This window comes from Prochlorococcus marinus CUG1435, assembly GCA_017644375.1.
In the GTDB taxonomy this organism is placed as follows: Bacteria; Cyanobacteriota; Cyanobacteriia; order PCC-6307; family Cyanobiaceae; genus Prochlorococcus_A; species Prochlorococcus_A marinus_AH.
Genome location: JAEPLP010000001.1, coordinates 227851 through 458007 on the forward strand (window position 1 = coordinate 227851; position 230157 = coordinate 458007).

The following is a 230157-nucleotide window of genomic DNA, read 5'->3' on the forward strand; positions in this document are numbered from 1 at the left end:
TATCTTTTTTATTTTCAATACTTCTCAATCTTGCCAAAGACAGAAATTGATTATAAAGCTTTGTTGGATAGGGATCTAAATTTGCTGCAGTTATTATTAGTTTTGCACCATTATTAATAGCCTTTCTTATTTTCAATCCATCACTAATTTCATAACAGATTGCTACTGCTAATGGAGGCGTAAATTTAGGATCAAAAAATCTTGAATCAGAACCTGGTTGAATTCCTCCTACTGCAGATAATCCTCTGGAAAAAATATCTAGAAATCTAGGTATTTTTTCACCTATTGGAACAAGTCTATTTTTATCTAAAAATGAGGTAAAAGATTTATCTCCAATTTGAAATCCGAGGAAAGAACTTCTTAACTCATTATTTGAATTTCTGAAACCTCCTGACAAGGTATTAACCTTTATGCCTTTAGAAAAATAAAAATTATTAGATAGAGTTCCTTCAGCAGCAACAAGAAGTTTCGCTTTGTTTGATAAAGCAAATTTTTGAGCGATGGATAGCTTTTCTTCAATAAATTCATCATTTATTTTTAATTTCTCTCTTGTTGGTATATTAGTTTGCCAAATAGCTACTGGATATTCATAATTTCTTTTTAATGGAGTTGTTAAACCTCCAATTAAATGTAAGAGAATAAAAACCAAAAGTCCTAAAAGAAATATTTTTTTAAAGTGAAGTTTTCTTTCCCATCTACCTTGAAAATAAAAAATCCAAAATCCAATCAATATTTGTATTACACATAAACCACTTGCACCAATCCATTTTGCTAAACCAGCAAGATAAATATCACCTGGGATAAGACTCTCTCCTAAACCTATCCAAAAAAAAGGTGTTTGAGAAAGTATCAGTTCACCAATACCCCAAGTCAAGGATAAAAAAAATACTTTTACTGTTAAAGATAATATTTTCATTTTGAAAACATCCTCTTTCCAGAGAATGATTTCAACTAACAATCCCCATAAATAAACTAATATCCCACCCAGAAAAGCGCAAAATAATAATATTAAAATGGCAATTATTAAACTTGCAAGCCATGAAAACCCAAGCCATGTCAATGGATGAAGATCATAAAGCCAAGAATGACTTATCAAGATAAAGAAAAAACCCCAACAAAAATTTGCTATTCTCCTTTCACTTCCCTTCCATAAAATAAATAAAGATATCGGCATAAAAATCAGCCAAAAATGAGTTGAAACTGAAATTCCTCCTAAAATCCCTCCTAAACAAGGGTAAAAATATTGTCTTAGACTTTTAATTTGAGTTGGGATTAACAATCTAAAATTACGAAATTAAATTTATAATCACCCATTTATTGTACCTTCATTCTGTAGACTTAGTTTTAGTAACTTTCAAAATTTAAGTGAAAGAAGTCTTTATTAGTTTTACAGTTTTTGTTTTTTGCGTTTCATTAACTCTTTTCAGTCAATTTAATTCACCTCAAGTCGTTAATGCTGCTGAATCAGAAACTCAATCAGTTCAAAGAAAACCTGTTGCAAAATCATCAAATGTCTCAAATAATAATTTATTTGAACTAGACCCATCAGATCCAAATCCTATACTTTTCGCTATGGCAGAAGAAACACCATCAGACAACAATTCAAAGACTACAGAAAGTGGCCTGAAGATAATTGACTTAGTTCTAGGAGAGGGAGATGAAGCCAAGTCAGGCCAGACTGTAACAGTAAACTATACTGGAACGCTCGAAAATGGAGAGCAATTTGATACTAGTTATGGCAGAGCACCATTTCCTTTCCCTTTAGGGGGAGGAAGAGTGATTAAAGGTTGGGACGAAGGTGTTGCAGGTATGAAAGTTGGTGGGAAAAGAAAATTAATTATTCCTCCCGAATTAGGATATGGCTCAAGAAATATGGGACCTATTCCTGCTAATTCAACTTTAATATTTGAAGTTGAATTATTAAAAGTCAATTAAATTAAGTAAGAAAAATATCTAAGACTTTTCAATTTAGTGAATCTACAAGTAATATATATACAACATCAAATATATGAAATGTTAAGTAAATTCATCAATTCTTTTCTAAATAAAACATCCCCAATGACAGTCCATGCTCACTGCGATGGTCCTTGTGGTGTTTATGATCCAGCATCTACGAGAGTTGCAGCTGAAGCAGTTTTATCAATGACAAAAAAACTTATTGCATTAGAAGCTCCTTCTAGCACTGATTCAGCAGAGTGGGCTGCATACAGTAATACATTTTCTAGATATGTTGCAGTAAAAGAAGAGCAAGCAAAAGAAACAAAGAAAGAAATTCTAATTTTGTGGACAGATTACTTTAAACCAGTTCACTTAGAAACTTATCCAGACTTACATGAAACCATTTGGAAGGCGGCCAAATTATGCAGTGCATGCAAAGTTAATGTTGACTTAGCCCAAGCTGAAGAACTCATGAGTTATGTAGAAAAAATTCATAATATTTTCTGGGCTTCAAAAGGAAGATCAGACGCTTTTATAAAAGCTAGTTAATAAGAGTTATTTTCAAAAGTTTTTTTGATTTTATTTTATTTCTTTTAGGTTTAAGAAAAACCGCGATTATTAGTGGTGAATCAATGTTTCCTTACCTAAAAGAAGGGGATATTGTATTTTTTAAAAAATATAAAAAGAATAAATCAATACTTAAAAATCGACAAATAGTTATTTTTAATCATCCATTTAAAAATAAAAACCTAATAAAAAGGATATATTTAGTAAATCAAAATAACGTTGAGGTTATTGGAGACAATATTGAATTTAGCGAAGATAGTAATAAATTTGGATTAATCAATAACGAAAAAATAATTGGGATCGTCACCTCTAAATTGATTATTCCTAAATTAAAAAATTTTTTAATTCAAAAAAACAGAAGCGCTTCTTTGAATCCAAAATAATCCCAAAGAAAAGGAAAGCCCTCCTGCTGCAGCTATTAATCTTTTAATAAATTTTTGACTTGCTTTAAAGGTGGTAAAAGATATTAAACAAGTAAAAAGATTCATACTTATTAGTGAACCAATCAAATATGAAATCAAATATAAGCAAGCGCTTGTTAGAGGTAGTGCTAAAGCAGGAAGAACTGCAAGAAAATGTGAACCTCCAGCTATACCGTGTAGCAAGCCTAAACCAGTCAAAGCATGTGAGTGTTTATTATTTTTTTGTTCCTTAACATGAAAGTGAAAGTGACGATGGGCAATTCCATTCTCATGCTTATGGGAATGCGAGTGAATACTTAATTGAAAAGAATTTTTTATAGCAAATACTCCAACAACTAGAAGTGAAATTCCAACTAGGAATTCGGCAATACTAGAAAATTTGTTTAATGGCGTAATATCCTTAATAAAAATCGCTAGAAATGCTAACAAGAGGACTCCTGAGGAATGCCCCAAGCCCCATGAGAAACTATTTTTAAGAGCTTTTTGAGGATTATTAATCGCTGCCGGTGCCATTGCAATTAGATGATCAGCGCCACTAACTACATGCACAAATCCTGCGACAATACCTGTTAAAATTACAGCCTGCATATATATTCAGTACAACTCTGTTTATTAAATTTTATAGCACGATTTGGAGTCAATATTAAATTGATTTGAATAATTTCTTGAAAGATTGTTCAATATCAGTTTCTCTCATAAAAGTTTCACCAATTAATACTCCCATGATTCCAATAGATCTAAGCGATTCTAAATCTTCGGCACAATTAATTCCGGATTCACTTATGGGAATAATATTTTGTTTTAAAAATATACCTGCATATGAATGCATCAATTCTATTGATGTTTTTAAATCCGTTTTAAAAGTTTTTAAGTCCCTATTATTTATTCCAATCAAATTAAAAGATTTTAACTTTAGAATCCTTTCTAATTCATTAGAGTTATGGACTTCAACAAGAACACTCATCTTTAAATTATCAGCTATTTTCTTTAAATAAATTAAATCATCATCACTTAAAATCGCAGCGATTAATAATATTGCATCAGCACCAGATACCCTTGCTTTATAAATCTGATAAGCAGAAATAATAAAATCTTTGCAGAGTATAGGAAGATTAGTTGATTTTCTTACAGTTTCGAGTATTTCATAACTACCTTGAAAAAACCTTTTATCGGTAAGTACTGAAATACATGATGCACCTAATCCTTCATAACAAATTGCTATTTCTTCAGGATTGAAATCTTTTCTAATAACTCCTTTACTCGGACTAGCTTTTTTTATTTCAGCAATAACTCCTGGTTTTATTTTTGCCTCCAAGATATTTTTGTAAAAATCTTTGGGAGTAGGAAGTTTTTCAATCTTTTTGATGAGATCTTCTAAAGAGACTATTTTTTTAAAATTCTTAATTTCAATATCCTTGTGCCATACAATTTCTTCCAGAATGTTTTTTGCTTGTGCTTCTCTATGAGGTACAGCATATTCTAAATTTTCTACCCTTACTGTTGGATTAGGTGGCCTGCGTCTTATCTCCATTAATTTTAGATATTATTTTATTTGAGAAGCCGCCTGTTTATATGCGACCTCAACTACTTCACTAAGAGTAGGATGAGTATGAACTTCTTTAGATAATTCAATTACATCTTGGTTCCTTGAAATAGCGTTCGAAATTTCTTGAATTAAATCAGCTGCATGTAACCCAAAAATATGAGCCCCTAATACTTTCCCATTATCTTTGTTGAAAATCAACTTTAGCAATCCATCACTCTCTAATTCAGCCAATGCTTTTGAATTAGCCTTAAAGAAACTTTTGACAACTCCCAAAGTAAAATTTTCTTTTATAGATGTCTCTTTAGCTTCAACTTCAGAGAGACCAACTGAACTTATCTCTGGGTGAGTAAAGGTTGCTGCGGGGATACTTTTATAGTTAATTTCAACATTACCACCGCAAATATTATCAACAGCAATAGTACCCTGCGCTGCAGCTGTATGGGCAAGCATTAGTTTTCCCGTTACATCTCCAACAGCCCAAATGTTAGGTATTATTTCATCACCATTCTTAACTCTCATTTGATCATCTACAGGAATGAAACCTTTTACTGTTTCAATACCAACCGACTCAAGATTTAAGTTATTACTATTAGGACTTCTGCCAGTTGCGACTAGTACAGCGTCAACTTCTAGATTTTCCACAACTTCCTTAGATTTTGCATCAGTCAGTTCTATTTTTACAGGGCATCCAGGTGTTATTTTTGTTGCAAAGACATTTGATTTTGTGTCTATATCTCTTGCTTGAATAAGGTTCTTCTTAGCAATTTTAGTGATGTCTGGATCAAATGTTGGCATAATATTCTCCAAAGCCTCGATCATGGTAACTTCACAACCAAGCGCGGTATAAACATCAGCAAATTCTAGACCTATATATCCGCTTCCAATAATTGCTATCCATCTAGGCAGCCACTCAAGTTTAACCGCATCATCGCTAGTAAATACGGTCCTATTATCCAAAGTTATTCCACGGGGCACAAAAGGAGAAGAGCCTGTTGCTATAACAATATTCTTACATGTGAAAATTTTATCAATTCCGTTTTTATCTCTTACACCTACTTTTTGATTTCCTTCAATTCTTCCAATACCCAAAATAATTTCAACTCCACTCCTTTTAAGAGTTTTTGTTAAATTTTCTCTAACATTTAAAACTAAATTATTTGCATGATCTGCAATTTTTGATCTCTCGAACCTTACTGGTGAAGCATGTATACCAAATTTAGCTAAATGTTCATAATTAGCTATTTCTCTAACTTTTCCACTTGCAGCCAAAAGAGCTTTAGATGGAACACAACCCTTGTTAACACAAGTGCCTCCCATATCAGAAGATTCTACTATTGCGACTTTCAGTCCCTTACCAGCAGCATGTTTAGCGGCATCAAAACCTCCATATCCTGCTCCTATTACTATTAAATCAAAATCAAAACTTGAATCAGTCACTTTTTATTTATTTATTTAGAGGTGTATGCGACTCTTTTTCGTTCTAGTAATAACGGAACTGCAACACAAGCCACATTCAATGATTCTACAATCTCACTATGCGGAATTGTAATTGTTTCATTAAAAGCTTCTTGAATTTTTTTATGAATACCTTGACCTTCATTACCCAAAATTAATGCTGTACGTCTAGACCAATCAACTTCCCAGTAAGGTTTTGAAGGTTTTTTTGAACTTTCATTATGGCTAGTAGTAGAGAAAATCTTAAATCCTACATTTGATAATTCAGACAAAGACTTAAGTAAAGAATTTAATATTTCTTCTTCAATGCCATCAAATCTTAAAAATGGCAGATGAAAAACTGCACCTGAGGATGCTCTTAATACCTTTTGGCCTAATGGGTGCGCGCCTCCAGCTAAAAAAATTGCATTAACACCCGCAGCTAAAGCGGTTCTAAATAGATTACCCATATTCCCAGGATCTTGAATTCTGTCGAGAACAAGAACAAAATCATCTTTTCTTTTAAATTGATAATTAGGTATTGCTGAAATCTCTACTAAAGCTGCTATTCCATCTGGATTAATTGTTGAAATCGCAGATGCCAAGACTTCCTCTGAGACAATATTTATTAATGACTCATCAAATTTTTTGCTTAGATTTTGATTCTTTCTTAGCCATTTTTCGGTAACTAAAATCTTAGAGGGATTTTTTCCAGACCTCAGCAATTCTTCAATGAGATGTGTACCTTCTATACAAAAAAAGTCTTGATCTTTTGGAGATGATCCTCTCTTAAATGATCTAAATCTTTTAACTAGATTATTGTTTTTACTAGTTATTTTTAAAAAAGTATTTTCTATGAGGAATTTAAAAATTTTGCTATCAATTATATCTTAGTTCCAATAAAGCTTTGATCAATAATTTTTAAAATTTAATTTCCTAAAAATCGAATAATACATTTTTACTTTTAATTAATATTCAGGACGTTACATAGGGTGGACTTACTAAAGTTAGTTTGTCATTATGAACCTAATAAATTAAATCTTAATGATTTGGGGAAGCGAAAATAAGTCATATCTTAAATCTCAAAATTTAAAGATTTTTGGCCAAGCTAAATTAAATGGAACAGTTGAAATAGGTGGTGCGAAAAATTCAGCCTTGGTTTTATTAGCGGCATCATTATTGACTAACGAAATAATAATTCTTGAGAATGTTCCACATCTCACTGATATAGAAAAGATGAGGGAAATACTTAAGAGTTTAGGAGTTAACTTAGTGGATAAAAATAATAAATTAGAAATAGATTCAAAAAACATTTCCAATCAACAACTTCCATATGAACTTGTTAATCGACTAAGAGCTAGTTTTTTTTGTATTGGTGCACTATTAAGTAAATTTGGAGAGGCTAAAGTACCCATGCCTGGAGGTTGCAATATTGGTTTAAGGCCTATAGATGAACATATTAATGGACTTAAAGCCTTAGGAGCAGAAATTCTTATTGAAGAAGGAATTGTGAAAGCCAAAATAAAGGGAAATAAGAATAGACTTTGTGGTACTCATATCATATTGAAATGTCCAAGCGTAGGAGCAACTGAAACTTTAATAATGGCTGCATCTTTAGCAAAGGGAAGAACTACTATTGAGAATGCTGCTAGGGAACCTGAAATACAAGATTTATGTCAAATGCTCAATAAAATGGGAGCAAAAATTTACGACTCTGGTAAAGAAAAAATAATTATTGATGGTGTGAATAAACTTGATGGTTGTACTCACAAAGTAATCCCAGACAGAATAGAAGCAGGCACTTTTCTAATAGCTGCTGCTGCAACTTCCTCTTCCATAACAATTTCTCCAGTTATTCCTACTCATCTTGAAGCCGTTACTAATAAGCTTCAAGAGAGCGGTAGTAAAATAACGATTAAAGGTAATTCAATTACAATTAAAGGTAAAGAAATAAAAGCGGTAGATATTGATACAGCCCCTTTCCCAGGATTTCCTACTGATTTACAGGCACCATTTACAGCCTTGATGACTATAGCTGATGGTGAATCAAAGATAACTGAAACAATTTTTGAAAACAGAATGAATCATATTCATTTGCTAAATAAAATGGGTGCCAGTATTAAATTAAATAAAAATGTAGCTCATATCAAGGGAGTTAAAACAATTAAAGGAATGAATCTAGTTGGCTCAGACTTAAGGTCATCAGCTGCATTAATAATAGCTGGCATAGTAGCTAAAGGTAATAGTAGAATCTATGGTTTAGACCATTTGGATAGAGGTTATGAGCATTTTGAATCAAAACTCAAAATGCTAGGTGTAAAAATAAACAGAGAATTTAACCGAAGAACTAGCTCTGATAAGGAATTTGAAATTAATTCCGAACCTGAAGATATTCCTAAATATAAGGCAGCTTAATATGAGAGAAAAAATTATCAATCCTGAAAAAACCAATTTCTTATATATAAGCGATATTAATTAGTGAAATACAACCTAAAAATAATATAAATAGTACTAAGAAACGATTAGACCAATTTTTGTTCAAACCAGCTAGTTTGAAGCTATTCATACCCATGTCCCTCCATTAGTACCAAATGCTGTCAGTATGGTTACTGCAATAAAAAGATAAGGAATAAACTTCAGAGATAGCTTTTTAGCTTGAGTTTTGGACATTTGCTTTTTTTCCAAATATAGCACAATATTACTAAACATGAAGCTATCTCCTCATGAGAAGGACTTTTACTCTCATTTAATCACAAAAATGTATCATATATGTCAATTTTTTATTTTTCACCTTATCCCTTGTCAGCAAATTCAATAAATATAATTCTATGTTTTCAACGAAAAGATTAACTATTAACAAACGTTATTTAGATCACCGTTCCTTGACCAGAACAATAGTCAATAAGTTGATTTTTGTTATAATAAAAAGGTTCATTTTTTCAAAAGCCTTGGGAGCGTGGTGGAATTGGTAGACGCACCGCACTCAAAATGCGGCACCTTCGGGTATGTCGGTTCAAGTCCGACCGCTCCCACTTTGATGAATACCTATAGTCGATTCGATATATCATTCAAAAAAGGAAAAGGTTGTTGGCTATGGGACAACAAAGGTAAAAAGTATCTTGATGCAGTTGCTGGTATTGCAACTTGTAGTCTTGGACATAGCGATAGAGTTTTAAGAAGGAAGCTATCAAGTCAACTAAAAAAGATTCAGCACATTTCCAATCTTTACAACATTGAAGAACAAGAACAATTAAGCAGAACTTTAACGAATATGAGTTGTGCTAAAAGCGTCTTCTTCTGTAATAGTGGTGCGGAAGCAAATGAATCAGCAATTAAATTAATTAAAAAATATGGAAATAAAACAAATAAAGGTAAAGAATCAATTATTCTCGCAGCAGAATCCAGCTTCCATGGAAGGACGCTTGCAGCCTTGAGTGCCACTGGACAACCAAAATATCAAAAAGGTTTCGAACCAATGATTCAAGGGTTCAAATTTTTTAAATTTAACAATTTTGATTCGGTAAAAAAATTATTTGAAGAGTGTGAAAATAATGATCAAAAAATTTCCGGAGTTTTAGTTGAACCCATACAAGGTGAAGGCGGCGTAATTCCTGGAAGTAAAATATTTTTTAAAAGCCTGAGAGAAATATGTGATAAATATAATTCTCTTCTCATTTTAGATGAGGTCCAAAGTGGAGTAGGTCGAACTGGGAAAATGTGGGGTTATGAGAATTTAGGAATTGAACCTGATGGATTCACCCTTGCTAAAGGATTAGGAGGAGGTCATGCAATTGGAGCATTATTGGTAAAAGAAAAAGCCAACATTTTTTCTCCAGGGGATCATGCTAGCACTTTTGGAGGGAACCCATTTGCTTGTAAAGCTGCCCTAACTGTATTAGAAGAAATAAATAGAAGAAATATTATCAATAATGTTTATCTAAGAGGGGAACAATTAAGTGCTGGGTTTGAAGAATTGTCAAAAAAATTTCCAAATATTATTAGCGGGAAAAGAGGTTTAGGTTTAATACAAGGTCTTGTGATCAATGATGATTATGCTGATGCAAAAAACATTACTTTAAAAGCTTTTGATAAAGGATTACTGGTAGTTCCTGCAGGAGGAAATGTTGTAAGAATTGTCCCACCATTAGTTATTTCTCGAAGAGAAATTAATATTCTTTTAAATAAGCTAAATTCAATTTTTGAAGAGTTATAGCAATTTAAATTTTGAAAAATGCAAATTTAAAAACTTTTGAATTGTTATCTCCTAAATATGAAAGGGATAATATCAAGTTAGGTTTATCAAGAATTAAAAAAGCACTACAAGAACTTGGTAATCCTTGCAAGAATATCCCTGCCATACAGATTATTGGAACCAATGGGAAAGGATCAATCGCGGCATATTTAGAAAGTATACTTTTTGAAGCCAAAAGGAATTTCGGTGTAACTACATCTCCTCATCTTTTAGATGTATGCGAGAGGATTAGAATTAATAAAAAAAATATCAACAAAAATGATTTTGAAAAAATCTATAGATTAATAGAAAAAAATTTTTCAACATTTGAATTAACTCCTTTTGAAAAAATCATTTGCTGCGCACTAAATTTTTTTGACCATCAAAAAGTTGAATTACTTATTCTTGAAGCTGGCTTAGGGGGACGATTAGACGCGACAACAGCCCATAAATCTAGACCAATAATTGCTATTGGGAATATTGGCTTAGACCATCAAGAATTTCTTGGAGATACGATTGAAAAAATTGCCGAAGAAAAATTAGCAGTTATTGAAAAAAACTCAATTGTCATCTCATGCAAACAAAATAGTCAAGTTGAAAATTTAATAACCAAAAAAGTTAAAAAGGTTGGAGCAGAAATTATTTGGAAAGATTCAATTACAAACAGCTATGAGCTTGGATTAAAAGGAATTTTTCAAAAGGAAAATGCTTCTGTAGCTGTTGGAGCAATTGAAGCGCTGAATAATTTAGGATTTAATATTAAAGAAAAACACATATCTGAAGGTCTTAAAAAGACAACTTGGAACGGAAGGCTAGAAATAATAAATTATTTCAACAAAGAAATTCTTGTAGATTGTGCGCACAATTATCCTGCTGCAAAAGCACTCTCTCATGAGCGAAGCAATTGGAAGAATGAAGATAAAGGAATTTATTGGATTTTAGGTGTCCAAAGACAAAAAGATATTTACGCAATATTAAAAACACTTCTAAAGAAAAATGATCACTTATTACTTGTGCCAGTTCCAAACCAACCTAGTTGGCAATTAAATGATCTGTCTCAGATTAAAGAAATTGACTTCCAAAAAACAATTGAATTTAAAACATTTGAACTTGCCATTGAGTATTTATTTTCTTTAAAAAAATGGCCGACTAATCATCCTGTTCTAACAGGTTCTATTTTTTTAGTTGCCGAATTTATTAAATTTGCGAATAAACAGAAATGTTAAATTTTAAATTGTTCTTTTACTTCCCAACCTTCCAATTTTCCTGGATTTAATAGCCCTTTAGGATCAAATCTTAATTTCGCTTTTACTTGATCTGCATCCACCACTCCGAGACCTCCTCCTTCAACTGTTAAAACATGAGGATTAAAAATAAACGCACCAAGTTTCTTGCAATCTTCCATTATTTCTTTTAATTCTTCTGCCCCATTCCACTTAAATACAGGCAAAGCCGCTAATCGCGGTGATCCTTGTTGAGAAACTGCCTCTAAATGCCAAAGAACTTTTTTACCCCATTTTTTTCTCAAAAAATTAATTAATTCTATTTCATTGTTAAGTGGCAAAAGCATCTGTAAATACGTCCAATTTTTATCCCTAGACCTCATATGAAGAGTTGTATGATTCCATACAACTTCAGAAATTCCATTCACGAGCTTTTCTTCTTCCCCAAGTAGGGCAGATTTAACTTTAAATTTTTTACAAATTAGATCTATGGTTTTTATTCCTCCAAGAGTAGATTGTATTAATATCTTGTGACTTCTAGATTTACCTTTAAACCATTTTGGCATTTGATCTACAATTTCTTCTTCAAGAATTGCTCCTAATTTCAGATCAATTGCTGCGCTAGTAAGAGTTTTTAATATTTCTATTGTTTTTTCAAATTCAATACAGTCGATAACTAATGAGTACCACTTACGTTTGATATCAGTAGCAAGTAATAAAGAAGTAATTATTCCATTAGTCCCATAAGCATGATTAAGAGGTTCGGATTCTTCAGCATCAAATTTTAATAATGCAGGTTTTTCATTCATCGTTACTGCCTCTAAACCAATAAGATTTCCTGGATCTCTTAAAAATCCCCATCTAATGGAACCAATACCTCCTGATCCACCTGCAATAAAACCTCCAATTGTTGCAGTTTTCCAAGTACTAGGAAGCAATCTCAATTCTCTACCATATTTCTCTAATTGTTTATTCAAATCTCCCATAACACAGCCAGACTGTACTTTTACAAAGCCTGTATCTGGATCAAATTCTTCTAACTTATTAAAGTGACTCATCTGCATTACAACTCCTTTAAATAATGGGACAGCTTGTCCATAATTACCTGTACCTGATCCCCTTAAAGTAAGTGGGATAGATAATTCCCAACAAATTTCTGCTACTTCCCTTACCGCTTTGTGATCAATAGGTCTCACCACCAAATCAGCAATACATTCGTCTAATTTTTTAGTAAGGATTGGAGAGTAGTTATAAAAATCTTTTGAAAGTCTTTTTACATCGGATTTATTTTCAATGATCTCTAAGTTTTTGACTCCTCTAAATTTGTCTAAAAATTTGAGACTATTTGATGTCATTAATAAAAATTTTTGTGCTTTGTATATAAATTAGCCAATTAGCGATATAAATCGCCGTTTATAAATACTTTTCTCTTCAAATTGCTCGAAAAAACATCTGCCCATCTTTGTGCATCTAAAATCACAAAATCAGCAGGACAACCTTTTTTAATTAGACCATCCCATTTTAAATTTAATAATCTGCTTGGAGCTAAAAAAATAGAAGATAGAGTCATTCTCTCCCAGGGGTTTAGTTGAAGCATAGGCATCGAGCAAGACAACATATAAAAAGGGTCAAAATTACCAAATGGGTACCAAGGGTCTTGAACATTATCACTACCAAGAGATACATCCACATGTGATTTTTGTAATTGCTTTATTGGCGCAACTGGTCTTTTTAATGAAGTAGTTTTATTACTTCGATTGAGGAGCCAAAAATTTGTTAAGGGTAAAGCAATAACCTTAATATTTTTCTCGGCCATTTTTTCTCCTAAATTTAAAATCTCTCTATTACTTAGAAAAATAAGACTACTCAAATGACTACAAGTGATCGGTATACTATTAATTTTTAAATTTTCGATTGTTTCTAATAAAACTTTTATTCCCGCTCCAGGTTCAATAATTGATTCATCAATATGTAAATCAATTTCTAATTTATATTTACTTGCAAGAAGAAGCATCTTTGCTAGAAATTTGCTTGTATTTTTTTTATTGAAAGGAGGAACAATAACACCTCCTAAAATACCTCCATTAGAGGAAAATATTTTTGCCAAATCTTCTCCATCATTTGTATCCCAGAATTCCACTGGAGCTAGAGCAACGTATTGTAGAGTCAACTCAGATGAAAATTTTTTTTGTAATTTAAAAAGTTCAATCCAAATTTCAATAGATTGACCTTTATATGTATCGATATGACTTCTAATCGCTCGGTATCCATTTTGTATAGCAAGTTTTAATGATTTCTCAACTCTTTCAAGAACCTTATCTGTAGTTCTAGTTTTATGTTCTTCAAGATTTACTGATAATGCTCCTTCATAGTTTGATTCCAGATTAGGAAATTCTGGCCAGGTAAAAGATTTATCAAAATGCGAATGCGTTTCAACAAATCTTGGGAATAAAATATTTTTTGGTTTTGTAACTTTATTTTTTAAAGGCTTTAACCCAGAAACAAATCCATCCTCCCAACTGATGGAAACTGAACATAAATCCTCTAAATCAATAATGAGGTTATCAAAATCCTCAATTGAACAAAGGCTTCTGGGAATAAGAACCTCAGCAGTGCCGGAATTACTCAAAATTTTTAAATTTTTTTTTATTTTAAAACATAAGAAAACTTTACTGACTTAAAAAATAATTCAAATTTCGCTAAAAGATAAAATAACTATGAAAAATTACCCTTGAGTTGTTAAATTTATAAATGTGAGGCGGGCGTCGCCAAGTGGTTAAGGCAGCGGCTTGTGGCGCCGCTATTCGGGGGTTCGAATCCCCTCGCTCGCCCTCAAAAAATTGCAGCAAAATTATTTAATTTGTAATTTTGACTTAAAGAATCATAAAAAATTTCTAGCAAAGTGCTAACAAAAACAAAACAAGACGAAAAAAAATTTCAAAAGAACTTAACTACTGGCAGTTATTGGATAACCACATTTGGATGTCAAATGAACAAAGCTGATTCTGAAAGAATGGCTGGAACTTTAGAGAGAATGGGATATATCAGGGCAGATGATGAATTAAATGCGGATTTAGTCTTATACAATACATGCACTATTAGAGATAATGCAGAACAAAAAGTTTATAGTTTTCTAGGAAGACAAGCAAAAAGAAAACACAAAACACCCAGCTTAAAACTCGTTGTAGCAGGTTGTCTCGCGCAGCAAGAGGGAGAGTCCTTACTCAGAAGAGTACCAGAACTTGATCTTGTAATGGGACCTCAACACGTTAATAACCTTGAGAACTTACTAGGGAAAGTTGATTTGGGCCATCAAGTTGCGGCCACTGAGGAAACCTTCATTTCTGAAGACATAACAAGTGCAAGAAGAGAAAGCTCTATTTGTGGTTGGGTTAACATCATATATGGCTGTAATGAACGATGTTCATATTGTGTAGTACCTTCTGTCAGAGGAAAAGAGCAATCAAGATATCCAAATGCGATAAAAAGTGAGATACAAAAATTAGCTGATAAAAATTTTAAAGAAATTACTCTTTTGGGGCAGAACATTGATGCGTATGGTAGAGATCTTCCAGGAACAACAAAAGAGGGGAGGAAAGAAAATACTCTTACTGATCTTTTGTACTACATTCATGATGTCAAAGGAATTCGTAGAATAAGATTTGCCACGAGTCATCCAAGATATTTTTCAAAAAGATTAATTCAAGCTTGTTATGAACTTGATAAGGTCTGCGAACATTTTCATATTCCCTTCCAAAGTGGAAATGATGAAATCTTAAAGCAGATGTCTAGAGGATATACCATTAAAAAGTACAAAAAGATAATTGAAAATATAAGATCTTTAATGCCAGAAGCATCAATAACAGCAGACGCGATAGTTGCTTTCCCAGGAGAAACCGAACAACAATATCAAGATACATTGAGGCTAATTTCAGATATTGGCTTTGATCAAGTAAATACAGCAGCATATTCTCCAAGACCAAATACGCCAGCAGCAGTTTGGACTAATCAAATTCCTGAAGAAGTAAAAAAGGCTAGATTACAGGAAATTAATCGTTTAGTCGAGAAAACTGCCAGGATTAGAAACCAACGATACATTAATAGTGTTGAAAGTGTTCTAATTGAGGGTTTAAATCCAAAAAATTCTTCACAAATTATGGGTAGGACTAGAACAAATAGACTAACTTTCGTAGAGGTTCCCAATAACATGCAATTTAATTTTTCAATGGGAGAGGAGATAGATGTCAGAATTAATGAGGCAAGACCTTTTTCTTTAACAGGTGAACTTTGCTAATAATTTTTTCAAAATGATTAGTGAAAATAAAAAATGTATTGGATTAATATTTGGTGGCAATTCAAATGAACATGAAGTATCAATATCCTCTGCAAAGACGGTTTTTCAAGCCTTCAATTCAGAAATAAATAAACAACGCTTCACTGTTAAAGCCTTTTATATAGATAAATGTGGAGATTGGATTGATAGTGATATCTCAGTTAAGATCCTGTTTGGTGAAATTGAAAACAAAACAATAAAAAATCAAGAGACTTTTAACCCAAAAAAAATTAACTTCCTTGATGGAATAAAATTTCAAAATGTTGATATTTGGTTTCCTCTTCTACATGGACTTAATGGTGAAGATGGATCAATTCATGGATTACTAAAATTTACAAAAAAACCTTTTGTCGGATGCGGCATTCTTGGCTCTGCTTTAGGAATGGATAAAATATTGATGAAAACAATTTTCTCAAATCTAAAAATTCCCCAAGTTAATTATCTGGTTTTTCAAAACGAAGACCTAAGTAATAATGAAGTTAAAAAAAATTTAATTAGTGAAATAATAAAAAAATTAAATTTTCCTGTTTTTGTTAAACCATCTAACTCTGGATCATCTCTTGGCATCTCCAAAGTCATAAATGAATCAGAAATATTTGATGCCTTAGAAAAGGCTTGTGAAATAGATTCAAGAATTGTAGTAGAGGAAGGTTTAGAGGTAAGAGAGATTGAATGTGGAATAATTGGAAGTTCAAAACTCATAACTTCTGAGATAGGCGAAGTAAATTACGAGAGTGATTGGTATGATTACGATTCAAAATATAATTCAAATAATAAAATAACTATCCCAGCCGAAATAGATTCTAAAATTACCAACCAAATTAAGGAAATTGCTATTCAAAGTTGTAGAGCTTTAAATATTTTTGGTTTTGCAAGGGTAGATTTCTTTTTAGAAAAATCTTCAAATAAAATTTTGTTAAATGAAATAAACACAATTCCTGGTTTTACAAAAAACAGTATGTTCCCAATGCTTTGGAAAGCTTCGGGTTTAAATATTGAACAACTTGTGGCTAAACTGGTAGACATATCTCTAGATTTATAATTTCGAATCAAATGTTGCATGGACTTCTTTGGTTGCCATTACTCTTAATCTTCATTTTATTAACTGCTCTGGGATGGTTAGAAAGAAGACGACAAAATCTTTTTAGGATCTGGGCGAATGGTTCTGAACTTTGTAAGTTAGATAGTTCTGGTGCAGCTTCTTTAAAAGACGGGGAATTAAGATGGAGTGCATTTGAAGCTGGTACGTTTGAAGATAAAGATAGTTTCACAATCAAGAAACTTGAATTAGTTGAATTAATGGCCCTAACTTCAGGAGAAGCTCCTCTAACGAGTGAATCTCAAGGGAAGTGTAGATTGAGACTCGTAGGTGATGGGAAAGAGATGGATGTGCCATTTTCAGATGCAGAAAAGGCAAGAGAATGGATGGACCAATTAATGGAAAAAGCTCGATGTGATTTGTGAGAAAAAATACAGTAATCAATAATAGGCGCTTTTTATTTTTAATTTTCTTTTTATTTTCAACAAGCTTAATAAGCCTAAAAACCTTAAAAAATGTTAAAATTCAGGACATCAGAATTTCAGGAAGTGAAATATTCTCCCAGAATGATTTATTAGAGAATTCATCTTTAGAACTTCCAACAAGACTAATTTCTATAAAAACTAATTTTTTAGAAAAAGAGTTAAAACAGAATTTATCGCTAAAGAATGTTTCAGTCAGTAGGCAAATATTTCCTTTTGGTTTGAGGGTGCAAGTTAAAACAAGAACTCCAATAGCTTTTGGTGAGAGAATACTAAATAATGAAAAAATATTTGGTTTTATTGATAAAGATGGAATTTTCATAAATATACAAAACGCAGAAGAAATAGATTTGAGCAAGTTAAAAATAAAAGTTTTTGGTTGGAAAGAAGAATTTAAAAAAATATTATCTAAAATATTAAATGACCAGGAGAATTTTGAATTTGAGATAGTAAAAATAACTTTTTCACCAAATGGATTTCTAACTCTTGAGGAAAGAGATTTAAAAACAATATTCCTAGGATTCAAACCTAATTTAATCAACTATCAATTACAAATAATCAATAACCTAAAAAATGAATTTGGGAAAAATAATTTTTCTGAAAAAATAGATAATATTGATCTTACTGATCCAAACAAACCAAAAATAAAAGTGTTCAAACCCTAATATTTAGGATTGAATTTTAAATAATTTTTCTTAATTATTGTAGTGTTGGTGGGGGTTTAGCATTTTATACAAAATATTTATTAAATAAATATTTAAGGAATTTCCTCAACATTTTCCTACAGATGAGCTTAGTAAGTTCATAATGCACCCAATACTAGTATTAGATCCCTATTTAAGAGATGAGCTTCGGTAACAATCCAAACTTTGATCAATCAAAAGACATCCTTCCAAGTCAGAATGCCAAAATTGAAGTAATTGGCGTTGGTGGCGGTGGAAGTAATGCTGTAAACAGGATGATTGATAGCGACCTTGTTGGGGTTTCATTCAGAGTTCTCAATACTGATGCTCAAGCCTTACTACAATCCTCTGCAGAGCGAAGGGTACAGCTAGGTCAGAACTTAACAAGAGGTCTTGGAGCAGGTGGTAATCCAAGTATCGGTCAAAAGGCTGCAGAAGAATCTAGAGATGAGCTGCAACAATCACTAGAGGGATCTGACTTGGTATTCATTGCAGCAGGAATGGGTGGAGGTACTGGTACAGGAGCAGCTCCAGTTGTTGCTGAAGTGGCAAAGCAAAGCGGCGCATTAACTATTGGCATAGTAACTAAACCTTTTTCTTTCGAAGGTAAAAGAAGAATGCGACAAGCAGAAGAAGGAATCGCAAGATTGGCAGAGAATGTGGATACCCTTATTGTCATCCCAAATGACAGGTTAAAAGAAGTTTCTGCTGGTGCCTCTATTCAAGAAGCCTTTAGGAATGCTGATGATGTTCTAAGAATGGGAGTTAAAGGTATAAGTGAAGTAATTACCCGGCCAGGGGAGGTAAATCTTGACTTTGCTGATGTAAGATCTGTCATGACGGAAGCTGGTACAGCTCTACTTGGGATGGGTATTGGCTCTGGTCGATCTAGAGCCATAGAGGCTGCTCAAGCTGCAATTAATAGTCCCTTATTAGAAGCAGGAAGAATTGATGGAGCTAAAGGTTGCTTAATAAACATCACTGGAGGGATAGATTTAACACTTGACGATGTAAATTCTGTTGGAGAGGTTATTAGTGATGTCGTAGATCAAGATGCAAACATAATAGTAGGTCAAGCCGTTGACGAAACAATGGAAGGCGAGATACAGGTTACGGTCATTGCAACAGGTTTCGATACTAACCAACCATTGAAGCAACAAAGAATTAAAAACAGATTATCTAATCAATCTTTTTATAATGTTTCCGACAACAAAGAAACAGGAGCTAATATTCCAGAATTTTTGAGATTAAGGCAAAGTAAGAAAGATATAGATTAATTGATAGTTAAAATAGAGTGACTCGGTTATCTCGCCTGCCTCAAGCATCCCTTGTGGCTGCTACCTTCCGGTCCTGACCAGGTTTAGGCGTTAAAACCGCGAAAGGCCGAGTCAGTGATATATTAGCAATTCTTGATCAAAAAAGATACATAAATACTTATGCTACCTTCAGAACTTATTAAGTATAAAGAAAATTCTCAAAGAATTATTGCATTAACTGCATGGGATTCCATATCAGGTTCAATTGTGGAACAAGCTAATGTTGATCTTGTTTTGGTAGGAGATTCCCTAGCAATGGTCTGTTTAGGATACAAATCTACATTGCCATTATCTCTGGAAAATATAATTTATCATACTAATGCTGTTACTAGAGGGTTTAAAAAGAAAATTGAAGAACAACCTCTAGTTGTTTGCGATATGCCTTTTTTGACTTACCAATGTGGAGAGGATAAAGCTGTAGAGTATGCAGGAAAAATTATTCAAAGCACTTGTGCAAAAGCTGTAAAAGTTGAAGGGGCTGAACCAGAAATCCAAAAGGTTATTTCTAGATTAATAAGAATGGGAATCCCCGTAATGGGTCATATAGGTCTTACACCACAAAGCTATTTAAATCTGGGATTAAAGAAACAGGGAGAAAGCTTAGAGAGCAGAGATAAAATAAAAAGAGAGGCCTCTATTCTTGAAAAATTAGGATGTTTTTCAATAGTTCTTGAACATATTCCTGAGTTGCTTGCCAAAGAGATACAAAATAACTTAAAAATTCCCACAATAGGGATTGGTGCAGGTATTTATTGCGATGGGCAAGTAAGAGTTACTGCAGATTTGTTAGGCCTTAATGACAATCAACCACCATTTTGCCAACCTGTTATTCAAGGAAAGATGTTGTTTAGGGATAAATTAAAAGAATGGGTAGCCTCTGAAAGACTTAATTAACCTCATCCCACCACTTAAACATAGAAATAAGAATTTGGTTGCTTAGCTCCATTCCTTTTGGATCACTTAAAAAAAATCTATTTCCCTCCTTTACTAATAATCCACTTTCAAGAAATTTTTCCCATTCTTCAAGCAATTTACTAAAGTTATTTTCAAATTTTTTGGTTTCCCAGTTTTGTTCTTTAAATAATCTATAAATATCTATCCCCTCTTTAAGTCTTAATCCTAACATTATTTTCTCATCAAGTTCTTTATAGACAAATTCATTATTTAAAAGAGATGAATCTAAATAAAGTTCGCATTGCCTAATTACCCATTCTTTATATTCCTTACTAACTCTTGGTCTAGTAAATTGTTTTCCCCAAGGTGAACTAGTGGAACCTTGCCCAAAACTCCACCAACCAAACCCACGCCAATAAACTCTATTATGTCTCGATTGATGCCCCGGTAGAGAATAGTTTGAAATTTCATATCTTGAGTAACCTGATTTTTTTAATATTAAATTAGTTGATTCACTATTTCTAAAAGCTTCTTCATCACTTGGAAGTTTTAATTGTCCTAAATTATCTAATTTTTTAAAAACAGTTCCATTTTCAATATTTAAATCGTAAATAGATATGTGCGGTGGAGAAAACGTAATTGTTTTTTTTAAGTCATCTTGCCATTCTTTAAAACCACTAAGTGGCAAGTTTTGAATTAAATCTAAGCTCCAGCTTTTTATCAATCCAGAATCATATACTCTTTTCAACCATAAGCAAGATATTTCAGCATCATCTTTCAAATGCCGCCTTCCCGACTTTTGCAGTACATGATTATTAAAACTTTGTACTCCAAGACTAAATCTATTTATCCCAGCATTGATGAATCCATAAAGATCATCTTGATTAAAACTAGCTGGGTCAACCTCCATAGTAATTTCAGCACCATAGTCAATTCCATAATTTTCTTTAAAGAGATCAATTAACTCTTTGATTTGTACAGGATCTAAAATTGATGGCGTACCACCACCTATATAAATTGTCGAAAGAGGTGATTTATGCTTAATTGACAATATTTCTTTGTATAAAAAATTTAAATATTCTTTTACAGTTTTACTTCCATAACCTTGTAAAGTTTCGACTTTGTTTCCTAGCGGAATAACTGCAAAGTCACAATAAAAACACCTTCGATGGCAAAAAGGAATGTGTACATAAGCACTTCTTGGCAACTTACTCATAATTTAAATACATTTTTAAGCTCCAAAAAAGTATGAAGGATCGAAAAAAATAAAATCCTTATTTACTCAATTAGTAAATCCTAGTAGATTATAGATATGACAGATATCTTAGTATTAATTTTATTTGTATTATCTGGGGCAGCTTCAGGATGGCTTGGAGTAGATTTGCTGCCAGTAGACACACTTAAACAGGTGTCTAACGTAGAGGGTTTTAGGATTGTTTTAGCAATAATAGGTTTCTTTATAGGATTAGCAGCTGGTTTTGTTTTCCTTCAACTTAGAAAAACGTTTCTTGATCAAATAAGGACAATGCCAACAGATCTATTAATAAGTAGATCTGTTGGATTAATTTTAGGGTTACTTGTTGCGAATCTTCTTCTTGCACCAATACTATTAATTCCCTTTCCTAGAGAAGTCTTTTTTGCAAAACCTTTAGCAGCAATATTAAGCAATATATTCTTTGGTGTACTTGGTTATAAGTTAGCGGATACCCATGGAAGAACATTATTGAGATTATTTAATCCAAGTAATACTGATGCTTATCTAGTTAACGAAGGTATACTTCCTGCTGCAAGTCCTAAAATTCTAGATACGAGTGTAATTATTGATGGCAGAATTAATGGCTTATTAAGTTGCGGCTTGTTGGAAGGGCAATTAATTATTGCTCAAAGTGTAATTGATGAATTACAAACTTTAGCTGACTCAAGCAGTAATGAAAAAAGGTCTAAGGGAAGAAGAGGTCTAAAATTGTTAAAAGAATTAAGGGATTTATACGGAAGAAGACTTGTAATAAACCCAACAAAGTATGAAGGTAATGGGGTAGATGAAAAACTCTTAAAAATTACTGAGGATATGTCAGGAACTTTAATTACGGCCGATTACAATCTCTCTCAAATTGCTGAAGTTAAAGAATTAAAAGTCATGAACTTGAGTGATTTGGTTATTGCTTTAAGGCCAGAAGTCCAGCCTGGAGAGTCACTTAATATAAAAATTGTAAGAGAGGGTAAAGAAAAAATGCAAGGTATTGGATATTTAGATGACGGAACAATGGTAGTTATTGATGAAGCAAAGAATTTTGTGGGAAGCAGATTAGATATTGTAATCACAGGAGCACTACAAACTCCCACTGGAAGAATGGTATTTGGAAAACTTATAAATAATCCTGAGTCAAACAAATCTTTTAAATCACCAGCGACACAGGGCTAAATCTAGCTAGAATCAAATCAATCTTTTAATTTCGTGATACAAATGACTGTATCTGCTCCTTATTACGGCGAAAATACCGTTATGAGGACTCCTCCCCCTGATCTACCCTCTCTTTTACTTAAAGAGAGAATCGTCTATCTTGGTTTACCATTATTTTCAGATGATGATGCAAAAAGACAACTAGGTATGGATGTAACTGAGCTAATCATTGCTCAACTTCTTTATCTAGAGTTTGAGGATCCTGAAAAACCTATATATTTCTATATCAATTCAACAGGGACAAGTTGGTATACTGGTGACGCAGTTGGCTTCGAAACAGAGGCTTTCGCTATCTGCGACACAATAAGCTATATTAAGCCTCCAGTACACACAATATGTATAGGACAAGCTATGGGTACTGCTGCAGTTATCCTTTCATCAGGCACGAAGGGGCAAAGAGCAGCTCTTCCGCATGCCTCAATTGTTCTACATCAACCAATAAGTGGTGCCAGAGGTCAAGCAACCGATATCCAAATAAGAGCTGAGGAAGTATTGAAAAATAAAAAATCAATGCTGGAGATTCTATCTCGTAATACTGGAAAGACTATAGAAGAACTCTCTAAAGACTCTGACAGGATGAGTTATCTTAATCCTCAAGAAGCTTTAGATTATGGCGTAATAGACAGAATACTCACAAGTCAAAAAGATTTACCAAATAAAATTTAACTCTCACAACCAACTATTAAAATCATGCCAATAGGAACTCCAAGCGTGCCTTACAGACTTCCAGGAAGTCAATATGAAAGATGGGTCGATATATATACAAGATTAGGAGTTGAAAGAATTCTTTTTCTTGGACAAGAAGTAAATGATGGTATTGCAAATAGCCTTGTTGCACAAATGCTTTATCTAGATTCTGATGACAATTCCAAACCTATCTATCTTTATATTAATAGCCCAGGAGGATCAGTAACTGCTGGTTTGGCTATATATGACACTATCAAATACGTAAAAAGTGATGTAGTTACGATATGCGTCGGCCTTGCAGCCTCCATGGGTGCATTCCTTTTGGCGGCTGGCACAAAAGGTAAAAGAGTTGCTCTGCCTCATAGCAGAATAATGATTCATCAACCCCTAGGTGGAACATCCCAACGCCAAGCAAGTGATATTGAAATAGAAGCTAAGGAAATTTTGAGAATTAAAGATATGTTAAATATGTCTATGGCAGACATGACAGGCCAATCATTTGAGAAAATTGAAAAGGACACTGATAGAGATTATTTTCTAAGTGCGGAAGAGGCAAAAAACTATGGCTTAATTGATAGAGTAATAACACATCCAAGCGAGGCAAATCAATCTTAAATTTTCTAAATAAATTTTTTAATTTTCATTTTTAAATTAATAATTTTTTGGTTTATTTACACCTTTAATGTCTAAAATATTAATTATTAAATGCAAAGAAGCTACAACTAATGACCCAACTCTTTTACGACACGGATGCAGATCTAAGTCTTTTAAATAATAAAACAATTGCGATTATTGGATATGGTTCACAAGGTCACGCACATGCCCTTAATCTTAAAGATAGCGGCTTAGATGTAATTGTCGGTTTATATAAAGGAAGTAAGTCTGAAAGCAAAGCTATTAGCGATGGTCTACAAGTGTTTAGTGTTTCCGAAGCTTGCGCAAAAGCAGACTGGATCATGATTCTCCTCCCAGATGAGTTTCAGAAAGATGTTTACCTCAAGGAAATAGAACCAAACTTAAAAGAAGGAAAGATATTAAGTTTTGCTCATGGCTTTAATATAAGATTCGGACTTATCAAACCTCCTGGTTTTGTGGATGTTGTAATGATTGCACCAAAAGGACCTGGACATACTGTTCGTTGGGAATATCAGAATGGTCAAGGTGTTCCTGCACTATTCGCAGTTGAGCAGGATTCTTCTGGAAGTGCAAGATCATTGGCGATGGCTTATGCCAAAGGTATTGGGGGAACGCGCGCTGGAATACTTGAAACAAATTTCAAAGAAGAAACAGAAACTGATTTATTTGGCGAACAAGCGGTATTATGCGGAGGCTTATCAGAACTTGTTAAATCAGGCTTTGAAACTCTTGTAGAGGCAGGTTATCAACCAGAGCTTGCATACTTCGAGTGTTTACATGAAGTTAAACTTATTGTTGATTTAATGGTAAAGGGAGGCTTATCCCAAATGAGAGATTCCATTTCCAATACTGCAGAATATGGAGATTATGTAAGTGGTAAAAGACTTATCAATAGTGATACAAAGAAAGAAATGCAGAAAATCCTAAAAGATATTCAAGATGGAACTTTCGCTAAGAATTTTGTGGAAGAATGCGATAAAAACAAACCGTTAATGACAAAATTAAGAGAAGAGAACTCAGAACATGAAATTGAGAAAGTAGGTAAAGGTCTACGCTCGATGTTCAGTTGGCTGAGATAAATTTATTTTTAATATTCCTTGGATCGATTGGTTTTGATTTATTGATCGGCGATCCAAGATTCTTAATCCACCCTGTTCAAGTAATTGGCTTTTACATAAAAAAAATATCTGATTACCTCATAAAAAATTTTGGGAAAAATAAAAATATATTGTTTTGGGGAGGTTTAATCTTAGCTATATCCACCATTGGAATGAGTTTTGGTTTAGGGAAATTAATAGAACTCAGTTATGTGCAATCACGAAATAATTTTTTTAGTGGGTTGTTAATTCTTTTTGGACTTTCAAGTTGTATTGCGACTAAGGGACTTATTTCAAGTGTGAAAGAGATTGCAGAGCTAATAGAACGCGAAGAAATTAATCACCATAATAAAAGAATAATCAAAGAGAAGGTTCAAAGGATAGTAAGTAGGGATGTAAGTTCATCCTCTTTAGAACATCTTTTGAGATCAAGTACAGAGAGTCTTACCGAAAATTCTGTTGATGGAATATTTGGGCCATTATTTTGGATTTTTATTGGAATTTTTTTTATGAAATTTTCAATTTTTCTGCCAGGGCCTTTATCACTTGGTTTTTCTTATAAAGCCATAAGTACTTTAGATTCAATGATAGGTTACAAATATGATTATTTTAGATATTTAGGTTTTTTCAGTGCAAAAATCGAAGATATTTTTACGTTTGTTCCTTCAAGATTAGTTTTATTAACATTACCTTTAGTTAGTCCCAAAATTAATGAGTATGGATCAATCATAAAAAAAAGTTATCTTGATGGTAAAAAATATGATTCGCCTAATGCTGGGATTTCAGAAGCTATATTTGCTTATATTTCCGGTATAAAATTGGGTGGAAAAAGTAAATATAAAAATGAGATTATTGAAAAGCCAATAATCAATGCGAATGGAGATAATTGCACTGGAGAAAAAATTAAATTAATTTGTAAATTAATTTTGAGATTACAATTTTTATGGATAATAATTTTTTTCTTAATTTTTTTTAATTTCGACTTTAATTTAATAATAAATTAGTTTAAAAATTACTAAAATAAATAATAAAAAATCTATGCAAAATAACGGTTCTCAAATAGAAAATCAAAATGATGATTCAACTGATAAGCCATCCACCGATAATGAATACTCAAAATGGGTAGATAATCAGGGGGATGAAGTAAAGAATGTTTTTGGATTTAATAGCAGTGCTGAACTTGTAAATGGTAGAGCAGCAATGATCGGATTCTTAATGCTCATATTAACCGAGTTAGTTTTTAGCGGCAGACCTGTTACTTCTTCAATTTTTGGTATTAATTAAAAATGGAAGCAAAAAAATCTAATCCAATAAAAGTATTCTTATACATATCTGTATGGGTTATTATTTGGGGCACTTTAGGATCTTTGATCGATTTTCCTCTATATAAAAATAAAATCTACTTAGAAGGAAGCATATATCAATATCTTACTTTCACAGTTACAGCGATAATTTCTATTGTATCTGCAAAGTTTTTTTATAAGAAAATTGATTTATAAAAACTTGTACCTAAATTTCTTAATAATTTTTGCTGGTTCTTTACTTTCACTGGACTCGTAAAGTATCCATTGATGCGTTTCAGTATCATGATCACAACCATAATTTCCAGATAGATTATCGTAACTTGAAAGATATGAGTGACAATTTTGGTCTGCCTCAAAAGCAGAGTCATAACATGTTAGAAAATAAATCAAAAATAGAACAGTTATTAATAAAAAAAATACTTGAGAGACTAAATTAATTAACTTCATACGATATTCTAAAATTTAAATATATCATCTAAAAAAATTTTTCGATCTAAAAATATAGCTAACGACCAACATTAAATACAAAGTCATGGAATTCTTGATTCTTTAAATACAGGATGACTAGCAATACTAAAATAATATTTAAGCCTATTACTATTGATCCAAAAATATTTATTTGTTTTTTACCTGGCAAAGTGTAAGTAAATTTCTTGCCTTTAAGAAAACCAGCTAAGCCTTTTTTTTCTTTTTTTGTTTCTTTTATTTGAGTATTTTGAGTATTATTCTTAACTTCATTATCAGAAAAACCTTTTACCATTGCAAATTAAATAACAAATTTATAATATTCCAAAAAAATAAATTATTTTAATAATTAACAATTTTTAATCACATATGGGATCATTAATGAATTTCTCTCATTTGATGAATTATTAAAAAAATAAGCTTCAATAATTTCCGTTTGTAGCCCCAATAAACTAGATTGACATGTGAATCTATTTTGGCCAAATACTGCTAATTGAAGTTTTTCTATTTCAGAAACTAATTCTTTACATACATGGGTTCCAGAATCTTTAAAACAATCCCTAGATTGTTTTAAAATCTTAGACTTTGTTGGTATTGTTTCTGCCATAAGGAAATTTGATGATAATAAAAATTTTAAGAATAAAATAGTTAAAAATTTCATTACTTTTTAAGATTTCAAAATTTTGGATACTCCTGCAAGAGTTTTGCTTATTGAGCTAATTGCATTTTATTGAACTAAAAAAAAAAGATGCCCTAAAAGAGCATCTTGTTATTAAAAGAAGAAATAGACTAAAAAGATTACCCTTGAACTCTATCCTTAAAAAGTTTACCTGCAGAGAATGTTGGAACTCTTTTAGCGGGTATTGCTATTTTTTCGCCTGTCTTAGGGTTTAATCCCTGTCTTGCAGAACGATCTCTTGGTTCGAAAGAGCCAAATCCTAGTATAGAGACTTTTTTGCCTTCCACTACTGAATCAACAATAGTTTCAATAGCTGCATCAACAACTAAAGAAACATCAGTTTTTGTGAGCTCTGTACGAGCTGCAACAAGATTTACTAAATCAGCTTTGTTCATTGAAATTTAAATTAATGCAAAGGTTTAAAAAAAAGATTTAAATCGAGTTTTAAACCTCGAACTTCCACATCATATGGAGCAAATACAAATACGGCAACCGAAAATGCCGGCGGCGCAAAGCTTTATACAAATTTTAGGGACATTTTTAGCGACATTATTTAATTTTATCGCCATACATTTTTCTTATGTGAGAAAGAACATCTTTTACTAGATAACAGCTAAAGAGACTGGTATCACTGGGTTTATCCTTAAAAATATACCTACATTTAGCAAAGGGGAAGAACGTCAAAGTGGGATGAATTTAAGAATTTGAGCTATTTATTATGTTTTATTAATTTTCAGATATATTTCCTTCTCATCACATGAAAAAACATAATTTGTATTTTGAAATCAAGAAAAATCTGTTTTCTCATTAATAAACTTTCTCTCTAAATCGTTTTATGCACTAAGGAGATGGATGAAGAAATTCTAATTAATTAGAAAATTAATACTCTCCAAGATCTAATAAAGTTGATTAGTGAAGCCTTAAATTTGAGTTTTTTTTTTAATTTTGCATCTATTATTTAAATATCAGTAATTTAAATAAATTATCTCAATATTTAACTAATCAATGATAAAGAGAAAGTGATTCATCTCAATAAAGGTAACCCATTTCCTTTAGGGAGTTCTCTAACTTCTCAAGGGGTTAATTTTTCCTTAATAGCCACAAATGCAGAATATGTAGAAATCTTATTGTTTGAGAAAGAGGACTCTATTTCCCCAAAAAGTATATTCAAATTAGATCAAACTCATAATAAAGGTCCTTACTGGCATGCGGAAATAAATAATCTAGATGAAGGTTGTATTTATGCTTTTAGAGTAAAACAAAAAAATAACGAAATTAATAACAACTACGAAAAAAAAGTTTTACTTGATCCATGTTCAAGGGGTATTACCGGATGGGGAAGTTATAAAAGAAAAAATGCATTAAAGACGTACGAAAATACTGATTCTTGTCTTAAAAGCGTTGTTTGCGATAGAAAACTATTTAATTTTAAGGATTATCCAAGACCGAACCATTCTTGGGAAGAAACAATTATTTATGAACTCCATATCAATGCTTTCACCGAATCAACTGATAAAGATGAAAGTTGCTTTAAGAAATTTTTAAAAAAAATTCCGTATCTCAAAGAACTGGGTATTACAACAATTGAATTACTTCCAATTTTTTGTTTTGATCCTAATGATGCCCCAAATGGTCTAAAAAATTTTTGGGGTTATAGTCCAATTAATTGGTTTACTCCGCATTTTGAGTATCTCTCTAATGAATCTGCCAAAAAGAATAGAGAGGAATTTAGAAGATTTGTAGAGGAATGCCATAAAGCAGACATTGAAGTCATCTTAGATGTTGTATACAATCACACTTCCGAAGGGGATTCAAAAGGGCCAGCAATCTCTTGGAAAGGTATAGATGAAAATCTTTATTACTTTATTGGAAAAGATAAAAATTATCAGGACGTCTCCGGATGTGGTAATACTATTGCAGCAAACAGAGGATTAGTTAGAAAACTAATAGTTGAATCATTAAAATGTTGGGCGAGTGAATTAGGAGTAGATGGTTTTAGATTTGATTTAGGAATTGCCCTATCAAGAGGCGAAAATCTTTTACCGCTTGATAATCCTCCAATTTTTGAAGATATAGAATGTGAACCAGAACTTATCGATATCAAGTTCATAAGTGAGCCATGGGATTGTGGCGGTTTATATAAATTAGGTGATTTCCCATCTAAAAATACTTTTACTTGGAATGGTCATTTTAGAGATGACTTGCGAAGATTTTGGAAGGGAGATAAAGATACTGCTTGGAATATGAGTGATAAAATAATGGGTACTCCATCTATTTATAAAGAAGATAATATTTTTCCAAAATCAATAAATTTTATTACTTCACATGATGGATTCACTCTCAAAGATTTAGTAACATTCAATAGAAAACATAATTTTTCCAATAGAGAACAAAATAGAGATGGTGATAATCATAATAATTCTTGGAATCATGGCGCAGAGGGACCAACTTCAAACTCATTAATCAATGATTTAAGAAAAAGACAACAAAAAAATCTAATTCTTAGTTTACTTATCTCTAAAGGTGTTCCAATGATACTAATGGGCGATGAAATAGGAAGGTCTCAAGGTGGCAATAATAATTCTTGGTGCCAAAATAATTTATTAGGTTGGATGAATTGGGATAATGGTCAACAAGATTTGGAATTATTGGAATATTTTAAATACGTTATAAAAATTCGAAAAAAACTAATAAACATTTTTAATCCATCATTCTTACCTAACAATCAAAAGAACGAAAATATTCCCACATATCATTGGCATGGAACTAAATTAGATAGCCCCGATTGGAGCAGTTGGTCTCACACAGTTGTCTTTAGCATAAACAAAGGCAAAACTAATCCTATGGTATGGGTAGGTTTAAATGCATATTCAAAAAGTATCGACTTCCCCTTGCCAAAATGTAAATATAATTGGTTTAAAGTTATTGATACTAGTATGCCTGAAATTTTCGAACCCTCAAAGATAAATGAAAAATATGTTTCAGTAAAGAGTAGAAGCTCTTTATTAATTATTTCAGAAGAAATATTTGGGGTGAAAAAAAATATATTCTAAAAGCGGGCGGCGGGAATCGAACCCGCATCTTCAGCTTGGAAGGCTGAGGTTTTACCACTAAACCACGCCCGCAATAAGTAATAGAATTACCATTGCAATAATACATTATCAAACAATCAACAAAGTAAAAAGATTGGAAAATTCACACTCGAAAAAAAATATCGCCAGACAAACAACAAGATTGATGGTTTCCTATGGTCTAGGAGATGCGGGCACAGGTTTAGTAGCAACACAATTTGGTTTTTTTCTCTTCAAATTCTTCATTTCGGCTGGCCTACCGGTAATAATTGCTGGATCATTATTGATGTTAATCAAGATATGGGATGCAATAAATGATCCTTTAATTGGATGGTTAAGTGACCGGACAAAATCAAGATGGGGGCCTAGGATTCCTTGGATGGTGACAGCATCAGTTCCTCTTGGTTTTTCTTTGGCGGCAATATGGTGGACCCCAACAGGTTCAGTGCTTTACAAGACTATTTACTATGCCATTATTTCTATAATTGTAATGACTGCTTACACAAGTATCAATCTTCCTTTTGCAGCTCTATCAACCGAAATTTCCGAAAAAACAGCAATTAGAACAAGGTTAAACGCCTCAAGATTTACTGGCTCAATAATTGCAGGATTAACTGGCTTGATAATTGCTGGTGTTGTTTTAAGTTCTGAAGGATCAGCAAATAATGATTATTTCTTAATGGGTAAAATAAGTGGTTGCATAGCAGTTACAACAACACTAATTTCATGTTGGGGATTAGCTCCATTTGCAAAAAAAGCCAGAAGGCCCTCCGGAAAAGCAGAAGCTATAACACTTCAATTTAAAAGGATCTTCAGAAATAAAAAATTTCTCAAAGTTATTACACTTTATATTCTGCTTTGGTGCGCCTTACAATTGATGCAAACAGTGGCATTAATCTATGTAGAGGATGTGCTAAATCTACCAACATATATTGCGAAGTGGGTCCCGATACCTTTCCAAATTAGCGCTTTAGTGGGTTTACAAATATGGACCAGAGTATCAAATAAATTGAATAGAATTTCAGCTTTAAACTATGGAGCGATTATGTGGATTATTTCATGTACGGCAGCTTTATTTTTGCCTTCATTGTCAAAAATTACAGGTGTTGGAGATAGTTTATTTCTAAATGCAGGTAACGTATTTCTTCTCATTCTTTTAATTTTCATAATCTGTCTGATTGGAATTGGAGCTTCAACCGCTTTTCTTATCCCTTGGTCATTACTTCCTGATGCAATAGACGAAGATCCAGAGAAACCAGCAGGATTATATACTGCTTGGATGGTACTTATTCAGAAAATTGGTATCGCGTTAAGTGTTCAATTATTAGGATTTTTGTTGTATTTATCTGATTATCAATCATGCTTTGTTGATAGTGATGGTCTAGATGTTATAGAACAATGCTACTCAGCACAATTAACTATTAGATTATGTATTGGTTTTATACCCTCAATATTGGTAATAATTGGTCTTTTAATCATGAGAAAATGGGATCGAAAATTAATTACAAACTAATATAAAGATATGTATTATCCTAATTTTTTTAAAAGACTTCTAAGCAGCTTAATCATTGGCGGGCAAGCTATTTATTATATCTTTAGAGGTAAAATCTCCAAAAATGATCTCTTTGACCAACTTATGGAGTCAGGTCCTGGAAGTTTGTTAATTGTATTAATTACAGGAATTGCGGCAGGTACAGTTTTTAATATTCAAGTTGCATCACAACTTACAAGTATGGGGGTTTCAAGTGAAATTGGAGGCTTATTAGCAGTAGGCATGGCAAGAGAAATGGCTCCTCTTCTAACTGCTACTTTAATGACTGGAAAGGTTGCCACTGCCTATGCTGCTCAACTAGGCACTATGAAAGTTACAGAACAAATTGAGGCAATAACCATGTTAAGGACGGAACCAGTCCAATATTTGGTAGTCCCAAGGTTACTATCGATGGTAATAATGTCTCCAATACAGTGTCTTTTGTTTTTATCTGTAGCTTTATGGAGCGGACAAATTTGGAGCACAATTTTTTATAAAGTTCCTCCAATAGTTTTTTGGACATCTGTAAGATCAGGTAATGTTAGTTTAACCAGTACAGACTTGACTTCAATGTTAATAAAATCTGTAGTGTTCGGATTACTTATCTCAATCATTTCTTGTGGATATGGACTCACAACTAAAGGCGGTCCAAAAGAAGTTGGAACAAGTACAACAGGCGCAGTTGTAATGACTCTCGTTACTGTATCTTTAATGGATGTATTACTAACACAAATTTTATTTGGATGAAACTATGTTTAACACTAAATCAAAAAAAGAGGAACCAGTAATAATAGCACCATCATTTCAGTTGCCAATCATTCTTATATTTTTAAGTTTTATGCTTTTGTTTTTGAATATTGGTTATTTGCCAACCATAGTTTCTGCTTCTTTTAGCTTTTTTTTATTACTTCAGTCATTTACCTTAAGAATAAAAATAACAAATGATGATTTTATCGTTTTACAATTAGGAAAAGAGATTCGAATTTTCCCATTCAAGAACTGGATATCATGGAAATTCTTTTTCCCTATAATCCCAGGTATTTTTTATTTTAGAGAAAAGTCCAGTCCTCATTTATTACCAATATTATTTAATCCAAAGCAATTAAAAGATGAGCTCATAAAAAAAGTCGACTCCCTTGAAATTAAAAATTCTTAAAATTTAGACTTTGCCAAATCATCAAAATTATTTAAATGAACAATAAAGAAATTTCCGAAAATAATCCCGAAAAGGAATTAATAATAGATAAGTCAATTTCAGAGGATAAAACCAAACAAATTGGTAAGAAAAATACAACGCAAAATAAAAAAATTACACCAAAAAACGACAAATCAACTAAACCTTTTGATGAAATTTCTAATGAAATTTTTAGAGATCTCGTTTCAAAAAAAGACTCTTTAATTAAAGAAATAAAAGAGTTAGAAACCAAAAAAAGTGAAATAGAAAAAGATATTGATTCAAATTTTAAAGGACAGTCAGATAATATCGCAAAAAGAGTTAAAGGCTTTCAAGAGTACTTAACTGGGGCCTTGCAGAATCTTTCACAAAACGTAGAGAAACTTGAATTAGTTTCTCAACCAATAATCGTAAAGCCATCTCCTCTTGATGACAAAAAGCAAAACAACAGCACAAATAATGTAGTTAATGTTCCTGCTCTTTCTGAAACATTTAAGCCAGATGAAGAGATTATAAAAAGTTGCTTTTCAAGTTTTACAGAACAACCTGATTTTTATGCTGAACCTTGGAAATTAAGACGAAGTCTTGATTCATCAGATATAGAAATTATGGATGATTGGTTCTTTAATATGGGCGGAAGAGGTTCTCTTGAAAGTAGAGGATCTCGACAAAAAAACGCCTTGTTAACAGCGGGTTTAATATCTATTCTTGGCGAATTATATGGAGATCAGTTTCAGACTCTTATCCTAGCTTCACAGCCTGAACGATTAGGTGAATGGAGAAGAATTCTTCAAGATTCACTTGGTCTCACAAGGGATGACTTTGGACCTAATAGTGGGATTGTTCTTTTTGAAAGGCCTGAAGGTGTCATAGAGAGAGCTGATAGATTGGAAGCGAATGAAGAATTACCATTTATTATTATTGACGCGGCAGAAACCTCTGTTGAAATTCCAATACTTCAATTCCCATTATGGGTTGCATTTGCTGGTTCAGATAATGAAATTTACGATGATCTTGAACTAAACTAAGGTTTATGAATATCTTAATAATTTTTACAAGTTATCTTTTAGGATCACTTCCGACAGGTTTTTTAATTGGAAAATATCTCAAAAATATAGATCTAAGAACTATGGGTTCTGGATCTACAGGTGCCACAAATGTCTTAAGAAATGTTGGGAAATGGCCAGCACTTTTTGTGTTTATCATTGACGTTGGGAAAGGCCTTATTGCAGTAAAAATTGCTCAATATTATGCAGATCAAGGATTAATAGAGGTAATAGCAGGGATATCCGCCATCTCAGGACATATTTGGCCAATATGGCTTAGAGGTAAAGGAGGAAAAGCTGTTGCTACTGGATTAGGTATGTTTTTAGCTCTTTCTTGGAAAGTTGGACTCGCATCTCTTGGCATTTTTTTAATAGTTCTAACAAAAACTAAATTTGTTTCTTTATCCAGTATTTCAGCTGCAATCTTACTTCCTATTTTTATGTTTTTTTATCTAGGTAAATTTATGCACTCATACTTTTTTATAAGTTTAATTGTGGCATTATTAGTAATCTGGAAACATAGAACAAACATAACGAGATTGCTTAAGGGAGAAGAATCCAAAATTAATCAGAATCAATAGATTTAAATATTTCTATTAGAGCTTTATTAGGATCTAAAGCTTTTGAAATTGATCTGCCAATGACTAACTTAGAAGCCCCATTATCTATTGCTTCATAGGGAGTCATAATCCTATTTTGATCATCTTTATTGTCAACATTTAATCTGATACCTGGTGTAATAAGTTCAAAATTATCATTATAAATAGATCTCAACATTTTTACCTCCCAAGGGGAACAGACACATCCATCTAATCCAGCATCAAAAGATAACTTTGCAAGTCTTAATACATTTTCTTCAATTGAATTATTTCTATCAAGATCAGTTTGAAAATCTTTAAGAGAAAAGCTTGTTAAGACAGTTATTCCTATAACCAATGGGGGTTTTACACTGACTGAGGTGGCTCCTTCTAAAGATGCTTTTTTGGAATCCTTAAGAGCTTTTAAACCTGCTGAAGCATGAATAGAAATTATATCAACCCCTAATTTTGAAACTTGGAAACATGCTGCTCGCATGGTATTTGGAATATCATGAAATTTTAAGTCTAAAAAAATTTTTTTATTTAAACCTTTTAATATTTCAATAACCCTCGGACCTTCCCTAACAAAAAGTTCTAAACCAACTTTCACCCACTTAATATTAGGACATTTTTCCAAAAGTAATTTTGCTTGACTTACATCTAATCCATCAATTGCCAATATTATTTTATCTTCTGAATTAAATTTTTTATTCATCAATTTCAGTTTTCAAACCTCTTAATTATTTTTTTTCCAATTTGCAAAATTTTCCCTTCCAAATCATTTTTTGAATTAAAAACTAAATCAGGATTTACTACTTTCTGACTATCAATTTTTACACCCCCGCCTTTAATAGATCTTTTTGATTCACTGCTAGATTTGAAAAGTTTTAGAGCACTTAACAAGTAAAAAAACTTTACTGGAAAAACTACTTCTTTTAAAGAAATCTCTGGAATTTCGCCAACTTTTTCTTTTTGTCCAAGGAATAATTTTTCGCAGTTTGATTGCGCCTTTAATGCTTCTTCGGCACCATGGAATAAAGTAGTTACTTCTAAAGCCATTCTTCTCTGTAATTCACGAGGATTTAAGTTTTCAAGAAAACTTAAATCTAATTCAGTAAGTAATTCAAAATAGGTAGGGATAATATTATCAGGTACTTTTTCTAATTTTGAATACATTGAAAGAGGATCTTCGGTCAAACCTACGGTGTTAAATTCAGATTTGCTCATCTTCTTAATTCCATCTAAACCTGTCAATATTGGCAGCAGAACACCAATTTGAGGGTCTTGTTTAAAATGCCTTTGAAGATCTCTTCCTATTGCAATGTTAAATTTCTGATCTGTACCTCCAAGCTCAATGTCTGATCGAACAACTACCGAATCGTAACCTTGTAAAAGTGGATATAAGAATTCATGCAAAGCAATTGGAACTTGCGAAGTATACCTTTTATTAAATTCCTCCTTAGCTAGCATTTGACTAACTGTTGCACTCCCCATTAATTCAATTATCGAATTGAGATTTAACCCTTTTAACCATTCACTGTTATATCTAATTTCTATTCTTTCTTTTGAATCAAAATCTAAAATAGATTTATTAGCTGGCTTTCCCATTCCTAGTTGGGTTAAGTACGTTTTTGCATTATCCTCAACTTGTTTTTCAGATAACTGAACTCTTGTTTTGTTTTTTCCGGTTGGGTCTCCAATTTGAGCAGTAAAATCTCCAATAATTAGTACTGCAATATGTCCATTATCTTGGAATGCCCTAAGTTTTTTAAACAATATGCTGTGCCCAAGATGAATATCTGTTCCAGTTGGATCAATCCCGAGTTTGACCCTTAATTTTTTATTATTTTTATTCGCATGATCAATTATCTCCGAAAAGGTTTGATCTGTTCCCTTAATTGGAAAATATTCTTCTATTCCTCTTGACAACCATGATGGCAATATTAAATTATCTGACATGAAGATTTAATAGTTAAGTTTAAGAAGTTTTATCAAGTTCATCCTTCATTCTTATTAAGGTTTTATTCATTTGATCGAACATTTGATCAGGAGTAATCCCAAATTGACTTAGCTGTGTCTTTAATTGTTCTACTGTCATTTTTGCTTGAAAATCTTCAGACAATTCAAATCTCTTCATAAAAACCTTATAACGATCCATAAGAGATTCCATTTTTTTTATAAACATTTTTTTCCCTTCTCTGTCAAATTTTCCATAATCAGAACCAAGTTTCATAAGTTCTTGGTAATCTATAAAAAGCTTTTTAGCTTCTTCTTGAACGATGTCTGACTCAAAAAATCCCATTTCTATTCTTTTACTTCGCAAGATTAAGGCTCAATTACAAGATAACAAGAATCTTTTAAATTGATTAGAACATTAATAAATTTTAGTTTATAAATAATTCTTTGATTTATATTTTTTCAGAATTAAATTTAGTAAACATGTTTCACAAATATTGGAAAAATTTAACGTAAATAATATTTCAAACCAAAATAGACAATTTGAATTATTTGGTTCAAATGTAAATACATCAATTAATTTTCAACACTCAAATAATCTAAAAATCAAAGGCGAAATCCTAACTGAATGGAGAAATAGAATATATAATCACCAATTCAAAATTTCAAAAGACACTCACAATAAAACTTTGCATCAAACGAGTCTTCCTATAAATGCAATTTCCAATGAAAGAAAAATTGATCCGTTTTCCCTGCAGCCATTATCATTGAACTTTTGGAGAACCAATCAATATATACATAATGGTCCAGCAATGTATTTTGTAATTGACTCTATGGAGAGTTCTAAAATAATCCTATATATAGGAGAAACAAATTCAGCAAATAAGAGATGGAAGGGAGAACATGACTGCAAAAATTACCTCATGAACTATAAAGAAGCCCTTGCTCATAACAAACTCTCAAGTCATCAAGATATTCGTTTCTTCTTAGATGTACCTAAAGAAGTAAAATTAAGACGTAAATTAGAACAGCAACTGATATATTTATGGTTACCACCTTTTAATAAAGAAACTCGAGATAGGTGGGCAACTACTTTCACAAACAACTAAAAGTTAATTAAATCCATTTTTTCAAATGCAATTTTCCACATTCCAAAAAAATCTAGATAACTGGCAAGGTGCTTCATTAATTTTTGGAGTTTTAGAGGAAGATATTGCAAGCCAACTCGAAAACATAAAATTTGTTGTTGACCCAAAATTATTACTAAAAAAAGTTACTCAAAAAGAATTCAAAGGAGAAAAAGGAAAAATTTTAAGCTTTGAATTTTTAGATCAAAAATTAGAAACTTTAATCATAGTTGGTCTTGGCAAATTAAAAGACCTAAATAAAAGTGATATGGAAAACTCTATAGGAAACATAGTTAGGAAAACTGTTGATAAAAATGAAAAAATCAGCATCTTGCTACCTTTTGAATTAATAAACTCACAACTAGAAATAAATCAATTAGCAGAGTCAGCCAGATTATCTGCCTATAAGGACAATAGATTCAATAAGAAAAAAAATGAAAAGATAGTTCTTAAAGAAATAGAATTTCTAAATTTTAAAAAATTTGAGAATATTAGCTTTGAAGAGACCGCACAAATATGTGAAGGTGTAGAACTAGCTAGAAGACTTGTGGCCGCCCCTCCAAATAGTCTTACACCTCAGGAAATGTCTATACAAGCTTCTCAAATAGCTAAAGATCATGGTTTGGAAGTAAAAATTTTAGAGGCAAAAGATTGTGAAGATTTAGGAATGGGTGCATATTTAGCTGTAGCAGAAGGTTCTGATCTAGATCCTAAATTTATACATCTCACTTTAAAGTCAGAGGGGCCTATAAAAGAAAAGATTGCACTTGTTGGAAAGGGTTTAACCTTTGATTCTGGAGGATACAACCTGAAAGTAGGAGCCTCTCAAATTGAAATGATGAAATATGATATGGGCGGAAGTGCTGCAGTTTTAGGCGCAGCAAAAGCACTTGGAGCAATAAAACCAAAGGGGTTAGAAATTCATTTTATTGTCGCAGCTTGCGAAAACATGATAAATGGATCTGCAGTACATCCTGGAGATGTAGTTAAGGCATCTAATGGTAAGACAATTGAAATAAATAACACTGATGCAGAGGGTAGACTCACATTAGCTGATGCTTTAACTTACGCATCCAATTTAAAACCGGATTCAATAATAGATCTTGCCACTTTAACAGGAGCTATTGTTGTTGCATTAGGGAATGATGTAGCTGGATTCTGGAGCAATAATGATGATCTAGCTAATGACCTAAAAGCCGCATCAGTCCAGTCTGGAGAAGAATTATGGCAAATGCCTTTACAAAAATCTTATAAAGAAGGGTTAAAGTCTCATATAGCTGACATGAAAAATACAGGGCCTAGAGCAGGTGGGTCAATAACTGCTGCTTTGTTTTTAGAGGAATTTTTTGATACTGAGATTAAATGGGCTCATATTGATATTGCTGGGACTTGTTGGACTGATAAGAATAAGGGTAGTAATCCATCAGGTGCAACTGGTTTTGGAGTAAAAACTCTTGTTCAATGGATTAAAAATAAATAACTATATTTGAAATCATTCTGTCCAAAGATTTGTTGATCTAGCGTTATTACCCCATAATTTATCCAACCTCTGATCTCTCCCACATGAGAATCTATAGAACTTATATTTTAATTCATTTCTCTCAGCAAAATCCTGATGATAGTCTTCAGCTAACCAAAATTGACCTTTTGACTTTAGTTCTACAGAAATTTTTTCTAATGGCACACGCAATTCATTTGAGGCGGAAGCAGTTGCATTTATTGCATCACTTTCCTCATTTGCATCTTCGAAAAAGATCACTGGCCTATAAGAATCTCCACGATCACAAAATTGACCCTTACCGTCCAGAGGATCAATATTTCTGAAATAGAGCCTAAGTATCTCGGGTAAAGTTACTAATTGGGGATCATAGTTAACCAAAACAACTTCCTGATGTCCATCATGATTTTCGTAAGTGGGATTTTGTAAATTTCCTCCTGAATACCCACTTTGTACAAAATTTATTCCCTTTAAGGACTCTAAATCATGTTCTAAACACCAAAAGCAGCCTCCCGCAAGAATCAATTCTTCTGCAAGGGTATTTAAAGGGTTTATTAAAATTGAAAAGGCAATTAATAAAGGTAAAAAATATTTCATCATCTCATTATAAAATTCAAATAATAGAATTAATGATTTCTTTAGCAGCTCTATCAACTACTCCTTCCTCACCTAATTCTTTTTTTAAAAGAGTGTAACCTTTTTTGATTTTTGCTTTTTCTGATGTCAAATCGAGAAGCCTGCAAGCTTTAAAAAAAATTTTCTTTTCATTAAAATTTTTCTGGACAAACTCAGGTATAATAAATTTTCTCATTAAAAGATTCACAGGAGAAATAAACTTTACTTTAAAATTAAGAATTCTCTTTGCAATAAAAGCAGTTACTCTACTTACTCTATATCCAATAATCTGTGGTATTCCATATAAAGCCAATTCCATATTAACTGTGCCTGATTTACATAAAGCTAGTTTTGCCAATGAATAAATGTAAGGCATCAATTTAGAATCATCTTGTTGAGAAATAACCTTACCTTTAATTTCATATTTTTCTAAGCCCTTTCTTAATTTTTTATCAAAAACCCTCCTACAAGATGGGATATAAACAATGAGATTTGGGTATCTTAATTGTAATTTTTTGGCAGTTTTCAAGAAGGTGGGTAATATATATTTCAACTCTTGATGTCTTGATGCAGGCATTAAAAGTAAGATATTCTCGTTTTCTCTAAGGTTTAGAATTGTTCTAGAAACTTTCTTGGAAGGTAGTTTTTTCGTTAAATCAATCATTGGATGTCCAACCCAAAAAACATTTCCACCCCTCTTTTTATAAAAGTTCGCTTCCTGCTTAAAAATCGCAAAAATTTTATCTGAGAAATTGATTAAATTTGATGTGCTATTATTCCCAACTCTCCACGCCCATTCCTGAGGCGCTATGTAGTAATAAATTGGAATATTATTTCTCGATCTTTTTAATTTAGTCCCAATATTAATATTAGGCCCCATATAGTCAATCAAAATTAAGCAATCGGGAGGATATTTTTTTAGTAATTTATAAAATCTTCTTTGAATTCTTATTGTTGGGAGAAGAAGAGGTAATGCCTCCCAAATTCCTATTGCACTAATTGATGTAGTATCTTGAAGAATTTTTACGCCTTCTTTCTTCATCCTGTCACCACCTAATCCGCAAATTTCTAAATCTAATGATTTTTTACCCGCTTCATCAAATAATGCTTTTGACAATAAACTCCCATGTAAGTCTCCTGAGACTTCTCCCGTACTAATAAATATCTTTTTGTTCATTAATTTACTAAAGGCATTGGACCGCGTCTATCTTTTGTAATTGAATTTTCTAAAAAATTACATAATTTTGTTGAAGAAATATCTAACTCACTTTTTATTGCTATATCCAATGCTTCAGACATTACATGATTAGATTTAAAAAGTAAATTCCATGTACTTTGCAAAATTTTTAAATCAAAATCCTTATTTTCCATCAAACCACTTCTTTTTATGCCAATCCTATTTAAACCTCTTAATCTTCCTGGATGTCCTTCAGCCAGACAAAAAGGTGGCACGTCTCTATCCACCCTAGTCATTCCTCCAATCATTGCTAAATATCCAATGTGTACAAATTGATGAATACCCAAACAGCCTCCAATAATAGCTTTATCTTCAACCTTTACATGTCCTGCAACTTGAACACTATTTGACAAAACTATTCTATTTCCAAGTTCGCAATTATGGCCTATATGAGTGTAAGCCATTAACAAGTTATTGTTGCCTATTATAGTTTTTTCTCCTTCATCAGTTGCCTTATTAATTGTGACGCATTCTCTAAATATATTATTATCACCAATAATTACTTCAGTAGAGGCCCCTTTATATTTTAGATCTTGGGGATCCAGACCTATAAAAACATTTGGGAAGACTTTATTATTACTACCGATTTGAGTTCTACCGGTAATAATAGCATTCGGGCCTATTTCAGTTCCTTTGCCGATAGTTACATTAGGACCAACAATAGCTCCTTGAGAAATAATTACCCCATCATCCAATATTGCATTTGAATCAACAAAAGCATTAGGGTGCACTTTAACACCACTTAAGCTTGAATTTAATTCAGTATTTTTATTCTCCATATCCCTAATCAACCAATGAGAACATTAACTCTCCACCACAAACCAATTTTCCATCAACATGCGCTTCACCTTTAACCTTGCCAAATCTTTTTCTTTTAATACTCAATAACTCACATGAAATTATTAATTGATCTCCAGGAACAACAGGTTTTCTGAATTTAACATTATTAATTCCAGCAAAAACGAATAGACCTTTTGGGAGATCAGGCATTTGCGTTACAATAATACCCCCAACTTGAGCCATTGATTCAACAATAAGAACTCCTGGCATTAGTGGCCTTTCAGGAAAGTGTCCTTGAAATTGAGGCTCATTAATAGTTACATTTTTTACTGCAACAGCACGCTCCCCAGGAATATGCTCAATGACTTTATCAACAAGAGCAAAAGGATATCTGTGAGGTAATAAACCTAGTATATTCTCAGAAGAGAGTTGATTATTCTCATTGGATACTTTCTTTTCCAAAACAAATAAAAATAAATTTAATATTTTAAAGATGAGGCCAATAAAGCATTTAAAGAATGTGATCCTTTATAAACTAAAATTTGAGCCTTAGGTAACCCTACCAAAGCCAAGTCCCCAATTAGGTCTAAAATTTTATGTCTTATTGGTTCATTATCAAATCTTAATGGTGGATTAACCCATTTATCACCATCACAAACCAAGGCATTCTCTAAGCTTCCTCCTTTTATTAATCCAAGTTCACTTAGTTCTTGAAATTGATCCTTAAAACCAAATGTTCTTGCTGGAGCAATCATTTCAACGAAACTTTTAGGACTTAAGTCAATCACAAAGGTTTGATTTCCTATTGCTTTATAGGAAAAACTTATAGTGGATACAATTGTAGTTTTTTCAGAAGGAGTTGCAGCTATAACTGAGTCTTCTTTGTTAAATATTATTGATTTATTAATCTCGCGAAAAAAATTCTCTGGTTTAGGTGCTTTTTTTATTCCTACTTCTTCAAAATCCCTGACCCACTGAATTGCTGATCCATCAAGTAGCGGAATCTCTTTACCCTCAACAATAATATGTATATAACTCAACCCGCATCCAGCCATCGAAGATAATAAATGTTCAATTGTATATAAATTTCGCCCTCCTAATTTAACGGCCGTACAAAGCATAGTACTTCCAATTAAATCTTGAGTAAGCTGAAAAATTTCGTCCGGCTTATCTCTGAAAGAAACATAATATCCTTCTTTTTCATAAGGAGAAATTGTAACTCTTGTTTTTTCTCCACTATGAAGCCCTATTCCTTCTCTGGAAATAACACCAGCTAAGGTGTAGCAAGAATCATAATTAGAAGGCCAAGAAAACACTTAAAACTTCCATCCAACCCCAAGTGTATATCTCCAATCTCCACTTAAGTCCTTACTAGCAACATCTAATCTTAATGGACCAATTGGGGTTTTCACTCCAACTCCCCCTCCAATCGAATACCCAGAACCTGATTTCTGCAATAATTTTCCAGGTTTTCCTTTAATAGCCTTTTGAGAACCCAAATCACTACCAGCATCAACAAAGAAAGCTCCTGATATGATTCTCCAAATAGGAAATCTATATTCTACTGTGCCCTCAACAAAACTTTTACTTACAGCCAAATCACAAGATCCCCAACCTCTAACAGATGATGTTCCTCCCATGCAAAAGGCTTCATAGGGAGGCAATTCTCCAAACATGGTTCCAGCTTTAAATTGAAAACCAACAGCTTGTGGGCAATCTTCACTATTTGCATCACTAGATCTGCATTCTTTGGTTAAATTAATCAATCTTGTGGGCACAAAATATGAATATGAGGCTCTCATTCTATTGAAAGTTGGTGAGTTATTACCCACTGAAACAAATTGTTCAGTACCAAATGTTAATTTATTTCCAGAAGTTGGATTTACTGAACTATTCAAACTATTTTTTGATGTACTAGCAATAAAACTTACCAATGTGTTTTCTGCAGGACATGATCCGTCATTTTCAGTAAATCCAATACAGATAATATCGTTTATATTGCCTGTCGTTGGTGTCATATCACCGTAAGGTTTTTCGTTACCACTACTATCAATCATCTTTACTTTCTTAAAATTCATTCCTGCAAGAACTCTCCATTTAGAAGATTTAAATGGATCTCCTCCATTAAGAGGCCTTGAGAAAGAAAATCCACCCCCAGTTTTTTCTAAAACTATTGATGAGAAAGTATCCGATGTAGAAGTGTTTGTATCATCTACAGCATATATTTTTCCATTCTCTTCGCTTTTAAATTCTTGTGGATAGTCTCTACTTAAAAAAACATTTGTTCTAAAAGCAGTTTTATTTTTATCCCCTTTTATCCATGGATCAGTTAGAGAAAAATTATATGTTGTCGAATACTCCCCAAAATTAAGATTTAAATTAGTTGACCATGCCCTACCTAACGCATTTGTCTCTTGTAGACCAATAGACGCAAATATACCTGCACTATTACTGTAACCGAGGCCACCTGTTAAGGATCCTGTTCTTTGCTCACTTAAATCTAAATAAATTATGACTTGACCAGGATTTAATTTATCAGAGCCAAGAGATACCTTTACATCATCGAACAGTGATGTGGCATAAAGTCTTTTAATATCTTCTTCCAAAATTTTTCTATTAAATACTTTCCCTTTTTGTGTTTTTAGTTCTCTATCGATAACCCATTTTTTTGTTTTCCCTTTTCTTTCTTTTCCATCAACTTTTAATTCTCCATCGGAGCCAGGAAATCTATATTGAATATCAGATACTATTCCCTCAGAAACATTTAAAATTATTAAGCCATCTTCAGAAATTCTATCTGGGCCACTAATTCTAGCTAAAGAATATCCTTCACTTTCATAACGCTTTTTTATTATTTCAATCTTATTTTGTAATCCATTAAGATTAAGAGTTGTGCCATAAAAATTATTAAAAATTTCATTTACATATGCATCAGAAATTAAAGAATTTTTTGGGTTTAGTTCAACCTTCCTCAAAATTGGATTTGGCACTACTTTTACAATTAACCTCACTCCTGATGGGCCATCTTGGGATTCTATTTTAACTCCGGAAAACCAACCACTAGCGTATATTGCATTTAGGTCTTTCTTTAGAGTTTGATTGTTAATAATACTTCCTGGCTTAGTACGCATTGCATCATAAGCAGCAAGTTCTAACTTTCTACCCTCAGGATGATTTTCCCATCCTTCTATGATAATTTCTGATATATAAACATCAATCTTTTTTTCTTGTTGTTTGCTAGCTACAAAATTATTTTTAAAACCTTCAAAAGGTTGAGGTAATGATATTGAAGGTAAATCTGAATTTTGATTAATGATTTTAATATTTTCAATTTCTATATTTTCTGTAGACTTCTCCTTTTTAAATTTTGTTATCAATTTTCTATTAGTTTTTTTAAAGTCTTTTGTTGTTTCAATTTCTCTGTCTCTAGAAAAGTTTCGATAACTCAAACCTTTCATTTTCTTGGTAACATTATAAGTCTTATCAAAGTGCATTAATGATTCTGCCTTTAATTGAGAACCACTAAAAAGTAAAAAAAGTGTAAAAAAACCTATACCTGAACATAAATTCTTTAGATCTATAGTCTGACTTTTCATAGTATTTTTAATCAAAAATTTCTTTAGAGATTTATTGAGAGATGAAAAATTTATCTATCCTATTATTGATTTCATCATAAGCCTCAATCAAACCTCCTAAATCATTTCTGAATCGATCTTTATCAAGACTTCTCATTTTAACATCTACTGGATTAAGATCCCATAATCTACAATTATCAGGACTAAATTCGTCAGCCAAAACAATATCACCATTGGAGTTCTTACCAAATTCTAACTTAAAATCTACAAGTTCAAGATTAATATTTAAAAAAAATTCTTTTAAAATTTTGTTTACAGATAACGTAGATTTTTCAATAATTTCTAAATCTTCACTGCTAATAATGTTTAATAACCTAATTCTATTCTTCGTTAAGAGAGGATCATTTAATTCATCGTTTTTAAAATAGATATCAATTAATGGTTTTTTGAATTGTGTGCCTGGTTCTATTGTAGTTTGTTTGCAAATAGAGCCATAAGCCTTATTTCTAAGAACAATTTCAAGTGGAAAAATTTTTATTTTCTGAGCAATTATTGAATTATTATTACGTAAACCTATAAAATGAGTTGGAATTCCATTCTTAGAAAGAAATTGGAATATTTTTGTTGTAATAAGACAGTTTAGTTCTCCTTTACCTTTAAACTTAGCTTTCTTTAATGCATTAAAAGCAGTTGCATCGTCCTTAAATTCAATAATCACTTTTTCAGAATCTTCATGAGAAAATATTTTTTTTGCTTTTCCTTCATAAATTAAATTGAGTTGATTATTCATAAGAAACTCTTAATAATTAAATTGATATAATTAGATTATGAATAGCGAATTGAATTATCTTAATTGTATGCATGTTGTCAACCCAACTTAACTGGTTAACTTTTAAAAATTAAGTTTTTTAAGAAAAAATAAATTATGATTTTCAATTCAACAACTCCTAAAGTCAATAAGAAGCTTGAAAATATATTAATAATTGGTAATGGAGGTAGAGAGAATTCATTAGGTTGGGCAATCCAAAAAAACAAGTTAATAAAAAAAATATATCTTTCCCCAGGTAATGCTGGGTCAGAGAAAATAAAAAAATGTATAAAGATAGATTTAGATATAACTTACAAAAAAGACTTAATAAATAAACTTAAATCGCTAGATATAGATTTGGTTGTAATTGGTCCAGAGATTCCATTGGCCGAAGGCTTAGGTGATTATCTTCGTAAAAATAATTTCGATGTATTTGGTCCAAATCAAGATGGCGCAAGATTGGAATACAGTAAATCATGGGCGAAGGAATTCATGAAAAATGCAAATATTCCAACTGCAAAATTTTGGAAAGTCAGATCTTTTCAAGAGGCAAAAAAGGTCATAGATAACTCTAAAGAATCATTGGTAGTGAAAGCTGATGGATTAGCCTCAGGTAAGGGGGTTTTTATACCTGAATCAAAAAATGAATGTCTACAAGCCACACAAACAATCTTTAATGGTAAGTTTGGCAAATCAGGAGAAATAGTAGTTTTAGAAGAGAAAATTCAAGGGCCAGAAATATCAATTTTTGTGCTTTGCGATGGAGAAAAATATGTCCTACTGCCAACGGCACAAGATCATAAACGTTTGAATGAAAAAGATGAAGGGCCAAATACTGGTGGTATGGGTGCTTACTCTCCTGCTCCACTAGCAACTCAAAATCTACTTACAAGAATTATTAACGAAATTATACAGCCCACAATCGATGCATTAAGAAGAAAAAAAATAGATTATCGAGGAGTTATTTATTTTGGACTGATGATCACAAATTCAGGTCCCAAAGTCATAGAATATAATTGCAGGTTTGGTGATCCAGAATGTCAAACAATTATGCCTTTATTAGATAGTAATTTCGTAAATCTTTTACAAAATTGTGCAATGGGAAATTTGACCGGAAATGAAGAAATAGTATTAACTAACAAAGTAAGTGGTTGTGTAATAGCTACTTCAAAAGGCTATCCTCATGAATATAAAACTGGTTTTCCAATAAAAATTGGGAAGATTGACTCAACTGATTGCCAGATTTTCGACTCTGGTACACGTTTCAGTGATAATGGAGAACTACTTACTGATGGGGGGAGAGTCTTAAGTATTGTCTGTCAAGATAAAAATTTTGATTTGGTTTTTGAAAAAGCATACAAAACTTTAAAAGAAATAAATTTCGATGGAATTTACTATAGGAAAGATATAGGTCATCAAGTTAGAAGAAATTTTTCAGAGGAGAATTAAGCTTATGGACCATATTAATAAATCTAAGATAGGAGAATCTAATATTCATGAAAATGTTGATATTAATAATAACTATTGGATTAATAGAATTCTTGCTTGGTGGAGTGGGTTTAGTTTAAGAACAAAATTATTAGCAATAGCGACCCTGGTTGTTAGTCTTCTAATGACCGGGATAACATTTTTTGCATTAAATAGCATCCAAAGAGATGCAGGAATGAATGATACACGATATGCTCGAGATCTTGGATTATTGTTATCGGGCAATGTAACAGAATTAGTTGCTAATAATCAGAAAAAAGAAATTTCAAATGTAGCTGAAAAGTTTTGGAGATCAAGTCGAAACTTACGTTATATATTTTTTACTGATTCTGAAGATATTGTTCAACTTGGCATACCGATAAGTGCAACACCAACAAGTTCAGATAGTCAGTTCCAGCTCACCAGAAAATTAAAACTACCATCAGAATTAAAGAAAAGACCACAATTCCCTCTAGTTAGACAGCATGCCACACCCCAAGGGCAAGTAACGGATGTATTTGTTCCAATGTTGTGGAAAGGCAAATATCTTGGAACTTTAGCTTTAGGAGTTACACCTAATAAAAAAGCCCTGGCAAGTGCTGCCCTTACAAGGGAGGTAACCGTAGCAGTATTTATTTCTATTTGGGTTTTGGTAATACTTGGAGCTGTATTCAATGCTCTAACAATTACTAGACCTGTAAGGGAGTTAGTAAGAGGTGTCAGAGAAATTTCAAAAGGAAACTTCAAATCCAGAATTTCACTTCCCATGACAGGAGATCTTGGGGAACTTTTAAATGGATTTAATCGAATGGCTACGCAGTTAGAAAATTATGACGAGGCAAATATTGAAGAACTGAAAGCTGCTCAAATAAAGCAACAATCACTAATAGCGACTATGGCTGATGGGGCATTATTATTAGACGCACAAGGCAAGATTGTACTCGCTAATCCAACTGCAAAAAGATTATTCCGTTGGGAAGGAAGATTTTTAGAAGGTAAATATTTTTTAAATGAAATTCCCGAAATTTTATCTAACGACTTACATACAAATATAGAATCCATACTAAATAGAGGTAAGGAAAAGGACGATTTAAGATTTAGCTTAGGGGAACCAGCTAGAACTTTAAGGATTGTTTTACAATCCGTTTTAGATACAAACAAAGTCGAATTAAAAGGGATTGCTGTAACAATTCAAGATTTAACAAGAGAAGTAGAACTTAACGCAGCACAGAACAGATTCATTAGTAATGTTTCGCATGAACTGAGGACACCACTTTTTAATATTAAAAGTTATGTAGAGACTTTACATGATTTAAAAGATCAGCTTTCTGATGAAGAACAAATAGAATTTTTGGGTATTGCGAATTCAGAAACTGATAGATTAACAAGACTCGTAAATGATGTATTAGATTTATCAAGGTTGGAGTCTGGGAAAATAATTCAACTAGAGCATATGGATATAAAACCAGCTATAGAGCAGACTTTAAGAAATTATAGACTTAACGCCACAGAAAAAAATGTTTCATTAGCTCATGATATAGAAGAAACTATTCCTTCTATTCTTGGTAATTTTGATTTACTTTTACAAGTTTTCGATAATTTGCTTGGTAATGGATTAAAATTTAGTCCCAAAAACAGCTCCCTGATTATAAGAGCTTACACTTGGCCTGATTCCTGCCCAGCTTTTCCTCCAAGTAATAACTATGATACAGCCCCTCAATGTGAGTTAGTTTCACCATTACCAAAAGTAAGAATTGAGATTGCTGATACGGGTTCAGGAATATCTCAACCTGATCAAGAGAAGATTTTTGATCGTTTTTATAGAGTAGAGAATGCTGTTCATACCGAGCAAGGAACAGGCTTAGGTTTATCTATAGTTAGAGGAATAATTGAAAAACATGGTGGAGAAATTCGTATGGCTAGTGAATTAGGGGTTGGAACTACCTTCTGGTTTGATTTAGCTTTAGCACAATCTGATAAAGATGAATTATTGACAAAATCTATAAATAATTCAGATGATTTTTCAGACTCTTAAATTGGCTGAATATCTATTTATTTTCTAGACCTCTAAAGACATTTTGAACATTTTGATCAGGAACAACCCTATGAGGGGCACCACTAAATATTTGTTCAAAATTAGAAAAAGAATCTTTTATTTCTGGCCCTTTATTTGTAATAATAAATTCTCTTATTCGTTTATCATGCCATGATCCCCTCATTTTAAATACATTTAAAGCTCTAGCCATCTCACCTCTAATTTCTACATATTGAAGTAGTAATATAGTATCCGTAATTGTTGATATGTGAGAATCAGTTATAGAATGGCTTCCCATGAATTCTTCCGCAGTATTAGTAAAGAAGCCTGCTATTTCCTCTTGTTTTGTATACCCAGTAACTGCAATCACAAACTGTCTAAAAGCATTCAAACTTACACCTCTGGCTAATGCAGAGAGTGAATCTATAGCCATTCTTTTTGGTTTGAATTGATTAATTTGCGTTTTTATGATTTGCAAGTGATCTTCTAAACCAGTTGATTCAGGATAAGCACAAATAATTTTTAATAACCCATCACTTTCCATTTTTTCAAAGTCTATTCCCCAACTAGTAGCATTCCTAAGCAATTGAGCCCTAGATTCCTCATATGCAAAAAGTATTGCTCTTTCATTATTGTTATAAGCATCTTCTACAAATTTTGACACAAGCATTGTCTTACCTGTACCAGTAGCTCCTGTAGCAAGGATGATGGAATCCTGAAAATATCCACCGCCACACATATCATCAAGATCTTTAACTCCAGAACTAATCCTTATATTTGAGGATCGCTGCGTTAATCTCATTGCTCCAAGGGCAAACACACTTATACCATCAATTCCCATAGTAAATGGATATTCACCTTTCATATGTATAGTGCCTCTCAACTTCAAAACTTCGAGAGTTCTTCTTCTCTTCTCTGACTCTAGAACATTTCTTAATAAAACAACATTATCCGATACAAATTCTTCTACTCCATATCTAGCAATTGGTCCATAATCATCAACCCTTTCTGTAGTCATAACTGTTGTTACTCCTATTTCTTTAAGTCTTGCTATTAATCTAAAAATTTCTCTTCTAACAACATAAATAGCGTCATACTGCTGAAAGACTGCAGTTATTGAATCTATTGCAACTCTTTTAGCTTTATATTTTCTTATTGCATAACTAATTCTCTCAATAAGACCAGATAAGTCAAAGTTACCAGCAACATCCTGTCCATCAGGGTCAGGAGAAGCATCTAATATAAATAACTTATTTTGATCAATTAATTCTTGTAAATCCCAACCAAAACTTGCAGCATTTCTAATGATATCTAATGGTGATTCCTCAAATGTGACAAAGATCCCAGGTTCATCAAAATTGCAGATTCCATGGTGTAAGTATTGAAGAGAAAAAACAGTTTTACCAGTTCCAGATGTACCACTAACGAGTGTACTTCTTGATACAGGGAGACCTCCTCTACAAACATCATCGAAACCTTCTATCCCTGTAGGCAGTTTTTGCACTTGCATTTTATTTGACTTACCTAATTTCTTATCTTTCATGGTTAGTACTACTGAAAACTTAAATGACGAATAAATTTAGAATTTATATATATTTTATAAAGGTTTTTATATTTTACTTACTCCCACTATATTCACTTTCGGTTAATTCATCAAAAAGAAGATCCAAGCCAATTAAAACTTTCTCCCTATCTGAAAGGTCCCCAATTATTTTTCTAACAGGTGGGGGTAATATTTTAGCTAAAGTTGGGGTAGCCAAAATCTTATCTTCCTCTGCAAGTTGTGGTTGCTTAAGTACATCAATAACTTTTAAAGCATAAACTCCTTTAAATTCATTTTCTAATATTGCTTTTAAGGTATTTAAGGCTCTCATTGAATTAGGAGTATTTCCAGCAACATAGAGTTTTAAAATATATGTTTTCCTTGCTGCCATTTTTTTGGTTCCCCTAATTGATATAAAAGATTGAAACAACCCTTGACTTATTACACTACAAAATAAGAAAATAGACAAACAATATGATCGCTCATAAGGCTTAATCAAATTATTAATTTGAGCCTTAAAGTGTCTCCAATTTATGACTAAATCTAAAATTTCCTCAAGCAATTCATCAAAAAGTAATGAATTGTACGCAATAGCAGAAACTTCAGGTCAACAATTTTGGTTTGAAGTTAACAGATATTATGATATTGACAGAATAAATGCTAAAGAAAAAGATAAAATCACGCTTGAAAAAGTTTTACTTTTAAAAGAAAAAGACTCAATAACTATTGGTAAACCTTACATAAAAGATGCAAAAATCGAATTAGAAGTTGTTTCACATAGGAGAGATAAGAAAATTCTTGTGTATAAGATGCGCCCCAAGAAAAAAACAAGAAAAAAGATGGGCCATAGACAAGAACTTACAAGAGTTATGGTAAAATCAATATCATTAGGTAAGAGTTCTTCTAAGTCATCCTCTAAAAAGGAAGCTAAAACAAAAACTGAAAAACCAACAAATTAAACATTTCTAATGGCACATAAAAAAGGTACTGGCTCCACAAGAAACGGACGCGATTCAAATTCCAAAAGACTAGGAGTAAAAGCTTATGGTGGAGAAAAAGTATCTGCAGGTTCAATTCTAATTCGCCAAAGAGGCACATCCTTTTTACCTGGAGTCAATGTTGGCAAAGGCAAAGATGACACGCTATTTGCTCTCAAAGAAGGAATCGTAAGTTTTGAAAGCATTAAAAGAAATTTAAGAAATAGAAAAAGAGTTAACGTTGTTATTTAAATTTCTTATAAGCTCTAGTAGTTATAAGAATAGGATGAAAAACTTCTATAAAATTTGATTGAAGTGTCTTAAAAAACTTTTCAACAACTTGAACATCTTCAATATGAAATGGATATTCATTTTTTTCTCCTTTATAAAAATACCAATTAAATAGAGCAACAGAATTAGTATCCATAATCTCATTAAAAATTTCAATTTGAGAAGCTGGATCGGGAAGATGCTCCAAAACATCGAGACAAATTATCGTATCAAATTTAGATATTTGTGTATCTTTGATTGTTTTACAAAAAGTAAATTTTTTTTCGACTCCTAATTCCTTAGCCCTGAATTGAACAAAGTTTCTATTCGTTTCATTAATATCAACAAAGAAAACATGCACTACTTCTGAAGACATAGCATTAGCTAAGGCATGCGTTCCAATTCCTCCTCCAAAATCTAAAACTAAATCCCTAGAAAATCTCTGCTGAAGTTTCAATGTGTCAGCGATGTAATCCTTGCTTGTAATATGCCAAGCAGCTAAATCAGCTATATGCCTCTCTCCAACAATCTCAGTATAAAAATCTGAAACATCACTTAGAGCATCTCCAGGATGTAAATTTGCCAAATTCATCTTTGCATCTGCAAGGAATCCATCTAAATCGCATTCTTTAATAGATAGGAATTCGATTAAATGTGATTTCAAATTAAAAGCATTATCTAAAAACTCCTTTAAAATAAAACTGTTATTTTTCAATTTTGTACTTTAAATTTCCAATACAAAAATAATAGGATGGTAATAAATCTTTCTCAAAGAATTCTTAATATTACAAATGGAAACTAAAGATGGGTTCTTAATAATTAATAAAGTTAAAGGCTGTACCTCGCATGATTGTGTTAAAGAAATAAGGAAGTTACTAAAAACTAAAAAAGTTGGACACACAGGTACTCTTGATCCAGAAGTTACAGGAACATTGCCAATTGCAATAGGCAGTGCAACAAGATTTATTCAATATCTTCCTCAAGGAAAAACTTACATTGGAAAAATTAAATTAGGTATAAGTACTAACACAGATGATATCCACGGAGAAATAATTAAGCAAAAAGCATGGCCTAACATTAGTAATGAGCAGTTGGATCAATATTTAAATAAATTTAGAGGGATCATTAAACAAATTCCGCCAAAAGTTTCAAGTGTACATGTAAATGGTGAGAGAGCTTATAAAAAATCTTTTAATAACGAAAATTTTGAATTAGCGCCACGAGAAATAAAAATTGACGAACTTCTTCTTATTAAATGGGACCAAATAAATGGAATCATTGAAATAAAAATCAAATGTTCCGCAGGTACATATATAAGATCAATAGCAAGAGATTTAGGCAAAGCTCTTAATTCTGAGGGCTGCCTCCTACAACTAAAAAGAATTTCAGCTTGTGGCTTTAATGAACAAAACTCTATAAAAATATCTGATATAGAAAAAGAAAAAAGTATAAAAAACCGAGTTAATTTTATTATTCCCACAATTTCTGCTCTTAATCACATTTCAACATTAGAATTAACTAAACAAGAAGTTGATTTTTGGCAAACTGGAAGATCAATTAAAGTTGATATTAATTTCTTAAATAAAAGTAAAACTTTTGATTATAAAGAACCCATAAAGGTTATAGATAAAAGAAAAAATCTACTTGGAATAGGCTTTTTAAATATAGAACAAGTCAATATAAATCCAAAATTGGTCCTTAATGCAAAATAATTTTTATAAAAAATATTTTTTGAAAGGTTTAATTTCAACTCCCCTATAAAAATGCTTTAAGATGGATTTTGCTTTTTTCCCCTTATTCGCCATATATTTCGCCCCCCATTGACTCATCCCCACTCCATGACCAGATCCATATCCTGAAACTACTAAAATCTTTTCTGAAGAAGATGATGAATTAAAGGAATTCCTTGGAATTAATAAACTTTGGCCTATATTTATTAATGATGAATTTTTAATGTTATTTAAATTAACTATTGACTCAACACTTACGTCATATTGATCAGCAATAAGGATCAATGTATCTCCAACTCGAACAATATGGGAAAGAGGTTCATTTTTTAATAAATTTGTTGATAATAATTTAGGGCTCTCAATACTAGATTTACTCTTATTCTCTTCAATAAACTTAAATCTTACTAAAGTACTTTTAAGGTTCATTCTTTTTCGAATATCAACCCCTGAAATTTGATCAGTGCCAAATTCACCCTTGATTCTTACATTTTTTACTCGACCAGTACTTGTCACATTTAGAATTTCGATTTGTTTGATTCCTCCAATCCTTGGAAATAGTTTTTGCAATTGAGATTTTGAGAACTTTTTATCCCATCGAAGTTCTGGATTATTTTTATCAAAGTCTTTCACGCTAGATAAATATGGATATTCATTTTTCCATACATCTTGGCTATTTTCTGTCATGCCAGCAGAACTACTATGAAATAAAGAATTAATTAACTTATTTTTATACGTCAATACTAATGATCTTGTACTGTTTACTGCTCTTTTAGTTTTATATGTCCGAGCCTCTAGTCCAATATAAACCTGGTTCTTATTTGTTGAATCAATATCGTATAAGGGATTTCCTTTTTGCTTTAAGGCATAAGTTCTTGATGCAATAGCTTGAGCTTTTAATGCTTCCAAAGGCCATTTTGCAGGCATTTCTGAACCAACCACACTACTAAGATACTTCTCAAGCCCAAGAACATTTACCACCAATATGTCATTATCACGTATAAAAATCTTTAATTTACCTGCGTATCTTTTCTGACCAACCCAAATACCTCTACTATCTGAAGACCTCACGACAAATTTTTCTTCATTTTTCAAGTTATAGATTTTCTGTTTATGCTTATCAAAAAATAAAGAAGTTTTATTATTTTGTTTTTTTAAAGTTAGGCCTTTAATTTTTTTGTTTGCGAATCTTTTTCCTTTGATTATTAATGGAATTGATTTGTCTGACCTAATTCTAATCTTTTTGTCTTTTAAAATAAGTACACTTATGATTGGTTCTGTTGAAGCTAAAACTGTTTGGGTCTGGGGAAAGTAAAAGATTATTATGCTTATTAAACAAATTTTATGAGTAATTTTTATAGTTTTTTTATCACTTTGTTTGAAAAACAAATTTTGAAATTGCCTTAGTCTCACTAAAAGTCTAGATTGAATTCATATAAAAAAACAACAATATCATAATAAGTGAACATCACCTTCCTAGGAACAAGTTCTGGAGTACCGACCTTAACAAGAAATGTCTCTTCATTAGCTCTTAAATTATCACAATCTTCAGAAGTTTGGCTTTTTGACTGTGGAGAGGGAACGCAGCACCAAATTATGAAGAGTAATATTAAATCCTCACAAATCAAGAAGATATTTATTACCCATATGCATGGAGACCACATTTATGGCTTACCTGGTCTTTTAGCTACTCTAGGTTTATCAGGGAATAGTAATGGTATTGATATTTACGGTCCGTCAGAGCTGCGAGGGTTTATAAATTCTGCACTTAGTAGTAGTTCTTGCAAATTATCGTTTCCATTGCATTTCGTGCAAGTCGAAAATTATGCATCGCAAAATAAATTATTATTTGAAAACGAGAAAATAAAAGTAAACTGCGCTTGCCTTAAACATAAAATACCTGCATATGGTTATCGAGTAAGCGAAAAAGACAAGCCCGGTATTTTTGATATCAAAAAGGCAGAATCTATGAAAATAGAGCCTGGGCCAATCTATTCAGAACTGCAACAAGGTAAGAAAGTTACATTACCTGATGGAAGATCATTTGATGGGAAAGAGTTCTGCGGACCTCCAAGGAAAGGTGAAAGTTTTGTTTATTGTACTGATACTGTCTTCAGCGAGTCAGCGGTATCATTATCAAACAATGCCGATTTACTCGTACATGAATCAACTTTTTCAGAGGAGGATGAAAGTATGGCCTACGAAAAATTACATTCCACAACAATCATGGCTGCAAAAACAGCATTATTATCGAATTCAAAAAAATTGATAATTACTCATCTAAGTCCAAGATATACTAATAAAAATGCAATAACACCAAAGGATTTACTTCAAGAAGCTCAAAAAGTTTTCCCAAATACTCACCTCGCCAAAGATTTTCTAACTGCAGAAATTAAATAAACTGCAACAGTTCGTTAGCAGGAGCGTTGTAAATGACCAACCCATGAAATAATAGTCTTAGGTTTTTATATTTGATGTCGATCGAAATGGTCTCTATTTTTTCATCACTACATAAGTCTTGTAAAAGACTATTTATTTTTCTTCCATTAATTATTGGGTTACTTATTAATCCAATATCTGCAAATGCACTCTATCCTAGTGATCCTTCATCAGTTGACGTTCTAAAAGATGATCTTCATGGAGCTGACCTTCATAATACTGAATATGTTAAATATGATTTATCTAATCAAGATTTAGGAGAAGCTAATCTTCAAGGCGCATATATGAGTGTAACTACAGCAAAAAACTCTAGTTTTAAAGGAGCCAATATGACAGACCTCATTGCATATGCAACACGCTTCGATAATGCTGACTTTACTGATGCAAATCTTACTAATGGTGAGCTAATGAAAAGTGTTTTTGATGGAGCAATTATTGATGGGGCAGACTTTACTGATGCAAATCTCGATCTTTCTCAGAGAAAATCATTATGTGAAAGAGCTAGTGGAACTAACTCACAAACTGGAGTTAATACAATTGATAGTCTTGAATGCACTGGCTTAAAAGGTTACATGCCTCCAAAGCCAAAAGCATAATATTTAAAGCTAACTTAATTAGGAAAGATATTACCAGGTTCTTTTGAGCCTGGTTTTTTGCTATACCACCATTCTTGTATGTCAGAAGAAAATTTCTTTGAAAAAAAAGTTATAACTGTTTCAACAGGTTTTGATCCAGGCTCCAAAATCTGAACGGAATAAGATGGACATTTTCGTGAAGCCATATCAGCAACGAATCTAGAACCTATTCTTCTCCAACTAGGCTCCTTACTTCTCCAAGCAAGCCTTGAACAAGGCCATGGTAACTCTTCCCTGTCATATAGTCTGCAACATGGTCCAATTACCCTATAACTGTACTGACCTCCATAACTTGATTGAACACTGCCAGTTTTGAAAAATTCAAATTTATTCATTCAAAAAAAAAAGCCACCTTCATAGAGGGTGGCAGAGAAATAATGAATAATCAACTTAGAAAAGTTAATTTTTTATAATTAATACAATTCTTCCTCAGCATGAGTTGTAATTGTTACGTCAGATGTTGGATAAGCAACACATGTAAGAACAAAACCTGCTTCTAGTTGATCATCATCCAAGAAACTTTGATCTGATTGATCAACGCTACCTGAAGTAACTTTTCCCGCACATGTTGAACATGCTCCAGCTCTGCAGGAATAAGGAAGATCTATCCCTTGTTCTTCAGCAGCATCGAGGATGTACTGGTCATCAGGTACTTCGATAGTTGAATTGAGTCCTTCACCTTCGCTGATGAGTGTAACTTTGTAAGAAGCCATTTAAATAAAAAATTGTTGGTAATTAATACCTATCACTTACATTTTTAACATCGATTAGGTCGATATGTGAGATTTTGAAGTAAAAAATGACACAATAAAATGTATTGAAGGGTATCTATAAGAAAAACTTATACTTAGTTTTGATCGCTGGTTTTTTGAGCAGAAATGCATGCCCAATCTTTTCTAGTTGATACATCCGTTAATTTCAAGTCATTCTGGATTAATATTTTTATAATTTCATCTTTTTGTGAATTCAGAATTCCACTAAAAATGACTTCCCCATTTTTACTCAAGCACTTATAAATATTTGGAATCATTTCTTTTATTACTTCAGCAAGAATATTGCATAAAACAACATCAAATTGTTTAAGTTGATTTTTTAAAATTACCTCATTAAAGGATCCCAAATATGTATTTAAGTTTCTTAAATTACCGAAATTTAGTTGAAAATTAGAGTTAGTTGAATTTATAGCTAAATAATCATTATCCACTGCACAAACCTCTTGAGCACCTAGAAATCTTGCGGCAACACTCAAAATCCCACTACCACTCCCAATATCTAAGACCTTTTTATCAAAAAATGCAACATTTTCCATTTTTTCCAGACAAAGATAAGTCGAAGGATGACTTCCTGTACCAAAGGCTGCTCCAGGATCAATTTTTATGATTTGTTTATCTTTAAATTGTTCATTTAGATCAATCCAACAAGGCAATATTAAAAAATGATTTCCTACTAATTCAGGGGCCCAATATTTCTTCCAGCTTGTCAACCAATCCTCCTCTTTTATTATCCTCCATTGAAAAAATTGATTCTTAGCGTCATTAATGTTAAGAAGTTTGCAAATTATTTTTTCAAAACTAGTTCTAGAACGCTTGCTCCATTCATTAATGGGAAGCCATATATTCACCTCTTTTTTATTTTCATTTTTAATTAAATATTCAAATGAAAAACTAAATATTCCCAACTCATTCAATTTCCAAATAATAATTTCTTCTGAATCACTTTCTATCAGAAAAGTTACTTTATACCAATCTTTAATTGCCATTAATAGAGCCGGCCTCTTTATAGAGTAACTGGATTAGCGTTGGTAATTCCCTCTACTTCAATAATGGTATCAAGCAATTTATTAGGTATTGGATCATCAATACTTAGAACCATAACAGCTTCCCCTCTAACTATTTTGCGCCCAACTTGCATTGAGGCAATATTTACATTGTTGCTACCTAATAAAGACCCCAGCTTGCCAATAATGCCAGGCATATCTCTATGCCTAGTAACCAACATATATCTACTTGGCGATACGTTAACTGGGTATTGATCAATACTAATAATTCTTAATTCCCCATCAGCAAAAATGCTTCCTGCTACACTATGGTCGCCATTATCTCCATAAGTGGTTAACTGAAGCGACCCACTAGCAAATTCAGGTCTTGCCTCATCTTTACTCTCGACCACTGAAATACCTCTTGAATCTGCTTCTAGCGAAGCATTCACATAATTAATCCTATCTCCCAAAGCTTTACTTAGAAGTCCTTTAAGACTAGCTATTATTAATGGCTGGGAAGGATGTTGAACAAATTCACCTTGCAGTTTCACCTCTAGTTTTTGAATCTGTCCACCTGAAAGCTGACTTATAAGCAGACCCATTGTTTCAGCCAACTGCAAATGAGGTTTCAGACTATCCATAATATCAGGGCTCAAACCTGGGATATTTACTGCTGTTCTAGCAGATAAACCAAGCAAGACATCTCTTATTTGTTCTGCAACATCAACGGCTACATTTTCTTGTGCTTCCTGAGTAGATGCTCCTAAGTGTGGGGTAAGAATAAGATTCTTTTCAACCTTCAAAAGTGGTGAATTAGATTCCAAAGGTTCTTTAGAAAAGACATCTATTGCAGCGCCTGCAATCAATGATTTATTTAAAGCTTCTGCTAATGCCTCTTCGTCAATTAAGCCTCCTCGAGCACAATTTATTAATTTTGCGCTACTTTTCATACTTTTAAGCACGTCTATGTTTACTAAATTCTCTGTCTCTGGTGTGCGAGGCAAATGCAAAGTTACATAATCGGATTGTTGGAATAAATCCTCTAGCTCAGATAGTTTAACTTGTATTTGTTGAGCTCTTTCAGTTGAAACAAAGGGATCATATCCGTAAACTTCCATTCCTAATGCATTAGCTACTTTAGCTACATGAGCACCAATTTTCCCTAAACCTACTACACCTAATTTTTTCTTATAAAGCTCATTCCCAACAAATTTCTTTCTCTCCCACTTACCTGACAAAGTACTACTATTAGCAATTGGAATATGTCTAGATAAAGCCAACATCATAGCTATAGTATGTTCAGCAGCGGCTATTGTGTTTCCTCCTGGAGAATTAACGACAAGAACTCCTTTTTGCGTAGCAGCCTTAACATCGACATTATCGACTCCTACTCCCGCTCTTCCAATAATTCTCAGTTTACTTGAAGAGTTAATAATTGCTTCAGTCACTTGAGTACCAGAGCGAATCATTAAAGCATCATAATCTTGAATAATGGAAGCTAGCTCAGCGTCTGAGATTCCTATTTTCTGATCAACTTGAGCAACTTGTGAAAGAATATCGATTCCTGTTTGATCAATTGGATCTGTAATGAGAACTTTTGTCATTTAAGATTGGTTCTTTAATCTTTTACTTTAACTTAATCTATAGTGTATTTATCTTATTTTATTAATTTGAATAACACACAAACATTTGAGGATTGAAATTTGACTAAAAGTATCGTGATATTTGAAGACATTGATAAATGTATCCAACTATTTGAAGTGTTCAAAGAAAAATCTGTAATGCTCTCTGAAGCAATTTTGATCCCACCAATAAGTGAGAAAATATCATCAGATGAAACAGAATTACTAAATGCAAAAGCAAATATCTTATTCAAATCTCAAAATTTTGAAGAAATAAGAATCTTAAATCCTAAACTTGATAGAAATATTAGACAAAAAGATATGAGTAGATGGCTAATGCCATTTGGTTTTTTAGCTGGAATAGCTTTTTCTAATATGACTAATTTATCTACCTTCAGCTTTCTTGGTTTAAATACCATCGGGGAATCATTAATTGGAGGTCTCTTAGGAATGGGATCAGGTTATTTAGGAAGCATTGTTTCTTCATCAAGTATTAACATCAATAGAAATAAAGAGCTGAGATCAATTATTAATTTAAATAAAGAGGGTAAATGGCTCGTTCTACTTGAAAATCAAATTGGAACTGAATTACCTTGGGCTTTGATAAAACAATCAGAAGCAAAAGATATAATTTTTTTAGAAGGCTAAATGATTGATTTAAGAGGAATTTTAATAAATTCAAACTACAAAAAAGAAACTGAAGAATTAATAAATATTGCTAACTTAGCTTACAAACACTGGGAAACTTATTGGACAGGATTTTATTCAACTTATGTTTGCGAGGAGATTTTAAAAGATTTTGAGAATTTAAATGATTTCAAATTTTTTATTTATGGAGGATTCTCCTCTTCTCAAAGATCTAGAATAGCTTGCTTTAGAGGAGATAATATTCCTGAAGAGGATGTGCTAAAAAGTAATTTTCCAGCCCAAGGAATAAAAATTAATGGCAATTTTTTATTTGATAATGCTACACAAGACGACTTTAGATCCCTTTTAAATGAGATCGGGTTAAATCAATTAAAAGTAGGAGATATATGGACTACTGGCGATAGGGGAGCACAAGGAATAATTGATAATCTAGATATTGAGCATATAGATGAAAAAATTTTTTATTTGAGAGAGGTAAAAGTAAAAATTAATTTAGTTGGTATAGGTGAATTACAAATACCTTCTGGAAGATCAAAAAAACTTGTTAATACAGTAGAAGCTTCAACAAGATTAGACGCTATAGCTTCAGCAGGTTTTAGAATATCAAGAACCAAAATTATTGAAAGGATAGAAAATGGAATGCTCAAATTAAATGGAAGCAAAGTTAATAAGCCAACTATTAATCTCAAAATTGGCGACAAACTAGAATTAGAAAATAAAGGATTTATCGAAATTCTAAATTTAGAAATCACCAAAAGAGAAAGATGGAAAGTTAAATTACTTAGAAAATGAAACTTAACCTGCTATTTTCTTATAAGGGGGAATTTAAAATTCTTCAATTTGGGCGATTAGCTCAGTGGTAGAGCACTACCTCGACACGGTAGTGGCCACTGGTTCGAATCCAGTATCGCCCATTAAAACTTTTGATGACTTAGGTTAGATCCACAGAAAATAATTTCATTTTTTAGATTATTCAAAAAGATGAAACTTAATCAAATAATTAATCTTCACAAGGGTCTCACTGCATTTGTAGTGATAGGTCTTATGAATTTTTTTGATAATTTTACAATCGCTCCCTACGTTTATTTAGCTCTGCACGGTACTTATGGATTTCTTTGGCTTTTAAAAGAAAAGATATTCCCAGATCCTTATTTTAAAGAAAAAATCAATTTTTTAACTTCAGTTACTGGTTTTATTTTCCTTGGAAGTTACTGGGTAGCTCCCTACATTCTTATCTCATCTCAGAAATCTGTTCCAAATATTGTAATAGCTGCTTCTGTATCTATAAATATAATTGGTGTGTTTTTGCACTTTGCTAGTGATGCCCAAAAATATTTTTCTCTTAAATTAAAAAAAGATCTAATTAAAGAGGGATTTTTCGAAAATATAAGAAATACAAATTATCTAGGAGAAATACTAATTTATCTATCATTCGCCATCCTCTCAATGAGTTTCGTTCCATTAGCAATTCTTGCAATATTTTTCTCTATAGTTTTTCTCCCAAGAATGATAAAAAAAGATAAATCACTCTCAAAATATGATTCATTCGAAGAATACAAAAAGAAAAGTGGTCTTATTTTGCCTAAATTAAATGCTTGATAACAACTTACCAAGTTGGAGACAAGATTTAAAATCTTCTAGAAAAAAAGAGGGTAAATTACCCTCTAATAGATGGATGCAACTTGCAACAGTTAGCGAAAAAAATGAGCCAAGATTAAGAACAGTTGTTTTCAGAGGATGGCATAAAGATAGTTCAATGATAATTTTTACAGATAGAAGAAGTGAAAAAATTGGGCATTTAAAATCCAACCCTAATGCAGAAATATTATGGTTCTTTTTGAAATCCAAATCACAATATAGATTTAAAGGAAAAATACGTGAAATAATTGATAACAAAAATTATTGGGATTCATTATCAGAAAAATCAAAATCTTCTTGGCTTTGGGGGTCACCTGGAGAGAAAATAAACCCAAAAGTCCAATCTACTCATGAAATATTTTTCAATCTATCTAAGTCAGAAAATTTTGTGGTTCTAAATTTTGAAATCGATTCAGTAGATCTTCTTAAATTAGAACAGCCTGTTCATAAACGATATCTTTGGGAAAAGGTTAAGAAATGGGAGAAATTTGAAATTAATCCTTAAATATTTCTAAATTGTATATTTAGGTTGAAAAACATATAGTGATCAGTCAATTTTAAAAAAGAACTATTATTTATATGAATTTCTCGGAAATTCCAGAAAACCCTTTTATTTTTTTATCTTGGGTGACTGCTATAGGGCTGTTTATAAGTCTTTCTGAAGCAACGATTAAGATAAAACTTGAGAAGAAAAACAGTTATAGAAAAAGGTTAGAACTAATAAATAGTCTCTATCCTAAAAAGTTAGCTTGAAGTATCTGAGAGTATGTTGGCTTGGAGAAATTGAAATAAACCACCTTTACTTGTTTCTTCTGTAACTTCGACTTCCCTAGAATTTCTTGATTTTGTTGAAGGTATAATTTCCTCTTCATCTTCTGATTTCAGGATTCTGATAATGACTTCATCTAATGAGAAATTACCAGGCCCTGTTAATGCAATTGACGTTGCTGAAGCGAAGTATAAAAGTAAAAGCTCTAGTAAGAAAATATTAAAACCTGAAGTAACAAGTGCATGATATATAGCCACAGAAATTGTTCCAACAATTGCTAAAGCTCCGAATCTTGTAGCTAAGCCGATAATTAGTAACCAACTACCACCTATTTCTGAGAACGCAGCTATGTATGATAAAAATATTGGAAATGGAAGGTGTAATGGTCTGACAAAAGCATCAGCGAAATTTTCTATATTTGCTAATTTCTCATAACCGTGATGGATAAGAACAGTTCCAGTTATAACTCTAAGAATTAATAAAGCAGTATCTTTGCTAAACGACTTTGTAAGAATTGTTGAAAGCACTATAAAAAAATTATCCTTAAGTAAAAATAACTAGTCATAGTATCCATCGTGGATTAAACAGCAAAAATCGCACCTAAATAAGTATTTATACTTACTTGCCAAAAGGGTTATTTTTCTGAATAGGAATTCAACTAAGTTAAAAATTATTTTTTTGAATAATTTTCTAATATTCTCTGATTTATTTTTGGAATATTTTCTTTAAATTTGAAAAACCCTTTTTTAGCAAATTTCCAAGCAAATAAATCTTCATCCCTCACAAGATTAAAAATTTTTTTATGGTGTAAATTTTTAAACTCAGTTATGAAATCATAATTTTCTCCCACTCCAGGATAAATAATGTCTATTTCGTTGGTATTTTTTAAGGTATTTTCCAGTGAATAAGGGTCAATCTGTTCAACGTTATCAAAATCCTTTACAAATTCAGAGACCAAATCTTGTTTAAATTTCAAAACAGCTTCAGACAATATAATTTGTCTTTGTTCATTTTTTAAAAGGATAATTAATACTTTTTTATAGCTTGTAAGTAAATTTTTAAGGGTTGCAAGGTGCAAATCATTTTCAAACATAATCAGATTATCTGATTTAGGATTCATATCAGTTTTATAGATCTCATCTTCTAATGGTATTTGATTAGATTCTTCAAGAAAAATTTGTTGATTACTAATTTTTTCTGCATTAAATCTATTATTTGAAAATTTTCTGAGGTTTGATGATGAAAAAAGATATTGTTTTCCCTTGGTTTGCAATCCTCCGACCCATCTCCAGCTAAGGAGATTAGATGCAGCATCACCATCAAAAAGATATTTAAAGAAAAACTTTGCTCCTAATTGCCATGGAAGGCCTAAATTAAATATCCAAGTACTCGCAAACCACATTCTTGTATGATTATGCAAATAGTTGTACTGCTTTAATTCATGGACCCAAGAATTAAAAAAATCTAATTCTGTATTGCCATTAATTGCGCTTTCATATAGCTCATAATCAAAATCAAAATTGTTTTCTGAAATAAAATTTCTCCAAACTTTAGGTCTATTTTCCATCCACCCTTTCCAGTAAACTCTCCAAAATATTTCTTCAACAAATTTAGTTGAATTTTTGATTTTGTACTTACTTTTAATATCATGAATCAGATCATATTCCGATAAAATTCTATGCGTAATGAAAGGCGATAATTTTGAAACTGAACTTTCGTTATTTGGCCCAAAATCAAAATTTCTTAATTTTGCATAATCATTAATTTTGTATTTCGCAAAATTTTCCCAGGTATTTTGAGCTTTTAATAAAAATGACATTTTCTGATAACTCTAAAAAATTTTTTTTTGTATTGATAGAAATTTCAAAATTCCCTGCAAATTAATCCTTAAAATTTTCTATTTCACTTTTAAGTAAATATGTTTGATTGAAGTATTTAATTTAAACTCCTAATCCGTACATTTTATACTCTTTAATCGCTCTCTACGTAGGAGGATATTTAGTGCTGAATTACTTTTTAAATCTAATTTAAATTTTAAAATCTTTACTTAAATGATTTTTTCTAAAAGGTTTTTAAATATTTATCAAAATTATTATGAATAATTTATTAGTGAGAGATGTTAAGTATCTTGATGAACAATACAGAATAGGTGAAGGCATAATCTCCGATAATGCGTTTAAGCAACTTGAAAAGCTCTTTATTCCTGTTGATCCAGAATATGACTACTTTAATCAAAAAAATAATAAACTTTTGCCAAAATTAGCTAAAGAAAACTATAAAGAATTTTTGAAAAGTTTATTAACAAAAACAAGATTAAGCATTCAACCAAAAATTGATGGCTGTGCTATTGCAATTAGATATATAGATGGCAATTTTAATAAAGCTATTACAAAAAAAGGATTAGATGTCTCAAGCAAAATTAAACAAATTAAAAATGTCCCCGATTGTATTCCTATCAAACGAGATTTTCAAATTAGAGGTGAACTATACGCTACAAACCAAGTTGCCGGAATTTCCCAAAGAATTACAAGAAAATACCTCAATGATAAGAAGCGGATTGGAGAAAGTCTCCGCTTTTGCTGTTTCCAAATACTTAATGGAAGACTTAATCAATACGAAACCCTTAACTATCTTAAAAAATGTGGCTTCAGCACCCCTGAAAGTTACTTCACAAATCATACAAGCGAAATCCAAATATATATAAAAAATTGGTTAGAGAGAAAAATATTTGCGAAATATCCAACTAATGGGATAGTTATAAAAATAAATAGTAGGAAATTACAGTCACTTAGAGAGAAAAGTTTATCTCAAAATAACGAATGGCAATATGCAATTCAAAAATAATATTAAATAGTACCTTTAAAAAGAGCTCACGATACTGACTTCCAGTATTTACAGTAGAAAAGTAATTAAATTTTGGTTAAATTCCAAATCAATATGCAGGATTCATAAATGACTGCCACTATTTCAAGACCTAAAATCTCTAACTGGGAAACATCTAATATTCCAAACCTTGCAGGCAAAACAGCGCTAATCACTGGTGCGAATAGTGGTCTTGGATACTACACTGCAAAGGCCTTAGCAGAAAAAAATGCTCATGTTGTTATAGCTTCTAGATCGCTTGAAAAAGCTAATCAAACTATCAAAAAACTCAAAGGTCTTAATCCTGAAGGATTATTTACTCCTTTAGAATTAGATTTGTCAGATTTAAAAAATGTTGTTGAAGTTCAGTCCAAAATTTTTGATAATTTTGAAAATTTGGATTTATTAATCAATAATGCAGGCATTATGCATCCGCCTAAAACTCTTAGTGCCCAGGGATATGAAATACAATTTGCAGTTAATCATCTAGCTCACATGCTTTTGACTCTAAAGCTACTTCCAATTATTGAAAAAAAAGAAAAATCTAGAATAGTGACGGTTACCTCCGGAGCACAATTTTTTGGTAAAGTTGGTTGGAAAAATCTGAAAGCCGAGAACTATTACAATAAATGGGAATCTTACTCCAATAGCAAATTGGCAAATGTAATGTTTGCTCTGGAACTAAATGAGAACTTAAAGCATAAAAATATACTTTCTTTAGCTGCTCACCCAGGAATTGCAAAAACAAATCTCTTTACTGCTCAAAAACCTAACCCTGGCCCATTAGAAACGTTTTCCTTGGAATTATTTAGCCCTATTTTTCAAACTGCTGAGATGGGTGCTTTACCTCAACTTTTTGCAGCTACTTCACCAGACGCAAGAGGCGGTGATCATTATGGTCCTAGATTTAATTTTAGAGGTCATCCAAAACTATCCCCTACTTCTCCTTTCGCCATAAATAAAAAAGAAAGAAAAAATTTATGGGAAAAAAGCCTTGAAATACTTAATAACTTCTTATAAATTTTTCATTTTTACTAACTTTAGAAAATACTTCAAGATATGTAATTCACTCTCTGAGAGTTTCATAAATTCTGTTAAGGCATCATAATTTTTTTCATCAATTTTTTTTGACAATTTAATAAAACTATCATGGTTTTCATTAACAAAGCGCTCAGCAATCTGAGACGGAGTTAAACCTTTTTCAATTAATTCACCTGGAGCATTTTTCTCCCACTTTTCATAAAACCAAGAGAACCAATCTTTTGCAGTATTATCTTCCATTAATTAACTTTTCTTGGACGAATACTATAAATACTGAAAAAAGATCTCATGATTGAATTACCCCTTAAACACAATTAATATAAATGCAATTATAAATTTAATGATAGATAATCTTTCAAGTAAAAGAAATATTAATCTTGTAATTGGATTAGGTAAATCTGGATTTTGGGCTGCCAAGTATTTGAGAAGCATCAATAAGAGAGTAATTGTTTGGGAAAGTAAAGATGGGATAGAATTCTTAGAAAGAAAAACAGCCTTAGAAGAGCTTAATATAATAGTTTCTCTAAATAAAGAATTTGTATTTGAAGAAATTCAACCTTTTGTGAAAGAGATTGAATCTGTTGTTGTAAGTCCATCAATACCTTATGACCATGCAACTATTATTGAATTAAAAAAAAAAGGAATTAGAGTAATTGGAGAAATTAATGTTGCATGGGAAATTTTAAAAGACACTAATTGGATAGGTATTACTGGCACTAATGGCAAGACTACTGTTACTCATTTACTAAGCCATATCCTCTGCAATACTGGAATATATGCTCCTTTTGCTGGAAATATTGGTACACCTTTATGTAAATATGCCTACTCCAAAAAAAACGAAAAAATTGATTGGGTTGTAGCTGAATTAAGCAGTTATCAAATAGAAATATCTCCTGAAGTAAAACCTAATATTGGAATCTGGACAACCTTCACAGAAGATCATCTTGAGAGACATAAAACACTTGAAAACTATTTCAACATAAAAAAAAGCTTGTTAGAAAAATCTGATTTTAGAATTTATAATTATGACGATAAAAACCTAAGAAATCACTACAATTCTCTATCAAGAGGGGTTTGGATAACAACTAGTTTCGATAAATCAAATTTTATTCATTGCGATTATTGGATAGATGATCAAGCATACATTGTTGAGAGAGGGATGAAATTATTCAAACTTAAACATTTTTCTTTAAAAGGAATGCATAATCTTCAAAATCTTTTATTGGTAATTGCAGCAGCAAGAAAAGTTGGTTTATCAGGCAAGAAGATTAAAGATTCTTTATCTAATTACAAACAATTACCCCATAGGATGGAAACAATTTATAAAAATAATGATCTGGAAATCATTAACGATAGTAAAGCTACAAATTTTGACTCATCTATTGCGGGAATAAGTTCAATTGAAGGTCAAATAATAATCATTGCTGGGGGTAGATTAAAAGGCAATGAATATAGTGAGTGGATAAAAGTTTTAAAGAAAAAAGTTAGATGTGTTTTCCTTTTTGGAGAGAGCTCAAAAGTCCTAAAAATGGCGCTTATTAATGAAGGATTTAAAAAAAATATTTTTGAATTTTCAGAACTAGAAGAGCTTTTAAATTTTGTTTTTCATTATTTACAAAATAATAGGGTTGGAACATTATTATTCTCACCTTCATGCTCTAGTTTTGATCAATTTAAAAATTATGAAGAGCGTGGAGATTATTTCAAGAAACTAATAAGTGAAAAATTAAAGGTTAATAAATCCATTTTTTGTTCAAGTATCATTTCGTAATTTTCAGGTCGGTCATCACAACCGTTTACCCCCTAGCAAATATTCACTTAATTAGTTAGATTTTGACTATAAATTAACTACTAGCAATGAGTGAATCTAACAATTTACCTCAAGCAATAAGTCATAAAAAATTAAGTTACTTGATGCTTAAGGCACAAAAGGATGCTCATTTTTCTGATGAATTAGCAGAAATAGAAAGCCCCGAAAAAAGAGAATTTGAAGAGTTAATAAACAATTGGGAAGCTTCAACTAAGAAGGTAGTTAATGAGTTATCAAAAAGAAAAGAGAATTTACTAAAAGATAAATCACCAAATTCTTTAATTGCACTTGGTGCTATGGAAGTTCACCTTAATATGGCTTTGCAAGCCTTAAATGCATTTAATAAAGGAGTTGATGGGTAAAAGTAAAAGACTAATTATAAGGAAGGCATCGAAAATAAGAGAAAATCTAAGTCTTTTTCAGTATCTATAGAGACATCATCAAAATAATCAATTTCAAATCCCAAGCCATCTCCAGATTCGAGAAATATATTTGAATTAGAGTCTTTACTTTTTAATAAAAGATTACCTTCTATTATTTGTATCCAATTATATTTATCGATTTTTAGTGGCAATTTTTTTTCTTTAATTTGTTTATATTTACAACGCCATAAAGAGATACTTTGATTTAGAAAAAGCTTGTTATTTTTACCGTCTTTGTAATTAAAAATAAGATTATCCCACAACTTTTCATTTAATGAAATTTGATCATATCGGGGTTTGATATTTTCTTTTTGAGGGTATACCCAAATCTGGAACAACTTACAGGTCTCATTTTCTTCGTTCTTCTCGCTATGAGAGATTCCAGTACCTGCAGACATAACTTGTACTTCATCTTTGTAAATTTTTCCAAGATTATTTAACGAGTCTCTATGAGTTATTGCTCCTTTTGTTACGACAGTAATTATTTCCATATTTACATGAGAATGTGTATTAAATCCTGCATTAGGAGAAATAATATCTTCATTTATAACTCTAATTTTTCCAAAATTATCCCATTTTTGATCTCTATGCTCTGCGAAAGAAAATGAATGCATCGAATTTAGCCATTCTCTAGTTGATCTAAATCTTTCGTGAGATTTTCTAATTTTAATTATTTTAAAAGACATAAATACTAAGAAATAAATATGGTGTATTTGTGTAAATTAAATATTTTTTAAAAATTATAAATTATGAATAAGTGAAATTACTTTTTATTTATTTATTGATTTTACTTTGTGCTTTATTTGCTTTATTAATTATTTTTTTTGCTTCTTCTCTTGTAGAACATTTTTCTGCTTCAACATTCAAGTTTTTTAGTTTATTTAATTGCTTTGAAATTTTCATGTTAGGTTAACTTAACAAATAGAAATTAACACATATTTAATGTAATAGCTAAAAATACTAGTTTGCATTTGAGCCTTACTACCTAAAAATAAGATTGGAGGATGGAATCATCAGAACAATATAGAGGGTGTATTGGATTATCTTTGATTGTTTTCTTAATTAAAAGCGGTCCAAGAGGATTATCAAAATTATTTTTCCTGATTGAGTTATATTGCATTATTTGTTTCGATATTCTTTTATTTCTATTTAGAAATTTACCTTTGTTACCCCAACCTAACCATAAATCACAATTTTTACTTTCAGACCAGTGTTTTAAGTTTTTATAAATATGACTATTGTTTAGATAACCTACAGGGTTTTTATGTTTAAAAAGTTTTTCTGGTTTGCTTGAAATAAGAGCAAATAGATTTATTAATTTTACTTTGCCGTAATTATTGTTTTTCGAAATTTTGATTATCTTTTTTGTTGTGTTGTCCAAGAAAACTTCATCCGATAATGAGGGATTTAAACCAATAAAGATAATCTCTTTTTTAGATTTAGAAATCTTATAACTTAAACTCCATCTATATAGTTTGTTAGCACTTATTAAACAATTTCTTTCTAGAAATAAATTATTCAAACTAAACCTACACCTCGAGCCATGAGAGTGGCAAACAAAGGTATTGTTGCAAAGCCCACTAATTCAGTAGTAATGATTAGTCTGAACCTCTTAACTAGATTTTCAGATATTTCAGGTAATTTATTTTTACTTAAAGGAATGGCCCATAAGATATAGGTTGTTGTTGGATATAAAGAAAGTAGACCCACCAGAATGTAAAGGGAAACTTTTATCCAGAAAACAGGATTACCTGTATAAAAATCACCTCCTTGACCAAAATACTTAACACGCAAAATACCAGTAACTAATATTGCAACTCCTGCCAAACCATAGACCACATCTGCAATTATCATTGAAATCGTCTCATTTCTATTAAGACCTACTTTGAGAGTCAATCTTTCAAATAAAAGAGAACCGAAACACAATATAATTCCTAAATAATGAACATATGCTACTAATGCACTTTTAGCAATTTCACCTGTTAATAAAGTTCCTAATAACATTTTCAAGTCAAAATTTATACAATACTAACTACCAAACAAAGAATTTGTTTAGAAAATAGATTAAACAATAAAAAGCAGGTTAATGATTCTAGGACTCTAAAAACCTTTTTTGACCATCTTCAAAAAAATCGTTTTTATTCCACACTTCGATTACATCTGGGAAATGTTTTTCCATACAATTATCACAAACCCCATGACTGAATCTAATATCACTAATTTTCGAAAGATATTTTTCTAAATGCATCCAATCGCCCTCCTTATTCTTCACTTCTCTGCAATATGAACATACAGATAAAATCCCTTCCTGTTTATGCAAATTAGATAAAGCATCTAGCAAATTTAAAGACTTTTTTCTAAGCTCTAAAAATGAAACTATTTGCTTGGATAATAATTCCATAATATTAAATTGTTGTGTAGTTAGATTTCCTGGCTTTCTGTCTATTACACACAGAGTTCCAAGCTTATTACCATCACTATTTCTAAGGGGAAAGCCTGCATAAAAACGAATCTTTGGGTCTCCAGTTACCAATGGATTATTTATAAATCTTTCATCTTGGAAAGCATCATGAATAATTAGTGGACTATTTTCTTTTATTGCATGTGTACAAAAAGACCAATCTCTTCTAGTTTCTGATATTTGAAGCCCTATTTTGGATTTAAACCATTGTTTATCTTTGTCTACCAAAGTCATTAAAGAAATAGGCACATTACAGGTTGTAGCAGCAATTTTTGTAATATCGTCATAACATGATTCTGGCTTGGTTCCCAAAATCCTATATTCTGCTAAAGCTTTTAATCTTCTTTCCTCTTCTTCTTTTTTTGATACAAGATTCTGCATTAATCTTCACCAATAATTAAAACTTTAAAATTAAAGTTTCTCCAAAAAACTTTTTCCTTCTAATACTTAATAAAAAAAAGATAAACTTATTGAATTGTTACTTACTGATTTATTACTTATTAATTTATTATTGATTGATTTAGCTTTGAGACTGCCATCCCAGCGATCCATCCACTTGTCCAACAATGTTGAAAATTAAATCCACCAGTGATACCGTCAACATCCAAAACCTCTCCAGAAAAAAATAATCCTGGACAAATTAAGCTCTCCATACTTTTAAAATTAACCTCATTAATTTTTATGCCTCCGGAAGTAACAAATTCCTCTCCAAATGGACCTTTGCCTGAAATTATATATTTATCCCTCATTAGAGTATTTATCATTTTCTCTCTTTCATCAGCAAGTAAATCAGCCCACTTTTTATCTTTATCAATTCCTATTTTCTTTAATAAAAAAATCCATAATCTTTTTGTTAATAGTGGAACAGGTCTACTATTAATAAGATTCACCTTGCCTTTATTTAATCTTAAATAATTAACTTTTTCTTTTAACTCCTCATAACTGAAAGAAGACCATTTAATGATTAGATTAAATTTATATTTTTGGCTATAAAGTTCCCTCGCTGCAATTGATGAAAGTTTTAATACTGCTGGCCCACTAAACCCCCAATGCGTTATTAGTAAATCGCCTCTATTTTGAAAATTCTTATTGTTTAATTTAATTTCTATATCTATGCCCTTTATCGATACCCCACTACATTCATCCAAATTTGGTTCTTTTGTAGAAAAAGTAAAAAGCGATGGTACAGGTTTAACAATGGTGTGACCAAGATTTTGAGCTAATTTATATCCGCTTGGATTACCTCCAGTTGAAAGAATAATATTTTTTGCAGTTACCTTTGCTTTTTTTAGACTAAAAATATTAAATATATTATCTGGAGTTTTTGAAATTTCTTTTACAAAAAATTTTGTTAATATCTCCACGTTTTTTGATAAAGCACTTTTTCTCAAACAATCAATAACATCTGAAGAAGAATTAGACACTGGGAATACTCTTAAATCTCCCTCAATTTTTAATTTTAACCCTTTTTTTTCAAACCAATCATAAACATCTCCAGCAGCAAAACGATTAAATGATTCCAAGAGCTGAATCCCACCTCTTGGGTAATTCTCAACTAGTTCATTCGGTATCCATGTAGCATTAGTGACGTTACACCTTCCCCCTCCACTAATCCTTATTTTCTCCATAAGTTTTGAAGTTCCTTCAAGAATTATTATTCTTTTTACTCCATTTTCAGCAGCAGTTATTGCTGTCATAAAACCTGCTGCACCGCCTCCTATAACTGCTAAATCAAAAGGTTCCAAAAACTTATCATTCAATATGCTTCTTTCTGATAATAGCAGGGAGTTACAAAGAAAAATTATTCCAAAAACTATCAAAAAAATAAATAAAAAACTTCATAATAAATAGCTGCAATTCACTTATTTTAAAATTTCTAAAAAAATCAACGCAGTCGTTATTTTTATGCTTTAACTTAATTAAATGAGTCTGATTTTTTCTTACGTTAAATATTCTGAGGCCAGTTTTCCAATGACTGGTCAATATACTGCTCTTCTTTTAATAACTTCTGTTATTTGGGTTTTACTTTGGGTTGGATATAGACAAAATAAGATAAATGATGAGATCAAGAAAAAAGAAAAAGAAGAAAGAATTAATGCGAAAGTGCAAAGAAGAAAGAAGTTAGAAAGTTTATATCCTAGTAATAAAAAAACTGTTTAGAATTAACAATTTATCTTAAGTAAATATGCAAAAAAATAATTTCAAATCACTAATTCAGTACTTACCAGGGATTTTGATTCTTGTTTATGTATTCTCTTTAGCATTTACTCAATTTATAAGATAAAATTTCTAAAAATTACTCGTTTTGATTGGAATCCTATCTGCTTTTGGAGCTGCTGCATCTTGGACTTATGCTTGCTTTATTTGGCGCTCGCAAACTCAGAAATATAAAACAATAGATATTAATTTAATAAAAAATATAATAGCTTTTTTAGTTTTTACACCTGCCTTTATTAGTATTAGTTCTACAACTGAATTAAAAAACATATTTATCCTATTAGTTAGTGGAATAATAGGTATTGGTTTAGGTGATACTTTCTACCTAAAGTCATTACAAACAATCGGTACAAGAAAAACTTTATCTGTAGAAACTCTTTCTCCGTTAATGGCTGCTTTTTCAGGGGAAATTTTTATTAATGAAGATTTAACAATTAAATCATGGGTTGGGTTAATCATAGTATCGATTTCGCTATTCATAATTCTCAAAAAAGGGAATGATTTTAAAGATGAAAACTCACCTTTATTAGAAAAAAATAATTTTAAGATTTTTGCTTTTCCTTTTTTATCAGTTTTATGTGCTGTTCTTGGAGGTCTTTTTTCAAGGATTGTTTTCCTACAAAGCAATTTATCACCTTTCATTACAACTGAGATAAGATTAATAGGTGCAATAATTTTTTTAATAACTTTAAAAGGGTTTAAGATCAATTTTTTCTTAAAAAACATAGAAAAAAAAGAACAAAAAAAATTTTTGCTTTCAATACTTCTTGGAACCAATATAGGAATATTGCTACAACAAATTGTATTTAAAACTCTTCCCATAGGAATAGGTTGGGCATTATTAAGCACATCTCCAGTAATTTCTTTACTTTTCGCTAAGAATGAGGAAAGAGAAATTACCAAAAAAATAATATTTTTTACTTGTTTTTTATTTTTTGGCTTAACATTAATAATTATTTAATCTAAGAGTTAATGTAATAAATACTCATGTTAATAGAAATCAGATTAAATAAAATTATTATGTAAAAACTCAGAAAAATGAAAATTTTAAAGAAAAAAAGACTTGGAACAATGGAGGTTTATTTTATTTTTTTAAGCTGTATTTATGTAGGATTTATAGGTTATAAATCTCTATTAAATATTTTATTTACTTGAGATTAATTAATTCTTTGGAATGATTTAATCAACTTACCGCCATCTTGATCATCATCATCGTTTGAAGCGAAAAAAATAAAAAATATCCCAAGAGAAGCTATAGATAATGAAATTGACAATACAGAAAGCTCGTCCATAAATTTTAATTTTTTTTATGATAAACCAAAAAAAATAAAAGACAGTAAAAAAAAACACATTCTTGCAAATATAAATTTCCTTTATTTGTAAAATAAAAAAAATATCCTAATTATTTCGTGAAAGTTATAATCACTTCCCCTTGTAGTGCAGGCATAATAATTCATTATGAAATAAAAAGTTGGCCTATTTGGGAATGTGAGCCAAGAAATTTCAATGGAATTACGATGATAAAGAAACTTGCTTAATTCTTGAAGGCCAAGCGAAAATTAGTACGAAAAACGGTGACATTTATTTTATTAAAGCTGGAGATCTTGTTGAGTTTCCTGCTGGACTTGACTGCTAATGGGAAATAACAAAAAGTATTAAAAAACATTATCGATTGGGCAGCTAGATTTAAGAAATAAGATTTTTTCTTTCTTTACTGCTAAGTCAATGCAGATAACATATGTTTAATAAATAATTTTCAAAAGGGGGACTAATATTATGCCTTTTACTGATCAAGAATATTTTGAGGTTATTGAAAAAAACGAAATAGTAAAAAAAGCTTTTGAAAATATTAAGCAAATTTGCATTGATTTGCAAAAACAAACAAATTGTCCTGAAGAGGACCTAAAAGATTTTCTTGAGTTTATTTCTAAAAAATGGAATAAGTAATAATTAACAAGCCTTTAAAGAATACTAGATTTAAATCTCAATTTAGTTTTTTCACAGAATCAGTTCTAATCTAATTCCCTTTTTGGTTTTGTATTGATACTGGAAGTTCCCTTAGCAGCAGAAACAAAGAAAAAGAAGCCTACAATTCCTGATATACCAAATATCGCAGCCAAAGGATCAAAAGTGAAAGAAAACATAGAATTTATAAAATCAAGATAAATAATAGTTTTTGAATCAAAATTGCACAATTATTGTTAAGTATAAAAAATAACAATAACGCGATTCATTATGTCATTATTAGTTTCTCATAAGGTTCAACAAAATTATTATTTACATTCATATTGAAGAATAAAAATATCAATAAATACTAAAGATTTATTCTTGGGACAGAGAAAAGTTTAAAAAATATTTATAGAAATATTGAATAACACTTCCCGGAGGATCCACAATTGTTGTTTCTTTAGATTAATATCAATCCATGACAGATTTCTACTCAGCCTCTTCTGCAGTAAGCCCACTTACAGCAATATTATGGTGTATTTATCCAATTTCTGTTCTTGTAATCATTGAATTACTTCTAGGTGGTGGATTCGATGATGATAACGATGATCAAGATGGTGGAATGCTTATACCTGCTTACTCTAGATCTGACGTTTGAAATTTTTTAAATTTTAAACTCCAATTTCTGTAAAATTTCAGTAGATTGATTAACAATATTGATACAATTCATGTTTCACTAATTACACTTACCATTCTTATCTTTTCCTCCCTGTCTTGGCTTGCATTGAGAACCCTTAAAGAAGGGAGAAAAGCTTTAATAGATATAAATAAGGATAAATCGTAAAAAACTTAAATAAATACTAGAATTTGAAGGATTACTAAGTAAGACAACTACAAATTCATAGTTTTTCCTTTTTTCTGACGGGGCTTTCCTACTAATTGCTTTAATAACTAAAAATGCATCTAAATTCTTTACTTTATATTTGTTCTATATCTTTATTCATTTATATAATGGCTCTATTTTGGAGAGACTTGCCAAATCAAAAAAAGTAAATAATTAATATTAAATTTATTGCTTATTAAAATCAATTGAGTTATTAATTAAATATTGGATTTAATTTTTTTTATATAAATGCTTAAAGAATCTTCAAATAACGATAACAAAAATATATTCTCAGAGACTATAAGTATTGAAAAAGAAAAGATGATTTGCAAAGACGGATTCTGTTCATTACCAAATAAAGATGAGATCCCAAAACAAGATTCAAATGATATTAATTTATTTGATCCTGTTTAGGAAATAAATAATTTTCTAATAAATTAAAGATTAAATAGAATATGTTCAATTTTTAAATTTTTAATTTATGCTTAATGACTTTTTCATTGCATATAAAGAGTTTTGGATTAAAGCTACAGACTTCAAAGGATTCACATCTCGATCGGACTGGTGGTTAGTTCAACTAGCGAATCTTATAATTTCTTTCCTAACTATCCCAATATTTTTAAAAACGTATGGTTTCAATGCTTATGGATTAGTTTGTATTATTCCTCAAATAGCTATTGATATAAGAAGAATCAGAGATTTTGGAAAAGATTGGAAATGGATTTTTATTAATTTAATACCTATCTTCGGATGGATCTTGTGGTTCATCTGGCTAGGCTTTGGAAAGACTGGAAATGGGAAAAATAAACTTATGTAAAAATTAACTCCTCATTTTTTCCTTTTTTTAAAATCTACAAATCTTACCTTCTTGCTAAATTCTATTTGTTTTTCAAGGATTCTAAACACATGCATCTCGCATTCGGTTAATTTAAGAAACTGATCGAGTATATCTTTATCTTCTTCATCAAAATCTTCGAAAACTTTTGATATAGCAGTACTATTTCTAGAAATAAAATCCTCTGCTACATCTCGTGGATTCTTTCCGGATTCGAAATCCTTAAAAGCTTCATAAGAATTAAGTTCTCTCGTTAACCATTTAAACCATGGTTCACTTTTATTATGTTTTTTATTTATGATTTTGTTCATGAAAAATTTTTTACTAGTTTAATCATTATTAGTTATTCATTCTTTGACAGCTGTACAAATACTTATTTAAAAAATTTAATTAAAGATTAACCTTTTTTATTTTTTACGAAATAACTAACATAATTACCATAAAGCTTCTAGAAGAATAAGTATTTATTACTCATTTTTTGTTTATGAGATAGCTAGAATTTATTTTTATTAAAGTAAATTGTCAATTCCATTTTACGACTTTCCTTCATCTCCAATTTTAATAATTGGTGCTCTTGGCATTGCAGTAGCAATAGCAGTTTTTTTTGTCTCTTACCAAAAATATTTCAATTCTCCTTTGAACAGAGAGCTTGCAGAAAAGAAAAAAGCCTTAATTAAGGAACAAAAAGAATTAAATGAAAGATTAGAAAAAATAGAACAAGATTTAAAAAATTTATAAAAAACTACTCTTAATAAAGATGAGTTAATGATCTCGAATTCAAGACCTTAATTTTTTTTAATAGGAATTTTGGTCTATAAGGAGTTATGGATAAAGATCATCTTATTGAGTTAATTTCTAATAGTCTTCTTTACGAGAGTAAAAATTCTGACTCTAATAAGAATCTTAGTGACTTTAAAAATTACTTAGAGAGATTAAATCTAGAGCAATTGAGAACTATGTCTAAAGAATTTATTCTTTAGTATGGTTTTTAAAATTTTTTATTGTTTATTAAATAATCAATACTTTTTAAAAATTGTTAATATCTAAAAAAAAAGAGAAATATGCCTAGAGTTAATAGAGGTGAATTTTTAATAAAGCCATTTCTAAAAAGAAATAATTTCAGAGCTTCTTATCAAATTATTTCTACCATCTTTCCGATAATCTCAATTTGGTTAATCATCCACCACATAATAAATCAGCCTTTTTCATTATTGATTAAAGGATTTCTATTAATGCCTTTGATAGTTCTTCTAACTCTATTCTCTTCTCGAACATTCTCATTAATGCATGATTGCGGTCATAATTCTCTTTTTACAGAGCGGAAATTAAACCGCTTCTTTGGATTTTTACTTGGCTTGGTTAATGGTATTCCACAAAAGTCATGGTCGATTGATCATGCATTTCATCATAGAAATAATGGAAATTGGGAAATTTACAAAGGTCCGGTAGATGTTATAAGTCTTGAAGATTATGAATCCCTTACAAAAAGAGAGCAAATATTTTATAAAGTAAGTCGAAACTGGATGATGCTTTTCCCTGGCGGTTTTTTTTACTTGGTTTTAAAACCCAGATTAGGACTTGTTATTATTATTTTTAATTTAATTAAAGATATATTGAAAGAGACTTTTATCAAAATAAAAAACATACAAATTTCTCAACTTCTAGCTATTAATTCAAGAATCAAACCTCCTTTTTCTGATTATGGAGATAATTTCGGTGAACTTAGTGAATTAATAATTAATAACATAGTAGTAATAATAGGGTGGATTTTTATGTGTAAATGGTTGGGGTTAGTTTTTTTCTTATCATTTTATTCCATTGTATTAACATTATCAGCAGCAATTTTAATATGTGTTTTTTTTGTACAACATAACTATGAGAATGCATATGCTAAAAATACAAAAAATTGGGATCTCATTGATGGAGCTATTTTAGGTAGTAGCAATTTAGATATCCCTAATTGGCTAAATTGGTTTTTAGTAGACATATCCTTCCACAGCATTCATCATCTCTCTGAGAGAATACCAAATTACAACTTAAGAGCTTGTCATAAAGCAAACATTCATTTGCTCCAACAATCAAAGTTCTTAAAATTAAGCGATTTTTCAAACTGCTTCAAATATATTATTTGGGATAATAAAAATGAAAAATTAATTCCCATAAATTAATACCTAATTAAACCTTCTTCTTAATTTTCTTTTTAGAGGAATACTACTATATGCATGAGTACCAATAGATGGGGGCAAGTCATTCTTTAAAGGATGCATAAATGCATTTGCCATACTCTCTAACATTTTAGAAAGCCAATTAATTACTGATTTCATTTGAAAATCTAAAAGTGTACTTTTTAATCATCTAACTAAATTACTGAAAAGTAAATCAGTCTTTATGCTGATTTTTTTGAAGATTGGCTTGTAAATTTAATATTAAATAATCAAAATTAATGTTTCATTTGCTCTTTTAAATTAAAAATATTATTCCCTTTATAGAAGGCAAACTAGGTTAAAAATCGATTTAGTAAATAATACTTATTTTTTCTAATTCACTTAATAAATTAAATTATTCAACATAAATTCATGCTATATCTCTATTCCAAATAAATCTAACAATATTATGAATGACTCATTTGCTTCCACCAACAAGAATACAGAAATAGATTCTATTAATTCATATTTCGAGTGTATTACTGAATGCAGTATTGTGGATGGTCATCAAGAATGTATTACTCGTTGTTTAGAAGTGCATTTAAAGGGAGGTGATCAAAATGAATAAAAAAAATTCACCTCAAAGGAAAACAACTTTAAAATGGAACTCAAATGGAGAGCTTTCCGAAATTGATATGTTAAGAATTTTAGAAAAGTTATCATCAAATGATCTTAATCAATGTCATTTAACATGCGATACTGATCAATTTTAAAATTAATTATTTCTAGATCTTTTAAAAAATATTAATTACTCAAAAAATCTAATACTAATATCAAAAAAATATTTCTATTAAGCCGCATTTTTAATAATCTAAAGTCAGACTAGATTTAAAAATTTCCTTTTCAATATTTTTAACAATGCTGCTGATGCGAAACAGCTAAAAGGATTTTAAGATATCAATTTTTAATTAACCCGATTTCAATGAAGATTTAGAACATTTTCACAATACCTTGCGTTTTTTAAAAAAAATTAATTTTTAGAAATCCTACCTTTTTTTAAGAATGTTTTATTAATTTCTTTTTTTGATAGTTGAATCTGTTTTACTAAACCTGAATCACCATGAGTTGGACAATAATAAGTCATTAGCAACCACTTTTTTTCTTCATCCATAAATAATTTCCCACAAATAATGATTAAGAAAATAGGATGAATTATGAAAAAATTGATTTTTTTTAATCTTTTTTTTTTTTTTACTTAATAATTTATAAAAATTTTGAATCTATTCTCACAAAATAGATATAAATACGCATGACTTTAAAAAAAAATCCTGCTATTTATAAATAAATTCAAAATTATTCATGTCCCTAGAATCTATATTGATGGTAGTTGCTCCAATCTGTCTTTTTACGGTAGGAGTTATTGTTTTACCAATTTTAGTAAAGCCGCGTAAACAATCTGGTTTACCTAAGAGATATATACGGGGTCTTTAAATTAATTAAGCTTTAAACAAGAGTAAAGACAAGCAGAATAAAAAATAAATAAAGAAAGAGATAATTATTAAATTTCGATAAAAAAATAAAATAAAAAATGTTTAGCACAAATATTTTTATTTGAAGATGCAATTAAAATCATAAAAACTTAATCGAAAAAATTATAAATTCTTTTCATTATGTGATCCTCTGATGGATAATAGAATATATAAATTAACTTTTATTTAACAAAATTATTAACCAAAAAATTTGATTAATATAAAATTTTCAGGTCTTAAAGGCCAAGCGCTTGTAATAGAGGATAAAGATATTCCAAGCATAAAAGAATTCCAGGATGTTATTCCAGATCACTACTTTAAGAGCAATACCAAAACTTCTTTGAGATATCTTTTACAATCAGCTTTAATTCAAGCATTAGTAGTTGGGATAGGGTTATCTATTCCATTTACTCCAAAAATGATCCCAATTTGGATTGTTTATGCATTAATTTCAGGTACCACTGCAATGGGATTCTGGGTAATTGCCCATGAATGTGGGCATGGAGCATTCTCTAAAAACAAGCAATTGGAATCTATAACTGGTTATTTACTACATTCATTACTTCTAGTACCTTATTTTTCTTGGCAGCGTTCTCATGCAGTTCATCATCGATTCACAAATAACATAACTAATGGAGAAACTCACGTCCCTTTAGTCATTAAAGGAAATGGAGTTACAGAAAAAGTTGGAGGAGAAAAAGAATTACATTTTTCAAATTCCTTAGGTAAGAAAAATTATGGAATTCTTCAACTTGTTTTACATCTAATATTTGGCTGGCCTGCTTATTTACTGATGGGGAGTACAGGGGGGGTTAAATATGGAACTTCGAATCATTTTTGGCCCATTAAACCATTTTCTAAAGCATTATGGCCATCAATATGGACCAAGAAGGTTTGGATATCAGATATTGGAGTAGGTTTAACATTATTGGGCATTTTTTATTTCGTTTTCAATTATGGATTATTTCAAGTAATTGCTATGTATTTTGGTCCTTTATTAGTGGTTAATTGTTGGCTAGTAGTTTATACATGGCTTCATCATACAGATTCAGATGTACCTCATCTTTCAAATACGGAATTTTCCTTTATGAGAGGCGCATTTTTATCTATTGACAGACCTTACGGTAGAGTCCTTAATTTTCTTCACCATAATATAGGTTCTAGCCATGTCGTTCATCATGTCTGTCCAACGATCCCTCATTATCATGCAAAAAAGGCAACTGTCCTAATTAAAAAGGCCTTTAAAAAAGCATATCTTTTTAATCCTGATCCAATACACAAAGCTCTATGGAATATTGCTTGCAATTGCGTTGCTGTTAAGTCAGACATCAAGAAAGGAAGATATATATGGCAATCTTCATACAAAATGGTGGATTAAAACATAATAAGCATAAATTCTTTATCACATTAATTTACGCAAATCTGAAAAGAATATAAAAGAATTAGCAATAACAAATTTTTCATCTTAGAAAACATCTAAATCAAAATAAACTCATGAGTGGTGACAATTTGCATGGTAATCAGCCTATTAAATTTTATTCGGAAAAAATAACACTTACAAAAGTTCAATTATTAGAAAGACAGTTGAGTTTGGGCGAAAAAATTTCAGATTTAGATCAAAAGCACAAAGAATGGAGTAAAAAACTATCAGGTTGATCATCTAATATGATTAAATTTAATAACTTATTTATAGTTGTATCTAACTTATCAAGAAACTTTTCTGTAAATTATTGAAAAATTATTTGCAGGCATCCTAATAATATCCTCTTGAGAAAAACCATTTTTCTTACTCTCATCACAAACTTCCTCAAGATTTTTAATACCCCAAAGATCATTTTGCATCTTTAATGAATTATCAAAAAAATAATTACTTTCACTTGTATGCTTATTGCAAATTTTAAATGGCCCATACAAAATTAAAAATTGTCCCTTATTAAGTATTTTCCCTGACTCTCTAAAGAGTGCTACAGTACAAGACCATTGTGTTACATGAATCATATTTATAGAGACTATTCCTTGCAAAGAATGAGCTAATATCAATGGAATTTTCCAAGGAATTTTTTCTACATCAATCTCAAGAGGCTGGGGCATTTTCTTAGTTAAGTCTTCATACTCAATCCAAGAACTTATACTTTTTCTATGCACCAACTCTGGATCACTTGTTTGCCAAATTATTTCAGGAAAGCGTTTTTGAAAAACCACTCCATGTTCACCGCCGCCACTCCCGATTTCCAATACTGAACCTTTTTTTATAATTCTGGATAATACATCACCAATGCAGTCTCTATTTCTTTGAGTCGCCGAAAAAAAAAGTCTATTATCCAAAATTAAAAAAATTGGGAACTTTAGTAAAAAAATATTTCTAAAATCCTTGATTATTTAACTTTTCTCAATTTAGGAGTCCTGAAAAACATTATTTTAAGGCTAAAGAATAGTATTGAAATTGTAAGAGCAGGCAAGATATAAAGTATTAGGTCAGAACTCATTAGAGAAGGAATCCTTCCAAAAATTAAATGCATGTAGTAAGTCGCAAATGACATAAATTTAGATATATATCTAATTTATTAATAGCAATTATTTGATTATTAAAAACTAAATTTAGTCCAAAACCAAAAAAATTCTCAAAAAAAGAGTCAGCCTGTATCCCTACTAGCTGACTCTTCTAATATATTAATTTAAATCACCTCTAAATGAGGATTTACGTTTAAAAGAAAAAGGTATTAATTTTAATTTTTTTTTGTTTAAAATTCTAAAAATTAGAACAAAAACAAAACCGTCAATAAGGTATATTTCGACACATATTTGTAGCACTTTTAAAGTTTTCCTGATTAAATAAGCAATAATCCTTGAATTTCTTTACAAAAATAAATAATTATGTTATATTTGTTAATAATTACTATTTAAAAAAATGACTCCAGAAGCAGAACGTTTTAATGGCTGGGCAGCAATGTTAGGTTTCGTTGCAGCAGTTGGTGCCTATGTCACAACAGGTCAAATTATTCCTGGTTGGTTCTAATGAAAAATAGCGAACCAAAAATAGTAGAAAAAGAAAAAATCGTGGCTGAAAAGCTTAACGGCAGATTTGCAATGCTAGGTTTTGTAGCTCTAGTCGGAGCATATTTAACTACAGGTCAAATTATTCCTGGTTTTATCTAAAATAAATTTAAATTTTTAAATATTCTGATTAAATTAAATTAGGATATTTAAAAATTTTTTTTATTGATAAATGTTCTTTAATGATTGTGGTTTCATTAATCTTATTACGAACGGAACTACATACCTTAATTCAAAATAAAAATTCTTTGTAAATTCTAAGAGTTAAATTTATAAAAAAATTTCTAGCTTTGAGGTTAATACTACAAAATCTCAACTTGAAGTAGTTATTCAGCTAATTTTACTTTTACAAGCCAACCTACTAACTACCCAAGCTGATAATGTTTATAAAGAAAAATAACAATATTTACAAAATATATTTGCCTGGTAGAAAACAAAAAATCAATATAAAACCTAATTTTTAGAAATAACTAAAAGCAGAAAGAAATTTAATATTGATTATTTTTTCTTCTTAAAAAGAAAACTATTTATTGATTGATGCTATCTTTATCGAAATAATTCGTAGATTTAATGAGGGTAAAACTTGAACCGGATACAGCATTTATTGGCAAAAAGTTTGCTTATATATTTCTAGGAATAATATTTAGCCTGAATATCATAACTTTTATTTGGTTTTTCTTATTTTCAAATTTAAGGTAAACAGATTATTGGCATTAAGTGAAAGATTAATTAATTTTTAAATAAAAACAATAATTATTTGAAAGACTTCTATATATTTTTAGCAAAAAAGGTTTGTAAAACAGAGACTTAGGTACTAAAAAATTCCCGGTATAATCTGTCCTGTTGTTATGTAGGCACCTAGTAGTGCAACGAAGCCAACCATAGCCCATCTACCATTTACTTTTTCTGCATTTTGAGGATAGCCATCGTAAGATACAGTTTCATCGATATATGGCCTAGTTTCTGATGGGAACATATTTTGTCTTCCACCTGACTCTGTAGTAATTCCTGATTTTGTCATTTTAAAAAATAATAATTGTAAACTAAAGTAACACAATTATTAACTTATGTAAACCAAAAGCTTTAAACGATGCGCCCCCAAGCAATTAAGGGGCAATATGTAACATTTTTGTTTAAGAATTGGAATCATAAAATGCTTTTTATTCGACTTGTTTCCCCTCAAATCTAAGATAACTAACAAAAATGAGCATTTATACTCACAGTAAGTAATTTTACTTATTAGTATGTTAATAGCATTTAGGAAGTGCTTAGCTGGTTAAATCAGAAATTCTGAATTAACTGGGTCGTCATGAGCTTGCCGGTGGGATACTTGCAGGCTCTTTCAATTTTAAAAGCCATAAAATATACCAACCATTTAAATAATTTTATACCTATCGAATAAAATCTCAAAGACAAAAAACTAATGTCAAAGATTTAAATATTTGCTAAATAGAAAATAGACCCAACAAATGAATGTCTTTAGATTTTATTCTCATTCCATCTTGTATTTTAATTATCCTTTTTCTTTTAAATCGAGAAAATATTATCTACAAAAAAAATCAAAAAAGCTAAGTAATTTTTTGTTGAAAAAGAAACTATGCAAAGTTTTTAGTTAGGATTAATTTATCCCAATATAATTTTGAATTGTTAATCTGATTTAATTTTTGTTGGCAGTGTATACATTTACATTCTTTTAATAGAGATTTATTTTTCATTAATTTCTATTTTTTTTTAAAGAACCATATTTTTTAGTTAACTGCAAGTATGAATTAATTATATCTTGAATTATTTTATAGATTTGATAACAAAAATATTCTTCATTAACCAACAATTTTTTATAGTTCTTATAATCATTTTATAATTAAACAAAAGTAGCTATAAATAAAATAAATTCCTTTTGGCATTTTCAAATCAATCACTAATAAAAAAAAATATTAGAAAGATAATTCTTCCTTGGTATTCAATACCTTTATTGGATAGATGGTTGTTAGGACAAATCATACCACCTATGATATTTGCTATCTCTGCTTTTACCGTAATCTCATTATCCGTAGGGGTAATGTTTGATCTCATAAGAAAAATAGTTGAGTATGGCTTACCTCTATTACAAGCTTTACAAGTTTTAATTTATAGCCTTCCAAGCTTTCTAGTTTTATCATTTCCAATGGCTGTTTTATTGTCAACACTATTATCCTATGGGAAATTATCTGCTAATTCTGAATTATTAGCTTTAAGGTCATTAGGAATTCAAACAACCAGGATTATAGCTCCAGCTATTGCAATCTCAATATTTATGACTGGATTAACTTTTTATTTCAACGATAATTTAGTTCCAACAAGTAATAAGTTAGCTGAATCGACTTTAAGATCTGGAATAGGAAGTTCTTTCACTAAAGGTAGAAGTAAAAATAACATCATTTTTACTAGAAAAGGATCAAGAATAGATTCTCAAAATAACAACCCAACGAAAATAAATACTTTCCTAACCCATATTTTCTATGCCTCCAAGTTTGAAAATAATGTTATGAATGAAGTTACAGTTTTAGACTTTTCTAGAGAAAATATGAAGCAGATTCTTACTGCAAATAGTGCCATCTTTGATAAAGATAATTCTTCTTGGATATTTACAGATGGTAATTTGGTTTCCACTAACTCTGATGGTCAAACAACAAACATTAAATTTAAACAATATACATATCCCTTCGTTGAAGGCCCATTAGATCTTGCAAAAGTCCCAAAAGATGCAAACGATATGTCTTTAAAAGAAGCTTTAAATGCTGAAAAAATATATAAAAAAATAGGAAATCTCAAGGAGATTAGAAAGATTCAAGTAAGAATTCAAGAGAAATTTACTTTACCTTGTGCCTGTTTGGTTTTTGGATTAATAGGAAGTATTTTGGGATCTAAATCTAATTTAAGGTCTTCAAAAAGTCAGGGTTTTGGTTTGAGTGTGATTCTTATATTATTTTATTATGTGATGTCATTTGTATTTAGCTCTTTTGGCGTTAAAGGATTACTTCCTCCAGTAATTGCAGCTTGGTTTCCAGTAATAATTTCTCTTGGTAGTGGTTTTTATTTCTTAAGAAAGTCAACTTATATATAATCTCTTATTTAAATAATTAGCATTTTTTATTTAGTGGAAAAATTGGCAGAATTATCTTTGAACTTCAAAGTTTTATACTTTTTTTAAATTTTATCTATTCTTTTATAACCATACCAATCTGGACTATTAGCGTTTTCAATTAAATTATTTTCTTGAGTTAATTCTATTTCCCATTTACCTATCTTTTTTATAAGTTTACAATCATCACAATCAAATAATGTTTTTAAAGAGGCAATATCGTCTTTATGCTTTTTTTTACAGCCCATAAGCCATTTAGATTTTGCTATATTTTTTGCCTCTAATTTGCTTGAAGCCACAACTAAACCAAATTCATGTTTTTCTTGCATAGAACTTGGATCATAACCTCCCATATTGACGAACCATAAATTTTTTTTGCTTTTTTGTTCATTTAAAAATTTGTTTTTTTCAAATTTATTATTTTGAATATATTTTATATTCAACTTATACCCATCTACATAATTTATTTTTTTATAGCTATCAATATGTAATCCCTCGTAAGTTCCAAACCAATCTTTTCTTAGTACCTCATATGTATCCTCAATTTTTGAGCCTACAACCCATCTAACATCATGTAATTCAATATTTGCCTTTTTTGCTTTTCCTCCAAGAACAACCAAAAATAGGTATTTTTTTTCTATTTTTTTCATTAATAAAATTTAAAAATTTATTACTTTTAATTTAAATTCAACAAAAAAAAATTTTAAAAAATTAAAATAAAGATTTCGTTAAAATAGTTAATAAATCTCTAACTAAACCAACCATTTTTCTTTTTTTTAACTTCTGGTGAAGTCTGAATTTTTGGAGATTCGTCTGTTCTACCTTTAATAATCATTAAAGGAACAATTGCCCAAAGAGCTAAAAATAATATCCAAAATAAATAAATGTTCATAGAATTCAACAACAATCCATTTATTAAAGTCGATTTAAATTATATCTGTGAGTTTCTTTTTAAAGTCCCAATTTACATGTATAATTTACATCATCTTTAATTGAAAGATTACACATAATATAAATACTAGAAATAACAAATTTAAAAATCAAAGATAAATAAAATATAGCTTGAAAGATTTGCACTCAACATAACCACTGCTTTGCCTCAGAAGATGTAGAGTGCTTTACTATGATGACATCAAAAAAATTATTCGTGAAATATTTTTAATCGAATTAATTTACATTAAAATTTCCTTCAGCAAATTTTTTTATTAATGAAAAAATGTGATTTATGTCTTAAGCCAGATAAAGTTCAATACAGGGTGAAATCCAAAGTTCATAAGGAATGGATTTTTTGTTGTAAAAATTGCTGGAATATTATTTCAAAGCAAATAAATTACTCTTATGGTGGCACAAGAAAGTCATAAAAATAAATATTCAAGCAAACTAACTTGCAAAACCAATAAATAATTAATCTTGTAATTTATTAAAAATTAAATAAATAAGGCATTGACAATAAATGGTGATTTATAGACATAATTTATAAAATTTACTAACAAAAATATTTAAAAAAAAAATTATTAATTTATCCTCTAAATGTACTATCACCTTAAAAGAATTTGTCTTATTTTGCTAAGCCCAACTATTTAGTCTATGATGAATGGTTTGATGATGATATAGAAAAAACAAAAATAGATTTTAAAAAAAAAATAAAATCTATTTCAAATATACATGAATTTTTTTATGAGCAATCTAATTACAAAGTTGGGGCCTCGGAAAATAATTTGACTCAAGAAATCAAAGTAAATAAAAAAGAACTAATTGCTAATAATTATCTTCAAAACAATTCAGTCAATTTTACTTCAGTATCTAATAAGGAATTAATTCTATTTAAAAGAATACCCAAAATTAATCTTAAATTTGAGATCAAAAATCGAATAATTTATTTTTTAACCATCTCTAGCTTTCTAATAATTTTTGGATTTGTCATATTTTTTATTTGGTCATAAATAAAAAAAGTGAATCGAAAATAATAACTATTTGCTCATATCTAAAAATAATTTTATTTTAAAAAAGTTTTTTAAATTCATTTTTTATAGATTTATATTCTGAATTAATGTCTTTAATAAATTCATCTGCTTCTTTTTTAATATCCTTGATTTGATTAACTTTTTCTTTGCTTTTCTCAAAGAAAGTTGATTGGAATTTTCCTGGATTTATCTCCTCAATCCAATATCCTCCAAAACAATAAAATTGATTAGGCACAATAGTTAAAACAAATAATTTTTTGGAAGTTTTATATTGATTAATTATCTTATTAACTAAAGCTCCTTTAGTTTTATTATTCCCAAACAAAGTAATCTCTTTTGCAAAAGTCTTAAAATTATCTGATATATTTTTAGTTTTTTCCAATGAATTTCTAGTGATTAACTTTTCAAGAGAATAACAATAGTCAAATAGATTGGTATTTTCCTTTCGCGAAGGATAAATAGTTATGAAAGAACTAAAAAATAAAAAAAAAGTTAAAATTAAATTATTAAACATTTAAAATTTTAGTCCGATTAAATATTGCGTCAAATAAAAAAATTTAAAACGTTTCATTAATTATCTCTAAAAGATTCAAACGAACTCTATTGATTAAGATAACCTCTTTTTTGAAAAAATCAAAATTTTTACTTACTAAATATAAATAAGTATTTTTCTAACAGATAAGAAATTTTCGTATAATAAACTCATAAAAAATTCTATTACTGCAAATAAAAGTATCAAATCTTTTTTAGATTTTTTTTCAAGATTATTAATTTCGGCAATATTTATATCAGCCATACCAAGCAAAATAAATGGTTTTAAAATAACAGTTGAATATATTTCATCAAAAGGTTTTCCTGATCCAATTGCATCTATTCTTCTAGTAGGGGCCATTATATGTCTTATCATGGGTTCCGGATTCTTTATATTTGGAGAGAATCAAAAAATTGGTTCAGCATTTTTATTACTTTTTCTTATTCCAACAACAATAATTTTTCATATGTTTCCTTTTAATCAAAAAGCCGTGCTAATGAATCTAGGATTGATAGGTGGATTAATTATTACTTCTATAAGGGATCCAAAATAAAAAAATAATTAATAATGAATTATCTTTTTTATTTTTTCTCCCTTAATTCTGGAAAACAACTAGCAATATGAATTAATTCATAAACTTCTTCACTATCATATTTTTTATTGGGAATTCCGCTCCCTACATCAATTCCTATTGCTTGCATCTTTTTTAAGATCAATGATTTTCTTTCACTACTAGACATAGACTTAAATATTTTCATTCGTTTTTGTTTATTCACTGAACTCCACATAATTAAATTTTATTATCAAGGTGAAAATCCTTCAGCGATTCATCACATAAGTAAGAAAGCCAGTAAATGTAAGTAATTTAAATCCAATAAAGAAAGGCAAATATTTTTTTAACTTTTTACCAGAGGTTGATAATTTATTTAATGAATTCCCTATTTTTTGCATTACAGTTTTAATTATTTAGATTATCATAACGAATTTTATTTCAAATGATCACATTAGCGATTTGTATAATTTAATTAGTGGATCTAAACTTGAAAAAGAAAAATATACTTTTTTTTATGAATGATAAAGAAACAATAATTTCATTATTAAATGAATTTGCAAATCCCAAAAAAATGGCTTCATTTTTTGTGAAAAATGCCACTCATGATTTTTTATTCATCAGACCAAGTGGTAATCCTATAAGTGCAGAAGGATTTGAACAAATGATTTCCGGTGATGTAGTTCAAGAAAAGGCAGAAATAACTAAAATTCACCGATTCGAATTTCTAAGCGAAAATACAGTAATGTGCATTTTTACACTAGGTTCAAAATTCACTTATAAAGGTACACCTAATGATGACTTGCCAACAGTTACATCTATTTTTAAAAAAGTGGATAATGTTTGGAAAATTTCTTGGATGCAAAGATCCACAGGAAATTCAGATTTATCTTTGTGGGATTAGCAAAATTAATAGCCCTGTTAATGGTCTTATTACTTGTAGGTAGCTCTTTTTTTAGTTTAATTATCTACTTTATAAAATAAAATTAAAACATAACCAATGTCTTATATTTATTTCTTTCATACCAAAAGATAAATATTTTTTTTTGCATTTTATTATTGTCAAGTAAAAATATAAACTTTAGAAAGACTAACACCTATATCTAAAGCTAATAAAGCAATTAGTAACTTACTCATTTTTAGAACTCTCAACTATTTTTTTGTAAAGTTCTTCAGAAATAGGTTGCATAACTTTGTAATTTCATTTATTAAAATAATTATTTTGAAATTATTATCTGGTTACGAAATATACGAATAAATAACTTTTTTAATAGGCATAAAATATCTTCGACATAAGTTTTTCTTATAAAGTATCAATATATACTTAGTTAAAAAATCCACTAAATATCTAAACTTTTTTAAAGAATTTATTAATTAATAAAATTATCTATTTTTTAATATTTAATTTCTCTTTTTATCATTAAATCAATAACTAGAACAAACATATGAATTAAAAGAAGTCTAAATGCATGAATAAAGAAATCCCTCCCCACACTACTTAATTTCAAAAATTTTAGTATAAAAATTTATCAAGACCATATATTTTTAAACACAGATTAGATTGATTTCTTAAGAATGAGTTAATTATGTTATGGTCTTCTCCAAAATTCCTCATATAAAAGGGTGCTTTTTGGTAATCTAATGTATTCATTCTTTTGCCTAGCATGGCAGAGGAGAATCAATAAATTTCAAAGTAACTCCTATTATGAATTTTTATTAGATTTCTAAAAAATTAAAAATCTTATTTCAAATAAATAGATCCTCTATAAGTAAGCTTTATTGACTTTTCTTCTTGTTTTCTACAATATACAAATGATTTTCCATTGAAGTACATGTTTACCATAATGCAGCTCCCTAACTTGCTCAAGTCCCCGTCCTATGGCTTGAGTCGTACTGCGGTCTATCAAATGGTAGATCGGACGATTTTGTAGCATTTACTACAATCTATTTATATAGTATTTATACTTAGCTGTCAACTCTTAAGTGAAACTTAAATTCAATTTAAACTTGAATTCTTCTCTTATAAATGCCCTATAAATAAAAAATAACATATAACTACGAGTAACTACTATAAAAATTGAAATAAATGCTAGTACTACACAAATTGGGCAATGTGGAAATCCCATTATTAGTTTTCTAATATAAATTTTAATTGAGTCTCTGCACTGAGAATATCAATCCTTCTCTTAAATAATTTAAAAAATTTTATTATTTTTTTCAAAATTAAACATTAATAGTTCATCGATAATACTATTATTTCGAGAACGAATATATCAATAAGCAAAAATACCGAATCTTTTGATATAACTGAATTCCTGTAACATAATTATACAATAAATAATGTCCATACAAGATTAAATACTCTTTTTATTATTAACTGATATGAGCTTTTTAGAATATAAAAATAGTTTTAATTTCAACTCCCTTGCAGCGCGATTTTTCGTTTGCTAAAAAGATAAAGCGGACTAAAGTCCATTACTCCACGAGGATTTAGTCCGCTGCCTAAATCCTAAATTTACAAAACTTTCTAATTTGATATCAATCTATTTTTTTTCATATGAATATCTTGATTACTTGATAAATTAATTTTGTATCTTGCTTTTACAAAATATATAGGGTTATTTAATTTAGTTACTAAATCCTCGTGGAGAAAGCTTTAGTTAACTTTTTTTATTGGTTATTATTAAGATCAGCCGAATCACATTACGGCAAATCACTGCTAAAAGGAGAAGTTCCATATAATTCAACCAAAAGTTATTATTGATTTTGTTAATTTCTAAAACTTTGCATCATTAATAGTAAAATTTATATGGTGTTTCTTTGGAAGAGTTTCACCAAGAGGGGGCGATCTTTGCCCCCTTATAATGTAAAAATTTTATAAATTGAAAATAAAAGTAATGAATATATCGCCACACTTATTGATTGATGCCGCGATACTAAGTACTGCCCTTACAATAACTTTGGTACTAAGAGCTAAAGGTAATAGAAAAGAAAAAGGAAATAAATGATTACTAAAAAAGATGAAGAAGAATTATAAAACCTAAATTATTTAAAATTTGGAACTTTATTATTTATGGAAGTTCAATTGCTATTGGAGTTTTCTTAGTTTATTTATATTCCTCTTATATTTTTATAAATAAATGACATTTATTTGCCCTCTGCAAGTCGTATTCATCTCGCTAACTACAAAGTAGCTAAAGATCTTATGAATCCTGATTTATTTCTACTCGAATCATCTTAGAAAGGATAGTCGCAATATCTACCAATCACTTCTATTAGGGTAGAAATACTCTATGAATTTTAAATCAAAAAGAGGATAATTATGGAGTAGAGATAAAGGAGGTTTTATGAAATTCGCTACTCCGTTCACTGCACTAAAAAATGCTACCTCAGACATATGGAGAATGCATGATTTCAATTATCAATTACCCAATAATGAATTAAAAAAATATTGGGATCAAGAATGTATGAGGCATCCTACTAATAATCATTGCAAAATTTATTGCGATTAATATTTGATCTTTTAGGTATTCTTACGCTTGATTTTTATATATCATCCGTACTAAAGCATAATCAGATAGTAAGGGAAACAATCAGATGACTAATCTAACTATAGAAATTCTATTTTGGGCAATTTTAGTTTCTTATCTAGGATTAAGATTTTCTCAAACCTGGAATGGATTCAAAAAACAATATTAATTAGGAGAGGAATATGAAACTTAAAACACAATTCACAGTTCTAGAAAAAAGATCTGCGAGATCTTGATTATTTCAAAAAAAAGTAGAATTTTTAGAAAAAACTTTTAAGAAAAAATATCAAGATTAAGCAACTAAAGAAGATTGTTTAGTTTCTTGCAAATAACTATTCAATAATCGGTTTTGCATAGCTTATAAACTCTAAGAATATTCGTAAATTTTTGATGAGAGATTGAACAATGAAATTAAAATTCATGCCAATAAAAATTTTTAGAGAAACTCCAAAAGTTAAATTCTTTGATGCAGTTTTGGAGGAATCTAATGGTTGTGATGTGGTAATTCACTCTGGAGAGGCTATCTCTCCTCCAGATGATGCTAAAGATGAACAATATTACGTTCATAATCATCAAATCGATCATAACTTAGTTATTACTGGAGAAAGAACATTTGTTTTAATAAATCCTTCATGGGATGAACCCTATCATGTGATTTATTTAAATAGATTCATGGGGGCATTACAAATTCCCATCGGAACTTATCACAGATCAATCTCAGGTAAAGAAGGCAGTATTGTTTTAAATCAGCCCCAAAGAGATAAATTTTTTGATCCAGCCAAAGAATTTATCCCACAAAAATTAGACAAAATTAGTTTAATTAAGGCAAGAAAAAGTCCTCCTGTTTATTGGATTTACGAAAATAATCAAATTAAGAGATTAAGCTTTAATCCCTTAGAACGAAAAATTAATTCCATTGCTTGATATGAACAAAACAAAAAAAATTATTTCAACCAAAATCAATAATTCAAAAAATCTGAATTTAATTATTAATTCTGATAACTATAAATTAGCTTATGAAGATATTAATTTACTCAGCAGAAATGAAATGCGCGGAGTAAGAATGTTGCTTGAAATTACTAAACCAGATTTAATTCTGGAAGAAAATAATATTCTTTCAACCATAATAATTTTTGGAGGCGCAAGTATTACAGAAGAATCCAAAACAAAAAAGAAAATAGATGACATAAAAAAGTTAATAAAAAAAAATCCTGCATCCAATCTTCTTAAAAGAAAATTAAATAGATTTAAAAATTTACTATTAATGAGTCACTATTATCAGTCTGCTAGAGAGTTTTCTAAACTCGCTTCAATTAATAATCAAAATGAAAATTGTAATTCTAATGTGATTGTTACAGGTGGTGGTCCAGGTATTATGGAAGCTGCTAATAGAGGTGCATTTGAAGCAAATTGTAAATCTATTGGATTAAATATAAGTCTCCCCAATGAACAAATCCCAAATGCTTATATTACTCCTGGCCTTTGCTTTAAATTTAATTACTTTGCATTAAGAAAAATCCATTTCGTCATGCGATCAATTGGAGCTGTATTTTTTCCTGGAGGTTTTGGAACATTGGATGAATTATTTGAATTACTAACACTCCGTCAAACAGGTATGAAAAATAAAATCCCAATAATACTTTTTGGAAGAGAATATTGGGATAGGGTGATCAATTTCGAATATCTTGCTGATCTTGGATTGATTTCGGATGATAACTTAAATCTTTTTGAATATGCAGACACAGCTTATGAAGCATGGGAAATTATCAAATCATCAAATATCTCAGAATTAGGATAGAAATCCAAAAAATAATCAATTTCCCAATCTCACAACAAACTTTTCTAAAAATAAAAATTTGTTAGATAATCAGTTTATACGAAATTTATCCAAACTTTATTCAAATCTATATTTTAGCCGGGATCCTCTGGTACAAAAAAAATCTACCTACTGGCTAATGAACCATGCACCAGTATTCATAGAAAGGTTTTTAAAAACCTATAAAAAAATGTTCACGATATGTTCACGATTTAATGGCTTCACCTTCGAGTTGGAAATTCTACAAAGAAGAACAAACTAAGATTTTATGGGTACATATTTGTAATCAAGATTTAACAGGTATAACTATTTCAATTAATAAATGGTGGAAGACAAGATATCCAGAGTTCAAAATGAGAATAGTTTCTAAAAAAGAATTCGAACATATAAAAATGCAAGAGCAGCAACAGCAACAATAAAATTAATCTTTGGTAAATTTTGATGCTGAATATTTTATTTGTGCAGCTAATATAATTTGAGTACATAAATGAATAAATGAATTATGCATTTACAAAAGTCTCAAATTTGAAAGTTAATAGGGTTTCTAAAATAGCCATTACTCTTGCATCATCAACTTTCTTCTTATACGCATTAGGTCAAGCATCAATTTTTAAAAATATTCTTGCAGGTGCTTTATCTTGTTCTGGCTAAAAAACCACTTGTTTACAAGAGATGCTTAGTATTTAGAATACTACTGATTGACAGTCGATCTAAAGTAAGGGGCAATTAGCTCCTTTTTTTTTATTTTGCTATACAAATACTAAGAGATAATCTAAATTTACCTGCTTTAATAAAATAGTGTGGAATTAACTGAGCTAATCAAAGATTACGTAGCGACAGAATTATTATCAAGTATTGAACTTGATTTTCTTGAAGGAGAGTTATGGGAAACTACTCAACATATTGCTGAAATAAATACAGTTTTTAAAGCCCCAAAAAAAATATGTGAGAAATTAGATCTAGATGAAAAATCTTGTTGGCTATTATGTTGTGCAGCTGTACTTGACTCCTCAAGACCTTTAAAGAACGGACAAAAAAGAGTTCATGATTTTAAAAAATTAATTAATCAATATGAAATTAACTTCGTATAAAAAACAGAAAAATCGATGAAACATTTACTTATTGCATCAATCCTTTTTTTTATACCTTTAGGAGCTTTTGCTGATGAAAGGCACAGACAAATTGAGTACGAAGCTATAAATCTTGTTATTAAAAAATATGGAAAAGGCTTAGAAAATAGATTAAAAGGAACTGAATTAAATCCCAATTATCGAAGTTGGTATGAGAATGATTGTTTTGTAAGTGTTGCTGCAGGTACATACCAAGAAAGTAATTGGTCCTCAATGGAGTGGTTTAGCGTTAATATCTGTTCTGATTCTGTTGAAATAATGGAAAGTGAATGAAGGGAATAAAACGACTATTCGTTTTGCAACATTTAGAAATACAAGGACCTGGTCTTTTTAAACTCTTCAACAAAAGCACTTTCCTCTAATCACTAAATCAAAACTCTTGCACTGTTTTAGATGCTGAGGAAATAAAAAAGCAAGAACAAAAAGATACTATTGAAAGGTTGTACCCATAAATTTTTACCCAAACTTTTTCGATTAACAGTCTATCTAAACTAGAGAAATAAAAATCTCTTTTTTTAACTTTTTCTTACCGTTATTCTGCTTCTTCTTTAACTTCACTGTCGTTTAACTCTTCCGCTTTTAGTTCCTCTTTTTCAAATTCAACTACTTTTACCTTTGGCTCTTCCGCTTTGACTTCAACTAATTTTGCTGCTATAGATTCAAACTTACCTTTAACAAAATTTACTATGAAGATTAATATTGGAACATGAGCTAGACCACCCATTATCACTTTAGTTTCTGAATAATACATTTGTAAGTTAATGAGAACTGAAACATTTAAGCATAAATTTAATTTGATAATTACTTATATTAAGTTGATATTAGGAGAAATAATTAATTGACAGTCGATCTAGAATAAGGGGCATTAGCTCCTTTTTTTAATGTCAAATACTAAAGCCATAGAAGATTTAATTAATGGTTATGCAACCAGTGAAGATTCTTCTTTTCTAATACCAAACGTAACTGAGGATTTTTTAGCTGTAAGACCAAGTGGGAATCCAATATCTGCTAAGGGATTAGTGGGAATGTTTGATAGTAAAGACTTAGTTGCAGAATCATCAGAACTAATCAAAACCCACAAAATTGAAATTTACGGTGAGATAGCTTACGCAGTTTTTACTTTAAATGAAATCTTCAGATATAAAGGAAATCAAAATAAAGATCTTTCAACTTATACTTGCATTTTTAAAAATGTAAATGGTACTTGGAAGTATTCTTGGATGCAAAGATCTCAAGGCACTACTGATATGAATACATGGTAATAAATGAAACGCTTATTACTCCCGCTACTAGCTGCTATTGCTTTCCTAAATAGGAACTTTGATGGATAATAAATTTATACACAAAAAAGTTTGGATAACACGTCCTCCAAGCTAAAAAAATCGCCGAGATCCCCTGATATGACTAAAGAAAAGTTTTAGCTAATGAAAAGTGAGCGCGGCTAGCTATCACTGCGATCTCAAAGAATCATAATTTTTTACCCAAACTTTACTCAAACCCTATATATTCGCCGAGATCCTATGGTACAACAGGAACCTAGCTACTGGTTAATGAACCATGTACCAGCTTGATATAACTAGGTTTTTTGAAATTTATAAAGTTTTATTCTAGCAAAACTAATAAATATAAAGCATCCATTGAGGTAAAGATTTAGGATAATTTGTGATTGACATTCGATCTAAACTTAGAGGGATAAAACACTCTTTTTTTTGATGAGAAACAAATTTAAAAGATCAGCTTTTTTTGATATGTCTGATGACCTTTTCTATCGAATATCATTAATAGGATTTTTAGTTGTTTTTAGCTCAATGGTATTTTTCCTAACGAAATATAGAGAAAAAAAAGTTAATAATATAAGCCAGATTTCCATAACTGAACAAATTTAATTTTTAAAGCAGTAATGCAAAGATTTATAATTTCACCGTTATTTGCTTTATCTAGGTTTTTTATAAATATTTACGGAATATTTTTAAAGTTTTTTCTTCAATTAAATGGTGGTTATTGGTCAAGAATTGGTTTAGCCGAAAATATTACAGAGGAAAGAATAAAAAAAAGAAGATTTTATATCCTGCCTTTTTATATTCTTCTAGCTTTATTGTTTGGATTACTATCTGCTCTATATTGGTATTTTGTTATTCTCCATGTGCCACTTTCAATAGAAAGATATTTAAGTCCATTGAATAACAATATTGCTTTAATAATTGCTTTTGCTACTTTCTTTGGTTGGCTTTATATTCTTTGTAAAACAAACAAATAAAATGCTTACTGAGAGATGATGTGGTCCGCGGATTAAAGATTTAATTAATCATGATTAAATCATTCTTAAGGATTCATGCAAAATATTTATGACCGATTAATTTATATTTACGACAGTTCTGGTGATCGACTCGACCAAGGTTGACTAACTAGATCTTCACTAATCCATGGTCTGCAACACCAAGGTAAATTAACTTATCTAACCTTTACGGCAAGAAAGTTAAGTGATCAGAAATTAATCTTTCGGGATTAATTCTGAACTATCTTAAAAATTAAGTCGTTTGTAAAGCATGAAGAAGTGAGTTATCACTTTTACATTCAAAACTAATTTCTAAGAAAATTCTTAATCTGATTATTAAATAGATCTCCTTTCTGTCGTCACCATTTAAAAAAGACCTGTAAAAGGGTCTTTTTTTATGTCTTAAATTTTATTTATATACTGTTAATCCACAAATAATTAAATATTTTTATCTCGCTCTTTCGCGATCAGTTAATGCTTTTTCAAAAGTAAAAAAGAAAGTACAAATGCTGTTCAATGCAACCAACAAAAGAACTACTGATCTTCCATGTTGATTTAATTGAAGTGATCTTTGAGTCATACTTTTAATAATCTTCATTGTAATCGGATGGACTACCAGTTAAAGAACAAACAACTGATTCCTCTTTTTTCATTTCTTTTATTTCCATTATTGGTCTGCCCATTTTCTTAAGAACATCTATATCTTCTTTAGTCTGACAGCGAGCAATTATGTTTCCTTTTTGATCAAAGCAACTGTAGTAAGTCATTTTATTAAATGCAATTTAAAGTTCATGGTTGATTTCAGTTGCAGCAACGCACCCGATTCATGACAACCATATTTCTAATTTAGGTCAGCCATAGATTTAAATGGCTAAAAAAACATACCTCTTTCCGTACCTAAATGTTCCTCAAACCGCACACATTAGATACGCAGTGTTTTAGTCAAATCAATTAGAACAAAGAGGTAGTTAAACGAATATACAAAGGAGAATTTATGAGTGGAGATTTTGAGACTCTTGAAATTAATCAACCAAAAATTAAATATTTAAAACCAGAAGATAATACAAAATGGTTAGACAAATTAATTAATAATATTGAGGACATGAAGAAGAAGATATCAAAAGATTCTTAGAAATTTAAGAAAGAAACTTTTTTATTTGATCTTTAGTTTGAATGAAAAGAAATTCAAAAAAGAATTTAAATTTTGTATTTAAGGTAACCGCTTTTTTGTGAGTATTATTCAGAATAGGAGTCCGACTATTTTTTTATGCAAAAAAAGTTAGATGAAAATTCTTATGAAAAAAGAATTGAAAATATAGAAAAAGGAAAATCTTATTTAAAAAGTAATGGATTTTTTAAATCAAAATCTAATCTATTCGAAGACATACAAAGATTTATCTATAAAAGGTAATTTAAAAAATATTTTTTACTTTTGATTAATTAAATCTCTCCATAAGCAAGCCATCACATAAAAGAAAGAAAGACTTGAAAAGGTAAAGAGAAAAAAAGAATGGGTCAATTTTCTATAACTAAATTAGACCAAATAATCCTGCAGTAAAACCAACAGCCGAAAAGAATGTGAACTCAATCAAATCTCTTGGGGCAGAGTTCATAAATAAACCGATTTGAGTCATGATTTTATGATTTGAGAGAATCTTTTAAATCAAACTTTTCAGCTTTTTCAATTTGACACTCAGTATCATCTTCAGCACATTTGATTTCAGCTTTTTTGTTCATGTGGCTGCTACAACCGCCTGCTATAACTGGTAAACCGGTCGTAGCCGTAAAACCAGTTAAACATGCAAAAGCTATATAAGGAAAAAGTCTTTTCATTTAATTGTTACTTTATGTAAACTTATTATGTTACATAAAAAGCTCAAGTGTGAGTAGCTGATAATTCGCGTACACCCTATACCAATCATCTAAAGTGATTTAGCAAACCTATGAGTTTTATATTTATCTGAGTATTTTTACTTATATGTTGAGTTGAAGACTTTAAATAATTAATGTTTGTTTTGGGTTTATATATATGTCATGGATAAAGAACATTTAATTGATTTAATATCTAATAGCATTATTTCTGAGATTAAAGATCTCGAAATTAATGAAGAAAAATTGATTGCAAATAATTATTTAAATAATCTGAATTTAAATCAGCTTAGAATAATTTCTAAAGAATTTATTTTGTAATTTTTATTGAATATTTATTTAAATAAATGAGATTTTCTTTACTATCATTTGAATTTTAATAAGTTAATACCTTTTAATTAATATGAATGATTCGGAAGAATTTAAACCTAGCCTTAAACAAATAAATGAGGATATCAGACCTACATGGGAAGATATCAAAAAACAATCAGAAGTTTTAGTTAACAAACTTGGTTGCCCTAGATCATTTGTAGGAGGGATGCTTCATGCAATAGCAAGCGACTTCTCTGATATGAAAACTTGGGAATAAATGAAAAACTTATTACTTACACCACTTTTCAAACTATTCAAAAAAAGCACTTTCCTCTTATCACTAAATCAAAACTCGTGCCCTGTTTTAGATGCTGAAGACATAAAAAAGCAAGAACAGAAAGAAGCTATTGAAAGGTTGTACCCGTAAACTTTTAACAGAACTGTATCACATCATATATACGATGCAGCTCGGTCCTATGCACCCCCATGCCACCCATTACTTTCCTAAATTGTGACTTTGATGGATAATAAACATATAAAAAAAATCTGATTCTAGCAAAATTCTAGCAGATAAATTCCTTCAATTCCCTTGATATGACTGAAGAAAATTTTTGGCTAATGAAGTGGGTACTTGATGCTAAAAACTAAAGCCTTCCAAATCCCTTAATTCTTTTTTCTGATTTATATCCTGCTTGTACGAATTGAGTATTATCAGTCCCTATATCATAAAGAGTATAATTTTTTCCTGCCCCAATACCAATAACAGCTTTTTGCGGAACTTTCTGCTCTTTCTTACGATTTCCATTTAAATCTTCTACTTCAGAATTAACAATTCCCTCTGTCAATTCCAAATGAAACTGTTGTTTGCTTCTTGCAGTAAATAATCTGTTTACCTGAAGACGTGTAAGTCTATCAAGGAGTGTAAGTGGCGGCGTTTCTAATGTTAAATTCTCGCCCACATCTTTTGAGCTGCCGTGAATTAAACCACAATCAAGTTCAACAAATCCAAATTGAAGTGCTGCTATCCAATCAAGGAATGATTTGTCTACAGCATTCGTAAGAGACTTAACTACTTCTTCACCCTTATTTATTCTCAAAGCTTCAGCTCTTTGATCACCACGGTAGCCACTTTCCAAGAGGATTTGTTCTTCCCACCAACCATATATGCACCATGGTTGTAAATCATTACTTTTTGGATTAATTAACCTATGGAGAAGCCTATTACAGTTTTTTTCAGGACCTATCATATCCCCCAGAACAAAAAGAGTTATATTACCTGGAGTTTTTTTTAAGTCTTTTTGAATAAGTTCATAAGTATCTAGATCCCCTTTAAGACCACTTACGAGTGCCCAGCGTTCTATCATCTTTCACAAACATGAGATGCATCTTCAGCTTGTTCTGCAAATTCGAATCCATTTTTTAAACGCCATGCAAAAATCGGAGGAAGACCAGCATCTATTATTGCTTTACACGTAAGTTCAATATCATATTCCACTTCTCTAATTTTAACTTCATTGGTGACTTCGTTATGAACAACATAAGTAGCTTTCGTTCCTCCATGCCTTGGCTCTCCTACTGAACCAGCATTTACTATTCTTCGCATCGGCAATTGAATTTCTTTTTCTTGAATATCTTTGGGAGCAGCGTTTTTGATCTTTACAGCAATTGAACCATCTGCTAATTCTCGAATATAAGGTTGGTGAGTGTGACCACAAAATAGAATCTCTGCTCTGGCATTTTCAACTCTCTCAAGAGCTGCAAATGCATCCATATCGGGTAGAAGATATTCATGTTGACTATTGGGACTACCATGAACAAAAAGACATTTATCTTTACGTATTGAGTAGGGAAGATTAGCTAGATAATCCTTATTTTCTTTAGTTAATTTATCCGTAGTCCATTGGTGAGCAAAATGACCTCTCTTTTCAGCAAGCTGAGAAGGATAACTACAATCGCAAGCATCTAATCCATCAACAACGTCTTCGTCCCAACATCCCTGACAAGTAGGAATTTTTTTATCTCTTATTAATTCAATAACCTCATTAGGTTGAGGACCATAACCCACTAGATCTCCAAGACAGGTAATATTTGTAATTCCTTGGAGTTCAATATCTTTTAAGACAGCCTCTACTGCAGGTAGATTTGCATGTAAACATGAGATGACAGCTTGATTCATTTTTAAGTTAACGGCGAGCAGTTTGCAGTTGTGAATTTCTAAGTGAAGTTTGATGATGATCTAGTACAGCATCATTAAGAAGACAATTATGAATCGTTGATTTTATTGAGTCGAAGTTTAAACTTTTCCCTTGTATAACAATTTCAGAACATCTTTCTGGTCTTCCATTAAGAGGGGCAACTTGGTTTAATGTTTGATATTGAGATCCTTGCTGACTGACTATCCAGTTAAACAAGATGTAACGCCCATCCGGCAAGTTCATTAATGCTTTTGCTCTATATACATCCCCATAAGCACCATTAACTAATTCAAACCAAAAAGTATTCAAGCTTGCAGGATCCCAAATATGCTTTTTAAGATCAAGGCTTATTGATTCAATTGCTCTAAAATCTAAAGTATCTTTAATTGATAATTCTGGATCTCTACCAAAATGAAGATATCTATTTGGCTGGAGATTATATTTTTCAAGTTCATTAATAATTCTCAGATCAACTCCATTAATACCTTGAGATTTAGGTATGAAAAATTGTGGAAATTCAATAATAATTAAAATGTTTTCTTTATCTTTCTCTGATATTGAGTTTGAAATAGATAAGTCTAATAAGTTAGGAATTTGATCTTTCAAAAAAGAAAAATCAATTTTTGAATTTATAGCTTGTTCTAAATTAATTTCTGAATATCCTCCAAGACGTAAGTAACCACAATCACCAGAATAATTCTTAAAAGTATTTAGTATCCAATTTGTCTTACCGCATCCAGGAGAACCTGATATTAAACAAACTTGACTCATAAAAAAGATACTAGCTAATGCATAAAATTTACACCAAAAAGGAAATGAAAATCATTTCTGTTTTTGTTTTTAAATATTTATTTTTTGACTTAAGTGATAAAACAATATTTTTTAGAAAATTAATTACCCCATAACACCCCTCACTTTCCTAAATAGAAACTTTCTTCGACTAATATTGTTAGATAAACTAAATAAAATGCTTTGGATTTGACTGACTTAAGAAAAAGTTAACAAAATACCATACCAGCACCATACCAGCAGCACTATTTCCCGCAAATTATAGACTATGACTGACCCTAACTACCGGCTAATGAAAAGTGAGCGCGTCTAGCTATTACTGGGATTTCAGGGAATCGTAATTTTTTACTCAAACTTTACTCAAACTTTTAAAGACTAAAAAACTAACCGATATTGAGTTCGGTTCGAAGTAAGAAAACCCTGAAACTATTAATCTCTTTTGATGAATAGTCTTCAAATGACAAAGACACAAAGCACAAAAACTACATTAAGTAGCAAGCTAAGTGTCTTGGAAGTAATCTGCATTAATTAAAAAGGTTTTTGTACTCGTGTGTAGGAGTGCGGGGTTAACCTTGAAACCGCTAGGCTCAAGTCCTTACGAAAAGGACAAGTCCTTAGACCACTTATACCGATAAAATATATTCATAACAAGTTTAGGTAACTTGATTCACTAGCCAAAAACTAATGAAAAGGAAGGTAAATTATTTAATAAATTTCTGCTTATAATTCTGGCTTCTCTTCTTCAACTGGCTTCTCTTCTTCAACTGGCTTCTCTTCTTCAACTGGTTTCTCTTCTTCAACTGGCATCTCTTCTTCAACTGGTTTCTCTTCTTCAACTGGCTTCTCTTCTTCAACTGGTTTCTCTTCTTCAACTGGCTTCTCTTCTTCAACTGGTTTCTCTTCTTCAACTGGCATCTCTTCTTCAACTGGTTTCTCTTCTTCAACTGGTTTCTCTTCTTCAACTGGCTTCTCTTCTTCAACTGGCTTCTCTCCTTCAAATGGTTTCTCTTCTTCTTCAGAAAATCTTCTTTTTAAAAATTCAGAAATTTTTTGGAAAAGATCCTTTAGGAATTCAAAAATTTTATACAGAATGTTTTTCATAAATAAAATTCCCTATTAGTTTTACGAGATAAAACTTAAACAAAATTAAACACATATTTCTTTTCAAAGCATTCCGAAAAAATACTTAATTCTTTTTTTAGAAAAAAATATTTTTGAAATTATCTTGGATGTCACATCTAAGAGCTGAATTGCAGTTCAATTTTTCATTTGCTAAAAAGATAGAGCGGGCTAAAGTCCAATGCTCCACGAGGATTTAGTCCGCTGCCGAAAGGTGAATCTATCCTAATTAAAGTAACTTTCTGCTAGTTTTGATAAATATATTGATTACTTGATAAATATTTTTTGTATATTGCTATTACAAAACTAATAAGGTTATCTAGATTAGTTACTAAATCCTCGTGGAGAAAGCTTTAGTTAACTTCTTTTACTGGTTACTAATAAAATCAGCTATATCACATTATGGTGAGTCATTGGTTCCAGTAGAAGTTCCATCTAATTCAACCAAACCTTTTTCTTAATTTCTAATGGCAGGTATTAAATACTTTAATCAAAAGCTTAGTTAAACTACCTTTTTTATTTTAAAACTAGAATTAATACTCCAAAAATTAAAGTAGAGGCAACAAATCCAACACCAACTAATCCAGCAATTATTCCAGTATTAAGATAGACCTTTACTTTTGCTAATTCCTTCCCTTCTCCAATAGTCCTCATATTTTAAATTTCTTTTTTGATAATCTAATGCGTTCATGTTCTTATCGAGTATGGCAAAAGGAGAATTAGTAAATTTCATGGCATAACCCCTCTAAAAAAAATAGTTTATTGAATATTTAATAGATATGAGATTTTATTTATCTCAAGTAACTAGATCCTCTATAAGTAAGCTTTATTGTTTTCTCTTCTTGGCTCTTGCAATATACGAAAGATTTGCCGTTAAAATACATGTTTACCATTATGCAGCTCCTGGTCTTGATCAAGTCCCCGTCCTATGGCTTGATTCGTACTGCGGTCTATCTAATAGTAGATCGGACGATTTGGTAGCATTTACTACACTTTATTTATAGAGTATTTATACTCAGTTGTCAACCCTTAAGATTAAAATTCTCAGTCGCAATAGACTAAACAATGCTGATTAGTTGGATGTTCTCTACATTCCCTCTTCCAATAGTCTTCAAATAAATGGTTATCTCTATCAAGATTTCTTGTTATTTCTTCCATTCTGTTTCCAGCATAATTAAATGCTTTTAGGTATCTTGGAAGGATTGTGAATTGATTGAATAGTTTCATTTAGACCTCCTAGATCTATACTTATATTTTCCTCCTATAGCCTTGAAATTTATAGGTCGGTTTGAGGAACTATTAGGTACGGGAAGAGGTATATATTTTGAATCAAAAAATACTAAAGCAGTCCTAAAATTAATACATGGTTGTCATGAGGCAGTTGCAGGGATACAACTGAAGCCAACCATAAATTATTAGAGATCAATTCAAGATTTAAAACACACTCATTATTTAAAAAGAAATCTTCTCCACTTTAGATAAAACTAAAATAAATCAGGATTTGAAAACAATGTAATCATAGATACCAACAGGTATTTAGCTAATTGATTATATATTTAATACACGAGTTAACCCGTTCCAATTTGTTGACTCTGAGGTTTTACCGTTGATTCCTTATCTTCTGAAAGTTGTTCCTTGCAGCTTTAGATTAAAAAACGGTCTTTATTTAATCTAAACCATGCAAAAGAAAATCGTAAAAAAATATGCTGAATTAATGCATCAGGCGCAACAAGCTACTGGAAGAAAAGAAGCAGTTGGACTAATACATAAAGCAGCAAAGTTAAAAACTAAATTTGATAATTACGAGATGATGTGATCATCTACAAAGCAATTTTCCCAAATAAGAATGTCATTCTTAAATAAATTCTCGATTAAAGATATCATTCTCTCAAGCAAAGAGGCATATCAAAAGGAACTCAAGAACAACGGTGTGGGTTCACAAATAGGAAGGTCATTATTTAATAAATTTTCAATTAAAGATATCATTCTCTTAAGCAAAGAGGCATATCAAAAAGAACTCAAGAACAACGGTGTGGGTTCACAAATAGGTAAGTCATTATTTAATAAATTCTCGATTAAAGATATCATTCTCTCAAGCAAAGAGGCATATCAAAAAGAACTCAAGAACAACGGTGTCGGTTCACAAATAGGTAAGTCATTATTTAATAAATTCTCGATTAAAGATTTTTCCTTCAATATTTCCAACAGATAAGCGTAATTTATAAAGGGGTACCGTCATGATATATAGAGGAAAGGGGTACACTTTCCTAAATAGAAACTTTGATGGATAATAAATTCATATTCAAAGAAGTTACCCAAACTTTACTCAAACCCTATATATTCGCCGAGATCCTATGGTACAACAGGAACCTAGCTACTGGCTAATGAACTATGTACCAGCTTGATATGACTAGGTTTTTTGAAATTTATCAAATCTTATTCTAGCAAAATTCTAGCAAAACTAATAAATATAAAGACATTTATTGAGTTAAAGATTTAGGATAATTTGTGATTGACAGTCGATCTAAAATAAAGGGCAACTAGCTGATTTTATATGAAGTTAAAAAATATTTTAAAAACTACTGGAGCACTTCATGTTCTATTGGGATTATTAATTATTTTCCTACTAATTTTTTCTGTGGAAACTATTGCAGGCAACGCTTCAACTGAAACATTGCTTCTTGTTAGAGGTACCGCTGATGTAGTAGCAGCTAGTAATTTAGGAATTGGATGTTTATTGATTATTTGTAGTTCTATAAAAGATAAAGCCTCTTTAAGAAAAGTTTTATCTGGTGAATTAGTTTTAATGTTTTGTTTTTTAGCAGTAGCTCTATTCAATTATTTTAATGCTGGAACAATTGTCGATGGTGGACCTCCTCCTCCTTTTTGGTTTGTTTTGATAGTTAATCCTCTTTTATGTATTTACGGATTAAATAAAGATAACAGATGAAACACTTTCTGCTTTCAGTACTAGCTGTTTTCGCTTTCATGTTAAAGTCCTAAGAATTTATTTATTTTTTATCTTAATGTCTAAAGGATTTTGGCTCGTTACTACCACAGTTACGAATCCAGCTTTTGCTGAATATGTTGAAGCATTTCAACCTTGGATCGACTCAGTAGGTGGTTCGGTATTTGCAAAGGATCTAGATGGTCAAACTGTTGAAGGGAAAGGTGGAAAATTATCTGTGATTATTGAGTTCCCATCAAAGCAAGCTGCAATTGATGCTTACAACAGTTCTAAATATCAGGAACTAAGCAAGTTACGCTGGGCTAACTCAATCGATACAAATATCACAATTATGGACGGGAGTGTAACTCATTAATGAGTACTAAATGGGACGACAATTCTTGGCAGAAAGAGTTTTTGGAAATGAAGTTTCATTCTCCTGCAGATGTAAAACTTTTAACTGAAGGTGTAAAAGGATTAATAGGTGCTTGGCGTTTAGGTGTTCTAAATCAGGAATACAAAAGACTTAAGAAGATACAAGAGGAGAATGATTGACAGTCGATCTAGAATAATGGGCAATTAGCTCCTTTTTTTATGTCTTGTTCAGTCACCTCCGTGTTTACTTTTAAAATTGAAAGTACTTTCGATGAATGGGCTGCAATATTTGATAGTGCGGAAGCAGATAAAAGGCATTCAGAATTTGATATTAAGCCGCTTTATAGAGGAGTAAGCAAGGAAGATCCTCAAAAAATAATTGTTATTCATCAAGCTCCAGAAGGTAATGTTCAAAAGTTTGTGGAAGCGAATGGTGACTGGATGGCAACTCATAGAGTTGACTTATCAACAATGGAGGAATCCTCTTGGACTGCTTCATTAACAAAGGATGATTGCTGTGATTAACAAATGAAAAGACTACTATTCCCACTTTTAGCTGCTCTTGCTTTACCTATTTCTATTTTTGCAGAACCTATTCCAAAAATTTCTGATTATGAATTATCAGCAGAAATTGCAGAAAAAATAGAATTTAAATGTCCTGTAAAAAGAGAGAGGGATAAAAAAGAGAAAAGGATAAAAGTCACAAAGCTGTATGAGGAATGTTGGTTTCAATTAAATGCTGATCATATTAATTTAATGGATATGCAAAAGATTAATAAAAAAAATATCATCTCTTATTCTCATATGATTGATACCAATGGTGAAGGAGATGCAATTGGAGCGCATTTTTTTATCTACAAAGCAAATGATGGCACCTTAAAAAGGATAGAAATTAATACTAAAACAAAACTGTTTGCGAGAAACTGGTGGAAGGAACATAAAAAAATTAATGAAGCGATAAATATTTGGATGAATAATTAATGACATCTCAGGCTGAGTTAAACGATAAATTTATTGGTACATAAATTGAGACTAAACGTCTTAATAGATAATGGCAAATGGTCTCATGATTTTAATTAAACTTATTTCTTCTAAAAAAGAAGAAAATGGATTCACAGTTATTGAACTCATTTTAGTTTTAATGATCTTTGGGATTTTATGTGCTATATCTGTGCCTCAATTTTCTTCTGTAACTAATAAAGCAAAACAAAAAGAAGCATCAGTAATTGTTTCTTCAATAATTAAGTCTGCCAAAGCTCACCAAGCTGAATGGGGATCACTACCCTTAAATATGGGGGAAATTTCTCAATATGCAAAGTTTCAAAAATGTATTGCAACTGATGTTGAGAATCAAGGTGCAAATGTTTGTAAAGAAAGCATATCAGTTGAAGTTTTTAATAATGAAGATCAATTTTTTTCTCAATCTGGGAACTACCATATTAAAATTCAAACCTCTTCAAATCCTTTAAACTTTCAAGTAAAAGCAAATCCTAATGGGAGAATTTATGCAAAAGAGGGAAGCGCAGTTGTTGGTTGTTATAGTCCAGAGCTAAATGTTTCACAGATCATAGAATATACTTCAAAATTTGAAGATAAAGGAATTAAGCAGCATATACTTTGTAAATCTGGACCTCAACTTCCTCTAAATGAATCAGTCGCCTTTGGTCCCGATAGCGGTCTTTCTTGCAGAGAAGCAAAATCTTTACCTGCAGGAATTAGTAGTGAATATGTTTATCTAAGTGGGAGGAGTAGATTATCTGTTCCGATAGTACCCGTTGATATAAGTGTTGGTAACTCATCATGGCGAGTAGAAGGTGTTACTTCTCCAATAGATAATACTTATAGTGATAGGCGCTGGTTAGAAACCTTTGCTGAAGAAGCAGCCTCTGTAATCAATAATTCAGAAGGCGAATATAGCGCAGAAATAGATCCTAATAATTCACAATCTATAAAAATTTACGGACCTACAGGTAATATCCAAAATGATATAGAGATGAAAATTGATATTTCGGAGCGTAGTCGTTTAAGTAGGGGAGTATATCCTTATGCCGTGCCATCTCTGGGAAATTTCAATGATAATTGGGATAATAATAAACAAGCTTATGTAATGCCTGATGAAAGCGATGGAGAGACTACTGGTGTATGTGATGGACGATAAGAGTGAACCTTTACTTCCCTAAATAAAAACTTTAATGGATAATAAATTAATATTAAACTAAGTTACCCAAACTTTACTCAAACCCTATATATTCGCCGAGATCCCATGCCACAAAAGGAACCTAACTACTGGCTAATGAACTATGACCCAGTATTCATACCAATGGATCTCAAAAATCAGATAAATTCCGTCCACACGTCGTCCACACTTTTAGTTGATTAAAACTCCATCAAGAAAAGCCTAAAAAGTTAAATCTGGTACTGACAAATATTTTAAAAATAAATACTATATGCCTAAATAATTATCTAGGAATTTAAATTCATGATTAAGAATTTATTCATAGCAATCGCTTTTGCTTTGATGCTCATCAACCCAAATATTTCTATAGCTGCCGAATCGCCTGTAGATGTACAAGAAGTCTTTGTAGGTTCTGAAACTATGGATGGTGATGCTCTTAAATATCCAAAAGGAAAAGCAGAAATAAGATTACAAAGAGTCGAATTAGCTGAGGGAGGGATAGTCCCGCTTCACTCTCATCCAATTCCATTATTAGGTAATGTTGAGCAAGGTACAATTGTTGTCAAAAGACAAGGTATGGAAGATCTTACCTATACAGCGGGGGATACATTTATAGTTGGTCCAAAGACACCAAAACATACAATGGGTAATGCAAAAACCGATAATGCAATAGTTTGGTTCGCAGCAATTGGAGCAAAAGATGTCCCAATTCTAATTCCTGCAGAAGGATAAATTTATCTATAAATCAATTTTTTTTAATTGACAGTCGACCTAACATAGAGGGATAAAACCCTCTTTTTTTTAAAGTTTTATTTTTTGAATAATGGGAAAAGAAACTTCTCAAATAACAGAAAAGGAAGCTTTGAGTATCTATGCGAGAATGCTACACACTCTTGATTCATCTGAGTTTGAATCGTTTTTGTCAGAAGACTTCTCATACTCCTCACAAAAAGTCTTAACCGATATGAACTCAAGAGATGAATTCATTGAATATATCAGACCAAAACTTGAAACAATCAAAAAATCTAAGGCTCCTGTTTATGCAGAATTAGGCGTCTGCCCAGCCTATGGGCACACCGATTGCCTTATCATGGCTCAAGGTGATAAGTCTAATCTACTTGGAGTTGCTTATGCTTCTGTACATGAAGGGGAAATATGTGGTCTTTCCTTGTGTATTGTTCCAACACCTGATTCGGCTAAACGAAGTGGAATTTATCCAGGTCTTTAATTTCCACAAATATAAAAAGTAGAGGGGAAAATTCAAGATTTAACTACTTAGCTTTTTAATACTCAAACTATTTTCTAATTTGCTAGTAACAGTAGTGAAGAAATCGTTGGGTTTTGGTTTTCTTTTTCAGCTTTGCACATCTCATGCTTTTTGGTTTCATTGATGTCAAATGAAAACCATTACCTTTTGGACAGCAGTAAGAATAAGAATGTCCTTTACCCTTAATTTTCATCTCACGAGCAACTACTTTCGCATCTTCCTGATTCCGATAACTAATTTTTTTGCACTTATAGCAATACTTTTCTACGATGTAACCTCTGTCTTGGATATATTCTGTTAGATTTTTTAGGTCGATTCGTTTCATGGTAAATAAATAAAAAGGTTTGTTTTTTAAAAATAATTTTTATAGTTATTGTTTTTAATAAAGAATATTTTCTAAAATTCAATTTTTTCTTCATCGTTTTGAAGATTCTCAAACATTAAAGTCATTGTTGGATTATTTTTAATTAATTTATCCACAGAGATACCTTGCAATTTTTTATTTAGACTTTTACTATTTTTAGTTAACGAATTCATAAGTATTTCTTTGCTATCTTCTGCAGCCTCAATAATCTTGTCCTGCAATTTAACAACAGAATCAATCTTGTTGAAAATTAATTTAAGATTCTTACTGGATGCTAACTGAATAGCTTCTAGAGATTCTCTAAAATTTTTTATATCTATAGTTTTTGATTGTTCTTTCTCAAGTAAATTTTTAAGATCCAATAACTCAATACCTAACTCCCTCAAGGTATAAATAGTTGATACAAAGCAATTTGGTCTAACAACAATCATTTTTGGATATTCATGGTAAACAGTGGTAAAACCATTGTTATATCTTTCATCTTCAGCCTCAAGAGTAGAAACTAAAACAGCATATTCGCAATTTTTTTCTCTTCTGTCTTTATCAAGTTTTTTAAAATATTGTTTATTAGTTTGTTTTTTAGTACTAGCTTCTTCTTCATTTTTCATCTCGAACATAATTGAAATGATTTCATTACCTTGTGAATCGTAATCTCTGAAAATATAATCTCCTTTTGTACCGGATGAACTATCATTATCTTTTTCGTAAGTTGCATAAGGAAGAATTCTTCTTATGTATTTGTCGTAATCAATTAGACATGTCTCTTCTAGTGATTCGCCAATCATTTTAGTATTCAGTTTTAATTTATTTTCTTTAATTCTTGTCAGTTCCTCTTGATGATCTCTCCTTTCATAATCTAAAAGTTTTTTTAGTGAATTCTTTTCTACTAAAACCTTATCTTTTTCCTCTTTGATTTTTTCTACTGCTTCAGCGATAGCTATCTTTTTATCTTTTTCATATGAAGTTTGGTTTAACTCATATTCTTTAATTATGTTTTCTTTATTATGAATAATTTCCTGATAATGAATTTTGAGTTCATTTTCTTTGTTTTCTAAAGCGTTCAACTTATCTTTATTAAAAGATTTTTCAGAATCAATATGACTTTGAATTTCAGTATCTTTTGAGTTAAGAACTTTTTGGAAGTGAATTTTTAATTCATTTTCCTTAATCTTCACTGCACTATCAACTTCTGCATTAACTCGTTTAGTTAATTGCTCCTCAAATAATTGGTCTCTGACTTGATTGATTATTGATGCATGATTAGCATCATCAATTTTCAAAGTGGCATTGCATTCAGGACACTTTATTTCGTGATTAGATTTCATGATAAGTTTGTAATGGGAAAAGTGGATTGGTTAATCTCTAACCCAACGTGCATCAAATCTTGCAGGATTTGGTGCACATTTTTTTGAGATAGAAGTTAAAAATTAGTAAAAAGAAAACTAATTTTTGATTAGTAAAAAGCTCTAATTAAAACTTTTCTTGAACTGCTTCGTTAATTTCTTTTTGTAAGGCATTTCTTAGTAAATGAGACATTGAAGTTCCAGGAGAAGAATTTGCTCTTAAGTAATTGAGTTGATCAACAGTAAGTTGCATAGAAACTCTTTTTAGGGAAAGGTTCATAATAAAAAAATTTAATTTTAAGACCCTCGTGAGGGTCTCATGCAATTAACAATAGTCCTTATAGACCTTATTGTCAACACATGCTCGTTATTTTGAGCACTTAAAGTGAATCTATTTATTTAAAAATAAGTCTACAGCTTGAATTATAAAAAAAGTATGATAAGGTTTATATAGGGTCTCAAATTTCCGAAAGCAATGCCAAACAAGGATAACGAAGCGTCTCACTTTAATCAAAAATTCGAAAGTAAAATGGATTTCTTGTTCAAAGAATTAAAAGAAATGAAAGCAATATTATTTTCTCATCAAGATAAACGTAAGGAAATTGATGAGCGTATTTCAATTCTTGAAAATGAAATTGATGAAAAAAATAAATTAAAAGCATTAAATAAAGATGAAGAAGATAAATATAAAAATCAACATGAAAAGCTGAAAGAAGCCGAGTCTAAAATTAAAGAAAAAATTAAGATAATATCAAACGATATTCAGCAAAAAGAAAAACAAATAGAAAAGATTGGAGATTCACACTTAAAAAATCTTAGATTATTGGCAAAAGAAACTGCCGCACAATCAGAAATTGTTCAACGCCAGTCAATGAGGCTTAAGCAACAATTATCGAAAAACAGAGCAAAACTTTCTGAAATGTATGAATATATAAAAAGCGATGCCTCAAAAAAAGATAAAAAAGTCGCTCAAGTTAAGGTTTATCTTACAGAACCTGAGTTAAAGATTCTAGAAAATCTTACTGCTCAGAAAGGTTCTGATAAATCATCAGTGATGAGAGATTTCCTTAGAGGAGAGAACATGTTTCCTTTTCGTGGTTTTTCTATTCAAAGTAAAAACAATTCTATTGGATCGTATATTTCTGGTGAGCCACCAAAATGTTTAATTAAGGTTTTTGAACCTAAGAAATTTGAGGATGTATATCAATACCCATATACCCTTGAGGAGGGCATCTGTATTATTATTAACTTTGCTTCACTGGACGAAATTAATCCAAATTTAAAACAAAGATGTATTGATTTTATGTATGGATCTATATTTAGATCTGAGGGTAAAATTACTGAAATAGGTCCATCCACAATAATTTGTACTCCTGAGGAGTCAAATATTAAGATAGAGGAAAATTTATCAAATTAAAGAAAGGATAGTTTTCTGATCTCGAAAAAGTAAAAATACTTTCCTTAAAATTAAATTTGATGGATAATAACTTAAGAAGCGGGTGCCGAAACGATTCTATCCACATCCTATCCACACTTCGCAATATTCTTCTAATCCCTTGATATGACTGAAATAAACTACTGGCTAATGAAAAGTGAGCGCGACTAGCTATCACTGCGATCTCAAGGAATCGTAATTTTTTATCCAAACTTTATCCAAACTTTTTTTGATTTACAGCCAATATAGATTGAGGAGCAATTAGCTATTTTTTTATGATTAATAAGGGGCGACAGGATTCGAAGCTGCGACCTAGTGCTCCCAAAGCAAAAACCCCCTACAAACTTGTTGCCTTATCAAATGGAAGATGGCGACGAATAGTCCTCATGCCTAGTCAGCTTTTAGGTTTGTGATCCCCTCTACCTTTTTTCTTTTCCCTAAAAATTAAATATGTCGTGAGTATTGTTGGGGGGAAAGCTAAGAACTGTGCATATGTCAGGTAAAAACGGAACTTATTATGATACTTCTGAATTTCAATTCTCTGTTTACTAGTCAATAAACTTCGATCTTTATCATAAGACTCTGGCGTAGGAAGAATAAAACTATGAATAGAACCGGTAAAAATGAAAAAAACAACGAAGAAAACTATGAGTTTAAAAATTGAATACAAACAACCTTTCACATGATTTATTCCTCTACATCTTTTCTAGCCATAAAAATCAAAAAAGTCTCATGGGTCCTTTTTTAGAAATACTTTGTGGGTCTGTTCGCGCCTCGAAAATTTTCTAGACACTAGCCTAATTTAGGAAAATCCGTTTTATTATTTGGAAGATCAGCAAAAATAAAAAAAAGCTTAATCAAATATTGTTTGTATTAGAAAAAATATTTATCTTTTTTATTCTGCATTAATTAAAAAGGTTTTTGTACTCGTGTGTAGGAGCGCGGGGTTAACCTTGAAACCGCTAGGCTCAAGTCCTTACGAAAAGGGCAAGTCCTTAGACCACTTATAACTAAGAAACACACTCATCACAAGTAAAAATAACTTGATTGACAGTCGATCTAACATAGAGGGATAAAACCCTCTTTTTTAATGGAATTATTTATAGCTTTAGGATTGCCAATAGTTCTATTAGTTGGATTAACACTCCTTTTCATGTCAGATGGTATTCCAAGTTGGGTTCAACAATTCAAAAGAAATAGTTCAACTCTATGGAATTTCGGTATTGTTGCAATGGGAACTATGACGGTAATAATTTACTTAGCTAGAAGATAAAACCATGACATTGTTTCACCTAATATTTTTTGTTCTTTTAGGAAGATTAGTCACCCTTTTAATTTCACAAGCATGGACTTCTTCAGTTATTACGGGAGTCGTTTTTGTAAGCTATCTAATTTGGTTGTATTGGATTCTTAACAATAATGTAAAAGGTGAACAACGATATAACAGAACTATTTGGATAGTCCTTTTTTGTTTAGGGATTTGGTTAGTTCAACCTTTAATTTTTATAGATCCAGATTCAAAAAATGCTTCTCAAAATATGGAAAACGATCCTAAAATAGAAATTAACCAGACAGCGGAATCTGATATATTCTCAAACTTTTTAAAGAATCTTGAGAACGAAGACTTCCTTAAACAAGAAATAAGAATTCTGAGTGAAGATCTCGCCAAAGAACCAGATTCTTATAATTACGTAACGAGAGGTGTGCTTTACTTGTTATTAAAGAAATATCAAAGTGGCTTAAATGATATGAATAAAGCTCTTAAGTTGGAGCCTGACTATATGGACGCCTACTTTTATAGAGGAGTAATAAGACTAAATATGAGAGCTGATGCAGGATCACTCAAAGTTAAGAAAGGATGCAAAGACATCAAAACTGCATATAAAGCCGGTCAACAAGACGCGATTTATTGGGTCAAAGATAATCAGGAATTATTAAAAAGAAAAAAATGCAAAATTTAATATCTCAAAAAAATAAATTCATTGGTTTATCTTTAGACGATGCTTGTGGAAAAATCCATGGAGATTTTTGAAATAAACTTATCAAAGTTCATCAGGTTTAAGATGATATCAAAATTACCCCATACCACCCATCACTTTCCTAAATAGAAACTTTGATGGATAATAAATTTATACACAAAAAAGTTTGGATAACATGTTCTCCAAGCCTTAAAAATCGCGGAGATCCCTTGATATGACTGAAGAAAAGTTTTGGCTAATGAAAAGTGAGCCCGATGCCTATAGCATAGATAATTTACAAAATGATGGTTTAACTTTATGGGATGGTATAAGAAATTATCAAGCCAGAAATTTTATGAGAAATATGAATAAAGGAGATAAAGTCTTTTTTTATCATTCCAACTGCAAACCACCAGGTATTGTTGGAATTATGGAGGTGATAGATCTTAATATTGTTGATCCTACCCAATTTGATAAAGATTCAAAATATTATGATCCAAAATCTAAACCTGACAATCCGAGATGGGATTGTGTAAAAGTCAAATACATTTCTAAGTCAAAAAAAATTCTTAGTTTACCTGAATTAAAGACTTTATTTTGTGAGGATGAATTATTAGTTGTTAAGAAAGGGAATAGGTTATCGATACTACCTGTGCGAAAGGATATAGCAAAAACACTAATAGAAAAAATGTAAAAGTTTTTAGTCGTTAAAATTCATTGAAAACATATTTCCAATATATAGTCTCGTTAGATCCCTATTTTGAAATCCTTTTTGCATCAAAAATCCTGCAATAGCAGCTTGCAGTATTCTATATTGATCCCAATTAGGATGTTCCTCCACAAATTCTTTCATAGCCTTTTGAAGATTTTCTTGCAGTTCACATTTAAAGCTAATTACTTCATCATCCTTCTGATTTAAAGCTACTTGATTAACATCAAAATTTAGTTTTTGCATATTCAAAATTTATTAAATTTATATTTACCAATTAAGTTTTCTTCAAAATTACAAAATCGTCAACAAGTTTCAATAAGAAACAGTCTCAGGTAATAGAATAATGAGAATACAGTTACCACAGGGTTTCTAAAGGAAACTAATTTTTGAAAAATAAATCTCAACTAAATATAAAGAATTATATAAAATCAGAAGTTTTCCACATTCTTTAGATCATTAAATAATTTTTTAAAAATAGTTGTGGAAAAGTTGTGAAAAATTGTTTTGGGCAAGGGGAATTTTTTTAAAAAATTTCCAATTTTATTTATTTTTTAATTCATTGATTCCCACATCTTTTTTGTTTCATAAAATAAATTTTGTGCTAACGGTATCGGCCAATACATTTCAAAAGATCTTGTTTGATCTTGACTCTCAAAAATAAACCTTAAACTCCATTCATCCTTCTTTCCTTCTAAGTTAATGTACCAAGGTAGTTGTTCTAATTCTAAAGAAATAGACTCTTCATCCATTAATTCATTTTTAATATCTAGTAGTTCTTCATAAATTTTTAGAAGTGAAAGATAAAGGGAATGAAATTCACTTTTTTGTAACTCAATTGACCAATTATCAACACTAATCAAAAAACAGAATTTGCCTTTTTTAAAATCTTTAAGCAATCTCCATCTGCTTTGTTTTTTTAACAAAATTAACCAGGAAGTAAATCTGGTTGGTCTTGTTCATCGCTTAGTTCAATAATTGACCTTTGAACAGGTTTGATAGTTGACTCCTCTAATAATCCATCAAAATCATCAAAGCGTCTTTGTTTAGCCCTGAAAGCAATTTTAACTGTGGTTAAATATCTATTAGTCGATTTTCTTATTAGGCTCTCACCTCTTTTTGCAAGATCATTAGAATCAATTCCAGTATTATTTAATATGTTCATTAAAAAGTTTAATTTATCTTAAAGTATATTTTACAGTTAATTGGACGAATTAAAAACATAAATTACAAAAAGCACTTAATTAATTCAAAAAAATTTCATATGGAAGAAAATTTATCTGGAACGCTTGCAATTGATTTAGGTAATACTAATACTGTAATAGCTTTTCAAGATGAAAAAGATATCAATTCTGTTTTAGTCGACATACCAAACATAACATCATCTCCTGGAGTTGTGCCTACAGCAGTTTGGTTCGAAGAACCTTCAAAAATTTTGAAAATTGGTATTAGCGCATTACAGATGAGGAATTGCTCTAATTCAGAATTGTTTTTCCATTCAAATTTTAAAAGATTAATCGGAAATCCTATTGAAAAAATTAATCTAAAAAATATATTAAACCCCACTGAATGTGGCGAAAAATTTTTTAAATTTTTGTGGGATAATATACCTCAAAAATATGAAGTCAAAAGACTTGTTTTAACTGCTCCTATTGATACATATAAAGGTTACAGAAAATGGTTAGTTAACCTTTGTGAAGAGTTATCTGTAGATGAAATAGCGCTAGTTGATGAACCAACTGCAGCAAGTTTAGGAGTTAAGGTGCCATTTGGCTCCACAATTTTGACATTAGACATTGGAGGAAGCACAGTAGATATGAATATAGTCAAAATAGAGGGGGGAGAAGGTAAATCTGGTCCGATAGCTGAATTATTAAAATTTAAAGGAAATGATGTGAGCTCAATTTCAAAACAAAAAATAAGGTGCGCTGAAATAATTAGTAAAACTGGCTCAAAGATTGGCGGTAAAGATATTGATCAATGGATTGTAGATTATTTTATTCCAGACAATAAATTTAAAAATAATCTTTTAAAGGCTGAAGAAATCAAATGTAAACTAAGCTCATCTCAAATAAAATATGAAAATGAATACCCAATAAAATTTTTAATTGAAGGCAATGAAGAAAAAGATTTTTACCTAAGTAAAGAAATATTTGAAAAAATTATTATTGAGAATAATTTCTTAAACCATCTTAACTCTTTATTTAAAGATTTATTAAATGAAGCAAGAGGCAAATTTTGCACAGTTGATGATTTATTTGCAATTATCCTTGTTGGAGGGGGAACTCAAATACCACTTATAAAAGAGTGGGTAAGACAAAAAATTCCAAAAGTTGATATAAAGTCCCCACCACCTATTGAATCAATAGCTCTTGGAGCTTTAGCCATGACCCCAGGAGTAAAAATTAAAGACATCTTAAATAAAGGATTATCAATTAGATTATTAAATAAAAGACAACAAAAACACTTTTGGCATCCTATTTTTTGTAAAGGTCAAACTTGGCCAACTGAAAACCCATTTAAGCTTGTCCTTCAAGCTAGTCAAAATAATCAAACAATATTTGAAATAATAATTGGCGAAACAAAAAAAGATAGAGAATATGATGTGATTTTTGAAGATGGATTACCAAAATTATCAGAAGTTCAAAGTGCAGAAGAAATAATAAAATGGGATAAAAAACCACTTAAATTAGAACTAAAAAATAAATCTAATATTGGAGAAGATAACTTAACACTTTTCTTCAAAATCTCAAAAAAAGCTGACTTATTAGTTAAATGTTTCGATAATAAAAATGAGTTTTTAGGAGAGTATAATTTAGGAAATATTAATTGATCTAAAGTTATTCAAGAAAAATTCCTTCTTCATTATCAACACTATTGAGAAGCAAACTAATACTTTCTTTTTTACTAGTTGGTACTTTCTTACCACAAAAATCAGGATGAATAGGTAACTCTCTATGACCTCTATCTACCATTACTAATAACATCACTCTTTGAGGTCTACCCCATGAATATAGAGCATCCATTGCAGCTCTAATTGTTCTCCCTGTATAAATTACATCGTCTACCAAAAGAATCTCTTGATTCTCAATAGGAATTGGAATATCAGTGGCTTTTATTAGGCGAGTTCCTACCCTATTTTGATCATCTCTATAAAAAGTTGGATCAATAATTCCTTTTTTAATTTTTAAACCTGTCTTAGAGAATAATTCTCTTTCTAAAACTTCGGTCAGATAAATGCCTCTAGTAGGAATACCAACCAAAAGAAGATTATCTAGATTTTTTACCTTTTCAATAATTTCGGAACTTAAACGTGAAAGAGTTTTTCTAAGATCTACTTCATTAAGTATTACAATCCTTTTTGTTTTATTAGACATGATTTGTCAATAAATAAAGTTCTTTCAATATTTCATAAATTAGCAAAAGCTAACTATATTAAACATAGATTGTTAAAGAGCAGCTTTTATAGCTAAATTGAAGATTGGATCACTTAAAAATAAATTTGATCTAGATATGTCAAAGATTAGCAGCAAAAATATAAATAAATTGAATGTGCCGCAGAGCCCTGTAGTTCTAGCAATACTTGATGGATGGGGACATAGAGAAGATACATCCAACAATGCAATAAAAGCGGCCCATACACCAATCATGGATTCATTGTGGCATGCATATCCTCACACTCTAATCAACGCTAGTGGATCTGAGGTAGGCCTCCCAGATGGTCAAATGGGTAATTCTGAGGTGGGTCATCTTACCATTGGTTCGGGAAGAATAATCCAACAAGAACTTGTAAGGATTTCGAATATAGTAAAAAATAATCAGTTAGGAATTCTTAATGAATTAAAGGAGATGGCTAATTCATTAAAGAAAAACAACTCTACTTTGCACATCACGGGATTATGCTCTGATGGAGGGGTACATAGTCATATAGATCACTTATTAGGTTTAATAAAATGGGCATCTGATAATGAAATCAAAAAAGTAGCAATTCATATTATTACCGATGGAAGAGATACTCCTGCAAAAAGCGCATCTAAATATCTAAGTCAAATAGAGTCATGCATAAAGAAATACAATACTGGTGAGATAGCCTCTATATGCGGAAGATACTGGATGATGGATAGAAATCTTTTATGGGATAGAACAGAAAGAGCTTATGCTAATTTGACAGATCCAGATCTTAAAGTAACAGATATTTCTCCAAAAGAATACATTACAAAAAGTTATGGCAAAAACATAACTGATGAATTTATAGAGCCTATAAGAATATCCGAAAACTATCTTAAAGATGGAGATAGTTTAATTTGCTTTAACTTCCGCCCTGACAGAGCAAGACAAATAATCCAGTCTCTTTCAGATAAGGAATTCACAGATTTTGAAAGGAAAATTTTCCCAAATTTAGATTTAATTACATTTACTCAATATGACATAAACTTTCCCGTCAAAGTTGCATTTCCTCCTGAATCTCTTAATAATTTCATTGGCCAAATAGTTTCAGAAAACGGACTCAAACAATACAGAACAGCTGAAACAGAAAAATATCCACACGTTACATACTTTTTTAATGGAGGAGTAGAAATTCCTTTACCTGGAGAAGAGAGACATCTAATTCCATCTCCAAGAGTAGCCACCTATGATTTACAACCTGAAATGTCAGCAGAAGAATTAACTAATAGTTGTTCTAAAGCTATTAAAAGTGGAAATTATGCTTTTGTTGTAATCAATTTTGCTAATCCTGATATGGTAGGTCATACAGGAAATATGAATGCCACGATTAAAGCTATAGAGAAGGTAGATAAATGTGTAGGTCAAATAGTTAATGCAACTGGAGAAATGGGTGGGAGCATTCTTATAACCGCTGATCATGGTAATGCAGAAGTAATGAAAGGGCCTTCAGGAGAACCTTGGACAGCACACACTATAAATAAAGTTCCTTTAATTTTTATTGAAGGTGAAAAAAGAAAAATTCCGAATATGGGGAATGATATTTATTTAAGGGATAATGCTGGCTTAGCAGATATTGCGCCAACTTTATTGCAATTATTAAATCTCCCAATTCCAAAAGAAATGACAGGTAAATCTTTAATCAAAGAAGTAGAATTAACAGGTTATAATAAAGTCATACAACACGTCTAAAATTAGTACTAGTTTTTAAATCAATGGTTCAAATTTTTAGTTGGATTTGGGTATTTTTTGGAGTTTTCCTTATACTTTTAGTCTTACTCCATAGTCCCAAGGGTGATGGAATGGGGGGGATAGCAGCAAGTGGAAGCTCAATGTTCAATAGCGCAAGTAGTGCAGAAGCATCACTCAATAAAATAACTTGGACTTTTTTAGTTGTATTTTTGTCTCTTGCTATTATTCTTAGCGCTGGCTGGATCTCATAAGTTTTCCATTAAAAAAAGAGATCATTTAAAATGATCTCTTAAATTAAGTAATTAATTAACTATTGTTTAGTTAGTAATCAAAGTCACCGCCCATCCCTGGAGCGCCTGCTGGAGAAGGTGAATCTTTTTTCTCTGGCAAATCTGCAACTATGCATTCAGTGGTCAAAACCATTCCTGCTATAGAAGCTGCATTTTGTAGTCCTGAACGAGTAACTTTTGCAGGATCAACTATACCAGCGGAAGACATGTCAACATACTCTCCAGTGGCGGCGTTAAATCCATCATTAAATGGCTTGGATTTAACATTTTCAGCAATTACAGCACCATTAGAACCTGCATTTTCTGCAATTCGCATAAGAGGAGCTGTAAGTGAAGCTTCAACAATTTGGGCTCCAATTAATTCCTCTCCAACTAAATTTTTATCAGCCCATTCTTTTAAAATTGGTGATAAATGAGCAAGAGTTGTTCCTCCTCCAGGTACAATCCCTTCTTCAACAGCAGCTTTTGTAGCATTGATAGCATCTTCAAGACGAAGTTTTTTATCCTTCATCTCAGTTTCAGTAGCAGCTCCAACCTTTATCACTGCTACACCTCCAGCTAATTTTGCTAGACGTTCTTGAAGCTTTTCTTTGTCGTAGGAGGAATCTGTTTCATCCATCTGCTTCTTAATTTGATCGCATCTAGCATTGACAGCTTGCTCATTTCCTTCAGCTACTATGGTTGTAGTCTCTTTATTAATAGTTATTCTTCTACCGGTACCAAGCATATCAATTGTAGCATTCTCTAATTTTAAGCCTGCATCCTCAGTAATGAGCTGACCATTAGTTAGAACAGCCATATCTTCAAGCATTGCTTTTCTTCTATCACCGAATCCAGGCGCTTTAACTGCAGCAACATTTAAGACACCTCTTAATCTATTAACGACAAGAGTAGCTAAAGCTTCCTTTTCTATGTCTTCTGCAATGATAACTAGTGGTTTACCAGTTTTAGCTATTTGTTCCAAAACTGGAACTAAATCTTGAACTAAGGCAATTTTTTTATCAGTCAGAAGGATATATGGTTCATCTAAAACAGCTTCCATTCTCTCAGTATCAGTTGCGAAATAAGGTGAAATATAACCTTTATCGAATCGCATCCCCTCAGTAACTTCTAATTCAGTTGTCATTGATTTTCCTTCTTCAAGGGAAATAACACCTTCTTTACCAACTTTATCCATTGCGTTGGCAATCATTTGACCAACTTCTTCATCATTTCCAGCTGCTATGGTTCCGCATTGAGCAATAGCATTACTATCGCTGATGGGTTTTGAATTTTCTTCAATTTTACCAACTAAAAATTCAGTAGCTTTATCAATTCCCTTTTTCAAGGTGATTGCATTAGCTCCTGCTGCAACGTTTCTTAAACCTGCTTTGACCATTGCATGGGCTAAAACAGTTGCGGTTGTAGTACCATCTCCAGCTGCATCGTTAGTTTTCGAAGCAGCTTGTCTGATTAAGGCAACCCCTGTGTTTTCAATATGGTCCTCCAATTCAATCTCTTTAGCGATTGTGACACCATCATTAATAATTTGTGGAGCACCAAACTTTTTCTCTAAGACAACATTTCTTCCTTTTGGTCCAAGCGTTACCGCCACAGACTCTGCAAGGATATCAATTCCTCGCTCGAGCGCTCTACGAGCTTGCTCATTGTAAATAATTCTTTTAGCCATATTTAGGCAGCAATTTAATAATAAGTTTTAATAATTTTTGAAACAAATATTTTAGCCTACTACAGCTAAAATATCCTTTTCTGAGAGCAAGACATATTCATCTCCTCCCAATTTAATGTCTGTGCCAGCATATTTGCTGTACAAGACTTTATCGCCAATACTCACTTCTGGAGTTTGTCGAGAACCGTCTTCATTAAGTTTCCCAGGGCCTACCTGAGCAACTTCTCCTACCTGTGGTTTTTCTTTAGCTGTGTCAGGCAAAAGAATGCCCCCAGCAGTTTTTTCCTCGGATGCGGAAACTTTGATAAATATTCTATCTCCCAGTGGTTTTACTGTAGAGACTGTAAGTGAAACAGCTGCCATAGATTAATGGAGGATCATGGTTGAGACGCTTTGCGTCATAAAAATGGAAAGAGAAATTCTCAGTCCGTATCATCAACAACATAATCTGTGAAGCAGCAATTCAACCACACTTCAACTGTGCGGGTGGCCGAACCCATTTAACGAATTTACCCATGAGGTGGTAGTATTTTCGGATTATGAGCTGTAAATAATCAGCTATTCTTCACCAATCAATAAAAAATGGTAGCAACTCCATCAACTTCTTCACAAACAAAAGGCGTAGTACGCCAGGTAATTGGTCCAGTTCTCGATGTAGAATTTCCAGCAGGAAAATTGCCGAAAATATTAAATGCTTTACGTATTGAAGCAAAAAATCCTGCTGGGCAAGAAATAGCGCTCACTGCAGAGGTTCAACAACTACTAGGTGATCATAGAGTTAGAGCAGTTGCAATGAGTGGCACTGACGGCCTTGTAAGGGGCATGGAGGCAATTGACACAGGTGCGCCAATATCTGTACCTGTTGGAGAAGCTACTTTAGGAAGAATATTCAATGTTTTAGGAGAACCAGTAGACGAACAAGGTCCTGTAAAAACTAAAGATACTGCACCAATTCATAGATCTGCCCCAAAATTAACTGACCTCGAAACCAAGCCAAAAGTTTTTGAAACAGGAATAAAAGTTATTGACCTTTTAGCTCCTTACAGGCAAGGAGGAAAAGTCGGATTATTTGGAGGAGCTGGTGTTGGTAAGACAGTTCTTATCCAAGAATTAATTAATAATATTGCAAAGGAACATGGAGGAGTTTCTGTTTTTGGGGGTGTTGGTGAAAGAACCAGAGAAGGAAACGATTTATATGAAGAATTTAAAGAATCAGGCGTTATTAATGCAGATGATTTAACTCAATCAAAAGTTGCCTTATGCTTTGGACAGATGAATGAGCCACCTGGGGCAAGAATGAGAGTGGGCTTATCTGCACTAACAATGGCTGAACATTTTAGAGATGTAAACAAACAAGATGTTCTACTTTTTGTTGACAATATTTTTAGATTCGTTCAAGCTGGCTCTGAAGTATCAGCTTTACTTGGAAGAATGCCTTCAGCTGTGGGTTACCAACCAACTCTAGGGACTGACGTTGGTGAATTACAAGAAAGAATTACTTCTACATTAGAGGGTTCAATAACTTCCATTCAGGCTGTTTATGTACCTGCAGATGACTTGACTGATCCAGCTCCAGCAACAACTTTTGCCCATCTAGATGCTACCACTGTGCTTGCAAGAGCTCTTGCAGCTAAGGGTATCTATCCAGCTGTTGACCCATTAGACTCAACAAGCACAATGCTTCAACCCTCTGTTGTTGGAGATGAACATTACAAAACTGCTAGAGCCGTTCAATCAACTCTCCAAAGATACAAAGAATTACAAGATATTATTGCAATTCTTGGTTTAGATGAACTTTCTGAAGAAGACAGATTAACAGTTGATAGAGCAAGAAAAATTGAAAAATTCCTTTCACAACCTTTCTTCGTGGCAGAAATATTTACAGGAATGTCTGGTAAATATGTAAAACTAGAAGACACCATAGCTGGCTTCAATATGATTTTATCAGGTGAATTAGATGACCTACCCGAGCAGGCATTCTACTTAGTTGGCAATATTGATGAAGTTAAAGCAAAGGCTGAAAAAATAAAGTCAGAAAAATAGATATCTAAATATATTTTAAACCTTCAATTATTTTAAATTAATGGCAATTTCTCTTAAAGTTTTAGCTCCTAATAAAAATGTTTATCAAGGCGAGGCGGAAGAAGTAATACTGCCTAGTACTACTGGTCAAATTGGTGTATTACCAGGACACATTTCTTTAGTTACGGCTATAGATATTGGAGTTCTAAGACTAAGAATGAATTCTCAGTGGAAATCAATAGCCTTAATGGGAGGCTTTGCTGAAATCGAATCAGATGAAGTAATAGTTTTAGTTAACAATGCAGAAATTGGTTCTGAAGTTAATGTTCAGATAGCTGAACAAGATCTTAAAGAAGCAAAATTAGCAATTAGTAAATTTTCTGAAAATGAAAAAAATCCAGAAAAAATAAAAGCTCTTAAAGAAATTTCAAAGGCTGAGGCAAGAATTCAAGCTGCAAAAAACTAACTTTTAAGCAGTACCACAGAAAGTAACTTCAGGAAACTTAAGTTTCGCTTCTTCTAATTTTTTTGTTTTACCTTCTTCTTGCCAGTAATTTATCACTTCTGTAGCTTTATTCAGTATTTCAACTCTCTCATTATCTGTTATCCACCCTTTATTCTCAAGTTCACTTTTTAATTTTTCCCAAGCATCATCTCTTGGCCAAAATTGATAAGCGGTTAAAGGACTTGGACCTCCACCTACTATTTGATCAACTGCTAAAGCAACATTATCAGGTAACCATAGTACTTTAATAATAAACCTTCCTTCGTCAGGCTTAGGGGTATAACCAGTAGGCACTCCATCTTCATCAATCGTAGCTGCTGCTAATACAGCTGAGGCACCCATCATTCCTGAATTAGGAGAAGAATTTTTAGATTTTGGGTGATCACTACTTTTTTCTTTTTTTTCTGTTGAATTTTGATTTAACTTATCTGATGAGGTCATTCAATTATTTATATTCAATAAATAATTTATCAGTTTATGGACACATTTTGATTTATTTATTCAAAATCTCTTGATTTTAGTTAAGGATACTTTCAAATCAGAGTTATTATCTATCATAAGAAACCTGATAAAAATCATAAATGGTAGCTTCTAATGAATCCCAAAGATCTTTAGGAATGTCGTTTTCTTCAGCAAACATTCCAAGTTGACTTGCTAAGCCTCTCGCTTGTGAGAGTTTCGAATCGTAGGAATCTGACATCTTCATTTTAAGCTTTAAACTTTATAAAAAATAGATCTATTAACTAGATAAGTCAAATTTTAAAATTCTAGATCAGAAATTTCTTTAAGTGCAGCAATACTTAAAACTTCTGGATTTTGATCTTGCACTAGAACATCATCTTCAATTCTTATCCCAATGCCTTTCCATCTATCATCAATGTTTGGTTGGCCCTCAGGAACGGGGATTCTATCACTTATATAAATACCTGGCTCCACAGTTAGAATCATTCCATTCTGTAGTGGCACTTCATAATCTCCCATTCTGTAGGCTCCAACATCATGAACATCTAAACCGAGCCAATGTCCAGTTCTATGCATATAAAGATGTCTATATGATTTATTCTCAATTATCTCCTCAGTACTGCCCGACAACAAACCAATTTCCTTTAACCCTTCTATCAAAATTGTTAAAGCAACATTATGAACAGCACTAGAGTTTGACCCAGTCACAACGCTTTGAATTGCATTTTTCTGTGCTCGCAAGACAATTTCGTAGATTATTTTCTGTTCTTTAGAAAATTTCCCGCCTATTGGAATAGTTCTTGTTATGTCACCATTGTAATAATCCGTAAGTGAGCATCCTGCATCTACTAATAATAAATCCCCCTTGTTCAAGGGTGAATTATTTAAAGTGTAATGCAAAATACATGCATTATCCCCTGAAGCAACAATTGAATTATAAGCAGGTCCTCTTGCTCCATTTTCTAGAAAGAATCCCTCTAAAAGACCCTGAATTTGTCTCTCGTTTTTCTTAGAGGAGATAGATTCTCTAACCAGTTCATGAGCTTCTGCGGAAATTTGTATAGCCTCTCTCATTCTCTTAATTTCAAATTCACTTTTAATTAATCTCATCTCATTTAAATAAATTTCTGGAGATTTCATAGAATTCACTCCATTCCCCACCCTTGAACGATTTTCAAGTTGTTGAGCAAATATATCTAATACTATTTTCTCAATAGATGGATGCTTACCAATTGAAAAAACAAGTTCATCAGAACCATTTATATAACCTGGAAGTAAATCTCTTAATTCGTTTATTGAGTGAGCCTTATCAGCCTTAAACTCTTTTTCAGCGCCTTCTAAACCCCATCTAAAGCCGTGCCAGACTTCGCTTATAACATCTTTAGGAGCAACAAACATAATAAATCTCTCTCCCTTTGGCCTATGCGATAAGAAAAGAGCGATTGCATCTGGCTCATCGAATCCGGTTAAGTACCAAAAATTACTATCTTGTCTAAAAGGATATTCACAATCAGCATGATGCTTTACGAGATTAGCACCTGGGATAATAGCAGCTTTTCCATTTAATTTGTTGAGGAAGATTTCTCTTCTTTCTTCAAAAACTTTATTTTCAGGTTTAAGCATAGATTGTGTATTGGCGTGTTTTAAAAAAAAATGGAAGAATGAATTAATACAGATTTAGTAACTAATCTATTTTAATGGAACCAAGTGTTTACGGTTTAGTTGTTCTTGTAATTATTATCTTAATTGGATCAGCATGTTGTTCGGGAGTAGAAGCTGCTTTTTTAGCTGTAAATTCAATTCGAATTCTAGAGATAGCCTCTAAACAAAAACCAAAAAGTTCTGCAAATCAACTCCTTAAACTTAGAAAACATCTTGGGAGGACATTAACTGTAATTACTATTACTAATAATGGATTTAACATAATTGGAAGTCTTATTTTAGGTGTATATGGAGCATTGGTAATTAATAGTAGTTATGGATTAACTCTGTTTTCAATTGCTTTTTATATACTAGTTGTCTTAGTAGGAGAAGTACTACCAAAAGCTCTTGGCACAAGATTTTCAATTCAAATAGCACTGCTATCTGTTCCTATCTTGCGAATATTAAATACTTTAATGAGGCCATTCTTAATATTAATTGAACAGATATTTCCTGTTATTACAGCAGAAAACGAAATTTCAACTGATGAAGAAGAAATTAGACAAATGGCAAAAATTGGAAGTCAAAAAGGTTTTATAGAGGCTGATGAGGCAGCAATGATATTTAAGGTTTTTCAATTAAATGACTTAAAAGCAAAAGACTTAATGACCCCTAGGGTATCGGCACCTTGTCTTGATGGGTCTTCAAATCTTGATGAAATTTCAAAACTTATAATGTCTGACAGCTCTCCATGGTGGGTTATTTTGGGAGATAAAGTTGACAAAATACAAGGCGTAGTTAAGCGTGAAAAAATGTTGGCAGAGTTAATTAATGGGCAAAATAAAAAATTATTATCAGAAATTTGCGAACCTGTGGACTACATTCCCGAAATGATTAAAGCAGATCAATTATTAACTAAATTTGACAAGGATCATAAAGGAGTGAAAGTAGTAGTAGATGAATTCGGGGGATTCGTGGGAATTATTGGTGCAGAAGCTGTGTTATCTGTATTAGCCGGTTGGTGGAAGAATAAATTATGAAAAAATTTAAAATTAAAGAAAATTATTTACTTTTAAAAAAATGGTGGGAGACTATTGATCTTACCAATTATGAAAAAAGTTTTTTTAATAGAGAAATAATTTCTTTTAATCAACAACTTTTAAGACTCAAAGAAAAAAAAATAAGAATTGGCGCATACGGTAAATCAGGTGTAGGAAAATCCTCTGTTTTAAATTCTTTATTAAAAAAAGACATATTCAAAACAGATATTATTAATGGGACCACAAAAGAAATACAATCGGAAATTTGTAATCTTAAAGATCAAACACTCAATAGCTTAGAGTTACTTGATTCTCCAGGATTTGATTTCTGCAATATTAAATCTCCAGATAAAGTTTACTCTTACATAAATCATTCAGATCTTATTCTTTTTATAGTTTCGGGAGATTTAAATAGAAATGAGTTAAACGAAATCAAATCTTTTATAAAAGATGGAAAAAAAATTATTTTAATTTTAAACAAAATCGATCTATTTAATAAAAATGAATTAAAAGAAATAATTGAAAATATAAAGTTTAAGCTTCCTAAAGATTTAAATATTCCAATAATTATTAATAATGGAAACAATCTTAAAAATTACATAGCAAAATTAATCAATCAATATGGTGAGATACTATTAACACTAAATTCTATTCAATCAGCTGACAAATTTTTTCTGCGATTAAAAGAACAAAGATTGAAAAGAAGGCAGAAATTAGTTCAATCAACTATTGGTAAATTTTCGACTATAAAGGCATCCGCAGTAGCTCTTAATCCTTTTATTTTTTTTGATGTTGCTGGTAGTTTCGCACTAGATACTGCATTGATTAACGAATTAAGTAAGATTTATGGCTTAAAGTTTAAAGGTGAATCTACAAAGAAAATATTTAAAAATATATCCATTAATAATTTATGTTTGGGAGTCACTCAAGTCGGCGTCAATACCTCTTTCAATCTAATTAAGAAAGTAATTCTATTAACAGCACCTTTTACTAACGGGCTTTCATTATTACCTTATGGACCCATAGCAATTATTCAAGCAGCAATCGCGGTGTATTCAACAAAAACTCTTGGGAAAATAGCAGCAAAAGAGATATTTATAAGAAGCAAAGCTTCTTTCATAGAGCCTGCTATTCTGATCCAGAATATGAATTTTAATGACTCAGAGATTTTTAACCATATAAATATTTATTTTTCAAATAGAAATTTTAAAAATATTTTTGTTAACATTCTTCCTTGAAACTTAAATGGAAAAAAGCATTGCATTATTTGGTACCAGTGCAGATCCACCTACCATTGGACATGAGAAAATATTAGAAGAATTATCCAAAATATATGCTCATACCATTTGTTATGTAAGTAACAATCCGAAAAAAAAGCATAAAGAGGATATCGCAATCCGTAGCAAATTATTAAAAATTCTTATTGAAGATTTAGATGATTATAAAATTTTATTTAATCAAAGTGTCACCAGCAAATGGGCAGTAGAGTCAATAAAAAAATGTAAAAAAATTTATGAAATTGATAATTTAGATTTCGTTATTGGGAGTGATTTAATTCAAGATATTTTCTGCTGGAAAAATTTTGAAAAAATTATTAAAGAGGTAAGTTTTTTTATAATTTTAAGAGAAGGTTATTCTGTTGAATCAAATACTCTTAAGATGTTAGAAACTTATAATGTGAAATTTAAGATTTCATCCATAAAAATCCCAAACATTTCAAGTTCTAAGTTCAGATTAAATTTTAATTATTCTAATTTACCACCGTCTTTAATAGATTTTGTTAGAGAGAATAATTTATATGAATCCACTAAATTAGTTGAATGAAGTTTTTAATTGCTCAAATTAATCCAGTTGTTGGAGATTTAGAGGGTAATGCAAAAAAAATTCTTTATGCTGCTTCGAAAGCTAGCAAAATTTCTGCTGATATAGTTCTTACTCCAGAATTGTCATTATGGGGATATCCAGCAAATGACTTACTTCTAAAAAATAATTTAATCAAAAATCAATATCAAATTCTTGACCAATTAGCTTTAGTTATTAATAAAAAATATGGAAACTTGAGTATCACAGTCGGTATAGCTGAGATAATAAATGATTCTTTTTTCCCAAATCTTTATAATTCTATTGCATTGCTGGAGCGAGGTGAGTGGAAAATAATTGCTCGAAAAATTATTCTTCCTACATATGAAGTATTTGATGAAAAAAGATACTTTAGATCAGAAGAAAAAGTTTCCGTATTAACCAAAGAAATACATAATAAAACTTGGCGAATTGGCTTTACTATATGTGAGGATTTATGGGTCAACAAAAATATAGAAGGTAGAGGAATTCATAAAGAAAATCCTATTTCTGATTTAAAGAAAAAAAAAGTTGATATCTTAGTGAATTTATCGGCTTCCCCATATACCTTCAAAAAGTTAGAGCTAAGATCCAAAGTTTCCAGTTTTGCTGCTAAATATCTTCAAGTACCGCTTATATATGTAAACCAGATTGGTGCAAATGATAATTTAATTTTTGATGGAAATAGTTTTATTCTTGATAAGAATGGATCTAAAATTAAGCAATTGAAATCTTTTTCAGAAGACCTCTCAAGTTGGCATATTGAGCAAACAATACCCGAGAAAAAAGAATTTGAACAATCTGAAATATCATCAATTTTTGATGCATTAGTCCTTGGGGTTAGGGATTATGCTCAAAAATGCGGTTTTAAAACAGCTTTAATTGGACTAAGTGGTGGCATTGATTCAGCACTAGTTTCAGCAATTGCGACAGCTGCTCTTGGCAGTAATAATATTTATTGCGTCTCAATGCCCTCCAAGTGGAGCTCATCTCATTCAAAAAGTGATGCAAAAGATTTAGCAAGGAGATTAAAAATAAATTTCAATAGCATCCCAATTGAAAACCTAATGAATTCTTTTGAAGAATCTTTTATAAAAACCATATCTTTCGAAATGGCTGAAATAACAAATCAAAATATTCAATCAAGGATCAGAGGAACGCTTCTGATGGCTTTAGCAAATCAAGAAAAGCATTTATTACTTTCAACAGGAAATAAATCAGAGCTAGCTGTAGGATATTGCACACTTTATGGTGATATGAATGGGGGATTATCGGTAATTGGGGATTTATATAAAACTAATGTTTTTAAATTATGCAATTGGCTTGATAGTGAAGAATCAATAAATCATAGAAAGTCATATATGTTAGATACTAATGTAAATATAATTGGAGAAAATATCCGCACGAAAGCTCCAAGTGCCGAATTAGGTCCTAATCAATTAGATACTGATTCTCTCCCGCCTTATTCTATTTTAGATAATATTCTTAAAGGAATTATTGAAGAGAAAAAAGATTTACTACAGCTAGAAGAAGATGGTTATAAAAAAGATTTAATTTTAAAAATTATCTCACTCATAAAAAAAGCGGAATTCAAAAGAAAGCAGGCCCCTCCAATCCTAAAACTGAGCAGCCAATCATTAGGAAGTGACTGGAGAGTTCCCATAGCAATATCTTATTAATCACAATAAAAAAACTGTTGGATTTTTTTTAAAGGCCGTTTAACTGAATCAAGATTGATACCTTTTTTGATAGCAAGAATTATGCCTGCAGCTTCTAAATAATTATCCACTTCAAAAAGATTGGGATAATCATAAAACTCATTTGTCACTTTTAATGTATTTTGATTTTTTACAGAGATAATATTTAAACCTTTTTCAATCCCTGCTAGTACTGCTTCTCCACCTAGTGCTCCATTAGGAACAACAATAGATTCAATCTGATCAGGGTGAAGTGAGATTGATTCATTTTTAGCGGGCAATTCAACAATATCAGGTGCATTGCTTAACCCAATCAGTACTGAAGGTAAAAAGGTGAATCCTATTTCTTCTGCAGCTGCACGAGGATCTAAATTTTCATTCAATTCAATTGGATTTAAAGCAGGTGCATGAGCACAGGGAACTTTTAAAAATTTGCTAATTAAATGACTTATAACTGCTTCGACTCCAGAAATAGGATCAACCCCTTTCCCCTCTCGATAGATATTTGTCTCTAAAGAATCTGAATCATCTGGAAATCTTGCCACAATTGCTATTGCCGTAACTCCCTTTTCTATTAAACATTTTCCAGCATCAATTAGAGCATCAGGATTTTCAATTATGCCACCACTGATTTTTGAGGAATCATGATCAATAACTATGTTTAATGGCTTTTTTGTAATCACATAAGAATGAATATTAATACCTAAAGTAGAAACACATGCATCAGCAACTTGTAAATGTCTAACTAATATTTCTTTTTCAATGGCTGAATCAAAAATTATTCCAATTTTCTGTTGCTTTACCCTTTTTAAACCGATTTCTCCTTTAGCAAGTCGGTCTAAACTATAACCTTCAACATAAAAAATATTTTTATCTTTTTCAGAAAGAGTGCCGCCATTCATAACATTTGGATGAGTAATTAAACATCCACTTGCCGATGCTAATAATTTAGCGGTTGGAAGTGCATCCCCAGCAAAACCTCCTACTTCACAACCAATACCAGTTGGAACAATAAATATTGTTGGTGAATTTTCCATTATTAAAAATATTTCAATTTATATTTTTTAATTAGTTAAGACAGCTTTAATTTTAAGTTTTTTTGTTCCAAAAGAGTCAATAGAATTTTGAATATCAACAATTGACCATCGAATTAAATCACCTTTTTTTTCTAAATTTGCAATGATGAATTTCCTTAAATTTTTTAATTTTATTGAAACTGGCCAATCTAAATAATAATCAACTGAACTTAATTTCATTTTTGATATTTACCAAATTGATCATTATATAAATCATCTTCGACATCTTTACCAATAACAATCTTCAAATCTGACTTAGGATATGCCACACATAAGAGTGCAAAGCCCTTTTCCCTTAAACCATCATTTAATCCCATCGCATCCTCTTGATCTACAGATCCTTCCAATATCATGGATGCACAATCTGTACAAACTCCTGAACAACAACTACTTGGTAAATCTATTCCATTATTTTTTGCCGCTGAAATAATATCTTGATCATCAGAACATAAAAAACTAAAAGTCTTTTGCTCAAATTGAACTTTGATATTGTATTCAGGCATATCCTAAATCTAATTACTAAACTGCTGAACCTCCTACAACTTCTAATATTTCTTGAGTAATAGCTGCTTGTCTAGCTTTGTTATAGGTTAGATTCAAAGTACTTGCTAATTCTTTAGCATTATCACTCGCATTATTCATCGCGGTCATCCTGCAAGCGAGTTCTGAAGCTGCTGACTCTTGAAGAGCTCTTAGTACCTGATTTTGTAAATATAATGGTAATAACGAATCTAATAGTTGATCAGGACTTTGTTCAAAAACAATATCTGATGGTAATTTCTCTGAATCACTTTTTTCAATATTTGATTTTTCAACAAGTAACTTACTATCTTTTGTAGTCAACCTAAAAATTTCATCGTTTTCCTCAGCAATTCCTTGTGGGTCAAGTGGCAATAGTGTTTGAACGACAGGCGCGCAGCTAACTAGAGTAATGAATTTCGTGTAAATAATTTCCACCCTATCAGAATTTTCTGAAAGAAATTCAGCTAAAATCTCATTTGTAACTCCTTCGGAGTCCTTGACTGTGGGTACCTGTTCTAGTTCTTTGAAAGTACTTTTAATTACATATCTATCCTTTCTATTTTGAAAATATCCAATAGCTTTCTTCCCTACCAAAATTAAATTTGGCTGATAACCTTGTTTGACTAATTCTGCGTATCTTATTTCTACCTTTTTAATAATATTTGTGTTGTAACCACCGCATAAACCTCTATCCGCAGTTATGCAAACCAAGGAGATACTCTTTACTTCTCTCTTGGATAATAGAGGAGAGTCGACAGCCTCAAATTGTACTCTTGATTGAATATTTTCTAAGACTCGTGCAAGTTTATCTGCAAAAGGTCTACTTTTAAGAACTTGATCTTGAGCTCTCCTAACTTTTGCAGCTGCAACAAGTCTCATAGCCTCCGTTATTTTTCTTGTATTTTTAACGGAAACGATTCGATCTCTAATCTCTTTAAGATTTGCCATAGTATCTCCTAAATAAATTTAAACTGTGGCAAGCATTGATGATTTAACTTCATTTATCACCTCTTTTAGTGTCGCTTCTAATCCATCATTTAATTTCTTTTCTTTAAGAATTTCTTCTATAAATTCCGCTTTATTTAACTTCAGGTATTCCCTAAGTTCAATTGCAAATTTAGTAACGTCTTCAACAGGAACTTCATCTATAAGACCTTTAACTCCTGCATAAACAACTGCAACTTGTTCTGCAAGGTTCAGTGGAGAGAATTGAGGTTGCTTTAATAACTCTCTTAGTCTTTTGCCTCGTTCAAGTTGTTGCTGTGTTGCTTCATCAAGATCAGATGCAAATTGAGAAAAAGCAGCTAGTTCATCAAACTGTGCGAGTTCTAATTTTAAAGTTCCTGCAATTTTTTTAATTGCTTTTGTCTGAGCGGCTCCTCCAACTCGGCTAACAGAAATACCAACATTAATAGCTGGTCTTAATCCTGAGTTAAATAAATCTGCACTCAAGAATATTTGTCCATCTGTAATTGAAATAACATTAGTTGGAATGTAAGCAGAAACGTCCCCTGCCTGAGTTTCAATAATTGGAAGAGCTGTCATAGATCCCCCTCCCATAGCATCAGAAAGTTTTGCTGCTCTTTCTAACAATCTACTGTGTAGGTAGAAAACATCTCCTGGATAAGCCTCTCTTCCTGGTGGTCTTTTTAAAAGAAGAGACATTTGTCTATAAGCCTGAGCTTGTTTCGTTAGATCATCATAAATAACAAGTGTTGCTTTACCCTGATACATAAAATGTTCAGCAATTGCTGCACCGGTATAAGGTGCTAAGTACTGTAAAGCAGCTGGTTCTGAGGCTCCTGCACTTACTACGACTGTATAGTCAAGGGCTCCTCTCTCTCTTAAAACCTCTACGATGTTTGCTACTGATGCTGACTTCTGACCAATAGCTACGTAAACACAAACTACGTCTTGACCTTTTTGGTTGATTATTGTGTCAATAGCAATCGCAGATTTTCCAGTTTGTCTATCACCAATAATTAATTCTCTTTGACCTCTTCCAACAGGAATCATTGCATCAATAGATGTGATACCTGTTTGCATTGGTTCATGCACTGATCTTCTCTTGATTATTCCAGGAGCCATTTCTTCAATCAATCTAGTATCACTTGTTGGAATTTCTCCTTTCCCATCTATTGGTTGTCCGAGAGGATTAACAACTCTCCCCTGCATTGCTTCACCAACCGGAACAGATGCTATTTTTCCTGTGGACTTAACGTTACTTCCTTCTTGGACACCAAGTGCCTCACCCATTAAAACAGCTCCAACATTATCATCTTCAAGATTTAAAGCTATACCTTCGGTACCATCCTCAAATTCTAATAACTCACCTGCCATGACCTGATCTAAGCCATATATTCTCGCAATGCCATCACCGATTTGCAGAACAGTTCCTACATTGCTAACACTTACAGATTGGTCGTAATCAGTTATTTGTTGTTTTAAGATTGAACTGATTTCATCAGGGCGTATAGATACCATGGATTTAAGAATTTAAGGTTGATTTAAAAGTTACTTGGAAAGAGATAAGCCAAGTTTTCTAATTTGTGAAGCAAGAGAAGCATCAATTACTTTTGATCCTACACTGGCGACGAAACCACCAATAAGTGATGGGTCGATTTTAGTTACAAGTTCTAATTTTTCTGTACCAGCAATATTGATGATCTTTTTGGTAATTAAACCTTTCTGTTCATCAGTAAGCTCGACTGCAGAAGTAACAGTTGCCAAAGCAATATTACTATTTTCTCGGTAAATCTCTAAAAACCTATCAAGAATTGAAGTAAGGATTCCAATTCTTTGCCTATCGGCCAATAATTTTAAGAAATTCAGTAAAGAAGAATTAATTTTATTTGAAAAAATTTCAATAATGATTTTCTTCTTAGCATCTGTCTCTAAAATGGGGGAGGATAGTGCCTTCTCCAATTCAGGGGAATCATTTATTAATTCCAAGAGTTGTTTGACCTCAGAAACCATCTCTTCAGTTTGCGAATTTTCATTCACAACTTGAAGTAATGCCTCTGCGTATGGTGTAGTAACTGAATTTAAAAGTGGCATTAGTTCACCTCAATATTATTAATTGATTGAGTTACCAAATTTTCTTGTGTTGTTTTATCAAGTCGATTTGGGAGAGAATCTAAGGCTTTCTTAATTGCCAGTTCAACAGCTTCTTTTCGAAGTTGAGAAATTGCTCTGGATGCTTCAGAGCTCTCATCAGAAATTGCACTTTGTTTAATTCGTGCCATCTCCTCTATAGCTTTTTTCTCACTTTCCATTCTGATTGATTCAGATCTTTTAAGGGAATCTGCTTTTATTTGAGAAGCTTTTTCTTCTGCTGAAGATAAATCTTTCTTCGCTTTTTCTAAAGCTTGAGTTGCATTTAGTAGTCGCTCTTCAGCATCTTTTAATTCAAGAAGGATTCCTTCTCTCCTTTTTTGAAGCATTTTACCTAGGAAACCAGGCAAAAATTTATAAAGGCCGAAAACTACTACAGCCCAATTAAGGATATTAGTTTCGAATAAATTGAAGTTCAATCCAAAACCTTCTGTAGCTAAAAGAGTTAAATTCATTTTTCTAGAATCAATCTATTAACAATAAGTTCGCTTAGATCATCAGCCTGTTTAGAAAGTTGATCACGAGCAGCAGACGTCTGACTTTCAATTTCTAGTCTTGCTTTTTCTTTTGAAGCATTTGCTTCATTGTTAGCAAGTTCTAGTGCTTCTTTATAAAGCTTGTCAGACTCATTTTCAGCTTCGCTCACAATTCTTTGGGCTTCTGTACGAGCACTTTGAAGCTGAGCTAATAAATCAGCTTCTAATTTTTCAACCTCAGAAAGTTTATTTTTGGCCTCAATAATATTATTACTTACAAACTTTTCTCTTTTTTCTACAACATTGCCAACAGGCTTAAAAAAGAGAGAATTTAATATGTAAGTAAGTGCAACTACTTGTATCGCCATTAGTGGCAAAGTGGCATTTATATCAAATAATCCACCTTCTGTAGCACCAAAAAAATTAAAGGCCAACATATGTTTTAGTTGAAGTTAAAAAATTAAATTTAAATATTGCTAATAAGGATTAGAAGCAATATTAACTTTTAGGAAAAAGGATTCGCAAAAAGTAGTACCAAAGCCACAACTAATCCGTAAATTGTTAATGACTCCATGAAAGCGAAAGATAAAAGAAGAGTTCCTCTGATTTTACCTTCAGCTTCTGGCTGACGGGCAATACCCTCAACAGCACCTTGAGCTGCGTTACCTTGTCCAAGACCTGGGCCAATAGCACCTAGACCAACTGCTAAACCAGCAGCTACAACTGATGCAGCGGAAGTAATCGAATCCATAATTTTGAAATAAAGAGCTTAATACTTGTGATAATCTTTGTTGTCATACACGCTTGGACATCCTTTGTTTTAAGAATGGGTCTGATATTTTCAGACCTACGCGATTAGATATTTTGCCAGATTACAGACCCTTTGTAAAAGCGTCTGAATGTATTGGAAGACAGCTAATGATGTTCTTCAACAGCTTCTCCTATGTAATAGGCCGCCAAAGTTGCGAAAATCAATGCCTGAATTGCACTAGTAAATAATCCTAGGAACATAACAGGTATTGGGAGAATTAGCGGAACTAAAAAGACTAGAACACCAACAACAAGTTCATCAGCCAAAATATTTCCAAATAGCCTGAAAGAGAGTGATAAAGGTTTCGTAAAGTCCTCTAGAATTTTGAAAGGAAGCATAATCGGAGTTGGGTGAACATAATATTCGAAGTATCTCCAACCCTTATTGCTTAAACCTGCATAGAAATAAGAAAGTGAAACCAATAAAGCCAAGGCTATAGTTGTATTAATATCTGCAGTAGGTGCTCCTAATTCTCCACTTGGTAACTTAATCAATCTCCAAGGAATTAAAGCTCCTCCCCAATTACTAACAAAGACGAATAAAAATAAAGTACCTATAAATGGCATCCAATCTCTATATACTTTTTCACCTATTTGCGTCCTAGCAAGATCTCTTATGTAATCCCAGAGAAACTCAAGCAGGTTTTGAAGGCCTTTAGGATCATTTTCCATTTTTTTAGTTCCTAAAGAAATAAAAACTAATAACGCTCCTAATAAAATCCAAGATGTTAAAAATACCTGCCCATGAAGTCTGATATTTCCAATTTGCCAATAAAGATGTTGACCAACTTCTAATGCTGCAAAATTTGTTAGCAAGGAATTAAAAAACATTTGTTTTGAATAAAAAAATTTACTTAAGAACGAGAAAAATAAAGAATGAGTGAAGGCTTATAAATGAAAAAACCTATCATCGCAGGAAAAATATCCAAAGATCCTAGCTTGCTTGCAAAAATAAAGAGGCAAACTGGAACTAATAGTTGCAATTTTGATACACCTGATGATTCTTTACCAAGTTTCCCTATACTTTTGGCAAGCAAACGTAGGTAAAAAATGCCGGCAATTGCTCCTATAAAAATACTAAAACCAAAAGTAAAACCTAGAAAAATTCCAGTTATTGATGCTAATAAAATAGAGACAATAAAAGTAATTCCAAAAATTGTTAATTGCAATTTTGTGTATTCATCATTTTGGGAAAGCAAATGATCTATTTGATTGGCAATGCCAGATTTACTTTCTTTGATGATCGAATTATTCAGGGATTGAGGAAATTGAACATTCTCATTAGAAGGATGCTCAAGTTTTTTTCTATTTGAGTCCACTGATGTGAACATAGTTTAGAAACCCCTCTGAATGGTTTTAAGTAAGTATATAAACTCACGGAATCTATCACGGAGAGGTGACCTTTAGCTAGTTTTTTTTTATAAAAAATTAATTCTTAAGATTTATGATGAATCTGTAGTCCTTTTTTTACTTGATTCTTCAACAATAAAATTTGTGAAAAGTCATATTTTTAATTGCGTTAACACTTTAAAACGTTAATAAAAGACTTGGCAAAATCTCAATTAAACGGCTCAATAGTAAATATACATCTAAAAAATTGGAGATAAGTCAAGAAAAAATAAAATATAAAAGAATTGCTAAAAGAAAAAAAACCTTTAGTTCTAATGACAAAAAACATTTCAGCAATTTAACAGATTATATATTTCCATTACCTTGGGACATATGGCCTTATGAAGCAAAAATCCTCATTGTCATCATTGGAATTTGGTCAATATTAGGAATATGCATACTAGGATCATCAAGTTGGTGGGTAGCCAGTAGGGAAATGGGAAATTGGGCTTACTTCTTAAAAAAACAAATCATTTGGACAATTCCAGGAATTGGTTTATTTTATTTCGTACTAAATACAAACATTAGAAATCTTTTAAAGTTTTCAAGAATTATTTTTTATATTTTAATCTTTTTGATTTTCCTTACCAATCTTACTGGAATTACAGTTAATGGATCTTCAAGATGGCTAGTGCTTGGCAATTTACGTCTGCAGCCATCTGAATTAATTAAACCTTTTCTAATTCTTGAAGCTTCTAATCTTTTCGCACATTGGAATCTAGTAAAGAATGATAAAAAATTAATTTCAATTTTAACCTTTGGTTTATTAATTTTATTAATACTTAAACAGCCTAATTTAAGTACTGCATCATTAACTGGAATTCTTCTTTGGGTAATGGGTTTATGTGGAGGAGTAAAACTTAGCTCTCTTTGCTCATTTGCTTCAATAGGATTAATTACTGGATGCATCAGCATCCTTAATAACGAATATCAAAAACTGAGAGTTACTTCATTTATAAATCCTTGGAAAGATCAACAAGAAAATGGATTTCAATTGATTCAAAGTTTATTAGCTATAGGTTCAGGTGGTCTATTTGGCCAAGGTTTTGGACTGTCGATACAAAAATTACAGTATCTGCCGTTCATGTATACAGATTTTATTTTTGCCATTTTTGCGGAAGAATTTGGTTTGTTGGGGTGTACTTTATTCTTAGGATTTTTAGCAGTATTCTCTTATATAAGCCTAAGAATTAGTCTTAAGTGCAGGAACAACTATACAAAATTAGTTGCTATCGGATGTGGTGTGTTGTTGACAGGTCAATCAATAATGCATATTGCTGTAGCAACAGGTTCAATGCCTACTACAGGGTTACCACTACCTTTCATTAGTTATGGTGGCAATTCATTAATAGCGTCTTTTTTTATTACAGGGATGTTAGTTAGATGTTCATTAGAGTCAACAGGATTCATTGGTATGATTAGTACACGAAAGACTCTTAATTAGTTAGAATTTAAAGGATTAAATTCAAGCTATCGAATCATTTAATTTAGTTATTTCAGAATTATCTCAAAAGGGTAATCTGCTTATGCAGAATGGTCTTAATAGTCCAGGTCCATTTACTATATTTTTGGTTTTCAGCGCGGGACTTTTAACAAGTCTTGGGCCATGTTCATTATCATTACTTCCAGTGACAATTGCTTATATAGGCGGAACAGAGAAAAATAAATTTAAACTTATTAGTTTTTCAGGAGGTGTAGTTTTTTCGCTCGTTGCACTGGGGGCTGCGAGTGGATTCTTAGGTAAAATATATGGGCAAATTCCATCTTATTACACTTCATTTGTTGCCCTAATAGCGATAATAATGGGTTTAAATTTATTAGGAATTCTCAAGTTTCAGTTTCCGAATGGACCTGATATAAAAATAATTGAAGATAAAATACCAACATTTATAGCGCCTTTTGTCATAGGAACTACATTTGGACTAGCTTCTTCACCTTGCATTACTCCAGTTTTAGCAACTCTTTTGGCTTGGGTATCGCAAGCTAAAAACCCGCTAATATCTATTATTTTTTTATTTTTCTTTGGGATAGGCCAAGTAACCCCATTAATCATTGCAGGAGCTACTGCAGAAAACTTAAAGCAATTTTTAGCTCTTAGAAAATTTAGTCAAATAATTCCGACTTTAAGTGGGATATTTTTAGTTTCCCTAGGGTTATTAAATTTATTTTCAAATTGGCTTTAAATGATTATTTTTAAGAATCTAATTTTAAAAATATCAAGTTTAAGATTCGCTATATCGCTGATAATCTTCATTGCTATTACAAGTGGAATAGGTACTTTTATACCTCAAGGTAGTAACAATACATTCTATATTGATAATTTCGATAGAGCTCCCATTTTTGGATTTTTAGATGGAGAAAAAGTCTTAAAACTTCAATTGGATCATATATATACAAGCTTTTGGTTTTTATTTACATTAATTCTTCTTTGCATTTCTCTGGCAGCTTGTAGTTTCAGGAGGCAAATTCCTTCATTAAAAGCTTCATTAAAATGGATTGAATATAAGAGCGAAAAAAAATTTAGCAAACTGCAACTAACGACAAGTCATCCAATCAATCAAGATGGAGAACATATAACAAAAGTAGATTTATTACTTAAAAAAAAAGGATGGAAAACATACAAATTTAATAGTCATATTTCTGCAAGAAAGGGGTTAATTGGAAAAATCGGTCCTTTAGTTGTACATATCGGATTAATAGTTTTACTTATAGGTTCAGCATATGGAAGTTTTACAAGTCAATCAAAAGAACAATATTTACTGCCGGGAGAAACTTTAGATCTTGTTAATGAGAGCACAAACTCAAAAGCCAATGTAAAATTAGTCGATTTTTCTATAGAACGTGAAAGTGATGGCATACCTAAACAGTTCATTTCAAAATTAAATTTTTCTTCTGAAGATTTAAATTTAAATGAAATAAAAACAACCAAAGTTAATCACCCAATCAGGTTTAAAGGATTAACGATTTATCAAGCAGATTGGGCAATATCAAATGTTGTTTTAGAAATAGATAATCTCCTTTATCAATTACAATTAAAGGAGATTCCAGAAATTGGTAATCAAGTTTGGGGAGTTTTAGTTGAATTAGGATCGGAGACTAAAAAAAATTTCCTATTAACAATAGATAATGAAAATGGTCCACTTAAAATTTCGAATATAGAAAATTTTTCCGGGAATAATCTCTATATCAATGACTATCCTTTAGAAGTTAACTCTTCAAAAGTATCTCTTAAAAAAATAATCCCCAGCAGTGGATTAATAATTAAAAATGATCCCTCTATACCATTTATTTACTTTTCTTTTATCTTAATAATTTTTGGAACAATAATAAGTCTTATACCAACAAACCAATTATGGATTCTGGTAAATAAAGAATCACAAAAGTTATCTATTGGAGGCCTTAGTAATAAAAATTTAGTTGGTTTTAAAAAAGAATTTTTTAAATTATCAGACGAAATAAAAAATTTTTAATTTCTTTTCTGCCCACTAAAAATATCTAACTGCATAGAAACATTCCCTCTGGGGTTAAATGCAGCATTTAAATGTATCCAGTGAGGTGAACCTTCATTCACTAAATCATCCATTATTCTATTAACAACTTCCTCATGGGATATCTTTATATCTCTAAAATTATTAATGTAAAGCTTTAAAGACTTCAACTCATAGACTCTTAAATTAGGTTGATAAATAATATTTAACTTTGCAAAATCTGGATAACCAGAAAAGGGGCACTTACATGTAAATTCAGGTAACTGGATAGAAATTTCATAAATTCTTTTCTTATTTGGATTATCGAAACAAATTATTTTTGATTCTTCAATAATTCTTTCACCATAAAGTGGTCTTTGCGTCGAATCATCTAATTTGGTTGTACTCATTTTGTTTAGTTCTTATTCACTAAACCTATATAAAAAGATCAAAACCTGCAAAAATTTCAACAAGCTTAAGTATTACAATTGTAAAAGTCAAATACTGTTAAATCTCATTTTTGTATCATCAATAACATTCATAATGTCGGTTAAAAGGGTTATATGTGTTTAGTTCAATGAAAAATTAATGGACATTTGTTTGATAACTATCGATAACAACTTTAATAAATCCCTTCAACCAAAAAGCGCGATTGGAATGTTATGGCTTCAAACGCACTTTGAGAATGATCAGTGGGAATCTTTATCAAATAGTACAGTAATAATTTCTGAAGAAAATTCCCAATTATTAATTGAAGACGCCACTAATGCAGGCCTTGATATTAAATGTTTTTCTGATATTTCAATGTTGGATGTTTTCCCAAAAAACAATTAAAATAGGAATATTCAACCTTTAATCATGAAGAAAATTGAAGCAATCATACGTCCATTTAAGCTGGAGGATGTAAAAATTGCCTTAGTAAACTCTGGTATTGTTGGAATGACAGTTAGTGAAGTCAGAGGTTTTGGGAGGCAAAAAGGACAAGTTGAAAGATATAGAGGTTCCGAATTTACTGTTGAATTCCTCCAAAAACTCAAGGTAGAAGTTGTCGTAGAAGATGAAAAGGTTAATTCAGTCATAGATGCGATTGCTGAAGCAGCAAAAACTGGAGAGATCGGTGACGGAAAAATATTCATCACATCAATTGATTCTGTCGTGAGAATTAGAACTGGCGACAAAGATGAAGAAGCTCTTTAATTCAAAGAGTTTCTTTTACTAAATTTTGTATATATTCACTGTTAATCCTTTTATTAGATTGACTTCCTAAGGTCATCCAAGCTAGATATTCATGATTTCCAGCAGGTCCTACCAGCGGAGAAGCTATCAAATTCTTTATATTCCATTGAAAATTCTTAGCCGCATGAATAACAGACTCTATAGCCTCAGTATGGAATTTAGGATTGCGAACAACACCACCTTTACTAACTTTATCTTTACCCACCTCAAATTGGGGTTTAATTAAAAATATTCCCTCAATAAAATCACCTTCTAATAAATTACCAATTGATTTAAAAACTAACTTTAATGAAATAAAAGACAAATCAGCAACCACAAAATTTGGTAATTCATTACTTCTAGTTAAAAGATCATTAGGTTTTAAATTTCGAATATTAGTTCGTTCAAAAAGTATGACTTTTGGATTATTTCTAATCTTCCATGCAGTTTGTCCATAACCAACATCTATCCCATAAACTAGTTTTGCTCCTTGTTGCAATAAGCAATCAGTAAACCCCCCAGTAGAGATTCCTGCATCAATACATATTTTATCTTTTACTTTAATATCAAGTCTTTTAAATGCCTCCAATAATTTTTCGCCTCCCCTTGAAACAAACATAGGTTCAGAATCAATAAGAAATTCAGAACCAATTAATACTTGCTGTCCGGGTTTATCCAATACTTTTCCATTGATATCTCTAACCTTGCCTGCAAGAATTAAACCTTGGGCCTTTTGACGAGTTTTACAAAAACCTTTATTTAGAAGATAAAGATCTAATCTACTTTTTTTAGTCATCTATTAATCAATAAAAAAGACTGAATAATTAACTTCTACAAGATTAAGATCCAAATTCTTTAATACCTTCCAATTTTAAATTAGAACTAAAAATTTACCCATTATTAACGAAAGGAATAAATGAAAACATTTTTATACTTAAGCTTTTTTTATTAGCCAGAATAATGTTACATAAGAAAATAATAATCAGACAAATATGTTCAATGGCAAGTACATCATTAAGGTATAGGGCAATAATTCGATTTTGGTTATAAAGTTTAAATTGATAATTAATAAAAATTGTGATCGAGCGTTACACATTACCCGAAATGGGGGCAATCTGGACTGAAAGCGCAAAGTTCCAGAGTTGGCTTAAAGTTGAAATAGCTGCATGTGAAGCAAATTTTTCTCTCGGTAAAATTCCTGAGAATGCAATGAAAGAGATACGTTCAAATGCAAAGTTTGATGAATCTAGAATTACAGAAATTGAGAAAGAAGTTAAACATGATGTAATAGCATTTCTTACAAGCGTTAATGAATTTGTAGGAGATTCTGGAAGATACATTCATGTTGGTATGACAAGTAGTGATGTACTTGATACTGGCTTATCTCTTCAGTTACAAGATTCTTGCAAATTGTTATTAGAAGAAATTGAGAACCTAGAAAATGAAGTCAGATTATTAGCGGGGAAGCATAAAAATACATTAATGATTGGCAGATCTCATGCAATTCATGGGGAGCCAATTTCATTCGGTTTTAAACTTGCTGGATGGTTAGCAGAAATAATAAGGCACAAAAAAAGATTATTAACACTGAAAGAATCTGTAGCAGTTGGACAAATAAGTGGTGCAATGGGAACTTACGCCAATACGAATCCCAAAGTAGAACAAATAACTTGTGATTTACTCGGATTAAAACCAGATACAGCAAGTACGCAGGTTATATCGAGAGACAGACATGCAGAATATGTACAAACTATTGCACTGGTGGGCGCTTCTCTAGATAGATTCTCAACTGAAATAAGAAATTTACAAAGAACTGATGTTTTAGAAGTTGAGGAAGGCTTTACAAAAGGGCAAAAAGGAAGTTCTGCCATGCCTCATAAAAGAAATCCTATTAGAAGTGAAAGAGTAAGCGGTTTAGCAAGAATTTTAAGGAGTTACGTCTTAACAGCACTGGAAAATGTTCCACTTTGGCACGAAAGAGATATAAGCCATAGTTCAAATGAACGCATCATGTTACCTGATGTATCAATCTGTTTGCATTTTATGCTTAGGGAAATGAAAGATATAGTAAGTAATTTGGAAGTTTATCCAAAAAATATGCTCAAAAATTTAAATATATATGGTGGTGTAATCTTTAGTCAGAGAGTTTTACTTTTGCTTGTAGATAAGGGATTATCTAGAGAAAAAGCCTATAGCTTAGTACAAAAAAATGCGCATCAGGCTTGGAATACAGATAATGGGAATTTCAAACAAAATATAGAGAGAGATAATGAAATAATGGATTTTATTGATCAAAGTGACTTAGAAGAATGTTTTAATCCTTCAATTCATCTCAATAATTTAAGTGTAATATGGGAGAAGTTAGGTATCTAGGATTACTGAAAACCTTATCTAAGTTAAACCAGTGTTTTCAGAGGAATAATGACAAAAAACTTTAGGATTGAAAAAGATAGTATGGGAACAATAGAGGTTCCTATTGAAGCTTTGTGGGGCGCTCAAACACAAAGATCGATAATAAATTTTTCTATTGGAGAAGAATTAATTCCAATTGAGTTAATTTATTCACTCACCCTCATAAAAAAAGCTGCTTCAATTGCGAATTTCAATTTAGGTTTAATAGATAAAATAAAAAAAGATTTGATTGTGGAGGCATGTACAGAAATACTTGATGGGCTTCATGATTCACAGTTTCCCTTAAGGGTTTGGCAAACAGGTAGTGGCACTCAAACAAATATGAATGTAAATGAGGTAATTTCAAATATTGCAGCATTAAAAACAAATTCCGATCTTGGTAGTCATCAACCAATTCATCCGAATGATGATGTAAATAAATCTCAGTCAACTAATGATACTTTTCCTGCTGCTATTCAAATATCAGTTGTTAATGAAATAATGAAAAATTTAGTTCCAACGATAAGAGAACTTACTAAGATCCTTGATAAAAAAAGTGAACAATGGAAAGACCTCATAAAGATAGGAAGAACCCATTTTCAAGATGCAGTGCCCCTTACTTTTGGGCAAGAAATATCGGGATGGTCAGAGCAACTTAAAGATGCTGAGAATGCAATTATTATAAGTCTGAATGACTTGTATTTTTTACCTCTGGGAGGAACTGCAGTTGGAACAGGGATTAATTGTCCAAAAGGATTTTGTGAAGATTCTATAAAATCAATTTCCGATGATACTAATCTAATGTTCTATAAATCAAAAAATAATTTTTCTATCATGGCCTCGCATGATCGTCTAGCTCAAGTAATGAGTCAGATAAAAATATTAGCAGGTGCATTGTTTAAAATTTCAAATGATATAAAAATTCTATCTTCAGGACCAAGATCAGGAATATATGAATTAATTATCCCTCAAAATGAACCTGGAAGTTCTATCATGCCAGGTAAAGTGAATCCGACTCAATGCGAAGCCTTATCAATGGTTTGTACTCAGATAATGGGTCTTGAATATGCAGTTTCAATAGCAAATTCTAGCGGCACTTTGCAGATGAATGAATATAAGCCTCTGATTGGATTTAATATTCTTACAAGTTTAAAATTACTTAAAAATGCAATAGAAAATTTCAGAATAAAATTAGTTGATGGTATGGAACCTAATCAAAAGAAAATGAAGTTTAATTTAGAAAATTCACTAATGTTGGTAACAGCCATAGTGCCAAAAGTTGGTTATGAAAAAGCGGCTGAAATTGCAAACCTTGCCTTCAAAGAATCATTAAATTTAAAAGAGGCAACACTTAAATTAGGTTATTTAAACGAAGATGAATTTGATGAAGCAATGAATATTAATTCAATGATTTGATTAAAAAATTTATGAATCATTGTCAATTCTTTTTGTCGCAGGATTAATATCTTCAGAGACTTTTATAAAATCATTAGATTCAGTAACAGGAAAACGATTAATAGCTTTTAATGCTAGCTTTGCTTTGCTTTTTAATTTATTACTTACACCGATACAGTATTGAACTTGAGAAAGAACATCAATTGATCTTCTAATAATCCTCACTACATCACCTTCGTCTAATGAAGTATTAAAAACCAAATCTTTCCATTTTTTACCCCTTGCCCATTCAGAAATAATTCCAGTCAACTCTGTTTCTAAATAAATAGGAATTTCAATATGAAACTTATTTTGTTGAGAAGCGACTAATTTTCTTAAACCATCTAATTCATGAAAAACATCTATTACCTTTAAAGAAGGCTTAAAATTACACCAAAGATTAGGCCTTCTTATATCAACACATATAGCCTGAATAATTGCAGCTAACTCAGGAGGATCTAAATCGTCTAAATAACCACTAACTAAAACAAGACCAATCCATAATTCATTTTCACTTCTTATTGCACCAACTGTTTGTCCAACTTCTGTCAATTCCAAATCATTTAAACAACCGAAATTATTCAAAATTTTAATCAAATCGGTAAAAGTTCTCCAGTTATGATTTTCTTTATCCTCAAGAAGTTTTTTTCTCATATATATTTCCTGTTCAACATCAACAATTCTTTTTCTATATTTCTTTAATTTCCTAGAGTCTCCAAATCTATGTGCGGGATGATCATTGACTGTTTCTTCTAAATTATTAATTAGTTGCTGTTGTGCCAAAACTTCCGTTGACAAATCATATTGTGGAGTTTGTAAATCATTTTTTTTAGAAACTTTTAAAATTCTATCCGCATAAAACTGCGACATATCATCCCCCCTAAATACCTCTCCAGAAAAATACATCTTTGGCACTTCAAGTCCTATTACATCAATTACATCCAAATCATTAAAAATACTTACTATGTATGAGGGTTTTATAAGAATAAATAAATTATCAATTGTCAAACACAATAAACTCTTAATTTTTTTGGATTCATATATTTTCTTACAAATTAATCCTGGAACAATTTTTCTTTTAATTTGAGGAGCTTTGATTGAAATTAAGCTTCCATCTTTAATATATGGGAGTGCATTAGTGATCTCTTCTGATAATTTTTCTGCTGCTTGTTTTTCTAAAATTTTCAAGAGTCTTCTTTCCTCTTTAAGACGATTTTTTAAATTTTCATAGGCATCAAAATCTTTCCATGAAACGTTAGATGTAATTTTTTTTAATTCAATTAAATCCTTATCTAAATTTTCAAGAATTATATTCTCACCTGAAGATTCACCTAAATATAAAAAACTACCAAAACTTCTTTTAATTAATTCTTTAGACTTCTCTAAAGTATAACTTTGTAAAAGATTAAGTACCATTCCATAACTAGGAGTGAATTGACTCTCTAAAGAATTTGGTTTGCTAATAGCCAGTGCACTTGCCTCTTTAGCACCTTCGAATCTTGTTTGTAATGTAACAACGTATCCTTGGGTATCTTTGCCTCTTCTTCCAGCTCTACCTGACATTTGCAAAAATTCACTGCTAAATAATAATCTATGCCCATCTTCGGTCCTTTTTGATAAAGAAGAAATAACAGTAGTTCTTGCGGGCATATTAATCCCTGCAGCGAGAGTTTCAGTTGCAAAAACAACTTTTATCAAACCTTCCTGAAATAATTCCTCAACTAATTCTTTCCATGCAGGCAATAATCCAGCATGGTGAGATGCAATACCTCGCTTTAATGCCTCGCATTGAGATTTATCTTTAATTGCCTCTTGATTATTTTTAAGATAAACATCTAATTTTTGGGATATCATATTCGCTTCTGAATAACTTACTAAAGTTAAGTCTTTTAAATTCTCAATAGCCTTGTCACATCCTCTTCTACTAAAAATAAAATAAATAGCTGGCAACATATTGCGTTCAGCTAGTTTAGAGATCACAAAGCCAATTGAGGGAGACTTTGGTTGCATTATCCTGCCCACTTTTCCTCTCATTTTCTGCCCTTTAGGAGCTCTCCAAATCTTACAGTTTGGATGAATTCCATTACCCTTATTATTTAAAAGTGGATGCAGGCCTTTAACACTACAAAAAATAAAATCAAGTGGGACTGGTCTCTTATCGCTATTAATTAGTACTGTGGGCCCATGAACTTTTTCTATCCAATTTTGTAGTTGATCTGCATTGGCTATTGTTGCTGATAAAGCTATTATTTGAGTTCTAGTAGGACAATGGATTATAGTTTCTTCCCAAACTGTGCCTCTTTGGGGGTCATTCATATAATGGCATTCATCAAGAATTACAGATTCTAAATTCTCTAAGGGATCATCAAATTCATCAAATTCGCCATAGAGCATGTTCCTAAAAATCTCAGTCGTCATTACTAAGATTGGTGCTTCTCTATTTATACTTATATCTCCAGTTAAAAGACCAACTTTATTCTCACCATATTGATTAGCAAAATCTCTAAACTTTTGATTTGATAGGGCTTTTAAAGGTGTTGTATAAAAAACTCTACCTTCATGAGATAAGCCTCTATATATAGCAAATTCACCTATCAATGTTTTACCCGAACCTGTTGGTGCCGTTAAAACAACAGAATTTCCGCTATTTATAGCTCGAATTGCTTCTAATTGGAAATCATCTAGCGGAAATGGGAAATATTCCTCTAAATTAAGCAATAATTGTGATTGAAGAGAGGATGAGTTAACTTCTTAATATATGATCTATATAGATATTAATAAACAAAAAATACCTTGCAAACTTTAATAGTAAATCTAAATCTTTTTAATTAAATCCACTATATTTTATTTTGCCAAAATGAAAAAAATAAAAATTCCAAAAAATAGAATCCGTAATTTAAAAACATTTTCTTTAGGTGAAAAATCATTCGAACTTCTTAGTTTAAATTCGCAAAATAAAAAACTTGTAGACTTATGTAGTAATGATTATTTTGGATTAAATAGGGACAAGGATTTAATAAAAGCTGCTTACGAAATAAGCATGTTAGAAGGTATTGGTTCAGGAAGCTCTAGATTTATTACAGGTTCAAGGCCAATACATAAATTATTAGAAACAGAACTTGCCAAGTGGCTTGATCAAGAGAAAGTATTACTTTTCCCAAGCGGATTTCAAGCAAATATAGCCGCTATCCAGGCTTTAGCAAACAGAAATAGTATCGTAATAGCAGATAAATTAATTCATAACTCTTTATTGGTTGGAGTTAAAGCTGCTCAAGCTAAACTAGTGCGATTTTCTCACAATAATTTAAAAGATTTAGAAGATAAAATTATTAAATCTAACCCCACAAAAAATTCCATTTTAGTTGTTGTCGAATCTCTTTATAGCATGGAGGGATCAATTGCACCGCTCAGAGAAATAACGGAAATTTGCAAAAAAAATAATGTTCAATTATTAGTTGACGAAGCCCATGCAATTGGGATCTTGGGCCCTGAAGGCAGGGGTTTAAGTTTTAATTGTCGTTCAGATATAACTATAATTACTGGAACTTTTGGAAAGGCATTTGGCAGCGGTGGAGCTTTTATAGCCTCCAATTCAGAAATTGGTGAGTATCTTATCCAAACAAGTGGTGCATTTAGGTACACAACCGCTCTTGCGCCATCTTTAGCTGCTGGAGCACTAGAAGGTTTAAAAAAAATTTTAAAAAACAAAGAATGGGGTAATGAGTTGTTATCTTCTGCGAAGATATGGAAACATGAAATTATTAAAAATTTTAGTTTTCCAATTCAGGGAGATTCTCACATTTTATCAATTATTGTTGGCCAAGAAGAGAAAGCAATTTATCTACAAAAACATCTTGAGGAGAATGGGTTTTTAGCAATTGCGATAAGACCCCCTACTGTTCCAGTTGGGCAATCAAGAATCAGAATAACAATAAGAAGAAACTTAGATTTGAATCTTCTAAAAAATTTCATTGCAGTATTAAAAGAGTTTAAATGAAACAAATTATTACTCAACATGGTTGGGGGCTAAATAAATATTTCTGGGATGATTATAAAGTTGATTTTTTAAATAATAATTGGCATTGGCAAGATAATGAAAGGGGCTATTTTTCAACAAATAAATATCAAGCAAAATGGATTAAAAGCGAATCTAAAAAAGAAATCAAAATGACTTTATGCCATTCATTTGGTTTTCATTTAATGCAAAAAAAAATCTTAAAAGAAGCAACTCATATTGTTCTAATAAATTCTTTTAATAATTTTCTTCCTTTAAGTAATAAAAGAAACTTTATTTTGAGGTCTCTAAAAAGAATGGAAACAAAAATCATAAAAGATGAACCTAAGGATATGTTGAAAGAATTTATACATAGATCATTTATGCCAAATAATATGAGTAATGGTTTTAAAAATATCTTTTATAAAAGTTTAGAGAGTTTAAATAAAACTCTTCTTTTAGGTGATTTAAAACAACTTTACATCAATAGAGATTTTCCATTATTTTTAAGAAAAGATTGCAAAATTATTTTTATAAAATCAGAAAACGATTTGATTCTTGACAACGAATCAAATAATAACTTCTTAGATTCCTTAAATAAAACACTTCATAGGAAGCCAATTTTAATTAAATTAGCTCAGCAAGGTCATTGCTTGAATAATTTAAATTTATACGAGATCTTAATTAATTCACTTGATGATGAAAATGGATAGTAAAAAGTGGAATGAGAAAATAAAAAATAATTTCAATGATGCTGCATATCGGTATTTGGAGCATTCAAATATTCAGAAATTTTTTGCAAAAAAGATTGTTCAATTTATCAAAGAATTAAATCCCCAAAAAAAAGGTGAATGGATAGATCTAGGATCAGGACCAGGAATATTAGCTGATGAAATAGAAAAAAAATTTTCTTCCCAAGAAGTAGCCAGAATTGATTTCAGCAAAAAAATGCTTCTTGAGAATAAATTATCTAGTAAAAAAATTTTATGGGATTTAAATAATGATTTACCCCCTGAAATCAATAACTGTTCTCTATTAACATCTAACTTTTGCATCCATTGGTTAAACAACCCAGAAAAGATAATAAAAAATTGGTTTAGTAAATTAAAATCAGGAGGTTTTTTAATCATTTCTTATCCAACGAAAAATTGTTTTCCTGAATGGAAAGATACTTGTAGAAAAATTGATATTGAATATAGTGGTATTAATTTCCTTTGCTCTAAAGAATTATTAAAAGATTTCAAATCAACTGAAATTCATTATTCAGAAAAGTTTAATTATGTTGAAAATTTTGAAGATGTATATAAGCTTTTTAGAAGCATTAAAAATGTAGGGGCACAATCAACAAATTGTAAACGCAAAACAGTGAAGGAGTTAAAAAAAATTCAAAAGTTTTGGCCAAAGAATTACAATAATACAGTTAACCTTTCATGGCAAATTGAGATTCAAATCATAAAGAAATTATGAGTAGTCAGGATAGTATTTTCAAATTTATAATTTGTGGAACAGATACTGATATTGGAAAAACTTTAATAAGCTCTTTTTTCGTTAAAGGATTAAATTCCTTTTATTGGAAGCCTATTCAAAGCGGTATTGAATCGCAAACTGATAGTCAAACTGTTGAAAAACTTGCACAATTAAGTAAAGAGAAAATCATCAAAGAAGCTTATGTCTTTACTAAACCTCTATCTCCTCATTGGGCTGCTGAAATAGATCAAAAAACAATTAACTTTGACAAGTTGAGGTTGCCAAACGTGAAAGGCTCATTAATTATAGAAACTGCAGGTGGATTAATGGTTCCAATAACACGCAGTTTTTTGCAAATAGATCAAATAAAACAATGGAACCTTCCGGTAATACTTGTATGTAAGAGCTCACTTGGCACTCTTAACCATACCCTGCTTAGTATTGAGGCCTTAAAAAGAAGAAATATTGAGATTTTAGGTTTAGTAGTCAATGGCAAAAAACACCTAGATAATCCAAAAACTCTAGTTGATTTTAGTGGTATTCCGTTAATTGCTGAATTTCCTTATATCAAAAAAATGGACTCAAACAATTTAGATATACTATGGAAAGAACTAGACATCAAGAATAGGTTGATCTCACTTTTAAACTCAAAAATAAGTTAAATGAAATCTTTGGATTCAAAAACTCCAAATCAAGATTGGCACCCAAATATTTGGCCACCTTTTACACAAATCAATAACAGCGAACCGCAAATAGAAGTAACTCATGGTAGAGATGCCCTCCTATTTACTAAAAATCCTAAAAAAGAGCTGATAGATGCAATTAGTAGTTGGTGGGTAACTCTTCATGGACATAGTAACCAATACATTGCGGATGCCATTTTCAATCAATCAAAAAAACTTGAGCAAGTTATATTTGCTGATTTTTTACATCCACAGGCAAAAAAATTAGCGGAAAGACTTAGTGAATTAACAAAACTAGAAAGATTATTCTTTTCTGATAACGGTTCTACCGCAGTGGAAGTCGCTTTAAAAATTGCCTTCCAATCATGGCAAAATAGAGAAGAAATAAGAACTCAAATAGTAGCTTTTGATGGCGCCTATCATGGCGATACATTTGGAGCAATGGCTTTAGGTGAAAGAAATATTTTTAATGAGAATTTCGATAATCTTATGTTCCCAGTTAGGAGAGTCCCCTGGCCTTCAACTTGGATGAACGATGAAGAAGTAGAAAATAAAGAAAATGAGGCGATCCAAAAATTAGAAACTCTACTTAAAACTCCCACAGTTGCAGTAATCCTTGAGCCACTTGTTCAAGGAGCAGGAGGAATGAATATGGTTAGGCCTCAGTTTATAAAAAAAGTTTCAGAAATTATAAAAAATAATAATTCTTTGTTAATTGCTGATGAAGTTTTGACTGGGTTTGGAAGATGTGGAAGTCTTTTTGCATTTCAAAAGGCAAAAATCGTTCCTGATTTAATAAGTATTTCAAAAGGCTTAACTGGTGGATTTTTACCAATGGGAATAACTTTATGTAAAGAAAACATTTTTCAATCCTTTATTGATGATTCCCCAAGAAAAACTTTTTGGCATGGACATAGTTTTACTGCTAATCCTTTAGGTTGTGCTGCGGCAAACGCTAGCCTTGATTTATTAGAAAAAGAACCACACAAATACATTTCATTTGAAGAAAAACATTTATCTCACTTAATTAAATTTAAAAACTTACCTTATATAAAAAAAATAAGGGTATCAGGCACAATTGCTGCCTTCGATTTAGATATTGGAAACAAAAAAGGTTATTTCAATAATATTGGGAAAGAAATCAAGAGTCTTGCAATAGAGCAAGGTTTATTTATTAGACCCCTCGGGAATGTTATTTATCTCTTGCCACCTCTCTGTATAACCGATGAGCAATTAGAAAAAAGTTACTTGGTAATAAGGCAAATATTAGAAAATCTTTAGACAGAAATTCAAGGTCCCTGCATTATTGCATTTTCTACATCTTCTCTTTTAATGCAATAGGAAAATAATCTTTTAGTTTCTTGTCCTTCACTTTCCCAGATGACACTTAAATCTTCTTGTTCAAAAATAATAGTTGCATTCCAATTTGAAAGTAATAGATTCCATTTAGATGGATTATTAATATCCTTCATAGCACCTAAATCAGTTAGCCACAATTCCAATGATTGCAGTGAATTTTGATTGATCGGTTTTTCAGAGGGATTCACAGACTTTTTTTAAAATTATTTAATTAGCCAAAGCGGTATTGTCTCTAATTCTTTTCCAGTAAAAGAAGCAATAAAAATTGAACAAATTAAACTTATAGAAATGATCATAATTAAAAGAAACAACGAAAACAATTCTCCATTCGAAAAAGGTCTCCTATTTCCTATTAAATTTTGATTATTAGAATCGATTACTAAATTATTTAAAACGTTAGTATTATTTCTACTTATAGAATTTTCTTTTAGTTTATCATCATATATTTTTCTTAAATTACTATTATTTAAATTTTCATAAGCTTCAAGAACTTCTTGAAATTTACTTTTAGCAACTTCTATTTCTAATGAAGTTGTATCTGGATGCAACTCAATAGAAAGTTTACAAAATGCCTTTCTTAATTCATGATTGGATGCATTTTCATTTACACCTAAAATTTTGTAATAGGAAGTTTCCCCTTTCAAAATAATCTTTTATTAATATTATAATTCTAATAAATTTTTACTAAATAGAATGTATTTAATGGATGGTTAAAGTTCATATTTATAACGAAATGAAAAAACAAAATATTCCAGAAGAAATTTTTTCCTTAATAACTGAAGAAGAAATAAATTTATTTCAAGAGTTGCAAATTAAAATTAAAGAATTAAATAATAAAACCAATCTCACAAGATTAACTGATGGGGATGATTATTGGGTATCTCAAGTTTTTGACAGCATTTGGCCATTCAAAGCTTTCACTAATATTAATTTTGATAATAAAAAATTTTTAGATATTGGATCAGGCTGTGGCTTCCCAGGTTTAGCTTATGCAATAACTCATCCTAATTCTGAGATATACCTAATTGATTCTTTGAAAAAGAAAACAGATGCAATAAAAATCTTAGTTGATCAGATCAATTTCAAAAACAATATTCATGTAATCAATGATCGTATTGAGAACTTAGCCCACCAATCGTCAATGAGAAATAATTTTAATATTGCAACAACCAGAGCGGTTAGTAATCCATCAACAGTTTCAGAATATATACTACCAATGTTAAAAAAAGAAGGGTTTGGAGTTTTATATTGTGGCAAATGGACGAATGAAGAAAGCAAAAATCTAGATAGAACTTTAGATATATTAGAAGGGGAAGTTAAAGAAAAAAAAGAGATACTATTACCAAGAAATAAAGGCACCAGAAATATTATTCTTATTCAACCAAAAAATTTTTGTCCTGAAATTTACCCAAGAAAAGTTGGCAAACCTGAAAAAAATCCATTATGAAATTATTTTTTTGATAATCTTTTAGCATTGTTATCTCCAAACTTTTCTTTTAAATTTCTCAATTTTCTTATTACTTTTTTTGGATTTATATGACCTTCTAATACTTTCAATAATTGTCCTTCAGAAACATCTACATCTAGTAAATTTGCGTTGAATCCTGGGAACCAGTGGCTTCCATTACCAAGCAATTGGTATCTAGCTCTTGCATATCCTTCCATACCTAACCAATCAATTAAATTTGAAAGCCAAAGAAGAACAGGAATATTAATATTTCCCGGTGTATATTCCCAACTTGGTAAATTTCTATACCAATTCTGATGCCACTCTAAACCCAAGGAATTAATTGATTCCTGCCTTAATTTGTTAATTATCTTAGGCACATACTTCTCAGATTCTGATAATAACGAGACAGCTTCTAAATGCAGAGCAAAATCTGTCTCTTTTGCAATGCCAACACTCAAAGTATGGACATTTTGATTTCTTAAGCAAAAAAGATCATTAAAAACTATAGGATGGAGAGGTTTACAAAATTCCAACATTTTTCTTGAGGGAGTATGAAGATGTCCCCCTTTATCAGTGGGACTTATTATGAAAACCCCAAGATCATGCTTATTGGCTAAATTAATAACCTTTGTATTCTCCTGATTAATGAAATACCAGTGCAAATTTACATAATCAAATAAGTTTGTTGATATGGCCTTTTCAATAAGTGAAGATTTTCCATGGGTTGAAAATCCAATAGATCCAATAAAATTTTCTTTTTGAAAATTCCTCAAAATATCAATGCAACCTCCATCTCGAATAGCCTGATGTAAATGTTCAGCAGTATTAATACCATGTATTGCTAACAAATCAATTTTTTTAACTTTCAATTTTTCAATACTAGATAATACATCTTGCTTAAAAATTTCCGGATCATTATTTGGTGGAATCTTTGTTTGGATTATATTTGGGATTTTCTTAGTATTCTTAAAACACATCCCTAATTGCACCTCAGAAGTTCCATAGTACTTGGCGGTTTCTACATGACTTAAACCATATTGTGTTGCAAGATCTAATATATTTTCTACTTTATTTTGTTCTTCATATGAAACCTTAGAAAAATCTAATTGATCCCAACTTTTTTGAAATCTCATACCACCTAAAGATAAAACTGGAATCTTCAGATTGGTTCTACCAAATCTACGATATTGCATCTTTTTGATATTAGTGCTTATTCATTCTCGGTGGCTTTCCAAATGTTTGAAACATATCCCTATCAAGACTATTCTCTAAATCATCCAATTCTTCAAATTTGACCCAATGAATACAATCAACAGGGCATGTATCTATTGCTTCTTGTATGACATCAGAACTATCTCCATCTTGCCTAATAGCTCGACTTCTACCATGAAATTCATCAACAGTGAAAGTATTCGAAGCGACATGAACACAATACTGACAACCGATACACTTAGCTTCATCAACCCATACAGCTTTTTCGGCTAACTGACCACCTAGAACGGGCTCACAGCCTGTAATCTCAATATTTTCTTCAGTATTATGAAATGGATCCGTAAAATCCATATGTTGACATTAGTTTTCCCACTTGGTTAAGACCAATTCAATAGAACCATCATTTTTATTTTTTTGCTCTACAATTTGATATCCATCTTCTTGCGTTTTAGAAATAATTGTTTGGTATGCATACATTTGTGTAACTTTTGAGATAAATCTTTCTACTGGAATCTCAAATTTCCATAGATCAAGGTCAGTAACTAATTCATATGCATTAGAATTGTTATCCCATTTAAATCCAACTTGGGTATCACCAGGTAAATGCATACTTATATCAACGGCTGTGAATTGACCTTTATATCCTTTCACAAACTTTTCTTCTTGATTAATACTATAACCGAAATGTTTTAAAGCCTTAATTAATGGCTCTGCTTCTTTGAGCTGGGTTTTAATCGTACTAAAATGTGACATTAGATTCGTTATTTAATTGTGTTAAGTTTTCACTTTGATTAGAGATGAAAGCATCAGATGTTTTATTCTTGACTGTTACTTTACCGAGAGCGTCTTCGAGATTTTTCGTAGCTTCATCACATGAGTTACCTGTGAATCCTTCAACAGTCTCTTCAACTCTACCGTCTTGATGAATTTTGAATCTCAATGTTTTTTGAGGCATTAAATTCAAGTACTGAGTACTTTTACTTTATACAGAATAACGAAAATTTTTTGTTTCAGTTGGTACAAGTTAATTAATTTTAATTTTTTTATTGAATATCTGATAAATTAATTTTTTTTGTTCCTTGCTCGCTAAAAAATTTTGAAATTTAATTATAAAAACCCTGCATACCCATTGAATCTAAAGCAGTTTTTGCTTCTTCCATAACGGAGGGTTCTTTATCAAAAAGAGCTATCTTGGTACATTCATCAACAAAACTTTCTTGAAATGTATTGTTTAATTTTTCAAACAACCTACATAATGACCAAATGCAATTGCTTCTAACACCTGATTCATTGTCTATCTTTAAGCTTATTAAAAGCTGCTCGGCGGCTAGTTGAGCATTTTCCAACGAAACATTTCCAATTTCAGCTAAAGAACTGGATGACCATAACCTCACTGCAGCTACATCATTCTTCAAAGCATTTATTAATGGCTCTAAAACAATTTGGTTATCATAATTAGCTAAGCTCCATGCTGTGGCTCTTCTAACATAGGCGTTATCATCAGTCTTCAAAAGATTTACAAGTTTTTGGACTGCACTAGGAAATGGATTACGACCTAAAGCATATACCGCACTCATTCTCTCAACAGGACAAGGTTGATCAAGTAATGGTAACAAAAGGGGGTACGATCTTTCATCTCTATATTCACAAAATATTCTTAAGCCCTGTATTCTTTCTTCTCTATTCCCTTTAAGCATTTTTAAGGCTTGATCGCACTCTTGAGTAATATTTAAACCTTTTGAAAAAGCATCTTCATCTATCTGCTCTAAAGGATCTATTTCAATCTCTAAAGCTAATTCCCTAGCCAAAACTTCTGGATCAACTGCTATTTCAGCTAGGCTTTCTTTATTCGAATTCTTATTTTTTGTCATTTTCAAAAACTAAGATATTAATCAAGGGGAGCTGGAGACATCATATCTCCTGGCAACCAAATTCTTGCGCTAACTGCAAAAAAGGCGATCCCAAAGAGTGCGACGATAGCGAAAGGTAAAATTTTTGTCTTAATAAAACCCAAAGATTCAAAATTAATTAACACAATAATAACCTGTTTAAGAAACTTTTAAAGAATTATTCCAAGATAATATTATTTATTTCTCGAATTTTGTCTTAACTGTCCACATGCAGCATTTTCATCCAAACCTCTGCTTTTTCTGAAACTAACAGTTATGCCATTATTAGAAAGTCTAGATTTAAATAATTGGAGATTTTTAAGAGAGGATCTTTTAAATTCAACCTCTTCAATTTGGTTGTACTGAATTAAATTTACATGGCATTGAAAACCTTTTAGCAAATTACTCAATTCATTGGCGTGTTCTAATTTGTCATTAACTCCACTTATCATTAAATATTCAAAACTTACCCTCCGACCAGTATCTCTTACGAATTGCTTACAGTCTTCAATTATATTTTTGATATGGTAGTTTTTTGCACTAGGTATTATCATTTCTCTTATTTTTTGGTTTGAAGCATGTAGGCTTATTGCTAATGTAAATTGACAATTACCTAAATTTTGAAAAGACTTTGCTGCTAATTTATTTATCATTTTTGGTATAGCAACAGTGCTTACAGTTATTTTTCTCTGACTAATATTAAAATCCTCATTTATAGATCTAATTGATAAAAGCAAGTCATCAATATTTAATAAGGGCTCTCCCATCCCCATGAAAACAATATTAGTCACTTTTCTATTCATTTCATTTTCAATAAATAAAATCTGATCTAATATTTCACTTGTTTTTAAAGATCTTTTTAAACCTTCTTTACCAGTTGCACAAAATTTGCAGTCCATAGGACATCCAACTTGACTAGAAAGACATGCAGTAAGCCTTTTTTCCGTTGGTATGCCAACACATTCAATACTTTCACTATCGCCTGTTGAGAGTAACAACTTTAGAGTGCCATCATGAGCTAATTTTTTTTCTTGAAGGGTTAATTCGCTAACTTTAAAACCATCATCCTTTAACTTGATTCTGAAATCTAATGGTAAAACGTCTATTTGATCAATATTTTTCTTCTTATTTCTATAGTTATATATCCATTTATATATTTGACGACCCCTAAATGCAGCCTGACCATAATTTAAGGCTATATTTTCTAGATCTTTTATAGAACTTCCAATAAGATTTTTCAAATTATTTTATCTTTAGTTCAAAACTATTTTCACCATAACAGCAAACCATGTTTTAAGAAAAATTCTGTAAGAATAAGCGCAATAAATCCAATCATAGCAATTCTTCCATTAAGTCTTTCATTATAAAAATGAAATCCATAACGAGGTAATTTTCTTTTGGGGACAATCTCTGGCTTAATCATCAATTAAAATAAAGATTTATTTTAGCCAAAAAAAACAATAATAGAAAACATTTATTCATCAGACAATAGGCCTTCTTCTTGTAAACCCTCCAATGCAGCTGGATCTGGTAATTGATCTTCAGAAAATTGATTTTCAGCACTAGGTCTTGCAAAGGCAGCAAAATTACTACTGGAAGGGTCTATTCCATGTCGATTTCTTGTAGTCTCCAAATCCTCATCACTAGGATCATCAAGTATCGCAGTAGAACTTACTGAAGGTGTTTGTGGCATATCGACTGTATAATCTGGCCTTAAGTTCTGTGCTCTTCTGTATCCACCAGATTCTTCTGCGAGGATATCAGGATGGGGACCAGCCTCTGAGGCTAGTTCCTCTACAAAACCGCTGAAACCAGTACCTGCAGGAATTAGTCTACCAATAATAACATTCTCTTTTAAGCCTCTTAACCAATCAGATTTACCTTCGATTGCAGCTTCTGTAAGAACACGTGTAGTTTCTTGGAATGAAGCTGCTGATATAAAGCTATCTGTATTGAGAGAGGCTTTAGTTATCCCCAATAAAACCGGAGTAAACTCTGCTGGAGCTCCTCCTGTAATTGCCATTGCTTGGTTTGTATCTTCTACTTGCCTTAATTCTATAAGTTCTCCAGGTAAGAGAGTAGTATCACCAGCATCTTCTATACGAACTTTACTTGTCATTTGTCTCACAATAACCTCAATATGCTTATCATCGATTGCAACACCTTGTGACTTATAGACATTTTGAACTTCATTTACCATACTTCTTTGTAATTTTGATATCGATTCTCGAGCTGCATCTATTAAAGGTTTTTGATCTTTTAAATCACTGAAGTAGCAATCTAATAATTCATGTGGATTAATTGGACCGTCAGTTAATAGTTCACCACCTGAAACTTGTTGTCCATCACTAACCATAATATTTTTTCCAATTAATAGTTGATATTCGTTAACCAAATCATCTTTTTCAATAACAGATAAAGAAACCGACTCTTCATCATTACCTTGTTTGATCTGAACAATTCCGGATTTTTTACACAAAATTGCTGAATCTCTAGGTCTCCTTGCTTCTAACAACTCTTCAATTCGAGGTAGTCCTTGAACAATATCTCCAGTTTTCTGTCTCTCAAAAACAAGTAAAGCCAGACCATCTCCTCTTAGAACTAAATCTCCATCTTTAACATGCAAAACTGAATCTGGAGAAACCATATAAGGCCTTCCAAGTCTTAAGGTAACTGAACTACTTGATATTTCTTCAATTTCACCACAAGAAGTGGATTTTTCAGATTTACTTATGGGATCACCATCAACGACTCGATCCCCTACTTTAACTACAGCTTTATTGCTAATGTTAATTTTTATTTTGTCTTCTTCTCTTTCAACGATTAATCTTCTAATCGGCTCATCATCAATAACATTAGGCAATTGAACCAATCCCGCTTCTTTACAAAGAATTTGTGTCGTAGCTATTACGTCTCCTGCTTTAACTAGTTGATCATTTTTGACTTGCAATTCTGTATGTGTAGAGCCATGACTAGAGTCTGATATAGTATCTCTTCTAACAAGAATAGACTCCAATATTACTAAATTTAGTCTCATCACTGATGAATCATTTTCATCTTCAATAGACTCTACATCAATAGTCATTTGAGGAGTAGCATTAAAACTTTCAACACTTAAATGTGTTCTAAGCAATTCAACTCCTTCAACTGACTTTATCAATTCACCATCTTTGTAAGTAAGCCTTTGAATTGCTTTTAATCCTAAATGTGGTCCTTTTTCCTGCTGGACATGAGATAATTGTGGCAATTCTGCTTGATCAGGAATAGTAAATTCCTCTACAGTTCTTAGCAATAACCCTCTACTTTTTGGAGTTTCTAATTTCTGAACATATAGAATTTCTTTATTATCAATACCATCCATAATCTTTTCTCCTGGATTTACTAGATTGCCTTCTTCTGTAAATCTATTTAAAACTTCTTCATCATCGCATTCATGAAAAGTCCCATTTCTTACTGTTATTTCTCGGAGAATATCATTTTTTTGAGTAACCGTTACAATTCCTGATGTTTGACTAAAAATATCTTTTACAACTTCTGTGCCCGCTTCAATCCACTTCATATCTTCAATCATTAAAAGAGATATATCCTTATTTATTTCATGAGTCTCTTGTGGAATCCAAAGCAATGTTCCACCTTGACTAACTTCAAATCCATTTTTAGATGATCTAGCTTTTTTGATACCTAATCCCGGGGCATATTTTACTAGTCCGCCAGTTTTTGTACGAAACCTTTCATCTGTTAAATCTGCTATAACTTGGCCATTACTGATTTTACTGCCAGGAGAAGTGTTTAAACGATAAGAACTTCCATCACTAGATTCCAAATGATAAATTTGTCCAGAGTGAGTAGATTCTTCAATTAATTTAAAATTACTTAGTGACATTGAAGTAGTAACAATCTGAACTTCTCTTGAATCTCCAATTGAGTCTCTTAATCGAACTTGACCGCCAAACTCGCTAGATTGGCTTGCCTCTGCTAAAACAGTTCCTTCACTAACAGACTTTCCAGATGAAACGACTGGTATTGCATTGGGTGGCAAGTTATAAACATCTCCAGCTAAAACCCATAATCTACCCAATCTTTGCGCCTTTAAGGTAATATTTCCCTGCCTATCTGTTACCTCCCTTGGTTGAATAACCTTGTCATACTTTACTTGACCTGCCAAATCACAGATGACATCTTTTGTCGCTTTTTCAACACTCTTTTTCACGGCTCCAGCAGTAATCTGAGCGACTGTTATGTCAGAATTAATTTCTTGACCATCATCAACAAACAAAAGCGATCCACTAGAGACTTCAATTTTTTGAGCTTTATTAGAATTATTGCTTTGAGGAACAATTTTTAATATGAAATCAACTTCAGCTTGTTTGGCTTCTACACCATGTGGAGTTCTGTAGCCTCTAACCTTTGCTTTTGAACTGTATTCAACTTTTCCAGATATCTTCGACCTTACCACACCACTTTCAGCAGTTGATACACCTCCAGTATGAAAAGTTCTCATTGTTAATTGAGTTCCTGGTTCTCCAATAGATTGAGCTGCAATGATTCCTACTGCTTCTCCTAAGTCAACCAAATGATTATGAGCCAAAGCCCATCCGTAACATCTTCTACAAACCGATCTATTTGCTTCGCATGTTAACGGTGATCTTATTTTTACCTTTGTTATTGATGAAGTCTCAATTTTTTTCGAAAATGCAGGATCTATTGCGGTATTTTGGGGAACAATTAAGTTATCTTCAGAATCTAAAATATCCTCAGCAGCGAGTCTGCCAAGAAGCCTTGCTCCAAATCGACCATCTTCAGCTTCTACAACTATTGATCGTTCTGTTCCACAGTCTTCTTCTCTAACAATTACATCTTGAGCTACATCAACTAATCTTCTAGTTAAATAGCCAGAATCTGCAGTTCTCAAGGCGGTATCCACTAAGCCCTTCCTTGCTCCATAAGAAGAGATCACATATTCAGTAACAGTAAGTCCCTCTCTAAAGTTTGTTCTGATAGGAAGGTCAATAATTTCACCTTGAGGATTAGCCATCAATCCTCTCATACCAACAAGTTGTCTCACCTGGGACATATTACCCCTCGCTCCCGAATTAGCCATCATCCAAACGGAGTTCAGAGGATCATTTTGATTGAAATTATTTTTGACAGCATCCACTAATCTTTCATTAGTTTCTGTCCAAGTATCAATAACCTTTGTATGTCTTTCAACCTCTGTAATTTCACCAAGTCTATAGCATTCTTCGGTAGCAGATATTTGCTCTTCAGCTTGCCCTATTAAATCTTGTTTTGCTTCAGGAACTTTTAAGTCATCTACAGAGATAGAAACAGCAGCTTGGGTAGCATATTTAAATCCTAAGTCTTTTAAATTATCAGCCATAGCTGCAGTTATAGCAGTGCCATGGGTTTTATATGCCCAAGATACTAAATTTTTTAAAGCTTTCTTATCAACTACTTTGTTTTTGAATGATGGCGGTGTTTTAGCCAACGTAGGCATAATTACTGGATTATTTTTTTTGGAGTTTTTAGAACTTTTACGTACTCTGGAATTTTTTTTAGGTTTAGATGATGTCATGATTTTTAAATAAATGAAAAATAGTTTTGTAAGATTATGTTTTAGATACAGAATCAAGGATGGTATAGTTCATAACTACTCTCCCAACAGTTGTCAAAACAAATCTGCTTATTAAATTGTTTTGAGAGTCAAATCTGTCTCTTCTAAAATTCCAGATTTCTAATCTAGAGCCATCTTTGAGATCCTTGGTCTTTTGTGGAATACTCATTTCCTCGTCATCTTCAACTTCTCCATTAAATCTAACCCATACCCATTCATGTAAGCTGAGTCTTTTATCTTCAAAGGCAAAAATTACATCTTCTAGTGAAGCAAAAGTAGACTTATTATCTCCAAAATCAGGTTTTTGATAATTCGGTTGCAAAGCTGTCAGATAGTAAGATCCCAAAACCATGTCTTGAGAAGGAGTAACAATTGGTTCCCCAGTTGCAGGCGAAAGAATATTATTGCTAGCTAACATAAGCATGCGAGCTTCAGTTTGTGCCTCCAAGGCTAAAGGAACATGTACAGCCATTTGATCTCCATCAAAGTCTGCATTAAATGCAGGGCAAACTAAAGGATGGAGTTGAATTGCTCTGCCACCAACTAATTTTGGTTCAAAAGCTTGAATTCCCAACCGATGAAGAGTAGGTGCTCTATTTAAGAGGATTGGATGGCCTTCAATAACTTCCTGAAGTACCTGCATAACTTCATCATCTGCTTTTTGTATTAATTTTTTCGCAGCTTTAATATTATTAACAATATTTTGGCGTATCAATCTATGAATGACAAAAGGCTGGAAAAGCTCAATCGCCATTTCCTTTGGGAGACCACATTGATGCATTTTTAATTTGGGGCCAACGACTATTACAGATCTTCCGGAGTAGTCAACACGCTTACCAAGAAGGTTCTGTCTAAATCTCCCTTGCTTACCTTCAATGATGTCACTAAGAGACTTAAGTGCTCTATTATTTGCTCCAACAACGGTCCTTCCCCTCCTCCCATTATCTATTAGAGCATCCACTGCCTCTTGAAGCATTCTTTTTTCATTCCTTACGATAATTTCAGGAGCTAAAATTTCTTGAAGCCTTGCTAGTCTATTATTCCTGTTAATTACTCTTCTGTATAAATCGTTTAAATCAGAAGTTGCAAATCTTCCCCCATCAAGCTGAACCATAGGTCTAAGATCTGGAGGTATAACAGGAATTGCATCCAATACCATCCATTCAGGTTTTGCATTCGTAGCAATAAAATTATCGATAACTCTTATCCTTTTTATGAGTTTGGCTCTTTTCTGACCCTTGCTTTGTGTGATTTCTTCTCTAAGCTCCTCAGCAACCTGATTTAAATCAAGGTCCTCAAGTAATTGCTTCAGAGCCTCAGCGCCAATACCAACGAAAGGTTCATTTTCAATTGTTGAATCTTCAGCATAGATCTCGTCTTCAATTTCTAGCCATTCATCCTCAGTTAGTAGTTGCTTGTATTTAAGTTCTTTGTGATCGCCTGGGTCCAAAACAACATAACAATTAAAATAAACTATTTGTTCTACATCTCTTAGTGGGATATCCAAAAGAATTGCAACATAACTAGGAATTCCTTTTAAATACCAGACATGTGAAACTGGCGCAGCAAGTTTTATATAGCCCATCCTATGTCTTCTTACGCGACTTTCAGTTACCTCAACCCCGCACCTCTCACAAACAATACCTCGATGTCTAACTCTTTTATATTTACCGCAATGGCATTCCCAATCTTTGGATGGCCCAAAAATCTTTTCACAAAACAATCCATCCATTTCGGGTTTTAGTGTTCTGTAATTAATAGTTTCAGGTTTCGTAACTTCTCCCACCACTTGTCCATTGGGTAAGGTCCTTTGTCCCCAATCCATTATTCTTTGTGGAGAAGCTATTGAAATTTTGACGTAATCAAAGTGATTTTCGGTTCTTAAGTTGCTGTTTGTCATTTTTCGAGAAATTTTAATTAAAAGATGTAATTGAGTATTTAATCTTCCTCATATTCAGAGGTTCCTAGAGATTCGTAGGTCGGCCTTGATGGAGTGTTCCTTCTCGGATTTATATCTTGCATTAAATCTACTTCTTTTCCTTCATCTGTATAGACTCCAATATCTAAACCTAGTGACTGTAATTCCCTCATAAGAACTTTAAATGACTCAGGAGTCCCAGGCCTAGGGATTGGTTTACCTTTTACAATAGCGTTTAGAGCTTCATTTCTTCCTTGCATATCGTCAGATTTAACTGTTAAAAGTTCCTGAAGAGTATAAGCTGCTCCATAAGCTTCAAGAGCCCATACTTCCATTTCTCCCAATCTTTGTCCACCTTGTTGAGCTTTACCACCCAATGGTTGCTGAGTAACCAACGAGTATGGGCCTGTAGATCTTGCATGAATTTTATCGTCCACCAGATGGACTAACTTAAGGAAGTGGGAATATCCAACTGCAACTGGCTGATCAAATGGTTCACCTGTTCTTCCATCTTTCAGTAATAACTTTCCAGGGTCTTCAGGATTATAAACCCAAGCTTTGCCTGGCTGTTTTGAAGCCTCTTCTAAAAATGCTTGAACAGTCTGATGTGATTTTTCAGCACCATACATTTCATCAAAAGGAACAACTTTAACCCTACAATTTAGGTTAGACGCTGCCCAGCCCATCAATAATTCAAAGACTTGACCCACGTTCATTCTACTTGGAACTCCTAAAGGATTAAGAACTATATCTACAGGTGTTCCATCAGGTAAATAAGGCATATCTTCTCTAGGTAAGATCCTACTAATGATTCCCTTATTTCCATGTCTTCCAGCCATTTTATCGCCTACTTGAATCTTTCTTCTCTGAGCCACATAAACTCGAACAACCATATTTGCACCTGGAGGTAACTCATCACCTTGTTCTCTAGTGTAAATGCGAACATCCAAAACACGTCCTTTTTCTGTTTTAGGGACCCTAAGGGAATTGTCTCTTACGTCTCTAGCTTTTTCACCAAAAATAGCTCTCAGAAGTTTTTCTTCAGGAGGTTGGTCTGATTCTCCTTTTGGAGTAACTTTTCCTACAAGAATATCTCCACTCTCAACAAAAGCTCCAATCCTTATTATTCCCATTTCATCTAGATTATTCAAGCTTTCTTCAGAAATATTTGGAATCTCTCTTGTAATTTCTTCAGGTCCCAGCTTTGTTTGCCTTGCCTCAATTTCGTATTTTTCAATATGGACTGATGTATATAAGTCATCAGTTACCATCCTCTCACTGACAAGGATTGCATCTTCATAGTTATAGCCCTCCCATGGCATATATGCAATTAAAACATTCTGGCCAAGTGCTATTTCACCTCCTTCGCAAGCAGAACCATCTGCTAAGACTTGTCCGGATATAACTTGGTCTCCAATCTTTACAATGGGCCTTTGGTTTAAACAGGTATCTTGATTTGACCTTTGATATTTTTGAAGATAATGAAAATGTTCATCACCATTTTCATCTTTAACTACAATTTCATTCGCATCTACATAAGATACTGTTCCATTAACTTTCGTTATTGGAACCATACCCGAATCTCTAGCAACTTGAGATTCTAAACCTGTTCCAACTAAAGGTCGTTCTGGTCTGAGCAATGGAACAGCTTGGCGTTGCATATTAGATCCCATCAGAGCTCTGTTTGCATCATCATGTTCCAAAAAAGGAATTAATGAAGTTGCTACTGAAATTACTTGGACAGGAGAAAGCTGAACATAATCAACTTGATGCGGGGGAACTTTTTCAAAATCTTGTCTGTATCTTACTGGTATTAAGTCTGCAAGTATGTTTCCATCTTTATCAGTTGCAACATCTCCAGGAGCTACCCTGCACTCGTCTTCTAAATCAGCAGATAAATAAATAGGATTACCTTCTTTATTAACTTTACCGTTATTAACTTCCCAAAAAGGAGTTTCAATAAAACCATACTCGTTAACCCTTGCATGGGTAGCTAAAGAGTTTATAAGACCAGCATTAGGACCTTCAGGAGTTTCTATAGGACATAATCTTCCATAATGTGAAGGATGAATATCTCGCACAGCAAAACCTGCTCTTTCACGTGTTAAACCTCCAGGACCTAAGGCCGAGATTCTTCTCTTATGAGTTAATTCAGCCAAAGGATTGGTTTGATCCATAAATTGACTTAATTGGCTTGAACCAAAAAACTCTTTTATTGCAGCAACCAAAGGTTTGGGATTAACTAGTTGAGCGGGAGTAAGGGAATCTGTTTCTCCCACAGTCATTCTTTCCTTTATTATTCTCTCTAAACGATTAAGTCCTACCCTTACTTGATTTTGAAGAAGTTCTCCCACAGATCTAACTCTACGATTACCGAGGTGGTCAATATCATCCAAACTTGCACCACCAATATCCAATTCTAGGTTTATTAAATAATCAATAGTAGAAAGAACATCTTCATGGGTAAGTGTTCTAACATCATCTGGGACTGTAAGCCTTAGTTTTTTATTTATTTTATATCTACCAACACGACCTAGATCATATCTTTTGGGATCAAAAAATCTACTGTGTAATAGCTGTTGACCGCCTGAGACAGAGGGTGGTTCGCCAGGACGGAGCTTCTTATAAAGCTCAAGTAAAGCCTGATCTTCTGAATTTATACCCTCGTCATTGGCTGAATCAATTGAGTTTTGATAAAACTCAGGATGTCTAAGTTTATCGATCACATCATTGTCAGAGAGGCCCATCGCTCTCATAAGAATATGTGCATTAATTTTTCTGGTTTTATCAACTCTGACGTAAAGTAGATTATTTTTGTCAGTCTCAAATTTTAACCATGCCCCTCTATTAGGGATTACGCTCGCATTATAAGTTCTTCGCCCATTTTTGTCCTGTTCATCTTTGAAATATACTCCTGGACTACGAACAATTTGATTAACAATTACTCTTTCAGCACCATTAATTATGAAAGTTCCCCTTTCAGTCATTAATGGTAATTCACCAATAAATACTTCTTGCTCTTTAATTTCACCTGTCTCTTTATTAATTAATCTGCAAGTTACGTACATTTGAGAGGCAAATGTTGCATCTCTTCTTTTTGCTTCCTCAACATCATGTCTAGGTCTTTTTAATCTGTACTCTTCGCCAATAAAATGTAATTCTAACTTACCTGTGTAATCAGAAATGGGGGAAAAGTTTTGTAATTCCTCTATTAAACCCTTTTCCAAAAACCATTTAAAGCTTGCTCTTTGTACTTCAACTAAATCTGGTAGATAAATAGCTGTTTTTGCTACCTGTAAAGCGCTACTGCTCATCCAAGAAACCTGAGATTATTTGAGATTTAATATTTACTATAAATTTACTAAATATTTAGATTTTTAACTTCCCTATGTAATTTTAAATCAATTATTAAATCTCGATTTCAACAAAAAAATCAATTTAATAAAAAAACAAAAAATTAACTTAATGGTCTGAAAACCTTTAACATAGCAAGCAAAAACTAAAAATTAAGAAAAATTTCCAGTAATTCCTAATCATAGCAGCTGCTATGTCAAACTAACAAGTCAAATTTAAACAAATCTTCAGCATTCTTAGATGACTCTTCTGCAATTTTAATTAATTCTGTAGCTCTTAAATCTGCCATAAAGTTTGCCACATTTTCAACAAATGCAGGTTCATTTCTTTTACCTCTATGGGGAACTGGCGCTAAGAAGGGAGCGTCAGTTTCAATTAAGTATTTATCACTTGGGACAAGTTTGGCGCACTCATGAATTTGATGTGCTTTTGGGAAAGTTACTATTCCACTAAAACTGATATAAAAACCAAGATCCAAGAATTGCATCATTTCTTTTGGGGTCCCTGTCCAACAATGAAGCACACCTTTAGGACATTTGCCTTTATTAGAAAATTCATGACATATCTTGATCATTTCATTTGCAGCATCTCTGCAATGGATAATTACTGGTAATTCAAGTTCATAAGCTAACTCCATTTGAGGAATAAGGGCATCAATTTGCTGAGTTTTATTTTCATTTTTAAAAAAATCCAAGCCTAACTCCCCAATAGCCACAACTCTTTTATCTTCTTTAACTGATCTTTTCAAAAGAGATTTGGAACTAAGTTCCCATTTTTCTGCTTCTAACGGATGTAAACCAACTGAATAGTAAATTTCATGAAATTCATGGGATATTTTCTTCAACTTAGGAATTTCTGTTAGGTCGCAACATGCATGGACTAATTTTTTTACACCTCTTGAGCGCAATCTTCGAACAACATCTTCAAGATCTTTCTCAAAATTTTCAAATATTAAATGACAGTGCGAGTCTATGAGTTCAATATCGCTCATAATCAATAATCAGACTTTTTACTTGGTAGTAAGAGTAGTTTTTACTAAATTGTTAATTTTTGATTTTCTATTAGCCCCATTATTCTTATGGAGAACATTTTTTTTGACTGCTTTATCAATTAAGCTAAAGGCTTTATTAAGACTTGTTTTCACTAAATTTTTATTATCTTCATTAGGATCGTTTTTATATTTTTCGCAATTCTCTAAAGTTTTTTTAGTCAAAGTTCTAACTGTTGATTTATATGACTTATTCATTAAACGATTTCTTTCGGCAATTTGTATTCTTTTTTTTGCTGATTTGTTATTGGCCACAGAGGGGAAATTGATAGAAGACTATTATCATAACAAATATATCGACTACTAATCAATCATAATATAATTTAGAAATGTATTAAATTTGGTTTCAAGTCTTTCAATTTGAAAAATTAAGAATATGAAAATAATAAATCAAAAAAAAGACGCTATCCAAGAATTAAAAAGGATTTCTAATCGAACTACTTCAGAAAACAATCACAATATAAATGCAATTGTGGAAGAAATCCTTCAAGAGGTAAAAAATAATGGCGATATAGCAGTCGAAAAATACACCAAAAAATTTGATGGTTTCAAACCTGACCCAATGCAAGTTAGTTCAGAAGAATTAAAGGATGCATGGAATAATATTGATAGTGATTTGAAGCGTTCACTTGAGTTAGCCCATAAAAGAATTGAAAAATTCCATGAAAAAGAAATTCCATCATCCTTTGCAATAAAAGGTGAACATGGTGATACAGTCGAAAGAAGATGGAGACCAGTGAAAAATGCAGGTATCTATGTACCTGGAGGCAGAGCTGCTTATCCAAGTACTGTATTAATGAATGCAATACCTGCGAAAGTAGCTGGAGTAGAAAAAATTATAATGGTTTCTCCTGGAAATAGAAAAGGGGAAATAGATAAAACGGTTTTAGCTGCAGCTCACCTATCAGGGGTCAACAAAGTTTTTAGAATTGGAGGAGCTCAAGCAATTGGTGCATTAGCATTTGGCACAAATAAAATCAATAAAGTCGATGTTATTACAGGTCCAGGAAATATCTACGTAACTACTGCTAAAAAACTAATTTACGGCTCTACAGGGATAGATTCTTTAGCAGGTCCAAGTGAAATATTAATCATTGCAGATGAAACAGCTCAAAGTGAGCATATAGCATCTGATCTACTAGCACAAGCAGAACATGATCCATTAGCTTCTTCAATACTTCTCACTACATCAAAGAACCAAGCAAAAGAAGTTTTTGAGGAAATTTATAAAAAAATAGATGATCATCCAAGAAAAGAAATATGCATACAATCAATAAAAAATTGGGGATTAATTGTTATTTGCGAGAATTATCAATCATGTATTGAATTAAGCAACAACTTTGCTCCAGAACACTTAGAAATATTAACTTTTGATTCAAAAAAAATTCTTAAGGGTATAGAAAATGCAGGGGCAATATTTTTAGGAAAGTGGACCCCGGAAGCCGTGGGTGATTATCTTGCGGGACCAAATCATACTTTACCTACATCAGGAAATTCTAGGTTTAGCGGGTCTCTTGGAGTTGAAACTTTCATGAAGAACACCTCAATAATAGAATTTAATGAAAAAAGTTTAAAAGTAAACAGTATGGATATTATTAATCTTGCTAAAAGTGAGGGCTTACATAGTCACGCTAATTCAGTACAAATAAGATTTGAAGATTAGCCAACTTTTGATGGGGAGTAAACAACTGGTTTACTTTGTTCAATTTTACCAACCAATACTTTGTCTGTAAGATCAACGAACAATCCGTTTTCTAGTACTCCTGGAATATTATTAATAGTCATTTCAATATCTTTTGGATTCTTAATACCATCATTAAACAACACATCCAAGATGAGGTTTCCTTGGTCAGTAACAACTGGGCCAGCTTTTTTAGTAGCCATTCTTAAAGTAGAATTTCCATTCATTTCTGAAATAACTTCCTGAACTTGCTTCCAGGCATTTGGAAGGACCTCTACAGGTAAAGGAAAAGATTGATTTAAATTTTTTACAAGTTTAGTTTCGTCGACGACAATCAACAATTGATTAGCTTTAGATGCTACTAACTTTTCTCTTACATGGCATGCTCCCCCTCCTTTTATTAATTGAAAGTTCGGATCCACTTCATCTGCTCCATCAATAGCTAAATCGATTTGAGAAACAGAAGCTAAATCGATAAGCGGGATATCTAGTTGGAACGCCAAAACTTCTGATTGAAAGGAAGTGGCAACACCTCTTATATTTTGGAGTTTCCCAGAACGAATTTCATCTGCGAGGCTTTTTATCATAAGCGCTGCTGTAGATCCAGATCCTAATCCAAGAACCATGCCGCTTTGGACTTCATTAATTGCTGCATCAGCAACAATTTGTTTCATCTGAGTTTGTGAATCCAAAATCTTTTCCTTACGTTTATAGATTATTTAATTTCAATGGGTGATTTATGTCAAACCAGGTAGAGGTTCTGGTTTGATATTAATCTGTATCTCTTTATTATCTCTTAAAACATTTAAGAGAAAAACTTTACCTATCTGAGCCTTTTCTACTTCATCTAGCAAAGCTTTAGGTTCCTCTATTGCTATATTTTCTGCTGCTATTACTAGATCACCTCTTCTTAAACCAGCTTTTTCAGCAGGGCTATTAGGTACGACTGATTGGATTAGAGCTCCATTTCTTTCAGGTAACTGAACTAGTGAATTAGGGTCTTGATTATGTTCTTTAGCGATTCTTGGATTCAAAGAAATTAATTGGACGCCTAAATAAGGATGAATAACTTCACCATTTTTAAGAAGCTGATCAGAAACACTTTTAGCCAGATTAATCGGTATTGCAAAACCTAAACCTGCTCCTGGTCCACTTCTTACTAAGGTGTTTATTCCAATTACCTCGCCAGTTGAATTAATTAGTGGGCCGCCTGAATTTCCAGGATTTATTGCCGCATCAGTCTGAATAAGATCAAGCCTTTTATCTGAGAAGCCTAGACTATTAATATCCCTATGAAGACTACTAACAATCCCTAAGGTAACTGTTTTTTCTAAACCATAGGGAGTACCAAGAGCTATTGCCCAGTCTCCAACTTCAAGCTCTTCAGAATTCCCAAGTGGAGCAAAATTAGAATAAGTAGATTCCTCAATTTTTACTAAAGCTAAGTCAGTTACCACATCAGTTCCTAAAACTTGGCCATCGCAAATAGTTCCGTCTGCCAAAGTTACTGAAACATCATCAACTCTTTCCACTACATGAGCATTAGTAAGAACCAAACCATGCTCATTAATAATCACCCCAGAACCTTGGCCTCTCTCTCTTTCAGGAGTAATTCCTTGCTCTCCTAGCAAATCCCTCAACAAAGGATCTAGCAAAGTTGGATCAAATTGTTGCCTCTCTACTAATCGCTCTGTATCAATTTTCACTACCGCAGGGCCAACATTTTTTACCGCAGATGATACGAAATTATGACTATCAGAAGAAGTTAAAGCCAGAACTTCAGCTTTTTGAAAGAAATAAACTAAACAAAAACAACAAATAATGAAAATTTGGATTAAATTTTTATATTTAATCTTTAAAAGTTTCATTTATTCTAAGAGTGTTTGAATATTTCATTAAATCTAGTTGAAGAAATATATTATCGTTGTTTTTTTGTTTACATACATAAAATACAATTTTTTGAATTTTTTATAGAAAAAACTTTTTATATGGGAAAATTATCTAAATCAATTTATGTAAATAAATTTGAATAAAGAAAACAAAAGCAAGCTTGAATCTCTATTAAAAAAAGTCGCCAATTTATGGGATTTAGAAATTTGTAGTTTAAATATACAAACTAATAAAAATCCAATTGTTATCCAAATAATTATAAAAAAAACTAATGATGATGACATTTCACTTGAAGATTGTGCGCTATTTAATACCCCAGCATCTGAAGAAATAGAAAATTCAAACCTTTTAAATTGTTCTTATGTGTTAGAAATAAGTAGTCAAGGGGTCAGTGATGAATTAACCTCAGAAAGAGACTTCAAAACTTTTAAGGGTTTTCCGGTTAATGTTGAGTTAAACCAAAAGAATTCAAAAATAAAATTTCTGAATGGTTTACTTTATGAAAAGTCTAAAGATTATTTAGCCATTAACATAAAAGGTAAGATTAAAAAAATCCCTTTTGATGAAGTACTAAAGATTAGTCTTTGTACATTAAAAGATTAATTATTTTCAACCATTATTCAATTTTCCCATCATAGATGGCATTAGTTATTCTCCCAGGTTTAAACAATCTCATTGAAGATATTAGTGAGGAAAAAAAGTTACCTCCTAATATCGTTGAAGCGGCCTTACGCGAAGCTCTACTAAAAGGATATGAAAAATATAGAAGAACTTTTTACATTGGAGTTAACCAAGATCCATTTGATGAAGAATATTTCAGTAATTTTGATGTTGGACTTGATCTAGATGAAGAAGGTTATAGGATTTTGTCAAGTAAGATAATTGTTGAAGAAGTTGAGAGCGAAGATCATCAAATATCTCTAGTAGAAGTCAAACAAGTAGCTGATGATGCTCAAATAGGTGACACAGTTGTTTTAGACGTTACTCCAGAAAAAGAGGATTTTGGGCGTATGGCTGCTTCAACAACAAAGCAAGTTTTAGCTCAAAAATTGAGAGATCAACAAAGAAAAATGATCCAAGAAGAATTTGCAGATTTGGAAGATCCTGTTTTAACTGCAAGAGTTATAAGATTTGAAAGACAATCAGTCATTATGGGAGTTAGTTCAGGTATTGGTAGACCTGAAGTAGAGGCAGAACTTCCCAAAAGAGATCAATTACCAAATGATAATTACAGAGCAAATGCAACTTTCAAAGTATTTTTGAAAGAAGTTAGCGAAATAGCCAGAAAAGGTCCACAACTTTTTGTAAGTAGAGCAAATGCTGGTTTAGTGGTTTATTTATTTGAAAATGAAGTGCCGGAAATTCAAGAAGGTACAGTAAAAATTGTTGCTGTCTCAAGAGAAGCTAACCCTCCTTCAAGAGCTGTGGGGCCTAGAACAAAAGTAGCTGTTGATAGTGTTGAACAAGAAGTAGATCCTGTAGGAGCCTGTATTGGAGCGAGAGGAGCAAGAATTCAACAAGTAGTTAATGAATTAAGAGGAGAAAAAATTGATGTTATTAAATGGTCATCAGATCCAATACAGTATATTTTAAACTCCTTAAGTCCTGCGAAAGTTGATTTAGTGAGATTAGTTGACCCAGCAGGGCAACATGCACACGTATTAGTTCCCCCTGATCAATTGAGTCTCGCAATTGGTAGAGAGGGTCAAAATGTAAGATTAGCCGCAAGATTAACTGGTTGGAAGATTGATGTTAAAAATTCACATGAATACGATCAGGAAGCTGAAGATACTGCAGTTTCTGAATTAATCATTCAAAGGGAAGATGAAGAGAATCTTCAGCGAGAAGCTGAGAGAAGATTAGAAGCAGAACAAGCTGAACGTGCTGCTGAAGATGCTAGATTAAGAGAACTTTATCCTCTTCCTGAAGATGATCAAGAATATGAAGAAAAATACGAAGGAGAAGTTTTCTCAGATAATGATCAACTAGAAACTTTTCAAGATAGTGAAATATCCTCCACAGAGGAGAGAAAGCGGTGATACAAAAAACCCCTGTCATGCGAATATGTATTTCATGTAGAAAAATATTCGACAGGAAATATCTTTTCAAGATTACCAAAGATTATAAAAAAGGCATTATGTTTCAAAAGGGAACGGGGCGATCAGCTTACATTTGTAAGTCAAAAAAATGTTACGCAGATTCCAAGATTAAGAAAAAGCTTCAAAAAGCTTTAAAAACATTTTTTGAGCCTGAATTTTTTGATATTTTTGAAAAAGAAATTACAAGCTACAATGACAATCCCAATAAGGGAATATAATTAAATTAAATCCTCTTTAATTTTTAAAAGAGTACAAATCAGATTAAATGACTATCAGCGATAAAATCAGAATTTACGAACTTTCCAGAGATTTAAATTTGGAAAATAAAGATATATTGGATGCCGCTCAAAAACTTTCAATTTCAGTCAAAAGCCATAGCAGTTCTATTAGTGCAGAGGACGCAAAAAAAATAAAAAATCTTATTAACAAAAAGAATTCAGATAAAACAATACTTTCTATTAACAAATCTTCAATTAAAAAAGATAATTATGAACAAAATAAAAAAGATAAACCACCTATTATTAATTCTCTAGAGGGGAAACCTCACAAAGATAATTCAAACCAAAAGCCATTATTGTTAAAACCTCTTAGTAAGCCCGAGGGTCAAAAAATAATTTCAAATCAACCTAAAAATTCCAATAAACAAACCTTTATAAACAGCTCAAAATCCCAATCAAATCTTTCAAATAAAAATACAAAGATTAAACCTCCAAGAAATTTCAACCAAGATAAAAAAACTTTTCAAAATAACATCAACTCACCCAACAAAAGTCCAGCAAAACCACCTATTCAACTAATAGCAAAGCCTAAAAATATAAATAATAATCCTAAATCTAATGACTCCTCCAAGAACATCCTTAATTCAAAAGAAAATATAAGATTATCAAACAAAACTGATCAAAATATAAACAAACCTAAAACAAAAACTTTTAACAATAAAATAAATCCTCCTGAACTCGTGGGAGCTCCGATAAGAAGAGATGACACTAATAAGCAAAAAAATAATAAGCAAAATACAGCTTTTAAACAAACTTTCCCTAATAGAGCTGGCGCCGCCAACAGACCTGGCATGCCCAATAATCCTGGATTAAGAAACAAACAATCAGATCAAGGCAGACCTAGATCATTTAATAGGCAAGTCAATCCAAATAGAGCTAGCGCTCCCAACAGACCTGGCATGCCCAATATGCCTGGATCAAGAAATAAACAATCAGATCAAAGCAAACCTGGATCATTTAATAGGCAAATCAATCCTAATAGAGCTGGTGCTCCCAACAGACCCGGCATGCCTAATAGGCCTGGATCTAAATTCAATGGTCAAAATACTCCTGGTATTAGAAGGCCAGTATCTCCTAATGAACTTTTAAAACTTCAAAAAACTAACAAATCTGAGAATGGCAAACTAGGTAGCAAGAATAATGAAAAACAAAATATCGAAACGCCTAAACACAAGGCAAAATCACCTAATGTTAATCCAAATGCTGCACCTAATACCAAAAAACCACCTTACAGAACATTTTCAAATAGTTCAAAAAAACCTGGAAAGACAGATTGGGACGATAGCGCAAAACTAGAAGCATTAAGAAATAAAAATCCTCACAAACAACGTCAAAAAGTACATATTATTGGTGAAAATGATGATACATTAACATCTGAAACAAGTGGGTACTCAGGTGAGAAAATTTCAATATTATCAGCTAGTTTGGCTCGTCCAAAGAAAGAAAAGTCTGATGAAACTAAATCTCAAAAATCTATAAAACAATTTAAGAAAAAGAAAAAAGAAACCACCAGACAAAGGCAGAAAAGAAGAGCCATGGAACTAAAGGCTGCCAAAGAAGCCAAACAAGTAAGGCCTGAGATGATTATAGTTCCTGAAGATAATTTAACAGTTCAGGAATTGGCTGATAAATTAAGTCTTGAAAGTTCTGAAATAATCAAATCTCTTTTCTTTAAAGGAATAACAGCAACTGTAACTCAATCACTCGACTTAGCAACTATAGAAACAGTAGCAGAAGAATTTGGAGTACCTGTTTTGCAAGATGATATCCAAGAGGCTGCAGAGAAAACAGTAGATATGATTGAAAACGATGATGTTGATAGTCTAATAAAAAGGCCACCTGTCATTACAGTAATGGGCCACGTTGACCATGGTAAAACAAGTCTTTTAGACTCCATAAGGGAATCAAGAGTGGCTTCTGGAGAGGCTGGAGGGATAACTCAACATATTGGGGCTTATCAAGTTGAATTTGAGCATGAATCTAAAAAGAAAAAATTAACTTTTCTTGATACACCCGGTCATGAAGCCTTCACTGCAATGAGAGCAAGAGGTACAAAAGTTACTGATGTAGCTGTTCTTGTAGTAGCGGCAGACGATGGTTGCAGACCCCAAACCCTTGAGGCCATTAGTCATGCTCGAGCAGCAAAAGTACCAATTGTTGTTGCAATTAATAAGATTGATAAAGAAGGCGCATCTGCAGAAAGAGTCAAGCAGGAACTATCAGAAAAAGATTTAATTGCTGAAGATTGGGGAGGAGATACTGTAATGGTTCCAGTAAGTGCAATTAAAAAACAAAATATAGATAAGTTGCTCGAAATGATTTTATTAGTTTCAGAAGTTGAAGATCTACAAGCTAATCCTGACAGATCGGCCAAAGGAACTGTTATCGAAGCCCACCTTGATAAAGCCAAAGGTCCTGTAGCAACATTGTTAGTTCAAAATGGTACCTTAAAATCTGGAGATGTTCTGGCTGCAGGTTCAGTACTTGGGAAAATTAGAGCAATGGTTGATGAACATGGCAATAGAATTAAGGAAGCAGGACCATCATTTCCAGTAGAAGCACTAGGATTTAGTGAAGTCCCAACTGCAGGTGATGAATTTGAAGTCTATCCTGACGAGAAAACTGCTCGATCTATTGTAGGGGACAGAGCAACAGATGCTAGAGCCACTAAATTAGCCCAACAAATGGCAACGAGAAGAGTTAGCTTGTCATCCTTATCAACAAAAGCAAATGATGGAGAATTAAAAGAATTAAACTTAATCCTCAAAGCTGATGTTCAAGGTAGCGTTGAAGCAATATTAGGATCTCTAGAACAGTTACCCAAAAATGAAGTTCAAGTCAGAGTTCTGCTCTCTGCTCCAGGTGAAATAACTGAGACAGATATAGATCTAGCAGCTGCATCAGGTTCAGTTATCATAGGCTTCAATACATCTTTAGCATCAGGAGCAAAGAGAGCAGCTGACGCTAATGATGTCGATATCAGGGAATATGAAGTGATATATAAACTCTTAGAAGATATTCAATTAGCTATGGAAGGTCTGCTTGAACCAGATCTTGTCGAAGAATCATTAGGTATAGCCGAAGTTAGAGCAACTTTCGCTGTAGGTAAAGGAGCCATAGCAGGCTGTTACATACAAAATGGGAAATTACAAAGGAATTGTTCTCTTAGAGTTATCAGATCAGATAAAGTAATTTTTGAAGGTAATTTAGACTCTCTCAAAAGAGCTAAAGATGATGTAAAAGAAGTTAATACGGGTTTTGAATGTGGAGTTGGCTGTGATAAATTCTCTTCGTGGATTGAAGGAGACAAAATCGAAGCTTTCAAATTTGTTACTAAAAAGAGGACCTTAAGTCAATGATTCAATAAATTTTTAATTTATGAATCTTTATTTCTATCGATAACAAATAAAGTAGGAAATAATACACAAGCGACTAATTGTATGAGAATGTTATTTTGCTGTACTTCACTGCCGCTTGCAATTTTTGAAAGCATTATAAAAAGTCCCAAAAATGCTGAACCACTAAATGCAATCCACAATAGTTTCCTTAGTCCCTTGAAAGGAGCCTGGGATTCTTTTAATAATTTTTTTTTTAATTTAGGATCTATTTTTGACATAAATACTTTCACCTTTAAAATTGATTCTATATGAAAATAAATATATTTTAAAAATTGCCGATATAGCTCAGGGGTAGAGCAACTGTTTCGTAAACAGTAGGTCATTGGTTCAAATCCAATTATCGGCACTCTAAAAGCAACTTAAAACAATTTATGATTCATAAAACAATAAAACTTAAAAATCTTTTTAAATTATTTTTTTTTATTCCTCTTACATTTTATTTTGGGAAAAGAAGTTATGTTGCTTATGATGAGGGATTTTATGCTCTACAAGCTAGATGGATATTAGATAAAGGTAACTGGACAATTCCACTTTGGTGGGACGAATATGTTTTAGATAGAACAATAGGATTGCAGTTTTTAATTGCAAAGTCACAAGAGATATTTGGAAGAAATATGTTTTCTGCATATCTACCAACAACAACTGCTGCAATATTAATGCTATTCATAACTTACAAATTACATGAAGAATTTTTTAATAAAAAATATGCAATTTTTTCTCCACTAATACTTGCTACTACCTATCTATGGTTTGACTACTCACACTTAGCAACTCAAGATATCATTTTCTCATGTTTAGTAAGTATTGGTGTATTTTCTTTAATCAAAATAAAACATAAAGATAACAAACTCTATATTCTGGTTTTTGGTATTTGGATTGGTTTATCTTTTATGATAAAAACTTTTCTCGTATTTGTACCTTTACTATCACTGTTACCGTATTTATATCAAAAAAAGAATTTTTTATTCAGTAAATTCTTCTGGCTTGGACTACTTATTGGATTTATTCCTTATTTGTTATGGTCGTATTCTATTAGCACTTATCTAGATAAAAATATTATTTTTTACTTATTTGGAAAGTTTACCAGTCTCTCTAATAAAAATATTTTTACAAATCCTTTCTATTATTATTTTTGGAATGTTCCCCTAACTTTCCTACCATGGAGTATATTTGCAATTATTGGAACAATAAGCAATTTTTCTAAAAGTAAAGAGAATAAATATGTGCTTACATTTTTTCCTCTAATTTTAATAGTAATTCTGAGTTTTTTTTCTACTAAAACCCCATACTACCCTTTACAAATATCATCAATTTTTTCACTAAATACTTTTGAAGGAATAAAATATTTATTTAATTCTAAGAGGTTTAAACGGATCTTTATATTTATAACTTCTAAAATAATTCCACTTTTTATAGTCGCCCTAGTTTTCTCATATTATTTTTTGTATAAAAACATTATTGACTTTAATTATAAGGAAAATACATTTTTAATTATTGGATTATTATCTTTTGCAGTATCTTGGTCATTCATAAAAAACAAAAATTCATTAAGAGAAATATTAATAGCTCTTATCATTGGTCCTTACTTACTAACTTCATTTATTTTGCAATCAGGATTATTCACTGATAGATCAAGAGATTTAAGAGAAAAAATGGAATACGTATCATCTTTTGATATCGTACAAAAACAACCTATAAAAGTTGATAAAAAAGGAATAATAGATTCTCAATCAGAATCAAAAGTTATTAAGATTTCCCTATTAACGCCAAGACTTGGTGGACTTGTAGAGGGTATTGATCAGCTAAATAAATCAGAATTAGCATGGACATATGAATCTAAAGAAATAAAAAACGATAATAATTCTTATGAAGTCGTATATAAAAATGATGTTTTAAAACCATGGATATTAATATTAAAAAAATAAATAATCTTCATATACTAAAGTGTCTTTAAGAAACTGTAAAAGTAATGAAATCTGTTAATTCGTGGAACTTAACAAATAACAAATTACATCAATTATTCAAGAATAATAGCGAATTAATTTCTATTAAAGTTCGAGGCAATGCATGGGAGCCCTTAACAAGATGGATGAGATTAGATTCAAGAATTTTTAGAGAAACTACCAACCAAGCAAGAATAACTTTAGGCGATATTGAATCTCTAGCCGAAATTTATAACTATAGATCCATAAGATGGAAAGCAAAAAAATTAACTCCTTTGAAAACTAAACTAATCCCATCATCATTAAAAAATATTTTCCGGAAATTACCAATCATAAAGCAACTAGCTTACGAACTAGAAATTGTTTTTTATAAATATAATGAAAATATTTCCGATCATTTAATATCAATAGTAATTCCTGCGAGAAATGAAGCTGGTAATAAAGAACTTTTAATTAACGCATTAAATAAATTTAAAGGAATACCAAATAAATTAGAAATTATATTTGTTGAAGGTAATAGTAAAGATAATACATATTTGATGCTGAAAGAGTTAAAAGAAAATTTTTCAAATTTCTTTAATATAAGTCTTTTGCAACAGACTTCAAAAGGCAAGAAAAATGCTGTTGTGGAGGGATTTAATATTTCTTCAGGTGAGACCCTCGCCATAATTGATAGTGATTTTACTGTAGATATTGATGACAGTATTGCAGCAATAATGGAATCAACCAAAAATAAAAATATCCTAATTAATTGTGCCCGAACAACTTTCCCTATGGAAAAAGATGCAATGAGATGGGCCAATTATATAGGAAATAGACTCTTTGCAATATTTTTATCAATTCTCATAAATAAGCCAGTATCAGATTCACTTTGTGGAACAAAAGTTTTTTCAAGAAAATTATTTAAACTGATGAAACAAAACGGAAGTTGGGATTCTAAATCTGATCCATTCGGAGATTTCACAATAATATTCGAGGCGGCAAAAAACAATATTAAGATACTAAATTACCCTGTTAGATATTATGCTAGGAAATCTGGAGCACCAAATATATCTAGATGGATTGATGGGTTAAAACTCCTCAAAGTATGTTTGATTTATATGATTTCTGATCTTTGAATTTAAATAAATTATCGGCAGAATTTTCTTAAGATTTTTAATTTCGCCAAATTAGTAATAAAGTAGTTAGATTCTTAAAGTAATAAATTCATTAAATTTCATGATATGAATTTTAATTTGAAGTTCGAAAAATTAAATAAAAAAAATTACCAAAGAAAGCACTATGGCAAAATATTAACTGTAAGATTGCCATGTAATCCAATATTTCCAATAGGTCCTATTTATTTAGCAGACCATATTCATAAATGTTTTCCAGGTTTAGAGCAGCAATTCATTGATCTAGCAATAATTCCATCTAATAAAGTTTCCAAATATTTAGCTAGAAAAATTGATCAATTTAGACCACATCTAATCATTTTTTCATGGAGAGATATACAAATTTATGCACCTGTTGATGGTAGGAGTGGAAATCCCCTACAAAACTCTTTTGAAGTTTTCTACTCAAAAAATATCTTTAAAAAAATTAGAGGTTCCTGGGGAGGATTAAAATTAATTGCATCTCATTATGGAGAAATATATAGAAATACTTCTTTAGTCAAGATGGGACTAAAAAGAGCACAAAAATACAATAAAAATGTAAAAGTAATTTTAGGAGGTGGGGCTGTTAGTGTCTTCTATGAACAATTGGGGAATCTACTCCCAAAAGGAACTGTAATTTCAGTTGGAGAGGGAGAAAATCTCATAGAAAAAATCATTAGAGGAGATTCAATAGAAGAAGAAAGATGTTACATTGCCGGACAAAAACCTCGGAACAAATTAATACATGAACAACCTTCAGGCACTGTTAAAACTGCCTGCAACTACAAATATATTAAATCAATATGGTCTGAATTCGATTGGTATATAGAAGGTGGCGATTATTACGTAGGGGTACAAACAAAAAGAGGTTGTCCTCATAATTGTTGTTTCTGTGTTTACACAGTTGTGGAGGGGAAGCAGGTTCGCGTTAATCCTGTTAACGAAGTAATCAAAGAAATGAAGCAATTATATGATCTTGGAGTAAGGGGATTTTGGTTCACAGATGCACAGTTTATTCCAGCTAAAAAACATATTGAAGATGCAAAAATACTATTGCAAGCAATTAAGGACCAAGGCTGGGATGATATTAATTGGGCTGCATACATCAGAGCAGATAATATTGATGCTGAACTAGCTCAGCTTATGGTTGATACAGGTATGAGCTATTTTGAAATAGGTATCACCTCCGGATCTCAAGAACTTGTTAGAAAAATGAGATTAGCTTATGACCTTGAAACTGTATTAAATAATTGCAGAATGCTAGTCAAATCAGGTTTCAAGAATCATGTTTCAGTCAATTATTCATTTAATGTTTTTGATGAAACGCCCAACACCATAAGACAAACAATTGCATACCATAGAGAATTGGAAAATATTTTTGGTAAAGGCTTAGTTGATCCAGCTATATTCTTTATAGGTCTGCAACCTCACACTCTTCTTGAGAAGTATGCTTTGGAGCATAAAATTTTGAAGCCAAATTATAATCCAATGAGCATGATGCCCTGGACAGCTAGAAAACTTCTCTGGAATCCAGGGGCACTAGGGGAAAAACTTGGTCAGGTTTGCTTAGAAGCTTTTGATAATCCAGAAGACGAATTTGGCAAAACAGTTATCGACATTCTTGAGAGAGAATATGGAAAGTCTTCCTTAAAAGAATCTCTAAAAGTCCGTCCTTTATCAGAAAGGAAATTAGCTCACTCTAAATAATAAATTCAATCCTTATTAATCCTCTTTCTCAATTGAACTAGAAATTCCTTTAGATTTTAAAGATTCTGAGTAAAATTCTGCTGGCTCTAAATCACAAACAATTACTAGACCCACGCCCGTATTATGTGCTTCAAGCATTATTGCGATAGCATCTTGTTCACTTAATTGCGGAACTACTTCTCGCAGTGAAATAGTGACATACTCCATAGAATTAACTGGGTCATTATGAAGTAAAACCTTATATTTTGGAGATTTATTTTTTAATTCAGCAGGTTTCTTTTCAATCACTGCTGAATTATTATTTGCACTTTGTTCTAACTTTATAGATAACATTAAATTTATTAGAGTTTAAATTGTAATAATAATTATATATTAATTATTCTTTCCATTGCATCAAGGACGTTTGATCGTGAGTTAAATGCTGACAAGCGAAAATAACCCTCTCCTGCTAATCCAAATCCACTCCCAGGTGTTCCCACTACACTAACTTTTTGTAGAAGGAAATCAAAAAAGTCCCAAGATGTCATTTGATCTGGAACTTTAATCCAGATATAAGGAGCATTGTCCCCACCATAAACTTTATATCCTGAATTCTGAAGTTTATTTTTCATGATTTTTGCATTTTCCATATAAAAATCAATTAAACCTTTCACCTGTTTTTTCCCTTCAGGAGAATAAACAGCCTCTGCACCTTTCTGAACAACATAACTTACTCCATTGAACTTTGTAGATTGTCTCCTGTTCCAAAGAGGCCATAAGTCAATTTCCTCATTTGTTGAACTCAAACCTTTGAGATTTTTAGGTATCACTGTAAAAGCACATCTAACTCCGGTGAATCCTGCATTCTTTGAAAAAGATCTAAATTCAATAGCACAATCCTTTGCTCCCTCAATCTCATATATTGAATGTGGAATATCATTATCTTGAATAAATGCTTCATAAGCTGCATCAAAAAGTATAAGAGATTTGTTTTGAAGGGCATAGTCAACCCACTTTTTCAATTCTTCTTTATTAATCGTTGCTCCAGTGGGGTTATTAGGAAAACATAGGTATAAAATATCAACTTTTTTTTCAGGTAGTTCTGGAAGAAAGTTATTCCCCTCGTTGATTGCAAGATATGTCAATCCTTTATAGGTACCATTTTCAAGAGCATCTCCAGTTCTGCCTGTCATTACATTACTATCCACATAAACAGGGTAAACAGGGTCTGTTACAGCAATTGAATTATCTTTGCCAAGAATATCCAAAATATTGCTACTATCGCATTTAGAACCATCTGAAACAAAGATTTCTTCAGGTGAAATTTGACATCCTCTAGAGATAAAATCATGCTCAGATATTTTTTCTCTAAGCCAAGAATAACCTTGTTCTGGTCCATAACCTCTAAAACCATCTGTTGTTCCCATATCATCTAAAGCTTTACCCATAGCTTCTATGCATGCTCTCGGTAATGGTTCTGTAACGTCTCCTATGCCAAGCTTAATAATTTCAGCACTCTTATTTGTTTCAGAATATATTTTTACCCTTTTAGCAATTTCAGGAAATAAATAGCCTGCTTTGAGTTTTAAATAATTTTCGTTTACTTGAACCACTTTAAATAAAGAATTTCACCAATATTAGAATAATGTATCAATGTGCTTTAGTGGTGATTAGATGTTAAAATTATCTTAGTTATGGTTAATTTAAGAGATAATCATAGCTATGAATTCAATTTCAATTAGTTTGAAAATCGTTTAAAGCTTTATAAATAGCAGAATTCAATCTTTATTAATTTTAAAAGTAAATAACAAAAGCTATAAAAAATTGCTTTATCAAAAATTAAAATCTAATTCTTAAAATTAGATGTTTTTCAAAATCCAAATCATTCAGAATCAATTATATGTCTCAGCAAATTATCATCGCTGAGCAGGCTCGAATTGCAGCACTACTCACAGATGATCGAGTTGATGAATTAATCGTCGCACAAGGTCAATATCAAATTGGCGATATTTTTTTAGGAACAGTTGAAAATGTTCTCCCTGGTATTGATGCCGCTTTTATCAACATTGGGGAAAGTGATAAAAATGGATTTATCCATGTATCAGATTTAGGTCCATTAAGACTAAAAAAAGGGATATTAGGAATAACTGAACTGCTCGAACCAAAACAAAAAGTATTAGTTCAGGTAATGAAGGAACCTACAGGCTCGAAAGGACCCAGACTTACAGGATGTATTTCAATACCTGGAAAGTACCTTATATTACAGCCACATAGTCAAGGAGTAAATATTTCCAGAAAAATAAATACAGAAACAGAAAGAAACCGTCTAAAAGCACTAGGTGTTTTAATAAAACCACCTAGCACAGGATTACTATTTAGAACAGAAGCAGAAAATATAAAAGAAGAGCTGCTTATTGAAGACTTAGAAAATTTAATAAAACAATGGGAAAATATTTTAAAAGTTTCCGAGACTTCTAATCCACCAAATTTAATCAAAAGAGATGATGATTTTTCTCTTAAGATTTTGCGAGACTATATTAAATCATCAACTAAAAGTATAATTATCGATAGTAAATTTTCAGTTGAAAGGGCAAAAGATTTTCTAATAAATGAATCTAATGTAAATATTGAATTTCACGACAATGATTTAAATCAACATATTTTAGAAAAATATGAAATTAAGAAAACAATTCAAAAAGCGCTTCAACCGAGAGTAGATCTTCCTTCCGGAGGTTACATAATAATTGAACCAACTGAAGCTCTAACAGTAATTGATGTTAACTCAGGATCTTTTACAAGATCTGCCAACTCTAGACAAACTGTTTTGTGGACGAATTGCGAGGCCGCAGTTGAGATTTCTAGGCAAATGAAATTAAGAAATATTGGTGGAGTCATCGTAGTAGATTTTATTGATATGGAAACGAGAAGGGATCAATTCCAATTACTTGAGCATTTTACTTCAGCAATAAAAGAAGATTCTGCTAGGCCTCAGATAGCTCAGCTTACTGAATTAGGTTTGGTTGAGTTAACCAGAAAAAGACAAGGCCAAAATTTATATGAATTATTTGGTAGGAAATGTTCTGCATGCAATGGTACCGGTCATATAGAAAATAATTTGAATTATGAAATTTCTAATTTACAAATAAAAGGAGTTGAAGAAAAAACTATTAAATCAAACAGTATAAAAAATGGAGATATAAATAATTATGAAGCAGCTGAAAAGCAGGAAAAAATAATTGAAAAGGAATTATTCAACCCCAAGAACCTCAACAATGAAGAAACTTCTAACAAAAAAGAAAGAGAAAAAGAAAAAGATAATGATGATACGCATATATTAAATTCAAAAGAAAAAAACATAATAACTGTAGATATTTCTGATGACGAAAAAATAGTTTTCAGTCAATTAGGAATTAATCCACTGATAAAGTTAGGCAAAGAATATCTAACTAGCAATAATTTTGTTCGTTTAAAAGAAAATAGTAAAGCAAAAGAAAAAAGTCTAGATAGTAAAAAAACAACATCAAAACAATTAAAAAAAATCTCAAAATCCAAAGCAGTCGAAGTGATTGAAATTAATAACGAAACACATCCAAATTCCAAAGATAAATTAACAAAAAAAAATAATGAAAATGAAGAAGTTGTATCCTTAAAAAATAGTGAAGTAATTGAACAAAAAGATGAGATAAACAATGCAAGAAAAAAAAGAAGACGATCTTCAGCAAGTATTGAATAAAGTATTCGAAGTTGGAATAGACGAAGTTGGAAGAGGAGCAGTCTTTGGCCCAGTTTTCTCTTCTGTAGTAGTTTTGACTAAAAAAAATAAAAACATCCTAAAACAATTTGGAGTGAATGATAGTAAAAAATTAACACCCAAAAAAAGAAAATTACTTTTATCAAAAATTTTATTACTTTCTTCAGATTATGGAGTTGGGCAATCCTCAGTCAGAGAAATAGATAAGTTTGGTATCAGAGTTGCCACTGAACTTTCAATGATAAGAGCTTTAAAGAAGTTAAAAAAGAAACCAACTGAACTAATAATTGATGGCCCACTATTATTGAGGCTTTGGAAGGGAATTCAGAAAAATGTAGTGTCAGGAGACACAAAATTTACCTCAATAGCTGCAGCAAGCATTGTTGCAAAAGTATCTCGCGACAATCTAATGGAAAGGTTAGAAAAAAATTACTCAGGATACTTAATATTCAAAAATAAAGGTTACGGAACAAGAGAACATCTTTCAATGATTAAAAAAAATGGAATAACTAGTCTTCATAGGAAAAGTTTTTTAAAAAATCAAATCTTATTTAACTCACACCACTCTAAAAAATCTTTCACTAATTGCTGTTGAACTCTGGATTTTATTCCTAACAAAATGCCATTTAATACAGAATGCCCAGTAGATTCCAAAATTTTCTTTGGTACCAGCTTCAATAGAGGGGGTTGGCTTACAGACACCCCTAAAAGCGCTTCTCCTTCTAATCCAATATCAGTTGCTTCCAAATTAGCTTTCAAAATAAGATTAAAGTCATCTATTATCCCCAAACCATCCAATGTACTTTCGAGGGCACTCATTCTTAAAATTCCATCTCTATTCTCTACCGCAATTGAAACAACAGGGTTAATATCTAATTGGAAAACCTTAAAACTTGTTACTGTATACTTGTACCTACCGTCCCCTTCAGGTACTAATTTTTTGGGGTCCAGCATTGCTCCAACAACTCTTTCTTCTTCCAAAAGATACTTAGAAAGATATTCTTTATTTCGTGTTACGGAAAGCTTGAGTTTCTGCTTAGCATCAAAAGACAATAGCATTTTCTATATACCTCCAATGCTTATTTGATCTCTTTTTTTCTTACAATTAATCATGCGCAAACAAGTTGCATATTTAGGTCCTAAAGGGACATACGCAGAAAAAGCAGCTCATATATTATCAAAGCTTGCCAATTTTCAGACACCTATATTTGTACCATGTAATGGGTTACATTCGGTCATTAAATCAATTGCCTACAACAATTGTGATGCTGCTGTAGTTCCTATTGAAAATTCTGTAGAAGGAGGAGTTACAGCCACTCTAGACGCCCTTTGGAAATTTCCCGATATTAATATTAATAAAGCAATAGTTTTGCCCATCAAACACGCATTAATTAGTGATGGAGAACTTTCAATCATTTCAGAGGTATTATCCCATCCTCAAGCTTTAGCTCAATGTTCAGAATGGTTATCTGAAAATTTACCTAATGCAATATCCCTTCCAACCAATTCAACATCAGAAGCTGTCAGGATGGTAAAAGGGAGTAAATTTAGAGCAGCTATTGGTTCAAAATCATTAATTCAAATTGAAGGGCTTAAAGAATTAGCCTTTCCTATCAACGATGTTCCAGGGAATTGTACTAGATTTGTCTTATTGAGCAAAGAATCTAATTCTGATTCAGCTAATATTGCCAGTTTTGCTTTCTCATTAATCTCAAACAAACCTGGTGCTTTACTTGAGGCTATAAATTTTATTGCAGATTACGGATTTAATATGAGTAAAATAGAATCTAGACCTTCTAAAAGAGAGTTAGGCGAATACGTGATTTATATTGATTTAGAAATAAATAATCAAAATAATATTGAAAATTTTCTTGAATTAAAAAATGATCTAAAGCCCCTTTGCAAGAATTTTGTAGATTTTGGGAACTATTTTTCCGAAAATGTTGAACTAGATTAATTTATCCTCGACATTTATAAACTCCAAACTCCATTAGACCTTTTCTAAATGCCCAATTCATAAGTAGTATTGTCGGGATCTCTCTAATGGACTTAACAATCGCGAAAGGGCCAAGAGATAAAATTGCTAAAGGTCTTCGAATGCCCTCAATAATAGAGTCGTACCATGAAGGATTTGTATAAGAATTCCAGTTTTCTGTAATAATACTTCCTGCACTATTTTTATTAGTTCCAAGAAGATTAGCAAATTCATCGATACTAATAAAATTCGGATGCACCCACTGTTCAAGTAATTGCTTAAGAACCAACCTCTCAAAAATAGATGGGGGGCATATCCTTAGATCTCTTGAGTTCCAATCAGCCAATGCTAAATACCCATCAGGTCTTAAAGTTCTTAGTATTTCATCTGCAAACTTAGCTTTATCATTCATGTGTGCACCTGCTTCAACACTCCAGACCGCATCAAATGATCCATCTTCAAATTTTAAATCCAAAGCATCCATAACTTGGAAGTTGCAATTAAGTCCCTGAGGAGTTAGTTCTCTTGCTCTCTTAACTTGTGCCGGACTAATTGTAATTCCAGTAACATTAAACCCATAATATTTTGCAAGAATCCTGGAACTTCCTCCTATTCCGCAACCAACATCAAGAATTCTTGAACCTTTTGGCAATTTATCTAAACCACTCCACTTGACTAGTTCATGAACAAACTGAACTTTAGCCTTTCTAAAATCAATATTTTTTTTTCCTAGGGGATAAAAGCCCAAATGTATATGTTCTCCCCACAATCTCTCAAGTAATTTATCCTGAGTCCAAGCATCATAAGCTGAAGCAACTGTACCAGAAGAAATATATTTTCTGGCCTTCATTCTCCAAATAATAGAAAGCACTAGAAAGAATAAAAACAGTAAAAAAATTGATAATAATAAAGACATTTAATTTCCTTTTATATCGGGAAAACTTTCTTTCAACGCTGTTCTTGCTGCTAGTTGTTTCCTTGTATGATCAAGCATTTCATACTCTCTTTCCAAACGAGTAAACGTATTTCTTTCTTCAAGAAGTCTTTGTTGTTCTTCCGCAACATTACCGCCCAAATGGGCACCTATCCAAAAAGATAAATCTATGGGGTTGTCAGGTAATTTATCTGGGAGATTTTTCTTAGTATTAGTCAATTTACTTGTTAGATTAATAACATCACTAAGTGCTTCTTTTACTGAATCTTTTAAAGAATCTAATTTTTGAAGATTATCAATATTATCATCACTAATCCAACTAACCATCGCCGTACAAAAAGGAGTCGAACGAATGATTTCTAAAATTTGAAATCTTTGTTGTCCCAGAGTTATGATATTACTTCTTCCATCCTCTGCAGTTTGATGTTTTATGATTTGTGCACAACATCCAATGTTAGCCATACTTTTAGTGGTTGGATCCCACTTAATAACTCCAAACATAGAATCTGACTCAAGAACAGATTGAAGCATTATTCTGTATCTAGATTCAAAAATATGTAATGGCAATACCTCTTGAGGGAAAAGGACTACTTCTGGCAAAGGAAATATAGGTAATTCCCTTACAGAAAGTTCTCCCATTTAAACCTCATTACTTTGTACTTATATTAATCAATTCAGTGAGTTTTCGGGCTTTTTTAAAGTTTAACTTCTATATCTACGCCACTAGGGAGATCTAGTTTCATTAAAGCGTCAATAGTTTTTGCAGATGGGCTATAAATATCAATTATTCTTCGATGTGTTCTTGTTTCAAAATGCTCTCTTGAATCTTTATCGACATGTGGTGATCTTAGGACACAATAAATTTTCCTTTTTGTAGGTAAAGGTATGGGACCTATTGCTGATGCTGAAGTAGTATCAGCAGTTTGGATTATTTTATCGCAAGATAAATCAAGCATTCTTCTATCAAATGCTTTAAGTCTTATTCTTATTTTTTGTTGCGCTATTGATGCAGTCATAATTTAAAATAATTCCTTGTAAAGGGTCATTAATTAAAATGACCCTTATCCCTATATTTATAATAGGTGATTGAGGTTAAATTTTTAAAATTCAATATATTATTTGAGAATTTTAGAAACAACTCCAGCACCAATAGTACGTCCACCCTCACGTATTGCGAATCGCATACCTTGTTCGATTGCTACTGGACAAATTAATTCTCCAGTCATCTTGATTCTATCTCCTGGCATAACCATTTCTACGTTAGAACCATCATCAGAAGTAAATGCTGTTATTTGACCTGTCACATCAGTTGTCCTGATGTAAAACTGTGGTCTATATCCTGCAAAGAAAGGAGTGTGTCTACCGCCCTCTTCTTTTTTTAGAACGTAAACTTCTCCTTCAAACTGAGTATGAGGTGTAATAGATCCTTTCTTAACAAGCACCATACCTCTCTCAATATCCTCTTTCTGAACACCTCGTAAGAGTAAACCAACATTATCGCCAGCCATACCTTCATCAAGAAGTTTACGGAACATTTCAACTCCAGTAACAGTTGTTACTCTTGTGTCTCTTATTCCAACTATTTCAACTTCTTCTCCAACCTTTACCTTACCTCTTTCAATTCTTCCAGTAGCTACGGTACCTCTACCAGTTATTGAGAAAACATCCTCAACTGCCATCAAGAATGGTTTATCAACTTCTCTTTCAGGCTCTGGAATACTAGCATCGACTGCTTTCATTAATTCTTCAATCTTTGATTCCCAAGTTGAATCTCCTTCGAGAGCTTTTAAACCAGAAACTTGAATTATTGGAATATCATCTCCAGGGAAGTCATAACTATCTAGTAGTTCTCTGATTTCCATTTCAACAAGTTCAATAATTTCTTCGTCATCGACCATATCGCACTTGTTTAGAGCTACTACAAGAGCAGGAACTCCAACCTGTTTAGCTAAAAGGATATGCTCTTTTGTCTGAGCCATAGGTCCGTCAGTTGCAGCGCAGACTAGAATTGCTCCGTCCATCTGAGCAGCCCCTGTAATCATGTTTTTTACATAATCAGCATGACCTGGGCAATCAACATGAGCATAGTGTCTGCCTTCAGTTTCATATTCGACGTGAGCTGTATTAATAGTAATGCCACGCTCTCTTTCTTCTGGAGCTCCATCTATGTCTCCATAGTCTTGAGCTTGAGCTTGACCTTTTTTGGCTAATACATTGGTAATAGCAGCAGTTAGTGTTGTTTTTCCATGATCAACATGGCCAATAGTACCTATGTTGACATGTGGTTTGTTCCTTTCGAACTTCTCGCGAGCCATTTTGAATTAAAGAATCGAGGGTTTAAGAGTGTTTAAGTTTAGAGATCAGGAGTTGCCCTGATTCTTGGAGATGATAGCTTCAGCAACGTTACGAGGAACTTCCTCATAATTTGCGAACTCCATCGAAAATATACCCCGACCTTGAGTCATTGATCGGAGTTGTGTGGCATAACCGAACATTTCGGCTAAGGGCACTTTGGCCTGTACCTTAGACAATCCATCATCAACAGATTGCCCTTCTACTTGACCTCTCCTAGAGGAGAGATCTCCAATTACAGATCCAAGAAAGTCATCAGGACTTTCGACCTCAACTTTCATCATAGGCTCTAGAAGGACAGGATTGCATTTTTTAACCCCGTCTTTAAAAGCCATAGAACCTGCAATTTTGAAGGCCATTTCAGATGAGTCTACATCGTGGAATGAACCATCGACTAGTGTTACTTTTACATCAATGAGTGGATAACCGGCAAGAACACCTGACTCACAGGTTTCTTTCATTCCATTAGATGCAGGACCAATATACTCTTTTGGTACAGCTCCGCCAACAATTTTGTTGACGAATTCAAACCCTTTACCAACTTCAGCAGGTTCCATTTCAATTATTACATGACCATATTGACCTTTACCTCCAGTCTGTCTCGCATATTTACCTTCACCTTTAGAACTAGACCTAATAGTCTCCCTGTATGAAACTTGAGGGGCTCCAATATTGGCTTCAACTTTAAATTCCCTTAACATTCTGTCGACAAGAATTTCTAAGTGCAGCTCACCCATACCTGCAATTACAGTTTGATTTGTCTCAGGATCAGTACTTACTCTAAAGGTTGGATCCTCTTCAGACAAAGCAGTTAAAGCTTTTGATAATTTTTCCATATCACCTTTAGTTTTTGGCTCAACAGCCACTGAGATAACTGGTTCAGGGATAAACAATGTCTCCAAAACTATTGGATCTTCGGTGTTACATAAAGTATCACCAGTTGTTGTGTTTTTAAGACCTAATACTGCTCCTAAATCACCAGCCCTCAATTCATCAACCTCCTCTCTTTCATCAGCCTTTAGAATCACTAATCTAGAAATTCTCTCTTTAGCATCCTTAGTCGAATTCATTACGTAGCTACCCTTTGAAAGGACACCTGAATACATTCTTACAAAGGTTAATTTACCATAGGGATCTGACATCACTTTGAAAGCTAATGCACTGAAAGGAGCATTATCATCTGAAGGTCTAACATCTTCTTTACCGCTTGGTAAAACTCCTTGTATTGGTTTTACATCAACTGGAGCTGGCAAATAATCTACAACAGCGTCTAATACAAGTTGGACTCCTTTATTTTTAAAAGCTGACCCGCATAGAACAGGAACTAATCCATGTTTTAAAACACCTTCCCTAATACCTTTTTTCAATTGTTCTGTGGATAATTCTCCTGATTCAAGGAAAATTTCAATTAACTCTTCATCATTTTCTGCGACGCTCTCCATCAACTTGAATCTCCACTCACTAGCCTCCTTCTCCATTTCAGATGGAATTGGTGCTTCTTCAATATCAGTACCTAAGTCATTTTTATAAAGATATGCTTTGTTAGCGACTAAATCAATTATGCCTGTAAGATCACCTTCAGCTCCAATAGGTAGTTGAATTGGTAGTGCATTTGCCTTAAGTCGATCTTTAATTTGTTTATTAACTTTTAGAAAGTCTGCACCAGTCCTATCCATTTTATTAACAAAAACCATTCTTGGGACAGAGTATCTATCTGCTTGACGCCAAACTGTTTCAGATTGAGGCTGAACTCCACCAACCGCGCAAAAAACAGCTATGACTCCATCTAAGACTCGCATTGATCTTTCTACTTCAATAGTAAAGTCAACGTGTCCAGGAGTATCAATAATATTAATTCTATGATCTTGCCAACTAGTAGATATTGCCGCAGCAGTAATAGTTATACCTCTTTCTCGTTCTTGAGCCATCCAATCTGTTACTGCAGCACCATCATGTACTTCTCCTATCTTGTGAACAACACCTGAATAAAACAAAATTCTTTCAGTAGTTGTAGTCTTCCCTGCGTCAATATGAGCGGCTATACCTATGTTTCTTACTCGTTCTAGGGGAAAGTCGCGTGCCAATTTTAAAGCTCCAAATAAAATAATTTTTGATTAGTATAGTTCACCCTAAAAGCAAACTTTAATAATAATAAACTACTTAAGTACCTTTTTGATGAAATTAATATCTGTAATGTGCAAAAGCTTTGTTAGCTTCAGCCATTTTATGAGTATCTTCTCTTTTTTTAACTGCACTACCGGTTTCATTTGCTGCATCCATTAACTCAGCAGCAAGTTTTTGGGACATACTTTTTCCATTTCTTGCACGTGAGAATGTAACCAACCATCTTAATGCCATAGCTGTACCCCTCTCTTGGCGGACTTCCATTGGTACTTGGTATGTTGCACCACCAACTCTTCTAGCTCTTACCTCGACAAGAGGAGTTGCATTTTTTACGGCTGTTTCAAATAATTCGACTGCATTCCCTCCAGTTCTCTCACTTATTAGAGAAAAAGCATCAGACAATATTCTTTGAGCTGTAGATTTTTTACCATGCTTCATCAATCGAGAAATCATCATTGAAGCAAGACGACTATTAAATTGAGGATCTGGAAGAACTGGTCTTTTTACTGCTGCATTACGACGTGACATGTTTTTAAAAATTGATGTTTACAAATTAATCTTTTGGAGCTTTTGCTCCATACTTAGATCTGGATTGACGTCTATCTTTGACTCCAGCCGTATCTAAAGTTCCTCTTATTATATGATATCTAACTCCTGGCAAATCCTTAACTCTTCCGCCTCTAAGAAGCACTACAGAGTGTTCTTGCAAATTATGTCCTATCCCAGGGATATAAGCTGTTACTTCGAAACCTGAAGTTAATCTCACCCTAGCGACTTTTCTTAAAGCTGAATTAGGTTTTTTAGGTGTTGATGTATAAACTCTCGTACATACCCCTCTTCTTTCAGGGCAGGCTTTTAATGCAGGAGATTTTGTTTTCCTAGTCAGACGTTTTCTTTCTGAACCTATTAATTGTGAGATGGTAGGCATCTATTATATTTTGAAAAAAATAAACATTTAAACATCATAACCTTTTACGAGCACCAACTAAAAGTTTTTAATGATATTTTTCTAAAAATTTGTGAAATTAAAATTCTTTGGTAAATATTCATTATCTTTAGATTTATTTTCATATTTATTTTTATAATAGAAATATATAAATAACAAAATAAAATTAAATAATCTATGGGAGAGAGTATCAAAAGAATCGTTGAGCCATATCAAGATAGTTATTCCCCAAATGGAATAATTGGTGAGAAAGATGCGTGTGGAGTTGGTTTCATAGCCAATATTAAAGGGGTAGAAAGCAACTGGATCCTAAAACAATCCCTGAAAGGCCTTAATTGCATGGAGCATAGAGGAGGTTGTGGAGGGGATAGTGACTCAGGAGATGGAGCGGGCATTTTATGTTCAATCCCATGGAATTACATAGAAAAAGAAGTAAAAATTGAAAATAAAAAAGAATATGACAAAGGTTTAGGTATGATTTTTATGCCTAATAAAAAAGAGAAAATTAAAGAATGTAAATCAATATGCGAGGCGGAAGCAAAAAAATTAAGAATCAATAAAACATCTTGGAGAACAGTACCGGTTAATAATGAAATCTTAGGTCCTTTGGCTAAAGCAAATTCCCCATTTATAAGTCAGTGGATTTTATTCATAGAAAAAAAAGATAACAATGATATTGAGAGGCTTTTATTCCAATTAAGGAAAAGAATTGAAAAAAAGATAAGAGACAGTTTTAAAAACCATGTTGGAGATTGTGAATTTTATTTTGCCTCACTAAGTTCAAAAACAGTTGTTTATAAAGGTATGGTTCGTTCCGAAATATTATCTGAGTTTTATCAAGACTTAAAAGAAGAGAGTTTTAAAGTCTCATTTTCTGTTTACCACAGGAGGTTTAGTACTAATACACTTCCAAAATGGCCACTAGCTCAGCCAATGAGATTCTTAGGTCATAACGGTGAAATTAATACTCTCTTAGGTAATATCAATTGGGCTAAAGCTTCAGAAAAGCACATAGATGATTTTTGGGGAGATTTATCTAACGAAATTAAGCCAATCGTAGATATAAATAAAAGTGATTCATCAAATCTAGATGCAACTCTTGAAATAAATATTCGTTCAGGTCAGCCCATTACTGACTCATTATTAAAACTTGTTCCTGAAGCATTTAGAGATCAACCAGAACTCGAACAGAGAGAAAATATCAAAGCTTTTTACGAATATTCTGCAAGCCTACAAGAAGCTTGGGATGGTCCAGCACTCCTCGTATTTGCTGATGGAAATTTTGTTGGAGCAACTCTTGATAGAAATGGCCTAAGACCAGCAAGATATTCAATCACAAATGATGGTTTCGTAGTAATGGGGTCTGAAACAGGAGTAGTAGATCTTGAAGAAGAAAGAGTTATAGAAAAAGGTCGATTAGGACCTGGACAAATGTTGGCAGTTGATTTTCATAAAAATAAAATCCTAAGAAATTGGGAGGTAAAATCTGAAGCCGCACAAAGGCATGATTACAAAAACCTCCTAAGTAATAGAACAATCAAAATCAATAATAGTGAATGGGTTAAAGACTGCAAACTAAAAGACCTTGAGCTATTACAACAACAAACTGCCTACGGTTTTTCAGCAGAAGATAATGATCTTATCTTGGATTCAATGGCTTCATTAGCTAAAGAGCCTACCTATTGCATGGGTGACGATATCCCATTAGCAGTGCTGTCTTCAAAGCCACATATTTTATATGACTATTTCAAGCAAAGATTTGCACAAGTTACAAATCCTCCTATCGATCCTTTAAGAGAAAAACTGGTAATGAGCTTAGAGATGCATCTTGGAGAAAGATGTACACCATTTGAGATAAAAGATCCTAAACCTTTTGTTCATTTACAAAGTCCAATTCTCAATGAGGAAGAACTCATTTCGATAGAAAAGTCAAAAATTAAATCTCAAACAATTTCAAGTTTGTTTGATATTGAGGAAGGTGTTCATGGCTTAGAGAACCAATTAAAAGCAATTTGTAAACAAAGTGAGCTCTCTATAAAAGAAGGTTGCTCCTTAATTATTATTTCTGATAGGGGTATTAATCCTACAAAGACTTTTATTCCTCCCTTACTTGCTGTTGGAGCGATTCATCATTATCTTCTAAAAAAAGAAATCAGGCTAAAAGCTTCTCTAATTATTGAAACAGGTCAATGTTGGAGCACACATCACCTGGCTTGCTTGATTGGTTATGGTGCAAGCGCGGTTTGCCCTTGGTTGACCTTCGAAGCAGGTAGACACTGGTTAAAACATCCAAAAACACAAAAACTAATTGATAGCAAAAAAATAAATCCATTATCAATAATTGATGTTCAAGAAAATATCAAAAAAGCCCTAGAAGACGGTTTAAGAAAAATTCTCTCGAAAATAGGCATCTCACTTTTATCTAGTTATCATGGCGCACAAATTTTTGAAGCTGTAGGCCTTGGATCTGACTTAATAAAAATTGCTTTTGATGGTACAACAAGCCGTATCGCTGGGATAACATTTAAAGAATTAACTAATGAAACCCTTTCAATACATACGAAAGCCTATCCAGAGATCGATTTAAAGAAATTAGAATTTTTTGGATTTGTACAATTTAGAAATAATGGAGAATATCATTCCAATAACCCAGAAATGTCAAAAGTTTTACATTCAGCTGTAAAACAAGGACCAGGATACGATCATTTTGAAACTTACAAAAAACTTATTAGTAATAGACCCACAACCTCTCTAAGAGATTTACTAACAATTAATTCACAAAGAAAAAGTATTCCATTAGAGGAAGTTGAAAGTGTTGAATCAATTTGCAAAAGGTTCTGTACTGGAGGAATGAGTTTAGGTGCTTTATCCAGAGAAGCACATGAAGTTTTAGCTGTTGCAATGAATAGAATTGGTGGAAAAAGTAATAGTGGAGAAGGGGGAGAAGATCCTGCTCGTTTTAATGTTTTAAATGATATCGATGAAAATACTCAATCAGCGACGTTGCCATTTATTAAAGGTCTAGAGAATGGTGACACCGCATGTTCAGCTATTAAACAAATAGCATCAGGAAGATTTGGAGTTACGCCTGAATATCTAAGAAGTGGTAAACAACTCGAAATTAAAATGGCACAAGGTGCAAAACCCGGAGAAGGAGGACAATTACCTGGTCCAAAAGTTGATTCTTACATTGCAAAACTAAGAAATAGTAAACCTGGAGTAGCTTTAATATCTCCTCCCCCGCATCATGATATTTATTCAATTGAAGATTTAGCTCAACTGATCCATGACTTACACCAAGTTCATCCAAAAGCGAAAGTAAGCGTTAAACTTGTCTCTGAAATTGGTATAGGCACTATTGCTGCTGGAGTAAGCAAAGCTAATGCAGATGTAATACAAATATCTGGCCATGACGGAGGTACAGGAGCTTCACCTCTGAGTTCTATCAAACATGCAGGTTTACCATGGGAACTAGGTGTTGCTGAGGTTCATAAATCTCTCTTGGATAATAACTTACGTGACAGAGTAATTTTGAGAACTGATGGAGGTCTTAAAACAGGCTGGGATGTCGTTATTGCAGCTTTACTAGGTGCTGAAGAATACGGTTTTGGTTCTGTAGCGATGATTGCTGAAGGATGCATAATGGCTCGGGTTTGTCATACAAACAAGTGTCCCGTTGGAGTTGCAACTCAAAAAGAAGAATTAAGAAAAAGATTTAAAGGTATTCCTGAAAATGTTGTGAATTTTTTCTTGTATATTGCCGAAGAAGTAAGACAGATAATGAGTAGTATCGGTGTTTCTAATATGGAAGAACTGATTGGTAATAAAGAATTTCTTTCTGCAAGAGATATCGATCTTCCAAAAACTTCTAATATTGATCTTTCTTCTTTAGTAAATAAATACTCAACCACCGATAGATCATGGTTAAAACATTCAAAGACTGCTCATAGTAATGGTTTTGTATTAGAAGACGAGTTTTTGTCTGATAATGAATTTATAGATTCAATTAAAAATCACGAAACATTAACCAAAGAAATTGACATAAAAAATACAGATAGAAGTGTTTGTGCGAAAATATCAGGCGAAATCGCAGAACTTCATGGCAACACTGGCTTCAATGGCGAACTCAACTTAAATTTCAAAGGATATGCAGGACAGAGCTTTGGTGCCTTTTTATTGAAGGGAATGAATGTTCAATTAATCGGAGAAGCTAATGATTATGTTTGTAAAGGAATGAATGGAGGAACACTCACAATAATTCCACCAAAAATAGATAAAACCTCCTCCAAACAGGTAATTTTAGGAAACACCTGCCTTTATGGAGCAACAGGTGGGAAATTATTTGCATTAGGAAAATCAGGCGAAAGATTTGCTGTAAGAAATAGTGGTGCTACAGCGGTAACAGAAGGCGCAGGTGATCATTGTTGTGAATATATGACTGGTGGGAAAGTAGTTATTCTGGGTTCAACAGGAAGGAATATTGGTGCAGGCATGACTGGCGGAATAGCTTTTATAATCGATGAGAATAATGACTTGAGTAATAAAGTTAATCAAGAAATAGTTAGCATTCATAAAATAACTACATCAAAGCAGGAAGACATTTTATTGGAAATTATTAGAGAATATCGAGCAAAAACAAATAGCTTAAAGGCCGCCAAAATAATAGAAAAATGGTCTTATTACATGAGTACTTTTAAATTAATAGTTCCCCCAAGCGAAGAAGAAATGCTTGGCATAAAGATAATGTAAATGCCTTTCTTTGTAAAAACTGAAATTATAAAAAAAGAATACTTAATTAATCATGATTTAAAACAAAAAATAATTAACGAACATATTTATTGGATAAAAAAGTTAAAAAAAGAAGGAATTAATATAAAAAGTGGTTTTTTAGTAGATGAGTTAAAGAAGCCAGGTGACGGCGGATTGCTAATTCTTGAGATGAATAATTATAAAAATGCACTAAAAATTATTAAGAATGATCCAATGATTCAAAATGACCTAGTTGAATGGAAATTAAATGAGTGGGTAGATTCAAATAAATGCAAATAACTATCTTGGATACTTTTTCATAAGTTTTTGAATTTCTTCAGCATGGTAACTGCTACGAGTTAAAGGAGAACTGACTACTTGCATAAAGTCCAAATCTTTTTCCCCAAAAACTTTAAAATAATTAAATTTTGAGGGACTCACAAATCTTTGAACAGGTAAGTGATTAGGGCCAGGAGATAAGTATTGGCCAATAGTAACAATATCAACGAAATTACTTTTTAAATCCTTAAGAAGACTTAAGACCTCCTCATCTTTTTCCCCTAAACCAAGCATAAAGCCTGACTTTGTATAAACTTTGGGAGAATATTCTCTAGTCCTTTTAAGCAATTCAAGAGTTCTCTCATATTTACCCTGAGGTCTTACTTTTTTATATAGCGAAGACACAGTCTCAATATTATGGTTCAAAACGTTTGGATTTGAATCAAGAACTTTTTCAAGCGCTTTCCAGTTACCACAAAGATCAGGTATTAAAAGCTCAATAGTAGTTTCAGGAGATTTTTTTCTTACTTGATAAACACATTCAAAAAATTGAGATGCGCCGCCATCCTCAAGATCGTCTCTATTAACTGATGTAATTACAACATGTTTAAGTTGCATTCTATAAACAGCTTCAGCTAAACGAAATGGTTCTGTTGGATCTAATTCTCTTTTAGATCTATCAAAATCAATATCGCAATATGGACATGCCCTAGTACAGCCAGGACCCATTATGAGGAAAGTTGCAGTTCCACTTGCAAAACATTCACCAATATTTGGACAACTTGCTTCTTGACATACAGTATTGAGATTTAAATCATTTAACAAATTTGCGGTATTCCCAATCCTCTCAACTTGTGGAGCTTTTACTCTTAACCAATCAGGTTTTGAAATTAAACTATTAGAATTATTGGTCAAATTAATTGTTGCTAGCCTGTAACTTTATTTTACTAAAAACATTTTAAATTAACTATTAATAATTTCAAAAATAAAGACAACTCAATAGAGTTCAAAAAATAAATGAATTTAACTATTCTTTAGATAATTTAAAAAATCCTAATTAAAGTTACTAATTACAAAATATTTTGTTCTATCAACCAAACATAGAACAGTATTTAGAACGTTATTTTTAATATAGATATCAGATCAATTTTTATACACTGCACAAGATAAACTATTTGTTATAGTTATAATTTTTTGTACTAAAAAGTGTTTTATTATATATTTATTGATACAGTAAAAAATATATGTAATAAAACATTGACTTTTAAATTTAAAAGAAAGCGTATTTTACTATCTGAAAAAAATAAAAACTCTAAAGCAATAGGTTATGCTAGAGCTACTAATAATGAATATGACTATTTAGAAGAACAAATAAAAATTTTAAAGGAAGAGGGTTGCAGCTTAGTTTTCTCTGAATTGATAAGTTTAGATGAAGAAATAAAACCCCAACTCAATAAAGCTATAAATTGCTTGTCTAAAGGAGATCAATTAATAATAACTCAGCTTGATCGAGCGTTTAAAAATAAAAAAGAATGTTTGAGGACAATAAATAAATTTATTAAAAATGATATTAAATTGCGAACTTTGACTGGTTTTCTTGCGGCTAATGAATCAACTAAAGCAAATTCTTCAATTTTTCAAATTTTATATGAATTGGATAATTTAGAAGACAAAAGTTTAGGTGAGAGAAAAAAAGAACAACTATTACGCAGAAAATTATCTGGAAATAATCTAGGGGGAAGGCCCAAAATAAGTCCTTTAAAAGAATCTTTAGTAATCAGATTACGTAATGAGGGATATTCATATCGATCAATTAGATCACAAACGGGAATTGCATTATCAACAATAAGAAGAGTTATTTTGGAAGGAGAATTAACATAAAATGAAGAGGAAAGAAATTGAAAATTTAATTAAAGAAAATTTTAAAGATACAGCATTACGTATTTATGAATTAGATAATGAAGATAGAAAAAGTTTGTTAGCAGAATATAGAGAATGGATTATGAATGATTTAGATTCTGAGGAGGTAATGATGTTACCTTATGAAGCCTATACTGATAAATTAGACTCTAATTACTTAGACGATTTACTTTAGTCCTTAATAGTATATCTCTTATTAAATTCATATACTTCTTTGGCTATTAATGGTAAAAAGGAAGTATCTTTAGAATATTTTTCTCCATTACAAAAAACAACTAATAAAGTGTGTAAAGATTGACTATTAGTCCACCAAGCTGAATCATGTCTAACTTCAGACATTAAGCCTGCTTTACTCCAGAGATTAATGCTTTCCGGTAATCCTTCACCCAAAAAACCATCTATTTGATTAAGAGAATCGTTTTTAAGAACAACTTTATTTAAATTTCTTTTTAAAAAACTTCGTAAATTTAAGTTATTTTTTTGATAATCAATATGAATCATAATTTCCTCCAAAACCCTTGCAGCTGAATCAGAATTCATAGCGTTTCTATTTTTATTGTCATGCCCATAAAATTCTTTTTCACGACCATATGGTCCATCATCCCAGGTCTTCTGACAGCAATTTATACCACTCAATTCCTCCCAATGTAAATCATGTAGCCAATCATTTATTATACTTCTTTGATATTTCCAATTTTCCCATAATTCCCCTTCAATACAAGGTCCACTTGTTGTTCCTGTAAGTAAATCAATTAAGAAGCTTGTTGCATTATTACTTGATAAAGAAAGCATTTTCCTTACAGCATCATTAAGTTCATCTGATAATAATAAACTTCCTTTTTTAATCCAATAAAATGCCGCAAGGCCATAAACCAACTTGACTATGCTGGCGGGGTAAACCATTTTTTTATTATTAAAACCAGTTCCAAAACCTTTAAATACACTGTTATTTTCACTTTTATAATTAATCCAAGTTATAGCAATATCTTCTCTTGAAAAATCTTTATTATGAGTACATACTCTCCCTAAAATATCATTTAGGGCTAGACCCATCTCTTTACTTGGATAGTAGAAGGACATTGTATGGAAAATTATAAAAATCCTATCTCACTATTTAAACAAACTAATTTTTCAAAAACTATTTGGTGGAAATTAAAAGTTAATATTTCTGGATATCAAAATGCAACAGAAAATAAATTAGTTACTGAAATATTTAAAAATAGAATTTTTAGGCTTATTTATCCAAATATCTATCAAAATAACCATAAATTTTCAAGAATATTAGTTCAACTATATGAAGACGGTTACATCTGTTGGATAAATTTAGATGGATTGATTATTGAAAAATATGAATTAAATAAAACTGAGAGTTTAAAAAATGAACACCTCCTTATAAAGGATAAAATTACCTCAATTTTAAAATGGATCAAGGATCAAGCTGAGTATACTAATGAATACCTTTGGGGAGGCACATTAGGACCCAATTTTGATTGTTCCGGTTTAATTCAGACTGCTTTTTTCAAACATCGAATTCATATACCTCGAGACTCTTATCAAATAAAAAGTTTTTGTAAACATCTTTTTTATTTCAAAGAGTCTTATGCAGCTCTAAAACCTGGCGATCTTTTATTTTTTGGAAATATAGAAAAATGTGATCATATTGGAATCTACAAAGGAGACGGTTTGTATTACCATAGCTCTGGAAAGAATTTTGGTAGAAATGGAATAGGAATAGATACCCTAAAACAGTCTAATGATAAAATCTCATTGCATTATCAATCTAAGCTTATTTCGGCAGGAAGAGTTATTAGAAATTATAGATGGGATAGAACAATACGTTAGTAAGTAGAGCTCAGATTTTAATTTAAAATTAAATTTTAAATATTACTTATTTTTTTATTTAGTAATTAACCAGCAGTCCAAATATTTTTAATAATTGGCATTATGGTATCTAAGTGTAATGTCCCAACAAGTAGCCAAGCAAAAACTGCTCCTCCACAGCCTCCTAACCAAAATCCACTTGTAAAATCAGCCCAACCAGCTCTTGTGAATAAGTCCTTTGGCGGATTATTAACAGTCGCATCTGGAGGTTGAACATTTGGTGCTTTACCTGGTGCATTATAAAGAACTAAGAGTGCTGTCAAAATATGAACAGCTCCAATAGCCGCAAGAAGTCCAGCAGTTAGAGCAAATTCAGAATTTCTTAGTGGGCCAGTCATAGTGAAAGGACCATAAAGGAGATATCCAAAAGCTGCTCCAGTTTCTAAGCCTCTAAAATTAGGAGAAATACCTTCTCTATAAAAAGGTAAATTATTTATAAAAGCTTTTGTAAAATAGCCACTATTAACTGGGGTAGCTAAATTACCAACACATGGATCAGCAACAGTTTTTACTGCCCATTGTTCTGCAACACCAATATCATTTGGTTGTACAGAATTATCTATGTATTTCTCATCAAACTTTATTGAACTTGTTGATTCTGAGAATGATTTTTGAAAGTCGCTCATGTTTTTAATAGTTTAGTGTTTAATAATTTATTCAGTTGCTGTAATAAATCTTCCAATCAATACGATAAAAACAGCAGGCATTGCTATACCAATTAATGGAACAAAAATTGAGGGTAAAAGACTTGGTAAATCAGATGGCATAATTCTTTAAACATCTTTGAACACTTTAGTATTTATCTGCGAAATAGTGTTAATTTTATTACTGGATGATATAAAAATTATTAACTTTTTACATGTTAAATTTTTTCGCAATTGTTCTTATTATTTTTATAGGAATATTACTTCTAGTTTTTAAAAAAAGAAGCTTTAGAAAATTCATAAAAAAAGGCAAATTACATTCTGATAAATTAAAAAAAAATAGAAAAAATTATAATAAATTTCTATCTAATAAAAAAAGTTTTTTATACAGTCACGAAGCAAAAGAGTACTCATTATTTTATAAAAAATCTCAAAGAAATAAAATGTTTAGTCTTTTTCAGGGAAATACAGAAGACAAATTAAAAGCATTAAAAATTGCAGAAGAATTGTCTGATAAATCAACATTAACAATTTTACGACAAGGCTTAAGAGATACTTCTCCTGAAGTGGTTAAACTTTCAGCTTTATTAATAATAAAATTTAAGTAAAAATTTAATTTTTATTGGCACTACTTATTGACCTTATTCTATAAATTGGACGACTTTGACTTTCATGATATGTTCTAATTAAAAGTTCGCTCAATAATCCAAAGCTAAATAATTGAACCCCAGCAATTCCCAATATTAAAGCAAACATTAACAACGGACGATTTCCAATATCCTCACCCATTATTTTTAAAACAATCAAATAGGAACTCATTGCAAGGCTAATCAAAATACTTATGATTCCAACAAAACCAAATCCATACATCGGTCTTGTTAGAAATTTAGTCATAAACCAAACAGTTAGTAAATCCATTAAAACTCTAAAAGTTCTATCTATTCCATATTTGCTAGATCCATATTGCCTGCTTCTATGATTGACTTTAATTTCTTTGATTTTTGCACCTTCAATATTAGCTAAGACGGGCAAAAACCTGTGAAGTTCTCCGTACAATTTAATATCATCAATTATTTCTTTCTTAAAGGCTTTTAATGAACATCCATAGTCATGCAACTTCAAACCTGTTACGCGAGCTATTAATTTATTCGCTATTTTTGATGGTATCTTTCTATTAATTAATTTATCTTTTCTGTCAAACCTCCATCCACAAATCAAATCGTAGCCATTATTAATTTCTGAAATTAATATCGGAATATCATTTGGATCATTCTGTAAATCACCATCCAAAGTAATAACAATATCGCCTTTAGAGTTATCAAAGCCAGCTGACATTGCTGCAGTTTGCCCATAATTTTTGCGAAGGGAAATCACTGACAATTCTTTAATTTTGAAAGTTAATTGTTTTAATACTTGTTGTGTATTGTCATTAGAACCATCATTTACAACAATCAATTCAAAATTAAATTTATGTAATGACATTACATTTATAACTTCATCCAATAAAAAACCAATACTCTCACCTTCATTAAAAACAGGGATGATAATAGAAATTAATTTTTTTATATCTGACATTTATGTTTGATATATTTATATAATTTTAACTTAATTTACAACATTAAAATTAAACAAAAAAAATCACCACATATGTGGTGATTTGAATTATTTAAAGGAAAATTTAGCCAAACTTACCGGAAGTTGATGCAATCACAAATGCACCGAAAGTCAGAATGTTACCAATGGTGAAATGTGCTAATCCAACTAATCTAGCTTGAACAATTGATAGTGCGACTGGCTTATCTCTCCAACCAACAAGGTTAGCAATTGGAGTACGCTGATGTGCCCAGACTAATGTCTCAATTAATTCTTGCCAGTAACCACGCCATGATATTAGGAACATGAAACCAGTAGCCCAAACTAAGTGACCGAATAGGAACATCCATGCCCAAGGAGACAACGAGTTTACTCCAAACGGATTATATCCGTTAATAAGTTGAGCAGAGTTTAACCATAGATAATCTCTGAACCAACCCATTAGATAAGTTCCTGATTCGTTAAATTGTGCTACATTACCCTGCCATATTGCTAGGTGTTTCCAATGCCAGTAGAAGGTTACCCATGCTAGTAAATTTAATGCCCAGAACATCGCTAAGTACATAGCGTCCCATGATGAACTATCACAAGTACCTCCACGTCCAGGCCCATCACAAGGGAATGCATAACCTAAATCTTTCTTATCAGGAATTAATTTAGTTCCTCTGGCATCAAGAGCGCCTTTGATAAGGATTAAAGCAGTTGTATGCAGACCTAAAGCGATAGCATGATGAACTAAGAAATCTGCAGGACCTATAGGTAAAAATGCACTTAAGGCATCTTGTCTATTGATAAGATCCATCCAGTAATGATTACCTGGTAATGAATTAGCAGCAAGACTTGCTGAACTTGTAGGATCAGATAGTAGAGCATTGAAGCCGTACATCATCTTACCTTGAGCTGCTTGAACAAATTGAGCGAATACTGGCTCAATTAGAATTTGCTTTTCAGGATTACCAAAAGCTACAACAACATCGTTATGGACATAAATTCCAAGAGTATGGAATCCAAGCAACATTGTTACCCAACTAAGATGACTTATTAAAGCTTCCTTTGTTCCAAGAACTCTCGCTAGTACATTATCTTTATTTAATTCTGGATCGTAATCTCTTACAAAGAAAATAGCTCCATGTGCAAAAGCACCAACCATCAAGAACATTGCTATGTACTGATGATGACTATATAAAGCAGATTGTGTAGTGTAGTCCCTAGCGATAAAAGCATAAGAAGGAAGGGCTCCCATATGTTGCGCAACAAGAGAAGTTGCTACTCCAAGTGATGCTAATGCTAGTCCAAGTTGGAAATGTAATGAGTTATTGACAGTTTCATAAATACCATCATGATTAATTCCGAAACTACCTTTATGAGGATCATTTGGGTGTCTAGTATTATGAGCTTCTGTAATTTCTTTGAGGCTATGACCTATGCCAAAAGTATTTCTATACATGTGGCCAGCAATTACAAAAACTGTTCCTATTGCAATATGGTGATGAGCAATATCAGTAAGCCATAATGCTTCGCTTTGAGGATGAAGACCTCCTAAGAAAGTAAAAATTGCTGTTCCAGCACCTTCAGATGTTCCAAATACTTGATCTAGAGAATCAGGATTTTGTGCATATGCTCCCCAGTTTAAAGTAAAGAAAGGAGCTAAACCTGCAGGGTGTGGAAGTACTGTTAACCAGTTATCCCAGCCTACATGCTGTCCTCTTGATTCAGGTATTGCAACATGAACTAAATGACCTGTCCAAGCGATACTGCTAAAACCAAATAAAACAGATAAATGATGATTTAATCTTGACTCTGCATTTTTAAACCATGCCAGAGAAGGTCTGAATTTTGGTTGTAAGTGTAACCAACCTGCAAACAAAGTCCAACAAGCAAGAATACTCATAAATATTGATGCTTGGAAGAGTTGCTCGTTAGTTCTCATTCCAATTGTGTACCACCAATGGTAGAGACCTGAATAAGCGATGTTTACTGGGCCGCTTGCTCCAGCTTGTGTCATCGCTTCTGTGATACCAGATCCAAAATGAGGGTCCCAAATAGCATGAGCGATAGGGCGGACATGAGTCGGATCAAGTACAAATTGCTCAAAGTTACCTTGCCAAGCAATATGAAATAAGTTACCAGCTACCCAGAGAGCGATTATTGCTAGGTGTCCAAAATGTGTAGAGAAAAGCTTCTGATAAAGTTTTTCTTCGGTCATACCATCATGACTTTCAAAGTCATGAGCAGTTGCTATTCCGTACCATATTCGTCGGGTTGTGGGGTCCTGAGCTAGACCCTGGTTAAATGATGGAAATTTTGTTGCCATTGAATTAAAAAGGTGAAGTTCAGGTTATTAGCCCAGCCCGAAAAGGCGAGCATGGAAGAAGGCCCATGTGGTAGCAATACCACCTACAAGGAAGTGTGTAACACCTACTGCACGTCCCTGTGTAATAGATAGAGCTCGAGGTTGAATAGTTGGAGCAACCTTTAGTTTATTATGTGCCCAAACAATTGATTCGAACAATTCTTGCCAATATCCTCTTCCGCTGAAGAGGAACATTAAACTAAACGCCCATATAAAGTGAGCTCCTAAGAACATCAAACCGTACATGCTTATTGATTGACCATAGCTTGTTAGCACTTGAGAAGCTTGGGCCCATAGGAAATCTCTTAGCCAACCGTTGATAGTAATTGCGCTTTGTGCGAAATTACCACCAGTGAGTCCCCAAACATCACTTTGCATTTTCCAAGAGAAGTGGAAAATAACTATTGATAAACAGTTATACATCCAGAAGAGAGCCAAGAAAACGTGATCCCATGAAGAAACTTGACATGTACCACCTCTTCCAGGTCCATCACAAGGGAATCTAAATCCTAAAGAAGCTTTATCAGGGATCAACCTTGAACTTCTTGCATAAAGTACTCCTTTGAGAAGTATTAAAACAGTTACATGGATTTGGAAAGCGTGAATATGATGAATCATTAAATCAGCTGTACCTAATGGAATTGGCGCTATAGCAACCTTTCCACCAACTTCTACTAAACTTCCATTAAAAACTTCACTTAAAGCTTTGTGAGGTAAAGCTTCTGCAGTACCTGCTAAAAGAGAAGTACCAACAGCAGATGCTTGAATACTCTGTACCCATTGAGCGAAGATTGGCTGAAGTTGGATTGCAGAATCACTAAACATATCTTGAGGTCTACCCAAAGCTCTCATAGTATCGTTATGAATATAGAGTCCAAAACTATGGAATCCTAACCACATACATACCCAGTTCAAGTGACTGATTAGAGCATCTCTTGCCTTAAGAATTCTGTCTAATACGTTATCAATATGCTTTGCTGGATCGTAATCTCTAACCATTGCAATTCCAGCATGCGCACCTGCTCCTACTATGAATAATCCACCTATCCACATGTGATGGGTAAATAATCCAAGAACTGTCATATAGTCAGTAGCTATATAAGGATATGGAGGCATCGCATACATGTGATGAGATACAAGTATACTTATTGATCCAAGCATTGCTAGGTTTACTGAAAGCTGAGCATGTCTACTTTCTGCCATAAACTCAAAAAGACCTTGATGACCTTTAGGAGCAGGGAATAATATTGGGTCTCCTTGTTGTGAATCTAATATTTCTTTCATACTATGACCAATACCGTAATTGGTTCTGTACATATGACCACCGATTATTGCTATTACACCAAAAGCTAAATGATGATGTGAAACATCAGTCATCCATAAACTTCCTGTAACAGGGTTAAGTCCGCCTTTGAAAGTAAGGAAGTCTGAGAAAGCTAACCAATTTAAACTAAAGAAATTGCCTGTACCACTTGCTAATCCAGGAAATATCTGACCAATAATTTGTGGATCGCAGAGTTGATGTGGCATAGGCATATCTGCAATAGTTGCTATTTCTTTTCCATTAATAACTAAGGGAGAACCAGCATCAATTGCATCTAAGAGAGCTGCAGTAGGAGCTCCAATATGAATACAATGACCAGCCCATGCTAAAGATCCAAGTCCTACTAAACCAGCTATATGGTGGTTAAGCATAGACTCAATATCTTGGAACCACTCCATTTTTGGAGCTGCTTTGTGGTAATGAAAAATTCCAGCATGGAGCATAAGTGCAGCCATTACCACTGCGCCTATTGCTAAAGCCATCAGTTCACTCTCATTAGTGATTCCCCATGCTCGCCACATGTGGAATATTCCTGAACTAATTTGAATACCGTTATAGTTAGCACCAAGATCAGCATTAAGCATTTCTTGACCAACGATTGCCCATACTTGCTGAGCTCCAGGTTTGACATGAGTTGGGTCAGCTAACCAACCTGAGTAATTAGAAAATCTTGCTCCATGGAAAAATGCAGCACTCATCCATATAAAGATGACTGCAAGATGTCCAAAATGAGCTGAAAAGATTTTTCTTGTCGCTTCTTCAGCATCGCCTGTATGCACATCGAAATCATGTGCATCAGCATGCAAATTCCAGATCCAAGTTGTAGTTTTTGGACCTTTAGATAATTTACTTGACCAGAAACCTGGCTTATCTAATTTGGCAAAATCAATAGGTCTTGGATCGGCCTTGACAGGATCTTCCAAAACTTTTTTGTTTTTTTCTCCACTTTCTGGTGGGCTGATGGTCATCTAGCACCTCGAAAATAATTGACATTAAAGCCGATTGATCGGAACTTGAGCATATATATAATGATAATGTTCAAGAAAACGAATCCATTCGGAACTTTAGATATTCGTTTCAAAAATAATAAGGCAAAGATTCTTTCGTTATGCATTAACGTAACAAATGTTCTAATGATTGTTACTATATGAATATTTTGTTAAATTCTTGTCTATGACTAAATTATGGGTATTTTTACTCAAATTTTATATAAATTTCTTAAATTTTTTTTTATATTTCAAATAAAATTTTTTGAATCAAGCGACAGGATATAATTTCAAAGTTACTATCAATAGTTTCTAATTTGAAAGGAATTGCTATAGGTCTATCTAATCATTCAAAAGAAATTTTAAAAAGGCTTAAAAAAACCGAATTTGTCAAAGATATATATATTGCAGGTTCTTCAAAAGATAATGGGGAGGAGAATGAACTGGTTCAAGTACAAAAACCTAGAGAAATCTTACTTAAAAAATGGTCGGAGATAGATTTAATAATTTTTATAGGCTCCATTGCTGCATCAATACGCATAATAAATTCTTTTTTAACCTCTAAAGATAAAGATCCTGGAGTAATAGTTATAGATAACAAATGTTCCAAGATAGTTCCTTTAATTGGCTTACATCAGTCAAATACGCAAAATATTGCATGTCAAATTGCTAATTTACTTGGTGGCGAAATCATAGAAACTAATAATTCCAATGATCAACGCTTCTTAAATCTTGATGCATTTGGGAATCAATGGGGTTGGGAAAGATCTGGAAACATAAAGGATTGGTCAAAACTAGTAATTAAACAATCTAAGAACGAAGAAATATTTTGCAAACAATTATCTGGTAATAACTTATGGAAAAATTCAGAGTCAGGTGAGATTATTAATCAAATTAATGAAAAAGAAATTGAAAAACCAGATTCAACATTTCATGTGAGTATATTCGAAAATCATGAAACAACTTGGCATCCGCCCGTATTATGGATTGGCATTGGATGTGAAAGAAATACAAGCAAAAAATTAATAGAAAATTCTTTAAATAATTTTTTGGAGTCAGAAAATTTATCCCAGAAATCAATTGCAGGGTTTGCAACTATTGATATTAAAAAAGATGAGAAAGGGATTTTAGAACTTTCTGAAGAAAAAAGATTGCCTATTAAGTTCTTTAGTAAAGAAGATCTTTCAACAATAATTGTTCCAAATCCATCTAATGTCGTGCAAAAAGAAATTGGCATACCCTCCGTAGCAGAAGCCTCTTGCTTACTTGCAGCTGGAGAAGAATCAATATTATTAGAAGAAAAAAGAATTTTTAAAAATCAATCTGGGGCAGTAACTATCGCAATAGCAGAATCAAAAAATCAATATAATCCAACCCAGGGCGAAATACATATTATTGGAAGTGGGCCTGGCGATATCTCCTTCCTAACCAGTAATGCGAAAAAAGCACTTTCTAGATGTACTATTTGGATCGGATACAAAATGTATTTAGATTTAATTAAGCCCTTAAAAAGGAGTGACCAAGTTTTAATTGAAAGTAAACTTACTGAAGAAAAAAATAGATGCAGTAAGGCAATTGAACTAGCCGAGGGAGGAATAAAAGTGGCTTTAATTTCTTCAGGTGAATCTGGATTTTATGGCATGGCTGGTTTACTTTTAGAATTACTTCAAAAAATCAAAAAAAAATATAGACCTTATTTTGAAGTACATCCAGGTATAAGTAGTGTTCAATTAGCGGCAGCGATTAGCGGTGCACCACTAATGAATGACTTTTGTTCAATAAGCTTAAGTGATAAATTAACTCCATGGTCTTTAATAGAAAAAAGAATTGAAGGAGCTCTTGTGGGTGACTTTGTAATAGCTTTATTTAATCCTCAATCCATTGAAAGAAATTGGCAGCTAAAAAGTGTAATAGATACATGTTTACAGTCAAGGCATGGTGATACTCCAGTTTTAATAGCTAGACAAGTAGGGAGAGAAAATCAATCCAAAAAATTTTTTACTTTAAACACTATTCCTTTTAAAGAGATTGATATGTTATCAATCATTATTATTGGCAATTCTCAAACAACCCTAGTTGATGAAATATTTCTCACTCCCAGAGGATATTTACAAAATTAAATTTAAATAATCCGTTACTCAAAAATTGAATGTTTTTCTTTGCTTTTTCTTTGTAAAGATACTAATCTTTTAAAATAATGATTAAGAAAATAAATTGAAAAATATTGGTTTAATTTTGTTTGACATAGATGGGGTAATCCGCAACGTAGAAAATAGTTACAGACTTTCATTAAAAAAAACAGTTTTCAAATTTTCTGGATGGGAGCCAAGTTATATAGATATTGATAATGCAAAAAATGAAGGGATCTGGAATAATGACTGGGATTTAAGTTTAGAACTTATAAAAAGATTTATAAAAAAAGAGGGCTTAAACCTTAAAATTCCTTCAAGAGAGGCAATAATAAAATGTTTTGAAGAGTTTTACTTTGGTGGAGATCCAAATAAAGATAGTAAATTTTGGTCTGGATACATAACAAATGAGGAGTTATTAGTTAATAAAAAGTTTTTTGATTTAATTCAAAGCAATGGCATAATCTGGGGTTTTGTTAGTGGTGCAGAGTCTACTTCTGCAAAATTTGTTTTAGAAAATAGACTTGGTCTAAAATCACCACCATTAATATCTATGGGAGATGCCCCCGACAAGCCTGATCCTAAAGGTTTTATTGACTTATCAAAAAAACTTATTGGAGATAAACTGGGGGAATCAAATATCCCTATTGCATATGTAGGTGATACTATCGCAGATATAAATACAGTTTTAAACGCTAGAAAGGAAATACCATCTCAGAAATTCATAAGTATTGGAATAGCTCCCCCTCATTTACATTTAGATTCTCGATTAAAAGAACGTAATTATTACGAAACAAATCTTAGAAATGCAGGAGCTGACTTGATTTTAAATTCTATTTATGACCTTGAAGATATTAATCTTGAACTATTTTAAAAAAATATTAATTAAAAAAATTTTCTGAAAAAATTACGGAGAGGGAGTCACTAGAAAGAGAACGCTAGAGAACCAGGATGAACTAATACGAACTAATCTGAATCCAGATGAAGTAAATTTACCCACCAAATTACCCACCATACTTAAATGAAATAAACTTAACTATAGATTAAATACCTTAGATAAAAATTTAAATTTATGTATATTTAACCTACCAAAGAAAGTTATCTTTTCCTTTAAAAAATTGAGTAAATAAATGGTGCGACGACTGAACCTTTAGTGAAAATAATTAGTGCTCCCATGAGAACAATCGTAATAATTAATGGCGCTAACCAGTACTTTTTACGAACTTTCATAAAGTCCCAAATATCTTTAACGAGATCAAAAAATGCTTCCATGGTTCAAAAAATGCGTTTCAGGTCAATGTTTTTGTCTTTACAAACTTCTCTGTAAGTCTTCTCACCTTTGCGTTTAGTTTTTAATGGATCATATCCTGTAAGACGCATTATGTAGGCAATAGGTTGCAATACAAAAATGAAGACCAGACCGAGGATGATGTGACTATTAATCCATCCAAGAACGTGTCCTAATGCCATCCAACCCTTATATGGGTAGTGAAGTAGGCGTGGTGCAGTCAATCCAATTAGCAATCCAGGGACTCCTATCCAAAAAGTCCATGTTCTGAATTGGTGCCCCAAGAGTAATGGAAGTAACCAACCAATCAGGATAGGGAATCCAAATCCAATAAGCAGTCCGAACTCTCGAAGTTGTTTTTTAGAGATTATTTCTTTCATTATCAATCAAGTTCAAACTCCTGCATCCAGGTCTCATCCCTCGCTACTTTGGGTTGATTACCTTTGAAAAGGATCTGATTTTGAAGAACCAAGACATCTATCTCTGTCCGCATGAAACACCTATAAGCATCCTGAGGTGTACAAACGATAGGTTCCCCTCTTACGTTGAATGAAGTGTTAATAATGGTAGGGCAACCAGTCTTTCGCTTAAAGGCGCTGATAAGTTCGTGGTAACGGGAGTTTGTTTTTTTGCTTACTGTTTGAACCCTTGCTGAATAGTCAACATGGGTTATTGCAGGTAGAGAAGATCGCGGAATATTGAGTTTTTTAATACCAAAAAGTTTTTTTTCCTCTTCTGTCATCTTCTTACAAAGTTCTTTCTTGACTGGAGCAACCAGAAGCATATAAGGACTCTTAACATTCATCTCAAACTGATTGCTAACATCTTCTTCCAGAACTGATGGAGCAAAGGGACGGAAACTTTCTCTATACTTGATTTTTAGGTTCATCACGCTTTGCATTTTCTGATTTCGTGGGTCCCCAATGATGGAGCGCCCACCTAGTGCTCTAGGACCAAATTCCATAGGACCATTAAACCAACCAATCACATGACCTTTCTCAAGTTCCTCTGCCAGACTCTCAAACAATTCAGGATCACTTTTAGTTTGGAATGGCGCTTTAATCTGTTCAAGATAGTTAATAATATCAACGTTGCTGAACTCGGGACCCAAATATGTTCCTTTCATGGAGTCGCTGGTGTTGACGAATCTCTCTTGTTCTTGGTGTTGATGCCATCCCACCAACGCAGCACCGAGCGCTGAACCAGCGTCACCACTGGCAGGTTGAATCCAAATTTCATCAAAAATATTCTCTTTCAGCAATTTCCCATTAGCAACGCAGTTAAGAGCAACACCACCAGCAAGACAGAGATTATCAATACCTGTTTCTTCTCTCAGTGACTTTGCCAGTTTGAGTATGATCTCTTCTGTGACGACCTGAATGGATGCCGCAAGATCCATATGGAATTGGGTAAGTTCCGTTTCTCCCTGTCTTGGTGGACTACCAAAGAGTTTGTGGAACTTCCGTCCAGTCATGCGGAATCCTCGATGATATTTGAAGTAACTCATCTCGAGACGGAATGTCCCGTCTTCTTTAATATCAATTAAATTTTCTTTAATTTTGTCGACATATCTGGATTCTCCATAGGGAGCAAGACCCATGAGTTTGTATTCACCAGAATTTACCTTGAATCCGCAGTAATAGGTGAATGCAGAGTAAAGAAGACCCAAAGAGTGTGGAAAACTGATTTGCCATAGCGGTTCAATGACCTTACCTTTACCGATCCAGGCAGAAGTTGTTGCCCACTCACCAGCACCATCCATGCAGAGAATGACCGATTCCTTAAAAGGACTTGGGTAGAAGGCAGCAGCGGCATGAGAAAGGTGATGCTCTGAAAAAAGCAATAAGGGCATCTTTAAGGAGTGAAATCCTAGTGAATTATGAACTGCTTTGAGATTCTTTTTAAGTTCTGTCTTTAAAAAAAGTTTTTCTTTCAACCAAACTTGCATCGCTGCAACAAAGGATCTAAATCCTCTTGGTGCTGTTCCTAGATAAGTCTCTAGAAGACGTTCAAATGTAATTAGAGGTTTCTCGTAATATACTATTTCTTTAATATCTGAAACACTGATTTTCTGAGATTTTAAGCAGTAATAGACTGCATTCTTTGGAAAACTAGAATCATGCTTCTTCCTAGAGAATCTTTCTTCTTGTGCAGCACTAATTATCTCCCCATCTTTCAATAAAGCAGCGGCACTGTCGTGGTAATAACAAGATAACCCTAATACATAAGAACTCATTAAATATGAAGAAGATTTTGAATAAAATAGAATATTTATTATTTAATCATAGATTAACAACTATTAGTTCTCGATATTTGATATTACCCAGCACTTTGTTGAGGAAATTGTAAACCTGTTCAAACTTGTAAGAACCTCATATTCTCAAATCTGCATTCTTATAAATAGATCTGAAACTTCAGCGAACTCTAGTAAAATTTCACGAATCAAATAATCACGGAGAGGGAGACACATGCAAGAGAACCCTAGAGAACCTAGATGAACTAACAAGAACTAAACTATGCCATATCAAGTTGAATTACCCACAAATTTAACAACTAGAATTTAAACATCACATAAGAGTAAATATTTAAATCTTGCAATTATTAATATAGAGGATGCAACAATTTTCTAAACGATCATAGTCTTTTTTTTCTACCTTAAAGAACATCCTTGAGATGTAGCATCTGCAATAAGTTTATAACCATGCTCATTGAAATGCTTAGGATCACGTTTCCCATGTATAAACCTATCAAATGCTTCTTTTTGAATTGTTTTCGTAGGATCCACAAATGTCATAAATTCTAAATTAAAGCGATCCCTCAGTAATCTCCTTATTAGCAATGATTTTTTGTTGTTTGATTTTGAGTCTGTCTTAAGAGATTTATTTGGTAGATATTTCTGGTAATAGAAATCTTGACTCGGGGAGTAGATCGTAGCGGGAGATGGAATATAAACTAAGCACATATTTGCCTTGGGATACTTTGTGGAGAATTTTTTGACCGAGTCTTCAAAGTAATTTATTTCATTAATAATTTCTTTCTCTGAGAGTCCTGCAGAAGCAGTTTGCATTGGTGGTATCTTGCGACAAATATCGCCAATACATACATTGTTATGCAAAATTTTTTTTGAAGATAGTGATACTTTTTTACGTTTTGGGAACTTTGATAAAATTTTATTCTTTGCCACTGAAGTCGCCCTTCGAACTGTATAAAAAATAGGTAATTTAAATCTTAATTTACTAGTGAAAGAATCAAATGGCAGTTTTTTGCTAATTAATGTATTTTCGAGATCATTTCCCTCATAAAAATATAAGATAAGATTAAAAGTTTCTGATTTTATTGGCATACCAGTGAGATTCTTGGAATCTCCCCTCAGATGCTTTTCTAATAATTGCAATTGTGCTGGTATATGGGATCCACTATTTGCGGCAAGGTAGATATTTGTATTTTTTCTCCACTTTTCATCTAGAAAATGTCCTATGGAGTATTTGTAAGAATCTTTTAAGTACAAATCACCTGCACCCTCTGCATAACTATCCCCAACAATGAAAAGAGACTTTGAATTCTTTACTGAGTTTTTATAATCCGGGTAAGTCCATCGCGCAATGGGTTCAAGATATTGGAGTAATTTACGCGAGAAATCTTGCCGTTGATTATTGTTATTTGAAATATATATTATAAATTGGTTTATGGTAAGTATTCCTAATAAGGTGCTCATTACAATAAGTATTGTATTGATGGCAAGATTCCTTATCCTAATGTTCATAAAATTAAAATATAGAATAATTTAATAAGACCTTCACGGACACCTTTGGAGTTTATCTGTGTAAAAATTATTATTTAGATAATAATAACTTGTAAATGAGTAATATTCCTGCCAAAAATATTTCATCAAGGAGCAGTAGTTATCGTCAAGAGATTGATGGATTAAGAGCATTTGCTGTAGTAACTGTAATCATAAATCACTTCAATAAAGAGATTTTACCTGGTGGGTACCTCGGCGTTGATATATTTTTTGTTATATCTGGATTCGTTATTACATCATCTCTATATCAAAGACCAAGTCAAAACTTCACAGATTTCATCAGCGGTTTTTACGAGAGGAGAATCAAGAGATTAGTTCCAGTATTATCATTTTTTGTACTCATCACAAGTATTGCAATATGCCTATTCAATCCTTCACCAAGAATATTCCTAAATACTGGTTTAACTTCTTTATTAGGTGTATCTAATATCTATCTTTTCCGAATATCAACTGACTATTTTGCTCAATCAACAGAACTTAATGTATTCACCCACACTTGGTCTCTTGGAGTTGAAGAACAGTTCTACATCTTTTTCCCTTTTCTAATTTGGTTTTCTGGATTTGGAAGACAAACTAAGAATGGCGCTAGAAATCTTTTTTTAATAGTTGGGACACTAACATTTGCTTCGCTCATTGGATTTCTATACCTCTATCAAAAAAATCAATCAGCGGCATATTTCCTGATGCCTACAAGATTTTGGGAAATGTCATCAGGATGTTTGCTCTTTATTGGTTTGCAGAAAAGAAAATCTATTGAACAATTACTTGAGAAGGTGCCACCAATTTTAGTGCTAGCATTGACAGTTGGGGTTATGTATTTACCAATATCTTTAGCAACACTATCAACAGTGTTAGTGGTCTCTTTTTCTGCATTACTTATCGCTTCTGTGAAAAAAGGAACAACAGCATTCAAATTTTTTACTAATCCCAAAGTCGTTTATATAGGTTTGATCTCTTATTCTCTCTACTTATGGCACTGGGGTGTAATTTCCATAAGTCGTTGGACAATTGGTATTGAATGGTGGACAGTGCCTTTCCAAGTCGCTCTGATTTTTGCCCTCGCAATTGCGTCTTATAAGTATATCGAAACACCATTTCGTAATGGCAAATGGTTTAGCAAGCGATGGAAGACAATATTATTTAGTAGTGGAATGATATTTACACTTTCAGGAGGTCTTTTTGTGCTAGGGAGACCTTTTATCGGAAAATTATACTTAGGCAATCGTTCTACATTAATAATCCCTAATTCCAATTGGAGAAATGAAATTAGACTAGGCAAATCTTTACTTATAGGCAAGACATGTCATGCAGATTCAACATATTCTTCAGAGCAATTAAGATTACTTTTTAAAGTATGCAAATACCCTCTTATCAGAGAATCAAATAATCAAAAAACTGTAGCGTTTTTAGGAGATAGTCATGCCGAAAGTCTACTCAAAGCAGAAGAAATCCTAACTAAATCTGGATTCCGAGTAATTCATTACTCACATGCTGGATGCCCTTTTCCTATTCCACCTTATGGAATAAATAGTCCAGAATGCAATAAGTTCCTTATAAATGCAGAAAACTCAATCTTTAAAGATCTAAACTCAGGAGATTCTATAGTTATATACAATTATCATCTAAGTCATCTTGGTAGTCCAAATCTCAAAGACACCAGGCATCAAATCCTAAATCGTAACAATTTACTTGTTACAGATTCAGATAAAAAAATCGATATATACATGAATGGATTAAATGAACTATCGAAAAAAGCATATAAGAATTCAATATTGATTTATCTCATAGGAAGTGCATATCGAAATAGTGATTTAGAATTTACAAAAGAATTTTTCCGCCCAAATAATCTCGCACTTAAGACTCTTTTAGAAGAAAAAGTTAATGCAAAAGAGATGAATTATAAACTTTCAAAGAAAATTAAAGATCGTTCATTATCAAATGTGATCTTTATAGACCCACTAAAAATAATTGATAAGAGTTGTGGAAAAGATATTGAACCTTACTTTATTTGTTTCAGAGACTCCGACCACTTATCAAATAAATCATCAAAAACTTTACTTAATTTCCTCTTGAGAAATTATTTGAGACCGGGAACTAAAAAATAGAATAATTCAATGGAGCAACTACTAATCCTTTAGTGAAGACAATAAGTGATCTCATAAGGACAATCGTAATGATAAAGGTGCCAACCAATACTTTTTGCGAACTTTTATAAAGTCCCAAATATTAAGAATCCAATAATCTTAAAAAAATTTACCCCGACAATCGCTTAGCACGTCCTCTCTGACTACGTTATCTCTACCCACCATTTTTACTCCAGATATACATTTTACCCACCAATTTACCCACCACTTGGTTGACTTACTTTTGAACTTATGCGAACCTGTATAGACCTCATATTCTGGCATCTGTAGTCGTATCAGTAGATCTGAAACCTCAGCGAACTCTTATAAACTTCCACGAACCAAATAATCACGGAGAGGGAGGGATTCGAACCCTCGACAAAAGTTACCTCCTGTAACTCCTTAGCAGGGAGCCGCTTTCAACCACTCAGCCACCTCTCCAGTTCTTATAGATTATCAATTTTTTTGCAAACATTCAAAATTATTTATTTAATCGAAATGTCTAATCAACTTGAACTCTCGGCAATCTATTTTTAAAAGAACAAAGAATTTCCCAAGGAATAGTATTAGATTCCCTTGCCCAATCAATCGGAGAAATTGTTTTATTTCCTTCAGATCCTAGTAATACCATCGTACTGCCAACTTTAATTTCATCTGAACCTGTAATATCCACCATCATTTGATCCATAGTTATCGATCCTACTTGAGGATAAAGTTTATTTTTAAAGATAACTTTTATTTTACCTGAGAGATTTCTCGGGACTCCATCTGCATAGCCTATACTTAATACAGCCAACTTGGTTTTTCTACTACTTACAAATTTCCCTCCATAACTTACTCTTACACCTTTATCAATAACTCTTATAAAAGCTACTTTGACCTTCAAAAATAAAGCTGGCTTAAGAAACAAATTTTGATCTATTTTTGCTAGAGGACTATATCCATACATAGAGAGTCCAACTCTTACCATATGAAAATGAAAATCTTTATTGAGAAGCATACCTGCAGAATTAGCCAAATGAATCTTAATTTCAGTATTTCTATCAAGATTAATTTGCTTTAATAAATCATTAAACTTCAGCCTTTGTATTTGTGTAATACTTTTAGGATCTAATGCCTTATCTTCATCTGCAGACGATAAATGACTATATATTCCTTCTATTGAAATGTTCTCAAAAGATTTAATTTTTTCAAATTGCTGAATAAATTTATTAGATTCAAATCCTAATCTTGACATTCCAGTATCAACCTTAAGATGTATGGAAAATTTCAATCTAAAGTGCTTTCCGATATTATTGCAAATAAAACACTCTCTTATACTACTGATAGTTGGCATAAGATCATTTTTAAAGGATATTATTAAATCTCTTTTTGTATATAAATTTCCGAGAATAAGAATTGGTTTTTTAACTCCAAAAGACCGTAGCTTAATCCCTTCTTTTAAAGTGGCAACACCTAATTGCGAAGCTCCGCCTTTAATAGCGTAGTCAGATACTACTTTTGCATCATGTCCATATCCATCGGCTTTGACAACCGCCATAAATTGACAATTTTTACCTAGCTTTGTTCTTAACTGCCTAACATTTGCTTCTATTGCTTTTCCTTTAACTTCTATCCATGCTCTTTGTTTAGGATCTAAATCTTGTTTAAAAGTTGAATATTTATCAAAATTAAATCCATGATTGGTTTTCCGAATTTGCATTAACTTTGAACAATAATATGCGTTTATTGAAATATACAGTTAGCATGACATGTAAATTGTATTTTGGCATGGGCCAGACTCTAGTTTTAAATGCATCTTATGAACCTTTAAACATCACTTCTTGGCGAAGAGCTGTCATTTTGATGATCAAAGGTAAAGCAGAAAGCCTAGAGGAAGATAATTCATATTCAATACATAGCGGAAGAAAATTGCCGACAGTTATAAGACTTCGTTACTACGTTAAGGTACCTTTTAGAGAGGTTTCTCTAACAAGAAAAAATATTCTTATGAGAGATAATAATGCTTGCCAATACTGTAACTACAGAGGTAGCGACCTATCAATTGATCATGTTTTGCCTAGAAGCAGAGGTGGAACAGATAACTGGGAAAACGTTACTACAGCATGTCTTAGATGCAACGTACAGAAAGGTAACAGAACACCAGAAGAGGCAAATATGCCTTTAAAGCGTAAGCCTTATCGTCCACTAAGTAATCTCAATTTTGAGGCCACAAGACAAATTGACTCTGGCAGACATAAAGAATGGAGTAAATACGTAATAGGAATCTCAATTTAATAAAAATAAAATCCTAATTTACTTCGTTATTAAAATCTTCCATCATTCTTTTTTGTTCTTGGGCAATGCATGCATCAATCACTTCATCCAATTGACCAGCAAGTATTGGCTCTAATGAAAAATTAGAACCTAATCTATGATCAGTTGTCCTGTTATCTTTAAAATTGTAAGTTCTAATTTTTTCACTCCTATCACCAGTTCCAACCTGGGAAAGCCTTTGTGATCTTTCTTTAGCATTAGCTTCTTTTAATTGAATTTCATATAATTTAGCTCTTAAAATTTCCATTGCTCGCTCTCGATTTTGCAATTGTGATCTCTCTTGAGTACAAAAAACTCTTATCCCTGTAGGCTTATGGAGAAGATCAATAGCTGTCTCTACCTTATTAACATTTTGTCCCCCTGCACCTCCTGATCTTGCAGTACCAACCTCTAAATCAGTTGGATCAATCTTAACTTCAACAGGATCAGCCTCAGGCATGACGGCCACCGTAGCAGTAGAGGTATGAACTCTACCTTGCGATTCAGTAGCTGGAACTCTTTGGACTCTATGCACACCAGCCTCAAATTTCAGTTGACTATATACAGAATCTCCCTTAACGGAAATAACTAACTCTTTAAATCCTCCCATATCTGACTCGGAAGCACTAACAGGTTTTACAGACCATCCAATTTTTTGTCCATATCTTTCATACATCCTTGCTAAATCACCCGCCCATATACAAGCCTCATTACCTCCAGCACCGGCTCTGATTTCTAACATTACACTTCTCTCATCTCTTGGATCTTTTGGTAATAAGGCGATTGTGGTTTTTTGAATAAGTTCATTCTTACATTCCTCCAGAGTTATTAACTCCTCATTAATCAAAGATTCCATTTCTTTATCATTTCTATTCTCTCTAAGTAGATTTTTTGAATCTTCGATTTCTTTATCAGTATCAAGCAACTTATTAAAATCAATAACCAAAGGTTCCAATTTTGACCTTTCTCTTGCTATTGATTCTATTTTTTTTGGATCATTAGCTATATCAGGATCTGCAAGTTGCACTTCCAAATTTTCAAAACTTTCTGAAGCAGTTTTCAACCTTGCAATTAATGTTGAGTATTCCAATTGAAATTATGCTTAATTTTTGAAAATTCTATTTTTTAGTATCTTTTTCTTCTTTTTGCTCTTTTGATGTAGCCGAATTAGCTGAACCCATTCCATATTTTTTCATAAACCTATCAACCCTACCTTCTGTATCAAGAATCTTTTGGGTTCCAGTGAAGAAAGGATGATTACCACTCCATACATCAACATGTAATTCAGGCTGAGTGGAGCCTGTCGTCATTACAACTTCTCCATTACAAATAACTTTTGCATCTGGATACCATTTTGGGTGTATTTCTGATTTTGGCATGATTTAAATTCCTTTAACGTTTAGAGAATTGAGGAGCTTTTCTTGCTTTTTTAAGACCATATTTTCTTCTTTCCTTAGCTCTAGGATCTCTAC

Annotated in this window: 262 protein-coding genes, 6 tRNA genes, 1 other RNA gene and 1 pseudogene (2 of these 270 cut by a window edge); 141 read left to right on the forward strand and 129 right to left on the reverse strand. The window is 31.9% G+C overall.

Annotation, left to right across the window (positions count from 1 at the left end; all coding sequences use genetic code 11):
* A protein-coding gene (locus JJ844_01300) for an acyltransferase (GenBank protein ID MBO6974315.1) crosses the window boundary here: on the reverse strand, positions 1 to 1279 show its 5' portion. The gene continues 209 nt to the left of window position 1, outside the view; 1279 of the gene's 1488 nt are visible here — the first part of the coding sequence; the start codon lies at positions 1277 to 1279; its stop codon lies beyond the left edge, outside the window.
* An 86-nt stretch (positions 1280 to 1365) separates the two neighbouring features.
* Here JJ844_01300 and JJ844_01305 point away from each other — a divergent pair, with 86 nt between their 5' ends.
* The 3 genes from JJ844_01305 to sodX all read left to right on the forward strand — a co-directional run bounded on the left by JJ844_01305 (position 1366) and on the right by sodX (position 2888).
* Complete coding sequence (locus JJ844_01305) at positions 1366 to 1935, forward strand: FKBP-type peptidyl-prolyl cis-trans isomerase (GenBank protein ID MBO6974316.1); 570 nt, start codon at positions 1366 to 1368, stop codon at positions 1933 to 1935.
* A gap of 78 nt (positions 1936 to 2013) precedes the next feature.
* A complete protein-coding gene (sodN, locus tag JJ844_01310; GenBank protein ID MBO6974317.1) occupies positions 2014 to 2487 on the forward strand; it encodes a superoxide dismutase, Ni in 474 nt (157 codons plus the stop codon).
* Between the two features lie 8 nt (positions 2488 to 2495).
* On the forward strand, positions 2496 to 2888 hold the full coding sequence (sodX, locus tag JJ844_01315; protein MBO6974318.1) for a nickel-type superoxide dismutase maturation protease: 393 nt from the start codon (positions 2496 to 2498) through the stop codon (positions 2886 to 2888).
* Here the strand turns inward: sodX and JJ844_01320 are convergent.
* From JJ844_01320 to JJ844_01335, 4 genes are read right to left on the reverse strand one after another with little or no spacing between them, the layout of a single operon-like run.
* Entirely contained in the window at positions 2847 to 3515 is a 669-nt protein-coding gene (locus JJ844_01320; GenBank protein MBO6974319.1) for a hydantoin utilization protein A, read from the reverse strand. The genes sodX and JJ844_01320 overlap by 42 nt on opposite strands.
* 55 nt (positions 3516 to 3570) lie before the next feature.
* Positions 3571 to 4458 (reverse strand): indole-3-glycerol phosphate synthase TrpC, encoded by an 888-nt coding sequence (trpC, locus tag JJ844_01325; protein ID MBO6974320.1) that lies wholly within the window; start codon positions 4456 to 4458, stop codon positions 3571 to 3573.
* 12 nt (positions 4459 to 4470) lie between these two features.
* Complete coding sequence (gene lpdA / locus JJ844_01330) at positions 4471 to 5910, reverse strand: dihydrolipoyl dehydrogenase (protein ID MBO6974321.1); 1440 nt, start codon at positions 5908 to 5910, stop codon at positions 4471 to 4473.
* An 11-nt stretch (positions 5911 to 5921) separates the two neighbouring features.
* Entirely contained in the window at positions 5922 to 6659 is a 738-nt protein-coding gene (locus tag JJ844_01335; GenBank protein MBO6974322.1) for an RNA methyltransferase, read from the reverse strand.
* Positions 6660 to 6951: 292 nt separating this feature from the next.
* On the opposite strand from JJ844_01335, the gene murA reads away from it, so the two are divergent.
* The 4 genes from murA to JJ844_01355 all read left to right on the forward strand — a co-directional run bounded on the left by murA (position 6952) and on the right by JJ844_01355 (position 11364).
* Complete coding sequence (gene murA, locus JJ844_01340; GenBank protein MBO6974323.1) at positions 6952 to 8322, forward strand: UDP-N-acetylglucosamine 1-carboxyvinyltransferase; 1371 nt, start codon at positions 6952 to 6954, stop codon at positions 8320 to 8322.
* 535 nt (positions 8323 to 8857) lie between these two features.
* Positions 8858 to 8939, forward strand: a tRNA-Leu gene (locus JJ844_01345).
* 5 nt (positions 8940 to 8944) lie between these two features.
* On the forward strand, positions 8945 to 10120 hold the full coding sequence (locus tag JJ844_01350; protein MBO6974324.1) for an aspartate aminotransferase family protein: 1176 nt from the start codon (positions 8945 to 8947) through the stop codon (positions 10118 to 10120).
* A gap of 11 nt (positions 10121 to 10131) precedes the next feature.
* Positions 10132 to 11364, forward strand: coding sequence for a bifunctional folylpolyglutamate synthase/ dihydrofolate synthase (locus JJ844_01355; protein MBO6974325.1), 1233 nt, complete (start codon positions 10132 to 10134; stop codon positions 11362 to 11364).
* Here JJ844_01355 and JJ844_01360 read toward each other — a convergent pair.
* Together JJ844_01360 and JJ844_01365 are read right to left on the reverse strand one after the other, a co-directional pair.
* Positions 11361 to 12716 (reverse strand): FAD-binding oxidoreductase, encoded by a 1356-nt coding sequence (locus JJ844_01360; GenBank protein ID MBO6974326.1) that lies wholly within the window; start codon positions 12714 to 12716, stop codon positions 11361 to 11363. The two genes, JJ844_01355 and JJ844_01360, sit on opposite strands and share 4 nt — an antisense overlap.
* Before the next feature lie 38 nt (positions 12717 to 12754).
* Positions 12755 to 13990 (reverse strand): amidohydrolase family protein, encoded by a 1236-nt coding sequence (locus JJ844_01365; GenBank protein ID MBO6974327.1) that lies wholly within the window; start codon positions 13988 to 13990, stop codon positions 12755 to 12757.
* A 129-nt stretch (positions 13991 to 14119) separates the two neighbouring features.
* On the opposite strand from JJ844_01365, the gene JJ844_01370 reads away from it, so the two are divergent.
* From JJ844_01370 to ftsZ, 6 genes are all read left to right on the forward strand, one after another.
* Positions 14120 to 14192 (forward strand) — tRNA-His (locus JJ844_01370).
* A gap of 71 nt (positions 14193 to 14263) precedes the next feature.
* Positions 14264 to 15655: a tRNA (N6-isopentenyl adenosine(37)-C2)-methylthiotransferase MiaB gene (gene miaB / locus JJ844_01375; protein MBO6974328.1), complete on the forward strand. Its 1392-nt coding sequence runs from the start codon at positions 14264 to 14266 to the stop codon at positions 15653 to 15655.
* A 13-nt stretch (positions 15656 to 15668) separates the two neighbouring features.
* A complete protein-coding gene (locus tag JJ844_01380) occupies positions 15669 to 16736 on the forward strand; it encodes a D-alanine--D-alanine ligase (protein MBO6974329.1) in 1068 nt (355 codons plus the stop codon).
* 11 nt (positions 16737 to 16747) lie between these two features.
* Complete coding sequence (locus JJ844_01385; GenBank protein ID MBO6974330.1) at positions 16748 to 17158, forward strand: hypothetical protein; 411 nt, start codon at positions 16748 to 16750, stop codon at positions 17156 to 17158.
* A complete protein-coding gene (locus JJ844_01390; GenBank protein MBO6974331.1) occupies positions 17155 to 17880 on the forward strand; it encodes an FtsQ-type POTRA domain-containing protein in 726 nt (241 codons plus the stop codon). Before JJ844_01385 ends, JJ844_01390 begins: the two co-directional genes overlap by 4 nt.
* A 179-nt stretch (positions 17881 to 18059) precedes the next feature.
* Entirely contained in the window at positions 18060 to 19175 is a 1116-nt protein-coding gene (gene ftsZ / locus JJ844_01395; protein MBO6974332.1) for a cell division protein FtsZ, read from the forward strand.
* 16 nt (positions 19176 to 19191) lie between these two features.
* Here the strand turns inward: ftsZ and ffs are convergent.
* An RNA gene (ffs, locus tag JJ844_01400) (signal recognition particle sRNA small type) lies at positions 19192 to 19288 on the reverse strand.
* Positions 19289 to 19334: 46 nt separating this feature from the next.
* Here ffs and panB point away from each other — a divergent pair.
* A complete protein-coding gene (gene panB / locus JJ844_01405; protein MBO6974333.1) occupies positions 19335 to 20108 on the forward strand; it encodes a 3-methyl-2-oxobutanoate hydroxymethyltransferase in 774 nt (257 codons plus the stop codon).
* Here panB and hemW read toward each other — a convergent pair.
* The gene (hemW, locus tag JJ844_01410; protein MBO6974334.1) at positions 20101 to 21324 is read right to left on the reverse strand and encodes a radical SAM family heme chaperone HemW; all 1224 of its coding nucleotides are present in this window, start codon (positions 21322 to 21324) and stop codon (positions 20101 to 20103) included. The two genes, panB and hemW, sit on opposite strands and share 8 nt — an antisense overlap.
* Before the next feature lie 96 nt (positions 21325 to 21420).
* Here hemW and JJ844_01415 point away from each other — a divergent pair, with 96 nt between their 5' ends.
* From JJ844_01415 to JJ844_01445, 7 genes are all read left to right on the forward strand, one after another.
* On the forward strand, positions 21421 to 22530 hold the full coding sequence (locus JJ844_01415; GenBank protein MBO6974335.1) for a TRAM domain-containing protein: 1110 nt from the start codon (positions 21421 to 21423) through the stop codon (positions 22528 to 22530).
* 42 nt (positions 22531 to 22572) lie between these two features.
* Positions 22573 to 23235: an ATP-dependent Clp protease proteolytic subunit gene (locus JJ844_01420; protein MBO6974336.1), complete on the forward strand. Its 663-nt coding sequence runs from the start codon at positions 22573 to 22575 to the stop codon at positions 23233 to 23235.
* Positions 23236 to 23259: 24 nt separating this feature from the next.
* Positions 23260 to 23871, forward strand: a complete 612-nt coding sequence (locus JJ844_01425) for an ATP-dependent Clp protease proteolytic subunit (GenBank protein MBO6974337.1) — start codon at positions 23260 to 23262, stop codon at positions 23869 to 23871.
* A 110-nt stretch (positions 23872 to 23981) separates the two neighbouring features.
* On the forward strand, positions 23982 to 24971 hold the full coding sequence (ilvC, locus tag JJ844_01430; protein ID MBO6974338.1) for a ketol-acid reductoisomerase: 990 nt from the start codon (positions 23982 to 23984) through the stop codon (positions 24969 to 24971).
* Complete coding sequence (gene cobD / locus JJ844_01435; protein MBO6974339.1) at positions 24959 to 25993, forward strand: cobalamin biosynthesis protein CobD; 1035 nt, start codon at positions 24959 to 24961, stop codon at positions 25991 to 25993. Before ilvC ends, cobD begins: the two co-directional genes overlap by 13 nt.
* 34 nt (positions 25994 to 26027) lie before the next feature.
* Positions 26028 to 26273 carry a high light inducible protein gene (locus JJ844_01440; GenBank protein ID MBO6974340.1) on the forward strand — a complete coding sequence of 82 codons (246 nt, stop codon included), beginning with the start codon at positions 26028 to 26030 and terminating at the stop codon, positions 26271 to 26273.
* 2 nt (positions 26274 to 26275) lie between these two features.
* Complete coding sequence (locus tag JJ844_01445) at positions 26276 to 26488, forward strand: hypothetical protein (protein ID MBO6974341.1); 213 nt, start codon at positions 26276 to 26278, stop codon at positions 26486 to 26488.
* Here JJ844_01445 and JJ844_01450 read toward each other — a convergent pair.
* The 4 genes from JJ844_01450 to JJ844_01465 all read right to left on the reverse strand — a co-directional run bounded on the left by JJ844_01450 (position 26483) and on the right by JJ844_01465 (position 27832).
* Positions 26483 to 26740, reverse strand: a complete 258-nt coding sequence (locus tag JJ844_01450) for a hypothetical protein (GenBank protein ID MBO6974342.1) — start codon at positions 26738 to 26740, stop codon at positions 26483 to 26485. The genes JJ844_01445 and JJ844_01450 overlap by 6 nt on opposite strands.
* 58 nt (positions 26741 to 26798) lie before the next feature.
* Positions 26799 to 27053 (reverse strand): hypothetical protein, encoded by a 255-nt coding sequence (locus JJ844_01455; protein MBO6974343.1) that lies wholly within the window; start codon positions 27051 to 27053, stop codon positions 26799 to 26801.
* Positions 27054 to 27107: 54 nt separating this feature from the next.
* Complete coding sequence (locus tag JJ844_01460; GenBank protein MBO6974344.1) at positions 27108 to 27419, reverse strand: hypothetical protein; 312 nt, start codon at positions 27417 to 27419, stop codon at positions 27108 to 27110.
* Positions 27420 to 27556: 137 nt separating this feature from the next.
* Positions 27557 to 27832: an HU family DNA-binding protein gene (locus JJ844_01465; protein ID MBO6974345.1), complete on the reverse strand. Its 276-nt coding sequence runs from the start codon at positions 27830 to 27832 to the stop codon at positions 27557 to 27559.
* Between the two features lie 624 nt (positions 27833 to 28456).
* On the opposite strand from JJ844_01465, the gene JJ844_01470 reads away from it, so the two are divergent.
* Entirely contained in the window at positions 28457 to 30490 is a 2034-nt protein-coding gene (locus JJ844_01470; GenBank protein MBO6974346.1) for a glycogen-debranching protein, read from the forward strand.
* Position 30491: 1 nt separating this feature from the next.
* Here the strand turns inward: JJ844_01470 and JJ844_01475 are convergent.
* A tRNA-Gly gene (locus JJ844_01475) sits at positions 30492 to 30562 on the reverse strand.
* Positions 30563 to 30674: 112 nt separating this feature from the next.
* Here JJ844_01475 and JJ844_01480 point away from each other — a divergent pair.
* The 5 genes from JJ844_01480 to plsY are packed head-to-tail and all read left to right on the forward strand — an operon-like array spanning position 30675 to position 34840.
* Complete coding sequence (locus JJ844_01480; GenBank protein MBO6974347.1) at positions 30675 to 32021, forward strand: MFS transporter; 1347 nt, start codon at positions 30675 to 30677, stop codon at positions 32019 to 32021.
* A 9-nt stretch (positions 32022 to 32030) separates the two neighbouring features.
* Positions 32031 to 32786: an ABC transporter permease gene (locus JJ844_01485; GenBank protein ID MBO6974348.1), complete on the forward strand. Its 756-nt coding sequence runs from the start codon at positions 32031 to 32033 to the stop codon at positions 32784 to 32786.
* Between the two features lie 4 nt (positions 32787 to 32790).
* Entirely contained in the window at positions 32791 to 33195 is a 405-nt protein-coding gene (locus JJ844_01490) for a DUF3119 family protein (GenBank protein ID MBO6974349.1), read from the forward strand.
* Positions 33196 to 33230: 35 nt separating this feature from the next.
* A complete protein-coding gene (locus JJ844_01495) occupies positions 33231 to 34241 on the forward strand; it encodes a DUF3086 domain-containing protein (protein ID MBO6974350.1) in 1011 nt (336 codons plus the stop codon).
* Between the two features lie 5 nt (positions 34242 to 34246).
* The gene (gene plsY / locus JJ844_01500; GenBank protein ID MBO6974351.1) at positions 34247 to 34840 is read left to right on the forward strand and encodes a glycerol-3-phosphate 1-O-acyltransferase PlsY; all 594 of its coding nucleotides are present in this window, start codon (positions 34247 to 34249) and stop codon (positions 34838 to 34840) included.
* Here plsY and pyrF read toward each other — a convergent pair.
* The 3 genes from pyrF to JJ844_01515 are packed head-to-tail and all read right to left on the reverse strand — an operon-like array spanning position 34824 to position 37139.
* Positions 34824 to 35552, reverse strand: coding sequence for an orotidine-5'-phosphate decarboxylase (pyrF, locus tag JJ844_01505; GenBank protein MBO6974352.1), 729 nt, complete (start codon positions 35550 to 35552; stop codon positions 34824 to 34826). The genes plsY and pyrF overlap by 17 nt on opposite strands.
* A gap of 5 nt (positions 35553 to 35557) precedes the next feature.
* A complete protein-coding gene (locus JJ844_01510) occupies positions 35558 to 36796 on the reverse strand; it encodes a tyrosine--tRNA ligase (protein MBO6974353.1) in 1239 nt (412 codons plus the stop codon).
* Between the two features lie 19 nt (positions 36797 to 36815).
* A complete protein-coding gene (locus tag JJ844_01515; GenBank protein ID MBO6974354.1) occupies positions 36816 to 37139 on the reverse strand; it encodes a DUF1825 family protein in 324 nt (107 codons plus the stop codon).
* Between the two features lie 151 nt (positions 37140 to 37290).
* On the opposite strand from JJ844_01515, the gene JJ844_01520 reads away from it, so the two are divergent.
* Complete coding sequence (locus JJ844_01520) at positions 37291 to 37902, forward strand: hypothetical protein (protein MBO6974355.1); 612 nt, start codon at positions 37291 to 37293, stop codon at positions 37900 to 37902.
* Between the two features lie 25 nt (positions 37903 to 37927).
* Positions 37928 to 39400, forward strand: a complete 1473-nt coding sequence (locus tag JJ844_01525) for a leucyl aminopeptidase (GenBank protein MBO6974356.1) — start codon at positions 37928 to 37930, stop codon at positions 39398 to 39400.
* Positions 39401 to 39412: 12 nt separating this feature from the next.
* Here JJ844_01525 and msrA read toward each other — a convergent pair whose 3' ends face one another.
* From msrA to JJ844_01560, 7 genes are all read right to left on the reverse strand, one after another.
* Complete coding sequence (msrA, locus tag JJ844_01530; GenBank protein ID MBO6974357.1) at positions 39413 to 40015, reverse strand: peptide-methionine (S)-S-oxide reductase MsrA; 603 nt, start codon at positions 40013 to 40015, stop codon at positions 39413 to 39415.
* Positions 40016 to 40031: 16 nt separating this feature from the next.
* Positions 40032 to 41210, reverse strand: a complete 1179-nt coding sequence (gene lpxB, locus JJ844_01535; protein ID MBO6974358.1) for a lipid-A-disaccharide synthase — start codon at positions 41208 to 41210, stop codon at positions 40032 to 40034.
* A complete protein-coding gene (lpxA, locus tag JJ844_01540; protein ID MBO6974359.1) occupies positions 41210 to 42049 on the reverse strand; it encodes an acyl-ACP--UDP-N-acetylglucosamine O-acyltransferase in 840 nt (279 codons plus the stop codon). The genes lpxB and lpxA overlap by 1 nt, the downstream gene beginning before the upstream one ends.
* 4 nt (positions 42050 to 42053) lie before the next feature.
* Complete coding sequence (gene fabZ, locus JJ844_01545; GenBank protein MBO6974360.1) at positions 42054 to 42512, reverse strand: 3-hydroxyacyl-ACP dehydratase FabZ; 459 nt, start codon at positions 42510 to 42512, stop codon at positions 42054 to 42056.
* Positions 42513 to 42529: 17 nt separating this feature from the next.
* The gene (locus JJ844_01550) at positions 42530 to 43366 is read right to left on the reverse strand and encodes a UDP-3-O-acyl-N-acetylglucosamine deacetylase (protein ID MBO6974361.1); all 837 of its coding nucleotides are present in this window, start codon (positions 43364 to 43366) and stop codon (positions 42530 to 42532) included.
* Positions 43367 to 45508, reverse strand: coding sequence for a BamA/TamA family outer membrane protein (locus JJ844_01555; protein MBO6974362.1), 2142 nt, complete (start codon positions 45506 to 45508; stop codon positions 43367 to 43369).
* Positions 45509 to 45677: 169 nt separating this feature from the next.
* Positions 45678 to 46415 (reverse strand): phosphoribosylaminoimidazolesuccinocarboxamide synthase, encoded by a 738-nt coding sequence (locus JJ844_01560; GenBank protein ID MBO6974363.1) that lies wholly within the window; start codon positions 46413 to 46415, stop codon positions 45678 to 45680.
* Positions 46416 to 46550: 135 nt separating this feature from the next.
* On the opposite strand from JJ844_01560, the gene purD reads away from it, so the two are divergent.
* Together purD and JJ844_01570 are read left to right on the forward strand one after the other, a co-directional pair.
* On the forward strand, positions 46551 to 47882 hold the full coding sequence (gene purD, locus JJ844_01565) for a phosphoribosylamine--glycine ligase (protein MBO6974364.1): 1332 nt from the start codon (positions 46551 to 46553) through the stop codon (positions 47880 to 47882).
* A gap of 4 nt (positions 47883 to 47886) precedes the next feature.
* On the forward strand, positions 47887 to 49935 hold the full coding sequence (locus tag JJ844_01570; protein MBO6974365.1) for a HAMP domain-containing protein: 2049 nt from the start codon (positions 47887 to 47889) through the stop codon (positions 49933 to 49935).
* A gap of 13 nt (positions 49936 to 49948) precedes the next feature.
* On the opposite strand, the gene kaiC is transcribed toward JJ844_01570, so the two are convergent.
* Both kaiC and kaiB read right to left on the reverse strand, forming a co-directional pair.
* Entirely contained in the window at positions 49949 to 51478 is a 1530-nt protein-coding gene (gene kaiC, locus JJ844_01575; protein MBO6974366.1) for a circadian clock protein KaiC, read from the reverse strand.
* Positions 51479 to 51551: 73 nt separating this feature from the next.
* Complete coding sequence (kaiB, locus tag JJ844_01580; protein MBO6974367.1) at positions 51552 to 51869, reverse strand: circadian clock protein KaiB; 318 nt, start codon at positions 51867 to 51869, stop codon at positions 51552 to 51554.
* A 142-nt stretch (positions 51870 to 52011) separates the two neighbouring features.
* Between kaiB and rplU the strand changes: the two genes are divergently transcribed.
* Together rplU and rpmA are read left to right on the forward strand one after the other, a co-directional pair.
* A complete protein-coding gene (gene rplU, locus JJ844_01585; GenBank protein MBO6974368.1) occupies positions 52012 to 52437 on the forward strand; it encodes a 50S ribosomal protein L21 in 426 nt (141 codons plus the stop codon).
* 9 nt (positions 52438 to 52446) lie between these two features.
* Positions 52447 to 52707: a 50S ribosomal protein L27 gene (rpmA, locus tag JJ844_01590; GenBank protein ID MBO6974369.1), complete on the forward strand. Its 261-nt coding sequence runs from the start codon at positions 52447 to 52449 to the stop codon at positions 52705 to 52707.
* Here the strand turns inward: rpmA and JJ844_01595 are convergent.
* Positions 52700 to 53374, reverse strand: a complete 675-nt coding sequence (locus tag JJ844_01595; GenBank protein ID MBO6974370.1) for a methyltransferase domain-containing protein — start codon at positions 53372 to 53374, stop codon at positions 52700 to 52702. The genes rpmA and JJ844_01595 overlap by 8 nt on opposite strands.
* A gap of 142 nt (positions 53375 to 53516) precedes the next feature.
* Between JJ844_01595 and truB the strand changes: the two genes are divergently transcribed.
* Entirely contained in the window at positions 53517 to 54437 is a 921-nt protein-coding gene (gene truB / locus JJ844_01600) for a tRNA pseudouridine(55) synthase TruB (GenBank protein MBO6974371.1), read from the forward strand.
* Between the two features lie 3 nt (positions 54438 to 54440).
* Here truB and JJ844_01605 read toward each other — a convergent pair whose 3' ends face one another.
* Positions 54441 to 55811 carry a SpoIID/LytB domain-containing protein gene (locus JJ844_01605; GenBank protein MBO6974372.1) on the reverse strand — a complete coding sequence of 457 codons (1371 nt, stop codon included), beginning with the start codon at positions 55809 to 55811 and terminating at the stop codon, positions 54441 to 54443.
* A 102-nt stretch (positions 55812 to 55913) separates the two neighbouring features.
* Between JJ844_01605 and rnz the strand changes: the two genes are divergently transcribed.
* Positions 55914 to 56852 (forward strand): ribonuclease Z, encoded by a 939-nt coding sequence (rnz, locus tag JJ844_01610; protein MBO6974373.1) that lies wholly within the window; start codon positions 55914 to 55916, stop codon positions 56850 to 56852.
* A 74-nt stretch (positions 56853 to 56926) separates the two neighbouring features.
* Positions 56927 to 57487, forward strand: a complete 561-nt coding sequence (locus JJ844_01615) for a pentapeptide repeat-containing protein (GenBank protein MBO6974374.1) — start codon at positions 56927 to 56929, stop codon at positions 57485 to 57487.
* Positions 57488 to 57501: 14 nt separating this feature from the next.
* On the opposite strand, the gene JJ844_01620 is transcribed toward JJ844_01615, so the two are convergent.
* From JJ844_01620 to JJ844_01635, 4 genes are all read right to left on the reverse strand, one after another.
* Positions 57502 to 57861: a hypothetical protein gene (locus tag JJ844_01620; protein ID MBO6974375.1), complete on the reverse strand. Its 360-nt coding sequence runs from the start codon at positions 57859 to 57861 to the stop codon at positions 57502 to 57504.
* A 78-nt stretch (positions 57862 to 57939) separates the two neighbouring features.
* Complete coding sequence (locus JJ844_01625) at positions 57940 to 58239, reverse strand: 2Fe-2S iron-sulfur cluster binding domain-containing protein (GenBank protein ID MBO6974376.1); 300 nt, start codon at positions 58237 to 58239, stop codon at positions 57940 to 57942.
* Between the two features lie 134 nt (positions 58240 to 58373).
* Positions 58374 to 59285 (reverse strand): 50S ribosomal protein L11 methyltransferase, encoded by a 912-nt coding sequence (locus JJ844_01630; protein ID MBO6974377.1) that lies wholly within the window; start codon positions 59283 to 59285, stop codon positions 58374 to 58376.
* Positions 59286 to 59302: 17 nt separating this feature from the next.
* A complete protein-coding gene (locus JJ844_01635; GenBank protein ID MBO6974378.1) occupies positions 59303 to 60889 on the reverse strand; it encodes a phosphoglycerate dehydrogenase in 1587 nt (528 codons plus the stop codon).
* A 99-nt stretch (positions 60890 to 60988) separates the two neighbouring features.
* Between JJ844_01635 and JJ844_01640 the strand changes: the two genes are divergently transcribed.
* The 5 genes from JJ844_01640 (at position 60989) to JJ844_01660 (ending at position 63698) form a co-directional block, all read left to right on the forward strand.
* Positions 60989 to 61555 (forward strand): hypothetical protein, encoded by a 567-nt coding sequence (locus tag JJ844_01640; GenBank protein ID MBO6974379.1) that lies wholly within the window; start codon positions 60989 to 60991, stop codon positions 61553 to 61555.
* Positions 61556 to 62347 carry a photosystem II S4 domain protein gene (locus JJ844_01645; protein ID MBO6974380.1) on the forward strand — a complete coding sequence of 264 codons (792 nt, stop codon included), beginning with the start codon at positions 61556 to 61558 and terminating at the stop codon, positions 62345 to 62347.
* Between the two features lie 50 nt (positions 62348 to 62397).
* Positions 62398 to 62469 (forward strand) — tRNA-Val (locus JJ844_01650).
* Between the two features lie 67 nt (positions 62470 to 62536).
* On the forward strand, positions 62537 to 63154 hold the full coding sequence (locus JJ844_01655; protein ID MBO6974381.1) for a DUF1295 domain-containing protein: 618 nt from the start codon (positions 62537 to 62539) through the stop codon (positions 63152 to 63154).
* Positions 63147 to 63698: a pyridoxamine 5'-phosphate oxidase family protein gene (locus JJ844_01660; GenBank protein ID MBO6974382.1), complete on the forward strand. Its 552-nt coding sequence runs from the start codon at positions 63147 to 63149 to the stop codon at positions 63696 to 63698. Before JJ844_01655 ends, JJ844_01660 begins: the two co-directional genes overlap by 8 nt.
* A 239-nt stretch (positions 63699 to 63937) precedes the next feature.
* Here JJ844_01660 and JJ844_01665 read toward each other — a convergent pair whose 3' ends face one another.
* Positions 63938 to 64489, reverse strand: a complete 552-nt coding sequence (locus JJ844_01665) for a DoxX family protein (protein MBO6974383.1) — start codon at positions 64487 to 64489, stop codon at positions 63938 to 63940.
* A gap of 143 nt (positions 64490 to 64632) precedes the next feature.
* Positions 64633 to 65781, reverse strand: a complete 1149-nt coding sequence (locus JJ844_01670) for a DNA photolyase (GenBank protein ID MBO6974384.1) — start codon at positions 65779 to 65781, stop codon at positions 64633 to 64635.
* Between the two features lie 275 nt (positions 65782 to 66056).
* Between JJ844_01670 and JJ844_01675 the strand changes: the two genes are divergently transcribed.
* Both JJ844_01675 and JJ844_01680 read left to right on the forward strand, forming a co-directional pair.
* Complete coding sequence (locus JJ844_01675) at positions 66057 to 66806, forward strand: NAD-dependent DNA ligase (GenBank protein ID MBO6974385.1); 750 nt, start codon at positions 66057 to 66059, stop codon at positions 66804 to 66806.
* A 108-nt stretch (positions 66807 to 66914) separates the two neighbouring features.
* Positions 66915 to 67844, forward strand: coding sequence for an SDR family NAD(P)-dependent oxidoreductase (locus JJ844_01680; GenBank protein ID MBO6974386.1), 930 nt, complete (start codon positions 66915 to 66917; stop codon positions 67842 to 67844).
* On the opposite strand, the gene JJ844_01685 is transcribed toward JJ844_01680, so the two are convergent.
* On the reverse strand, positions 67839 to 68105 hold the full coding sequence (locus tag JJ844_01685; protein MBO6974387.1) for a hypothetical protein: 267 nt from the start codon (positions 68103 to 68105) through the stop codon (positions 67839 to 67841). The genes JJ844_01680 and JJ844_01685 overlap by 6 nt on opposite strands.
* A 100-nt stretch (positions 68106 to 68205) precedes the next feature.
* On the opposite strand from JJ844_01685, the gene JJ844_01690 reads away from it, so the two are divergent.
* Both JJ844_01690 and JJ844_01695 read left to right on the forward strand, forming a co-directional pair.
* Positions 68206 to 69636 carry a UDP-N-acetylmuramoyl-L-alanine--D-glutamate ligase gene (locus JJ844_01690; GenBank protein MBO6974388.1) on the forward strand — a complete coding sequence of 477 codons (1431 nt, stop codon included), beginning with the start codon at positions 68206 to 68208 and terminating at the stop codon, positions 69634 to 69636.
* 86 nt (positions 69637 to 69722) lie between these two features.
* Positions 69723 to 70037 carry an MATH domain-containing protein gene (locus JJ844_01695; protein MBO6974389.1) on the forward strand — a complete coding sequence of 105 codons (315 nt, stop codon included), beginning with the start codon at positions 69723 to 69725 and terminating at the stop codon, positions 70035 to 70037.
* Positions 70038 to 70051: 14 nt separating this feature from the next.
* Here JJ844_01695 and JJ844_01700 read toward each other — a convergent pair whose 3' ends face one another.
* The 5 genes from JJ844_01700 to JJ844_01720 form a co-directional block, all read right to left on the reverse strand.
* Positions 70052 to 70783 carry a pirin family protein gene (locus tag JJ844_01700; protein MBO6974390.1) on the reverse strand — a complete coding sequence of 244 codons (732 nt, stop codon included), beginning with the start codon at positions 70781 to 70783 and terminating at the stop codon, positions 70052 to 70054.
* 299 nt (positions 70784 to 71082) lie between these two features.
* Positions 71083 to 71619 (reverse strand): DUF1643 domain-containing protein, encoded by a 537-nt coding sequence (locus JJ844_01705; GenBank protein ID MBO6974391.1) that lies wholly within the window; start codon positions 71617 to 71619, stop codon positions 71083 to 71085.
* Entirely contained in the window at positions 71616 to 72101 is a 486-nt protein-coding gene (locus JJ844_01710; GenBank protein ID MBO6974392.1) for a DUF2214 family protein, read from the reverse strand. Before JJ844_01710 ends, JJ844_01705 begins: the two co-directional genes overlap by 4 nt.
* Positions 72102 to 72189: 88 nt before the next feature.
* A complete protein-coding gene (locus JJ844_01715) occupies positions 72190 to 72939 on the reverse strand; it encodes a GAF domain-containing protein (GenBank protein ID MBO6974393.1) in 750 nt (249 codons plus the stop codon).
* 119 nt (positions 72940 to 73058) lie between these two features.
* Positions 73059 to 74303, reverse strand: coding sequence for an NAD(P)/FAD-dependent oxidoreductase (locus JJ844_01720; protein MBO6974394.1), 1245 nt, complete (start codon positions 74301 to 74303; stop codon positions 73059 to 73061).
* Between the two features lie 178 nt (positions 74304 to 74481).
* Here JJ844_01720 and JJ844_01725 point away from each other — a divergent pair, with 178 nt between their 5' ends.
* From JJ844_01725 to JJ844_01740, 4 genes and pseudogenes are all read left to right on the forward strand, one after another.
* Positions 74482 to 74718, forward strand: coding sequence for a hypothetical protein (locus tag JJ844_01725; protein ID MBO6974395.1), 237 nt, complete (start codon positions 74482 to 74484; stop codon positions 74716 to 74718).
* A gap of 145 nt (positions 74719 to 74863) precedes the next feature.
* A complete protein-coding gene (locus JJ844_01730; GenBank protein MBO6974396.1) occupies positions 74864 to 75736 on the forward strand; it encodes a DMT family transporter in 873 nt (290 codons plus the stop codon).
* 448 nt (positions 75737 to 76184) lie between these two features.
* Positions 76185 to 76411, forward strand: a pseudogene (locus tag JJ844_01735) (cupin domain-containing protein).
* Positions 76412 to 76551: 140 nt separating this feature from the next.
* Positions 76552 to 76722, forward strand: a complete 171-nt coding sequence (locus JJ844_01740; GenBank protein MBO6974397.1) for a hypothetical protein — start codon at positions 76552 to 76554, stop codon at positions 76720 to 76722.
* Positions 76723 to 76787: 65 nt separating this feature from the next.
* On the opposite strand, the gene JJ844_01745 is transcribed toward JJ844_01740, so the two are convergent.
* Positions 76788 to 76970: a hypothetical protein gene (locus JJ844_01745; GenBank protein MBO6974398.1), complete on the reverse strand. Its 183-nt coding sequence runs from the start codon at positions 76968 to 76970 to the stop codon at positions 76788 to 76790.
* A gap of 230 nt (positions 76971 to 77200) precedes the next feature.
* On the opposite strand from JJ844_01745, the gene JJ844_01750 reads away from it, so the two are divergent.
* From JJ844_01750 to JJ844_01760, 3 genes are all read left to right on the forward strand, one after another.
* Positions 77201 to 77380: a hypothetical protein gene (locus tag JJ844_01750; GenBank protein ID MBO6974399.1), complete on the forward strand. Its 180-nt coding sequence runs from the start codon at positions 77201 to 77203 to the stop codon at positions 77378 to 77380.
* 474 nt (positions 77381 to 77854) lie between these two features.
* Entirely contained in the window at positions 77855 to 78019 is a 165-nt protein-coding gene (locus JJ844_01755) for a hypothetical protein (GenBank protein ID MBO6974400.1), read from the forward strand.
* A 67-nt stretch (positions 78020 to 78086) separates the two neighbouring features.
* Positions 78087 to 78422, forward strand: a complete 336-nt coding sequence (locus JJ844_01760; protein MBO6974401.1) for a DUF805 domain-containing protein — start codon at positions 78087 to 78089, stop codon at positions 78420 to 78422.
* Positions 78423 to 78433: 11 nt separating this feature from the next.
* Here JJ844_01760 and JJ844_01765 read toward each other — a convergent pair whose 3' ends face one another.
* Positions 78434 to 78751, reverse strand: a complete 318-nt coding sequence (locus JJ844_01765) for a restriction endonuclease subunit S (GenBank protein ID MBO6974402.1) — start codon at positions 78749 to 78751, stop codon at positions 78434 to 78436.
* 208 nt (positions 78752 to 78959) lie between these two features.
* On the opposite strand from JJ844_01765, the gene JJ844_01770 reads away from it, so the two are divergent.
* The 3 genes from JJ844_01770 (at position 78960) to JJ844_01780 (ending at position 80608) form a co-directional block, all read left to right on the forward strand.
* The gene (locus tag JJ844_01770) at positions 78960 to 79178 is read left to right on the forward strand and encodes a M protein (GenBank protein MBO6974403.1); all 219 of its coding nucleotides are present in this window, start codon (positions 78960 to 78962) and stop codon (positions 79176 to 79178) included.
* An 86-nt stretch (positions 79179 to 79264) separates the two neighbouring features.
* On the forward strand, positions 79265 to 79420 hold the full coding sequence (locus JJ844_01775) for a hypothetical protein (GenBank protein MBO6974404.1): 156 nt from the start codon (positions 79265 to 79267) through the stop codon (positions 79418 to 79420).
* Between the two features lie 81 nt (positions 79421 to 79501).
* Positions 79502 to 80608 carry a fatty acid desaturase gene (locus tag JJ844_01780; GenBank protein ID MBO6974405.1) on the forward strand — a complete coding sequence of 369 codons (1107 nt, stop codon included), beginning with the start codon at positions 79502 to 79504 and terminating at the stop codon, positions 80606 to 80608.
* Positions 80609 to 80611: 3 nt separating this feature from the next.
* On the opposite strand, the gene JJ844_01785 is transcribed toward JJ844_01780, so the two are convergent.
* Positions 80612 to 80764 carry a hypothetical protein gene (locus tag JJ844_01785; protein MBO6974406.1) on the reverse strand — a complete coding sequence of 51 codons (153 nt, stop codon included), beginning with the start codon at positions 80762 to 80764 and terminating at the stop codon, positions 80612 to 80614.
* 289 nt (positions 80765 to 81053) lie between these two features.
* Here JJ844_01785 and JJ844_01790 point away from each other — a divergent pair, with 289 nt between their 5' ends.
* Complete coding sequence (locus JJ844_01790) at positions 81054 to 81212, forward strand: hypothetical protein (GenBank protein MBO6974407.1); 159 nt, start codon at positions 81054 to 81056, stop codon at positions 81210 to 81212.
* Positions 81205 to 81357, forward strand: coding sequence for a hypothetical protein (locus tag JJ844_01795; GenBank protein ID MBO6974408.1), 153 nt, complete (start codon positions 81205 to 81207; stop codon positions 81355 to 81357). The genes JJ844_01790 and JJ844_01795 overlap by 8 nt, the downstream gene beginning before the upstream one ends.
* Before the next feature lie 257 nt (positions 81358 to 81614).
* Here the strand turns inward: JJ844_01795 and JJ844_01800 are convergent, their stop codons facing one another.
* A complete protein-coding gene (locus JJ844_01800; GenBank protein ID MBO6974409.1) occupies positions 81615 to 81755 on the reverse strand; it encodes a hypothetical protein in 141 nt (46 codons plus the stop codon).
* 569 nt (positions 81756 to 82324) lie between these two features.
* Between JJ844_01800 and JJ844_01805 the strand changes: the two genes are divergently transcribed.
* Complete coding sequence (locus JJ844_01805) at positions 82325 to 83491, forward strand: fatty acid desaturase (GenBank protein ID MBO6974410.1); 1167 nt, start codon at positions 82325 to 82327, stop codon at positions 83489 to 83491.
* 116 nt (positions 83492 to 83607) lie between these two features.
* On the forward strand, positions 83608 to 83769 hold the full coding sequence (locus JJ844_01810) for a hypothetical protein (protein ID MBO6974411.1): 162 nt from the start codon (positions 83608 to 83610) through the stop codon (positions 83767 to 83769).
* A gap of 51 nt (positions 83770 to 83820) precedes the next feature.
* On the opposite strand, the gene JJ844_01815 is transcribed toward JJ844_01810, so the two are convergent.
* Positions 83821 to 84438: a DUF938 domain-containing protein gene (locus JJ844_01815; GenBank protein ID MBO6974412.1), complete on the reverse strand. Its 618-nt coding sequence runs from the start codon at positions 84436 to 84438 to the stop codon at positions 83821 to 83823.
* 583 nt (positions 84439 to 85021) lie between these two features.
* Between JJ844_01815 and JJ844_01820 the strand changes: the two genes are divergently transcribed.
* Positions 85022 to 85129, forward strand: a complete 108-nt coding sequence (locus JJ844_01820) for a high light inducible protein (protein MBO6974413.1) — start codon at positions 85022 to 85024, stop codon at positions 85127 to 85129.
* Positions 85129 to 85269, forward strand: coding sequence for a high light inducible protein (locus tag JJ844_01825; protein ID MBO6974414.1), 141 nt, complete (start codon positions 85129 to 85131; stop codon positions 85267 to 85269). The genes JJ844_01820 and JJ844_01825 overlap by 1 nt, the downstream gene beginning before the upstream one ends.
* 712 nt (positions 85270 to 85981) lie before the next feature.
* Here JJ844_01825 and JJ844_01830 read toward each other — a convergent pair.
* Positions 85982 to 86188 carry a high light inducible protein gene (locus tag JJ844_01830; GenBank protein ID MBO6974415.1) on the reverse strand — a complete coding sequence of 69 codons (207 nt, stop codon included), beginning with the start codon at positions 86186 to 86188 and terminating at the stop codon, positions 85982 to 85984.
* Positions 86189 to 87064: 876 nt separating this feature from the next.
* Here JJ844_01830 and JJ844_01835 point away from each other — a divergent pair.
* Complete coding sequence (locus JJ844_01835) at positions 87065 to 88270, forward strand: LptF/LptG family permease (GenBank protein ID MBO6974416.1); 1206 nt, start codon at positions 87065 to 87067, stop codon at positions 88268 to 88270.
* Positions 88271 to 88353: 83 nt separating this feature from the next.
* Here the strand turns inward: JJ844_01835 and JJ844_01840 are convergent, their stop codons facing one another.
* Together JJ844_01840 and JJ844_01845 are read right to left on the reverse strand one after the other, a co-directional pair.
* A complete protein-coding gene (locus JJ844_01840) occupies positions 88354 to 88938 on the reverse strand; it encodes a DUF1543 domain-containing protein (protein ID MBO6974417.1) in 585 nt (194 codons plus the stop codon).
* 98 nt (positions 88939 to 89036) lie between these two features.
* The gene (locus JJ844_01845) at positions 89037 to 89180 is read right to left on the reverse strand and encodes a hypothetical protein (GenBank protein ID MBO6974418.1); all 144 of its coding nucleotides are present in this window, start codon (positions 89178 to 89180) and stop codon (positions 89037 to 89039) included.
* Positions 89181 to 89841: 661 nt separating this feature from the next.
* On the opposite strand from JJ844_01845, the gene JJ844_01850 reads away from it, so the two are divergent.
* On the forward strand, positions 89842 to 90231 hold the full coding sequence (locus JJ844_01850; GenBank protein ID MBO6974419.1) for a hypothetical protein: 390 nt from the start codon (positions 89842 to 89844) through the stop codon (positions 90229 to 90231).
* Between the two features lie 58 nt (positions 90232 to 90289).
* Here JJ844_01850 and JJ844_01855 read toward each other — a convergent pair whose 3' ends face one another.
* Entirely contained in the window at positions 90290 to 90766 is a 477-nt protein-coding gene (locus tag JJ844_01855) for a carbon storage regulator CsrA (GenBank protein MBO6974420.1), read from the reverse strand.
* A 190-nt stretch (positions 90767 to 90956) separates the two neighbouring features.
* Between JJ844_01855 and JJ844_01860 the strand changes: the two genes are divergently transcribed.
* Positions 90957 to 91337, forward strand: a complete 381-nt coding sequence (locus JJ844_01860; protein ID MBO6974421.1) for a DoxX family protein — start codon at positions 90957 to 90959, stop codon at positions 91335 to 91337.
* A 28-nt stretch (positions 91338 to 91365) separates the two neighbouring features.
* On the opposite strand, the gene JJ844_01865 is transcribed toward JJ844_01860, so the two are convergent.
* A complete protein-coding gene (locus JJ844_01865) occupies positions 91366 to 91560 on the reverse strand; it encodes a hypothetical protein (GenBank protein ID MBO6974422.1) in 195 nt (64 codons plus the stop codon).
* A gap of 291 nt (positions 91561 to 91851) precedes the next feature.
* Between JJ844_01865 and JJ844_01870 the strand changes: the two genes are divergently transcribed.
* The 8 genes from JJ844_01870 to JJ844_01905 all read left to right on the forward strand — a co-directional run bounded on the left by JJ844_01870 (position 91852) and on the right by JJ844_01905 (position 98083).
* On the forward strand, positions 91852 to 92238 hold the full coding sequence (locus JJ844_01870; protein ID MBO6974423.1) for a DUF3804 family protein: 387 nt from the start codon (positions 91852 to 91854) through the stop codon (positions 92236 to 92238).
* 2443 nt (positions 92239 to 94681) lie between these two features.
* On the forward strand, positions 94682 to 94846 hold the full coding sequence (locus JJ844_01875) for a hypothetical protein (protein MBO6974424.1): 165 nt from the start codon (positions 94682 to 94684) through the stop codon (positions 94844 to 94846).
* A 423-nt stretch (positions 94847 to 95269) separates the two neighbouring features.
* Entirely contained in the window at positions 95270 to 95788 is a 519-nt protein-coding gene (locus JJ844_01880; protein ID MBO6974425.1) for a hemagglutinin, read from the forward strand.
* Position 95789: 1 nt separating this feature from the next.
* Entirely contained in the window at positions 95790 to 96662 is an 873-nt protein-coding gene (locus JJ844_01885) for an LOG family protein (protein MBO6974426.1), read from the forward strand.
* A gap of 233 nt (positions 96663 to 96895) precedes the next feature.
* Positions 96896 to 97099 carry a hypothetical protein gene (locus tag JJ844_01890; protein ID MBO6974427.1) on the forward strand — a complete coding sequence of 68 codons (204 nt, stop codon included), beginning with the start codon at positions 96896 to 96898 and terminating at the stop codon, positions 97097 to 97099.
* Positions 97100 to 97175: 76 nt separating this feature from the next.
* On the forward strand, positions 97176 to 97331 hold the full coding sequence (locus JJ844_01895; protein ID MBO6974428.1) for a hypothetical protein: 156 nt from the start codon (positions 97176 to 97178) through the stop codon (positions 97329 to 97331).
* Positions 97332 to 97480: 149 nt separating this feature from the next.
* Positions 97481 to 97771, forward strand: a complete 291-nt coding sequence (locus tag JJ844_01900; GenBank protein ID MBO6974429.1) for an inward rectifier potassium channel — start codon at positions 97481 to 97483, stop codon at positions 97769 to 97771.
* A 15-nt stretch (positions 97772 to 97786) separates the two neighbouring features.
* On the forward strand, positions 97787 to 98083 hold the full coding sequence (locus JJ844_01905) for a heat-labile enterotoxin alpha chain (protein ID MBO6974430.1): 297 nt from the start codon (positions 97787 to 97789) through the stop codon (positions 98081 to 98083).
* 259 nt (positions 98084 to 98342) lie between these two features.
* Here JJ844_01905 and JJ844_01910 read toward each other — a convergent pair whose 3' ends face one another.
* Positions 98343 to 98561 (reverse strand): hypothetical protein, encoded by a 219-nt coding sequence (locus JJ844_01910; GenBank protein ID MBO6974431.1) that lies wholly within the window; start codon positions 98559 to 98561, stop codon positions 98343 to 98345.
* Between the two features lie 130 nt (positions 98562 to 98691).
* Between JJ844_01910 and JJ844_01915 the strand changes: the two genes are divergently transcribed.
* From JJ844_01915 to JJ844_01925, 3 genes are all read left to right on the forward strand, one after another.
* Complete coding sequence (locus JJ844_01915; GenBank protein MBO6974432.1) at positions 98692 to 99072, forward strand: DUF3804 family protein; 381 nt, start codon at positions 98692 to 98694, stop codon at positions 99070 to 99072.
* Between the two features lie 450 nt (positions 99073 to 99522).
* Entirely contained in the window at positions 99523 to 99696 is a 174-nt protein-coding gene (locus JJ844_01920; GenBank protein MBO6974433.1) for a hypothetical protein, read from the forward strand.
* Between the two features lie 14 nt (positions 99697 to 99710).
* Positions 99711 to 100067, forward strand: coding sequence for a hypothetical protein (locus JJ844_01925; protein MBO6974434.1), 357 nt, complete (start codon positions 99711 to 99713; stop codon positions 100065 to 100067).
* A gap of 602 nt (positions 100068 to 100669) precedes the next feature.
* Here the strand turns inward: JJ844_01925 and JJ844_01930 are convergent.
* Complete coding sequence (locus JJ844_01930) at positions 100670 to 100852, reverse strand: hypothetical protein (GenBank protein ID MBO6974435.1); 183 nt, start codon at positions 100850 to 100852, stop codon at positions 100670 to 100672.
* Positions 100853 to 101079: 227 nt separating this feature from the next.
* On the opposite strand from JJ844_01930, the gene JJ844_01935 reads away from it, so the two are divergent.
* Both JJ844_01935 and JJ844_01940 read left to right on the forward strand, forming a co-directional pair.
* A complete protein-coding gene (locus JJ844_01935; GenBank protein ID MBO6974436.1) occupies positions 101080 to 101217 on the forward strand; it encodes a hypothetical protein in 138 nt (45 codons plus the stop codon).
* 135 nt (positions 101218 to 101352) lie between these two features.
* Positions 101353 to 101496: a hypothetical protein gene (locus JJ844_01940; protein ID MBO6974437.1), complete on the forward strand. Its 144-nt coding sequence runs from the start codon at positions 101353 to 101355 to the stop codon at positions 101494 to 101496.
* Between the two features lie 227 nt (positions 101497 to 101723).
* Here the strand turns inward: JJ844_01940 and JJ844_01945 are convergent, their stop codons facing one another.
* The gene (locus JJ844_01945) at positions 101724 to 101918 is read right to left on the reverse strand and encodes a hypothetical protein (GenBank protein MBO6974438.1); all 195 of its coding nucleotides are present in this window, start codon (positions 101916 to 101918) and stop codon (positions 101724 to 101726) included.
* 201 nt (positions 101919 to 102119) lie between these two features.
* Between JJ844_01945 and JJ844_01950 the strand changes: the two genes are divergently transcribed.
* The 3 genes from JJ844_01950 to JJ844_01960 all read left to right on the forward strand — a co-directional run bounded on the left by JJ844_01950 (position 102120) and on the right by JJ844_01960 (position 102693).
* Positions 102120 to 102275 (forward strand): hypothetical protein, encoded by a 156-nt coding sequence (locus tag JJ844_01950; protein ID MBO6974439.1) that lies wholly within the window; start codon positions 102120 to 102122, stop codon positions 102273 to 102275.
* Between the two features lie 82 nt (positions 102276 to 102357).
* On the forward strand, positions 102358 to 102543 hold the full coding sequence (locus JJ844_01955; protein ID MBO6974440.1) for a hypothetical protein: 186 nt from the start codon (positions 102358 to 102360) through the stop codon (positions 102541 to 102543).
* Positions 102544 to 102693 carry a hypothetical protein gene (locus tag JJ844_01960; protein MBO6974441.1) on the forward strand — a complete coding sequence of 50 codons (150 nt, stop codon included), beginning with the start codon at positions 102544 to 102546 and terminating at the stop codon, positions 102691 to 102693.
* A gap of 217 nt (positions 102694 to 102910) precedes the next feature.
* Here the strand turns inward: JJ844_01960 and JJ844_01965 are convergent, their stop codons facing one another.
* From JJ844_01965 to JJ844_01985, 5 genes are all read right to left on the reverse strand, one after another.
* Positions 102911 to 103630 (reverse strand): phosphoesterase, encoded by a 720-nt coding sequence (locus JJ844_01965; GenBank protein MBO6974442.1) that lies wholly within the window; start codon positions 103628 to 103630, stop codon positions 102911 to 102913.
* The gene (locus JJ844_01970; GenBank protein ID MBO6974443.1) at positions 103627 to 104442 is read right to left on the reverse strand and encodes a metallophosphoesterase family protein; all 816 of its coding nucleotides are present in this window, start codon (positions 104440 to 104442) and stop codon (positions 103627 to 103629) included. The genes JJ844_01965 and JJ844_01970 overlap by 4 nt, the downstream gene beginning before the upstream one ends.
* A gap of 7 nt (positions 104443 to 104449) precedes the next feature.
* A complete protein-coding gene (locus JJ844_01975; protein ID MBO6974444.1) occupies positions 104450 to 105232 on the reverse strand; it encodes a GTP-binding protein in 783 nt (260 codons plus the stop codon).
* 738 nt (positions 105233 to 105970) lie between these two features.
* Entirely contained in the window at positions 105971 to 106351 is a 381-nt protein-coding gene (locus JJ844_01980) for a hypothetical protein (protein MBO6974445.1), read from the reverse strand.
* Between the two features lie 534 nt (positions 106352 to 106885).
* Positions 106886 to 107023, reverse strand: a complete 138-nt coding sequence (locus JJ844_01985; GenBank protein MBO6974446.1) for a hypothetical protein — start codon at positions 107021 to 107023, stop codon at positions 106886 to 106888.
* Positions 107024 to 107148: 125 nt separating this feature from the next.
* Between JJ844_01985 and JJ844_01990 the strand changes: the two genes are divergently transcribed.
* Positions 107149 to 107373, forward strand: coding sequence for a hypothetical protein (locus tag JJ844_01990; protein MBO6974447.1), 225 nt, complete (start codon positions 107149 to 107151; stop codon positions 107371 to 107373).
* A gap of 40 nt (positions 107374 to 107413) precedes the next feature.
* On the opposite strand, the gene JJ844_01995 is transcribed toward JJ844_01990, so the two are convergent.
* Complete coding sequence (locus JJ844_01995; protein MBO6974448.1) at positions 107414 to 107596, reverse strand: hypothetical protein; 183 nt, start codon at positions 107594 to 107596, stop codon at positions 107414 to 107416.
* Between the two features lie 42 nt (positions 107597 to 107638).
* Here JJ844_01995 and JJ844_02000 point away from each other — a divergent pair, with 42 nt between their 5' ends.
* From JJ844_02000 to JJ844_02050, 11 genes are all read left to right on the forward strand, one after another.
* Entirely contained in the window at positions 107639 to 107788 is a 150-nt protein-coding gene (locus JJ844_02000; protein MBO6974449.1) for a hypothetical protein, read from the forward strand.
* Positions 107789 to 108047: 259 nt separating this feature from the next.
* Positions 108048 to 108185, forward strand: a complete 138-nt coding sequence (locus JJ844_02005; protein ID MBO6974450.1) for a hypothetical protein — start codon at positions 108048 to 108050, stop codon at positions 108183 to 108185.
* Between the two features lie 126 nt (positions 108186 to 108311).
* Positions 108312 to 108581, forward strand: a complete 270-nt coding sequence (locus tag JJ844_02010; GenBank protein MBO6974451.1) for a hypothetical protein — start codon at positions 108312 to 108314, stop codon at positions 108579 to 108581.
* A 342-nt stretch (positions 108582 to 108923) separates the two neighbouring features.
* Positions 108924 to 109319 (forward strand): hypothetical protein, encoded by a 396-nt coding sequence (locus tag JJ844_02015; protein MBO6974452.1) that lies wholly within the window; start codon positions 108924 to 108926, stop codon positions 109317 to 109319.
* A gap of 76 nt (positions 109320 to 109395) precedes the next feature.
* The gene (locus tag JJ844_02020) at positions 109396 to 109692 is read left to right on the forward strand and encodes a DUF1330 domain-containing protein (protein ID MBO6974453.1); all 297 of its coding nucleotides are present in this window, start codon (positions 109396 to 109398) and stop codon (positions 109690 to 109692) included.
* Positions 109692 to 109871 carry a hypothetical protein gene (locus JJ844_02025; GenBank protein MBO6974454.1) on the forward strand — a complete coding sequence of 60 codons (180 nt, stop codon included), beginning with the start codon at positions 109692 to 109694 and terminating at the stop codon, positions 109869 to 109871. The genes JJ844_02020 and JJ844_02025 overlap by 1 nt, the downstream gene beginning before the upstream one ends.
* Positions 109872 to 109910: 39 nt before the next feature.
* Positions 109911 to 110216: a DUF3764 family protein gene (locus tag JJ844_02030; protein ID MBO6974455.1), complete on the forward strand. Its 306-nt coding sequence runs from the start codon at positions 109911 to 109913 to the stop codon at positions 110214 to 110216.
* A 3-nt stretch (positions 110217 to 110219) separates the two neighbouring features.
* Complete coding sequence (locus JJ844_02035) at positions 110220 to 110672, forward strand: hypothetical protein (GenBank protein MBO6974456.1); 453 nt, start codon at positions 110220 to 110222, stop codon at positions 110670 to 110672.
* 70 nt (positions 110673 to 110742) lie between these two features.
* Positions 110743 to 111849: a type II secretion system protein gene (locus tag JJ844_02040; protein ID MBO6974457.1), complete on the forward strand. Its 1107-nt coding sequence runs from the start codon at positions 110743 to 110745 to the stop codon at positions 111847 to 111849.
* Between the two features lie 321 nt (positions 111850 to 112170).
* Positions 112171 to 112599 (forward strand): cupin domain-containing protein, encoded by a 429-nt coding sequence (locus JJ844_02045; protein ID MBO6974458.1) that lies wholly within the window; start codon positions 112171 to 112173, stop codon positions 112597 to 112599.
* Positions 112600 to 112690: 91 nt separating this feature from the next.
* Complete coding sequence (locus JJ844_02050) at positions 112691 to 113095, forward strand: hypothetical protein (protein MBO6974459.1); 405 nt, start codon at positions 112691 to 112693, stop codon at positions 113093 to 113095.
* Between the two features lie 435 nt (positions 113096 to 113530).
* Here the strand turns inward: JJ844_02050 and JJ844_02055 are convergent, their stop codons facing one another.
* Both JJ844_02055 and JJ844_02060 read right to left on the reverse strand, forming a co-directional pair.
* Positions 113531 to 114823, reverse strand: a complete 1293-nt coding sequence (locus JJ844_02055; GenBank protein MBO6974460.1) for a DUF2130 domain-containing protein — start codon at positions 114821 to 114823, stop codon at positions 113531 to 113533.
* 145 nt (positions 114824 to 114968) lie between these two features.
* On the reverse strand, positions 114969 to 115121 hold the full coding sequence (locus tag JJ844_02060) for a hypothetical protein (GenBank protein ID MBO6974461.1): 153 nt from the start codon (positions 115119 to 115121) through the stop codon (positions 114969 to 114971).
* Between the two features lie 195 nt (positions 115122 to 115316).
* On the opposite strand from JJ844_02060, the gene sepF reads away from it, so the two are divergent.
* The 5 genes from sepF to JJ844_02085 all read left to right on the forward strand — a co-directional run bounded on the left by sepF (position 115317) and on the right by JJ844_02085 (position 118928).
* A complete protein-coding gene (gene sepF / locus JJ844_02065; GenBank protein ID MBO6974462.1) occupies positions 115317 to 116258 on the forward strand; it encodes a cell division protein SepF in 942 nt (313 codons plus the stop codon).
* Positions 116259 to 116551: 293 nt separating this feature from the next.
* On the forward strand, positions 116552 to 116689 hold the full coding sequence (locus tag JJ844_02070) for a hypothetical protein (protein MBO6974463.1): 138 nt from the start codon (positions 116552 to 116554) through the stop codon (positions 116687 to 116689).
* 677 nt (positions 116690 to 117366) lie between these two features.
* Positions 117367 to 117549 (forward strand): hypothetical protein, encoded by a 183-nt coding sequence (locus tag JJ844_02075; protein MBO6974464.1) that lies wholly within the window; start codon positions 117367 to 117369, stop codon positions 117547 to 117549.
* Positions 117550 to 117553: 4 nt separating this feature from the next.
* Positions 117554 to 118237, forward strand: a complete 684-nt coding sequence (locus JJ844_02080; protein ID MBO6974465.1) for a hypothetical protein — start codon at positions 117554 to 117556, stop codon at positions 118235 to 118237.
* Positions 118238 to 118469: 232 nt separating this feature from the next.
* Entirely contained in the window at positions 118470 to 118928 is a 459-nt protein-coding gene (locus JJ844_02085; protein ID MBO6974466.1) for an EVE domain-containing protein, read from the forward strand.
* A gap of 6 nt (positions 118929 to 118934) precedes the next feature.
* On the opposite strand, the gene JJ844_02090 is transcribed toward JJ844_02085, so the two are convergent.
* From JJ844_02090 to JJ844_02100, 3 genes are all read right to left on the reverse strand, one after another.
* Positions 118935 to 119189, reverse strand: coding sequence for a DUF2811 domain-containing protein (locus tag JJ844_02090; GenBank protein MBO6974467.1), 255 nt, complete (start codon positions 119187 to 119189; stop codon positions 118935 to 118937).
* A 308-nt stretch (positions 119190 to 119497) separates the two neighbouring features.
* Positions 119498 to 119869, reverse strand: coding sequence for a DUF1818 family protein (locus tag JJ844_02095; protein ID MBO6974468.1), 372 nt, complete (start codon positions 119867 to 119869; stop codon positions 119498 to 119500).
* Between the two features lie 2 nt (positions 119870 to 119871).
* Positions 119872 to 120108, reverse strand: a complete 237-nt coding sequence (locus JJ844_02100) for a DNA-directed RNA polymerase subunit omega (GenBank protein MBO6974469.1) — start codon at positions 120106 to 120108, stop codon at positions 119872 to 119874.
* Between the two features lie 99 nt (positions 120109 to 120207).
* Between JJ844_02100 and JJ844_02105 the strand changes: the two genes are divergently transcribed.
* Entirely contained in the window at positions 120208 to 121776 is a 1569-nt protein-coding gene (locus JJ844_02105) for an Hsp70 family protein (protein ID MBO6974470.1), read from the forward strand.
* A 7-nt stretch (positions 121777 to 121783) separates the two neighbouring features.
* Here the strand turns inward: JJ844_02105 and pyrR are convergent, their stop codons facing one another.
* A complete protein-coding gene (pyrR, locus tag JJ844_02110) occupies positions 121784 to 122320 on the reverse strand; it encodes a bifunctional pyr operon transcriptional regulator/uracil phosphoribosyltransferase PyrR (protein MBO6974471.1) in 537 nt (178 codons plus the stop codon).
* A gap of 136 nt (positions 122321 to 122456) precedes the next feature.
* On the opposite strand from pyrR, the gene JJ844_02115 reads away from it, so the two are divergent.
* Complete coding sequence (locus JJ844_02115) at positions 122457 to 124079, forward strand: 2,3-bisphosphoglycerate-independent phosphoglycerate mutase (protein ID MBO6974472.1); 1623 nt, start codon at positions 122457 to 122459, stop codon at positions 124077 to 124079.
* Positions 124080 to 124102: 23 nt separating this feature from the next.
* A complete protein-coding gene (gene secG, locus JJ844_02120) occupies positions 124103 to 124330 on the forward strand; it encodes a preprotein translocase subunit SecG (protein ID MBO6974473.1) in 228 nt (75 codons plus the stop codon).
* Between the two features lie 70 nt (positions 124331 to 124400).
* On the opposite strand, the gene groL is transcribed toward secG, so the two are convergent.
* Entirely contained in the window at positions 124401 to 126038 is a 1638-nt protein-coding gene (gene groL, locus JJ844_02125) for a chaperonin GroEL (GenBank protein ID MBO6974474.1), read from the reverse strand.
* Positions 126039 to 126089: 51 nt separating this feature from the next.
* Complete coding sequence (gene groES, locus JJ844_02130; GenBank protein ID MBO6974475.1) at positions 126090 to 126401, reverse strand: co-chaperone GroES; 312 nt, start codon at positions 126399 to 126401, stop codon at positions 126090 to 126092.
* Between the two features lie 219 nt (positions 126402 to 126620).
* Here groES and atpD point away from each other — a divergent pair, with 219 nt between their 5' ends.
* Both atpD and JJ844_02140 read left to right on the forward strand, forming a co-directional pair.
* Complete coding sequence (atpD, locus tag JJ844_02135) at positions 126621 to 128081, forward strand: F0F1 ATP synthase subunit beta (protein ID MBO6974476.1); 1461 nt, start codon at positions 126621 to 126623, stop codon at positions 128079 to 128081.
* Positions 128082 to 128121: 40 nt separating this feature from the next.
* Positions 128122 to 128526 (forward strand): F0F1 ATP synthase subunit epsilon, encoded by a 405-nt coding sequence (locus JJ844_02140; GenBank protein MBO6974477.1) that lies wholly within the window; start codon positions 128122 to 128124, stop codon positions 128524 to 128526.
* A 3-nt stretch (positions 128527 to 128529) separates the two neighbouring features.
* On the opposite strand, the gene JJ844_02145 is transcribed toward JJ844_02140, so the two are convergent.
* The 3 genes from JJ844_02145 to JJ844_02155 all read right to left on the reverse strand — a co-directional run bounded on the left by JJ844_02145 (position 128530) and on the right by JJ844_02155 (position 130650).
* Positions 128530 to 129006 (reverse strand): 30S ribosomal protein PSRP-3, encoded by a 477-nt coding sequence (locus JJ844_02145; protein ID MBO6974478.1) that lies wholly within the window; start codon positions 129004 to 129006, stop codon positions 128530 to 128532.
* A 106-nt stretch (positions 129007 to 129112) separates the two neighbouring features.
* Entirely contained in the window at positions 129113 to 129265 is a 153-nt protein-coding gene (locus JJ844_02150) for a hypothetical protein (protein MBO6974479.1), read from the reverse strand.
* Between the two features lie 59 nt (positions 129266 to 129324).
* The gene (locus JJ844_02155) at positions 129325 to 130650 is read right to left on the reverse strand and encodes an aminopeptidase P N-terminal domain-containing protein (GenBank protein MBO6974480.1); all 1326 of its coding nucleotides are present in this window, start codon (positions 130648 to 130650) and stop codon (positions 129325 to 129327) included.
* A 74-nt stretch (positions 130651 to 130724) separates the two neighbouring features.
* Here JJ844_02155 and JJ844_02160 point away from each other — a divergent pair, with 74 nt between their 5' ends.
* The 4 genes from JJ844_02160 to JJ844_02175 are packed head-to-tail and all read left to right on the forward strand — an operon-like array spanning position 130725 to position 135226.
* Positions 130725 to 131708, forward strand: a complete 984-nt coding sequence (locus JJ844_02160; protein ID MBO6974481.1) for a DUF21 domain-containing protein — start codon at positions 130725 to 130727, stop codon at positions 131706 to 131708.
* Positions 131705 to 132946 carry a GTP-binding protein gene (locus JJ844_02165; GenBank protein MBO6974482.1) on the forward strand — a complete coding sequence of 414 codons (1242 nt, stop codon included), beginning with the start codon at positions 131705 to 131707 and terminating at the stop codon, positions 132944 to 132946. The genes JJ844_02160 and JJ844_02165 overlap by 4 nt, the downstream gene beginning before the upstream one ends.
* Positions 132947 to 132953: 7 nt before the next feature.
* Positions 132954 to 133532, forward strand: coding sequence for a nicotinate-nucleotide adenylyltransferase (locus tag JJ844_02170; GenBank protein ID MBO6974483.1), 579 nt, complete (start codon positions 132954 to 132956; stop codon positions 133530 to 133532).
* The gene (locus JJ844_02175; protein ID MBO6974484.1) at positions 133529 to 135226 is read left to right on the forward strand and encodes an NAD+ synthase; all 1698 of its coding nucleotides are present in this window, start codon (positions 133529 to 133531) and stop codon (positions 135224 to 135226) included. Before JJ844_02170 ends, JJ844_02175 begins: the two co-directional genes overlap by 4 nt.
* Here JJ844_02175 and JJ844_02180 read toward each other — a convergent pair.
* From JJ844_02180 to JJ844_02230, 11 genes are all read right to left on the reverse strand, one after another.
* Entirely contained in the window at positions 135223 to 136281 is a 1059-nt protein-coding gene (locus JJ844_02180; protein MBO6974485.1) for a DUF3326 domain-containing protein, read from the reverse strand. The two genes, JJ844_02175 and JJ844_02180, sit on opposite strands and share 4 nt — an antisense overlap.
* A 27-nt stretch (positions 136282 to 136308) precedes the next feature.
* Complete coding sequence (locus tag JJ844_02185; GenBank protein MBO6974486.1) at positions 136309 to 136500, reverse strand: hypothetical protein; 192 nt, start codon at positions 136498 to 136500, stop codon at positions 136309 to 136311.
* Positions 136497 to 136823 (reverse strand): 2Fe-2S iron-sulfur cluster binding domain-containing protein, encoded by a 327-nt coding sequence (locus JJ844_02190; GenBank protein ID MBO6974487.1) that lies wholly within the window; start codon positions 136821 to 136823, stop codon positions 136497 to 136499. Before JJ844_02190 ends, JJ844_02185 begins: the two co-directional genes overlap by 4 nt.
* 16 nt (positions 136824 to 136839) lie before the next feature.
* The gene (locus JJ844_02195; protein ID MBO6974488.1) at positions 136840 to 137790 is read right to left on the reverse strand and encodes a F0F1 ATP synthase subunit gamma; all 951 of its coding nucleotides are present in this window, start codon (positions 137788 to 137790) and stop codon (positions 136840 to 136842) included.
* Positions 137791 to 137808: 18 nt separating this feature from the next.
* Complete coding sequence (atpA, locus tag JJ844_02200; GenBank protein MBO6974489.1) at positions 137809 to 139326, reverse strand: F0F1 ATP synthase subunit alpha; 1518 nt, start codon at positions 139324 to 139326, stop codon at positions 137809 to 137811.
* A gap of 30 nt (positions 139327 to 139356) precedes the next feature.
* Entirely contained in the window at positions 139357 to 139899 is a 543-nt protein-coding gene (locus JJ844_02205) for a F0F1 ATP synthase subunit delta (protein MBO6974490.1), read from the reverse strand.
* Positions 139899 to 140411 carry a F0F1 ATP synthase subunit B gene (locus JJ844_02210; protein ID MBO6974491.1) on the reverse strand — a complete coding sequence of 171 codons (513 nt, stop codon included), beginning with the start codon at positions 140409 to 140411 and terminating at the stop codon, positions 139899 to 139901. The genes JJ844_02205 and JJ844_02210 overlap by 1 nt, the downstream gene beginning before the upstream one ends.
* The gene (locus JJ844_02215; protein MBO6974492.1) at positions 140408 to 140869 is read right to left on the reverse strand and encodes a F0F1 ATP synthase subunit B'; all 462 of its coding nucleotides are present in this window, start codon (positions 140867 to 140869) and stop codon (positions 140408 to 140410) included. The genes JJ844_02210 and JJ844_02215 overlap by 4 nt, the downstream gene beginning before the upstream one ends.
* 68 nt (positions 140870 to 140937) lie before the next feature.
* Entirely contained in the window at positions 140938 to 141183 is a 246-nt protein-coding gene (gene atpE / locus JJ844_02220) for an ATP synthase F0 subunit C (protein ID MBO6974493.1), read from the reverse strand.
* A gap of 164 nt (positions 141184 to 141347) precedes the next feature.
* Positions 141348 to 142073 (reverse strand): F0F1 ATP synthase subunit A, encoded by a 726-nt coding sequence (locus JJ844_02225; GenBank protein ID MBO6974494.1) that lies wholly within the window; start codon positions 142071 to 142073, stop codon positions 141348 to 141350.
* 23 nt (positions 142074 to 142096) lie between these two features.
* Complete coding sequence (locus tag JJ844_02230; protein MBO6974495.1) at positions 142097 to 142573, reverse strand: hypothetical protein; 477 nt, start codon at positions 142571 to 142573, stop codon at positions 142097 to 142099.
* 266 nt (positions 142574 to 142839) lie between these two features.
* On the opposite strand from JJ844_02230, the gene JJ844_02235 reads away from it, so the two are divergent.
* The 3 genes from JJ844_02235 (at position 142840) to JJ844_02245 (ending at position 146101) form a co-directional block, all read left to right on the forward strand.
* Positions 142840 to 144075 carry an FtsW/RodA/SpoVE family cell cycle protein gene (locus tag JJ844_02235; GenBank protein MBO6974496.1) on the forward strand — a complete coding sequence of 412 codons (1236 nt, stop codon included), beginning with the start codon at positions 142840 to 142842 and terminating at the stop codon, positions 144073 to 144075.
* An 82-nt stretch (positions 144076 to 144157) separates the two neighbouring features.
* A complete protein-coding gene (locus JJ844_02240; GenBank protein ID MBO6974497.1) occupies positions 144158 to 144814 on the forward strand; it encodes a sulfite exporter TauE/SafE family protein in 657 nt (218 codons plus the stop codon).
* Positions 144815 to 146101 carry a cytochrome c biogenesis protein ResB gene (locus tag JJ844_02245; protein ID MBO6974498.1) on the forward strand — a complete coding sequence of 429 codons (1287 nt, stop codon included), beginning with the start codon at positions 144815 to 144817 and terminating at the stop codon, positions 146099 to 146101. It begins immediately after the preceding gene.
* Here the strand turns inward: JJ844_02245 and queF are convergent.
* The gene (gene queF, locus JJ844_02250; protein MBO6974499.1) at positions 146098 to 146508 is read right to left on the reverse strand and encodes an NADPH-dependent 7-cyano-7-deazaguanine reductase QueF; all 411 of its coding nucleotides are present in this window, start codon (positions 146506 to 146508) and stop codon (positions 146098 to 146100) included. The genes JJ844_02245 and queF overlap by 4 nt on opposite strands.
* A 178-nt stretch (positions 146509 to 146686) precedes the next feature.
* On the opposite strand from queF, the gene JJ844_02255 reads away from it, so the two are divergent.
* Positions 146687 to 146932: a hypothetical protein gene (locus tag JJ844_02255; GenBank protein MBO6974500.1), complete on the forward strand. Its 246-nt coding sequence runs from the start codon at positions 146687 to 146689 to the stop codon at positions 146930 to 146932.
* Between the two features lie 24 nt (positions 146933 to 146956).
* Positions 146957 to 147295, forward strand: coding sequence for a P-II family nitrogen regulator (locus JJ844_02260; protein ID MBO6974501.1), 339 nt, complete (start codon positions 146957 to 146959; stop codon positions 147293 to 147295).
* A gap of 1 nt (position 147296) precedes the next feature.
* On the opposite strand, the gene JJ844_02265 is transcribed toward JJ844_02260, so the two are convergent.
* The gene (locus tag JJ844_02265) at positions 147297 to 148109 is read right to left on the reverse strand and encodes a TlyA family RNA methyltransferase (GenBank protein MBO6974502.1); all 813 of its coding nucleotides are present in this window, start codon (positions 148107 to 148109) and stop codon (positions 147297 to 147299) included.
* Between the two features lie 281 nt (positions 148110 to 148390).
* On the opposite strand from JJ844_02265, the gene JJ844_02270 reads away from it, so the two are divergent.
* Both JJ844_02270 and JJ844_02275 read left to right on the forward strand, forming a co-directional pair.
* On the forward strand, positions 148391 to 149686 hold the full coding sequence (locus tag JJ844_02270; GenBank protein MBO6974503.1) for an adenylosuccinate lyase: 1296 nt from the start codon (positions 148391 to 148393) through the stop codon (positions 149684 to 149686).
* Between the two features lie 48 nt (positions 149687 to 149734).
* On the forward strand, positions 149735 to 151120 hold the full coding sequence (locus JJ844_02275) for a class II fumarate hydratase (GenBank protein MBO6974504.1): 1386 nt from the start codon (positions 149735 to 149737) through the stop codon (positions 151118 to 151120).
* A gap of 9 nt (positions 151121 to 151129) precedes the next feature.
* Here JJ844_02275 and JJ844_02280 read toward each other — a convergent pair whose 3' ends face one another.
* Complete coding sequence (locus JJ844_02280) at positions 151130 to 153856, reverse strand: DEAD/DEAH box helicase (protein ID MBO6974505.1); 2727 nt, start codon at positions 153854 to 153856, stop codon at positions 151130 to 151132.
* Positions 153857 to 153995: 139 nt separating this feature from the next.
* Between JJ844_02280 and JJ844_02285 the strand changes: the two genes are divergently transcribed.
* From JJ844_02285 to bioA, 5 genes are read left to right on the forward strand one after another with little or no spacing between them, the layout of a single operon-like run.
* Positions 153996 to 155135: an 8-amino-7-oxononanoate synthase gene (locus JJ844_02285; GenBank protein MBO6974506.1), complete on the forward strand. Its 1140-nt coding sequence runs from the start codon at positions 153996 to 153998 to the stop codon at positions 155133 to 155135.
* Complete coding sequence (locus JJ844_02290) at positions 155132 to 155845, forward strand: hypothetical protein (protein ID MBO6974507.1); 714 nt, start codon at positions 155132 to 155134, stop codon at positions 155843 to 155845. Before JJ844_02285 ends, JJ844_02290 begins: the two co-directional genes overlap by 4 nt.
* Positions 155829 to 156599, forward strand: a complete 771-nt coding sequence (locus tag JJ844_02295) for a methyltransferase domain-containing protein (protein MBO6974508.1) — start codon at positions 155829 to 155831, stop codon at positions 156597 to 156599. Before JJ844_02290 ends, JJ844_02295 begins: the two co-directional genes overlap by 17 nt.
* On the forward strand, positions 156596 to 157261 hold the full coding sequence (gene bioD, locus JJ844_02300; GenBank protein MBO6974509.1) for a dethiobiotin synthase: 666 nt from the start codon (positions 156596 to 156598) through the stop codon (positions 157259 to 157261). Before JJ844_02295 ends, bioD begins: the two co-directional genes overlap by 4 nt.
* Positions 157262 to 158563 (forward strand): adenosylmethionine--8-amino-7-oxononanoate transaminase, encoded by a 1302-nt coding sequence (gene bioA / locus JJ844_02305; protein MBO6974510.1) that lies wholly within the window; start codon positions 157262 to 157264, stop codon positions 158561 to 158563. It abuts the gene before it with no gap.
* An 8-nt stretch (positions 158564 to 158571) separates the two neighbouring features.
* Here the strand turns inward: bioA and JJ844_02310 are convergent, their stop codons facing one another.
* Positions 158572 to 158829: a DUF3143 domain-containing protein gene (locus tag JJ844_02310; GenBank protein ID MBO6974511.1), complete on the reverse strand. Its 258-nt coding sequence runs from the start codon at positions 158827 to 158829 to the stop codon at positions 158572 to 158574.
* 15 nt (positions 158830 to 158844) lie between these two features.
* Complete coding sequence (locus JJ844_02315; protein ID MBO6974512.1) at positions 158845 to 159285, reverse strand: J domain-containing protein; 441 nt, start codon at positions 159283 to 159285, stop codon at positions 158845 to 158847.
* Positions 159286 to 159374: 89 nt separating this feature from the next.
* Here JJ844_02315 and rsmG point away from each other — a divergent pair, with 89 nt between their 5' ends.
* The gene (rsmG, locus tag JJ844_02320) at positions 159375 to 160088 is read left to right on the forward strand and encodes a 16S rRNA (guanine(527)-N(7))-methyltransferase RsmG (GenBank protein MBO6974513.1); all 714 of its coding nucleotides are present in this window, start codon (positions 159375 to 159377) and stop codon (positions 160086 to 160088) included.
* 2 nt (positions 160089 to 160090) lie between these two features.
* Here rsmG and JJ844_02325 read toward each other — a convergent pair whose 3' ends face one another.
* The 13 genes from JJ844_02325 to JJ844_02385 all read right to left on the reverse strand — a co-directional run bounded on the left by JJ844_02325 (position 160091) and on the right by JJ844_02385 (position 175381).
* Positions 160091 to 161284, reverse strand: coding sequence for an aldo/keto reductase (locus JJ844_02325; protein MBO6974514.1), 1194 nt, complete (start codon positions 161282 to 161284; stop codon positions 160091 to 160093).
* Positions 161285 to 161294: 10 nt separating this feature from the next.
* Entirely contained in the window at positions 161295 to 161654 is a 360-nt protein-coding gene (locus tag JJ844_02330; protein ID MBO6974515.1) for a ferredoxin, read from the reverse strand.
* Between the two features lie 9 nt (positions 161655 to 161663).
* A complete protein-coding gene (locus tag JJ844_02335) occupies positions 161664 to 162056 on the reverse strand; it encodes a DUF1257 domain-containing protein (protein MBO6974516.1) in 393 nt (130 codons plus the stop codon).
* Positions 162043 to 162258, reverse strand: coding sequence for a DUF2997 domain-containing protein (locus JJ844_02340; GenBank protein ID MBO6974517.1), 216 nt, complete (start codon positions 162256 to 162258; stop codon positions 162043 to 162045). Before JJ844_02340 ends, JJ844_02335 begins: the two co-directional genes overlap by 14 nt.
* A gap of 148 nt (positions 162259 to 162406) precedes the next feature.
* Positions 162407 to 163174: a HEAT repeat domain-containing protein gene (locus tag JJ844_02345; protein MBO6974518.1), complete on the reverse strand. Its 768-nt coding sequence runs from the start codon at positions 163172 to 163174 to the stop codon at positions 162407 to 162409.
* Positions 163175 to 163191: 17 nt separating this feature from the next.
* Complete coding sequence (locus JJ844_02350; protein ID MBO6974519.1) at positions 163192 to 163338, reverse strand: hypothetical protein; 147 nt, start codon at positions 163336 to 163338, stop codon at positions 163192 to 163194.
* A gap of 48 nt (positions 163339 to 163386) precedes the next feature.
* Positions 163387 to 164433: a 23S rRNA (adenine(2503)-C(2))-methyltransferase RlmN gene (gene rlmN, locus JJ844_02355; GenBank protein ID MBO6974520.1), complete on the reverse strand. Its 1047-nt coding sequence runs from the start codon at positions 164431 to 164433 to the stop codon at positions 163387 to 163389.
* Between the two features lie 29 nt (positions 164434 to 164462).
* Positions 164463 to 164615 carry a high light inducible protein gene (locus JJ844_02360; protein MBO6974521.1) on the reverse strand — a complete coding sequence of 51 codons (153 nt, stop codon included), beginning with the start codon at positions 164613 to 164615 and terminating at the stop codon, positions 164463 to 164465.
* 51 nt (positions 164616 to 164666) lie between these two features.
* Complete coding sequence (locus JJ844_02365) at positions 164667 to 168767, reverse strand: DNA-directed RNA polymerase subunit beta' (GenBank protein MBO6974522.1); 4101 nt, start codon at positions 168765 to 168767, stop codon at positions 164667 to 164669.
* A gap of 34 nt (positions 168768 to 168801) precedes the next feature.
* On the reverse strand, positions 168802 to 170706 hold the full coding sequence (locus JJ844_02370) for a DNA-directed RNA polymerase subunit gamma (protein MBO6974523.1): 1905 nt from the start codon (positions 170704 to 170706) through the stop codon (positions 168802 to 168804).
* A 38-nt stretch (positions 170707 to 170744) separates the two neighbouring features.
* On the reverse strand, positions 170745 to 174038 hold the full coding sequence (gene rpoB, locus JJ844_02375; protein MBO6974524.1) for a DNA-directed RNA polymerase subunit beta: 3294 nt from the start codon (positions 174036 to 174038) through the stop codon (positions 170745 to 170747).
* Between the two features lie 236 nt (positions 174039 to 174274).
* Complete coding sequence (locus tag JJ844_02380; protein MBO6974525.1) at positions 174275 to 175069, reverse strand: TatD family hydrolase; 795 nt, start codon at positions 175067 to 175069, stop codon at positions 174275 to 174277.
* A gap of 18 nt (positions 175070 to 175087) precedes the next feature.
* The gene (locus tag JJ844_02385) at positions 175088 to 175381 is read right to left on the reverse strand and encodes a 30S ribosomal protein S20 (GenBank protein MBO6974526.1); all 294 of its coding nucleotides are present in this window, start codon (positions 175379 to 175381) and stop codon (positions 175088 to 175090) included.
* 121 nt (positions 175382 to 175502) lie between these two features.
* Between JJ844_02385 and hisD the strand changes: the two genes are divergently transcribed.
* Positions 175503 to 176789, forward strand: coding sequence for a histidinol dehydrogenase (hisD, locus tag JJ844_02390; GenBank protein MBO6974527.1), 1287 nt, complete (start codon positions 175503 to 175505; stop codon positions 176787 to 176789).
* Here the strand turns inward: hisD and rpiA are convergent.
* Entirely contained in the window at positions 176786 to 177481 is a 696-nt protein-coding gene (gene rpiA / locus JJ844_02395; protein MBO6974528.1) for a ribose-5-phosphate isomerase RpiA, read from the reverse strand. The two genes, hisD and rpiA, sit on opposite strands and share 4 nt — an antisense overlap.
* Before the next feature lie 63 nt (positions 177482 to 177544).
* Positions 177545 to 178675: a trypsin-like peptidase domain-containing protein gene (locus JJ844_02400; GenBank protein MBO6974529.1), complete on the reverse strand. Its 1131-nt coding sequence runs from the start codon at positions 178673 to 178675 to the stop codon at positions 177545 to 177547.
* 157 nt (positions 178676 to 178832) lie between these two features.
* Between JJ844_02400 and rimP the strand changes: the two genes are divergently transcribed.
* From rimP to infB, 4 genes are read left to right on the forward strand one after another with little or no spacing between them, the layout of a single operon-like run.
* On the forward strand, positions 178833 to 179300 hold the full coding sequence (gene rimP, locus JJ844_02405; protein ID MBO6974530.1) for a ribosome maturation factor RimP: 468 nt from the start codon (positions 178833 to 178835) through the stop codon (positions 179298 to 179300).
* A gap of 35 nt (positions 179301 to 179335) precedes the next feature.
* Positions 179336 to 180736 carry a transcription termination factor NusA gene (gene nusA, locus JJ844_02410; protein MBO6974531.1) on the forward strand — a complete coding sequence of 467 codons (1401 nt, stop codon included), beginning with the start codon at positions 179336 to 179338 and terminating at the stop codon, positions 180734 to 180736.
* Positions 180733 to 181014, forward strand: a complete 282-nt coding sequence (locus JJ844_02415; GenBank protein MBO6974532.1) for a YlxR family protein — start codon at positions 180733 to 180735, stop codon at positions 181012 to 181014. Before nusA ends, JJ844_02415 begins: the two co-directional genes overlap by 4 nt.
* Before the next feature lie 47 nt (positions 181015 to 181061).
* On the forward strand, positions 181062 to 184433 hold the full coding sequence (gene infB, locus JJ844_02420; GenBank protein MBO6974533.1) for a translation initiation factor IF-2: 3372 nt from the start codon (positions 181062 to 181064) through the stop codon (positions 184431 to 184433).
* 17 nt (positions 184434 to 184450) lie between these two features.
* On the opposite strand, the gene JJ844_02425 is transcribed toward infB, so the two are convergent.
* Positions 184451 to 184690, reverse strand: coding sequence for a DUF3493 domain-containing protein (locus tag JJ844_02425; protein MBO6974534.1), 240 nt, complete (start codon positions 184688 to 184690; stop codon positions 184451 to 184453).
* A 56-nt stretch (positions 184691 to 184746) separates the two neighbouring features.
* Here JJ844_02425 and JJ844_02430 point away from each other — a divergent pair.
* From JJ844_02430 to JJ844_02445, 4 genes are all read left to right on the forward strand, one after another.
* Positions 184747 to 184818, forward strand: a tRNA-Thr gene (locus JJ844_02430).
* Between the two features lie 25 nt (positions 184819 to 184843).
* Positions 184844 to 186397, forward strand: coding sequence for a glycosyltransferase family 39 protein (locus JJ844_02435; GenBank protein ID MBO6974535.1), 1554 nt, complete (start codon positions 184844 to 184846; stop codon positions 186395 to 186397).
* A gap of 44 nt (positions 186398 to 186441) precedes the next feature.
* A complete protein-coding gene (locus JJ844_02440) occupies positions 186442 to 187533 on the forward strand; it encodes a glycosyltransferase family 2 protein (protein MBO6974536.1) in 1092 nt (363 codons plus the stop codon).
* Between the two features lie 105 nt (positions 187534 to 187638).
* On the forward strand, positions 187639 to 189258 hold the full coding sequence (locus tag JJ844_02445; protein MBO6974537.1) for a B12-binding domain-containing radical SAM protein: 1620 nt from the start codon (positions 187639 to 187641) through the stop codon (positions 189256 to 189258).
* A gap of 15 nt (positions 189259 to 189273) precedes the next feature.
* On the opposite strand, the gene clpS is transcribed toward JJ844_02445, so the two are convergent.
* Together clpS and JJ844_02455 are read right to left on the reverse strand one after the other, a co-directional pair.
* Positions 189274 to 189591: an ATP-dependent Clp protease adapter ClpS gene (gene clpS, locus JJ844_02450; protein ID MBO6974538.1), complete on the reverse strand. Its 318-nt coding sequence runs from the start codon at positions 189589 to 189591 to the stop codon at positions 189274 to 189276.
* A gap of 32 nt (positions 189592 to 189623) precedes the next feature.
* The gene (locus JJ844_02455) at positions 189624 to 190850 is read right to left on the reverse strand and encodes an LL-diaminopimelate aminotransferase (protein ID MBO6974539.1); all 1227 of its coding nucleotides are present in this window, start codon (positions 190848 to 190850) and stop codon (positions 189624 to 189626) included.
* Positions 190851 to 191137: 287 nt separating this feature from the next.
* Here JJ844_02455 and JJ844_02460 point away from each other — a divergent pair, with 287 nt between their 5' ends.
* Together JJ844_02460 and JJ844_02465 are read left to right on the forward strand one after the other, a co-directional pair.
* Complete coding sequence (locus tag JJ844_02460; GenBank protein MBO6974540.1) at positions 191138 to 192970, forward strand: Rne/Rng family ribonuclease; 1833 nt, start codon at positions 191138 to 191140, stop codon at positions 192968 to 192970.
* Complete coding sequence (locus tag JJ844_02465) at positions 192927 to 193583, forward strand: ribonuclease HII (protein ID MBO6974541.1); 657 nt, start codon at positions 192927 to 192929, stop codon at positions 193581 to 193583. The genes JJ844_02460 and JJ844_02465 overlap by 44 nt, the downstream gene beginning before the upstream one ends.
* Here the strand turns inward: JJ844_02465 and JJ844_02470 are convergent.
* Positions 193529 to 194047 carry a DUF1997 domain-containing protein gene (locus tag JJ844_02470; GenBank protein MBO6974542.1) on the reverse strand — a complete coding sequence of 173 codons (519 nt, stop codon included), beginning with the start codon at positions 194045 to 194047 and terminating at the stop codon, positions 193529 to 193531. The two genes, JJ844_02465 and JJ844_02470, sit on opposite strands and share 55 nt — an antisense overlap.
* Before the next feature lie 52 nt (positions 194048 to 194099).
* On the opposite strand from JJ844_02470, the gene pheA reads away from it, so the two are divergent.
* Entirely contained in the window at positions 194100 to 194945 is an 846-nt protein-coding gene (pheA, locus tag JJ844_02475) for a prephenate dehydratase (protein ID MBO6974543.1), read from the forward strand.
* Between the two features lies 1 nt (position 194946).
* On the opposite strand, the gene JJ844_02480 is transcribed toward pheA, so the two are convergent.
* The 7 genes from JJ844_02480 to JJ844_02510 form a co-directional block, all read right to left on the reverse strand.
* The gene (locus JJ844_02480; protein ID MBO6974544.1) at positions 194947 to 195879 is read right to left on the reverse strand and encodes a methyltransferase domain-containing protein; all 933 of its coding nucleotides are present in this window, start codon (positions 195877 to 195879) and stop codon (positions 194947 to 194949) included.
* Entirely contained in the window at positions 195880 to 196536 is a 657-nt protein-coding gene (locus JJ844_02485; protein ID MBO6974545.1) for an LON peptidase substrate-binding domain-containing protein, read from the reverse strand.
* A gap of 56 nt (positions 196537 to 196592) precedes the next feature.
* On the reverse strand, positions 196593 to 196913 hold the full coding sequence (gene rpsJ, locus JJ844_02490; GenBank protein ID MBO6974546.1) for a 30S ribosomal protein S10: 321 nt from the start codon (positions 196911 to 196913) through the stop codon (positions 196593 to 196595).
* A 99-nt stretch (positions 196914 to 197012) separates the two neighbouring features.
* Positions 197013 to 198212 (reverse strand): elongation factor Tu, encoded by a 1200-nt coding sequence (tuf, locus tag JJ844_02495; protein MBO6974547.1) that lies wholly within the window; start codon positions 198210 to 198212, stop codon positions 197013 to 197015.
* Between the two features lie 45 nt (positions 198213 to 198257).
* Complete coding sequence (gene fusA, locus JJ844_02500; GenBank protein ID MBO6974548.1) at positions 198258 to 200333, reverse strand: elongation factor G; 2076 nt, start codon at positions 200331 to 200333, stop codon at positions 198258 to 198260.
* A 97-nt stretch (positions 200334 to 200430) separates the two neighbouring features.
* The gene (gene rpsG / locus JJ844_02505; GenBank protein MBO6974549.1) at positions 200431 to 200901 is read right to left on the reverse strand and encodes a 30S ribosomal protein S7; all 471 of its coding nucleotides are present in this window, start codon (positions 200899 to 200901) and stop codon (positions 200431 to 200433) included.
* A gap of 25 nt (positions 200902 to 200926) precedes the next feature.
* Positions 200927 to 201301 (reverse strand): 30S ribosomal protein S12, encoded by a 375-nt coding sequence (locus JJ844_02510; protein ID MBO6974550.1) that lies wholly within the window; start codon positions 201299 to 201301, stop codon positions 200927 to 200929.
* Positions 201302 to 201496: 195 nt separating this feature from the next.
* Here JJ844_02510 and gltB point away from each other — a divergent pair, with 195 nt between their 5' ends.
* Together gltB and JJ844_02520 are read left to right on the forward strand one after the other, a co-directional pair.
* Entirely contained in the window at positions 201497 to 206068 is a 4572-nt protein-coding gene (gene gltB, locus JJ844_02515; GenBank protein MBO6974551.1) for a glutamate synthase large subunit, read from the forward strand.
* Positions 206069 to 206368 carry a hypothetical protein gene (locus tag JJ844_02520; GenBank protein MBO6974552.1) on the forward strand — a complete coding sequence of 100 codons (300 nt, stop codon included), beginning with the start codon at positions 206069 to 206071 and terminating at the stop codon, positions 206366 to 206368.
* Here JJ844_02520 and lipA read toward each other — a convergent pair whose 3' ends face one another.
* Entirely contained in the window at positions 206369 to 207262 is an 894-nt protein-coding gene (gene lipA, locus JJ844_02525) for a lipoyl synthase (protein MBO6974553.1), read from the reverse strand.
* Positions 207263 to 207553: 291 nt separating this feature from the next.
* On the opposite strand from lipA, the gene JJ844_02530 reads away from it, so the two are divergent.
* Both JJ844_02530 and JJ844_02535 read left to right on the forward strand, forming a co-directional pair.
* Positions 207554 to 208228: a recombinase family protein gene (locus JJ844_02530; protein MBO6974554.1), complete on the forward strand. Its 675-nt coding sequence runs from the start codon at positions 207554 to 207556 to the stop codon at positions 208226 to 208228.
* Position 208229: 1 nt separating this feature from the next.
* Positions 208230 to 208442 (forward strand): hypothetical protein, encoded by a 213-nt coding sequence (locus JJ844_02535; GenBank protein ID MBO6974555.1) that lies wholly within the window; start codon positions 208230 to 208232, stop codon positions 208440 to 208442.
* Here the strand turns inward: JJ844_02535 and JJ844_02540 are convergent.
* Positions 208439 to 209347: a serine hydrolase gene (locus JJ844_02540; GenBank protein MBO6974556.1), complete on the reverse strand. Its 909-nt coding sequence runs from the start codon at positions 209345 to 209347 to the stop codon at positions 208439 to 208441. The two genes, JJ844_02535 and JJ844_02540, sit on opposite strands and share 4 nt — an antisense overlap.
* A gap of 3 nt (positions 209348 to 209350) precedes the next feature.
* Between JJ844_02540 and JJ844_02545 the strand changes: the two genes are divergently transcribed.
* Complete coding sequence (locus tag JJ844_02545) at positions 209351 to 210109, forward strand: C40 family peptidase (GenBank protein ID MBO6974557.1); 759 nt, start codon at positions 209351 to 209353, stop codon at positions 210107 to 210109.
* 65 nt (positions 210110 to 210174) lie between these two features.
* Here JJ844_02545 and JJ844_02550 read toward each other — a convergent pair whose 3' ends face one another.
* Positions 210175 to 210774, reverse strand: coding sequence for a photosystem I reaction center protein subunit XI (locus tag JJ844_02550; GenBank protein ID MBO6974558.1), 600 nt, complete (start codon positions 210772 to 210774; stop codon positions 210175 to 210177).
* 27 nt (positions 210775 to 210801) lie between these two features.
* The gene (locus JJ844_02555) at positions 210802 to 210915 is read right to left on the reverse strand and encodes a photosystem I reaction center subunit VIII (protein ID MBO6974559.1); all 114 of its coding nucleotides are present in this window, start codon (positions 210913 to 210915) and stop codon (positions 210802 to 210804) included.
* Positions 210916 to 211007: 92 nt separating this feature from the next.
* Here JJ844_02555 and JJ844_02560 point away from each other — a divergent pair, with 92 nt between their 5' ends.
* The gene (locus JJ844_02560) at positions 211008 to 211400 is read left to right on the forward strand and encodes an annexin (GenBank protein ID MBO6974560.1); all 393 of its coding nucleotides are present in this window, start codon (positions 211008 to 211010) and stop codon (positions 211398 to 211400) included.
* A gap of 4 nt (positions 211401 to 211404) precedes the next feature.
* On the opposite strand, the gene JJ844_02565 is transcribed toward JJ844_02560, so the two are convergent.
* The 3 genes from JJ844_02565 to psaA all read right to left on the reverse strand — a co-directional run bounded on the left by JJ844_02565 (position 211405) and on the right by psaA (position 217030).
* A complete protein-coding gene (locus JJ844_02565) occupies positions 211405 to 212367 on the reverse strand; it encodes a glycosyltransferase family 2 protein (GenBank protein ID MBO6974561.1) in 963 nt (320 codons plus the stop codon).
* A 103-nt stretch (positions 212368 to 212470) separates the two neighbouring features.
* Positions 212471 to 214699, reverse strand: coding sequence for a photosystem I core protein PsaB (gene psaB / locus JJ844_02570; GenBank protein ID MBO6974562.1), 2229 nt, complete (start codon positions 214697 to 214699; stop codon positions 212471 to 212473).
* Positions 214700 to 214726: 27 nt separating this feature from the next.
* Positions 214727 to 217030 carry a photosystem I core protein PsaA gene (gene psaA / locus JJ844_02575; GenBank protein MBO6974563.1) on the reverse strand — a complete coding sequence of 768 codons (2304 nt, stop codon included), beginning with the start codon at positions 217028 to 217030 and terminating at the stop codon, positions 214727 to 214729.
* A gap of 335 nt (positions 217031 to 217365) precedes the next feature.
* Between psaA and cobJ the strand changes: the two genes are divergently transcribed.
* Both cobJ and JJ844_02585 read left to right on the forward strand, forming a co-directional pair.
* Complete coding sequence (gene cobJ / locus JJ844_02580) at positions 217366 to 219168, forward strand: precorrin-3B C(17)-methyltransferase (GenBank protein ID MBO6974564.1); 1803 nt, start codon at positions 217366 to 217368, stop codon at positions 219166 to 219168.
* 94 nt (positions 219169 to 219262) lie between these two features.
* On the forward strand, positions 219263 to 220051 hold the full coding sequence (locus tag JJ844_02585) for a TIGR01548 family HAD-type hydrolase (protein MBO6974565.1): 789 nt from the start codon (positions 219263 to 219265) through the stop codon (positions 220049 to 220051).
* Between the two features lie 236 nt (positions 220052 to 220287).
* Here the strand turns inward: JJ844_02585 and JJ844_02590 are convergent, their stop codons facing one another.
* From JJ844_02590 to JJ844_02605, 4 genes are all read right to left on the reverse strand, one after another.
* On the reverse strand, positions 220288 to 220449 hold the full coding sequence (locus tag JJ844_02590) for a hypothetical protein (GenBank protein ID MBO6974566.1): 162 nt from the start codon (positions 220447 to 220449) through the stop codon (positions 220288 to 220290).
* Between the two features lie 3 nt (positions 220450 to 220452).
* Positions 220453 to 220845, reverse strand: a complete 393-nt coding sequence (locus JJ844_02595; GenBank protein MBO6974567.1) for a hypothetical protein — start codon at positions 220843 to 220845, stop codon at positions 220453 to 220455.
* Between the two features lie 2 nt (positions 220846 to 220847).
* Complete coding sequence (locus tag JJ844_02600; GenBank protein ID MBO6974568.1) at positions 220848 to 222701, reverse strand: carbamoyltransferase; 1854 nt, start codon at positions 222699 to 222701, stop codon at positions 220848 to 220850.
* Between the two features lie 414 nt (positions 222702 to 223115).
* On the reverse strand, positions 223116 to 224228 hold the full coding sequence (locus JJ844_02605) for a hypothetical protein (protein ID MBO6974569.1): 1113 nt from the start codon (positions 224226 to 224228) through the stop codon (positions 223116 to 223118).
* 95 nt (positions 224229 to 224323) lie between these two features.
* Here JJ844_02605 and JJ844_02610 point away from each other — a divergent pair, with 95 nt between their 5' ends.
* The gene (locus JJ844_02610) at positions 224324 to 226372 is read left to right on the forward strand and encodes an acyltransferase (GenBank protein ID MBO6974570.1); all 2049 of its coding nucleotides are present in this window, start codon (positions 224324 to 224326) and stop codon (positions 226370 to 226372) included.
* Between the two features lie 138 nt (positions 226373 to 226510).
* On the opposite strand, the gene JJ844_02615 is transcribed toward JJ844_02610, so the two are convergent.
* From JJ844_02615 to JJ844_02625, 3 genes are all read right to left on the reverse strand, one after another.
* The gene (locus JJ844_02615) at positions 226511 to 226675 is read right to left on the reverse strand and encodes a hypothetical protein (GenBank protein MBO6974571.1); all 165 of its coding nucleotides are present in this window, start codon (positions 226673 to 226675) and stop codon (positions 226511 to 226513) included.
* Positions 226676 to 226742: 67 nt separating this feature from the next.
* Positions 226743 to 226831: transfer RNA gene (locus JJ844_02620), tRNA-Ser, on the reverse strand.
* Between the two features lie 61 nt (positions 226832 to 226892).
* Positions 226893 to 228092, reverse strand: coding sequence for an alanine racemase (locus JJ844_02625; protein ID MBO6974572.1), 1200 nt, complete (start codon positions 228090 to 228092; stop codon positions 226893 to 226895).
* Between the two features lie 17 nt (positions 228093 to 228109).
* Here JJ844_02625 and JJ844_02630 point away from each other — a divergent pair, with 17 nt between their 5' ends.
* Positions 228110 to 228667 carry an HNH endonuclease gene (locus JJ844_02630; GenBank protein ID MBO6974573.1) on the forward strand — a complete coding sequence of 186 codons (558 nt, stop codon included), beginning with the start codon at positions 228110 to 228112 and terminating at the stop codon, positions 228665 to 228667.
* A gap of 13 nt (positions 228668 to 228680) precedes the next feature.
* On the opposite strand, the gene prfA is transcribed toward JJ844_02630, so the two are convergent.
* The 3 genes in view from prfA to rpsI are tightly spaced (at most 28 nt apart) and all read right to left on the reverse strand, a layout consistent with a single transcriptional unit that may run on beyond the window.
* The gene (gene prfA / locus JJ844_02635; protein ID MBO6974574.1) at positions 228681 to 229775 is read right to left on the reverse strand and encodes a peptide chain release factor 1; all 1095 of its coding nucleotides are present in this window, start codon (positions 229773 to 229775) and stop codon (positions 228681 to 228683) included.
* Between the two features lie 28 nt (positions 229776 to 229803).
* Positions 229804 to 230064, reverse strand: a complete 261-nt coding sequence (rpmE, locus tag JJ844_02640; GenBank protein ID MBO6974575.1) for a 50S ribosomal protein L31 — start codon at positions 230062 to 230064, stop codon at positions 229804 to 229806.
* Positions 230065 to 230077: 13 nt separating this feature from the next.
* On the reverse strand, positions 230078 to 230157 hold the end of the coding sequence (gene rpsI / locus JJ844_02645; protein ID MBO6974576.1) for a 30S ribosomal protein S9. It continues 331 nt past the right edge of the window; 80 of the gene's 411 nt are visible here — the last part of the coding sequence; its start codon lies beyond the right edge, outside the window; its stop codon occupies positions 230078 to 230080.

Excerpts from the sequence above, each read along its gene's own strand:
- JJ844_02380 (MBO6974525.1), bottom strand. The coding sequence starts at position 175,069 with ATGAGCGATATTGAACTCATAGACTCGCACTGTCATTTAATATTTGAA.
- JJ844_01670 (MBO6974384.1), bottom strand. The coding sequence starts at position 65,781 with ATGTCATTTTTATTAAAAGCTCAAAATACCTGGGAAAATTTTGCGAAA.
- JJ844_01645 (MBO6974380.1), top strand. The coding sequence starts at position 61,556 with ATGATTGATTTAAGAGGAATTTTAATAAATTCAAACTACAAAAAAGAA.
- JJ844_02445 (MBO6974537.1), top strand. The coding sequence starts at position 187,639 with ATGAATTTTAATTTGAAGTTCGAAAAATTAAATAAAAAAAATTACCAA.
- JJ844_02275 (MBO6974504.1), top strand. The coding sequence starts at position 149,735 with ATGACAAAAAACTTTAGGATTGAAAAAGATAGTATGGGAACAATAGAG.
- nusA (MBO6974531.1), top strand. The coding sequence starts at position 179,336 with ATGGCATTAGTTATTCTCCCAGGTTTAAACAATCTCATTGAAGATATT.
- ilvC (MBO6974338.1), top strand. The coding sequence starts at position 23,982 with ATGACCCAACTCTTTTACGACACGGATGCAGATCTAAGTCTTTTAAAT.
- JJ844_01785 (MBO6974406.1), bottom strand. The coding sequence starts at position 80,764 with ATGAAATCAGTAATTAATTGGCTTTCTAAAATGTTAGAGAGTATGGCA.
- JJ844_01490 (MBO6974349.1), top strand. The coding sequence starts at position 32,791 with ATGTTTAACACTAAATCAAAAAAAGAGGAACCAGTAATAATAGCACCA.
- pyrF (MBO6974352.1), bottom strand. The coding sequence starts at position 35,552 with ATGAATAAAAAATTTAATTCAGAAGATAAAATAATATTGGCAATTGAT.
- atpA (MBO6974489.1), bottom strand. The coding sequence starts at position 139,326 with ATGGTATCTATACGCCCTGATGAAATCAGTTCAATCTTAAAACAACAA.
- JJ844_02470 (MBO6974542.1), bottom strand. The coding sequence starts at position 194,047 with ATGCTATTGTCTTTTGATGCTAAGCAGAAACTCAAGCTTTCCGTAACA.
- JJ844_01740 (MBO6974397.1), top strand. The coding sequence starts at position 76,552 with ATGCCTTTTACTGATCAAGAATATTTTGAGGTTATTGAAAAAAACGAA.
- JJ844_02595 (MBO6974567.1), bottom strand. The coding sequence starts at position 220,845 with ATGAAAGAAATAATCTCTAAAAAACAACTTCGAGAGTTCGGACTGCTT.
- JJ844_02335 (MBO6974516.1), bottom strand. The coding sequence starts at position 162,056 with ATGTCACATTTTAGTACGATTAAAACCCAGCTCAAAGAAGCAGAGCCA.
- JJ844_01930 (MBO6974435.1), bottom strand. The coding sequence starts at position 100,852 with ATGACTTACTACAGTTGCTTTGATCAAAAAGGAAACATAATTGCTCGC.
- JJ844_02460 (MBO6974540.1), top strand. The coding sequence starts at position 191,138 with ATGTCTCAGCAAATTATCATCGCTGAGCAGGCTCGAATTGCAGCACTA.
- JJ844_02100 (MBO6974469.1), bottom strand. The coding sequence starts at position 120,108 with ATGAACATATTAAATAATACTGGAATTGATTCTAATGATCTTGCAAAA.
- JJ844_02600 (MBO6974568.1), bottom strand. The coding sequence starts at position 222,701 with ATGAGTTCTTATGTATTAGGGTTATCTTGTTATTACCACGACAGTGCC.
- JJ844_02290 (MBO6974507.1), top strand. The coding sequence starts at position 155,132 with ATGAAACAAATTATTACTCAACATGGTTGGGGGCTAAATAAATATTTC.
- JJ844_02090 (MBO6974467.1), bottom strand. The coding sequence starts at position 119,189 with ATGCAAAAACTAAATTTTGATGTTAATCAAGTAGCTTTAAATCAGAAG.
- rsmG (MBO6974513.1), top strand. The coding sequence starts at position 159,375 with ATGAAAAAACAAAATATTCCAGAAGAAATTTTTTCCTTAATAACTGAA.
- JJ844_01385 (MBO6974330.1), top strand. The coding sequence starts at position 16,748 with ATGTTGCATGGACTTCTTTGGTTGCCATTACTCTTAATCTTCATTTTA.
- JJ844_02535 (MBO6974555.1), top strand. The coding sequence starts at position 208,230 with ATGAAGAGGAAAGAAATTGAAAATTTAATTAAAGAAAATTTTAAAGAT.
- JJ844_01700 (MBO6974390.1), bottom strand. The coding sequence starts at position 70,783 with ATGTCTTTTAAAATAATTAAAATTAGAAAATCTCACGAAAGATTTAGA.
- JJ844_02400 (MBO6974529.1), bottom strand. The coding sequence starts at position 178,675 with ATGAAACTTTTAAAGATTAAATATAAAAATTTAATCCAAATTTTCATT.
- JJ844_01460 (MBO6974344.1), bottom strand. The coding sequence starts at position 27,419 with ATGAAATTTTTAACTATTTTATTCTTAAAATTTTTATTATCATCAAAT.
- JJ844_02590 (MBO6974566.1), bottom strand. The coding sequence starts at position 220,449 with ATGGAAGCATTTTTTGATCTCGTTAAAGATATTTGGGACTTTATGAAA.
- JJ844_02185 (MBO6974486.1), bottom strand. The coding sequence starts at position 136,500 with ATGAAATTAAGTTCAGTTGATTATTATTTAGATTGGCCAGTTTCAATA.
- psaA (MBO6974563.1), bottom strand. The coding sequence starts at position 217,030 with ATGACCATCAGCCCACCAGAAAGTGGAGAAAAAAACAAAAAAGTTTTG.
- JJ844_02465 (MBO6974541.1), top strand. The coding sequence starts at position 192,927 with ATGCAAGAAAAAAAAGAAGACGATCTTCAGCAAGTATTGAATAAAGTA.
- ftsZ (MBO6974332.1), top strand. The coding sequence starts at position 18,060 with ATGAGCTTCGGTAACAATCCAAACTTTGATCAATCAAAAGACATCCTT.
- JJ844_02195 (MBO6974488.1), bottom strand. The coding sequence starts at position 137,790 with ATGGCAAATCTTAAAGAGATTAGAGATCGAATCGTTTCCGTTAAAAAT.
- groL (MBO6974474.1), bottom strand. The coding sequence starts at position 126,038 with ATGGCTAAAAGAATTATTTACAATGAGCAAGCTCGTAGAGCGCTCGAG.
- JJ844_01555 (MBO6974362.1), bottom strand. The coding sequence starts at position 45,508 with ATGAAAGGTTTGAGTTATCGAAACTTTTCTAGAGACAGAGAAATTGAA.
- JJ844_01905 (MBO6974430.1), top strand. The coding sequence starts at position 97,787 with ATGAAACATTTACTTATTGCATCAATCCTTTTTTTTATACCTTTAGGA.
- JJ844_02150 (MBO6974479.1), bottom strand. The coding sequence starts at position 129,265 with ATGTCAGATTCCTACGATTCGAAACTCTCACAAGCGAGAGGCTTAGCA.
- JJ844_01710 (MBO6974392.1), bottom strand. The coding sequence starts at position 72,101 with ATGTTATTAGGAACTTTATTAACAGGTGAAATTGCTAAAAGTGCATTA.
- JJ844_01975 (MBO6974444.1), bottom strand. The coding sequence starts at position 105,232 with ATGAGTCAAGTTTGTTTAATATCAGGTTCTCCTGGATGCGGTAAGACA.
- JJ844_02370 (MBO6974523.1), bottom strand. The coding sequence starts at position 170,706 with ATGACAAACAGCAACTTAAGAACCGAAAATCACTTTGATTACGTCAAA.
- atpE (MBO6974493.1), bottom strand. The coding sequence starts at position 141,183 with ATGGATTCGATTACTTCCGCTGCATCAGTTGTAGCTGCTGGTTTAGCA.
- JJ844_01820 (MBO6974413.1), top strand. The coding sequence starts at position 85,022 with ATGACTCCAGAAGCAGAACGTTTTAATGGCTGGGCAGCAATGTTAGGT.
- JJ844_02555 (MBO6974559.1), bottom strand. The coding sequence starts at position 210,915 with ATGCCATCTGATTTACCAAGTCTTTTACCCTCAATTTTTGTTCCATTA.
- JJ844_02540 (MBO6974556.1), bottom strand. The coding sequence starts at position 209,347 with ATGTCCTTCTACTATCCAAGTAAAGAGATGGGTCTAGCCCTAAATGAT.
- JJ844_01515 (MBO6974354.1), bottom strand. The coding sequence starts at position 37,139 with ATGGGATTTTTTGAGTCAGACATCGTTCAAGAAGAAGCTAAAAAGCTT.
- trpC (MBO6974320.1), bottom strand. The coding sequence starts at position 4,458 with ATGGAGATAAGACGCAGGCCACCTAATCCAACAGTAAGGGTAGAAAAT.
- JJ844_02035 (MBO6974456.1), top strand. The coding sequence starts at position 110,220 with ATGAAAAGACTACTATTCCCACTTTTAGCTGCTCTTGCTTTACCTATT.
- JJ844_01965 (MBO6974442.1), bottom strand. The coding sequence starts at position 103,630 with ATGATAGAACGCTGGGCACTCGTAAGTGGTCTTAAAGGGGATCTAGAT.
- kaiC (MBO6974366.1), bottom strand. The coding sequence starts at position 51,478 with ATGAAAGATAAGAAATTAGGTAAGTCAAATAAAATGCAAGTGCAAAAA.
- JJ844_02605 (MBO6974569.1), bottom strand. The coding sequence starts at position 224,228 with ATGAACATTAGGATAAGGAATCTTGCCATCAATACAATACTTATTGTA.
- pyrR (MBO6974471.1), bottom strand. The coding sequence starts at position 122,320 with ATGTCTAATAAAACAAAAAGGATTGTAATACTTAATGAAGTAGATCTT.
- purD (MBO6974364.1), top strand. The coding sequence starts at position 46,551 with ATGATTTTCAATTCAACAACTCCTAAAGTCAATAAGAAGCTTGAAAAT.
- JJ844_02230 (MBO6974495.1), bottom strand. The coding sequence starts at position 142,573 with ATGTTCACATCAGTGGACTCAAATAGAAAAAAACTTGAGCATCCTTCT.
- JJ844_01790 (MBO6974407.1), top strand. The coding sequence starts at position 81,054 with ATGAATGACTCATTTGCTTCCACCAACAAGAATACAGAAATAGATTCT.
- sepF (MBO6974462.1), top strand. The coding sequence starts at position 115,317 with ATGCCAAACAAGGATAACGAAGCGTCTCACTTTAATCAAAAATTCGAA.
- JJ844_01985 (MBO6974446.1), bottom strand. The coding sequence starts at position 107,023 with ATGAGGACTATTGGAGAAGGGAAGGAATTAGCAAAAGTAAAGGTCTAT.
- JJ844_01685 (MBO6974387.1), bottom strand. The coding sequence starts at position 68,105 with ATGGAAGATAATACTGCAAAAGATTGGTTCTCTTGGTTTTATGAAAAG.
- JJ844_02255 (MBO6974500.1), top strand. The coding sequence starts at position 146,687 with ATGGACATTTGTTTGATAACTATCGATAACAACTTTAATAAATCCCTT.
- psaB (MBO6974562.1), bottom strand. The coding sequence starts at position 214,699 with ATGGCAACAAAATTTCCATCATTTAACCAGGGTCTAGCTCAGGACCCC.
- JJ844_01940 (MBO6974437.1), top strand. The coding sequence starts at position 101,353 with ATGCAAAAAAAGTTAGATGAAAATTCTTATGAAAAAAGAATTGAAAAT.
- plsY (MBO6974351.1), top strand. The coding sequence starts at position 34,247 with ATGAATATCTTAATAATTTTTACAAGTTATCTTTTAGGATCACTTCCG.
- JJ844_01680 (MBO6974386.1), top strand. The coding sequence starts at position 66,915 with ATGACTGCCACTATTTCAAGACCTAAAATCTCTAACTGGGAAACATCT.
- JJ844_01765 (MBO6974402.1), bottom strand. The coding sequence starts at position 78,751 with ATGAACAAAATCATAAATAAAAAACATAATAAAAGTGAACCATGGTTT.
- JJ844_02020 (MBO6974453.1), top strand. The coding sequence starts at position 109,396 with ATGTCTAAAGGATTTTGGCTCGTTACTACCACAGTTACGAATCCAGCT.
- rpsG (MBO6974549.1), bottom strand. The coding sequence starts at position 200,901 with ATGTCACGTCGTAATGCAGCAGTAAAAAGACCAGTTCTTCCAGATCCT.
- JJ844_02055 (MBO6974460.1), bottom strand. The coding sequence starts at position 114,823 with ATGAAATCTAATCACGAAATAAAGTGTCCTGAATGCAATGCCACTTTG.
- JJ844_02080 (MBO6974465.1), top strand. The coding sequence starts at position 117,554 with ATGACATTGTTTCACCTAATATTTTTTGTTCTTTTAGGAAGATTAGTC.
- groES (MBO6974475.1), bottom strand. The coding sequence starts at position 126,401 with ATGGCAGCTGTTTCACTTACAGTCTCTACAGTAAAACCACTGGGAGAT.
- JJ844_01800 (MBO6974409.1), bottom strand. The coding sequence starts at position 81,755 with ATGGATGAAGAAAAAAAGTGGTTGCTAATGACTTATTATTGTCCAACT.
- JJ844_02115 (MBO6974472.1), top strand. The coding sequence starts at position 122,457 with ATGTCAAAGATTAGCAGCAAAAATATAAATAAATTGAATGTGCCGCAG.
- JJ844_01840 (MBO6974417.1), bottom strand. The coding sequence starts at position 88,938 with ATGAAAAAAATAGAAAAAAAATACCTATTTTTGGTTGTTCTTGGAGGA.
- JJ844_02045 (MBO6974458.1), top strand. The coding sequence starts at position 112,171 with ATGATTAAGAATTTATTCATAGCAATCGCTTTTGCTTTGATGCTCATC.
- JJ844_01910 (MBO6974431.1), bottom strand. The coding sequence starts at position 98,561 with ATGTATTATTCAGAAACTAAAGTGATAATGGGTGGTCTAGCTCATGTT.
- JJ844_01570 (MBO6974365.1), top strand. The coding sequence starts at position 47,887 with ATGGACCATATTAATAAATCTAAGATAGGAGAATCTAATATTCATGAA.
- JJ844_02050 (MBO6974459.1), top strand. The coding sequence starts at position 112,691 with ATGGGAAAAGAAACTTCTCAAATAACAGAAAAGGAAGCTTTGAGTATC.
- hisD (MBO6974527.1), top strand. The coding sequence starts at position 175,503 with ATGAAAATAATAAATCAAAAAAAAGACGCTATCCAAGAATTAAAAAGG.
- murA (MBO6974323.1), top strand. The coding sequence starts at position 6,952 with ATGATTTGGGGAAGCGAAAATAAGTCATATCTTAAATCTCAAAATTTA.
- JJ844_01510 (MBO6974353.1), bottom strand. The coding sequence starts at position 36,796 with ATGTCAGATAATTTAATATTGCCATCATGGTTGTCAAGAGGAATAGAA.
- JJ844_01415 (MBO6974335.1), top strand. The coding sequence starts at position 21,421 with ATGACAGATATCTTAGTATTAATTTTATTTGTATTATCTGGGGCAGCT.
- JJ844_01635 (MBO6974378.1), bottom strand. The coding sequence starts at position 60,889 with ATGACAAAAGTTCTCATTACAGATCCAATTGATCAAACAGGAATCGAT.
- JJ844_02170 (MBO6974483.1), top strand. The coding sequence starts at position 132,954 with ATGGAAAAAAGCATTGCATTATTTGGTACCAGTGCAGATCCACCTACC.
- JJ844_01725 (MBO6974395.1), top strand. The coding sequence starts at position 74,482 with ATGAGTCTGATTTTTTCTTACGTTAAATATTCTGAGGCCAGTTTTCCA.
- JJ844_01620 (MBO6974375.1), bottom strand. The coding sequence starts at position 57,861 with ATGAATAAATTTGAATTTTTCAAAACTGGCAGTGTTCAATCAAGTTAT.
- lpxA (MBO6974359.1), bottom strand. The coding sequence starts at position 42,049 with ATGGAGAATAAAAATACTGAATTAAATTCAAGCTTAAGTGGTGTTAAA.
- JJ844_02175 (MBO6974484.1), top strand. The coding sequence starts at position 133,529 with ATGAAGTTTTTAATTGCTCAAATTAATCCAGTTGTTGGAGATTTAGAG.
- bioA (MBO6974510.1), top strand. The coding sequence starts at position 157,262 with ATGAAATCTTTGGATTCAAAAACTCCAAATCAAGATTGGCACCCAAAT.
- JJ844_01870 (MBO6974423.1), top strand. The coding sequence starts at position 91,852 with ATGAATGATAAAGAAACAATAATTTCATTATTAAATGAATTTGCAAAT.
- JJ844_02105 (MBO6974470.1), top strand. The coding sequence starts at position 120,208 with ATGGAAGAAAATTTATCTGGAACGCTTGCAATTGATTTAGGTAATACT.
- rpmA (MBO6974369.1), top strand. The coding sequence starts at position 52,447 with ATGGCACATAAAAAAGGTACTGGCTCCACAAGAAACGGACGCGATTCA.
- tuf (MBO6974547.1), bottom strand. The coding sequence starts at position 198,212 with ATGGCTCGCGAGAAGTTCGAAAGGAACAAACCACATGTCAACATAGGT.
- JJ844_02520 (MBO6974552.1), top strand. The coding sequence starts at position 206,069 with ATGCCTTTCTTTGTAAAAACTGAAATTATAAAAAAAGAATACTTAATT.
- JJ844_02615 (MBO6974571.1), bottom strand. The coding sequence starts at position 226,675 with ATGCCAGAATATGAGGTCTATACAGGTTCGCATAAGTTCAAAAGTAAG.
- JJ844_01660 (MBO6974382.1), top strand. The coding sequence starts at position 63,147 with ATGCTTGATAACAACTTACCAAGTTGGAGACAAGATTTAAAATCTTCT.
- JJ844_01920 (MBO6974433.1), top strand. The coding sequence starts at position 99,523 with ATGAGAAACAAATTTAAAAGATCAGCTTTTTTTGATATGTCTGATGAC.
- JJ844_01995 (MBO6974448.1), bottom strand. The coding sequence starts at position 107,596 with ATGAAACTATTCAATCAATTCACAATCCTTCCAAGATACCTAAAAGCA.
- JJ844_02165 (MBO6974482.1), top strand. The coding sequence starts at position 131,705 with ATGAAAAAATTTAAAATTAAAGAAAATTATTTACTTTTAAAAAAATGG.
- rpoB (MBO6974524.1), bottom strand. The coding sequence starts at position 174,038 with ATGAGCAGTAGCGCTTTACAGGTAGCAAAAACAGCTATTTATCTACCA.
- JJ844_01350 (MBO6974324.1), top strand. The coding sequence starts at position 8,945 with ATGAATACCTATAGTCGATTCGATATATCATTCAAAAAAGGAAAAGGT.
- JJ844_02075 (MBO6974464.1), top strand. The coding sequence starts at position 117,367 with ATGGAATTATTTATAGCTTTAGGATTGCCAATAGTTCTATTAGTTGGA.
- JJ844_01825 (MBO6974414.1), top strand. The coding sequence starts at position 85,129 with ATGAAAAATAGCGAACCAAAAATAGTAGAAAAAGAAAAAATCGTGGCT.
- rpmE (MBO6974575.1), bottom strand. The coding sequence starts at position 230,064 with ATGCCAAAATCAGAAATACACCCAAAATGGTATCCAGATGCAAAAGTT.
- JJ844_02225 (MBO6974494.1), bottom strand. The coding sequence starts at position 142,073 with ATGTTTTTTAATTCCTTGCTAACAAATTTTGCAGCATTAGAAGTTGGT.
- JJ844_01675 (MBO6974385.1), top strand. The coding sequence starts at position 66,057 with ATGAATAATTTATTAGTGAGAGATGTTAAGTATCTTGATGAACAATAC.
- JJ844_01360 (MBO6974326.1), bottom strand. The coding sequence starts at position 12,716 with ATGACATCAAATAGTCTCAAATTTTTAGACAAATTTAGAGGAGTCAAA.
- JJ844_01455 (MBO6974343.1), bottom strand. The coding sequence starts at position 27,053 with ATGGTAAAAGGTTTTTCTGATAATGAAGTTAAGAATAATACTCAAAAT.
- JJ844_01320 (MBO6974319.1), bottom strand. The coding sequence starts at position 3,515 with ATGCAGGCTGTAATTTTAACAGGTATTGTCGCAGGATTTGTGCATGTA.
- queF (MBO6974499.1), bottom strand. The coding sequence starts at position 146,508 with ATGAGTACAACCAAATTAGATGATTCGACGCAAAGACCACTTTATGGT.
- JJ844_02260 (MBO6974501.1), top strand. The coding sequence starts at position 146,957 with ATGAAGAAAATTGAAGCAATCATACGTCCATTTAAGCTGGAGGATGTA.
- JJ844_01495 (MBO6974350.1), top strand. The coding sequence starts at position 33,231 with ATGAACAATAAAGAAATTTCCGAAAATAATCCCGAAAAGGAATTAATA.
- JJ844_01830 (MBO6974415.1), bottom strand. The coding sequence starts at position 86,188 with ATGACAAAATCAGGAATTACTACAGAGTCAGGTGGAAGACAAAATATG.
- JJ844_01885 (MBO6974426.1), top strand. The coding sequence starts at position 95,790 with ATGAACAAAACAAAAAAAATTATTTCAACCAAAATCAATAATTCAAAA.
- JJ844_01760 (MBO6974401.1), top strand. The coding sequence starts at position 78,087 with ATGCTTAATGACTTTTTCATTGCATATAAAGAGTTTTGGATTAAAGCT.
- JJ844_01485 (MBO6974348.1), top strand. The coding sequence starts at position 32,031 with ATGTATTATCCTAATTTTTTTAAAAGACTTCTAAGCAGCTTAATCATT.
- JJ844_02545 (MBO6974557.1), top strand. The coding sequence starts at position 209,351 with ATGGAAAATTATAAAAATCCTATCTCACTATTTAAACAAACTAATTTT.
- JJ844_01890 (MBO6974427.1), top strand. The coding sequence starts at position 96,896 with ATGGCTTCACCTTCGAGTTGGAAATTCTACAAAGAAGAACAAACTAAG.
- JJ844_02085 (MBO6974466.1), top strand. The coding sequence starts at position 118,470 with ATGACTGAAGAAAAGTTTTGGCTAATGAAAAGTGAGCCCGATGCCTAT.
- JJ844_01560 (MBO6974363.1), bottom strand. The coding sequence starts at position 46,415 with ATGAATAATCAACTCAATTTAATTTATGAAGGAAAAGCAAAAAAAATA.
- secG (MBO6974473.1), top strand. The coding sequence starts at position 124,103 with ATGGTTCAAATTTTTAGTTGGATTTGGGTATTTTTTGGAGTTTTCCTT.
- JJ844_01875 (MBO6974424.1), top strand. The coding sequence starts at position 94,682 with ATGAAATTCGCTACTCCGTTCACTGCACTAAAAAATGCTACCTCAGAC.
- JJ844_02040 (MBO6974457.1), top strand. The coding sequence starts at position 110,743 with ATGGCAAATGGTCTCATGATTTTAATTAAACTTATTTCTTCTAAAAAA.
- gltB (MBO6974551.1), top strand. The coding sequence starts at position 201,497 with ATGGGAGAGAGTATCAAAAGAATCGTTGAGCCATATCAAGATAGTTAT.
- JJ844_02245 (MBO6974498.1), top strand. The coding sequence starts at position 144,815 with ATGATTATTTTTAAGAATCTAATTTTAAAAATATCAAGTTTAAGATTC.
- JJ844_01450 (MBO6974342.1), bottom strand. The coding sequence starts at position 26,740 with ATGAAGTTAATTAATTTAGTCTCTCAAGTATTTTTTTTATTAATAACT.
- JJ844_02480 (MBO6974544.1), bottom strand. The coding sequence starts at position 195,879 with ATGTCTTTATTATTATCAATTTTTTTACTGTTTTTATTCTTTCTAGTG.
- JJ844_01895 (MBO6974428.1), top strand. The coding sequence starts at position 97,176 with ATGAATTATGCATTTACAAAAGTCTCAAATTTGAAAGTTAATAGGGTT.
- JJ844_01990 (MBO6974447.1), top strand. The coding sequence starts at position 107,149 with ATGAGATTTTATTTATCTCAAGTAACTAGATCCTCTATAAGTAAGCTT.
- rpsJ (MBO6974546.1), bottom strand. The coding sequence starts at position 196,913 with ATGACTGCATCAATAGCGCAACAAAAAATAAGAATAAGACTTAAAGCA.
- JJ844_02365 (MBO6974522.1), bottom strand. The coding sequence starts at position 168,767 with ATGACATCATCTAAACCTAAAAAAAATTCCAGAGTACGTAAAAGTTCT.
- JJ844_02265 (MBO6974502.1), bottom strand. The coding sequence starts at position 148,109 with ATGACTAAAAAAAGTAGATTAGATCTTTATCTTCTAAATAAAGGTTTT.
- JJ844_01775 (MBO6974404.1), top strand. The coding sequence starts at position 79,265 with ATGGATAAAGATCATCTTATTGAGTTAATTTCTAATAGTCTTCTTTAC.
- JJ844_02240 (MBO6974497.1), top strand. The coding sequence starts at position 144,158 with ATGCAGAATGGTCTTAATAGTCCAGGTCCATTTACTATATTTTTGGTT.
- JJ844_01980 (MBO6974445.1), bottom strand. The coding sequence starts at position 106,351 with ATGAAAAACATTCTGTATAAAATTTTTGAATTCCTAAAGGATCTTTTC.
- JJ844_02565 (MBO6974561.1), bottom strand. The coding sequence starts at position 212,367 with ATGTCAGATATAAAAAAATTAATTTCTATTATCATCCCTGTTTTTAAT.
- JJ844_02215 (MBO6974492.1), bottom strand. The coding sequence starts at position 140,869 with ATGTTGGCCTTTAATTTTTTTGGTGCTACAGAAGGTGGATTATTTGAT.
- JJ844_01960 (MBO6974441.1), top strand. The coding sequence starts at position 102,544 with ATGAAAAACTTATTACTTACACCACTTTTCAAACTATTCAAAAAAAGC.
- rpiA (MBO6974528.1), bottom strand. The coding sequence starts at position 177,481 with ATGAAACAAATTGTTGCTGATGCAGCAATTAATGAAGTCCAAAGCGGC.
- JJ844_01625 (MBO6974376.1), bottom strand. The coding sequence starts at position 58,239 with ATGGCTTCTTACAAAGTTACACTCATCAGCGAAGGTGAAGGACTCAAT.
- lpxB (MBO6974358.1), bottom strand. The coding sequence starts at position 41,210 with ATGAACAAAAAGATATTTATTAGTACGGGAGAAGTCTCAGGAGACTTA.
- JJ844_01780 (MBO6974405.1), top strand. The coding sequence starts at position 79,502 with ATGCCTAGAGTTAATAGAGGTGAATTTTTAATAAAGCCATTTCTAAAA.
- JJ844_02330 (MBO6974515.1), bottom strand. The coding sequence starts at position 161,654 with ATGGATTTTACGGATCCATTTCATAATACTGAAGAAAATATTGAGATT.
- JJ844_02025 (MBO6974454.1), top strand. The coding sequence starts at position 109,692 with ATGAGTACTAAATGGGACGACAATTCTTGGCAGAAAGAGTTTTTGGAA.
- JJ844_01795 (MBO6974408.1), top strand. The coding sequence starts at position 81,205 with ATGAATAAAAAAAATTCACCTCAAAGGAAAACAACTTTAAAATGGAAC.
- truB (MBO6974371.1), top strand. The coding sequence starts at position 53,517 with ATGGAAACTAAAGATGGGTTCTTAATAATTAATAAAGTTAAAGGCTGT.
- JJ844_01855 (MBO6974420.1), bottom strand. The coding sequence starts at position 90,766 with ATGTTTAATAATTTAATTTTAACTTTTTTTTTATTTTTTAGTTCTTTC.
- JJ844_01970 (MBO6974443.1), bottom strand. The coding sequence starts at position 104,442 with ATGAATCAAGCTGTCATCTCATGTTTACATGCAAATCTACCTGCAGTA.
- JJ844_02550 (MBO6974558.1), bottom strand. The coding sequence starts at position 210,774 with ATGAGCGACTTTCAAAAATCATTCTCAGAATCAACAAGTTCAATAAAG.
- JJ844_02440 (MBO6974536.1), top strand. The coding sequence starts at position 186,442 with ATGAAATCTGTTAATTCGTGGAACTTAACAAATAACAAATTACATCAA.
- kaiB (MBO6974367.1), bottom strand. The coding sequence starts at position 51,869 with ATGGCAGCAAGGAAAACATATATTTTAAAACTCTATGTTGCTGGAAAT.
- JJ844_01440 (MBO6974340.1), top strand. The coding sequence starts at position 26,028 with ATGCAAAATAACGGTTCTCAAATAGAAAATCAAAATGATGATTCAACT.
- JJ844_02625 (MBO6974572.1), bottom strand. The coding sequence starts at position 228,092 with ATGCAAATTCGGAAAACCAATCATGGATTTAATTTTGATAAATATTCA.
- JJ844_01525 (MBO6974356.1), top strand. The coding sequence starts at position 37,928 with ATGCAATTTTCCACATTCCAAAAAAATCTAGATAACTGGCAAGGTGCT.
- JJ844_02325 (MBO6974514.1), bottom strand. The coding sequence starts at position 161,284 with ATGCAATATCGTAGATTTGGTAGAACCAATCTGAAGATTCCAGTTTTA.
- JJ844_02140 (MBO6974477.1), top strand. The coding sequence starts at position 128,122 with ATGGCAATTTCTCTTAAAGTTTTAGCTCCTAATAAAAATGTTTATCAA.
- JJ844_01465 (MBO6974345.1), bottom strand. The coding sequence starts at position 27,832 with ATGAACAAAGCTGATTTAGTAAATCTTGTTGCAGCTCGTACAGAGCTC.
- JJ844_02030 (MBO6974455.1), top strand. The coding sequence starts at position 109,911 with ATGTCTTGTTCAGTCACCTCCGTGTTTACTTTTAAAATTGAAAGTACT.
- clpS (MBO6974538.1), bottom strand. The coding sequence starts at position 189,591 with ATGTTATCTATAAAGTTAGAACAAAGTGCAAATAATAATTCAGCAGTG.
- JJ844_01615 (MBO6974374.1), top strand. The coding sequence starts at position 56,927 with ATGTCGATCGAAATGGTCTCTATTTTTTCATCACTACATAAGTCTTGT.
- JJ844_02210 (MBO6974491.1), bottom strand. The coding sequence starts at position 140,411 with ATGAATTTAACTCTTTTAGCTACAGAAGGTTTTGGATTGAACTTCAAT.
- JJ844_01880 (MBO6974425.1), top strand. The coding sequence starts at position 95,270 with ATGAAATTAAAATTCATGCCAATAAAAATTTTTAGAGAAACTCCAAAA.
- JJ844_01955 (MBO6974440.1), top strand. The coding sequence starts at position 102,358 with ATGAATGATTCGGAAGAATTTAAACCTAGCCTTAAACAAATAAATGAG.
- JJ844_01445 (MBO6974341.1), top strand. The coding sequence starts at position 26,276 with ATGGAAGCAAAAAAATCTAATCCAATAAAAGTATTCTTATACATATCT.
- JJ844_02345 (MBO6974518.1), bottom strand. The coding sequence starts at position 163,174 with ATGACAAAAAATAAGAATTCGAATAAAGAAAGCCTAGCTGAAATAGCA.
- JJ844_01915 (MBO6974432.1), top strand. The coding sequence starts at position 98,692 with ATGTCAAATACTAAAGCCATAGAAGATTTAATTAATGGTTATGCAACC.
- JJ844_02425 (MBO6974534.1), bottom strand. The coding sequence starts at position 184,690 with ATGTCAAAAATAGATCCTAAATTAAAAAAAAAATTATTAAAAGAATCC.
- hemW (MBO6974334.1), bottom strand. The coding sequence starts at position 21,324 with ATGAGTAAGTTGCCAAGAAGTGCTTATGTACACATTCCTTTTTGCCAT.
- JJ844_02295 (MBO6974508.1), top strand. The coding sequence starts at position 155,829 with ATGATGAAAATGGATAGTAAAAAGTGGAATGAGAAAATAAAAAATAAT.
- panB (MBO6974333.1), top strand. The coding sequence starts at position 19,335 with ATGCTACCTTCAGAACTTATTAAGTATAAAGAAAATTCTCAAAGAATT.
- JJ844_01695 (MBO6974389.1), top strand. The coding sequence starts at position 69,723 with ATGAGTGAATCTAACAATTTACCTCAAGCAATAAGTCATAAAAAATTA.
- JJ844_01845 (MBO6974418.1), bottom strand. The coding sequence starts at position 89,180 with ATGAACATTTATTTATTTTGGATATTATTTTTAGCTCTTTGGGCAATT.
- infB (MBO6974533.1), top strand. The coding sequence starts at position 181,062 with ATGACTATCAGCGATAAAATCAGAATTTACGAACTTTCCAGAGATTTA.
- JJ844_02015 (MBO6974452.1), top strand. The coding sequence starts at position 108,924 with ATGAAGTTAAAAAATATTTTAAAAACTACTGGAGCACTTCATGTTCTA.
- JJ844_01480 (MBO6974347.1), top strand. The coding sequence starts at position 30,675 with ATGGTTTCCTATGGTCTAGGAGATGCGGGCACAGGTTTAGTAGCAACA.
- JJ844_01755 (MBO6974400.1), top strand. The coding sequence starts at position 77,855 with ATGCTTAAAGAATCTTCAAATAACGATAACAAAAATATATTCTCAGAG.
- bioD (MBO6974509.1), top strand. The coding sequence starts at position 156,596 with ATGAGTAGTCAGGATAGTATTTTCAAATTTATAATTTGTGGAACAGAT.
- JJ844_01630 (MBO6974377.1), bottom strand. The coding sequence starts at position 59,285 with ATGGCAATTAAAGATTGGTATAAAGTAACTTTTCTGATAGAAAGTGAT.
- rplU (MBO6974368.1), top strand. The coding sequence starts at position 52,012 with ATGACTAAATCTAAAATTTCCTCAAGCAATTCATCAAAAAGTAATGAA.
- JJ844_02145 (MBO6974478.1), bottom strand. The coding sequence starts at position 129,006 with ATGACCTCATCAGATAAGTTAAATCAAAATTCAACAGAAAAAAAAGAA.
- JJ844_02485 (MBO6974545.1), bottom strand. The coding sequence starts at position 196,536 with ATGGGAGAACTTTCTGTAAGGGAATTACCTATATTTCCTTTGCCAGAA.
- JJ844_01425 (MBO6974337.1), top strand. The coding sequence starts at position 23,260 with ATGCCAATAGGAACTCCAAGCGTGCCTTACAGACTTCCAGGAAGTCAA.
- JJ844_02160 (MBO6974481.1), top strand. The coding sequence starts at position 130,725 with ATGGAACCAAGTGTTTACGGTTTAGTTGTTCTTGTAATTATTATCTTA.
- JJ844_02610 (MBO6974570.1), top strand. The coding sequence starts at position 224,324 with ATGAGTAATATTCCTGCCAAAAATATTTCATCAAGGAGCAGTAGTTAT.
- JJ844_02070 (MBO6974463.1), top strand. The coding sequence starts at position 116,552 with ATGATTAATAAGGGGCGACAGGATTCGAAGCTGCGACCTAGTGCTCCC.
- JJ844_02360 (MBO6974521.1), bottom strand. The coding sequence starts at position 164,615 with ATGATTAAGCCAGAGATTGTCCCCAAAAGAAAATTACCTCGTTATGGA.
- JJ844_02155 (MBO6974480.1), bottom strand. The coding sequence starts at position 130,650 with ATGCTTAAACCTGAAAATAAAGTTTTTGAAGAAAGAAGAGAAATCTTC.
- JJ844_02630 (MBO6974573.1), top strand. The coding sequence starts at position 228,110 with ATGCGTTTATTGAAATATACAGTTAGCATGACATGTAAATTGTATTTT.
- JJ844_01750 (MBO6974399.1), top strand. The coding sequence starts at position 77,201 with ATGACAGATTTCTACTCAGCCTCTTCTGCAGTAAGCCCACTTACAGCA.
- sodN (MBO6974317.1), top strand. The coding sequence starts at position 2,014 with ATGTTAAGTAAATTCATCAATTCTTTTCTAAATAAAACATCCCCAATG.
- JJ844_01950 (MBO6974439.1), top strand. The coding sequence starts at position 102,120 with ATGGATAAAGAACATTTAATTGATTTAATATCTAATAGCATTATTTCT.
- JJ844_02435 (MBO6974535.1), top strand. The coding sequence starts at position 184,844 with ATGATTCATAAAACAATAAAACTTAAAAATCTTTTTAAATTATTTTTT.
- JJ844_02190 (MBO6974487.1), bottom strand. The coding sequence starts at position 136,823 with ATGCCTGAATACAATATCAAAGTTCAATTTGAGCAAAAGACTTTTAGT.
- pheA (MBO6974543.1), top strand. The coding sequence starts at position 194,100 with ATGCGCAAACAAGTTGCATATTTAGGTCCTAAAGGGACATACGCAGAA.
- JJ844_01945 (MBO6974438.1), bottom strand. The coding sequence starts at position 101,918 with ATGAAAAGACTTTTTCCTTATATAGCTTTTGCATGTTTAACTGGTTTT.
- JJ844_01690 (MBO6974388.1), top strand. The coding sequence starts at position 68,206 with ATGATAGATAATCTTTCAAGTAAAAGAAATATTAATCTTGTAATTGGA.
- JJ844_01380 (MBO6974329.1), top strand. The coding sequence starts at position 15,669 with ATGATTAGTGAAAATAAAAAATGTATTGGATTAATATTTGGTGGCAAT.
- JJ844_02060 (MBO6974461.1), bottom strand. The coding sequence starts at position 115,121 with ATGAACCTTTCCCTAAAAAGAGTTTCTATGCAACTTACTGTTGATCAA.
- JJ844_02180 (MBO6974485.1), bottom strand. The coding sequence starts at position 136,281 with ATGGAAAATTCACCAACAATATTTATTGTTCCAACTGGTATTGGTTGT.
- JJ844_02510 (MBO6974550.1), bottom strand. The coding sequence starts at position 201,301 with ATGCCTACCATCTCACAATTAATAGGTTCAGAAAGAAAACGTCTGACT.
- JJ844_01810 (MBO6974411.1), top strand. The coding sequence starts at position 83,608 with ATGAGTGGTGACAATTTGCATGGTAATCAGCCTATTAAATTTTATTCG.
- JJ844_01420 (MBO6974336.1), top strand. The coding sequence starts at position 22,573 with ATGACTGTATCTGCTCCTTATTACGGCGAAAATACCGTTATGAGGACT.
- JJ844_02340 (MBO6974517.1), bottom strand. The coding sequence starts at position 162,258 with ATGCCTCAAAAAACATTGAGATTCAAAATTCATCAAGACGGTAGAGTT.
- JJ844_01935 (MBO6974436.1), top strand. The coding sequence starts at position 101,080 with ATGAGTGGAGATTTTGAGACTCTTGAAATTAATCAACCAAAAATTAAA.
- msrA (MBO6974357.1), bottom strand. The coding sequence starts at position 40,015 with ATGAAATATTTTTTACCTTTATTAATTGCCTTTTCAATTTTAATAAAC.
- JJ844_02005 (MBO6974450.1), top strand. The coding sequence starts at position 108,048 with ATGCAAAAGAAAATCGTAAAAAAATATGCTGAATTAATGCATCAGGCG.
- JJ844_02205 (MBO6974490.1), bottom strand. The coding sequence starts at position 139,899 with ATGCCACTTTTAAATTCAGTTACTACACCATACGCAGAGGCATTACTT.
- JJ844_01925 (MBO6974434.1), top strand. The coding sequence starts at position 99,711 with ATGCAAAGATTTATAATTTCACCGTTATTTGCTTTATCTAGGTTTTTT.
- JJ844_02560 (MBO6974560.1), top strand. The coding sequence starts at position 211,008 with ATGTTAAATTTTTTCGCAATTGTTCTTATTATTTTTATAGGAATATTA.
- atpD (MBO6974476.1), top strand. The coding sequence starts at position 126,621 with ATGGTAGCAACTCCATCAACTTCTTCACAAACAAAAGGCGTAGTACGC.
- JJ844_01715 (MBO6974393.1), bottom strand. The coding sequence starts at position 72,939 with ATGCAGAATCTTGTATCAAAAAAAGAAGAAGAGGAAAGAAGATTAAAA.
- JJ844_01655 (MBO6974381.1), top strand. The coding sequence starts at position 62,537 with ATGAAACTTAATCAAATAATTAATCTTCACAAGGGTCTCACTGCATTT.
- JJ844_02285 (MBO6974506.1), top strand. The coding sequence starts at position 153,996 with ATGAAAAAAATAAAAATTCCAAAAAATAGAATCCGTAATTTAAAAACA.